Source organism: Actinoplanes sichuanensis (assembly GCF_033097365.1).
Lineage (GTDB): Bacteria > Actinomycetota > Actinomycetes > Mycobacteriales > Micromonosporaceae > Actinoplanes > Actinoplanes sichuanensis.
This window is the reverse complement of record NZ_AP028461.1, coordinates 4,842,959-5,068,490: the sequence shown is the minus strand read 5'-3', so window position 1 is coordinate 5,068,490 and position 225,532 is coordinate 4,842,959. Positions and strand designations below refer to the sequence as shown.

Genomic DNA, 225,532 nt, shown 5'->3' with positions numbered 1-225,532 from the left:
ACCGCGAGCGCTCACCCGACCTCCCCGACGATGACCGCGACCTCCTCGATGTCACGCTGCGCGAGCTGCGTCGGAGAGTCACCGAGCGCGGCCGCCCCGAGCAGGTCCTGCACGGCGAACCCCACCCCGGCAACGTGCTCCAGACCACCGATGGTCCCCTCTTCATCGACCTGGAGACGTGCTGCCGGGGCCCGGTCGAGTTCGATCTCGCACACGCGCCCGACGAGGTCGGCGACCACTATCCGGGCGTCGATCACGACCTGCTGCGCGACTGTCGGCTCCTCACGCTGGCGATGATCACCGCCTGGCGCTGGGACCGCGACGATCGGCTCCCGGACGGCCGCCGCCTCGCCGCCGAGTGGCTCGGCCGGATCCGAGCGGCTCCGGATCAGAAATGACCGGCCGGGAGGAACCGGGTGGGGTCGAGGGCGCGTGAGGTGATCCGGGTGTCGCCGATCCAACCGTAGAAACCCTGGCCGTACTTCAGGTCCCAGGAGGTCGCCCCGATGGTGAACGGGCGACCGAGAGTGGCGATGCCCCGGGCCTCGCGGGCCGGATTGCGGGCGATCCGGGAGCCGTCCACCCAGACGACCGAACGGCGTCCGTCGTTGACGATCGCCACGTGCATCCAGCGGCCGATCGGGAGGGTGTGACTCCACGACGTCGGGTTGATGTCGCCGATCTCGCTGTACACGACGTACTGCAGGAACCGTTCCGGACTCAGGTTGAGACTGCACGTCGGTTCCAGCGGCGAGTACCCGCTCTGCTTGCCCGCGTCGCCGCTGCGGCCCTCCCAGCTCAGGATGCCCATCCACGCGTGGTCACCGACGAACGGCTCGGGCAGCTTGAGGAACGTCTCGATGGTGTAGCCGCCGAGGAACTTGTCGCTGTTGATCGCCGCGTTCGGACCGGTCTGCAGAATCGCGCCGCGGTCCGGGCTCCTGCCGCCGTCGAAGTACAGGCTGGCGTGCGCCGGTGCGCCCACGTGATGCTCGGCGGACGGTCTCAGCGTGTCGGCGGTGCCGCCGGCCAACCGCCGTACGGTCAGGTCGTTGCCGTGACCGGTCAGATCCCGCACGACCGAGCAGTCGGTGACCACCTGCCCGACCGCGTCGAACCGCCAGTAGGCGGTGGTGTGCCGGTCGACGACCTGGGCCGCGGGTCGGGGCGCGGGCCGCACCGGCGGCGCGAAACCGGCGAACCGGGCCTCGAAGTCGATGTCCACACTGAACCTGTCGACGTCCCCGGTCAGCTCGATCGTCTCGGCCTCCAGCACGCTGCGCCTATCCGGGTCTCGGGCCAGGAACCAGGGCGCGAAGGTCTCCACGTCGATCACGTTGCGGGCGAGGTCGAAGTGGTACAGCCGGATCATCCCGGCGCCGCCGTAGTAACGGTCCTGGTAGTTGGCGATGTGCACCTGCACGTCATGCCCGGCCCGGTTACGCAGGGTGGCCCGCCCGGGCGGCCAGTAGTGCCCGTTCAGGGTGAGGAAGATCTGGTCGTTGTCGTTGATCAGCCGGTCCCACAGCCGGGTGCCGTGGCTGGACAGATATGCCTGACCGGCGTCGTCGGCGTAGGCCAGGTCGTGGGTGGTGACGATGACCGGAACCTGCGGGTGCCGGTCGATGACCTGCTGCGCCCAGGCCAGCCCGGCGTCCGAGATGCGCCAGTCCAGGGCCAGGATCAGCCACTGCCGGCCGGCGGCCCGCAGCAGGTGGGCACTGTTGTATCCGTCCGCGGTCGCCTCGACGAACGTCGGCATGCGAGAAAACCGATCAGGACCGAATTCATCGAGGTACGGCGTACGCCCGCGCTGGTCGGTGCCGCCGGGGATGTCGTGGTTGCCGGCCAGCACGCTGTAGGGCACCCGGCCGTCGATCGCCCGGAACGTCGTCCCGGCCAGCGACAGCTCCTGCGCGGTGCCGTGTTCGGTGATGTCGCCGAGATGCGTCATGAACACGATGTTCGTGTCCGCACGCTGCTGCAACAGGTAGCGGAACGTCGCCCGCAGCGGCTCCGGGTCGGCGCTGTCCGCGTCGAACAGGTACTGGGTGTCGGGTAGCACCGCGATCGCGAACCGGGGACTCTCGCTGTCGGCGCCCCGGGCGGTGGCCTCGGCCCCGGTGGCGGTGACCAGGGGCACGGTCAGTCCCGCCGCGGGTGCGGCCACAGCGGCACGGATGAGGTTTCGTCTGTCCATGGCTGCGAATATCGCGGCCGTCCCGCAACGCCCGGCAACGATCAGACTAATAGAACGATACCAATGCGGGTGATCACCAGCGGAACAACTCGTCCGCGGCCTCTCGCTCGGCTTTGCGGGCCCGCCTCCGGTCCCGGCGGGTCGGCTTGCGGCGCAGGCTGGACGGGTGCGGACGCTCCGGGCGCCGGGACTCGCCCCGCCAGTCGAAGCCGAACGCGAAGTCGTTGCGCGACCACAGGATCAGCAGCGCGACAGCGATGACACCGCCGCCCCACGCCAGGCCGGTCAGGCTGTCGCCGAGACCACCCAGGGTGTCACAGGGACGGATGTTCTCCGGCCGGGTCCCGTCGATCTCGATGCAGACCTTCGTGCCGACGTCCGGATTCCCGGGGAGCCCGCGCAGGGCCGTCCGGTAGCCACGATCGTGGTAGGCGTACGAAATGATGTGTTTGTCGTCCTGGGTCTTGCCTCGTTTTTGCAGCTCGACGAAGGTGCCGTCGAGGCGTACGGGATGCGCGTCGATGCCCCGCTGGACCGGGATCTGCTGCACGACGCCGACCACCTCGGCGATCACCGGGATGGTGACGACGGCCACGGCGATCCAGAGGTACGGGATGACCCGATCAAGGAACGACACGGCTCGATGGTGGCAACCCCCGGCAAGGGTCAGGCGGTGAGGGCCTGCCGGGTCGCGTCGACGAACGTCCAGAAGGCCGGCAGCGTCGAGCTCTTACGGCCGGCGCGGGTGTTGACGCCGAACATCTGCGTGCGCAACGGGGTGGTCATCTCCAGCTGGGCGCCGGCACCGGTCAGCGTGCGGTTGACGATGTTGGCCGGGTCGTCACCGTTGAGGTCCGGAACCGAGACCGCGTCGATCGCCTGGACACCGGCGGCCGAGTAGGCCTGCAGGAGCGCGGTCTTGAGGGTGGTGTCGCGTCCGCCGACCAGGACGGCGGCGGTGTCGGCGGGCAGCCCCGCCTCCTCCGGCCTGCACCCGTGCAGCGACACCGCCCGGCGGCTGCCCGCGACCGTCGCCAGCGCGGCCGGATCGTCGCAGTGTGAGGAGGTGACGTGCAGCTTGCCGTTGCCGGTCGAGAGCAGGCCCTCGAACATCCAGTAGTCGTAGACCGGCCCGCCGGTGGCGCCGCCGGCCGGGTGGTACCCGGCGACGGCCAGACACAGCTCGGACGTGCCGACCTCGATGCCGCCGCCGTGCAGTGCGACGACCACGGTGTCCGGGTAGCCGGCGCCGGGCGCCTCGGTGTCGTCGAGCGCCGCGTGCCGCCGGAAGCGCCGGGAGTAGTGGACGCCTTCGGTGAGCTCGGGGTCGGCGTAGAGCGCCGTGTTCGACGGGTAGAAGTCGGCGGCGTGGGCGGGACGGGCGCCGACGGCGACGACCGTCGGGATCGCGGCGACGCCGACCGCGGTCAGGACACTACGACGGGTGAGCACGTATCGGATGATTCCACACCGGACCGGTTACCGACTGCCCCGTTTCGACCGGGCGTCGTAGACGTGCCGGGCCTGCTCGACCTTCGCCAGGTTGGCCGACCAGCCGGCGACCGACGCGAACAGCGGGGCCAGACTGCGGCCGAGCTCGCTGATCTCGTACTCCGCCCGGGGCGGAACCTCGGCGTGATAGGTGCGGACGACGAGCCCGTCGCGTTCGAGCTGCCGCAGCCGCTGCGTGAGCACCTTGGGGGAGATGGTGGTGATCCGCCGCTCCAGTTCGACGAACCGCTGCCGGCCGTACTCGTTCAGCGCCCAGAGGATCGGCGTCGTCCAGCGGCTGAAGACGATGTCGATCACCGGGGCGATCGGGCATGCCTGCTCCGGCGGCGTGGTGTCGGTCACGATTTCCATTCCCTCCCCTTACTTTCCTCTAGGTACCTAATAGCACCGCGCTGGTTGGCTGGCGAAATGATGGTGGTGACGGGTGCTACGGGCAATGTCGGACGGCCTCTGGTGGAGGCTTTGATCGAAGCGGGGGAGAAGGTGACCGCGGTGTCGCGCCGGAGCGTGCCCCGCGTCGACCTGACCGAGCCGGAGACTCTGGCCCCTGTGCTGGACGGCGCGGACGCGCTGTTTCTGCTCACCTCCGGCGACTTCATCGCCGCAGGCGGCGACGTCGGGAAGGTCCTCGACGTGGTACGGGCGGCCGGGGTCCGCCGGGTGGTGATGCTGTCCTCCCAGGGCGTGGCGACCGGAAGTCACCCGTCGACGCTGGAGGACCCGCTGACCGGCTCGGACCTGAACTGGACGCTGCTGCGGCCGGGTGGCTTCCACTCCAACACGTTCGCGTGGGCCGAGTCGGTGCGTACCCGGCGGGAGGTCGCCGCTCCGTTCGGCGACGTCGCCCTGCCGACCATCGACCCACTGGACATCGCCGAGGTCGCCGCCGTGACGTTGCGCGGGGACGGTCACACGGGTCGGGCGTATGTGCTGACCGGCCCGGCCCCGATCACCCCGCGTCAGCAGGTCGCGGCGATCGCCGCGGCGCTGGGGGAGCCGGTGCGGTTCGTCGAGCAGAGCCGGGAGGAGGCCGCGGCGCGGATGCGGGAGTTCATGCCCGCGCCGGTGGTGGCGAGCACGCTCGACATCCTGGGCACCCCGAAACCCGCCGAGCAGCAGGCCGGCCCGGCCGTCGAGCAGCTGCTCGGGCGGGCGCCGCACAGCTTCGCGGCGTGGGCCGCCCGCAACGTCGCGGCGTTCGCCTGAGCTGTCTAAACCCGGGGCATCGGTGGTCGATCACCCGTGGCGAGTCGTACGGCCCGGGGCCTGGATTCCCGCAACCGGGAGGCACCGGTACGGGTACTCGACGGGCAACCGCCGCCCTGGAATCTCTTTCACATGCCCGGCCGACACGAGGCCGGACAACAGGGGGAGAGATTTTTGCGACGCGCCAAGCTGCCGATGTTCCTGACAGCTCTGACCGCCGTAATCGCGGGTGTCACCACCGTCCTGGCGCCGACCGCGGCGTCCGCGGCCGGTACCGGTGAGAACTGCACCACCGACGCCAAGCTCGTGCCGTCCTGCGGCGTGATGTGGGGCGGTGCGGCCGGTGGGTTCACCAGCAAGCCTCGTGACCTGGAGCACCGGAACTGGGAGAAGCTGAGCGGTCGGACCGCGACGATCTTCCACACGTACCACAAGGGCGACGAGCCGTTCCCGACCAAGGCCGAGATCGCCATGACCAACGACCCGGCCAAGCCGCGGGTGCTGCTGCTCAACTGGAAGATCGCGTACGGCTCGAACTGGGCCAAGGTCGCCCGGGGTGAGCAGAACAAGCGGATCGACGCGTTCGCGCAGCGCATCAAGGCGTACGACAAGAAGGTCTTCCTGGTTCTCAACCACGAGCCGGAGAACGATGTCGTGGCCCGCAAGGGTTCCGGCTGGGAGGCGAAGGACTTCGCCGCCATGTACCGGCACACCATCCAGCGTCTGCGGGCGCAGGGTGCCGACAACGTGGTGAACGTGATGGCCTACATGGGCAACGAGAAGTGGATGGCGCAGTCCTGGTGGAAGGACCTCTACCCGGGCGACGACGTGGTGGACTGGATCGGCCTGGACTCGTACGTCTCGGTGGAGAAGGGTTACTACCACTACGGCACCTTCGGTGACCTGCTGGACCGTAAGCCCAAGGGTGGTGGCCTCGGCTTCTACGAGTGGGCGACGACCAAGCACACCGGCAAGCCGATCATGGTCGCCGAGTGGGGTGGCTACCACCGCATCGGCCGCACCACCGACAAGACCGCCGTGTACGACAGCGTGCTCCCGCAGCTGGCCAAGCGTCCGGCGATCAAGGCCATCGTGCACTTCGACACCAAGCACGACGACCAGGGCAACCGTGACATCAGCATCGACAGCACCCCGGCTTCGCTGGCCGCGTTCCGCAAGCTGGCCGCCGCCCCGATCTTCAACGTGAAGCTGGGCTGACCCGTCCGAGCCGCCACCCCGTCCCCGGGGTGGCGGCTCGAACCGTTTTCCGAACCACCCGCGCCGGGTGGGCGCGGACATCTTTCAAGATCAAGGACTCTAGGGTGTACGGGATGACCGCACCCGAGGATGCAACGGCCGAATTGACCACCGAGCGGCTGCGTCTGCGGCAGTGGCTGCCCGGCGATCTGGACGCCTGGGCTGCGATGAACGCCGATCCGCGGGTCCGCGAGTTCTGGCCGGACCTGCTGAGCCGGGAACAGGCCGCCGCGAGCATGGAGAGCTTCCGCGGCGACCTGGCCGCGCGGGGCTGGGGCTGGTGGGCGGTCGAGGTGGTCGCGACGGGCGAGTTCATCGGTATGGCCGGGCTCGACCCGGTCGACGAGGAGGCTCCGGTCGGTGGCGTCGAGGCCGGGTGGCGGCTGGCCCGCTCGGCGTGGGGCCGCGGTTATGCGACCGAGGCCGCCCAGGCCGTGCTCGCGTACGGGTTCGAGGTGCTGGAGCTGCCGGAGATCCTGGCCATCGCGGTGGCCGGCAACGAACGGTCCCGGGCGCTGATGCGCCGCCTCGGCATGGTCCACGACCCGGCCGAGGACTTCCAGGACCTCAGCGTGCCGCCCGGCCCGCTGAGGCACAGCGTGGTCTACCGGCTGTCCGCCGACACCTTCCGCCGCGGCCGCGACTGACGTCGGCGCGGTGCGTCGGCCGGGTCGTCGCCGGTGGCCTCTCGGGGGTGGGCGTGGTCGATCAGGTCGCTCGTCTGCCGAGGAGCAGGGTCAGCGCGGCGAGCGAGCAGATGACCATGGTGGTGCCCATGGCGGTCGCGGTCACGTGGCCGGACAGGCTCATCGCGGCGGCGGCCAGGCTGCCGACCAGGAACTGCAGCAGGCCCTGCAGTGAGGAGGCGGCGCCGGCGGCGGAGCCGTGCCCGGCCAGGGCCAGCGACGTGGCGTCGGCCAGAACGATGCCGAGCATCGACACCACCACGAACAGGGAGATCAACAGCACCGGCAGCGGCAGCGCGAGAACCGCGGCGGCCAGGACTCCGGCCGAACCCAGGGTGGCGACGGCGAGGGCGACGCGCAGCAGGGTGTGCTCGTCGGCGACCCGGCCCACCAGCAGGCCGTTGACCTGCCCGAACAGCACGATGCCGAGGCCGTTGACGCCGAAGACGACGCTGAACTGCTGGGCTGACAGCCCGTAACCGTCCTGCAGGACGAACGACGACCCCGAGATGTACGCGAAGACGGCCGCGAACATCAGGGCGGCGGCCAGCACGTACCGCAGGTAGTGCAGGTCGGTGCCGAGAGTGCGGAAGGTGCGCAGCGTGGCCCGCGGGTCGGCGGGTGCCCGGCGGTCGGCGGGCAACGACTCGGGCAGTGTGACGGTGACCGCGACCAGCAGGACCGCTCCGATGGCGGCCAGCACCACGAAGACCGCCCGCCAGGTGGTGACGGTCAGCAGTTGGCCGCCGATCACCGGCGCCACGATCGGCGCGACCCCGTTGACCACCATCAGGGTGGAGAAGAATCGGGTCATCGCGGTGCCCTCGTACAGGTCCCGGACGACGGCCCGGGCCAGCACGGTGCCGGCCGCCGCGCCCAGCGACTGCAACGCCCGCCCGGCCAGCAGCCAGCCGACCGATGGGGCCACCGCGCACCAGAGGGATCCGGCCACATACAGCGCCATCCCGATCAGCAGCGGGCGGCGCCGGCCCCAGGTGTCCGACAGCGGGCCGACGATCACCTGGCCCAGGGCGAGGCCGACGACGAAGACGGTCAGGGTGAGCTGCACCTGCAGGGCGCTGGTGTGCAGTTCACCGGCCATCCCGGGCATCGCCGGCAGGTACATGTCGATGGTGAGCGCGCCGAAGGCACTCAGCGAGCCGAGCACGAGGACGAGCCGTGGCCGACTCTTTGTTATGAGCACATAATTATCTTGCCATAATCCACTACGGTGGGGCCATGCCCTCAGACGACGCCGTGCTGGCCGACCTGGCCGACCTGATCCTCAACGTCGGCCGGCTGGTGCGCGCCCGGACCCCCGACGACGCGCCCCACGTGGTTCCGATGACCGAAACCGAACGGCAGGTCATGCGCGTCGTCGACCTCTACCCCGGTGCGGCGCCCAGCGAGATCGCCCGGCGTACCAGGTTGCAGCGCACCAACGTCAGCACCGCGCTGCGCAGCCTGGAGGGCAAAGGCATGATCCTGCGTACGGCCACCGACGGCCGCGGCGTCGCGGTACACCCGACCGAACTCGCCGAAACCAACCTCCAGGTCCTGCGCGAGGGCTGGACCAGGGAACTCTCCGGTGCGCTGGGCGACGACCTGGACGCGGTACGGCAGTGCGCCGACCTGCTCAGCCGGCTCGAACGGCACCTCACCTCGTAGGAGTCAGGCCCGCCTGATCGCCGACGCCGGGGCCATCACGATCCGCGGCCTGGCCGCCGGGTCCAGCCAGCGCAGCAGCCGGACCATGTCGGCCCTGCTCACCGACACGCAACCGGCGGTCGAGCCGCTGCCACCGACGTGCAGGAAGATCGCCGAGCCGAGACGGGTGTCCGCCCGCTTCGAGGCGACATACTGCTTTCGGGCGGCGTCCCACCGTACCCCCGAAGGTCTGTTGAAATCGATCACGACGGCGTGGGCGTATTGCCGGGGATAGGCGGCGAGGCGCTCGGACCGCGAGATGCGCCAGGTGCGCGTCGGCGAGGCCGACGGCTGGAAGAGGTTGTACGTCTTGGCGTCCCGATCGTCGCCGGTCCAGTAGTCGTTGCCGTCGACCTTGCGGTACGGCAACCGGGTTCCCGGGTCGCCGCGCACGCCGAACGCCTGGGTCAGTGTGAACGTGCCGGCCGGCGTCTGACCGGTGTCCTGCCGACGGTTCGCGGCCCACTTCCAGCCGCCGTATCCGATGCGGGCGTTCATCGAGGCGGACCTCTGCCGCCAGCGGCCGTCCGTCCCCCGCTGGTAGGCGCGCACCGTGGCATACGTCGACGTCCAGCTCCGCCCGGACACCACGATCACCTGCCGGGCGTCGCCGACGTGGGCCAGCTCGTCCGGCAGTGCGGCGGCCGCCGGCGTGCCCGTCAACGGCACCACCGCCAGGACGACCGCGAGCAACACCGCGACGCGCCTCACGGCCGGGGCTCCGCGCAGAGCCGGACACGACGCCGCGGCACGTCGATCTCCTCGACGGCGACCATGATCTCGTCACCCACCCGGGTCGACGGGTCGGCGGTCGGGACCAGGCCCTCGATGTCGTCCTGGACCCGGACGAAGAACCCGAACGGAACCAGCTTGGTCACCGTCCCGGACAGCACCCGACCCACCCGGACGTCGCGGGCGAAATCCAGGAACGGGTCGGGCTCAAGCGCGCGCAGCGACATCCGCGCCTCGCCGTTGTAGGTGTCGAACTGGAGGAACTCGCCGGTGACGCGCTGCCCGACGGAGACGATCTCCGAGGCGTCGTCGAACCTGCGCCACGACAACTCGGGCCAGGTGATGAAACCGACGCCGGGCAGGGTGGGATGCTTCGGGCCCTCGTCCAGGTCCACGAAGACGCCGAACCTCTCGACGGCCACCACCGTGCCGGACAGGCGCCGGCCCGGCCGCAGCGCCCCGAGAAAGGCCCAGAGCAGCGGGTCCTCGTCCATCACGGGGTGCTCCGGTCGAGGCTGCGGGGGTCGCTGACACGGTGCGCCGTGTAGATGTCGCCGGCTCGGGCGGTGGCTCGCCACGGGCGGGCCTTGTGCAGAGCGAGGTCCAGATCGGGGTCGGTACGGTCGAGGTCCACGCAGATCACGTCCGGACGGTCCGGGTCGGCGCGGCGCAGCAGGTAGCCGTGCGGGCCGATCAGCGCCGACGAACCGGCGGGGGCGCACTGGGCGGGCACGGCGATGCTGACCCAGTAGCCGTGGGAGGCGGCGTGACCACGGGCGATGATCTCGAAGATCGGGTCCTCGGAGTAGGTGGAGAACAGCACGCAGTCCACGCCGAGGTCGCGCTGTTGCTGCCACAGTTCGGGGAAGTTGACCTCGATGCAGAGCAGGCAGCCGAACCGGAAACCGTCCACCTCGAAGGTGCAGGGGTGGTCGCCCGGGGTGTAGAAGTCGGTGATCTCCGCGTGGGAGATCAGGCGTTTGTCGTAGCGGTCGATCATCTCGCCGCCGTCGTCGATCACCCACAACGAGTTGTGCGGCCGATGGTCGCCGGTGAGTCGGTGATTGCCGCCGATGACCGCCCAGACGCCCAGTTCACCGGCCAGGGCCATGGTGGCGGCCAGCTCGTCGGCGACCGGGGTCCAGTCGATCCGCCAGCCGCGGTAGTGGGGTTTGGCCGCACCGGCGTACCCGGTCAGGGCGCCCTCGGCGAAGTGCACCAGACGGGCGCCGTCGTCGGCCGCCCGTCGCAGCGCCGCGCGGATCGCGGCGCCGTTGGCGATCGGGTCGACGGTGACCGGTGTCTGCGCGATGGCGATACGGATCGGACTCTCCGTTCACTGGCGGGTACGGGACCGTGCCCACCCTGCCGAGTTCCGGAGCGGATGGGAAGGGGTGGTTTCGGGCCGTCAGCCGGCCGAAGGCGAATCCATCGTGGCCCGGGCCTCGGCCACCCGGGCCGCGGCCTCGGTGTCGCCGGTGGAGTTGAAGATCATTTCCTGCCACTGCATGACGGCCAGGACGTTGCGGCGCACATCGGCGTCGAACAGGGTGAACGGGGCCAGCCGGCCGACGATGCCGGTCAGCCACGCCGACGCGTCGAGAGCGGCCGGCCACAGCGCCTCCTCGGCGTGACGCTGACCGTAGTTGACGACCGCGCTCAGCCACTCCAGGCCGAACGTCTGGAACTGGTGGCGCATGTTGACGTCGCCCTGCTGGGACGCCCACGCGAAGAGGGCGTGCGCCTCCAGGCCGACCAGGCGTTCCTGTGGGCCGCTCGTCGCCGGTTGCAGCCGGCCCAGCACCGCCCCGTAGGCGGCGGCGACCCCCGTGCCGACCCGCATGGCCGGCACCAGCAGGCGTACCTCGGTCGGTGGTGCGGTCAGAATGCCCAGGTAGCGGTCGTTGCCGGTCTCGGTGAGCACCGCCGCGAGCGTCGGCAGGCCGTCGCGCACCTGTGCCACGTCGGCGGGCGTCGGCGCGACCGGGCCGCCGGACACCATCCCGGCCAGCCACTGTGCGGCCTCGGCCAGGTGCGGGCGCCCGGCGGCGGTGTGCACGATGGCGGCGACCCGGCCGGCCAGCCCGAGCGTGCCCGCGTCGACCGGGGACAGCTCCAGGCCGTCACCCGGGGCGAGTCCGCCGATGATCTCGCGGAGTGCGAAGTCGGCCGCGCCGGCGATCAGGTCGGGGTCGCCACCGATCATCAGTTGGACGTGGGCGGCGTGCGCCAGGACCCGGGCGACGGCGAGCCGGGCCGGGGAGCGAAGTGCGCCGGTGGCGAGTTCGAGGCAGCCGAGGACGGCCTGCTGGGTGTCGGCGATCGCCGACAGGGGGCGGCCCGCCTCCGCGTGCACCCGGGCCCGGCGGATCACCACGTCGGCGACGAGCTGGGTCACCTCGCCGCCGTCCCCGAGCGATCGGTAGGCCGTCTCGGCCTCGTCGAGGGTGGCGGTGGCCGCGGTGAAATCTCCCGCACCGCGCTCGTGCTCACCGAGCGCGTACAGGATCGAGCCGAGCTCCCGGGCCGCCGTCGGTGACGCGGCGGCCGGTCCGCGCAGGTGCCCGGCCGCGGCGCGCAGGTCTTCGATGTCGGTCATCGGCCCTCCTCCGGGCCGCCACCGGCGTACGGCCATCGACTCATTCTGGTCGATGCGAGCCAGTCACCAGTCGCGCCACGCGTCGGTCAGCTCGGCGCGATCCCGGCCGGCGCGGGCGGTCAGCGCCGGCACATCCACACCGGCGCGGGTCAGGACCACGTCGAGGTACTCGGCGAGCTGCTCACGCTCGTCGGTCTCGATCGCCCCGAACGACTCGTCGGCGATGTTGAGCCCCACCACGGCCCGCTCGACCGCGGCCCAGACGGCGTCGTCGGACGCCGTGTCGATGTCGGCGACCTCCTGCTCGTAGGCGGCCAGCACGGTGTCGACGGCGGCGATGAACGCCACCGGCCACAGCTGCACGGCATACGCCTTCTCCGGCGCGAGGGTGCCCGCGGCGACCTCGGCCTCCTCGGTGGTGATCCGGTCACGCCAGCGCACAGTAGGTCGTTCGATCATGCCCGGGAGAATAGAGGCCGGGTACGACATTAGTCGGCGGATCTGCGGGTCGGGGGACGCGCGGAGGCGCCGTTGCCGGACGCCTCCGCGCGGATCGCCTCAGAAGCCGGGGAAGACGGCTCGCAGCTGGTCCAGAGTGATGTTGCCGGTCACGTCGGCGCCGGCCGGAGTGTGTGCGGGGGACAGGCGGCCGTACACCAGGCGCAGCGCCGCCTCCAGCGAGCCGGTGAACGTGGCCGTCGCCGGCAGGGCCTCGGTGGTGAAGCGGACCGAGTCGTCGATGACGATGCGGTACGGGGTGCCGCTGATCTCCACGACGGCCGGTTCGGGGGCCTCCTTCGGCTTACCGATGAAACCGAGCAGGAAGCCCAGACTGCCGCTCAGGTGCTCGGCGAGGACCTCGGCCGAGCCGGCGGCGACGGTGGCCGACGGGTCGAGGCCGGCCCGGACGTCCCAGGTGTGCTGGGCGACCTCGCTCAGCCGCAGGGCGGTGAACGCGGCGAACGGCACCGGGTCGGGCAGGAACGTGCGGACGCGGAGGGTTTCGTGGTCGGCCTCGGGTACCGATTCGAGGCCGGTGACCAGGGCCTCGTTCGCGGCGAGGGAACCGGTGGCCTGGTCCTGGGGGCTCAGGGCGTTCCAGTGGTCCCACACGCCCTGGTTGAAGTCGGGGCCGGGCGCGTCGGCCTCGCCGATCGCCGCGCGGAAACCGGCCCGGGTGATCTCGGCGCCGCTGCCGAGGTGGGACAGCACGTCGGCGATGGTCCACTCGGAGGCGCCGGACGGGCCGGTCAGCTGCTCGGCGGAGAGTGTGGGGACGAGGCCGGCGAGGTCGTCGTGTTCGCCGCGCAGGGCCGCGATGGTGCGGCCGGCAAGGGTCGTCATGTCATCACCCTAGATCGCCATCCGGCTGAGGGCTGCGCTGACCGGGCGGGTCTGCACGAGGCGCACGATGCCGGTCATCAGGCGGATGCCGGTCCGAGCAGCACGACCCGGCCGCGGCGCCAGCCGTCGACGACGACGATCTGGTCGTAGGTGTCGAGGGCGAAGTCGGGTGCGGTGCGGGCGGCGGCGAGGAATTCCGGGGTACGCCGGCCGGCGCCCGCGAACGTGCGGTCCAGCAGCGCGAACCGGGCCTCGCGGTCGCCCCGGGCGGGTAGCTCGGTGGCCGGGAACGACAGGCCGATCTCCTGCTCGCCGGGGTGGCCGGGACGGGCCGCGACCAGCAGGCCGCCGGGCTTGTTGCAGAGCAGGAACCAGCCGTCGAGCCGGGGCGTGCCGGGCTTCTCGGTGAGCGTGAACCAGGCGTGCGCGAAGCCGAGCGGGCGGCGGTACTCCGGCTCCGGCCCGAAGGCGAGTGACCGGACCTTCGAGTGCGCGCCATCGGCTCCGACGACCAGGTCGTAGGTGGTCGCCGGGTGGTGGCGGAAGGTCACCCGTACCCCGTCCGGGGTCTGACCAGATGGGCCAGGCACTCGTCGAGCAGGCCGAGCCGGTCGAGGACGTCGCGGGAGTCGCCGCGCAGATCGACGGTCTGCCCGCCGGTGCGCAGCCGCGGGGCGATCTCGACCACGGTGACCTGCCGCCCGGCCCGGCCGAGCAGCACCGCCAGGGTGTCACCGGCGATGCCGGCGCCGACGATCAGGACGTTCATCGTTCCTCCTAATGCGAAGATCTTCGCTTCAACGGTAGGTGTTAACGCAAGAGAATTCGCGTTAGAGTCGGCGCCATGACACAGGCCAGCGGCACCACCCGGCCCGGCGGGCGGACCGCGCGCACCCGTGACGCCGTCCACGCCGCGGTGCGTGAGCTGCTGGACGAGTCCGAGTCGGGAGTGATCACGCTGCCCGAGGTGGCGGCCCGTTCGGGGGTTCATCAGGCGACGATCTACCGCCGGTGGCGTACGGTCGAGGCCCTTCTGCTGGACGTGGCGATGACCGAGGCCAGTCGGTGGTCGCCGGTTCCCGTCACCGGGGATCTCAAGGCCGACCTGCTGGATTACGGCCGCCGGTTGGTCGAGGCGGTGCACCGGCCGGGTGGGCTCGGGGTGGCCCGGGCGCTGATCGCGGCGGCCGCCGATCCGGCGGTCGGCCTGGCCGGGGTGCGCGAGTTCGGGCAGCCGCGCACCGACCGGTTCCAGCTGCTGCTGGACCGGGCCGGGGCCACCGAGCTGACTCCGCTGGACATCGTCGAGCTGATCCACTTCCCGGTGTATGTGGCGGCGATGATGAGCAACGGCCGGCGGCCACCGGAGTCACCGGAGGCACCCGGCCACATCGAGCGACTCGTCGACAACGTCCTCGCCGTGCTCGCGCAACGCCGTCGGCGGCCGACGCTCGTGATCGTCTGCGGGCTGCCGGGCAGCGGCAAGACCACCACGGCCACCGAGATCGCCGGCTGGCGGCAGGGCGTGCGGCTCGGCCCGGACGACTGGATGACCGCGCTCGACGTCAACCTGTGGGACTCGGCCGTACGGGAGCGGGTCGAGGCACTTCAGTGGTCGGTCGCCCAGGACGTCCTGCGGGCGGGCGGCACCGTGGTGATCGAGTGGGGGACCTGGGCGCGCTCGGAACGCGACACCCTCCGGACCCGGGCGCGTGAGCTCGGTGCCTCGGTGCGGTTGGTGTACCTCGACGTGCCGGACGACGAACTGTGGCGGCGCATCCAGGCACGCCGCCGGGAGGACCCGCCGATCCAGCGCTCCGACATCGACACCTGGCGGGGTCAGTTCGAGGCGCCCGACGAACAGGAACTCAGCCTGTACGACTGACCGGACCGGGCAGGGCGGCGTGCACGGCGAAGGTGTCGTCGTCGCGCAGCCCGCTGGTCAGGGTGCCGCCCGCGGCTTCGGCGCGCTCCCGCATGCCGATCAGGCCGTGGCCGGTGCCGTCGCCGCGGTGACCGGGACGGGCCGGGTTGACGACGCTGATCCGCAGCCCGGTGTCACCGTGCTCGAACGTCACGTCGGCCTGCCGGGTGGTGCCGTGTTTGCCGGCGTTGGTGAGCGCCTCCTGCACGATCCGGTAGGCGGCCAGGTCGGCCGGGCCGGTCAGCGGCCGGGGCGTGCCGGTCCGGGTCACCCGGATCTGGTAGCCGGCCTGCCGGAAGCCGTCGATCAGCGCGTCCACCTCGGTCAGCGACGGGGCCGGTCGCAGGCTGTCCGGCGGGTCGTCGTCGGTGCGCAGCAGCCCGACCGTGGCCCGCAGCTCGTCGAGGGCGGCCCGACTGGTGTCGCGAATCCCGGCCAACGCCTGCCGGGCCTGCTCCGGATGCGCGCCCATCAGGTGGTGCGCCACTCCGGCCTGGGCGTTGACCAGCGTGATGTGGTGGGCGACCACGTCGTGCAGGTCCCGCGCGATGCGGATCCGCTCGTCCCGGACCCGCCGGCGGGCGTCCTGCTCACCCTGCTCCCGGGTGCGGGCGAGCAACGCCTGCCGATCACTGGCGGCCACCCCGAGCGCGACCGCGATCAGCACGTAGTTGGCCGGGACGAGGTTGGCGAGATCGAGAAGACCGCCGGGCTGCCACGGGACGGCCGCCGCGGTCAGCGCCACGGCGCCGACGATTCCACAGACCCATGCGGTACGGCGATCGCGCCGCGTGGCCAGCGTGTAGAACGCCACCACCGCCGCCACGTCGACCAGCACCAGATGACCGGCCGCCGACGGCAGGGCGACCCCGGCCAGCACGGTCACGATGGTGACCGGCAGCGGGTGCCACAGCCGGAACAGCAGCGCGAGCGCGCCGGTCAGGATCAGGATCAGCTGGGCGTCGCTCGGCTTACGGATGACCTGGCCGTGCTGGTAGGACACCGTCGCCATCATGATCATGATGACGAGCAGCGGCGGCCCCCAGACCCGCCAGGCGTACCGTCCGGTGTCGATCACCTGGTGCCCGCCCGGACCAGGCCGTTCTCGTAGGCGAAGATCACCAGCTGGGCCCGGTCGCGGGCGCCGGTCTTCATCATCGCCCGGTTCACGTGGGTCTTCGCGGTGGCGACACTGATCGTCAGCCGGTCGGCGATCTCGGCGTTGGACAGCCCGGCGCCGACCATGGCGGTGATCTCCCGCTCCCGGACGGTCAGCTCCCCGAGCGCCGCCGCGACGGTCACCTGCGCCGGATCCGGCTGGGCCAGGAAGCGCCCGATCAGAGCCGTGGTGGCGCTCGGTGACAGCAACGACTCGCCGGCGGCCACCGTCCGTACCGCCTGCAGGAGATCTTCGGGGTCGACGCCCTTGCCGAGGAAACCGCTCGCGCCCGCCCGGATCGCCGCCACCACGAACTCGTCGGTCTCGAAGGTGGTCAGGATCAGCACCCGGACCCCGGCCAGGTCGTCGTCGGCGGTGATCCGCCGGGTCGCCTCGATGCCGTCCATGTCCGGCATCCGGATGTCCATCAGGACGATGTCGGCGCGGGTCTCGCGGGCCAGGGCCAGGGCCTGCGCACCGGTGCCGGCCTCACCGACGACGTCGATGTCGGCCTCGGCGTCCAGCAGGAGGCGGAACGTCGCCCGCAGCAGGGCCTGGTCGTCGGCGAGAAGCACTCGGATGGTCACGTGATCATCTTTCCAGTGAGCGGGAAATCGGCTTGGAGTTCGTTCGCGGATCTGGGCAGAGTCGGGGCGTGGACGACACCATCGCAGTACGGCATCGATCGCTGGCGGAGATCCAGGACGGACTCCACCTCGTGCGGCAGTCCCCGCGGGACACCGGAACCCTGAAGCTCGCCGTTCGGCGGCCCACCACCGGAGCCCGGGAAGTGCTGGACCAGGCCGAACTCGACCTGGTCACCGGCCTGGTCGGGGACAACTGGAGCAGCCGGCCCAACTCCCGCACCCCGGACAACTCGCCGCATCCGGACATGCAGCTCAACGTGATCAACGCCCGGTTCGTCGAACTCATCGCCGGCCCCGACCGGGACGCCTGGGCGCTCGCCGGCGACCAGCTCTACGTCGACTTCGACCTGAGCTTCGAGGCGCTGCCGGCCGGCTCCCGCCTGGCGATCGGCGACGAGGCGGTCATCGAGGTGACCGACCAGCCGCACACCGGCTGCGCCAAGTTCGCCGCCCGGTTCGGCCGTGAGGCCCACAAGTTCGTCTGGACCGACGAGGCGAAGAACCTGCGCCTGCGAGGCCTCAACGCCCGGGTCGTCGTCCCCGGCACGATCAAACCCGGCGACACGGTACGGCTCCTTCAGCGGTGACCTGCGCAGGGACGTGCCGCCCACGGCGAGATGGGCGGCCTCGTCCTGGCGGTCATCGGCCGGCGGTGGCCATGTCGGGTTCGGCCGGGACGTCCATCGGGCCCTCGATCGCCACCCGCGGAGTGATCCGGTCCGCCCACCGGGGGTAGGACCAGTTGGCCCGCCCGATCAGGCGCATCAGCGCCGGGATCAGCGTCAGCCGGACCACGAACGCGTCGACCAGCACGGCGATGCCGAGGCCGATGCCGATTCCGGAGACGATGCGTTCGCCGCTGAAGCCGAAGGAGGCGAAGACGCAGAGCATGATGGTGGCCGCGGCGGCGATCACCTGGCCGGTCTCGGTCAGGCCGACCCGGATCGCGCGGCGGTTGTCGCGGGTGTGCGTCCACTCCTCGTGCATGCGGCTGACCAGGAACACCTGGTAGTCCATCGACAGGCCGAAGACCACGCCGACGATCAGGACCGGGATCAGGTACATGATCGGGGCGCCGGAGCCGACGCCGAGCAGCTGCGAGCCCCAGCCGAACTGGAAGATCGCGGTGAGCGCGCCGAGACCGACCAGGATGGTGGCCAGGTTGCTGAGCGCGCCGACCAGCGGGACCAGGACACTGCGGAACGCGACGGCCAACAGCAGGAAACCGAGCACGGCGATCAGACCGAGGTAGAGCGGCAGTTTCCCGAGCAGCGCGTCGGACATGTCGATGCTGGTCGCGGTGGTGCCGCCGACGTACACCCGCAGGCCGGTGCCGGCCTCGGCGGCCGGGATCACCCGATCGCGCAGGCGGTGGACCAGGTCGGCGGTCTCCTGCTGCTGAGAGCTCGTCGTCGGTACGACGGTGAGTACGTTCCGGCCCGCCGCGGCGACGGCGGCGACTCCCGGCACCGACCTGAGTTCACCGGCCAGCGCGGTGAACGCGGTGCTCGCCGCCGCATCGGGCGTCTCGGCCACCAGCAGCAACGTGGCGTCGAAGCCGTCGCCGAAAGCGGGTGCCATCAGATCGTGGTAGGCGCGGGCCGGGGTACCGGCCGGGTCGCTGCTCGCGTCGGCGTCGCCCACTCGCATCATCGTGACCGGGGCCGCCAGGACCCCGATGACCAGGAGCGCCGCCGTCGCGGCCCGCCACGGTGCCCGGTCGATCAGCGCGGCCCAGCGGTAGCCGAGGGTGGGCCGGTGCGACGCGATCGGGTAGGCGCCCGCGGTCAGGGCGGCGCGCTGCCGCTTCGACAGCACCCGGTGGCCGATCATGGTCAGCAGCGCCGGGAGCAGGGTGACCGCGGCCAGGATCGTGAACAGCACGGTCACCGCGGCGGCCCGGGCCATGCCGGTGAGGATGCCGAGGTCGACGACGAACATGCCGAGCAGGGCGACGATCACGGTGGCGCCGGCGAAGACCACCGCCCGGCCCGAGGTGTCCAGGGCGTCGGCGACGCTGTCGCGGACCGAGCGGCCGGTGAGCAGGCCCTTGCGGTGCCGGTTGACGATGAACAGCGCGTAGTCGATGCCCACCCCCAGACCGATCAGGGCGCCCATGGTCAGGCTGGTGGCGGCCAGGTCGACCACGTGCGAGGCGATCATGACGAGCAGCAGGGAGGCGGCGACACCGACGACACCGGTGAGGATCGGCAGGGCGGCCGCCCAGCCGGACCGGAACATCAGCACCAGGATGACCAGCGCGGCGATGATGCCGACCGCCTCGGTGCCGTGCGAGGCGCCGGGCTGTTCGGTGAACGCCTGACCGCCCGCCTCGACGTCGAAGCCGGCCGTGTCGTAGGCGAACGCGGTGTCGGTGACCGGTGTGGTGTCGGCGTCGTCGGCCAGGACGATCCGGGCGTAGGCGGTGTTCGTCGTCGTGTCGAGCTGTGCCGATCCGGCCCGGTCGTAGGGGCTCGTGATCGCCCGTACCCCCGGCAGGTCTTCGATCTTGGAAAGCATCTCGGCGGCCGTGGCCTTGACCTGGGCCGAGTCGACGGCGGCGCCTTCGGTGTGCCAGACGATCTGGCCGGTCTGTCCGGTGGAGTCGCCGAGCAGGGCGTAGGCGGTCGCGGATTCGCTGTCGGGGAGTTCGGCGGCGTCGGTGAAGGCGGTTCCGCCGCCGACCGCGAGGGCGGCGAGGGCCACGAGGGCGACGATCCAGGCTCCGAGCACGGCGAACCGGCGGCGGGAGCACCAGTGTGCGAGGGTCGACAAGGCGGTGGCCTTTCAGGCGGTCGAACAGGGCCTGATCAGCGTCGCGTCACGGGTGCGCCGGATCGTCAACCCGCGGCGGTGATGTGGTGTACCGCGGTCGCGGTACTCCCCGTCGGCCGCCGGCGATCCTCGCGAATGCCGATGTGGGCCGCCGATGAGTTCGGCGGGCGTGGCCGGTCCTACCCGCAGAGCCGCTACCGAGAGGAACCCTCCCATGAACGAGCTGACCGCCGAACTGGCCCGTCGTGCGATCGTCGAATACACCCGGCGGATGGCCGACGCCGCCACCGCGGCCGGGCCGGACACCGTCGTGCCGACCACCCCCGGGTGGACCGTCACCGAGGTCGTCGAACACCTCGGCCAGACCCAGCACTGGGTCGCCGAGATCATCGAGCGTCGCATCACCGACCCGACGAAACTGCCCACCGAAATGGCCGTGCTGCCCGGCGACCCCGCCGAGTGGCCGGCGTGGCTGGCCGGATCCGCCGAGCGGGTCGTGAACGCGTGTAGCGACGACGCACTCGACGCCGAGGTGTTCAACGCCGCCGGTGACGAGCGGACCGGGGCCCGATTCTGGATGTCCAGCGTCCTCAACGAGACGATCGTGCACGGGTTCGACGTGTCCGGGGACCCGGAGGTCGACGCCGGGGTCGCGGCCGCGCTGGTCGGCAACCACCTGGCGATGCTCACCTCGCCCACCTGGACCATGCTGCGGTCCGAGTCGGCGAACGCCCTCCGCGGCACCGGCCAGACCTTGCAGTGGCGGGCCACCGACATCGACGGTGGCTGGTTCGTAGAGCGGCGCCCGGACGGCGCTGCCTGGCAGCCGGCGACCCGGCCGGCCGACGTGACGGTGGCCGGCCCGGCGTCGGCACTGCTGCTGATCCTGACCCGGCGGCTCCCGCTGACCGCCGCCGACATCACCGGCGACACGGGCCTGGCCCGGCACTGGCTCGACAACACCGCGCACGTGGCCGGCTGACGATCCTTCTCAGGATCACCAGGACCCGGCCGATTCTCAATACCGCCTGACTCCCCGGTGAGTGTGGGCGTGGAGGAGAACAAGTGACGGTCATGACGACGCCCGGGCCGGTGGACGCCCGACGAGCGGCCGCCGCCCGATATCGGGCCGCGATGGCGGAGGTTCCGCAGATCCTGGAGCTCGCAGCCCAGGCCTGTCAGGCGAGCACGGCCCTGATCGTGGTCACCACCGGCGCCGACCGGGCCGTCACCTACGGCATCGACGACACGGCGGAGTTCCCGGCGTTGTTGTGGGATCACGTGCAGGCCACCGGCCGGGCCGTCGTCATCGACGGCGGCCGGTTCATGGCGGCGGCCCCGCTGCACCACGAAGGGCACCTGGTGGGTGCCCTCGGGGTGTTCGGCGACGCACCTCGCCCGGACGGCGAACAGACCGGACGGCTGCTGTCCGCGCTAGCCCGCCGGGTCGACGAGGAGACCAGGCTGCGGCACCGGTCGGCGAACCAGCCGTTCCCGGCGGCGGCCGACCACCACGACGTCGTGTCGGCCATCTCCCACGAGATCCGTACGCCGCTGGCCAACATCGTCGGGTTCGCCGAGATGCTCGTCGACACGCCGCCCGCGGACCTGCCGGGCGCCGAGCGCCGGGTCGCCGCGATCCGGCGGAACACCGATCGGCTGTGCCGCACCGTCGACAACCTGCTGCACGCGGCCGGCCTGCAGATGGGGCAGCTCGTGGGGGAACGGCGGGTCGTCGATCTCGCCGCGGTGGTGTCGCGGGCGGTGACCGCGGCCGACGATCCCGACGGCCGACTCGACCTGCGCCTTCCCGAGGACCCGGTGCCGGTGATGGCCGACGCCCGGCTCGTCCATGTCGCGGTCGGGCATCTGCTGAGCAACGCGCTGCGGTTCAGCGGCACCAACTGCCCGGTGGCCGTCTCGATCACCGCCGGACCGTCGCCCGTCGTCACCGTCCGCGACAGCGGGCCAGGGCTCGGTGAGGCCGAACTCGGCGCGCTGGCCATCCCGTTCGTCCGGGGTGCCCAGGCCCGCGACGATCAGGTTCCCGGCCTGGGCCTGGGGTTGTCGATCTGCCGGGGCATCGTGCACGCCCACGGCGGGACCCTGTCCCTGACCAGCCCACCCGGTGAAGGGCTCACCGCCCGTATCACGCTGCCCGAATTCGACATGCACGACGACGTGCTGGAGGGGGTTCAGTGAGCCGGGACATGGTGCTCGTCGTGGAGGACGACGCGGACATGCGTGAGCTGCTGACGCATCTGGTGACCAACGCCGGGTACGAGTGCGTCGGTGCACCGGACGGCCGTACCGCAGCCCGGATGCTGGTCACCGCCGAACCGGCCGCCATCATCCTCGACGTGGAGATGCCGGACATGGACGGCCTGGACCTGTGCCGCCTGGTCCGGCAGGGCCCGGCGGGCCGCGACACCACGATCGTGATGTTCTCGGCCAACGTGCACCCGGACGCCATCGCGGCCGGTCTGGCCGCGGGCGCCGACCGTTACCTGCTCAAGCCGCTGTCGCCGCGGCACGTCATCGCCGAGCTGCGAGACGCGATGTCCGAACGGGTGCCGTCAGTCCTGTAGCGGCCACACCTCGACGACCCCGTTCGCGACCGCGCACGGGGACTGCGACACCATCGCGACGGCGTCGGCCAGTGTCGGGGCCTCGATCAGGGCGAACCCGGCCAAGGGCAGCTCGGACCTGAGGAACGCCCCGGTCCGGGTGGTCGTCTCGGCGGCCTGGTGGTTACGAACCTGCACGGGCTCACCGGCGATCCCCATGACCGCCCCGCTCTCGCGCAGCCGTGCGTCGTGCGCGTGCGCCGCGTCGAGCACGGCCGTGTCGGTGCTGTCGTAACCGGCCTGATCCCCGTATCCGATCGTCACGAACCTCATGGTCTCGGGCTCCTCTCGCGAACTGATTGCGCTTTGCAATCAGTTTCATCCTAGTGCACCGATTGCGAACCGCAACCGGTGTCGGTGGATCGCGGGGCCCAGGTGCGTGCCGGGCGGCCGGGCCGGCTGGTGGCTCAGGCCGGGCGCTGAACGCGCCGATCGTACTGAGGTGACCGTTGTCGGGGCGTTTCTGCTGCACCGGCGGCGGTGGGTGGCCGCGCTTCTGGCCGCGTCGGCGTCGTTGGTCGTGCCGCCGGTGTCGTCGGCGGATCTGGTCGACTTCGCCGCGCTCGGTGGGCGGGTGCTGGCCGGGCGGTTCGATGAGGTCTACGCGGGGACGTTCACGCAGGCCGGGCCGTTGCAGCTGGTGCTCAGCCGGGTTCTGATGGCCGGTGCGGCGGACGGGATGCCGCATCCGCTGGTCATGGTCGTGGTGGACGTGGCGCTGATGCTGGGCGCGATGGCCGCCTGCCGAGGGCGGCCGGTGCGTGAGGTCGTCGTCGCCCTGCTCGCGCTGCTGTGGCTGATCGGGCCGATGCCGTGGACCGGGCATCCGGCCGAGTCGATCATGGCGGTGCTCTGGGCGTACGCCATCGTGGTTGATCGTCGGGGTCGGTGGCCCGCCGCCGCGCTGCTGCTCGGAGTGTCGGTCTGGATCGCGCCGGTCGCGGTGTTGGGTCTTCCGTGCCTGCTGGCGGCGGGCCGGATCGGGCGGGCGACGCGGACCGGGCTGGTCGCGGCCGGGATCGCGGTGGTGGGGTATCTGCCGTTCGTGTTGAGCGGCCGGTTCGAGATGTTCGGACACGTGTGGCCGGTGGATCCGGGGACGCTGCCGTATCTGCTCGGGCTGCGTGAGGTGACGTGGGCGACCCGGCTGGGGCAGGCGGTGCTCGTGGCGGGCGGCTGCGCGGTCGTCGCGGGGCTGCTGCGTGGGCGACTGATCGCGGTCGCGGCGGCACCGGCCGCGGTGGGGCTGCTGCGGGTGGTCACCGATCCGCTGGCGTTCGGCTACTACTGGCTGCCGGTCGCGGTGGGGTCGGTGCTGCTGGTGGCGCTGCTACCGGACGATCTCGCGCCCCGGCGCAAAGGGCTCGTGGTGGCGGCCGGTTACGTGACCGTGCTGGGCGTGACGATCGGGCACGCGATGGTCGGTGCCCTCCTCGCGACGGCCGGCTATCTCGTGGCGGCGATAATGCACGCGTGACGGCCATGTTTCTCGGACCTCTGCCGGAGCGGTGCGACCTCGACGTCGAGTGCCTCGAACGGGTCGACTGTGGTCGTTACGTGCGGGAGAAGGTCAGGTACTCGGTCGGGCCGGGGGAGCGCGTCTCGGCGTACGTCTGCGTTCCTCATGATCTTCAAGGGCCGGCCCCGGCCGTGTTCTGCCACCACCAGCACGCGTCCCGTTTCGACCTCGGCAAGAGTGAGGTCGTCGGGCTGGCCGGCGACCCGGACCAGGCGTATGCCCATGAGCTGGCCGAGCGAGGGTTCGTCACGATCGCGCCGGACGCGGTCGGGTTCGAGGAACGCAACTGGAGCCCGGACGGCGCCGGCAACGTCACCTGGTTCGAGCTGTCCACCCGGCTGGTCCGCGGACGGACCCTGCTCGCGTCCTGCCTGCACGACGTCTCGGTGGCGCTCGACCACCTGATCTCGCGGCCCGAAGTCGACGCTCGTCGGATCGGGTTCATCGGGCACTCCTACGGTGGGCGGATGGCCTTCTGGGCGCCCGCCCACGACCCGCGCATCGTCGCCTCGGTGTCGAACTGCGGCTGCATCCCGTACCGGCACTCGTACACCCACGACACCGGGATTCAGGCCGAGTTCGTGCTGCCCGGGTTCGCCGAGCAGCACGACCTCGAGGACGTCGTCGCCCTCTTCGACCGGACGGCACTGCTCATCTCGGCCGGCACCACCGACAAATGGAGCCGCGGCGCCGAGGAACTGTTCGTCGGCGTCCAGCGTCTCCTCGGCGACCGGGCCGAACTGGCGATGTACGACGCCGGGCACGTCTTCACCCCGGTGATGCGGGAACGCGCCTACCGGTTCCTCGGCGAACGCCTCAGCGGGCGCGGACCCGCATGAAGTCCTCGGCCACCCGTTCCGCCGCGGCGAGGTCACCGTCGCCACCGGCGTCGGCGGTCGGAGCGGCCTGACGACGGAGCCGGGCGAGAGTATCCGCGACGACCGGGGCGTCCTTCTCGGTCGGGGCGGCGACGGTCACCGCCAGCTCGACCGCCCGGGCCGCCGAACGCCCGCCGAGTGCCAGGTCGAGGAACCGCGCGGACTCGTCCGGGTCGGCCGCCCTCGTGGTGTCGGCCCGGAAGTCGGTGAACGAGCGGGCCAGCGAGTTCGCCATCACGAGCGCCGACGCGGCCCCGGTGTCGGTGTCCGGATGCGATTCGGCCAGGTCGGTGAGGATCGCGCGGGCCGTCTCGTCGCGGGTGAAGTCGCCGAGCGCGAGGGCCCGGCCGACGCCCGGGGACAGGGTCTTGGCCGAGATGGCGACCTCGGTGTCGGACGCCGGTGTCCGGATGTCGATCGGCACCGGCTCGGACGACACCGTGGTGATCGGGTCGACCACCAGGCGGGCCACCACCGTGTGCCGGCCGGGCAGTTCGAAGGTCACCCCCTGGTTGGTGAAGTACACCTGCACCCGGCCGGTGACCGACTCGCCGGGGCCGAGACGCACCATCGGTCGTGGCCCGCACCCGACGGTGACGTCGAGCAGGTGATCCAGCCGCCCCTGCGGTGAGGTGCGCAAGAACACCAGGTCACCCTCGGCCAGCGTGAGCAGCCCGGTCACCTCGCGGGCATGACCGCCGGTGTTGGTCAGCACCACCTCGGCGGTGATGAACTCCCCGACGTACGCCTGCGCCGGCAGCCCGAGCGTGAGCTCCAGCCCGTCGGCGTCGTCCTCGACGGCGAGCCCGGCGACGTCCACCGCCGTCGGCAGGCCTGCGGACAGGGTGCCGTGACCCCAGCCGAAGTTCTTCCAGCCCGGCCGCACCTGCGGGTCCGGTGCGTGCACCAGCGACAGTCGGTCGTGTTCGCTGAAGAGGAACGAGGCATTCCCGGGGTACGGGTTACCGGCGCTCGCGAAACCCAGCACGTCACCGGTCTGGTTCATGATCTCGGTGCCGATGCCCGGCGCGTGCACGTCGTGTTTGGGGTGGAACAGGTTCAGCGCGTGCCCGGCCTCGTGGACCAGCGTCCGCAGGAACGCCGCGGGCACGTTGTTCAACGGCTGGTCGCGCGCCGAGGCGGCGATCTCCGGACGGTTGCCCAGGCGGGCGTCGGCGAACCCGACCGCGCCCTGTCGAGGTGCCGTGTCGTCGTCGAACATGATCCCGAGCACGTCGCCCTGAGCCGAGCCGATGAGCAGCCAGAGCCGCCACAGCTCGTCGTCCGAGGACTGCTGATGCCCGGTGAGCAGCGCCTGGAGCTCGGGGTTGGTGAGGTTCGAGTCCTCCGGCAGGTTGATCTCGTCGGTGGTGACCCGCAGATCCCAGCCGGCGGTGGCGTAGACGGACTGGAACGTGGCGACCGCACCCGAACCGATCGTCGCCGACACCGGGAACCGGCGGTTGACCATCGCGTCCACCTCGACGTGGCAGCCACGGTACAACGTGGACGTCTTGGTGACCTGGACGGTGGAGACCGAACCCCCGACCCGGAGGGTGCCCGGCATCTGCTGCGGGCCCGCGATCAGGCCGCGACGGCAGCGCAGGGTGAGAGTGCCGGTGTCGGTGGCGGCGAACTCCTGGGTGGACCGGTTCCAGAGGTGACGCACGATCGTCACGGTCAGGACACCGTCGGCGTAGGTGGCGCCGGCCGAGCGGAGATACCAGGAGTACTGGGACTTCGGGAAACTCGGATACCACGGCGCGACGGTGCCGGCCTCGTCCGGTTCCGGGGTGACCGCCGACGAGGCGCCGGCCGGCGGCACCAAGCCGGCCCGGCGGGTGTAGATGTCACCCGAGACCCGCAGGGCCGCCGGGGCGACCTCGATCCGCAGGTGTCCGCGGACCACGGGCGTGAGAACGGTCGGATTCCGCGGCTGGACCTCGATCAGCCACGAGCCGTTGAGTAGTTCGATCGCACACGGCCCGGCTTCGTCCACTGTCGTGATGAGTTCCCCGTCCGTACCGAACGTCAGTTCCGAGGCGGACGAACACGTTTCCTTCTGACACATGGCCTCACCTGTACGCCGTCGCGCCGGTGATCACGAGCCACCTGTCTCAGATTCGACCCCGCGGAACCTCGGTTCCACCGAAAGGGGCTCCCTATACGATTATTTATAATCCATATGCATCTATGTGTGGCTCGGGGTGGAGAGTGGTGGAATCGCGTTCCTCTAGCGTGCGGAGCATGGTTGATGACGCACTCGCGCAAGAACTGATCGACATCACCGACGAGGACCGGCGACTGCAGGCCGGCGCCCTCGGCGACGACTTCGCGGCCCGACTGGCCCACCGGCGGGTCACCGTCCGCAACGGCGATCGCCTTTCCGAGATCATCGACGAGTACGGGTGGCCCGGCCCGGAACTCGTCGGCCCGGAGGCCGCCCGCCGGGCCTGGCTGATCGCCCAGCACGCCGACCGGCAACTCCACCTGCAACGACGGGTCCTCGACCTGATGACCGAGACCGGGCAGGACCGAACCCAGGTGGCCATGCTGCGCGACCGGCTCCTGGTCAACGAGGGCCACCCGCAGATCTACGGCACCCAGATCGCGGGCGTCGTCGACGGCGTACCCGTTCCGTGGCCGTGCGTGGATCCGGAACAGATGGATCAGCGGCGTGCCGAAGTGGGCTTGGACCCGTACGCCGTCCATGTCGCGAAACACGCGCCTGCCCGGCGGTGATCGCCGGGCAGGCCTCCGGATGAGCCGGATCAGTGTTTGAGCGTGAAGGTGAAATCGCCGGTGAGCCTGCCGGTCAACCGGACCGCCGAGACGATTCGGCCGTCGGCTATCAGCCGGTCCACCTCGGCCCGGCGCAGACCGCAACCCTCGGCGATCAGCCGGACCGGCCGGACCGGGATCCTCGCCTCGAAGCGGACCGAGACGTCGAGCACATCGTCGTCCGGGAGACCCGACGCGCCGGTGTCGAGACGCCAGGCGCCGTCCCAGTCGAGGGCGATCCGATTGCGATGTCGCACGACCGGATCCTGAAGCAGTTCGGCGGTCAGGGCCAGGTCGTTGTCGTGCAGGCGGTCGAGCAACTCGGGCGCGATGGAACGGACGGTCATCCGTTCCAGAACCGTGAGCTTCGCGGTGTCCCCGCAACCGGTGCAGAGGATCAGCAGCCAGACGTCGAGCAGTTTGTGATTGGCGTTGACACGGAACTTGCCGCTCGGCCGGAAAAGCCGCGACGCACACGAATGACAGCGGCGGAGGACGAGAGGCATGTCGGTGGGCACGACGGCCCAGGTCAGAGACATGGAGATACACCGATTCCAGTGAGAATTTCCGCAGCAAAAAGGCGCGCGGCGCATGGCGCGGCGCGCTACAGATCAGCGCTTGGGATGTCTCACAGGAGGTACAACGGCGCGTCCCCACCTCGTCCATTGAGTCGGGCAGCACGGTAGCCGTACGCCCGGCTCTGATCCATCGAATTTCGCCCTGGAGCGCGAGCGGTACCGTTCGTGATCCGTTCATGTCGACGGCTATGCGGAGGTTGAGCGTGAGTGCGGGGACTGAGCCGCGTCTGGTGAGCCGCGAGGCATTCGACGCTCTGTACGCCGAGGGACGGTCCGCGGTGTCGGCAGGTGAGTATCGGATGCAGCGACCACCCGTCGAAGGAGGGCTCCGCTGGGGACTGTCCGCGCTGCTGAGGCCGGACCCGTCTTCCGCCACGGATCTGGACCGGTTGTCCCGCGAGGCGGCCGGCGTGGCAGGCGGTGAGCACTGGGTGACCGGCGCGGTGACCAGCTCGCACCTGACGTTGCGCTCGCTCGAGGCATGGCGGGACACGATCGCCGAGGACGACCCTCTGGTCCAGCGCTACGCCGCCGCGCTCGCGGTCGCGGTGACCGGTATCGGGCCGCTGACCTTCACAGTTGTCGGCCTGACATTGACGCCCGGTTCGGTGATGGCGTGCGCGGTGCCCTCGAGCGACGGCGCCGACCGGCTGGCCGCCGCCTACGGCCGGGCACTCGGCGCCGACGGAACGCACGAGAACGAGTTCACCAGGGAGTTCTGGTACTCCAACCTCGTTCACTTCGCCGACCGGATCCGGAATCCCGATCGGCTCATCGACTGGGTGGCGGCTCGTCGTGACCGTGAGCTGGCCACCGTCGACGTCGACGAGGTCCAGCTCACCCAGTGGCGGTTCGCGGGGACGGGGATGGTGCCGCGATCCGTGGCGGCGGCCCGCCTGGGCTGAGGCCGCACGCCCGGATCGTGGCTCGCGGTCAGGTGGCGAGGGCGTCCCAGAAGACGTAGGTCGCCTTGTACGGAACGGTCGCGGTCTGGCCGGCCGTGCAGCTCGTGGTCCGGCGCCGGCCCGGATCGGCCCGCAAGCCGATCCCGGCCGAACAGCCGTCGGGGGTACGCGATCGACGTACCACGCAGGAATGAGCGTCTCAGGCGGAGGCGCGTAAGGCGGCCGCGAGCCACTCGAACGGGAAACGCTCGTCCTCCTTCTCGTTGATCACCGTGACCAGCGCCATGTATGTGTCGAACGGACCGGGTGACTCCGGGGGAGTGCGGTCCCATTCGGCGCCGGCCAGCATGTGATCGGCAGCCTGGAGTCGGAACTCCGGTGTATCGGGCATCCCGGGGCTGTCCGGTGTCGCGAAGATGCCGGTCAACCAGCCGATCCATCGGTCGGCGATCTCGCGCGCCTCCGGCGACCCCGGTGGCATCCCGGTCCGCGCCGCGTCCATCGCCGCCTGCCCGATCGGCGTGGCCGCCTCCAGGTTGTCCAGCATCTGCGGTGAGGTCATCAGCGGCCCGGCTCCGGTCGTGCAGGTCTGTCGAAGCTCCTCGCGTACGGCCACCCGCACCTCGCTGTCGCGGACCAGTTCGGCCAGATCGATCCACGCCTCCAGTTGGGCCGCGGTGGGATGTTCGGGCAGTTCCGGACGGGCCGAGCGCCACCACTCGACCATCCGCTCCGGTGGCTCCCAGCCGGAGGTGACCTCGGTCCAGAAGTCGTCGATCAACCGGTCGCGTTCCTCGTCCGACATGCCGGCGAGCCGGTGCATCAGGGTGGCCTGTTCGGCCGTGGTGTCCTGGCGCAGGATGGCCGACAGCACCGCGCGGCGACTGCGCAGCCGGGCCTCCTGCCGGGTCAGCAGTTCCAGGTGGGCGGCGGCGAGTTCACGCAGTGTCGTCTTGCCGGCCAGCACTCGCCGGACGTCGTCCAGGCCGGCGTCGAGTTCCCGCAGCGTACGGACCAGTTCCAGGCGGGCGATCGCGGCGACGTCGTACAGCCGGTGGCCGGCCGGGGTGATCGCCGCCGGGGTGACGACACCGGCGTCGGCGTAGAAGCGGACGGCGCTGACACTCAGGCCGGTCCGCCGGGCGACGTCGCCGATGCCGTACATCTCGTTCGTGGTCACGCCGACCACTATGCGATCTCAAGTGGCTTGAGGTGCAAGACTTGCGCCGACCGTCCGGGCCCAACGGCGGGCGCGATCGACCTCGCCGACGGCGAGTGGGCCGGTCATGCCGGTGACGTGGAAGTTCTCCGCCGGGGCGATCGTGCGGCAGCCGAGCGCCCGCAGCCGGCGTAGGGCCTTGCGGGCCGCCGACCCGGTCATCGGCTTGTCGACCTTGGTGTCGAACGCCGCCGCGGCCAGCCCGGTGAGCGGCGGTGACTGAGCCAGGAACTCGCGGATGCCGACCTTCTCGGTGTCCGGGCGTACCTCGCCCTTGTCGGCCGCGTCGGCGCGGGTGCGGGGCCGGCTCATGCCGAAGGCGTGCGTCGGTGCGCCCAGTACGAGCAGGTCGAAGCCGGCCACCGGCGGCATGTCGCGGACGTCGGTGAGGGTCACGTCGTAGGTCTCGGAGAGGCCGTCCGCGATCACCGCGGCGATCACGGCGGTGTTGCCGAACATGGATTCGTAGACGACGATTGCCTTCATCGCGATCTCCTCGATTCGGCCACCGGGCGGTGGGTCTCCTCCAGCACAGACCTCGACGTCCGAACGTGGCAGGGCCGAAAGTCATCGCCTCGTCCCGACTGTGGTTTTCGGCACGATCGGTGCCGTATCGCCAGGGCATGGACGACACTGGCACGACACCAGGTCTTCTCGCCGGTCTTGAGACGCGGCGGGCAACAGTAAGGCGGTCGGCGCCCGATGCGGGCGCCGACCGCGCTGTCTTACGGCCCGGTCGCCGGGCTAGCCGATCTCGAAGGCGTACGCGTAGACGTGCCGCCCGCTCGGATCGACGACCACGTCCACATCGACCTCGGGTTTCGGCTGGCCGCTGTACGTGGCGTAGAGCCCGGCCTCCGTGAACGGCCACCCCCACTGTCGTACCCGGTCGTCCTGGCCGAGGGCCAGTCTGTCGCCCGGCAGTGGTTCACCGGGGGTCAGGCCGTTGGCCGCGAGGAACTCGGTGACGCATGACGGTTCGGCGGTGAACCTCAGGTAGAGGGTGTCCTCGATGTTGTCGCCGGACCAGTACCGCAGCTCCTCGACCGGGCAGCCGGGCAGGTGCAGACCGAACTGGGTGAGCAACTCGTCGAGGCTGCTGCCGAGCCGGCTGCCCGGGTAGGCCCGCTGATCGAACAGCGAGGCCCCCCGGGTGGCCAGCAGCGTCCCGCCCGTCACCACCACGACCACGGCGACCACGGCCGTGACAAGACGCCATTTCACAGGGACCGACCCTAGATGGTCTGCACGCTGCTGCGACCGCGCACAGTGAACTCCCGCGCTATCCCGTAGCTGTGCATGTCGGCGTAGTCGTCGAACGAGATGCCCCAGATCTCCTCGCCGTGGTCGAAGTTCCAGTCCTTGTAGACGTCGACGCCGTACTGGCCGCTGACCGTGGCCTGACCGTTGGTGACCGTGACGGTGATCGGGCCGCGGATGCGTAGCTGGACGCCACGTACCCCGAGCCGGTAGTCGATGTTCTCGGTCATGCTGACCCCGAACCAGCGGCTGTCCATCCAGTATTCGCAGGTGGCGCGGCCGCTGCTGATGCATTTGCTGCGGGCCTGGGCGAGCATCTGCTCCCGGGACTCGTCGACGGCCGCCTTGAACTGCCGGTCCTTGAGGTAGTTGTCGACGCTGGCGATGAAGTCGGCGCCGCTGCGGTTGTAGTAGTGCCGCCACAGGGCGCAGGCCTGGCCGTTGTAGCCGCTCACCGCGCACACCCCCTGGATGGTCACCCAGAGTTGGGCCCGCATCTCCATGGCCGCCGTCGGTTCGTCCCACGGGATGTCCTTGCCGCCGAACGGGCCGTTGTCGCCGGGCGTGGTGGGATCGCCGTCGCCGTCGTCGTAGGTCACCACGTCCCGGCCCGCCCCGTTGTTCAGATTGGCGAGGTCCTCGGCGCGCTGCTTCTGGACCCAGATCTGGTAGGTGTCCAGGAAGGCCTGTGCGGCGGCGGCCGCGTCCTGCCCGGCCCGCAACGCGTCGTCGCGGGCCTGCGCGGCGGCGGTGGCGGCGCTGTCGGCCGAGGCTTTCGCCTGGGCCGCGGACGCGGTGGCGCGGGTTGCCGCGTTGGTGGCGGTCTGCGCCGCGCGGGCGGCGTCGGCGGCGGCCTGACGTGCGGCGGTGGCCGAGGCGGCCGCCTGGTCCGCGGACTGCTGGGCGGCCACGGCGGCCTGGCGTGCCTGCTCGGCGAAGTCGGCCGCCTGTGCCGCCGACTGGCGGGCCTGTTCGGCCCAGCGTGCCGCCTCCTCCTGGGCCTGGCGCGCGATCGCGGCGAGGTACGCCGCTTCGGCCGCGTCCTTGCGGGCGGTGACCGCGGACTCGGAGGCCTCCGCGACGTACCGGCGGACGGTGGCCACGTGCACGGCGGCATCGTGGTCACGTTGGCGGGCCCGCGGTAGTTCCACGGTCAGGAACCGGCGCAGGTACTCGCGCGGCCCGGCGAGCGCGACCTGCGCGGCCGCGTCCACCTCCTGACCGCCGGCCTCGATCGCGGCGGCCACCGCGATCCGGTCGTCGAGGTCGGCCGCCGGGTACTGCCCGGTGCGCAGGAAGGCGTGCACGTCGGCCACGGTGCCGCGGAGTGCGGCCTGCCCGGCCGACTTGGTGGCCTGCCCGCCCCGGCTCATGATCTGGGCGACCGCGATCCGGTCGTCCAGTACCTTGCCCTCGTACATCGGCAGCCGGAGGAACTCCAGCACCCGTGCGTGGTCGCCGCCGAGCGCGGTGGCGGCGGCCGCTTTGAACGCCGCCTTGTCGCTGTTCTCGGCCAGCTGCGCGACCCGGCTGCGGTCGTCCTGCTCGGCGGCCAGTTCCCGGCCCTCGGTGAGCCAGTTGCGCAGGTCCTGCTCGGTGCCGCCGAGCGCGGATTCGGCGGCGGAACGGCTCCACGGCCCGCCCGCGGTCATCAGCCGCAGCGCCGCCTGACGTCCGCTGCGTACCGCGACCTGCGGGTCGGTGCCGGTCGCGACGGCCTCGGCGAGCAGGGCCGCGGTCCGTTCGTCGACGCGTACGGACTCCGGGTCGTCCCACAGGATGGTGGCCGGACGCCGGGCCGCGATCGCCTTGGCCTCCTCGGCCGCGGCCACCGCTTCGGCGGTCTGGACGCGCAGCCGCTCGGTGTCGGCGGCGCGGGCGGTCTGTTCGGCCCGCTGTGCGGCGTCGGCTGCTCCGGCCGCCACGGTGGCGGCTCGGTCGGCGGCTTCGGCGGCGGCCGCGGTGCGCCGGGCTGCTTCGGCGGCCTCTCCGGCGTGTGCGGCGGCCTCGTCGGCGGCCGCGGCCGCCGCGCGGGCGTGTGCGGCCGCGTCGCGGGCCCAGGTCATGGACTCCCGTGCGGCCGCCGCGGCCTGCGCCGCCAGCGACTGGGCGGCGTTCGCGGCCCGGTCGGCGCGGGCGGCCAGGGCCCGTGCCCGGGCGGCGGCCTCGCGGGCCCGGGCGGCCTCGGCGCTCGCCACGTTCGACTGTCCGCCGGCCTGTTCGGCCGCGGCGGCCGCCGCGAGGGCGTTGTCGACCGCGCCCCGGGCGGCTCCGGCGGCGTTGCCGGCCGCTGCCGCGGCCACTTCGATCTGTGCTGCGGCGGCCGCCGCGCTGTCGGCGGCAGCGGCAGCCGCGCGGGCCTGTTCGGCCGCCTGCCGGGCCGCTGTGGCCTTGGTCGCGTCGCCGGCCGCCGCGGCGGCGGCCTGGTGAGCCTGTGTCGCTGCCTGTCCGGCCAGCACCGCGGCGGTCGCGGCGCGGCTCGCCGCGCCCGACGCCACCCGGGCGGCCTCGTTGGCGGCGCGGGCCGCGCCGATCGCGTCCTGGGCGGCGTCGGCCGCTCGGCGGGTCGCGTCGGCGGCGCGGGCCGCGGCCGCGGTCGCGCGCTGGGCCGAGGCGCCGGCTGCGGCGGTCTCGGCCGCGGCCTTCTGCGCCGCCTCCTTGGCCAGCTTCGCCGCCTGTACGGCCCGTTCGGACTCGGTGCGGGCGATCTCGGTCTGTGCCGCGGCCTCGGTCTGTGCCTGTCGTGCCAGTTCGGCGAGGTGCGCGACGGTGGCGATCTCCTCGTCCCGGGCCCGTGCGACGTGCTGGCCCTGGGCGAGGAAGTCGGTGACGTCCTGTGGTGTGCCGCCCAGGGCGAGTCGGCCCATCCGTTGCATCTCGGGTCCGCCGACGGCGATCAGCTGGGCCACCGCGATCCGGTCGTCGGTCCGCGCGGCGGTGTACTGGCCTTCGAGCAGGAACTGGGAGATCGCCTCGTCGCCGCCGGACAGCGCAGCTTGACCGGCTGTGCGGGTGGTGGTGCCGCCGGCGGCGATGATCCGGGCGATCCGGATCCGGAAGTCGGTGTGCATCGGCTCGTTCTGGCCGCCGTCCAGGAACGCCGCCACGTCCGCGTCCGAACCGGACAATACGGTCTGTCCGGCCGAGGTCATGGCCGGACCGGACAGGGCCATCAGTTCGGTCACCTTGACCCGGTTGTCGAGTGCGGTGAGGGCGGCCAGTTCGGTCTCCAGGAACCGCCGCACGGCGGCGTCCGACTCCAGCAGGGCGGCCTGAGCCGCGCGGGCCACCGCCGGTCCGCCGGTACACATCAGGTTGATCGCCGTCGTCCGGTCGGCCACCACCGGATCCACCGGCGCGGCCGCGGCCGGCTGCGCGGTCCCGCTCACGGCGAGCCCGACGCTCAGCAGGGCCACCAGCGAGAAGCGGGCAGCGGAAGGTCGATATCTACGACTGTCCATTCTTTCCCCCCGTTTGGTCACTCGTCGCGACCATAGGTTCGAGGGGCGTGACGTGTCGACCCCGATCGATGCGTCGCGCACATGCCGCACGAGAAATGCACGTCACCCCGAAACGGTCACAACTACTAGTGGTCACGAGATAAGGCGCCGAACAGCTGATTTACCCGTAAAGATCGCAGCATAGAGTGACTTTCCGTAGCAGCTTCCCTCCGAGATTACGGAACGTACATGCGCTTGGTTTCCCGTGTGCTCGCCCGTGACGTCGCGGTCGCGACCGCCTGCCTGACCGCCGTGGTGGCTCCGGCCACCGCCGCGTCGGCCGCCGCCCCGACCACCGAGCCACCGGCCTACTCGCTGGTCTCGACCGGCGGCCCCGCCGCGCTCACCGCCGCCGACTGCGCCTCGGACGGCACCTGCGTCCTGGCTCCGGCCCCGCGCGGCGGATCCCTCGACGACTACGCCGCGCTCACCCAGGCGATCACCACCGCGGCCGGCCGCACCACCCCGGCCGTCGTCGCCGCCGACGGCACCGTCACCACACCCGCGACCAGCGCGACCGTGCTGTTGACGGCCGGCACCTACCGGATCACCCGCGGACTGAAGCTGCCGCCCAACGTCAACCTGCGCGGCGCCGGGATCGCGACCACCACGATCCTGATGGACCCGACCGTCAACTGGCGCAACTTCGCCTACAGCTACCTGATCCTGCCGAACGGCGTGACCGAGGCGGGCAGTGCCAACCTGGTCTCCGACCTGACCGTGAACGGCAACTGCCGTACCGACGCCGGGGCCTTCGACGACGCCACCGCGCCCGGACGTCCCGGGCAGGCGTGCGACTTCCGGGGCACGCTCGGCGCACACACCAACACCGGCGGCGGGATCTCAGCCGGCGACCGCTGGACGATCCGGCAGGTCCGATTCACCAACTTCGAATACTTCAAGCTGTGGGTCAACGGCACCACCGGGGTACGGGTACTCGACAACCGGTTCGACAACCGGGGCGGCGCCGAATCCGACGGTGAGGACAACATCGGTGGCGGTGGCCGCAACTCGGGCACCGTGATCGAGGGCAACCAGTTCGACGCCACCATCAACGGCAACGCGTTCGACTTCACCAACGCGCAGGACACGACCGTACGCGCGAACGTCGTCCGGACCACCCCGGCGGTCGCCGCGGCCCGTGGCGTGGCCGAGTACGGCAACCTGTACTTCGAGGCGGTCTACGGCGGCACGATCACCGGCAACCTCCTGCAGGGGTCGCACATCGTGCTCAAGTCGAACTCCGACTACGCCCACTCCGGCGTCAACCGGGACGTCACCGAGCCGCGTGACCTGCTGGTCGCCGAGAACGTCATCCGCGACTCGGCCACCGTCGGCGTCGCGGTCGCCTACGACGACTACCTCGACGCCGACGGCACCGCCGGAACCCCCGGCGCCTGGTCCGAGAACAGCACGAGCACGACAGACCATGTGGTACGGCCGGGCGGCGCCAACATCATCCGGGACAACGTGATCGAGCGCCCACGTCAGTCGGGCATCCTGGTGTACGGCAGCACCGCCGCCAAGAGCAGCCCGGACACCATCACCGGCAACGTGGTCCGCAACGCCGGATTCGGTGGGTCGACGACCTACAACACCGGGGCGGGCTTCTTCGACACCAGTGGCATCGGGCTGTCGGTCGGCAGCCGCGACGTCATCGAGGGCAACACCGTCATCGACGACCAGGCCGAACCGACCACCTGGTACGGCGTACACATCGGCGCTCGCAAGAACTCGACGCGTCCCACCTACCTCTCCCTCGGAACCAACACCACCACCGGTGTCGTCGCCGGGGCGGTGCGGACCGTCGCCCTGGCCCCTGAGGCACCGGCCACATCGGCCGCCGCCGGTACCACGCTGACCTGGCCCGAGTCGTACGCCACGGGCAACACGGTGGCCGGCTACCGGGTGTACCGCAACGGGGTGCAGGTCGCGGACCTGCCGGTCGGTAGCGCCGCCGTCCCCGCGAACCTGCTCGACGCCGACGCCGCCGGGCTGGAGTCGGCCACCGCCGGAACCGCCGGCTGGACCGCCGGCGGATCGGGCACCAAGGTCTCCCGGTCCACCGCGGCCGCGGCCGTCGGCGGTGCCGCACTGCAGGTCACGGCGCTCAAGGACGGACAGCTCAGCGCGTCCGGCAGCCCGGTCGCGGCGGTCGTCGGTACCACGTACACCTCGGTCGCCAGTTTTTCGGCCGTCTCCACCGGACGCCAGGTGCGCGCCGGACTGGCCTTCACCGACGCCGCCGGGAAGGTGACCCGCCTCGGCAGCGCCAACGTCGCGACCGTCGACAGCACGTCGGGATGGGTGACCAGCTCCTACTCGGCGGTCGCACCGGCCGGAACGGTCAGCGTCCAGGCGTACCTCATGGTCGAGAAGGCCGTCACCGGTGAGTCGCACCTCATCGACCGGATCGGCCTGGTCACCGGGTCGATGACCGAGCAGTGGACCGCCGGCGGCGCGCTCTCCGGCGCCTACCAGGTCGTCGCCTACCGGGCCGGAACCCCGGAACTGTCGGCGGTCACCGAGATCCGCCTGCCCTGATCGTCGCTCTCCTCTCCCCGGCCGGATTCATCCTGCCGGGGAGAGTTCAATTCCGGCTCAACTCCGGCTCTGGATCAGGTGGTCCCCGGCGCGGGCGCAGCGCGATGAGCCGGTGGCGTCTGCGGTTGACCTCCGAATTCATCGAGGTCAGACCATTCCTGGCGGTCGCGTTCGGGGTCGGGCGTCCGGCCAGAACCGCAGGACCGCCGACATGGGAGGGTGTGCTGATGGCAGAGCGCGCCCAGTGCGTCATCACCGACGGCCGGCAGACCGAGATCCTCTACACCGTGTGGGGTGCCGGTGCCCTCGACATCGACCTGATCGCCGGACCGGACGCCGCCTGCCGGCAGATCCGCCGGCTCTACGACCCGACCGAGGAACTCCGCGAACCGGTCTGGATCGAGGCCGGCGCGCTGATCGACACCTCCCGCCGCCTGCTGGCGGTCTTCAGTTGGCATCTTTCCGGGTACGCCCATCGCGCCGCCTGGAAAGCGGTTCTCGGCCAGACCTGGCCGGGCTGGGATCTGCGTTGGGCCTACGCGGGTGTCGACGACATCGCCACCGCAGCCGGTGTGCCCGCCGCCGCGAGTGACCATCCCCGACCCGAAGCGGCCCTGGCCGTCCTGGATCCGGCCGATCTCGACGACGCGGATTCGCTGGTGACCGTCACACAGCCGGACGGGTCCATCCGGGCGTACGGCATCTGGTCGGACACCACCGACGTGTTCTGGGCCGGTCCCGAACTGCTCGACAGGTTGTCCGCGGCCACCCCGGTCACCGTGCTCCCGGATTTCCCGAAGACCGGTCTGCACCTCGACCCGGCCTCTCGTTCGGCCGTCGGCTGGACGACGTTGGAAGCGTCCGGGCTGGCCGGCGGCTGGTCGCGGTGCTGGCCCGGATGGCGGCTGGACTTCCAGGAGGACCGCTACGACGCTCAGCCGGTGGCGATCCCCGCTCCGCCACCCACCCTCGACTCCGGTCTCGCCGTGGTGGCACGGCGCCTGACCGGCTTCCGGAATTCCGCCGAAGCCGCCTACCACTCCCGGTCCCCGGCCGACCCGCAGTCGATCGAGGCCGCGATCCGACGGGCCCACCTGGCCGGCGGCGAACCACCCCGATGGCCGGGTCTGCGGTGAATCAGTTCGATCAGGTCCTCGAACGGGTGCCTTGACGGTGGCGGTGGTCGACCTCGGTCGGAAGCGGACGCGTTCGCCGGATCGGGTGTCCGGCTGAGTGGTCTTCTTGAGCGGGGGACCAGTCGCTTGTAAAGTTGGCGCATGACAATTAGTGGGCAGCGGGAAGCCGTCAAAATCGACCTGGTGGGTGCGCATGAGATCCGGGTGATGTTCGGTTCGATCAGTCGGCAGCGGGTTTACCAGATCACCAAGCGCGCGGATTTTCCGGAGCCGGTCGCGGATCTCGCGCAGGGCAAGGTGTGGCTGGCCAGCGAGGCCACCGCCTGGCGGGATCGCCGTCGAGGCGCAGATCAGTAGGGTCGACTCGCCGACGAGGGCGTAACGCGGGCCGTCCTCGTCGTTCAGCCGGTGAACCGACGGTCGGAGTCCACGGCACGCCGAGCGCCACATCGGACGGCCCGAGCCATTCGGTGCCCGTCGGTCGACGTCGCCTAAATGGTGTCGACGCGGCGCATAAACGAGGGTTGCGCCGCTCCGTAGCCGCTCTTGGACAGGCGGTGACCCGGCGGGAAACAATCCCGAAGTCAGCGGTGAGAATCATTCTCGGATTGCCGGATCTTCTTTTAAAAATGGCACGAACGGCGGACCTGGACGCCTGCTATCGTGCAACGCCATGGCGCCTCGTGCGAATCGAATGGCGGCGATCTTGGGGATTCTTTTCGGTGGATTCCTGGAATTGCAGCTGTTTGCGAATCAATTTCTCATAACCCTGGCCGGGACGGTGGCGATCCTGGCCGGTGGAGTGGCGCTGCAGATCGAATTGATCGGTCCATGGGTGGCCGGGCGCCGGACCGTCGCACCACTGTCCGCCGGCCGTCCCCGCCCACGACACGTCATGCCCCCGCCGCCACGGCGACCCGGTCCACCCCCGGCACCCATCGGCGCGGCAGTCGCGGTCGCTCCGGTCGCTCCGGTCGTCACCCTGCTCCGGGAGGCCGCCTATCCCACTCCGCCGCTCTTCGGCCGGCGACCCTCCCGGGCCCACGCGCTGCCGTGGCTGCTGCCCAAACCCGTCGCCCAATCCGGTGTCGCCGCCGACGAGGCCCGCCTCGGTGACCTCACCGTCCGTGCCGCGTCCCTGCTCGGCCCGGGACATCGCTGCGAGGAACCGGCCGTCGCCCGGCAGGACGCGTACTCCCTGGGTCGTGACACCAGCGGCCGTTACCTGATCGCGGCAGTCGCCGACGGCCTGTCCAGCAGCCCGCGATCCGATCTCGGCGCCGCCGTCGCCGCCGAGACCACGGTCGACCTGATCGGACGGGCCCTGGCCCGCAAAGCCGACCCGGCCGTGCTCGACAGCGAACGCATCCTGCACGGCGTGGCCGCCCGGATGACCGAGGAGGCCACCCGGCGCGGACTCACCGCTCACGACATGTGTGCCGTGCTGATCGCCGGAGTGTTCGACACCCACTCCGGTGCCGACGGGCGGGACTGCTGGTTCATGTGGATCGGCGACGTATCGGGCTGGCAGTTGCAGGGTCAGCGGTGGGAGGCGTTCGCCGGAGACGTCAAGAGCGACGACGGCGACATCTCGTCGAACGCGGTCAACGCCTGCCTGCCGCTGCACCCGGGCCGGGCCGAGCACCGCCGCCACCGGTTCCCGGTCGGGGCGGTGATATCGCTGGTCAGTGATGGGATCGGGGACGCCTGGACGATGATGTCCGAGGCCAACGCCTACTTCGGTCGGCAGTGGGCGGAGCCGCCGGCGCTCGGCGCCTACCTCAACGACGTCGGCTACGACGCGCGTGGCTTCCAGGACGATCGCACCGCCGTCACGGTCTGGGCCGGGCGGTGACCGCCACCGCCGGGTGGCCGCTGGCCGCCGCCGTCGACCTCGCCGACCTCGGCCCGCTGCCGGCCTCGATCAGTCTCGGCGCCGGGCAGAGCACCGGGATCCATCCGCTGCCCGGACACGACGGCTGGCTCGCCAAGCTCTATCACCGACCCGCCGACACCGACGCGGCCGCCTGCCTGGACTGGCTGATCCGGCTGCCGCCGTCGATGCCGGCGACTGATCGGGCCCGGGTCGTCGCGTCGACGTCCTGGCCGGTCGCCGCACTGGTCGACGGGGGTAAGACGATCGGGTGCGTGCTGCCGCGGGCGCCGGCCAAGTTCCGGGCGGCCATGCCCCCGGACGGCGCCGAGCGCTACCTGGAGATCGACTGGCTGGCCCGGCCGGAGGCGTCGTTCGTACGGCGTGGGCTCACCCCGCCCACGTGGGAGCAGCGACTGCGGGTCAGTCATGACCTCGTGTCGGTCGCGGTGCTGCTCGGGCGTTACGGGCTCGTCTACTCCGACTGGTCGTACTCCAACGCCTTCTACAGTCCGACCGACTTCAGTGCCTATGTGATCGACCTGGACGGCTGCGGGCGGCACCGGATGAGCAACATCTTCCAGCCCAACTGGGAGGACCCGCACACCCCGCGTGGCATTCCGGCCGACGCCACCACCGACCGCTACCGGGTCGCGCTGCTCGTCGCGCGGGTGCTCACCGGGGAACGTGCCACCGTGCACGCCCTGCACGCCCTCGCCGATCTGCCCCAGCCTGCGCTCACCGAGATCCTGCGGGACGGTCTGCTGGCCACCACGGCGGCCCAGCGGCCGGCCGCGGCCACGCTGCTCGCGGTGCTCGACGGGCGGCCGTACCTGCGGATGCCGGTGCAGCGGCTGCCGCTGCCGGCCCGTCCGGCCGTCGCGCCGACCCGGGTGCCGGCCGCCGCACCCGATGTCGCCGACCCGGCTCCGGCCCCGGTCGTCGTGGACCGGCCCGTCCATGTCGGGCGGTGGTTCGCGGCCGTGGTCTTCGCCCTGCTGATCGTGGGCCTGGCCGTCTATCTGACCTCGCTCTGAGTCACCGAACCTCGATTGGACCTTCGCCGATGACTGACGGCATGCACCACATGCGGCAGAAATGCCTGCCCACCTATCTGGTCATCGATGTGTCGACGTCGATGTCGCCGCACGAGCAGACCCTCAACCAGACGCTCAAGAAGCTGCACAGCACCCTGGCCAACAGCCCCCGGGTGTCCGAGTTCGCGCACATGTCGATCATCGCGTTCTCCACCCAGCCGTGGGTCGTCATCGAGATGACCGACATGGAGTACGTGCCGGGCATGCCCGAGGTCGCCTGCGACGGGATGACCGGTTACGGGGCGGCGTTCGACCTCGTCCGGGAGCGCATCGACATCGACCTGCCGGCGCTCACCGCCCAGGGCAAGGCGGTGTTGCGGCCGATCATGTTCTTCCTCACCGACGGGGCACCCACCGACAGCGAGTGGGAGAGCGCCTTCCGCGCACTCGTCGACAAGGGGCGACGTCGGCGGCCGCACGTCGTCACCTACGGATTCGGCGCGGCACCGGAAGAGGTGCTCAGCCGGATCGCCACCAAGGCGGCGTTCGTGGCCGACGGCAGCTCCGGGCAGGACGAGGCGCTCTCCACCGCTCTGCACAGCATGCTCAACTCGCTGGTCGCCTCGGCACAGGCCGACGAGCTGCTCATTCCGGCGCAGGCGACCGGGTACAAGTCGGTGCCGCTGGAATACCTCGACTGATGGCCGTCGAACGCCCACTCCGGATCGACACCACCGGGATCGCGGTCGCCGCCGGGCTCGCCGCGCTGTTGTTCGGCGGCGTGGTCCAGGGACTTCACCTGATCGGGAACGCCTCACCGACACCGCGACCGCCCGTCACCCGGCCGGCCGAGACACCTGACAGAACGCCACCGCACTACAACGTCCGACCTGATTGAGGAGCGCCTCGTCATGCGCTGCACCCACTGCGGCGGCGACAATGCCGACGCTTTCCTGCTCTGCGCCCATTGCCGGCAACCTCGGCTGATCACACCACCGAACGGCGGCAACGCCACCCGGTCGATCCCCTTTCAACAGCCGAGCGGCTTTTCGCCGCCGACTGCACAGATAATTCATCGGAGTACGCCGAACTTCGCCCGCGACGCCACCCGGTACATGTGTGCGGCCGTACAACTCGACAGTGCTCTCAATCGGCGAATCCTCGCCGGCACCGTCGATCAGCCGTTACGCGCGATCGCCTCCTCGCCCGGTGTCGACCTGGCGACCGTACTGAAATACGGCGTCCATGCCCGCCGCCGGCAGCGGATCACCGACATCCTGCTGCTGTTGTTGCTTCCGTTCTGGCTGTTCTTCGGGCTCGGCCTGCTGTTCGGTTGGCTGGTCGTCGCGATCGAACGGTTCCGCACCTCCTACCGGGTGCTCGCCCCGAGACTGCGGCACGCCGTCTTCGACCCGGCGCAGGCGCCCGAGCCCGCCTCCGACCGGATACGCCACCGCATCGCCGACATCGCCGCCCGCGACCGTGGCAACGTGACCATCTACTCCGACTACGACCCGTTCCTCGGCTTCGGAGCGAAACAGAACGAGTGGTCGTTCGTCGCCGACATCAGCAAACCGGCCCACGGCGAGACCATCCGCCGATTCACCGTCGCCGAGGTGCACGACCACGTCGCGGCGGCGGTCAGCGCACTCGACCTGCCCGGCGTGACAGTCGACGACAGGCTTTTCGCAGCCGGTGACGACCTGCTCGACGACTCGATGCCGGCGGTCGCGGCCCAACTGCTGCCCGACCCGCTCCAGCCGCCCCGCCAGCAGGTCGACCGCTCGACCATCAGACGGCAGTGGGACGACCCGCACGAGCAGGCCCGGCCCTACCTGGCGCTGCGGGTCACCGGCTGGGGCGGCGAGCTGGTGATGACCATGTTCGTGCGGTTCGTGAAGTACCGCGACGAGCAGCTCTACACCGAGGCCGACTACCGGCTGCTCGGGCCGATGCGCAAGGACTACCACTCGGTCGACGACCTGCGGGACCGACCTTCGTTGCGGCAGGTCGGCCGGATCGTCACGGCCGCGCTGCCGATCGCGTTCGTCAGGCAGATCCGTGCCCCGTTCGTCATCCTCGCCGAGATCCTCGGCCCGTTGACGATGAACTCGGAGCAGCGCCGGATCCGGCGCGAGATCACCGAGGAACGCACGTTCAATTACGGCGCCCCGATGGCTGCCCGCGAGATGGCGATGGACGACAGCTATCACCGCCATTTCCAGCGGGCCGACAAGGACCAATACCTGCGGATCATCGAACGGAAGGTCCTCGATTCACTGGAACAGTTCCTGGTCGCGCACGGCGTCGACTCGTCGGACGTCCGGGAACGACAGAGCATGATCATCAACAATGGCCTGCTGGCCACCGGAAACAGTCAGATCAAGGCCGAGAACATGGCCGTCGGAATCAACGCCAAGGCGACCGCCATGATGAGCAAGGTCGTCGGCGTGGGAAAGAGCTGAGCGGATGTCCAACATCAACTACGGGATCCAGGCGGGCGGCAGCGCCCGGATCCAGGCCACCAACCTGGCCGTCGGAACCGAAGCCCAGGTACACGCCGGCGGAGCCGCCGACGACGTGGCGACCAAGCTCGACGAGGTGCTGCGCCTGATCGAGCAGCACCGCGCCGCCCTGCCGGAACCCGACCTGGCCCGAGCCGAGGTGGAGATGGCCCGCACCGAGCTGACCGCCCGCCGCCCCGAACCCGACCGCATCCTGGCCGCCCTGCGACGGGCCGGCGAACACGTCACCGCGGTGGGCGCGATCACCGCCGCGGTCCAGGCCGCCGTGGCGTCCGTGGGCGGCCTGCTCTGACAGTGATCGGTTAAGGTTCGCCGCTGATGGGATCGACATACGAGACATTGCTGGTCGCCGCCGGATTCGACGCCACCGTGGCCGCGCTGCGTGCCGCCGGGATCCCGTCGGTCGTGGTGCCCCTGGCCGACGACCGGGTGGCGGTGATTCCCGACGAGGGTGACCGTGACAGCGCTCCGGTCCACCCGGCAGCCTTCCCGGGCGCCGTCGTCTTGTGGTGATCCCGGCGCCCGCCGATCAGTAGTGCGCGAGGATCTGGGCGACCGGGTGTCCCAGGAGTCTCGCCACCTCGGCGAGCTCGGCGGAGTCGAGCTCGTACTCGGCCCGGACCGGGTTCATCACGCAGATCTCGAAACGCGCGAACCCGACCGGCCAGTCGTAGCGGAGCGAGTCCAGTGCGACGACGGATCCACAGCACGGCACCTCGACATCCAGGGTGCCGAACGTTTCGCCCGTCTCCTCGACCAGATCGAGGAACCAGTCGATCTCGATGTCGCCGTCGCAGTCCGGGCAGGAGATCCGGGTGGTGTTCTCGCCGGCGTCGACCAGGGTCACCACGTCGTAGAACTCGGTCTCCACCTCCTCGACGTCATCCTGCGGCCCGGAGAAGAGCCGGGTCACGTAGCTCGCTGCCGCCGCCGCTGCTCCGGGATCCGGCTGCCACCGGTTGTCCGTGGGGATCAATCGGAGGTAACTGTCGCTCACGCGTACCAGCATGGCCTCCCGCTCCGTCTTGATCAACTAGGCGATCGCCGATCTGGCATGATCGGCGCCTGGTCTTCGGGAGCGCCTGCGCTATCTGATCCGGGTCGGCCTTCGCGGTCGTGGCCGGGTGATGACGGTCCCAGACGGGCATGTCGGCGCTCACGTCGCGGACCTGACGCTCGGGCGTGGTCCGTTCCCGTCCGAGCCGACTTTCACGCTCACCGCCTGGGCGGAGCCGGTTCTGCCGTAGCCGTCCGTCGCACCATGCGGTCCTGTCCAATTCTGTCCAGGATGCGGCTCGGGGTCGGTCGGGTGGTGCTTGATTGGTCGGCATGACTCAAACCAGAGAATGGCTGCGACGTGCCGCGGCGGTGACCGTGGCGGCCGGTGTCGCACTGACCGGAGCGCCGGTCGGTGCCGCGTCGGCTGCCGCCCCGCTCACCGCCGGCGTCGTCTGCTACGCCGAGGGTGCCGGTTCGTTCATCTGCTGGGTGGGCATCGCCGGAGGTACCGCGCCGTACTCCACGGTCTGGAGTGGCGCCTCGTTCAGCGAGGTCTACACCACCGGGGCGTCCGGGAAGTGCACGCCGGGCCGGGCCTACACCGTGTCGGCGACGGTCACCGACACGGCCGCGGGCCGGGTGGTCGACCCGGCGTACTTCGTCTGCCGGGGCGGCCCGCCGATCTGATCGGACGCCGTGGCCGTACACCTGACGGTCTGTCCGGCCCGGCCTCGGGCACCCTGACCGCCGGTGTCCAAGGCTTCTTCACAGGTCGCGGCCCTCGGTCGATCCCGCTGGTTGCCTCTCGGCGCGATGATCGAGGCATGACTGAGTCCACGCCGGCCGTCCGTCACGAGGTGGCGTTTCTGCTGCGGCGGTTCGCGGCGACCACCGTCTTCGAGCGGCGCACGGCGGTCCGGGGGATCGCGACGGCCGCCCGCCGGTCGCCTTCGGGCAGCGCGGAGCAGGAGGCGATCGCTCACGCGCTCGTCTGCGCCGCACAGGACGCCGACGTGCGGGTACGCCTGGGAGCCGTTCGCGGTCTGGCCAGGCTCACTCCGCAGCCCGCCGCGGCGACCGTCGCGCCGCTGATCCTGGACGACGACTACACCGTCCGGGAAGCGGCGGTCCGTACGCTGGTCGAGCTCGATTCGAGCCACGCCGTCCCGATGCTTGTCGCAGCATCACGCGATGCGCGGGTGCCGGTGCGGTGCGCCGCGTTGATCGGATTGCGGAAGATCCGCGAGGTCGACACATCCGTGCTGGAGGCGTTGGTGGCCGGGTTGTCGGACCCCGACCCCTCGGTCCAGGGTGCCGCGATGGCGAGCCTGCGGACACTGGCCCGCCGATCCGCCCACCTGGCGGCCACCATCACCGAACTGGGCCGGCAGGGACTGACCGCCGACAGTTCGTATCGTCGTGAGATCTCACTCGAACTGCTTCGCCGGCTCGCAGTGCCGGGCCACCGCGAGAGGTGCCGATCAGCCCTTCGCGACCCCGCCCCGAATGTGCGGCGCCGCGCCGAACGCAGCCGGTGAGGCATGGGGACACCCGTCGTGCAGGGTGAGAAACACCGACCCGACCAGCCTGGCGCGGTTGGAGCTCGGGAAGGCGAGAAGGTCGCTCCCCGTGCGGAGTCCCCACTGATCGGATCGAACGTCGAAATGCGTTGCAGCCATAACCGGGGAGCAAGATTCGGCTTCCAGCCTCATTCAGCGGATCCGGCCGGACTTCTCGTCCGAGGTGGGGTCGGCGCGTAGCCGGCTGCGGGTGCGCATCAGGATCCGGCCGAGCATGTTCTTGCCGGTGCCGGTGCGGCCGCGTCCCCAGTAGTGGTCGGTGCCGGTGTCCTCGACGATCTCGGTGTCGCCGGTGTCGAGCAGGATGGCGCGGATGTCGTCGTGGGCGGTGAACTTGGCCGCGACGGCCCGACGCATCACGTCGTCCTTGACCCGTTCCCAGTCGCGGCGTAGCGGCCGGGACCGGTCACGGCCCAGTTCGGCGGCGCGTAACGGGCCGGCCGCCAGGCGGATCGCGTCGGCTTGGCGCGTGCCTGCGAACTTCTGGGCCTGGAAGTAGTGCTCGGCGGTCGGCCACCAGTGCCCGTCGAGGTCGAAGCCGTGCGAGGAGAAGTTGGAGAAGCAGCCGTACGGAACATCGTCGGCGCCGTAGAAGTAGATGGTCACGGTGTCCTCGCGGTAGGGGCGGCGAGCAACACGGTGCCACACATCGACAGGGCGGCAACCGATTTCGCCGATCACGCATCGCTGTGCGTGGCTGTTCTGCGGGCGGCGTCCGGTAGCGTGGCCCGTCGTGGGACTCGTGTGGCGTGATTCGGCGCAAGTGCTTGCCGGCCTGCTTCGTGGACATGGCGTCGAACCCGACCGAGTGCACGACGTCGCGGCGGCATGGCGGGCGTTCACCGAGTTCCTGGCGCTGCCGGTCGACGGTTTGGAGCCGGTGGAGCACCACGCCGACGGTTTCATGGTGCAGTGGGGCCGGTACAGCTGGAATGACGGACTGCCCAGTGTGACCTTCACTCGGGAGTTCGCGGTCGATGTCCGGGACACGTGGACCGCCGACGAAGCCTGGTACCAGCCGGAGATCTGGCAGGTCAACCTGGACATGGTCTTCCCGGACACGCCCGAACTGGCCGGGCTCGGCGGGCCTGGACAGGGGGCCACCGGCCTGGATTTCAGCGCGCCCGGCCCGGACCGGGACCGTGCCGTCCGCGCCGTCGAGCAACGGCTGGCGCAACACCCGGCTCTGCGAACGGCGTGGGCGAGCAACCCGACACGCAGTAGCGTCGCGCTCGACGACGCCGGCTGACGCGCTGATGTCCCCGACCATCCGACACCTACGAAGGCGACAGGGCTGACATGGCCGGCTACTCGGGCACGCCGTTGCACCGCAAGCTCGGCATCAAGCCGGGCCACCGGTTGGCGCTGCTCGAAGCGCCGACCGGCTTCGCGGCCACCCTCGACGGCCTGCCGGACGGTGTCGTCATCCGGCCCGGGTTGACCGGCGATGCACCGGCCGACGTGATCGTGCTGTTCGTGACCGAGCGACACGAGCTGCAGGCCCGCCTCGACGAGGTGAGGCGCGGCATGGCCCAGGACGGCGGTTTCTGGGTCGCCTGGCCGAAGCGAGCGTCGAAGGTGCCGACCGACGTCACCGAGGATGTGATCCGCGAAGTCGCACTGCCGACCGGGCTGGTCGACAACAAGGTGTGCGCGATCGACGACGTCTGGTCGGGTCTGCGCCTGGTGATCCGCCGCGAGAACCGAACGCCAGCGGAGAGGGCAAGGCGGTAGCGGATGCGGCCGGGTCTGCGGCATCACGGCACGAAGAGCTCGGTCGCAATCGGTTCGGCCATGACTCCCGGCGCTAGGTGAAGCCGTCGGCCTGCGGATCATCCAGCGCGAATGGTTCCCGAGCACCGCGACCATCGAGACTGGAATCCCCGGCCGGGATGAATTCGGACGTCGATCCCAGCGCCACGAACCGGTCGTCCTCGGTGTAGACACTCATGGAGTGACCGTTGTCCCAGAGCGGAAGAGGGGTGCGGTCGACTGTTCGGTTCACCTGCCTGACGAGGTTCCTGATGGAGGTACGAGCGGCTTGCGGTGCCTCCGCGGCCGTCGAGACGATGTCGCGCACCTGCGCCCAGCGCCCCCCATGATCAGAGGTGCTCTCGGCCCAGAGCAGCCAATCCGAGGCCGGATCGGAGAGGAAACCGGGGTAGTCCATGTGCGGCAGGCCGGAATGGGCCAGGTGCGCGGCCGCCACTGCGACGGGAGCCAGGTCCGGGAAGCCAGCATTCCGGTCAACCCAATCCAATAGCCTTTCCACGAACTGCCTCGACCACTGGCCGGCGTGCCGGACAAGGGCGATGGACATCATGTCGAGGATCTTGGCGATGTCTTCCTGCGGAGTGTCCGACGGCGGGTCGATGAGCAGGAAACCCGGCTGCTCCACCACGGGGAGCGCGATCGCGGGCAGCAGCCAGCTCATCATCGTGTCGGCCCACCGCTCACCGTCCACGTGATACAGCATCTTGCGGTGAAAGGCCGAGCCGATGCGCAGTTGGAGTTCGGCATCCCGGTCGCCGAGGAGGCGCATGTACTGAATCTCGTTGAACTGAGGTGGGAGCGGGGTCGTTCCTAGCCGGATCCGCGTGTGGTCCTGATCGAGGACCACTGTGTCCAGCATCGCCTGCCAGCCGTCGGGGTCCAGCCCGGCCCGCCACAGCGTGACGGTCGTCCGCCATCTGGTGATCGGCACCTCGTGGTCCAGGCACAGCGTGTCGAGTGGCACGCTGCCGTCGAGTAGGACGCGCAGCAGGATCAGGTTTGCGGAGTAGGCCGCCAGCGGCCTGAGATTGCTCTCGGGCAGAGGCCGGTATCCGGAATGGCGGCGGCTCATCAGTCGGCGGTCGTAGCCCTGGGCCAGGACTTCGAGGGTTTGCGAGATCTGTGATCGCTCCCGCTCCGGCATGGCGTCGAGTAGTTCGCCGGCGAAGTCGAGAATCGGCTGGCGTGAGGCGATGCTCTGATGGGACAACAGCGCGAAGAGCAGGTCGTCGACGGGCTCCCGCCGGCCTCGGGATCCGCCGAAGGCCGCGTCGGCGACATCGGCGAGCGTCTCGGTGACGAGGGAGGCGATCAGGTACTCCCCGAACGTGGCATGCAGGAACTCGTAGCAGCGCCGGACCTCGCGTCCTTCGACACGGACGCGTGCCTCGGCGGCGTGAATGAAGAAGAACTCGCCGAGCACACGCTGCCCGAGCGACTCCGTGCCGGCGGCCGCGTCGCCGTCCCGCAGCCCGACCAGGTCGGTGCCGAGTTCGGATTCGGTGATGTCCTGCCGGCCACGGTTGAACATACCGATGGCGGCGATCGACAGCCGATACAGCTGTTCGGCGACCGCCTCGTCCAGGGCGGTGCCTCGAAGCCGTGCGTCGGGCTTCTTGTGCACCTCCCGTACCGCGAAGCTGGTCATCAGTCGCCGATAGAGCGCGGTGAGTGACAGGTCGCCGTCCTCGACGGGTTCGTTGAGGTCGGCCCAATAGATCGCCAGCATCAGCAGGAGCAGGGGTTGCCGCGCCAGTCCGGGATGGGCGAGCGCGGCCTCGGACGTGAGCGGCCGTAGCCGACCGGCCGCCACGGCGGCGGAGTTCCTCCGGTTCCACGAGGTCAGCCACTGGTCGACCTGTGCGTCGTCGAATTCCTCCAGCTTGGCGATCGGCAGATTGAGCGGAAGGTCGACGCGGTCGACGACGACGGTCCGCGACGTCACCACGACCATGACCGGTCGGCCCTGCGCCGCCTCCACCCGCTGGAATTCGATCACCTCGTGCAGGTAGCCGGAGCGGTCGTGAGTGGTCGCCTGGAGAAGTTCGTCGAGGCCGTCGAGGAGCACAACCCGGGCGATGCCCTCGTCGTCGTCGGCCAGTTCGAACCAGCTTCCCGCCCGACCATGCGCGGCGATGTCGAGGGCCTCACGGATCTGGTCGTGGATCGGTGCGTTCGCCGTCACTTGCCGCAGCGGCACCCGGGCGACGGTGTAACCGTCGCAGGACAGCCGCGCGGCGAGGATCTTGGTCAGCATCGACTTGCCGCCGCCGGGATGCCCGAGCACCAACAACGGCCACCGAACGGCATCGAATGTAGTGAACTGGGTGGTCAGCATCAGGTCGAGATCGGTGCGTAGGGGCTGTCCGCTCCACCACGACTCGTCCCCGGGGGCGGTCCCGGGAAAGGCTTTCGTCGAGCGGTAGGACGGGCTCACATAGCTTTCCTCGACGGTGGGGAAGGTGAGCGCATCGGGGTGGTCCGTTCCGGCTGACCACCGCACCACCGGCAGGTTCAGGACGTCACGGTTGGCCCGCAGCAGCGCCTGACGTCGGTCGCTCGTCCTTCCGGCGCCCCGTACAACCGTGCTGATCAGGGTCTCGATCCGGGCCAGAGCCGCCCTGGAACCATCGAGGGCCGCTCGCACCTCGGAACGAACCTCGTCAGCGGCGACCCGGATCTCGGCGCGAGCGTCGTCGACTCCGACCCGGGTGGCCCGGTGTTCCTCCAACTGCGCCCAGATCCAGAAGTCCGGGACGGTTCGAGCGAGCTGGAGATAGTAGGTGCGGTACCGCTCGGTGGCTCGGTCCGCCAAACGGGAGCTCCGCCCGTCCGGGAGATGGCGGCGGATGAGGTCACCGCCGCCGGCCAAGCCTTCGACGAAGACCATGACCTTCGCGGCGAGCATGCGGAGCCAGCTGCCCACGAGCTCGATATTCTCGAGGAAACCGCTGGTGGCACCGGGCATCGGCACTTCGGCCTCCCACAGGAAGCCCAGCGGCGACTCATCGGCCTTGCGCCACCGGCCGGCGGCCAGCATCTCCTGTTCCGCCGCGCTGATCTCCAGCGCGTCGAAATCGTCGGCTCCGAACACCTCGCGCATCGTGTCGAAGAACGCGGAGAACACGATCATGGTGTGGGCGGCGGCGACCAATTCGACTCGCTCGTAACCCTGTACACCGGACAGCCGGTCCTGGGCCCGGTCCAGGCAGGCCCGCAACAGACCGGTCGCCTCGTTCTTCTGATCAACCCAGCCCCAGAGCGGCGCCAGTGGGGCCAGGGCCGGGACCGTCGCCAGCGCTCCGGCGGTGAGGATCACGCCGCCCAGCAGACGGTTCAGTCGGTCGACCAGCGGCCGGTCGTAGTGACCCAGCAGTTGAAGGGCGCCGCGAAAGGTGATCGGTGGCTCTCTACGCATCCGCGCCTCCCCGAAGCCGAACCTTGCCGTACGCGTCGAGCAGTGCCGTTCCGATGACGACGTTGCCATAGCATCCCGGGGTGCGACAGATCCTGGAGGCCGCCGGCCTCGCATCACACCCGGCCGAGCCGTACCGCGTTCATGACGAGACGGTGATCGTGGTCGACATCGTCGGGGACGCTCACCAGATGTGGCGTACGGCGCGGGCCGGGCTGAGCGACCACTATCCGGTGCTGGTGTCGCCGGGGTTCCTGGTCACCGACTCCGATTTCCATCACCCGCTCCCGCCTTCCGAGGTGATCCGCCTGGCGCAGGGCTTCGACGTCGAGGACCATCTGACGCGGCGGCCGGGGTCGCAGATGCCCGGCGCCCGCGGGCGGGATCCGGAGCTCCTCGGAACCGGGGAGGAGGGCTACGACCTCGATGCGTACGACGTGGAGTCGTTCGGCGTGCCTGAAGCGCTGGTCATCGTCCCCCGGCCCGAACCGTGGGCGGCTTTCGCGTACGTCGACGGGTATGTCGGTCTGTTGGGGCAGCGATCGGAAGTGATGACGAGCGCCGCAAGGTCATGGTTCGAGAGGTATCGGGCGGAGCCCACCGTGATCGGCCTGGCCTGCGGTTTCACGGTGCCGCGCCCGCCTGCCGATCCGGCCGACGCGGAGCGGCTCGCGGCCGAGCACGTCGGCGTCGCCGGGTTGACGGCGGGCACCTCAATCCGTGCCTACGCCCGGGCGCTGATGGAGCTGGACCACTGGAGCCTGTACGACCGGCCGTGACCGGAACGGCGCCAGCGTGGCCCGGATCGTCGCGGCGGCACCCCAGTCGTCGTCGAACTGGGCCACCACCGCCAGGTGCTGCCGCAACTGGATGATCGGCATGCGGGCCCGCCAGTCGTCGTCGAGGCCGGTCAGTTCGGCGTACACGTCGAAGAACCGCCACGACTCCGGCGGCGGCGCCGTGGTCCAGAGGTGGGCCAGGTCCACCTCGGCCCACATGTAGGACACCGCCGGATCGATCAGCGCGGCCCGCCCGTCCGTGGTGGCCAGCACGTTCTGTGCCCACAGGTCGCCGTGTGTCAGGCAGGCGGGTCGTTCCGGCAGCAGTTCCGGAAGGCGGGTGCAGAGCCGTTCCAGCGCGGCCCGGTCGGCGGGTTCGAGCGCCGCCTCGACACGCGGCTCGGTGAGCCAGCGCAGCAGCCGGCGTTCGGCGAAGAACCCGAACCCGTCGTCGGCCCAGGTGTTGACCTGCCGGCGGCGACCCAGCCAGTTGTCGCGATGCCACCCGAAACGGGGGTGGACGGTGCTCGTGTGCAGGTGGGCGAGCGCATGGGCGAACCGTTCCCAGAAGTCCTCGTCGGCCGGTCGCGGCTCCAGCAGCGACAACACGAGCAGCTCCTGGTCGGCCAGGATCACCTCGGGTGTCGGCACCCCGCCGAGCTCCCGGAGGGCCGCGAGGCCTTCGGCCTCCGCCGCGAACGGGTCGCCGCCCGGCGTGTCGGCGAACCCTTTGACGAAGACCGAGGGCGCATCGACACGACGGGCGATCCCGGCGATCGCGGCGAGCCCACCGCTGACCGGCACGACGGTGACGACATCGTGGATCCCCGCCCGTGCCAGGCGCTCGGCCAGCGGCCCTGCCGTACCCATGCCGCGATCTTAGGAGGTCAGGCGAACAGGGCGCTTCCCCAGAAGTCGTCGGGACCGGTCAGGCCCGGTGGGCAGGCGAAGATGCCGGTGGAGACGTGGCGGACGTACTCGTTCATCTCGTCGTTGGCGGCCAGGCTGCGTTGGACCGGGATGAACGCCTTGCGCGGGTCGCGCTGGTAGGCGATGAAGAACAGTCCCGCGTTGAGTCGGCCGAGCCCGTCGGAGCCGTCGACGAAGTTGTAGCCGCGTCGCAGCATCCGGGCGTTGTTGTTGGTGTGCGGATGCGCCAGGCGTACGTGTGAGGTGGTCGCCAGCAGCGGCTGCCCGTCGGCGCCGACCGAGTCGAAGTCGACCTCGTCGAACTCGCCGGTCATGCCCATCGGGGCGCCGGTGCCCTTGGTCCGGCCGATGATCATCTCCTGCTCGGCCAGCGGCGACCGGTCCCACGTCTCGATCAGCATCCGGATCTTGCGGGTGACCAGGTAGGAACCGCCGGCCAGCCAGTCCGGGCCGTCGCCGGGCTGCACCCACAGGTGCTCGCGCAGCAGGTCGGTCTCCTCGGCCTTCAGGTTGCGGGTGCCGTCCTTGAACCCGAACAGGTTGCGTGGTGTGGCCTGCCCGGTGGACGTCGACGACGTACGCCCGAACCCGAGCTGTGACCAGCGGACACTGACCGCGCCCATCCCGATCCGGGCCAGGTTACGGATGGCGTGCACCGCCACCTGCGGGTCGTTGGCGCAGGCCTGGATGGCGATGTCGCCACCGGAGATGGCGTCGTCGATGGTGTCGCCGGTGAACTTGGGCAGCGGTTCGAGCGCCGGCGGCAGGTGCGCGGCCAGAGCGAACCGGTCCTTGCCGGACGCGTCCCGGAACAGGGTGGGTCCGAACCCGATGGTGATCGTCAGCCCGGACGGCGGCAAGCCGATCGCCTCGCCGGTGTCGTCCGGCGGCGCCTCCGGGATGCCGTCGACCGCGCCGATCACCCCGGCGTCCTTACCGGCGGTCATTCGGGCGGCGGCCGCGGTCCAGTCTTTGAGCAGCTTGATCAGCCGGTCGCGGTCCTTGGTGACGACGTCGAACGCGACGAAGTGCAGCCGGTCCTGGGCCGGGGTGACGATGCCGGCCTGGTTGGGGCCGGTGAACGCCACCGCGTCGGTGGCCGAGGCGGCCGTCGTGAGTTCCGGTTCGTTCTTGAGCTGGGTGAGTGCGGCGGCGCCGGCCAGGCCGGCGGCCCCCACCCCGGCGAGGGTGAGGGCGCGCCGCCGCGAGACCCGGCTCATGCCTTCTTGGCGACCACGGCCGCCACCTGGCTGATCGGTTCGGCGAGCGCGTTGATCGCGTCGGAGAGTTCCTTGAGGTCGGCCTGGGTCAGGTCGGTGTGCAGCTTCCAGCCGTCGCCGGCACGGTGCTTGGCCAGGGCCGTGTCGACGTTGGCGAACTCGGTGTCCAGCGTCTTGACCAGTGCCGGGTCGCGTTCTTCGAGGACCGGGCGCAGCGACGCGATGGCCGCCTTGGAGCCGTCGACGTTGGCGTTGAAGTCCCACAGGTCGGTGTGCGAGTAGCGGTCCTCCTCGCCGGTGATCTTCCCGGCGGCGACCTCGTCGAGCAGCGCCTTCGCGCCGTTGGCGAGCTGCAGTGGGGACAGCTTCTCGGCGTCGGCCTTGGTGACGATCTCCTTGACGTCGGTCAGGAGCTGGTCGGCGATCGGGCCGGACTGGGAGATGTCGTTCTTCTGCCACAGGTCCTGCTCGATCTTGTGGAAGCCGCCGAACTTCAGGCCCTCCTCGGTGACCTCTTCGCGGCCGTCGATGCGCGGGTCCAGGTCGCCGAAGATCTCGGCGACCGGCTCGATGCGCTCCCAGTAGGTGCGGGCGATCGGGAACATCGCCTTCGCGCCGGCCACGTCGCCCTTCTTGACCAGGTCGACGAATTCGGTGGTCTTCTCCAGCAGCGCCGCGGTCTGGCTCTTGACGTAGCGGGAGTAGCTGTCGGTGGCGGCCAGCAGCGCGGCGTCGTCGGTGAGCGGGGCGGCCGAACCGGAGACGGTCAACTGGCCGCGGATGCCCTTGCCGATCATGCCGGGTTTGCAGGCGGTCTCGTAGGTGCCGGCCGGCAGTTCGACGTGCAGGTTGCGGGACAGGCCGGGGGCGATGTTCTCCACTTCGGCCATCACGCGGTCGCCGGGGGCGTACACATAGAACTCGGTGACCTTCTGGCCGCCGTTGGTGATGGCGAAGACGCTGGTCCCGGCGTCGACCTGGGTGGTGGCGACCTCGCAGGCGGTGTCGGTGGCCTTGACCGCGATCGGACCACCGGCACCGGCGGCGGCGGTGTCCGTGGTGGTGTCGCTGCAGGCGGTGAGGGTCAGGCCGAGCGGCACGGCGGTCAGGGCGGCGAGGATATGCGAAGGGCGCACGATTATCTCCTAAAACCTTACTGTGGTGCGGGGACGGCGGCCTGCTTACGGCCGGTGGGACGCAGGAAGAGCAGCAGCACGGGTACGGCGTACGCGAACCAGACGAGGGTCTCGACGACGGTGGCCGTGGGCGTGATGTTGAACATGCCGGTGAGCAGGGCCGTGTACCAGGCGGACGGGTCGAGGGTGCCGCTGACGTCGTAGGCGAGGGTGTTGAGTCCCGGCAGGACGCCGGATTCCTGCAGGTCGTGGACGCCGTACTTGCCGATGCCGGCGGCGACCAGGATGAGCAGCACGCCGGTGACGGTGAAGAAGACCGTGAGGTTGATCCGGACGGCTGTCGCGTACATCAGAACGCCGATCACGATCGCGGTGGCGATGCCGCCGAGCAGGGCGAACAGCGGCCCGCCGTTGACGTCGGCGCCCTGCACCGCGGAGTAGAAGATCAGTGACGTCTCGAGTCCTTCGCGGACCACGGACAGGAAGGCCATCACGGCGACCGCGACCGAGCCGACGGCGAGCGCGTCGGCGAGTCTGCCGCGCAGTTCACCGGCGATGCTGCGGGCGGCCCGGCGCATCCAGAAGATCATCCAGGTGACGAAGACGACGGCCAGGATCGAGGTGACGGCCTCGAACAGTTCCCGCTGGTCGTAGTCGCGCAGCAGGGTGGTGGAGGTGTAGCTGAGGAGCGCTCCGAACCCGACGGACAGGGCGACGGCGAGCGCGACCCCGGCCCAGACCTGGGGGAGTCGGTCCTTGCGGTCGGCTTTGACGAGGAAGGCGATCAGGATACTGACCACCAGGGTGGCCTCGAGCCCTTCGCGTAGGCCGATGAGGTAGGTGGCGAGCATGGATCCCTCTCAGATGAGGCTTGCCTAACCTTGCTCCTACAGACTGTAGATTAGGGTTGGCTAGCCTCACTGTCCAGGGTCGTCCGCCCCACCTCGGGTGGAGTGAACAGCGCTGGAAGATCGAGAAGTCAGTCCTCGTCGAGCAGGCGGCGCAACAGTTCCTCGTCGCCCGGTTGCAGCGCGGCCACGAATCGGCGCAGCACGCTCGCCCGGTCCTTGCCCGCGCCGAGGGCCGCGTTCATCCGCTGGGCCGCCACCGACGCCTCGTCGGTCAGCGGCGCATACCGGAACGAACGCCCGTCGCGATAGCGGGCCGCCATGCCCTTGTCGTGCATGCGGGTCAAAATCGTCACCACCGTGCTGTACGACAGCGGCAGCCGCAGCCGGTCGAGCACATCCCGAGGGGTGAGCGGCTCACTCGCACTCACCAGGACGCGCAGGATGTCGGCTTCGAGCGCGCCGGCCGGCCGGCGCACCGGGTTCCCCTCGTCGTCGTGCGGCACAACGGGGAGCATAACGGCGCATCGACGTCCGCCCCCCCCTGGCCCCGGGCCGAACGTGGGCGACGGATCTTGCGGAAACCCGACAGACCGGCTTTGAACGGACGGCATCCCTTCTTCTTCCGATGGCGACGTCGGAATCGGCCCTTGTAGCGTCCTGCCCGGTCCAGCGCCGACTGTCGACTCAGCCGCGGTCGTCGGCCCGGGAATGCCGTCGACATTGAGGATGCCGTGAGTCGTACACGAGTCGCGCTTGGCGCCGCCGCGATCCTGGCCGTAGCCGTCACGTTCACCTTCGGATATCTGGCCCTGTCCCGGGACCGGGCCCTGGCCGGGTCGATCATCCAGGCGGTGGCCGCGACGATCACCCTGGCCGGCGTCTGCGGTGCGGCGCTGTGGCGGTTCACCCGAGGCCGCGCCCGGCCGGCGAGCGACACCGGCGAACACCTCGACCGGCTCGCCGAGGCGGTGACCAGGCAATGGGACGGCGCGGTGATGGAACGCGGCCTGCGCTACCCGGCGCCCATCCCGATGCGCTGGCGCTGGTCCACCCGATGTATCTCCGCCTCGATCGAGGACGCCGCCGGACTTCCCGCGGCGGCACGGATCATCGCACTGCCGGGCACCCGCCGGATCACCCGCGACGACCTCGGCGGCGGCGATCTCGAAGACCTGTTCCGGGTCTACGCCGGCCTGGACTCCGGCCGCATCCTGCTGACCGGCAAGGCGGGCGCCGGAAAGTCCAGCGCCGGCCTCCTGCTCCTGCTCCGGGCGCTGCGCCACCGCGCCGAGCAGGAGAACCCCGACCGGAACCGTGTCCCGGTGCCGGTTCTGCTGACCTTCTACGGCTGGGACCCGCGCCGGCAGGACTTCGCGTCGTGGCTGACCGAACGCCTGCTCGGCGACTACCCGGACCTGGCGGCCGCCGGACGCTCCACGGTGGCCGCGCTGGTCCGCGACGGCCGCATCGCGGTCTTCCTCGACGGACTCGACGAGATCCCGGAGGACCTTCGCCCGGTGGTGGTCCGAGCTCTGGATCACCAGGTCACACACCGGATCGTGCTGCTGACGCGGGTCGAGGAGATGGTGCGGACCGCGCGGGGCGCCCATCTCTCCGGTGCCGCCGCCCTGGAACTGCTGCCGGTGTCCGCCGAAGAAGCCGCGGACTATCTGGTACGGGTGAGCGTCACCCCGCTACGACCCGGCTGCCGGGCGCTCACCAGCCGGCTGAGGCGGGCCCCGGACGGCCCCCTCGCGCGGGCCGTGGCCCAGCCGCTGATGCTGGCGCTGCTGCGGGACCGTCTCGCCGCGGACGACGATGTCCACGAACTACTGGAGCTGGACCACACCGAGGACATCGAGGACGGCCTGCTCGATCGAGTGATTCCACTGTCCTACCGGTCGGCGCCGGTCTCGCCGCGGGTCGACGAGTTGCTGCACTTCCTGGCAGCCAACCTGACCAGGCAGGGCGTCCGCGAGTTCGCCTGGTGGGACCTGCCGAAGTGGCTGCCCCGAGGGCCACGGACGCTGGTTACCGCCCTTTTCGCCGGGCTCCTCTGGGGACTCGGCAACGGCGCGATGCTGTTTTCCGACCGATGGATCCTGGGCGCGGGTTACGGATCGATCCGGGATACGCTGCTCACCGCTTTGCTCACCGGCCCGATGGCGGCGATGTTCGCTGCTCTGGCTGTCGCTCAACCCGGGCACCAGGCGACGGCGAGGCGTCGGGCCGGATTCTCCCGAACGGTGATCTTTACCGGCTGCGTCTGCGGAGCGATCAGCGCCGTCGCGGTTCTCGCGGCGGTCGACCTCGAGTCCGCGTTGTTCGGGCTGGCCGGGAGCGCAGTGCTCACCCTTCTCCTGGCCAAGACGCCGATGTTGCGCCGTGGGGCCGGCGGACGATTGCGGATGGTATTCGTCGATCCGGCAGCTTTGTCACTGCCCGCCGGTGTAGCCGGCGTCTTCCTCGGCGCATTCATCAGCTTTCTGCCCGACGGGGTGATGCTCGCGTTCGGCTCCGCCGTGGGAAGCACCCTGACAAACGGGCTGCTGATCGTTTTTCTTCAGCCGCCCCGCGCCATCGCGCCGGTACCGTTCGGGCGGCTGCGTCGACGCGGCACCCTGCTGATCGGTATTTTCGCGGCGACCGGCTTCGGGCTCCTGACGATGTTCATGCTGGTCGACTCCCGGACCGGTGACGTGTCGTCTCGTGCGGTGATCACCGTCGTCGCCGGGCTGATGTTCTTCCTCGTCGTCCTGCCTGTGATCGGCCTGCTCCCGCGCCGCGACCCGTCGGACGGCGGTGTCCCGGCCAGCCCACTGCGGCTGATGCGAACCGAACTGCGCTCCCGGCTGGCCGGAGGATGCGCGCTCGGCCTGGCCCTCAGCCTTCCGGCGATTCCGTCGGCGATGTTGTCGCCGACGCCGGCCGGCGAGAGCGTGAGTCCATGGATGGTCGACGTGCTGTTCGCCGCTGAGACCGTGCTTCTGCTGGGTGTGCTCGGCGGACCCCTGTTCGCGGTCATCTCCAGCTACTCCTGGCAGACGTTCCTGGTGGGGCTGCAGATGCGGGCCGCCGGGTACGGGCCGTGGAACCTGCCGCGCCACCTCGACGACGCCCACCGCCGAGGTGTCCTACGCGCTGTCGGCCCGGTCTACCAGTTCCGGCACGCCCGGTTGCAGGAGCGGCTGAGCCGGCCCGTGGTGCCGGCGACGACGGTGCCGGAGTACGGCGTACCGAAGAAGGTCGTGATCTTGAACGCTGGTTGAAAGAGTCAGTGGTGGGTGGGGTGTTCGTGTCCGGCGTGACCGGTCGGCTCCAACTGGAATGTGGAGTGCTCGACGTCGAAGTGGCCGGCCAGGCAGGTCTGCAACCGGTCGAGCAGTTGCGGGGCGTGCCCGTCGTGGAAGCAGGAGTCGTCGACGACGACGTGGGCGGTCAGCACCGGCAGGCCTGAGGTGACCGTGTAGACGTGCAGGTCGTGGACGCCGGTGACGTGGTCGAGCTCGGTGATGTGCTCGCGGATCTCGTCCAGGTCGACGTCGGCCGGTGCGGCTTCGAGTAGTACGTTGACCGCCTCACGCAGCAGTTTCACCGCGCGCGGGGCGATGATCAGGCCGATCAGGATGGACACGATCGCGTCGGCCCGGGTGAAGCCGGTCAGCGCGATCACCGCGGCCGCCGCCAGTACGCCGACCGAGGTGACGGCGTCGGTGGCGACCTCCAGGAACGCGCCGCGCATGTTCAGGCTCGCCTCACGGGCCCGGTACAGCAGGGCGACGCCGATCAGGTTGCCGATCAGGCCGATGAGTCCGAAGATCGCCATCCCGCCGGCCGCGACCGGGGCGGGCTCGATCAGGCGGCGGATGCCCTCGACGAAGACGTAGACCCCCATGCCGGCGAGGACGAGCCCGTTGACCGCCGCCGCGAGGATCTCGGCGCGCGCCCAGCCGAATGTGCGGCGCCCGCTCGCGGGCCGGGCGGCGAGCAGGGTCGCGCCCAGGGCGAGGGCGACCCCACCGGCGTCGGCGAGCACGTGCCCGGCGTCGGCGAGCAGCGCGAGGCTGCCGGTGATCACGGCGCCGACGATCTGGACCAGGAAGACCACCACGGAGACGCCGAGGGCGGCGGTCAGCACACCGCGATGCTGTCCGGTGGCGGTGACCGTGCCGTGGTCGTGGCTGTGTCCGTGCCCCATGACCTGCCCTTTCGTTAAATCATGCTTATATGCGTACACTACTATATGTCATCCGCGGTGCGCGCACTCGCAGGCGTCGCCGCGCCACGCCACAGCTGTACTGTTGCCAGGCGAGGCCGACGCCTTTCGACGGTGAGTGGTTGAATGCGGTCCGTGGGAGTCGATACGCGTGCGGTCGAACTGTTCGAGGGTGCCCGGCCACGGCTGGAAGCCATCGCGTATCGCCTGCTGGGCTCGGCATCCGACGCTGAAGACGTCGTCCAGGACACCTATCTGCGCTGGCAGACGGCCGATCGGGAGCTGATCGAGACGCCCGAGGCGTGGTTGACGAAGGTGCTCACCAACCTCTGCCTCAACCGGCTCACCTCGGCCCGCGCCCGTCGCGAGACCTACGTCGGTCAGTGGCTGCCCGAACCGGTCCTGGCCGGTGACCGGATGCTCGGCCCGTCCGAGACCGTCGAACAGCGGGAATCGGTCTCGATCGCGATGCTCACCCTGCTGGAGCGGCTCGCCGCCCGGGAACGTGTGGTGTACGTGCTGCGGGAGGCGTTCGGCCATACCCATGCGGAGATCGCCGAACTGCTCGACCTCACCGAGGCCAACTGCCAGCAGATCCTCCGGCGGGCCCGGCAGCACCTGGCCGCCGACCGGCGCCGGGTCGAGGTCGATCCGGCCGCGGCCCGCAAAGTGGTCGAGGAGTTCCTGGCCGCGGCGCTCAGCGGACGGACCGACACGCTGGTACGGCTGCTCAGCGACGACGTGATCAGCGTCGGCGACGGTGGTGGCGTCGTCTTCTCCCTGCCCGAGCCGATCACCGGCGTGGTCCGGGTGGCACGCTTCCTGGCCGGGCTGTTCGCGCCGAGCGAAGCCAGGTGGGCGATGATCGGCGGCCGGCCGGTGCTGTTCGCCGCGGTCGTCAACGGCATGCCCGCGCTCGTGCTGGAGGTCGACGACCGGGTGGTCGGCGTGGTCACCCTGGACCTGACCGTGGACGGCATCGCGGCCGTCCACGCCCAGGTCAACCCGGCGAAGCTGGACCGCGTACGCCGCCGGTGGGCGGCAACCGAGCACGGGAAGCCGCTGCACACCGACTGGTGACCTGGATCACTCTGCAGGAGTGTCAGGGTTCGCGTCGCTCTCCGGTTCAAGAGACACCACGAACCGGAGAGAAAGCGAGCAAGCCATGCAGCGTCACATCGTCGTCCTCGGAGCCGGGTACGCCGGAGCCAACGCCGCCGCCCGTCTGGCGAAGCGCCTGCACCCCGCCGACACGCGGATCACCCTGGTCAACGCCGACGCCGAGTTCGTCGAGCGGGTCCGCCTGCACCAGCTGGCCACCGGGCAGGACCTTCCGCCCCGCACCCTCACCGACGTGTTCGCCGGCACCGGTGTGCGGGTGCGGATCGCCCGGGTCACCGGTATCGACGCCGACAGCCGTACCGTCCAGGTCGTCGACGCCGACGGACCGGACGAGATCACCTACGACACGCTGGTCTACGCCCTCGGCAGCAGCGCCTCCGGTGTCACCGAGCACGCGTACGACATCGCCGGGAAGGGCTCCGCGCTCCGGCTGCGGAACCGGCTGGCCGAACTGACCGCGGGCGATGCGGTGCTGGTCGTCGGCGGCGGCCTGACCGGCATCGAGGCGGTCACCGAGATCGCCGAGGCCCGGCCCGACCTCGCGGTTTCGCTCGTCGCTCGCGGCGGGCTCGGCGACTGGCTGGGGGAGAAGGCCCGACAGCATCTGCGTACGGCGTTCGACCGGCTCGGCATCACCGTGCTGGCACACACCGACGTCGAGACGGTCGAACCCGGCCGGGTGGTCACCGCCGGCGGCCGCTCGATCCCGGCGCGGGTGACGGTCTGGACCGCGGGATTCGCCGTACACCCGCTGGCCGCGGCGACCACCCTGGAGGTCTCCGGGACCGGGCAGATCGTCGTCGACGACACCATGCGGTCGGTCTCGCACCCCGACGTGTACGCCGTCGGCGACGCCGCGCTGGCCCACGGCGTGCACGGCATCCCCCTGCGGATGTCGTGCGCCTCGGGCGTCCCGTCGGCCCACCACGCGGCCGACGCCATCGCCGCCCGCCTGACCGGCCGCCCGATCCCGCCGAACCGGATCGGCTACAACGCCCAATGCATGAGCCTGGGTCGCCGCGACGGCATCCTGCAGTGGGTGACCCCGGACGACAGGCCCAAGCCGTCCGCGATCACCGGCCGTTCGGCGGCACGAGCGAAGGAGCTGATCTGCCGGGCCGCGGCCTGGAGCATGTCCCACCCGACCTCGATGCTCCCGGCCCGGCGCCGCCGCATCAGCCCGGCGTCGACGCCGACTCAGGTTCCCGTCTGACCGGAGCGGGCCGCGCGGATCGTCGCACGAGCAGCGCCGCGCCGGCGCTTCCGGTGGCGAGCAGGGCCGCCGCGCCGATCGAGGGCAGGAAGCCGGGGCTGCCCGGGCTCAGGGCGGAGTCGCCGAGCGCGGCACGGTGACGACCGGCCCGGGAGCGGGCGGCCGTCGGAAATCGGCTGTCGTCGAGGGCTCGGCAGCCCGTACCTTCGGCATGTGTTCAACTCTCGGCGCGGCCGTTTCCGCTGGCGGACCAGGATCCGCCGGCATCTTCCGTGGGCACTGATCAACCGGGGCGTCGCCGACAAGGGTGCGACCGATTGCGGGAACCACGAGTGGTACCGCGCGACTGAGCAGGTGGAGCACTGCTACCACTGCTCGGTCGGCCACCGGCCGGCCATGGCTTCCGGGCAGTAGATGATCTACCGTCGTCCTGTCTCGGGTTAAGGAGCGGCCACCGTGGGAGACCTCGTCGAGTTCCTGATGATCCATCCCTCCTTGGTGGAGCGGCCGGACCTGGTCTTCCTGGTCGCCGGGGCGTTCGCGGCGGTGGGGATCCTGGCGCTCGTCAGCCGGCGGCGCCACAGGCCGATCCTGTCGCGGTCGTGGCCCTGCTTCGTGGTGGCCGCGCTCTGGGTGCTGTATGCCCTGTGGGAGGCCGAGCTGACGGGCAAGGGCTACGACATGCGGGTCGACCTCATCCTGATCCACCCCTTCATCACGCTGGTGTCCGTCGCAGCCCTGGTCAGCGTGCTGTGGCGGCCGCGCCGATCGGCCGTCGACGACCCGAACGAGGCCGTGGCCTGAGCCGGCCCCGGAAGGGGCGGAGGGGCCGGTGGATCGGCTGACCGAGGCCCGAGATCAGGAGAGTGACGAACGTGAGCGACGACGATCTCTGGTATGCGATGCCGACGCTCACCGGGCGGCTCGTGAAGCTCGAACCGCTGACCCTCGACCATGCCGCCGGGTATCTCGCCGCGACCGGGACCGCGGAGCAGTCGGCGGAGATCTTCCGGTGGCAGAGCCCGCCCGGCGGGGCGCTGCAATGCCCGGTCACCGCCCGCGACGCCGAACGGCACATCAGCGCGGCGCTCGCCGGACGGGCCCGGGGCAGCCGTCTGCCGTACGCCCAGATCGAGATCGCCGGCGGCCGGTTCGCCGGCACCACCTCGTTCGCCGAACCCGATCCGCGGCTGCGCACCGTGATGATCGGCTATTCGTGGCTCGGTCGGCAGTGGTGGGGGACAGGGGTCAACGCCGAGGCGAAGCTGCTGTTGCTGACCTTCGCTTTCGAGACCCTTGCGGCGGTACGGGTACCGCTGGTCACCGACATCCGCAACGTGCGAGCCCAGTCAGCGATCGAACGCCTCGGCGCGCAGAAGGAGGGTGTGCTGCGCAAGCACCGCCGCCGCGCGGACGGGTCCTGGCGGGACACGGTCCTCTACGCGATCGTGGACGACGACTGGCCGGAGCTCAAGAAGCGGCTGGAGGAGCGGATCGCGAGAGCGGAGAAGCGTTCCGGGGCGTCGTAGCCGAGGGCATCGTGGTGCCGTGCGGGTCTCTATCGTTGATCGATGACGACGGACAGGTGGGCGCAGTGGTTGTTGTCCCGGCGCGACGGCGGAAGCGAGGTGCTGCGGGCCCGCTTCGCTCCCGAACTGGAGTCTCTACGTGATGGTGTTCTCGCCGGAGCAGACCTGCGGCCGGATGATGTGGTCCTCGATGTGGGCTGTGGAACCGGACTGGTGGGGTTCGGAGCACTTCAGCGTCTGGGACCGGACGGCCGCGTCATCTTCAGCGACGTTTCACCGGAACTGCTCGACGAGTGCCGCCGTACCGCCGACGGCGACGAGCGGTGCAGCTTCGTGCGGGCCGCGGCCGAAGACCTGACCGGTGTCGCCGACGCTTCCGTCGACGTCGTCTCCACACGTTCGGTCCTGATGTACTCCGATCGCAAGGCGGCCGCGTTCGCGGAGTTCTTCCGGGTGCTGCGACCGGGCGGCCGGGTGTCGCTCTTCGAGCCCATCAATCGCTTCGCGGCGCGCAAGGGCCCCGGCGATCTGTTCGGCTTGGGCCGCACTCCGGTGGATGACCTGCTCACCAGGGTTCACGATGCCTTCCGGCGAACCACTCAGGAGGCGGAGCGGCTGATTGTCGACTTCGACGAGCGTGACCTGCTCGACTGGGCGGTGGCGGCGGGCTTCGAGGCGGTCAGGTTGGAGTACCGCGCGCAGGTCGATGTGCCGGCCGAGCCGATCGCCGACTGGGCGGCGCTCAAGCAGACGGCACCAAACCCCCTGGCCCCCACGTATGGCGAGGCGATCGCCGCGGCACTGACCGTTGACGAACGCGACCGCCTCGACACCTACATGACGGCCCGCGCGGCGTCCGGCGCGCCGACCCGCAGCACGATGGCCGTCGCCTTCCTAACCGCGTCGCGATCCATGAACTGAGACCGGGGAACGCCTTCGGGCGGTGGCGAGCATGACGACCGCCTGTGACGCCGGCACCCCGGCGACCGCCGCCGCGAAGGCGCCACCGACGCCGAGGGGGACCAGCAGCACCGAGGCCAGGAAGCAGAACACCGCGAACCCGGCCAGCCCCTGCAGCACCCCGGTCATCGTCCGGGCCACCGCCGCGGGACCCTGCTGGGCGTGCACGAACGCCGCCACCACGCTCGTGGCGATCGGGAACGGTGCCAGGATCCCGGTCACCACCGGCCCGGCCGTGGCCGCGATCCCGGTCACGAACAGCACCAGCGCCGCGGTGGCGATCGCCCGGCCCGGCAGGTCCCACCACGGCGGCCGCACTCGGCCGCCGTCGGCAGTGCCGTCGTGCACGGCGGCGAGCAGCCACCGCCCGGCCACGATGGCCGCCGCGACCAGCAGCAGCGCCCAGCCCGCCGCAAGGTTCCGGCCGGCCAGCGCCACGTCGGCGATCCCGGTCGCCGCCCACGAGACGGCCAGCGCCGCGGGCCACCGCCACCGCCGGGCCGCGTAGGTGAAGACGACCGAGAAGACGGCGAGCGAGACCAGCCCGAGCAGCGACGCCGCGGCCGCCCGGGCGCCGAACTCCACACCCTGCTCCAGGCAGGTGATCAGCAGGATCGGTCCGGCCACGATCGGGAACGCCACCAGCACGCCGGTCACTCGGTCGCCCCATCGGCGTCCGGCCAGCGACGATGCCACCACGAGCAGCGGTGCGAGCAGGAGTTTCAGAAGCAGCGTCACCGCAACACCCTAGTCGGCGGCGAAATGCCCCTTTCGTATTGATGGAAATTGTGGGAACGTTTGCACGCCACTGCCGTTCCTCCCGAAGGGGCCCGCTTGAGCCTGCCGACGAAAATCCTCCAGATCGGTGCCGGCAACTTCCTGCGCGGGTTCGCCGACTGGATGATCCAGAAAGGCAACGACGCCGGCGTTCTGAACCACGGCGTGGCGGTGATGCGGGTGACGCCCCGGCACGACCCGCAGGCGGTCCGGATCACCGAGGGCTTCGACGTGGTCCTCGACGGCACTCGGGACGGTGTGCCGTTCACCGAGACCACCCGGGTCGACGTGGTGCGGCAGTACGCCGGCGCCCACGACGATTGGGACGCCTGCCTCGCCATCATCCGCCAGCCGGACCTGCGCCTGGTCATCTCCAACACCACCGACGCCGGCATCGTCTACCTCGACGAGGACCTCACGGCCCGACCGCCCGCCTCGTTCCCGGCGAAGATGGCCGCCCTGCTGCACGAACGCTGGCGGCACTTCGCGGGCGACCCGGACCGGGCGCTGTCGTTCCTGCCGTGCGAACTCATCGAGGACAACGGTCAGGTCCTGCGGGCCGCGATCCTGCGGCACGCCCGGTTCGAACCCGCCTTCGAACGCTGGGTCGCCGACCACTGCCGGTTCTACGACACCATGGTGGACCGCATCGTCCCCGGCACTGTCGTCCCCGGCGGCCTCGACGTCCGCGCCGAGCACTATGCGAGCTGGGCGATCGCCGGCGACGACGCGATCCGTCACGAGTTCCCACTGGACCGCGCCGGCCTTCCGGTCGAATTCCTCAGCGACGTCCGCCCGTACCGCCAGAAGAAGGTCTCCATCCTCAACGGTGCGCACACCGCGCTGGCCGCCGTCGCACCCGCTCTGGGCTGCCGAAGCGTCAGCGAGGCGATGGCCCATCCGGTCGTCGGCGGCTATGTGCGCCGCCTGGTCACCGACGAGGTTCTGCCGGCTCTGCCGGGAAGACCCGAGGACCTTCAGCGGTACGCCGTAGCCATCCTCGAACGCATCGCGAACCCCGCGCTGGACCACCGGCTGGCCGACATCGCCCTGAACGCCACCGCCAAGTGGCAGACCCGTAACCTGCCGATCTGGCGCGCCACCGGAACCGCACCGCTGACCACCTACGCCTTGGCCGCGCTGCTCACCGGATACGCCGGGGTGCTCGGCGACGTGCCGGTGCGCGACGATCCGGACGTGGTGGCGCGAATCCGGGCGACCTTCGACCCGGCCGATCCGCAGCGGTGGCTGGCCGCGACGCTGCGGACGCTGGCCTGGGACCTGTCCGATCCGGAACGCGACCGGCTCGCCACACAGACCGCCGAGCAGGTCCGCCTGCTGCTCGATCTCGGCCCGGAGAAGGCGATCGCCGCTTGACCCCATCCGGCTCCGCCCGCCCCGGGAGTCTCGTTAAAGAAACTTTAAGGAAAGCTTCCTCAACATCATGAACGGCTGCACATCGGTTGCCCGTATTCCTCGGCACAGGCAGTACCGGGACGAAGGGGAGCCGTGCATGTATCGACGCGGAGTCAGCAGCTATCGACGCGGAGTCAGCAGCCGGACGCGCAAGCTGGTGATCGGAGGTGCCGCCGCAGCGCTGCTCGGCTCGGCGCTCGCGGTAGGCACGGGGCTGGGCCAAGCCGCCGAACAGGGCAACACCGGCTCCGGGAGCATCAACGCTCTGGTGCCGGCGCTGGGTTTCAGTCCGGGCGATCCGAACGCGACGGCCGACCGGGTGGGCCCCACCGGGGTGAATGTCCCCGGTCGCTGTCCGCCCACTCAGGCGCAGGTGAACGCGCAGGTGGCGGTCAAGAATGCGAGCCTTCCGAGTGGTACGGACCTGGAAAGCCGCATCCAGCGTTTTGAGAAGACCTTGTCGGCGATTCAGGACTTGAAGTGCCCGGCGTCTTCCACGACTCTGCTGGGCCGGTTGAAGTCCTTGACCGAGCTGCGTGGAAACGCGAACCGCGATGACGTCCTGCGTGGTTTGGGCTTGAACGAAACGCCGGCGGATAGAGCCGCCGCAGGATCCGGTGACGCGGCCGCGGGTGGAGCGACGGGGAACGCCGGAGCGGGCTCCGGTAGTAGCATCGACGCTTTGGTGCCGGCGCTGGGTTTCAGTCCGGGCGATCCGAACGCGACGGCCGACCGGGTGGGCCCCACCGGGGTGAATGTCCCCGGTCGCTGTCCGCCCACTCAGGCGCAGGTGAACGCGCAGGTGGCGCTCAAGAATGCGAACCTCCCGAGTGGTACGGACCTGGAAAGCCGCATCCAGCGTTTTGAGAAGACCTTGTCGGCGATTCAGGACTTGAAGTGCCCGGCGTCTTCCACGACTCTGCTGGGTCGCTTGAAGTCCTTGACCGAGCTGCGCGGAAACGCGAACCGCGATGACGTCCTGCGTGGTTTGGATTTGAACGAAACGCCGGCGGGATGAAGCCGCGGACAACGGCAACCTGATCCTTCGCGGATCCTGATCCACGGCACGGAACCGCCTCGCCGGAGGCCCTTGCACCACGGGGGTCTCCGGCGCGTCCGTGTGTGGGCCATGCGCGCGAGGCGTCAGGCACCCACGTGGATGCCGGGGCGCCGGTCCGGGTCGGGTTCGTGTTCGCGGATGATCTCGCGGGTCACCGGGGCCGTGTCGCCGCGGCCCAGCAGGAAGTAGCGGATCATGTGGACCAGGGGGCTGCCCTCGGCCCAGGCGAAGTGGCAGTGTGGGCGTACCCCCGTGGTGTCGCGCAACGCGAGCAGGATCGCGGCGATGGCGTTCGGGGCGGCCGGGGCCGCGGCGCGCAGCACCCGATGGCCGTCGACTTCGACGCCGTGGACGGTGAGGGTCTCGCTGAACGCGGACGGGTCGACCACGTCGATCTCCAGGAAGATCACGTCGGCGGTGCCCGGCACCGGGTTGTCGCCGCGTTGTTCGTGTTCCTTGGCCGAGTATTCGGCCGCGTCGCCGGCCTGCCGGCGGTTGGCGATGAGAGTGATCCGGCCGTCGTACGCGATGGTGTCGGTGATGAACAGGCGTGCGTCGTCGTCGAACTCGATGTGGTCGGCGCGGAGTTCGGTGGTGCGCGAGACCCGGGAGATCAATGAGACGACGATGATGCCGGCGATGAACATCGCGGAGATGGCCAGCCCGTCCGGCTTGTCGATCACGTTCTCCACCAGCGCGTAGCTGAGGATCGCGGTGAGCAGCCCGAATCCGGTCCCGGCGAGCGGTTGCCGGGCGCGGAACGCGGTCACCGTGACGGCGAACGCGCCGGAGACCATCATGGCCAGGATGCCCGTGGCGTACGCGCCGGCCTGGGCCTCGACGTCGGCCTCGAACGCGATCGTGAGGGCGACGCTGATGATCGTGTAGACGAGCACGACCGGGCGTACCGCCCGGCCCCACTCCGGGGCCATGCCGTAACCGGGCAGGTAGCGCGGCACGATGTTGACCAGTCCGGCCATCGCGGAGGCTCCGGCGAACCACAGGATCAGTACGGTGCTGATGTCGTAGACGGTGCCGAAGACCTCACCGAGTTGCTCGTGGGCCAGCCAGGCCAGGGCTCGACCGTTGGCGGCGCCGCCTTCGGCGAACTCGGCGGGCGGGATCAGCAGGGTGGTGACGAGGCTGCTGGCCAGCAGGTACACGCTCATGATCAGGGCGGCGCCGGTGAGCAGTCGGCGGGTGTTGTGGATGCGCGAGCGCAGCCGCTGCGCGTCGTCGTCGCCGGTGGACGCGACGAGAGGCATCATGCTGACGCCGGTCTCGAAGCCGGACAGGCCCAGCACCAGCATCGGGAACGCGAGCACGGCGGGCACGATCAGGTCACCGGCTCCGCCACCGGCGGTGAGCGCCGTGGTCCACGCCGACCACGTGCCCGGAGTCGTGACGATCTCGCCGATCCCGACCACGATGATCACGGCGTTGAGCCCGAGGAACACCGCCACCAGCGGGATGGCGACATTGACCGCCTCGCTGAAGCCGAGCAGGAACACCCCGCCGAGGAGCAGGAGCAGAAAAACGGTCAGCGGTACGGCGTACCCGTGCAGGGCCTGTGGGGTGTGGGGGTTCTCCAGCAGATGCAGGCTGGCGTCGGCGGCCGACAGGGTGATCGTGATGATCCACGAGGTGGCCACGAACCCGAGCAGGACCAGTACGAACACCTTGCCCCGCCAGAACGGCAGGAGCCGTTCGAGCATCGCCACCGATCCGGCGCCGTGCGGGCTCTCCTCGGCCACCCGCCGGTACATCGGCAGCATCCCGAGCAGGGTCAGCGCCACGATCAGCAGGGTGGCCAGCGGGGAGACGACACCGGCGGCCGCGGCGGCGATCGCCGGCACGTAGGCGAGGCTGGAGAAGTAGTCGACGCCGGTCAGGCACATCACCTTCCACCAGGCGTGCTGCTCGGCGTGCGCCTCACCGGCGGCCGGGCCGACCGGCTGGACCCGGTGCCGGAGCAGCCACCGGGTCAGGGGGCCACCGCGCTGCGGGTGCTGAGCCGGGGTGTCCACGACCGCGGGTATCGCGTATGTGGACGGGGTGCTGCTGCCCGGCTCCGTCGGCGCGGCTTCGTCGGTGATCCTCATGGCTAACTCTCTCCGACGCCGCGGGTGGTGTGCCCGCCGGCGGGCGTCAAAAAGGCGTTAACAAAACAGCGGACCGGCGCCGTGTTCCGGCTCGCCGGGCTGCCGCCGCTCGTCGTGCCGCGGCGGGGCCGGCCGGACGGCGACGCTCTCGTGACTTCGTGTCGCCATGGAACAATGCGGTCCATGATCGGATCCAGAAGTGCGGCCGTCCAGTGCGCCTTGGGTGCCACGGGCATGACGGCGGCCGGTGCCGTCCTGCTCTTTCTGGGTGTCCTGGCGGGCGGCGGGCTGGAGGTGGCCTATGTCGGCGGCGCGGCCCTCGGTATCGGATCCCTGATCCTTTACGGCACCGCTCTGTGGCTACGCCTGACCGGCGCACCACCGCGGGATGCGGTCCTGCTCGTCGAGGGCGACCGCACGGACCGCCCGGCGCGTCAGGCCTCGTGACTCACCCCGGCTGATTCGAAGAGGTCGTTGACGGTGTCGTAGTACCTGGTCGTGCGCCCGAGAGCGGTCATGCCGAGCCGCCGGCAGACCGCTTGGGAGGCGTGGTTCTCCGGGTCGGTCACGGCGAGGACTCTGGTCAGCCCGCGCCCGGCCGCGTCGCGCAGGACGGCGGCCGCCGCCTCGGTGGCGTAACCGTGGCCCCAGGCGTCCGGATGCAGGTGCCAGCCGATCTCCACGTCGGTGGGCCCGTCGGACGACTCCCCGGCCGACAGCGGTATCGGCTTGAGCAGCAGGTTGCCGACCAATGATCCGTCCGTGGCGGTGATCGCCCAGATGCCGTGCACCGGATGGTCGACGGCCCGCCGGCGCCGGATCGACGCGAGCGCGTCCGCCCTGGTCCGCATGGTCGCCGGATGGGCGCCGAGGAACCGCACCACCTCCCACCGGCACTCCAGGTCGAGCAGGAAGTCGGCGTCGTCCTCCTGCCAGGGGCGCAGCAGCAGGCGTTCGCTCGTGATCATGCGCACCCCACGAATTCAATCAGGGGCGACCGCCGCGAGACGACTGGTAGCGCTCGGCGTAGGTGGGGGAGTCCTTGATCAGGCCGTCGGCGAAGGCGGCGACGTCGGTGCCGATCAGCTGGGTGACGCTCTGCCCCGAGGCGGCGCCCTCCGCGAAGAAGTCGACGATGCCAGCGAGCAGGTTGCTCTCGGCGAGGTCGACCGGGCCGACCTTGAACAGGTATTTCTGGATCTCCTGGTAGACGATCCGGTAGTCGGGTGGCAGCGCCTTGACCCGGGCCACGTGGGCGCGCCACTGCCGCTTGCCCTCGATGATGTCGTGGATGCTCATGATCAGCCTCCCAGCCGGGCCAGTTTGCGTGCCACGTTGTTGTTGAGTTGCTCGCGCCACCGGTCGCGGTAGGTGCGGGCGCCGTGCCCACCGGCCAGCGCGGTGCAGAAGCCGGGGATGTCGTCGCCGAGCACCTCGTGGCTGCTCTGGCCGTCGGCCGCGGCCTGTTCGAGCAGTCCGAGGGCGGCGTCGGCGATCGGCGGCAGGTTGCGGCCGGTGAAGTCGCCGTGCGGGAGCAGGCTGCTGCTGATCTGTGCCCAGGCCGCCTGATGGTCGGCCGGCAGGGCGTCGGCGCGGGCGGCGAACGCCGTCCACTCGCGCGTGAGGTCGCTGCCGGTGATGGTCTCCCAGAAGCTCATCGTCTGCCCTCCTTGAGGCTGTCGATGCGGGTCGAGACGTACTGCCATTTCGCCCAGAACGTGGCCAGCTCGCGGCGGCCGGCGTCGTTGAGCGCGTAGAACTTGCGGGGCGGGCCGACGTCGGACGGTCGTTTGGTGACCTGGACGAGCCCGTTGCGCTCCAGGCGCAGCAGGATCGTGTAGACGGTCCCGTCGATGACGTCGGTGAAGCCGAGGTCGTTGAGTCGGCGGGTGATCGCATACCCGTAGGTCTCCTCGCCGGAGATGATCTCCAGCACGCACCCCTCGAGGGTGCCCTTGAGCATCTCGGTCAGGTCTTCCACGGCGGCTCCCCTCCGGTACCTCGTACCACCGAGTACCGCTATACGGTATCACCGAATACCGGGGCGTCAACAACGCGTCAACGTTTCGGGTTCCGGCGTACGCAACGCGTGAACAACCGTTTTCACGCGGCCCCGGGCGAGCTTCGCTAGCGGAGCAACATCCGAACCACCCTGGGAGTCCCTCGTGGCTGATCTTCTGTTCGTCCTGCTCACGGTGGCGCTGTTCGCAGTGCTGACCGTGCTGATCAAGGCGGTCGAACGCTGGTGAACGCCGTCAACACCATCGGCCTGATCCTGGCCGTACTCCTGGCCGCCCTCCTGGTGGCCGCCCTGCTCTTCCCGGAGCGATTCTGATGGCCGGCTGGCTCTTCGTGCTGACGCTGATCGCCGCGCTCGTCACGGTGTACCGCCCGCTCGGCGACCACATGTACCGGGTCGTCACCGGCCGCGTCCACAACCGCGTCGAACGCGGCGTCTACCGCCTGGTCGGCGTGGATGCGAACGCCGAACAGACCTGGGGCGTCTACGCCCGCGGCGTGCTCGCGTTCTCGGCCGTCTCGATCCTGTTCCTCTACGCCTTCCTCCGGCTTCAGGACAAGCTTTGGTTGTCCCTCGGGCTACCGGCGGTGACCGATCACATCGCCTGGAACACCGCGGTCAGCTTCGTCACCAACACCAACTGGCAGGCCTACTCGGGTGAGTCCACGATGGGCCACCTCGTGCAGATGGCCGGCCTCGCGGTGCAGAACTTCGTCTCCGCGAGCGTCGGCATCGCCGTGGCCGTCGCGCTGATGCGCGGCTTCGCCGCCCGCAGATCCGAGACGCTCGGCAACTTCTGGGTCGACCTGACCCGCATCACGCTGCGGATCCTGCTGCCGCTGTCGGTGTTCTTCGCGATCGTGCTGATGGTCGGCGGCGTCGTGCAGAACCTGTCGGCCGGCACCGACGTGACCACCCTGACCGGCGCGGCCCAGCACCTCACCGGCGGCCCGGTCGCCTCCCAGGAGGCGATCAAGGAGTTGGGTACGAACGGAGGCGGCTTCTACAACGCCAACTCGGCCCACCCGTTCGAGAATCCGACGGCCTGGACGAACTGGATCCAGGTGTTCCTGATCCTGCTCATCCCGTTCAGCCTGCCCCGAGTCTTCGGCCGGATGGTCGGCCAGAACCGGCAGGGCTACGCCATCGTCGCGGTGATGGCGATCCTGGCGCTCGGCGGCATCGCGCTGACCGTCGGTTTCGAGACCCACGGCGCCGGCACCGTGCCGCAGGCGGTCGGCGCGGCCATGGAGGGTAAGGAGACCCGCTTCGGCGTCCCGAACTCGGCCACCTTCGCCGCCGCGACCACCCTCACCTCGACCGGCGCGGTCAACTCGTTCCACGACTCGTACACCGCGCTCGGCGGGATGATGCCGATGGTCGACATGATGCTCGGTGAGGTCGCGCCCGGCGGTGTCGGGTCGGGCCTCTACGGCATGCTGGTCCTGGCGACCATCACCGTCTTCGTGGCCGGGTTGATGGTCGGCCGTACCCCGGAATATCTCGGCAAGAAGATCCGCGTCCGCGAGATCCAGCTCGCCTCGCTGTACTTCCTGGTCACCCCGTTGATCGTGCTCGCCGGAACGGCGGCGGCCTTCGCCACCGGCAACAACTCCACGGCACTCAACACGGGCCCGCACGGTCTCTCCGAGGTGTTGTACGCGTTCACCAGCGCCGGCAACAACAACGGCAGCGCGTTCGCCGGCATCACCGTCAACACGCCCTGGTGGGACGTCGCGCTGGGGCTGGCCATGCTGTTCGGCCGGTTCCTGCCGCTGGTCCTGGTGCTCGCGCTGGCCGGATCACTGGCCCGCCAGCAGCCGGCCCCGGAGTCCGACGGCACCCTGCCCACCCACCGGCCGCTGTTCGTCGCCATGGTCGCCGGCGTGACGATCGTCCTGGTCGCCCTCACCTTCCTGCCCGCACTCGCGCTCGGCCCCCTCGCTGAAGGACTCTCGTGACCACCACCCTGAACGACCTCATCGCAGTCGACCCGGCACCCCGGCCACCCTCCAGGCGGGTCGGCGGGAGCCTGCCCGACGCGCTGCGCAAACTCGACCCGCGGGTGATGTGGCGCAACCCGGTGATGTTCATCGTCGAGGTCGGCGCGGTCTTCACCACGGTCCTGTCGATCGTGCAGCCGACCCTGTTCGCCTGGGCGATCACGATCTGGCTGTGGCTCACCGTCGTCTTCGCGAACCTGGCCGAAGCCGTCGCCGAGGGCCGCGGCAAAGCCCAGGCCGCCGCACTGCGATCGGCCAAGCAGGACACCGTCGCCCACCTCACCGACGGCCGGGACATCCCGGCACCCGAACTCCAGCGGGGCGACCTGGTCGTCGTCGAGGCCGGGCAGATCATCCCCGGTGACGGCGACGTCGTCGAGGGCATCGCCAGCGTCGACGAGTCGGCCATCACCGGCGAATCGGCTCCGGTCATCCGCGAGTCGGGCGGCGACCGGTCGGCGGTCACCGGCGGCACGAAGGTGCTGTCCGACCGGATCGTCGTGCGGATCACCCAGAAACCCGGCGAGAGCTTCGTCGACCGGATGATCGCCCTGGTCGAAGGCGCGAACCGGCAGAAGACACCGAACGAGATCGCACTGAGCATCCTGCTCGCCGCGCTGACGGTCATCTTCCTGCTGGCCGTCGTCACGTTGCAGCCGCTGGCGATCTACTCCAAGGCCTACCAGACGGCGGCGCCGGACACCGCGGCGATCGACGGTAACGGGGTCACCGGGATCGTGCTGGTGTCGCTGCTGGTCTGTCTCATCCCGACGACCATCGGTGCGCTGCTGTCGGCGATCGGCATCGCCGGTATGGACCGGCTCGTGCAGCGCAACGTCCTCGCCATGAGCGGCCGCGCGGTCGAGGCCGCCGGAGATGTGAACACGCTGCTGCTCGACAAGACGGGGACGATCACGTTCGGCAATCGGCAGGCGGCGGAGTTCGTACCCCTGACGGGTGTGGATCTCGCGGTCCTCGCCGAGGCCGCGCGGTTGAGCAGCCTCGCCGACGAGACGCCCGAGGGGCGGTCGATCGTGGCGCTGGCCGGCGCCGAAGACGTACCGATCGGTGACGCGACATTCGTGCCGTTCACCGCGCAGACCCGGATGAGCGGCGTCGACATCGGCGACCGGCGGATCCGCAAGGGCGCCGCGACGGCGGTGCTCAACTGGGCCGGCGTCCGTGACATCGAGGTGGACGCGATCGTCGACCGGATCAGCTCCACCGGTGGCACTCCGCTCGTCGTGGCCGAAAACGATCGGGTGCTCGGAGTGATCCACCTCAAGGACGTGGTCAAGCCGGGGATGCGCGAACGGTTCGACGAGATGCGCCGGATGGGCATCCGGACCGTGATGATCACCGGCGACAACCCGCGCACCGCGGCGGCGATCGCCGCCGAGGCCGGCGTCGACGACTTCCTCGCCGAGGCCACCCCCGAGGACAAACTCGCCTATATCCGCAAGGAACAGGCGGGCGGCCGGTTGGTCGCGATGACCGGCGACGGTACGAACGACGCGCCCGCCCTCGCGCAGGCCGACGTCGGCGTCGCCATGAACACCGGCACGTCGGCCGCCAAAGAGGCCGGCAACATGGTCGACCTGGACTCCGACCCGACGAAACTGATCGAGATCGTCGAGATCGGCAAGCAGCTTCTGATCACCCGTGGCGCGTTGACGACGTTCTCCATCGCCAACGACATCGCCAAGTACTTCGCGATCATCCCGGCCATGTTCGCGGGCGTCTACCCGGGCCTGGACACGCTCAACATCATGCGGCTGCACTCGCCCGGCTCGGCGATCCTGTCCGCGGTCGTCTTCAACGCGATCGTGATCGTCTTCCTGATCCCGCTCGCGCTGCGCGGCGTCCGCTCCCGGCCGTCGTCGGCGAGCCGCCTACTCAGCCGCAACCTGCTGATCTACGGACTCGGCGGCGTGATCACCCCGTTCCTCGGCATCAAACTCATCGACCTGCTCATCCAGTTCATCCCCGGGATCTGATCAGAATGCGACTTCCTGCCTGGCTCGCCCAGCACCTCGCCGCCCTGCGCGCCCTGCTCGTCCTCACCGCCGTCCTCGGCCTGGCCTACCCGCTGCTGTTGGTCGGCGTCGGCAAGATCCCCGGCCTGTCCGACAAGGCGACCGGGTCGATGACACCGGTCGGCAGCACCCTGATCGGCCAGTCGTTCACCGACGCCGACGGCGATCCGGTGCCCCGCTACTTCCAGTCCCGCCCCTCCGCCGCGGGCGACGGCTACGACCCGACGGCCACCGCGGCGAGCAACCTCGGCCCGGAAAGCGTCGTCGACACCCTCTCCGACGACCCGGAGACCGCGTCGCAGAGCCTGCTCACCCAGGTCTGCGCCCGCAGCCTCGCCGTCGGCGAGCTCGAAGGCGTCGACGGCCGCCGCCCCTACTGCACCGTCGACGGTGTCGGCGCGGTCCTGGCGGTCTTCCACCGCGACGGCTTCACCGGGCCGATCACCCGGGTCGTCTCGGTCAACCAGACCGGCGCCCCGTTCCTGGCCACCTACGACGGCGTGGCCGTCGAACCGGCGAAGAACGGCGAGGACTACCGGGCGCTGGGCGGCGTCATCACCCCCATCCGCGGCGACGCCCCGGCCGATCCGGTGGTCCCCGCCGACGCCGTCACCGCCAGTGGCAGCGGCCTCGACCCGCACATCAGCCCCGCCTACGCCGAACTACAGGTTCCCCGGATAGCCCGCGAACGTGGAATCGACGAGGGACGCGTCCGTGAGCTGATCGCCGAACACACCACCGGACGGGCCCTCGGCTTCCTCGGCGAGCCCGTCGTCGACGTCCTCGAACTCAACCTGGCCCTCGACGGCCGATAGCGGGGGACATCTCATGGCACGCGGAGAACTGCGGATCTACCTCGGCGCGGCACCGGGCGTCGGCAAGACGTACACCATGCTCGAAGAGGCCCACCGCCGCGCCGGACGTGGCACCGACGTCGTGATCGCCCTGGTCGAGACCCACGGCCGCAGACACACCGCCGCCATGCTCGACGACCTCGAGGTGATGCCGCGCCGCGAGATGAACTATCGCGGCGCGGCCTTCACCGAGATGGACCTCGACGCCGTCCTGCGACGGCGCCCGGATGTCGCCGTGGTCGACGAACTCGCTCACACCAACGTTCCCGGCTCCCGCAACACCAAACGTTGGCAGGACGTCCAGGACCTGCTGGACGCCGGCATCAGCGTGCTCACCACGGTCAACGTCCAGCACCTGGAGTCGCTCAACGACGTCGTGGCCCGGATCACCGGCGTCGAACAGCGCGAGACCGTCCCCGACGGCGTCGTCCGCGCCGCCGAACAGGTCGAACTCGTCGACATGACCCCCGAGGCGCTGCGGCGCCGGATGGCGCACGGCAACATCTACCGGCCCGAGAAGATCGACGCGGCGCTCGGCAACTACTTCCGCACCGGCAACCTCACCGCGCTGCGTGAACTCGCCCTGCTCTGGCTGGCCGACCAGGTCGAGGACCAGCTCGACCGATACCGCACCGACAACGCCATCGACTCCACCTGGGAGACCCGCGAACGGGTCGTCGTCGCACTCACCGGCGGCCCCGAAGGCGACACCCTCATCCGCCGCGCGTCCCGGATCGCCGCCCGGACCAAAGGCGCCGACCTGCTGGCCGTGCACGTCGCCCGCAACGACGGCCTGGCCGGCGCCGACCCGGCCGCCCTGGCCCGGCAGCGGGTCCTGGTGGAGAGCCTCGGCGGCAGCTACCACCAAGTCGTCGGCACCGACATCCCGCAGGCGCTGCTCGACTTCGCGCGCGGCGCCAACGCCACCCAGGTCGTCCTCGGCGCGTCCAGCCGCGGCCGGTTCGCGCAACTGTTCGCGGCCGGGGTCGGCGTCACCACCATCGCCCGGTCCGGATCCATCGACGTGCACCTGGTCACCCACGAACGCGCCGGGCGGGGCCGCCGCCGCGGCCCGATGCCGGAAGCGCTGTCCCGAGGCCGCCGGGTCGCCGGGTTCGTCACCACCGTGCTCGGGCTGCCGCTGCTGACCGTCGTGCTCAAGACCGCCCCCGCCCTGCCGCTGGTCGACGACATCCTGCTCTTCCTGGTCGCGGTCATCGGCGTCGCCATCATCGGCGGCCTGTGGCCCGCCCTACTCGCCGCGGTCACCGGATCGCTGCTGCTCAACTGGTTCTTCACCCCGCCGGTCGGCCGGTTCACCATCGCCGAAGGCCAGAACCTGCTCGCGCTGGCCATCTTCGTCGTCGTCGCCATCGCGGTCAGCTGGGTCGTCGACACCGCCGCCCGCAAGACCCGGCAGGCCGCCGAGGCCACCGCCGACGCGCAGACCCTCGCCACCGTCGCCGGCAGTGTCCTGCGCGGTGCCCGGCCGCTGACCGCACTGCTCGAACGGCTCCGGGAGACCTTCGGCCTGGACTCGGTCACCCTCGTGGAGAACGGCACGGTCGTCACCGCGGTCGGTCAGCCCGCCTGCGCGCGGCCGTTGGACGCCGATGTCGAAGTCAACGCCGGTGAGGGCCTGTTGGTGCTGCTCAAAGGCCGGATCCTGCCGGCCTCCGACAGGCGCATCGTGGAGGCCTTCGCCGCCCAGGCCGCCGTCGCCCTCCGCCAGGAACGCCTCACCACCGAGGCGGCGACGGCGAAACCCCTCGCCGAGGCGAACCGGTTGCGGACCGCGTTACTCGCGGCAGTCAGCCATGATCTGCGTACGCCACTCGCGTCCGCGAAAGCCGCGGTGGCCAGTCTGCGCAGCCCCGACGTGCGATTCGACGACCACGACCGCGCGGAACTGCTCGCCACCGCCGACGAATCCCTCGACCGTCTGGACCGCCTGGTCGCCAACCTGCTCGACATGAGCCGCCTGCAGGCCGGCGCCCTCGGCGTCGCCGCCATCGACGTCGGCGCCGAGGAGGTCGTCCCCCGGGCCCTCGACGACATCGGCCCCGACGGTCGCCGGGTGATCGTGCACGTCCCCGACGACCTGCCGCTACTGCACGCCGACCCCGGTCTCCTCGAACGCATCCTGGTCAACATCGTCACCAACGCGCTGCGCTACAGCCCACCCGACCGGCCACCGATCATCACCGGCAGCAGCCACGGCGACACCGTCGAACTCCGCGTCATCGACCACGGCCCCGGCATCCCCGACGACCGCCGCGACGACGTGTTCCTGCCGTTCCAGCGCCTGGGCGACCGCGACAACCACAGCGGAGTCGGCCTCGGCCTGGCCCTGTCCCGGGGCTTGACCGAGGCGATGGGCGGCACCCTCACCCCGGAGGCGACCCCCGGCGGGGGACTCACGATGATCATCGCCCTGCCCGCCACGGGTGCGGCCTGAGTGCGCTGTCCAGCGGATCCCTCACCCCGCGGCGCGGCTTACGCACCTGACGGGCGGCGTCCGGGACGGCCGGGCCCTTTCCCGGCTTCGGCATGATGGTGGCCATGGACGTCGACCCCTATCCCGACCTCGAACCGCCGCTGTCGACGGTGCGGGCAGCCGACCAGGCGGCCGAGCGTGGTGATTATGCGGCGGCGATCGAGATGTATGTGTCGGTCCTCGCCGAGTTCCCCACCGCGGCCCACCGGGCCGCACTCGACGAAGCCCAGAACCATGCCGTCTACGAGGCGAAACTCGGGCGCCTGGACGCCCTGGCCCGGTCCGGGCGACTCGACGAACTCACCGCCCTCGCCGAGACCGACCACCAGGCCCGTCGGCGCCTGGACCGGCAGCTGCACCAGGAGGGGCGGGCCGACGAACTGCGAGCACGAGCGGTCGACGGCGACCGAACCGCCCTCTACCTGCTTATTCGTATCCTCCGGGACCGAGACGAGGATGACGCGGCCCGTCGTGTGGTGCAGGAGCTCGCCCCCGACAACGTCTCCGCCAGAGAACTGGCCTACGGCCCGAAACCGGGCCCATGGCCGCCATCGATGGCCGAGAACTGACTGTCGGAGCGGGGCCGGACGGGCCCGGCCGCTCGCCGCGCTACAGCTGCTGCAGCGCGAGCCGCCAGGGGTAGGTGCTCAGCACGGTGTCGCCGGTGCCCGGCTCGTGGGGTTCGAACTCGCCGGGCCCGTACAGGACGCGGATCCCCTCCTCGTCCCGCAGCCGGCGGATGCTTCGGCGGAACGGGGCGCGGGCGGCCAGCGCGGTGTTGACGAAGGGCAGGATGACGACGGGGATGCCCAGGCCGGGGGCTTCGGCGAGCAGACCGAGGGCGTACGTGTCGGTGATGCCGTTGGCGAACTTGTTGATCGTGTTGTAGGTGGCCGGGGCGACGATGACGGCGTCCGCGCGGGGGCTGCGGGGCTCGCTGGGTTTGCGGTACCGACTGCGGACGGGACGGCCGGTCTGCTGTTCCAGGGCGGCGGTGTCGATGAAGTCGAGCGCCGACGGTGTGGCGATGATCTGGACGGTCCAGCCGTCGTTCTGGGCGAGTTTGACGAGGGTACCGACTTCGCCCGCCGGGCCGGCCGCACAGGCGATGATGTAGAGGACTCCGTGCTCGGTCGTCATCCGGTGAATCTTGCCCGGAGGTCTGCGGCCGCCGGTCGGCCGGTTGCGGTTCTGGGCCGGGTCAGATCAGTGGGGAGTCGACGATCGTCAGGGCCAGGTCGATCAGGGCGTGGGCGCGGCCGCTCAACAGGGTGAGCAGAGCCTGGGCCTGCGGGGCATCGGCGGCGGCCTCCTGCAGGGCCTGCAGGCCGGCGGTGAGGCTGTCGAGCTTCGCGGCCAGGTCGGTGTCGCCGGCGCCGTTCAGCGCGTTCGCGATGGTCTGCAGGCTCAGGCCGTGTTCTTCCAGCTGCTTGATGGTGGCGATGGTGTCGACCGCCGACGGGTCGTAGAGGCGGAAGCCGCCGCCGGTGCGTTCGGCGGTCTGCAGCAGGCCGAGCTGGGTGTAGTAGTCGACGGTGCGGTTGCTGACTCCGGCCTGCGCGGCGAGCTCGCCGATCCGTAGCAGGTCGCTCACCTGGGTCTACCTCCCGGCGTCTCGGCTTCCAGCAACCGTACAGTTGCACGTGCTAGTTTGCGGCGGTGTCCAACAGTACGCCTGACGGTTGTAGTACCCGGCCGGGAGTGACCCGGCCCCACTTCACACACAGCGGTGATCCCACGTGTTGATCACCATAGGTGTTCTCGCGATCGTAGTGCTGACCGCCGCCACCGGATATTTCGTGGCCCAGGAGTTCGCCTACGTCGCCGTCGACCGGGAGCAGCTGCGCGCGATGGCCGACGACGGTGATCCCGCCGCACAGCGCGCCCTCGAGGTGACCCGCCGACTGTCGTTCGTGCTCTCCGGGGCGCAGGTCGGCATCACCGTCACCGCCCTGCTCGCTGGTTATGTCGCCGAGCCGTTCCTGGGCCGCGGCACCGCCGAGCTGCTCGGGCTGACCGGCCTTTCGCAGGCCGCCGGCACGACCATCGCCATGGTGTTCGCACTGCTGTTCGCCACGGTGGTGCAGATGGTCCTCGGCGAGTTGGCTCCGAAGAACCTGGCCATCGCCAAACCGGAGGCGCTGGCCCGGGCGCTGTCCCGGTCCACACTGATCTACCTGGCCGTGGTCGGGCCGTTGATCCGGGTCTTCGACGCCGCCGCCAACCGGCTGCTCCGCGCGGTCGGTATCGAGCCGATCGAGGAGTTGCCGCAGGGCGCCACCTCGGAGGACCTGGACCGGATCATCGCCGCCGCCGGCAGCGAGGGCACCCTCGACGCCCGCGCCGCCCGGTTGCTGGACCACGGTCTGGCCTTCCGGACCAGGACCGCGGTCGAGTCGATGCGCCCCCGGGTCGACGTCGTCACGATCGGCGCCCACGAGCCGGCGTCGCGAGTGGTCGACCTGCTCGACACCGGCCACTCCCGGTTCCCGGTGATCGGCGACGGTGTCGACGACGTCATCGGTGTGGTTTCGATCGCCGACGTGGTCACCCTGGAGGCGGCCGCCCGATCCACCACCACGGTCGGCGCCTTGGCCACCGCGCCTGTCGCGCTGCCCGGCACCGTACGCCTGCCGGAGGTTTTGGAGATCTTGAAGAGCGCCCATCGGCAGATGGCGATCGTCGTCGACGAATACGGCGGCTTCGCCGGCATCATCACGCTCGAAGACGTCGCCGAGGAGCTGGTGGGGGAGATCCGTGACGAGGACGACCTGCCCGAACCGGCCATCGAGGCCGACGGTGCCGGCGCCTGGGTGATCCCGGGCCGCGCCCGGATCGACGAGATCACCGACGCCACCGCGGTCCGGCTGCCCGACGACGACATGTACGACACCGTGTCCGGCCTGATCCTGGCCCGGCTCGGGCACCTGCCGGCCGCCCGTGAGCAACTCGACGTGCCGCTGCCGCCGATGGTCGACGCCGACGGGCGGCCGGTGCCGCAGGGGGTGGCCCGACTGACGGTTCTGGCGGTTCGTCGGCACGTGCCGGACCGGGTCGCGCTGACCGTCGTGCACGAGTTCGCCGAGGGGCGGGTGACCGCGTGAGCACCACCTGGTCCCTGATCGTCTCGGTGCTGCTGCTGGCCGCCAACGGATTCTTCGTCGCCGCCGAGTTCGCGCTGGTCGCGGCGAAACGGCACCGACTGGAGACGGCGGCCGCGGACGGTTCCCGCGGTGCCCGGGCGGCGATGGCCGGGACCCGGCAGCTGTCGATGATGCTGGCCGGTGCCCAGCTCGGCATCACCCTGTGCACCCTGGGCCTCGGCGCGCTGGCGAAACCGACCGTGGCGCATCTGCTCGAACCGGTGTTCACCACCCTCGGCCTGCCGGGGAGCGCCGCCTATGTGGTCGCGTTCATCCTGGCCGTGGCGGTGGTCGGGTTCCTGCACGTGGTCGTGGGCGAGATGGCGCCCAAGTCGTGGGCGATCAGTCACCCGGAGAGCTCGGCGCAGATCCTGGCCATCCCGTTCGTCGGGTTCACCACCGTGTTCCGGCCGGTGCTGGTGGCGCTCAACGGGCTCGCCAACGCCTGCCTGCGGCTGATCAAGGTGCCCCCGCAGGACGAACTGGCGCAGGTGCACAACGCCGACCAGCTGCGAATGCTGCTGGAGACGTCCAAGGAGCACGGCACCATCGCCGACGCCGAGCACGAGCTGCTGTCGGCCATGTTGCAGGTGCAGTCGATGGCCGTACGACAGGTGATGGTCGAGACCGCCGACATCCTGGACGTGCCCGCCGACGCCGACGCCCGTGCCGTGGAGGTGCGCAGCACCGAGACCGGTCGCTCCCGGCTGCCGGTGACCGATCGGACCGGGACGATCGTCGGCGTGGTGCACGTGCGCGACGCCGCCAAGGCCACCGGCGGGCTGCGGACGCTGACCGCACGCGACCTGATGACGGCCGCGCTGCCGATCCCGGCCGACACCAGTGTGCTGGACGCGATCGCCACGATGCGGGCCCGGCGCAGCCATCTCGCGCTGGTCACCGACGACGACACGGTGGTCGGCCTGGTCACCCTCGAAGACCTGCTGGAGCAGGTGATCGGCCAGTTCGACGACGAGACCGATCCGGTGGTCGACGCCGCCCGCCGGGCCGGGCGGCGTACCGGAATCGCTCGCTGATCGTTCTCCGAACGAATGGAAGACCCGGCGCCGGTACGGCTACCCGTACCGCCGCCGGTGGTTTGCGGTGCGGGCATCGGTACCCCGGTTGCTCTGGCTCGATCCGTGGCGCTGTGTGAGGAGAGTTGATCACCATGGTCGACGGTCACCACACCGGCGTGGGCGCGGACTCGCCGTCGAGCGGCGGTGACCACCTCGAGGTCGAGGTCGCGGGCGGTCAGGGCGTGCAGATCGGCTCGCACAATGTGCAGAACATCATCGTCGTGTACCCGGACGGGCCGGCCGCGCCGCAGACTCCGGGTGTCGGCAGGACGGTGCACAACCTGCCGCGAGCATCGGCGGTCTTCCTGGGTCGGGACCTGCAGGTGCTGGCCGATCAGTTGAGTGATGACGCGGGGGTGGCTGTCGGGCGCGTGATCGCGGTCCACGGGCTGGGTGGAATCGGCAAGAGTGAGCTGGCCAACCACTACGCACGGGCGTATCTCACGCGATATTCGCTGGTGTGGTGGGTCACCGCGGACAGCGTCGAGAATCTGGAGCTGGGGCTGACGGCGCTGACCCGCCGGTTGCATCCGGTGGCGACGTTGACGGACGCCCAAGGGTGGGCGATGGGGTGGTTGCAGGCCAACTCCGGATGGTTGCTGGTCCTCGACAACGTCGAGGACGTCACTCACATCGCCGACCTGTTGGGTGTCGTCGCTGCTCAGGGGCAGGTGCTGGTCACTACCCGGCGGGACCTGGGCACAGCCCGGTGGACGGTGCTCGGCTTCACGCCGTTCCGGTTGAGTGCGTTGACCCGGGCGGCGTCGGTGCGGTTGCTGACCCGCTTGACCGGCCGGTCCGACGACGCGGGCGCTGATCGGCTGGCGGCCGATCTGGGGGATCTGCCGCTGGCGTTGGAACAGGCCGCCGCGTACGTCAGTCAGCACGAGTCGATGAGTTTCGACGACTACCGCGACCTGTTGGCGGGGCGTTTCGTGAGGGTCGCGGGCAGTAGCGGGTTCGGTGGAAGGGACAGTGGAGCCGTCGCAACGGTGTGGACGTTGACGATGGCCGCCATCGCCGACGCGAGTCCGCTGACGTCGTCGGTGATGGACGTGCTGGCTTGGCTGGCTCCGGACGACCTGCCCGATGACGTCCTCGGCGGGTTGTCCGACGATCCTTTCGACATCGATGACGCATTGGCACTCCTGGCCTCCTACTGCATGATCAGCCGTAACGGGGGGACGGTGAGCGTGCACCGGCTGGTTCAGGCCGTTACGCGTAACAGCCAGGAGATCGCCGAGACCGACGAGATCGTTCAGCGGCAGGCTGTCAGGCTCCTCATCGAGGCGATCCCGAACGATCCGATCAACGACATCCGAGACTGGCCGCGCTGGGCTGCCCTGCTGCCGCACGGTGATGCGCTCTTCGCTCACGTGTCAGACGATCACCGGAATCCTGATGTTCCCCGCCTCGGGGCTCGTTTCGCCACCTACCGGCAGCATCAGGGGCAGACCGGCAAAGCAATCGCCCAGTTCGAGAGTGTGCTGGCAGACCGATGTCGGCTGCTCGGTGGCGACCACCCGGACACGCTGGCCTCGCGGCACAGCCTTGCTTTCGCCTACCTGGCGGCGGGGCGGCTCGACGCGGCGATCACCGCGCTGGAAGGCGTGGTCGCCGACCGGCGTCGGCTGCTCGGTGACGACCACCCGGACACGCTGACCTCACGGCACCACCTCGCTTTCGCCTATCGGGAGGCGGGGCGGTCGGACGAGGCGATCACGGCTTTCGAGAGCGTGCTCGCTGATGCGCGACACGTGCTCGGCGAGCACCATCCGGACACGCTGGCCGTACGACACGATTGCGCCGGTGCCTATCAGTCAGCGGGGCGTTTCACAGAGGCGGCGGCCATGCTGGAGGGTGTGCTGGCCGACCGGTGTCGGTTGCTCGGTGGTGTGCATCCGGACACGCTGGCCACACGCAACAATCTCTTCCTCGTGTATCGGGAGGTGGCGCGCCTGGATGAGGCGGTCACCGGTTTCGTCGGCCTGCTCGCCGATGCACGGCTGGTGCTCGGCGAATCACACCCGAACACCCTGGCCGTTAGGAGCAACCTTGCCGGCGCCTACCAGGCGGTAGGGCGGTTGGATGAGGCGATCGCGGTTTCCGAGCGCGTGCTCGTCGATGCGCGGCAGGTGTTCGGCGACCATCACCCGAACACCTACAAGGCGCGGCATGGTCTCGCCGCCACCTACCAAGCCGCGGGGCGCTTCGATGAGGCGATCGCCGCGTTCAAAGCGGTGTTGGACGACCGGCGTCGATTGCTCGGTACGAGCCACCCGCACACCCTGAGGTCGCGGCGTAGCCTCGCTGCTGCTTATCGGGAGGCCGAAGGGCTTCCTCCGGTGGAGGGGGTCCTTGAGTGACCCGATCGCTTAGACGTTTCTTAGACCGGGCTGCTTGAAACTTCAACTACCTGCGCCCTAGGTTCACTTCAACAGTTGAGTGATCCGAAGGAGCTCCGCCATGACCGCGACCGCTGCACCCACCCGCCGCGCCACCTGGAAGGCCACGTTCGCCGCCGCCGCCATCGGGGCGGTCGGTGGTCTGGTCGTCAACACCCTGATCGCCGTCGCCGCTCGCGCCCTCGGCGCCCCGGACGAGTTCCAGCAGCTCACCCTGCCGGTCTACGGGCCGCTGACGGTGATCGGTGCGCTGATCGCCGCGATCGCCTGGCGGAGCATCGTCAACCGCAGCCGTAACGCCGCCGGGGTGCTGCGGATCCTGGTCCCGGTCGTGCTGGTGCTGTCGCTCATCCCGGACGTGCTGCTGCTGAGCTCGAAATCCCAGCCCGGCACCACGACCGGCGGCGTGATCGCGCTGATCCTCATGCACTTCGGCGTCGCCGTCGCCGCGGTTCCCGCCTTCCAGCGACTGATGCCGCCGCGTTCTCACGACGACGCGCGCTGATCGGCTCCTTCCGGGGCGGGCTCCCAGACCAGCACGCTCTCGTCCTTGCCGCCGCTGACGATCAGCGCGGGCCGGCCGGGTCGGGGCACCACCGCCAGTGTGAGCACCGGCCCGGTATGACCGAGCAGCGCCGGGCCGACCTGCTCGCCGGTCGCCGGGTCCCACACCCGCACCGTCGCGTCCTCGCCGCCGGTCACCAGCCGGCCGGCGAGCGCGGCGATCACGTACACCGGGCCGTCATGACCGGTCAGAGCCGGGCCGACCGGCTCGCCGGTGTCGGCATCCCAGAGTTGCACCGCCCCGTTGACGCCGCCGCTGACGATCAGCGCGGAACCATCAGGGCGGGGCAGGGCCGCCAGAGCGCTCATCCCGTGGTTGTACGTCCTCGGCGCCGGTCTCCGGATCCCACAGCTGCAGCATGTCGTACGCCGTGGCGATCAGCGGACGGCCGTCGACGCCGGACAGTGCGGCGAGGAACCGGGCGTTCGCGCGCATCGCCGGTCCCACCGGCTCGCCGGTCTCCGGGTCCCACACCCACACGTCGCCACCGCCGCCGCTGGCGATCAGGGGGCGGCCGTCCCGGCTGGTCGTCACCGTCACCGACCACACGTAGCCGGTGTGGCCGGGGTGCTCCGGGCCGACCTCGGTGCCGGTCTCCGGATCCCAGAACCCCAGGGTGCCGTGGTTGCCGCCGGCGACGATCAGTGAGCGCCCGTCGGCCCGGGGCAGGACCGCCACCGACCGCACCGCCCGTCCGTGGTCGGTCAGCGCGGGGCCGATCTGCGCGCCGGTCTCCAGATCCCACAGCCGTACCGACCCGTCCTCGCCGCCGCTGACGATCCGGGTGGGCAACACGGCGACCGACCGCACACTGCCGACGTGGCCGGTCAGTTCGGCGCCGATCTGCGCGCCGGTCTCCGGATCCCACACCCGTACGGTCCGGTCGTCGCCGCCGCTGACGATCAGGGCGGAACCGTCCGTACGGGGCAGCGCCACCAACGCATAGATCATGAACTTGTGGCCGGTCATGACCGGACCGACCTGGCCGCCGGTGTCCGGGTCCCACACCCGGACGACTCTGTCGCCCGCGCCGGCGACCAGCGGCCGGCCGCCAGGACCGGGCAGCACCGTCAGCGCGTTGATCGGTGTGGCCAGACCGTCCATCCGGCGGTGGGCGCCGGTGGACCAGAACCCGGCCCGGACCCGCCACGGTCGGTCCGTCGCCGATCCGGCCAGGGCCTCGGCCAGCGCGGTGGCGCCGGTCCGGCGTGCCCACACGTGCAGCCACCAGCGGCGGTCGTCGGCCTCCCGCTGCGCGGCGCCGTCCAGCGCCGCCGCGGCCGCTACGCCTTCGGCCGTGACCAGGGTGTGCCGGTGCCGCAGGATCTGCTCGGGTGGCCAGGCCAGCAGGAACTCCGGGTCCCTCATCAGCGCGTCCAGATCGCCGCTCGCCGCGGCCTCGGCCGGCGACGTCAACACGGCCGACCCCGGGGGATACGCATGAGGCAGTAAACCGCCCACCGTGACACCGGTCAATCAGTGACGTCCATCGTTGTTTCGACGCTACCGGTCCGTGATCTATGTCTCACTGTTAGGGGTCCTTACTGATTGATGAATGCCGCTACCTTTTTCGGAACCGCTCCACATCGGAGCGGGAGATCGCCGCTCTACACGGGGGCGGAAGAAGGAGAGGCCACATCATGCGCAGAAGGATCCTCGGCGTCGCGGCAGCAGCCATCGCCGGTTTCGCCGGCGTCGCGGTCAGCCCGGTCGCCGCCCAGGCCGCCGTCAGCTGCGGCGCGCCGAACTACACCGCCAACTGGGTCGGCGTGACCTGCTCGGGTTCCGGCAGCTTCCGGGTCGGCGCCACCTGCCTGATCCTCGGCTCCGGCGGCCAGTCGTACCTGCAGTGGGGTGGCTGGAAGGCCGCGCCGACCACGAACTACGCCAACTGCCGCAGCGGCACCGCGCCGCTGGCCGGTTCGGCCCGGCTCCAGACCCGCTGACCCGACGGCACTTCGACCGCCCCGCCATGCGACAGGTTCGCCGGTGGGGCGGTCCGCCGTGACGGCCTGCTCGGAGCCGGCTCTCCTCCGCCCGACGACCCGGCCGCGGTTCGGGTCAGTCCTTCGGCGCCACCCGGATACGGTTACCGTCGGGATCGGCCGCAAGGAAGGTCAGCCCGAAACCCGCATCGTGCGGCTCGTGCAGGATCGTGACGCCCTTGGACCGCCACTGCTCGAAGATCGCGTGGATCTCGTCGGGGCGTCCACCCTCGATGGCCAGGCAGATCTCACTGGTCCGCGGAACCTCCGGCGACAGATTCGCGAACCGGCCCGACCACACCGCGAGCTCAGCTCCCGGCCCCAGGTCGAAGGTGATGTATCCGGAAGTCTCCAGCGAAGGGCTCAGGCCGAGAAGCTCGCCGTAGAAGCGAGCCGCGGCGGGCGCGTCGCTCACATAGACGATGGACACGACGGATGTGGTCATGGTGGTCTCCTGCTTCGCAGATCGTAGGTGCGACCCACAGCCTGGCCGGAAAATGCGCCACATCCTGGCGTGATTTCTTGGAAAGCTCGGTGGGTGACCCCGGACCGCTTCTTCGCCCTGATGCTGCTCCTCGAATCGAGAGACGGCGCGACCACACAGGAGCTCGCCTCGGCGCTCGGGGTCTCCCTGCGAACCGTCACCCGCGACCTGAACTGGCTCCGCGACGCCGGCCTGCCGGTGACCGCCCACCGGGGCCGCCTCGGCGGCGTGACCATGCTGCCCCGAACCGGACTCGACCTCACCCGACTCACGCCCGACGAGCGCGAACATCTCTCGCTCATCGGGCTGGACGACAGACAACGCGCGGAAATCGACACATCGGACGAGAGCCGACGCGCGCTCGCCAAGATCGCCGCCACGTCCTCCCGGCGAGGTCGGGAGCTGCTGCCGCTCACCGATGTCGTGCACGTGGACAGCCGTCCCTGGCTCCACTCCCGAGCCTCCGGCACGAATCCGGCCGCGCTGATCGGCACAGTGCGGCGAGGCCGTCGGCTACGGATCGGGTACGACAGTCCCCGCGAGTCGTACCCACGCGACCTGGTCGTGGATCCCTACGGGCTGGTCGCCAAGGCCGGCCGGTGGTATCTGGTCGCCGACTGTGCCCGAGTGCCACGGATGTATCGACTCGAACGGATCACGACGTGGGAAGAAGTCGACCAGCCACGACGGACCCGCGAGAACCAGACCCTGGCCACCGTCGCCGCGGCGCTCGTTGATCAGTGGGCCCACGACCACGCGATAGAGGTCAGCGCCACCGTCTCCGGACCGCAGATCGAGCGCGCCCGACGGATTTTCGGCCCTCGGCTCGCCCTCGTCCGGGATGACACGGACGAATCCGGCACCGGCTACAGGGTGACGATTCGCTTCCTGCATCTGGAGGACTTGCGAGCGTTACTGCCCTTCGGGGATGCCGTCACCGTGCACGGCCCCGCCGAAGCCCGCACCCACCTCCGCGCCCTCGTCATCGAGCTCGCCCGCCACTACGCGCCGTCACCAGCATCCTGACCGGCCACGGCTGGTCCTCTTCCGCCCGCCGTCGACCGAGCCAGGACGGCGAGGTCGCCCCGCCGCACAGCGGAGACGGCTATGCCGACTGGTCTCGCGAAGCACACCGAGGCCGCTGGTCACGGGTGGCAATCCTCGGAGCAGAGGAAACTGATGAACCCCGTCAGGTCGGGGTGGTTCCGGAACCACTCGCGTTGGCCAGGCACGAGCAGGTGGTCGAAACGCTCGTGGAGCTCGGCCTCCAGTCGCTTGCGGGCATACCGGCCGTCTTCGGCGATGACATGGAGCAACTCCAAACCGTGGGGGTTGCCGGTGTGGAAGGGGCGCATCCGCTTGTACGGATCGGTGGCTTCGCCGATCTTGATGAAGGAACCGCTGGCAATGAAGTACACACCGGCGTAGTGGTGCGACAGCCTGGGATTTCCGAGGTCGCCGAAGACGGTCAGCTCAGCTTCGATCATGGCCTCCTTCGGGTCGCCATGAGTGCCGTAGCCGCGGATCTCGCGCCGATATCGGGCGTTGAGTCGGCCCTGTTCCCGGTATTCGTCGTAGGTCGTCACAGTTTTGTGAGTCTTCCCGGCAGCGCGCGCAGCAGCCAGGGCACCGCGGCGGGCACGACGCGACGCCGGCCTCGTCTCTCCCGGTTGAGCAGGCGTAACCTCACCTCGTCCACGACCGAGATTCCGCCTTTCGACGGACACTCGGGCGAGCGGCATCAGCTACAGGACGTCCAACAAGGTCTCGATCCTGGTGGCCGGCACGATGTCCATGGGACCCTCCACCCGGACGCTGACGACCGCGCCGCCCGATGACTGCGCCAAGTGCATCGTCAGTTCGGGTTCGCCGGACAGCGGGTACTCGAACCATCTGTCGGGTGACTCGTCGTCGGTCTCGTCGAGTGCGCCGGTCAGCGCCGCCTCGTCGTGGTCGTCGTAGGAATAGCCGATGTACGTGCTGACCTGTCGCATCAGCCGCACGACGTTGTCCTCGAACACCCACCCGGCGACCGCCGACGTGTCGCCCGATCCGGATCGGCCGCGCAGCAGCTCATCGGCCTGCGGGTCGTAACAGTCCAGTCCATGGGCGTCGGCGATCACCGGAAGGGCCGCCGTGTCCTTCCAGCGGTACGGCAACGTCAGCACCACGAAACGATCGGCGAGATCCTTTCGACCCCACGGCCGGCGCCACTCCAGGTCGTCGTGCCAGGGTGCGATCGTGTCCGCCAGGTCGGGCCAGCGGCGCAGAAGCTCCGACCGGAATGCCGAGACCCGCTCATCCGCGGCGAGTCCGGTGGCGTCCTCCTCGGCCAACCGGTCCGCGAGTGGACCGGGCTCGTCGGTGCTGCCGGCGGGCCAGAAGTAGAGGTCGTAGGTCACGGGCAAAGAGCCTAGTCTCGTGCTGGTGGAGGAACCCAGGGCGCTGCTGATCACCGGGACCGTCGGCTCGGGGAAGACCTCGGTGGCCGAGACTCTCGGTGACCTGCTGGCGCAGGATCGGATCCCGAACGCGGTCATCGACGTCGACTGGCTTCGCCGGTCGTGGCCCAGTCCGCCCGGTGACCGGTTCAACCGGGGCATCACCCTGCGCAATCTGCGTGCCGTCGCCCGTAACCACGTCGAGGCCGGTGCGCTGCGGCTCGTTCTGGCCGGCGTCATCGAAAGCCACGCCGAGCGGGACGCGTACCAGATCGCCTTGGGTGTGCCGTTGGCGGTTTGCCGCTTGACCGTGGGCCTTGCGACGGTCCGGCGGCGTCTGGTCCGGCGGCATGAGGAGGATCCGGACGGGCTGCGGTGGCACCTCGACCGATCGGGTGAGCTGGACGAGATCCTCCAGCGGGCCCGGGTCGAGGACGTCACCGTCGACGCGACCACGAAGTCGGTCCGTGAAGTCGCCGCGGCGGTCCGGGACGCGGTCGGTTGGTCGGGCGTGGTCGAGCTGTGAGCGACGTCTTCACCGCCGAAGCGGACGCCTTCGCCGCGACGTTGCGGGAGCTCCCGCCGGATGCCTGGGCGGCACCGACCCGATGCGTCCCGTGGCTGGTCCGCGACCTGGTCGGGCATGTCATCACCGCGGTGGCCCGGACGCCCGTCATGATCGCCGCCCCGGCACCGGAGCGGGCCGACACCACCGCCACCGGCTACTACCGTGCCGACGAACGGTTCAGTGACGCGTCGAATGCCGAGCGGGTGTACACGGCCCGGCAGCGTGCCGCCGACGCGGAGGGGTTCGCCGAGGTCTGCCGTTCGGCGGCCGCGTTGAGTGCGGCTCAGCCGGCCGGGCGGCTGGTCCGGACCAGGCACGGCGACGCGATGCTGCTCACCGACTTCCTCATCACTCGCGTGGTGGAACTGGCCCTGCACGGCCTGGACGTCGCCGATGCCACCGGCCGCGAACCGTGGCTGACCACCGAGGCGTCGGACCTGGTGCTCGGCCTGCTCTTCGGCCCGACGTGGCGGAAAGCGGTCACCGATTCCGGCTGGCCGCCGGAACTGCTGCTGCGCCGGGCGACCGGCCGCGCCCCGGTGACCGACACCGAGATGCGGACCCTGGATCGCCTCGGCCTGCGGAGACTCGCCTTGGGTTAGTGGCTCAGCACGGCCTGCCGGACCCGGTGGCGGCGCAGGCTGAACGCCAGGTCGGCGAGGGAGATCAGGATGATCACGGCGACGATCTCCTTGGCGGTGCGGTCGGCCGCCGCCGAGACGAACACCGGGTTGGCCAGCACCCAGGTCAGCACCGCGCACAGGGTCAGGCTCAGGGCCATCTCGGTCTGGTCGCTCCAGGACTGTCGGCGGCCCTGTCCGATCAGCACCGCTTGGAGTAGCAGACTCAGAACCAGAAGACCGAGAACGATCGGCCCGCGTACGGCCAGGAAGTCTCTGTCGTACGCCATGGCGGTGTAGGCGGCGGGTGCCGCGTGCCCGCCGGAGACGACGCGCAGCATGGTCGCGGGGTCGGCGAGCGACAGCGTGCCGAGGATGTAGAAGAGCAGCGCGGCCGTCCGCCCGGCCCGGCTGATCCGGTCGGTCGGGACCGGCCGGGGTTTCCATGCCGTGTCCGGATGCCGCCGACGCCACCAGGCCGCGACCGCGAACCAGGCGACGAGCAGGCCCAGCCATGCGAACAGGAACGGTGTGGCCCGGTCGATCGCCGCTGCCAGGTCACGGTGTGGCGGCACGTGATCGATGAGCTCGCCGAGCACCGCCCCGGCCAGGATGAGCGTGGTCCCGCCGATGACGAGGGTGAGTAGGCGCCGGGAGTCCGACGGGTCGATGACGATGAGCGGCGCCCGGTATCGGGCGGCCACGTCGGCGGGCCGGCCGAACCCGGCGAGCACCGCGGTCACCGCCGCGTCGCGGTCGGGTCGGGTCTCGGCGGCGTCGGCCACCTCCTGGGTGATCACGTCGCGGAGTTCGCGAGCCACGTCTGCCCGCTGCCGGTGGGGTGTCAGCAGCACGACCTCGGCCACATACCCGTCGATCATCTCGTCAGCTGTCATCGCCCCGCCTCTCGTCCAGGATGTCGTCCATCGCCTTGGTCATGCCGTGCCAGGTGGCGGTGAGTCGCGTGAGCAGGTCGCGGCCCGCGTCGCTGAGCACGTAGTAGCGCCGTGACGGCCCGTGGGTGGCGCGCCACTCGCTGGTCAGCACGCCCTGGCTCTCCAGTCGTCGCAGCAGGGGATAGAGGGTGCCCTCCTCGATCGGCATCCCGGCGGCGATCAGTGCTTGGCGTAGTTCGTAGCCGTACTGCAGGGTGCGCAGGCGGGACAGGACGGCGAGCACCACGACCCCGCGGCGAAGCTCGAGCTCCAGCTTGTCGTGCACATCCCCTACCATGCGCCACATCGTACTGTATGGCACACAGTAGCGCGAGGGGTTTACATGTCAGTTAAGTTAACTAATAATTAGACCTCCGTCGATCGATACGGAGGTTCCCCTTTGTCCCGCCCCCGTTCCCTCATCCTGTCCATGGCCGCGGCCCTGACCACCGCCGCCCTCGCCCTGGTCGCGGTCGGTCCGGCCGAAGCGGCCGCCACCACCGCCACCTTCGCCAAGACGTCCGACTGGACCTCGGGCTGGCAGGGCGAATACACCATCACCAACGGCGGCAGCTCCGCCATCACCTCCTGGACGGTCGAGTTCGACCTCCCGGCCGGCACCGGAGTCGGCTCCTACTGGGACGCCCTGCTCACCACCTCCGGCGGGCACTTCACCTTCACCAACCGATCCTGGAACGGCACCATCGCCCCGGGCGCCTCGGTCAAATTCGGATTCCTCGGTACGGGGCCCGCGGCTCCCGCCGGATGCAAGCTGAACGGAGTGTCCTGCACCGGAACCACCGGCCCGTCCCCGTCGCCGTCGATCACCACCCCGATCCCCGGCGCCACACCGCTGGCCCGCAACGGTCAGCTCCGGGTCTGCGGCCGGCAGCTGTGCAACCAGATCGGCAAACCGATCCAGCTGCGCGGCATGAGCACCCACGGCCTGCAGTGGTACGCGAACTGCGTCAACGACAACTCCCTGAACGTGCTCGCCCGGGAGTGGGGCGCCGACGTCCTGCGGATCTCGATGTACATCCAGGAGGGTGGCTACGAGACCGACCCGGCCGGGTTCACCGCCAAGGTCAACGACTACATCCAGAAGGCCTACGACCGCGGCATGTACGCCATCGTCGACTGGCACATGCTCAGCCCCGGCGACCCCAACTTCAACCTGGCCCGCGCCAAGACGTTCTTCCAGCAGGTCGCCGCGAAGAACAAGGACAAGACCAACATCCTGTACGAGATCGCCAACGAACCGAGTGACGTCCACTGGTCGTCGATCAAGTCGTACGCCGACCAGATCATCCCGGTGATCCGCGCCCAGGACTCCGACGGCGTCGTGCTGGTCGGCACCGAGGACTGGTCCTCGCTCGGCGCCTCCGGCGACGGTCAGGGCGTGGCCCGCATCCTGGCGAACCCGGTGAACGCCACCAACATCATGTACACGTTCCACTTCTACGCCGCCTCGCACGACGACTACTACCTCACCACGTTCCGCGACGCGATCGCGAAGCTGCCGATGTTCGTCACCGAGTTCGGCACGCAGGAGGCCACCGGCGACGGCGGCAACGACTTCGCCCGCGCCCAGCGGTATCTCGACCTGATGGCCCAGAACAAGGTCAGCTGGGTGAACTGGAACTACTCCGACGACATGCGCTCCGGCGCGGTCTTCACCGAGGGCACCTGCGCGGCCGGGGCGTACTCCGGCACGGCCCGCCTCAAGCCGGCCGGCGCCTGGATCCGCGACCGCATCCGTACCCCGGACGACTTCTGACCGACGCACCACCCCGACGAGCGGTGGCCCGGGACGACGTCCCGGGCCACCGGCCGTACCGCTGGATCAACCGCAGTTGATGTTGATCAGGTCGGTCCGGTTCTTGGCGTTGCCGAAGTCCGAGACGGCCTGACCCGGCACCATGTCGACGTAGCCGATGTAGGCGTCGATGTCCCACAGCTGCGACGACGCGGTGTGGTTGTTGTGGCCGGAGTTGGCCCGGTTGCGCCAACCCCAGGTGGCCAGGTCCTGCTGACCGCAGTCCTGGAGCTTGCCGCGCGGGTAGCCGTAGTTGGTCAGGTCGTAGAAGCAGACCCAGTACTGCGGGCAGTTCGGCGCGGCCAGCACCGCCGCCGTGGTGGCGCCGGCCGGGGGCGCGAAGTCGACCACGAAGGCGCCGTTGCCGTACGTGATCTGGGCCGGTCCGGTCACCTTGCCGCCGGGCGCCCGGTCGAGCTGGTCGCGCATCTGCTGGCGGACGGCCGCGTTCGGCGCCTTCGCCAGCGCCGCCTCCTGACTCGACACCGCCTGGGCAGCCCCGCCGATCGGAACCGACATTCCGACGAAGACCGCGACCGCAGTCAATGTCTTCCACACTTTCCGGTTCACTTGATACCCCCGTTGTGTTCACCAAGCGCCGATTTGTTTCGACCGCTGCCGACCACCGTAAAAGCGCTGCCGTCCGCCTCCCAGGGCCAATTCGACGGGTTCTTGACGGTGCCACTTATGATCTACGAACGTGAATGTGGCGATCCGGTTGGACCGGACCGGAGGGCTGTCCGGGCAGATCTACCGACAGGTGCGCGACGCCGTCCTGGACGGCCGGCTGCGTCGAGACGAGGCCCTGCCGTCCAGCCGTGAGCTGGCCGAACAGCTCAAGGTCTCGCGCAACACGGTGACCACCGCCTACGACCGGCTGGTGGCCGAGGGCTACCTGACCAGCCGGCCCGGCGCCGGAACATTCGTCAACACCCTGTCACTGACCGAGCCGGCCGTCCCGCAGCTGCCGGCCGGCCCGCTGACTCCCCGAGCCCTGATCCAGTCGATGCCCGTACCGCCCGATTTCGGAACCGCCCCGGAGTTCGATTTCCGCGTCGGCGCACCGGATTCCCGCCTGTTCCCGTTCGCGGCCTGGCGCCGGCTGCTCTCCGACCAGTTCCGCCTGTCGGCCGTGGGCACCGGAATGCCCGTCGAACCGGCCGGGCACCTCGGACTCCGTACCCTCACCGCCCGTCATCTTCGAATGTCCCGACTCATCGAGACCGACCCGCGAGACGTGCTGATCACCAGCGGTGTGCAGCAGGCCCTCGATCTGATCGGGCGGGTGCTGCTGGAACCCGGCGCGACGGCGGCGGTCGAGGAGCCCGGTTACGCCCCACCGGGCCTGATCTGGGCGGCCCAGGGCGCCCGGGTGGTCGGTGTCCCGGTTGACGAGCACGGCCTGATCGTGGACGCGCTGCCCGACGACGCGCGCCTGGTCTACGTGACGCCGTCGCACCAGTACCCGACCGGCGTCGCCCTGTCGCTGCGACGGCGCATGGAACTGCTGGCATGGGCGCGGCGACACGATGCGGCGATCGTCGAGGACGACTACGACAGCGAGTTCCGCTACACCGAGCAGCAGCTGGAGCCGCTGCACAGTCTCGACCGCGGCGGGCGGGTCCTGTACGTCGGCTCGTTCTCCAAGGTTCTGCTGCCCACCCTACGGCTCGGTGTCCTGCTGCATCCGCCGTCGCTGCGGCACGCCCTGCACGCCGCCAAATTCCTCACCGACTGGCACACCAGCCTGCCGGTTCAGGCCGCCATGGCGGACTTCCTGGAGCAGGGACTGTTCGTCCGACATCTGCGGCGGGTCCGCCGGATCTACCGGCAGCGCCACGACCGCATCGCGGCCGCGCTCGCCGGCCCACTGTCGGCGCATCTCACGGCGGTCCCGTCGGCCGCCGGACTACACCTGAGCGCGATGGTACGCACGACCACCGCCGCCGAAGCGCTGATCAGGGCACAGGCCGCGGGGGTGGGTGTGGCGAGCTTCCCGGAGATCGCCGCCGCACCGGCCGACCCGCCGGGTGTCGTCTTCGGCTACGGCATGATCGACGAGAGCCGGATCGACGAGGGCCTGGTCCGCCTGCAGCGCTGCCTGGACGCCGATCAGCCGGGTGCACCCGGAGCGCAACCGGGAAGAGTGTCACGTCCGCCACACTGAGGCCGATGGTGACGCGACGGGTGGCTGCGGGAAGGCGAAGATATGTCCGCGCGAGTGACATCGTGGTGGCTGGTCGGGCTGCTCGCTGTCGTGCTGGCCGGTCTGGCCGGGTTCGCGGTGTTCGGGTCGTGGCGGCAGTCCGCCATCGTGGAGGAGCTCGCCCACGACAGCGCCAACACCGACGCCTACCAGGAGGCGGCCTACGCGCTCAGCTGGGAGATGTCACTGATCCAGGCGTCGCTGCGGGAACCGCACGGCGAGGAACGCTGGCAGCTCACCGCCGTACACACCCAGGCGCAGGGCGCCCTGGAGAAGATGGCGGCCGTCGACACCGATCACCCGAAGATCACCGCCGGACTCGTCCAGGCCCACCGCACCCTGAACTCCGAGGTGGCGACCTATCTACGGTCGATCGATCTCGGGGACTCGGACACCGCCGAGACGACCCTCGAGTACACGATCGAACCGGCCGCCAGGACGATCATGGCGGCGGTGGTGTCCGAGCGGCAGCGTCACCTCGACGACCACACCCTGCTCCAGTCGGCCGCCCAGGACGAGTCACGCGTCCTGCGGTGGGGGAGCGGCCTGGCCTTCGCGGCGAGCCTGCTCGTGCTCGTGCTGTTCGCCTACTCGGCGCGCGTCCACCGACGGCAGGTGGAGACGACCGCCGCGACCGATCCGCTCACCGCCCTGCCCAACCGCGTCGCGTTCGCCGCCCGGACCGGGCGCGCGATCACCGAGGAGGCGAGCCACCGCCGGCGGCGCCACCGGACCCGGCGCGGGCGGGTCACCGTGCTGGTGGTCAACCTCGACGGGTTCCGCGACGTCAACGAACAACTCGGTCACGTCGTCGGCGACCGGCTGCTCACCGACGTCAGCCGGCGGCTGCAGGACGCCGTCCGCGAGCAGGACGTCGTCGCCCGACTCGGCAACGACGAGTTCGCCGTCCTGCTCCGCGACGCCGACCCGACCATCGGCGAGGCCATCGCCGCCCGCCTGACCGGCGCCTTCGACGAGCCGTTCCGGATCGACGAGCTGACCATCGACCTGGAGGTCAGCATCGGCGCCGCCACCGCCGGGCCCGGCGACGGCGTGCCCGCGCTGCTGATCCACGCCGACACCGCGATGAACCTGGCCAAACAACAGCGCCTCGGGTTCCGCCGCTACGCCGCCGGCCGGGCCGGCGACGACAGCGACGCCCGCCTCATCCTGCTCGGCGACCTGCGCCGCGCCCTCGACAACACCGACGAACTGACGGTCAACTACCAACCCAAATTCAGCATCGGTACGGGCGCCCTGGTCGGCGTGGAGGCGCTGGCCCGTTGGCAGCACCCCACCCGGGGACCGGTCCCGCCGGCCGAGTTCATCCCGGTCCTGGAGACGACCACGCTGATCGACAGGTTCACCGAGAAGGTGCTGACCCAGGCGTTGACGCAGGCCCGCGCCTGGCTGCAGGACGGCCACCGGGTCCCGGTCGCGGTCAACCTCGCCACCCGCTCACTGCTGGACACCGGCTTCCCCGACCGGCTCGCCGCGCTGCTGGCCGAGACCGGTGTGCCGGGCGATCAGCTGTGCATCGAGGTCACCGAACACAGCGTCATGAGCGACCCGACCACCGCCATCGCAACGCTCAGCCGCATCCGCGCACTCGGCGTCAAGACGGCGATCGACGACTACGGCACCGGCTACTCCTCGATGTCCTACCTGCGGCGGCTGCCCCTGGACGAGCTCAAGATCGACCGCTCGTTCGTCAAGGACCTGACCACCGACCACGGCAGCCGGGCGCTGGTCGCCTCGACCACCGACCTCGGCCACACCCTGGGCCTGACGGTCGTGGCCGAGGGCATCGAGGACGCCGCGACCTTCGACGCCCTGCGAGAGCTCGGCTGCGACCTGGCCCAGGGCTACCACCTGGCCCGCCCGATGCCCGCCCACGCGCTCACCCGCCACCTGCGGGAGAACACTCTGCTCGCCGCCTGAGATCAGGTGCTCTTTCCGTGTGCCGTCATCGGATGTGGCAGTCCACCTCGACACCGCTGAGGCCGCCGGCCGGTACGACGACCTCGTCCCGAGCCTGGCAGATCGGGCTCTCGGCCGAGATCGGGGTACCGGTCACCGTATAGCGCCCGGCGGGGAGCGCCACGCTGAACCTGCCCTCGGTGCTCACCTCGGCGGAGGTGACGGAACCGTCGGCCGACCCGAAGTGAACCTTGCCCGCGACCCCGGACGGTCCGCTGCCCAGGGGCCCGCCGACCATCCGCATCATCCCGGTGACCGTGACGTCCATGACCCCTCCGGCCGGCAGCGGCTTCCGGATGTCTGCGGGCTGCCGATCTCGTGGCCCGGGTCCCTGGGTCAACTGTGCCGAGCCGACCACCAGGACCACGGCCACCGCGGACGCGGCGACCGCGGCGTACCGCCGCCGGCGCTTCGTCCTCTCCGCCAGCAACTCGGCGAACTCCGGCTCGTACGCCGGACGCAGTTTCTCCGCCTCGGCGGCCAACAGCGACTTGATGTCAGACATGGAAGCTCTCCTCCCGCAGCAGCGGACCGAGGACTGCACGGGCCCGACTCAACCGCGATTTCACTGTTCCGGACGCGACTCCCAGGGCCTGCGCGATGTGATCGACGTCGAACCCGAGCAGGTAGTACATGACGACGACCTGCCGCTGCCCGCCGGGCAAGCCCCGTAACGCCTGGACGACATCCAGGCGGTTCGTGTCGGGCGGCGGGTCTTCGTGCGGAGGCCCGAGACGAAGCAGCGCCTTCACCATGTTCCGCGCCTTGCGCCGACGGTTGGACGACAGCCGCAGCGCCACCGTCCGGACCCAGGCCTCCGGCGACTCCAACCCCGAGACGCGATCCCACCTGTCGAAGGCCTTGAGAAACGCCTCCTGGACACACTCCTCGGCATCCGTCCTGCTGCCCGAGGCCAGCGCGACGACGCCGACCAGCCGCGCATAGCAGGAACGGAACAGGTCGGAGACCGCCTCTGACGCGGCGGACGAGTCGCTCATACCTGTCATCACCCCCGAGCACCCCGACCGGTTCCACCATCTACCGAATCTGATCACCGCGGTGACGCCGCCCGTGTCGGCGCAACCGGGTGGGCGTTGCGGGGCGGGTCATGACGACACCGGCCGAGCCGACGTCGTTTCGATGACGTAGAAGAGCAGGTCGCCACGGTCGTCGCTCGCCGTCCGGTCCAGGTGCATGCCGAGGCGGGTGAGGATGCGGCGCGAGGCGCTGTTGTGCGGTCGCACGGTGGCCCACACGCGTCGAATCCCCGCCGCGCGACACTGCTGCAGCACCGCCTCGGCCGCCTCGACGGCATAGCCGTGACCTCGGTGGGAGGCCCGGATCTGGTAGCCGATCTCGGGCTCCTGGAAACCGGTGCGGCCCTTGAGCATCCCGCAGTTGCCGATCAGCAGCCCGGTCTCGGCACACCGCAGCGCATACCAGCACAGGCCGTGATCGTGCTGGGCGGCCCTGCGATCGGCGATCCAGCGTTGCGTCTGTTCGAGGGCGACGAAGGGCCCCGACCCGATGGTGTGGGTGGCCGGATCGGTGAAGAGCTCGTGCAACTCGGCGGTGTCGTCGGTGGTGAACGCGTCCAGTCTCAGGCGCGCGGTGCGCAACGACGGCGACATCGTCACGGTCGGGCCACCAGACGGAGCAGGGCGGCCGTCAGGGCTTCGACGAACCGGTCGCGGGTGGCCGGGTCGACCCGGTCCAGTGACAGGTACGGGTTGAGGTCCTCCAGCTCCACCAGCAGCAGTGCGCCGTCACGGGCACGGCAGGCGTCCACCCGCTGGATGCCGTGCTCGACGCTGTTCCAGTCGATGAACCGCTGGGCGAAGGCGAGGTCGTCGGTGTCCGGCTGGTAGGTCTCGAGTTCCCACCGCTGCTGCGGCCGGGGCGCGTACAGGGCGTACTGGAACTCGTGGTCGATGAAGTAGAAGGAGACCTCGTACTCGAAGTCGATGCGGGGCTGCACCAGCAGGTCGGTGAAGTCGAGCCCGGGCAGGTCGCCCCGGGCGACGACGACCAGACCGGCCGAGTCCGCGCCGAACTTCGGTTTCGCCACGTAGACGTCGGTGTCCGGTAGCCGGCCGACGTCCTCGAGCCGGTCGACGGTGGGAATCACCGGGTGGCCCTGGGCGTACAGGTCGAGCAGGTACTGCTTACCGGCCATGTCACCGTTACCGGTCAGCTCGGTGAAGACCCGCACGCCGGTCTCGGTGGCGGCTGAACGGAATGCGTCGTACTCGTCCCGGTAGTGCAGCACCGGCCCGCTGTTACGGACGACCACCGCGTCGAATCCGTGCATCAACGCGCGAGCGTCCAGCGGATGACAGATCGCCAGGTCGAACCGGCCGCGCAGCCGGGCGGTCAGGTAGATGTCCTCGTCGCAGTACCGGCGTCCGCGGGCCTGGTAGGCCAGGTCGCTGACGTAGAGGACACGGGGCCGACCGGATTCCATCGGCTGATCTTGACACATCACGGCCACGGTCATCGCGCGCGAAAAGGGGCAGGTCAGCCCGTAGTCCGGGGTGTGGGGGAGTCGCGGCCGGTGCCGGCGCGGAAGCGGAACGTCTTGTGGGTGCCGTCGCAGAACGGTTTGGCTGCGGATTTGCCGCAGCGGCAGAGGGCGATCGTGCGGCGGCCCGGGTCGATGGGCTCACCGTCGGGCGTGCGCAGTTCGAAGTCGCCGCGGATGATCAGCGGACCGTCCTCGTACGGTGTGATGGTCGACGTCATGGTGATCGGATTTCCGTTTCCGGGTTCGCCAAACGGGAATCCGGTCCGGCATGAAGCTGCCGGTACCGCGAGGTTCCCTGTCCAGCGCCCTGATCGATGCTCTCGGTGGTGACGTGTCGCCGATCGCCGGGATCGCGCCGGACGATGACGAGGATCTGCATCTGTCGCTGTTCGTCTGTTACGAACTGGCCTACCGGGGCTGGGACGGCGTCGACGACGCCTGGGAGCATCACCCTGACCTGCTGCGGCTGCGCACCGGGCTGGAGCTCCGTCTCGGAGCGTGGCTGAACGACCTGGTCGGCGCGGTGCCGCAGGTGGATCCGGCGGCGGTGCCGCAGCTGCTCGGCGGGCTGGTCGCGGCCGACGACGGGCCGTCGCTGTCGGGCTATCTGCGGGGCCGGGCGACCCTGGAGCAGTTCCGTGAGTTCGTGACGCACCGGTCGGTGTATCACCTGCGGGAGGCCGATCCGCACACCTATGCGATCCCGCGGCTGGGTGGGCGCGCCAAGGCCGCGTTGATCGAGATCCAGCTCGACGAGTACGGGGCCGGCGTCACCGAACGCATGCATCAGGAACTGTTCAAGCAGACGATGACCTGGTTCGGTCTGGACCTGACCTACGGCGCCTATGTCGACACGGTTCCGGCGACCACGCTGGCGGTCAACAACCTGATGTCGTTCTTCGCGTTGCACCGGGCTCGGCGCGGGGCGATCCTGGGTCATCTCGCCGCGTACGAGATGACGTCGTCGCTGCCGAACCGGGCGTACGGCAACGGTTTGCGTCGTCTCGGCGGGGACGCGAGCGCGACCGCCTTCTATGACGAGCACGTGGAGGCGGACGCGGTGCACGAGCAGATCGCCGCGCACGACCTGTGCGGGTCGTTCGCGGTGAGCGAGCCGGAACTCGCCGGGCAGGTGCTGTGGGGTGCCCGCTGCGCGCTGGCGGTCGACAACCTGTGGGCGCGGTCGGTGCTGGACGCGTGGGCGGCGGGCGGTTCCTCACTGCGCGGTTGAGGTGCGGGCCAGCATGTCCGGGATCGACAGGCCCCGGGCGAGCAGGCGGCGCTGCCGTTCGGCGCCGGTGCCGTCGACGTGGATCCGGTGCAGGCCCGCGGTGACCGTCTCCAGGTCGCCGTGGTGTCGCAGGGCGGGCGTGATCCGGTCGACGAGCGCACCGACCAGGTCCCATGCCGGGACGGCCCGGCCGGTGCGCGGGTCGAGCAGGGTGCCGGCCATGCCGTGCCGGGCGGCGCTGCCGTGGGCCGCGTGGAGCAGCACGTCGGGGACCGGCGGGGCGGTGCTGTGGGCGGCGGTGTCGACCATGGCCCGGACCAGGGCGGCGAGCAGGGCGGTGTCGGCCGGGTCGAGGCAGACGTCGGCGGCCCGGACCTCGACGGTCGGGAACGCCCGGGACGGCCGGGCCCACCACAGCACCATGCTGTCGTCCATCATGTCGCCGGACGCGACCAGCGCCGCCACGGTCTGCTCGAACTCGGCGACCGACCGCAGGTGCGGCCACGGCGCGACGGTCGGCCACCGCCGCAGTTGTACGCAGCGCCAGCTCGCGTAGCCGGTGTCGGTGCCGAGCCACAGTGGTGAGTTCGCGGTCAGTGCCTGTAGCAGGGGCAGGTCGGCGCGTAGGCGGGTGCAGATGTCGACGGCCAGGTGCGGGTCGGCGACACCGACGTGGACGTGGCAGCCGCACAGCGCGGGGTCGCGGGCGATCGGCCCATAGTGGTCGGTGATCGCCCGGAACCGTGGGTCGTCGCTGGACCGCGGGTCGGTTTCGGCGACCGGGGTGGCGCCGATCGCGGTCAGTGTCGCGCCCGCCGAGTGTGCCGCCGCCGTGGCCGCCGCCCGGGCGTCGCGCAGCTGCCGGGAGAGGTCGTCGGTGCTGGTGCACACGTCGGTGACCATCTCGATCATGCTGGGCCGGAACTCCCGGCGGCTGCGTTCCCGGAACGGTTCCGGCAGGGCGGCGACGACCTTGTCGGCCAGCGGTACGTTCTGCGCGGTTCGTGGGTCGAGCAGGAGGAACTCCTCCTCGACCCCGAAGGTCCGCACGACGTGATCGCCGCCGAAGGTGGGCACGACGTGATCGCTGCTGAAGGTCCGACCGTCGGGCTCGCCGCCGAGGGTCCTCACCGCGGGCGGGTGGCGGTCAGCAGGACCACGGCGATGCGGTCGGCGTGTGCGTACGCCGGACCGTCCAGCTCCTCGCCGTACACGTCCGGATCGACCTCGCGATAGGTCCAGGTCAGACCGGTCCCGTGGAGGCGTTCGGCGGCCGCGGCACGCAACGGATCCCGGCCGTCGACGATGCCGGTGCCGGCGAACAACACCAGCGCTCCGCCGGGTGTCAGGCGTTTCGCGGCGGTGTCGATCAGCGAGAGCGGCAGGTCGTTGCCGTCCGGACCGCCGCCGTCGCGGTAGGTCCGGCCGGCCGGGTCGATCATGAACGGCGGGTTGGCGATGATCAGGTCGAAGTCGCCGTCCACCGCGTCGAGCAGGTCGCTGTACTGCGGCGACACGTTCGCCGTCCCGGCCAGGCGGGCGTTGACCTCGGTGAACCGTAGCGCGGCCGGGTTGATGTCGACGGCGACGACCTGCGCGTGCGGGGCCGATCTCGCCACCGCGACGGCCCCGGCGCCGCTGCCGCAGCCGACGTCGGCGACCCGGGCCGGCGGTTCGGATCGGCTGCCGACGTGCGCCACGGCGGCGTCGGCCATCCGGTAGGTGTCCGGGCCGAAGAACACCGCATCGGCCGCGTCGGTCGGGAAGGCCGAGTGGACGAAGAGCTCTCCGCCGTACGATGAGAACCGGATCTTGCTGCGCCACAGCGAACCGTGACTCTCGACGGCGTCCGCGGCCCGCAGCATGTCGAGGATCTCGCCCGGCACCGTCTCCGGCCGGAACGGCCGGCTCCATCCGAACACCCCGCGCAGGTCGCGGGCCTCGGTGTTGTCCGGCCGCCGGTTGACCCGGGCGTGCGTCGCCGGGGTGACCGTGGTGAATTCGTAGCCGCTTTCGCGCAGTGCACGGCCCAGCCGGTGGAGTTCGTCGCTCGTTGTCGTCACCGACGGTGGATCCCCCCGGATGCCTGGTCCAATCACGGCGACGTCGGGGTTTCGGGCGACGCGGTGGTGGTATGCGCCGGGCACGTGACAGGTCCGTTTGCCGGTCCGGCAGCCGGGTATGCGAACGGCGACCGCATCGTACGTATTGAGGAGTTTGTCCTGATGGAAGCGCGTACCCCCGCCGAGGTGATCAAGGACGCGGTCACGGCCGTGACCGGCGACGGCAAGCCCGAGATCCCGGGTAAGCCCGGCAGTGGCACCCCGACCGTCGCCGAGCCGACCGAACCGGCGGCCCCACTACCCCCGAGCCACGAACAGGGGCAACCGGACACCGTCACCCCCACCGGCGTGCCGACCGGTGCCGCGCCGGAAGCGTTCGCCCAGCAGGGCGCCTACCTGACCACCGCGCAGGGCACCCGACTGCGCGACACCGACCACTCACTCAAAGCCGGCCCGCGCGGCCCGATCCTGCTGCAGGACCACCACTTCCGCGAGAAGATCACCCACTTCGACCACGAGCGGATCCCGGAGCGGGTCGTGCACGCCCGCGGCGCCGGCGCCCACGGCGTGTTCACCAGCTACGGCACCGCCGCCGGCCTCACCCGGGCCGGTTTCCTCGCGGCCAAGGGTAAGGAGACCGACGTCTTCGTACGGTTCTCGACCGTCCTCGGCTCGCGCGGCTCGGCCGACACGGTCCGCGACACCCGCGGCTTCGCCACCAAGTTCTACACCGACGAGGGCACCTTCGACCTGGTCGGCAACAACATGCCGGTGTTCTTCATCCAGGACGCGATCAAGTTCCCGGACATCATCCACGCCGGCAAGTGGCACCCGGACCGGGAGATCCCGCAGGCGCAGAGCGCCCACGACACGTTCTGGGACTTCGTCTCGCTGCACACCGAAGCCCAGCACCACACCATGTGGAACATGTCCGACCGGGGCATCCCCCGCTCGTACCGGACCATGGAGGGTTTCGGCGTCCACACGTTCCGGCTGGTCAACGACTCCGATGAGACCGTGCTGGTGAAATTCCACTGGAAGCCGAAGCTGGGCGTGCACTCCCTGGTCTGGGAGGAGGCGCAGCTCGCCTCCGGTGTCGACCCCGACTTCCACCGCCGCGACCTCTACGACGCCATCGAAGCCGGCGCCTACCCCGAGTGGGAGCTGGGCCTGCAGGTCTTCCCAGACACCCCGGAGGAGACGTTCGCCGGCATCGACCTGCTCGACCCGACCAAGATCGTGCCCGAGGAACTCGCTCCGGTGCAGCCGGTCGGCAAGCTGGTGCTGAACCGGACGCCCACCAACTTCCACGCCGAGGTCGAGCAGGTCGCGTTCCACCTCGGCCACCTGCCGCCCGGCATCGACGTCACCAACGACCCGCTGCTGCAGGGCCGGCTGTTCTCCTACCTCGACACCCAACTGACCCGGCTGGCCGGGCCGAACTTCCACCAGATCCCGATCAACCGGCCGCACGCGCCGGTCAACGACATGCTCCGCGACGGCTTCCACCAGCACGCCGTGCACGGTGGTGTCGCACCGTACCGGCCGAACTCGCTGGACGGCGGCAACCCGTTCCCGGCCGAGGACGGCTTCGTCGACGTCCCGGTGACCGTCACCGAGGCGCCGAAGGTCCGCGACCTGCCGGTCTCGTTCAAGGACCACTACACCCAGGTTCGGCTGTTCTGGAAGAGCATGAGCGCCGTCGAGCAGGAACACATCATCCGCGCCTACACCTTCGAGCTCGGCAAATGCTACGAACAGGCGATCAAGGAACGGCAGCTGCAGTGCCTGGCCAACATCGACCCGGTGCTGTGCGCGTCGGTCGCCCTGGGCCTGGGCCTGCCCGCGCCGAAACCGACGATCGAACTGCCGGAGGTGACCCCGAGCCCGGTGCTGTCGCAGGTCGGTCGGCAGTGGCCCGCCGACGGACGGATCATCGGCATCGTCGTCGACGAGACCGACATCAAAGACGCCGATGAGGTACGGGAGGCGATCCTCGCCGCGGGCATGGTGCCGCTGATCATCGCCCCGCACGGTGGCAAGATCGACTCTCTGATCGTGCAGCGCACCTTCGCCACCGCCCGTTCGATCGAGTTCGACGCCCTCCTGCTGGCCGCGGCCCCGGTCCCGGCGCCGGACGCGTTCGTGGCCCGGGACGAGAAGTCCGGCGCACCCGGCACGGCCGGTGTCGACCCGCGGGTCAACCTGCTGATCGACGAGTGCTGGCGGCACGCGAAGGCGATCGGCGGCTGGGGCGCCGGCGCACAGCTGCTGCGCGACACCGGCCTGGACGCCAGTCCCGGAGTCGTCGTGCACGACACCGCCACAGGTGTCCTCGCGGCCGTACAGAAGCTGATGGCCTCGCACCGGGTGTGGGAACGCTTCCCCGCCACCGTCGGCTGACCCTCTCCACACTGTCGGACCGGATGCCCGAACGGGCATCCGGTCCGCCCATGGACTACAGGTTGTTGATCCGGGCCAGCAGTTCGGCCTCGGTCAGGTTCTCCAGGACCGCGTCCTGCTTGCGGCCCAGGACCGCGATCAGCTTCTCCTTCTCCAGCTTCTTGGCCGCCGCCGCCTTCGCCGCCTGCTCCTCGGCGATCCGGAAGGCGATGACGTGCTTGACGACCTCCAGCTTGGTCTCCCAGGTCGCCTTGGCCGGGTTGGTCTCGGTGGCCACGAACGACTCGGTGTCGACGGCCTTGAGCTCGGCGTGCACGGCCTTGGCCACGTCGTCGAGGCTGAAGCCGGACTTGGCGGTCAGCGGCAGCTCCCACAGCTGTTCCGTGGTCAGCAGGCCCTTGGTCGACGGGTAGCGGAACTTCTCCCGCGTGGCCGCTTCAAAAATGGTCACGATGGCCTCTCTCGGATGTCCGGATAGGAGTTCAGAACTGGATGCTGATCAGGCGGCGCCGGCCGCCGGTCATGGTCACCTTGGCGACCACCGCATTGCGGACCGTGGAGCTGAAGCCGAGGCCGGACAGCTGATCCGTGGACGGCTCGCACTTGGTGCGGTCGCCGAGCACCTCGAACACCTTGCGGTGCTGGTGCAGGTCACCGCGGAGGAACTCGTTGTAGATGCCGCGGGTCGGCTGGTCGTTCACACACCCCTTCAGCATGAAGAAGTAGTGGCGGTTGCCGACCTCGTTGTCGTCGAAGTAGTTCGGTGAGTACATGACGGTGGACACCGGCACGAACTGTTCGGTGGTGATACCCCACAGATCCTTACCGGCGCTGCCCGACTGCAGGCCCGCACCCGGCCGGAAAGCGGTGATCACCTCACCGACGACCGTCATCCGGCCCACCTCGACCGTCTCCTTCTGACCCACCGCCCGCTCGTAGCTGTAGTGCTCGATCTTCCCGTCGCTCTCGGTCTCGATCACGAAGCCGCCCCGGCTGCTGTCCCGCTTGCGGAACTGGTTCACCTCGATCCGGTACTCGCCGTCGGCGATCCGGCCGGCCCAGGTGACGTTCTCCACCGGCTCGTTCGAGAGCGGACTGCTCGCGTTCATGTCGACATCCAGCTTGTGGCGCTTGTCCTGGTACCAGATGTGGGTGCCGTCGGGTTCGTACACGTGCAGGTCGAGGTCGTCGTGGTTGAACCAGGACAGGCTGACCCGCAGCTTGCCGGTGACGTTGCCGCCGGCCCGCTTGACCTTCTCCTTGATCGAGTCGGTGACGTTCCCGCCGTACGACCAACCGAAGTCATTATCCCAGCTGAACAACCGCGGCGCGTCCGGGTGCCGGCCGGTGGTGAGACTGACGAAGTGCGGCTCGTGACTGTTGGCGACCCACAGGTCGATGCTCGCGGCACCGGGCAGGATGTCCTTCATGAAGGTGAGCACGGGAACCTCCTCCGGCTTCGCGTCACGAAGACGCGCGGCCGAGGCCCCGGTGGTGGCCGCCTGCATGAGCAGCCCCTCGATGCCGTCCTTCATCCGCGACTGGGTGTCGTTGTCGACCCACAGCACGTTGTTGACCGACACGTCGGACAGTCGGGCGAACCGTCGCTGCAGCGACTCCTCGATGCCCAGCTCGTCGATGGTCTTCATGGCGGCCTTCACCATGGCCGGCGTGATCAACGCGGTGGGGCGCTGGTAGTTCTGCGGCGCCACCTTCGTCTCGAACGACCGGACCGCATGCTCCAGGTCGACGCCCTCGGACAGATCCTGCACGAGGGTGCCGATCACCGTGTTACGGAACCGGGCCGCCGGGTTCATCGCGTTGGCGAACACGAAGGCCCGTGCGTCGGTCGCCTGGGTCCACCGGTTGCGCAGCGACCGGAACTCGGTCACCGCCCGGCGGTGCTCGGCGCCCCGGTAGAGGGCGTTGTCGTCGATGAGGTCGACGACGGTGTCCAGAGCCTGCCCGGTCAGCTCGTCGAGACCGCGCTGAAACACCTGCACCGTGGTGTCGAAGGCGCCCCGGGCCGGGCCGACGTCGGTGGTCCGGTGCTGCTTAGCCACCTGGCCGTGCAGGTGGTGCCACACCTCGACCTGACCGTCGCGCAGCGACCGGGTCGTCTTCGTCCCGTACTGCGTCTCGCTGGACCGGAAGATGCCGGACAACGGCAGCGAGCCGACGAACTCGTCCAGGGCGGCGGCGACGACTGAGAAGACCGGATCGGAAGCCGAGACCCCGGACCAGACGGTACGGACCCGACCGTCGCGGATCTCGACGACGGTGCCGAAGTTCTTGACGAATACGCGGCACGTCGAGCAGTCGTATTCGGACCGCTCCCGGAATCGGAGATTGGTGCCGGCGGGAAACGACTCGAGGAAGGTGAGCCAGAGCGAATCCCGGTCGAGCCGGTCGCCGACCACGTACAACTCACCCTTGGACATCGCCGTCAAACGCGAAGTCACATCCGCCACGAACTGCTGGAAGTCGCCCACCGTGTCATCCCCCTTGATCACCGAGGATCCTAGGGAGCGAATGCAATCGGAGAAACGTATTTCCGCCCGCGCGGGGGCTCCCGAACGGCACGGCAGCGCGTGCCGGGACCTTCGGGGCAGAAGGTCCCGGCACGCCGATTCACCAGGACGTCACCTGCAGGACCTGGCTCCGGACGCGTACGCCAGGCCGAAGCCGGCCGCCGACGAGTCCATGAAGATCACCTCGCGTCCCGATGCCGCGGTCGCGAACATCTGCGCGCCGGGGCTGCACGATGCCGGGCCGATGTACCTGCCCTGGAACGTGTACTGCTTGAGTTTCGGATTCAGCGAGTTGTCCGGGTAGCCGCCGTTCTCCAGCCAGGCGCTCACCGGCGCCTCCTCGGTGACGGTGAGGGTGGTGTCGGACAGCGCGACGGTGTCGGCGCGGATCGCCTGCGGTGAGTTCTCCTCGAAGAGCAGCCGGCTGGTGCTTGTGGCGAGGTCGAAGAGCCGCACCGAGTTGTGGAACGCGCCCTTGCTCCACTCGCCGTCGACGATGGTTCCGTAGTCGCGGTCGGTCATCCAGGCGACGCCGGTGCGGGACAGGTCCGGGTAGCTCATCCGCTCGGCGCCGGCATCACCGCCGGCGTAGGTGGTCCGCCCGGTCGCCAGGTCGTGCACCTCGACGCCCAGCGACCACCAGTGGCCGTTCGCGTCGGGCTGCGGGAAGATCTCGTACCGGACGTAGGAGATCTTCCCGCCCTCGACGTTCGGCGCCGTCGCGTTGCCGAACCAGTCGGGATGCGTGAGGGTGTGCACGGTCGGCGAGCCGATCCGCAGGTAGCGCACCACGTCGAGGTATTGCTGTGCCGGATCGTATTGGCTCCACGTGACGACGTCGCGGTCGAAGCCGAGGCCGTCGATCCGGTACGGGGAGCGGTAGAGCTCCCGGACCGGGCCGCCACCGATCGGGGCCGACAGGATGCGGTTGGTCTCCCAGGTCGGCGAGTCGGGGTCCAGCAGGATCGACAGCCACACCACCCGCCTGCCGTCGGTGTGCGGGAAGCCGTTGGTGCTGCCGTCGTCCGGGGAGATCCGGTACGGGGTGCCCTTGCCGTCGATGCGGCCGACCCAGATCGAGGTCGGTTCGGTGCGGTTCGCGTCCGACCGCGGCACGGTGAACCAGCCGCCCGCCGCGCTCGCCTTCATGTCGGCGTACATGCCGGTGTTGAGCCGGTCGATCAGCATCTTGGTGCCCTTGCCGTACAGGTTCGCCTTCCATTTCGCGGTGATCCCGCGGGAGTCGAACGCGGTCTGTACCACCTTGAGGTCCTTCTTGCTCAGGTGGAACGACTTGGCCGAGGCGAGCACGGCGTCGCGTGCGTCGACGAAGTCGGACATCGGCGTCAGGTAGTCGGTGAGGGCGCGGTAGACGATCCGGTCGGCGAGCGTCTTGTCGAGTGCCTGGCGGAGGTCCCACAGCGCACCGGACACGATCGTCGAGTTGAGGTGCACGCCGCCGTAATCCATCGACGCGATGTCGATCAGGTGCTGGAAGTCCGCGGTGGTGGCGCCGTCGTCGAGGTCGCGCAGGGCGCAGTCGGCGGGCGCCAGGGTCCGGCACAGGTCGCCGCCGAGCAGGCCGGCCTGCGGATCCGACATCGGCGTGCCCGACACGTCGACGTCGATGGCGTTGCCGAAGTAGTCGGCGATCGCCTCGTTGAGCGCGCCCGGCTGCCCGGCGTAGACCAGGTCGGCGGTGTGTTCCACCACGCCATGGGTCATCTCGTGGCCCACCACGTCCGGGTCCGCGGCCAGGGACAGGTATTCGTCGTCGCCGCTGCCGTACACCATGCGGAGGCCGTCCCAGTAGGCGTTGACGAACGGGTTGCCGCCGTAGGTGATCCCGACGACCGAGTCGATCGGCATGCCGGCGTCGTCGAGGCTGTCGCGTCCGAGTTTCGCCTGGTACCACTCGAAGACCTGCGCGGCGTCCCAGGCGGCGTCGACGGCACCGGCGTCGGTGAGGTCGGCGCCGAGCGTGGTGGACGGCGACGCGAACGGCGTCATCCCCTCGGGCAACCGGCTGTCGAGCAGGTCGTAGTAGTCCCAGCCACGGCCGTCCCAGGTGGTGATCGGTACCGTCGCCCCACTCGGCCGGCGGTGGGTGACGTCCATCATGAGGTAGGACCCGGCGTCGAGCAGGGAGATCGGCACGGTGGTGCCGTGCAGCGTGGTGCCCTGGCCGATGACCGACCCGGTTCCCGTACTCGCCTGATGCTGCGGGGCTGTGGCGGGCGAGGTGGCGGCGACGGGCTGCTGCTCGGCGGCGAAGGACTTGAGCCGGCTCACGCTGAGCAGCGGCACCCCGGTCGTCGCGCCGACGTACACATCGCGCAGCACGGGCCGGCCGGACACCGTGTCGGTGCCCTTGACGAGCACGCGGCGCGCGAGCACACCGGTGCCGGTCGGCATGACCAGCAGCCCCTGGTCGGTGCCGACGAGATCGGTCGCGGTCGTGCCGGGACGCGGGGCGGAGGCCACCACCGCGGCGCCGGGGTGCAGACTTCTGCGCACCTCCTCGACCGCCCGGGAGACGGCGACCGCGGTGGGGATCGGGGTGGCCGTCGTGTCGACGTCCAGGTCGGTGAAGTAGGTGCCCGACGTTCCGGTCACCGTGCGTTCGCCGGCGGTCTTCTCGGTACGCACCACGTACTGGGCTCCGAACACGGGCAGGCCTTTGTACCGCTGGTTCAGCCGTACCGTCTCGCGCTCGCCGTCGGTCTCGACGCTCGCGGTGGTGAGCGTGCCGGCCGGATCACCGATCCGGTAGCGATCCCGGTGGCCGGCGAGGTGGGCTTTGGCGGCCCTGTCGGGTGCGATGGTGGCGTCGACCGGGTCGGCCACATCGTCCACGAGTGCCGGGGTGTCCGTTTCCGGTGCCACGGTGACGGGGACGGACTCGTCCGGGGCCGGCGGCGGGGTCGCCGCGTTCGCCGGCCGGGCGGTGGTTGCGAGGAGTGCGGCCACCGTCAGGGCGGCGATTGCGGGTAGTGCCGTGGGTCTGCGCAACTGGTGCTCCTGCGAGGTTGTGAACAGGATCCGGTTCGCCCACCTCACCGCGGGCTCGACCGCCGTCACAAGGACGACCCTGTGCACTTGCGCAAGTGCGCAGACCGTCCATGCCCGACGGACGGGTTCTTACGTAGCCGTAATCCCCGATTCACCCGAGCCGCCCTCGATCCGAGCATGCTCGGGATCGAGGGGTGTAACTGCGCATGACGACAACGGACATACCCTGGTCGGTGACGGGTCTCGATCCGTCCGCCGGCCGGGTGCTAGAGCACCTGATGGCGGTGCGATCGGCGGACCGTGACGAGGTGGCGTCGGCGGCCGGGCTGTCACCGGCGGCGGCGGAGCGGGCGTTGCGGCTGCTCACCGACTCGGCACTGGCGTCCCGCCTCGGTGGCGTGACACCTCGATGGGCGGCCGCGCCGCCGCGACCGTCGCTCGGTGCGCTGCTGGCCCGGCAGCGGGCCGAACTGGCCCGGGTCGAGGACCTCGTCGAGCGCCTCTTCGAGACGCACGAGGCGGTGGCCGCGCCACGCGCCACCGGCATGGTCGAGGTGCTGGAGGATGAGGGCGAGGTGCCCGCGCGCTATCGCCGGCTGCTGGCCGAAAGCTCGGTCGAGGTGCTGCATCTGGCGAAGCCGCCGTACGTGACGAGCACGTCGGCCGATCCGGTGGGCGTGACGCCCGGTGTCCGGATGCGGTCGGTGTACGAGACCGACGGGTTGACCGACGCGGTGTCACTGTCGACCGCTCTGCGCGGAACGGGACAGGGCGGCCGGCTGCGGCTGACCTCGCAGATCCCGGTGAAACTGGTGATCTTCGACCGGGCGTCGGCCCTGCTGCCGATCTGGGCGGACCGCCCGTCGTCGGGGTCGTTGGTGGTGCACTCACCCGCACTGGTGACGGCGCTCGTGGCCCTGTTCGAGAGCGTGTGGGACCGCGCCGAGCCGGTGTCGCCGGCGAGGCGGCACGACCTGCCGGACACCGACGACGGCCCGCCGGCCTCGGGGCGCGACCTGCGGACCCGGGAGATCCTGCGCATGATGGCGGCCGGAATGAAGGACCAGACGATCGCCCGGATCCTCGACATCAGCCGTCGTACCGTTCAGCAGCACATCAGCGATGCCGCAACCGTGCTCGGCGCCCGGACCCGTTTCCAGCTCGCCGTGCTGGCGGGCAGACGGGGGTGGCTGAGCGATCAGCGCGACAGCCCGGCGAATGGCATCATCGCCGAATGATCGACGCGGAGACACTGCGGGCGACACTGCCGGGCGAGTGGCGGGTGCTGGCGACCACCTTCCCGATGTGGTTGTCGGGGCGCAAGATCAACCCCGTCTTCTCGTACGGGTTGCTGCCCGCCCCGGATCTGCGGTTCAGTGACGAGGTCACCTATCGCACCCGGGCGGGCCGGCAGCGGCGGATCTCGGGTGTCGACCGGTTCGACCCGGCGACCGGGTGGTTCACCTGGCGGGGCCGGGGCGTCCTGGGGCTGCTGACCAGCCGATGGCGGGTCGAACACCTCAGCGACGACGGTGAACTGATCGTGCTCACCTTCGACCGGTCGCTGGTGACCCCGGCCGGCATGGACGTGATCGGCCGCGGCCCGGATCCGCGGCCCGCGGCGCGTGACCGGCTGCCACCACTGTCCGCCGACGGCCTTCGGTGGCTGCCGTGATCCACAATGCACGGTTGACATCTCCCCGCCCTGAAGGGACGGGGATTCCACTGGGTCGCCCCAGAGTGTTTCCTGTTTCATCGCCGACTGCCCGCCCGGGAGGTGGTTCCCCGTTGAGGTCTTCTATCAGCTCCACAGGCCGTCACCGCCAGCCCGGCGGCCAGAATGTTCCGGGCCGCATTCACGTCCCGATCATGCTGCGTCCCACAACCGGCACAGCGCCATGCCCGCACCGACAAGGACATCTTCTCCGCCCGGACCCCGCACACCGAACACAGCCGGGTCGACGGATACCAGCGCGGCACCGCGATCAACGTCCGCCCGTACCCTTCGGCCTTGTATTCGAGCAGGGTGCGGAACATGCCCCACGACGCATCGCTGATCGCCCGCGCCAGCCGACCGTTCTTGAGCATGTTGGCCACGGCGAGGTCCTCGATCACGAGCACTTGATTTTCGCGCACGAGCCGAGTCGTCACCTGATGCCACACATCCCGACGCCGATCGGCGATGCGGGCATGCACCCGCGCCACCCTCAACCGCGCCTTCTCCCGATTACGGGAACCCTTCTCCTTCCGCGCCAACTCCCGCTGCGCCCGCGCCAACGCGGCACGCTCCCGCCGCTCGTGCCGCGGGTTGTCCACCGGATCGGCGTCGGACATGGTCAGCAGCCGGTTGATACCGGCGTCGATCCCGACCATCTTCGTGGCGGGTGGGGCGGTGGCGACGGGTGCTTCAACCCGCAGCGACACGAACCAGCGGCCGGCACGGTCCTGCGACACCGTCACCGTCTTCGGCACCGCACCGGCGGGCAACGGCCGCGACCACACCACAGCCAACGGTGTGTCCATCAGCTTCGCCAGCCGCAACTCACCATCACGGTAGCTGAACCCGCTGCTCGTGAATTCCGCCGACCGCCGCGACCGCTTCTTCGACTTGAACCGCGGAAACCGCGCCTCACCGTTGAAGAACCTCTGGTAGGCGGTGTCGAGGTGCCGCAGCGTCTGCTGCAACGGCACACACGACACCTCATTCAAAAACGCGAACTCCGGCGTCTGCTTCCAGCCGGTCAGCAGCGACGACGTCGCCGCATAGCCGAGCGTCGCCCGCCGGGACTGCCAGGCGTCCCGCCGGGCCTGCAACCCCAGGTTGTAGACCGGCCGCACGCACCCCAACGTCCTCGTCAACAACTGCGCCTGAGCAGGTGTGGGGTAGAAGCGGTACCGGAATCCGCGCTCCACTCCCTTGACCATCCACACAGGATGGAACACCCGTATGAACACAAACGCGGCGGGCCGGCCATCCTGACACCGATCCGCCCGGACGGCGAATCGGCCATCCCTGCCCTGCTCCCCAGGACATTCCGCTTCCTCCCCGGCCTGAAAGCCGGAGTATCACCGGGAGTAATCTGATGACGCCGCCGCCCCCGCGAGTGCCCGGACTGCCCCTGCTCGGCAACGCCCTGCCGATGATGGGCGACGTTCAGCGGTTCTTCGTCGACACCTACCACCGGCTCGGTCCGGTCTATCGGGTGAAGGCCCTCAACCAGGCGTTCGTCATCATGGCGGGGCAGCGTGCCAACCGGTTTCTGCTCGAACACGGCGAGGACGTGTTCTCCAGTGAGGTCAGTTTCGGTGGGCTGAACCGGGAGTTCGGCATGCGGGTGCACGTGTTGCGCGGGCGTCCGCACCGGCATCTGCGCAAGGTTCTCGCCACCGGGCTGTCCCGGGACCTGCTGGCCGCGCGCTGGGACGACGTCGTGCGGGAGACCGAGCAGACCTTCGACGGTTGGCGGGGGCGGCGGGCACTGCCGGTGGTCGACGCCTGTCAGCGGCTGGCCGCCGCGCAGCTGTCCGTCGCGTTCACCGGCGCCAGTTCGGCGGCCCGGTTCGCGACGCTGCGATCGGCGTTCGAGCTGGTTCTCGATGTCACCATCGCCGGGAAATGGCCGGCGGCGGCGCTGCGGCTGCCCACGTACCGGCGGGCGCGCGCCGAGATCCTCGCTTTCGCGCGGGACGCACTCGCCGACCGGGCCGCGCATCCGACCGGTGGGCCGCGTGACCTGCTGGATCAGGCCCTCGACGCGGTGGACGAGAACGGTGTGGAGTATCCGCTCGACGTTCGGGCGGGCATGGCCCTGCAGGGGTACTTCGCGGGCGTCAACACGGTCGCCTACCTGTACAGCTTCATGCTGCGGGCGCTTCTGGACAATCCAGCCGTTCTCGAACGGGTCACCAACGAGGTCGGTGCCGAGCCGATCACGTGGGAGCGGCTGCGTGAACTTCCGGCTCTGCGTGGGCTGGTTCTGGAGACCCTGCGCGTCTATCCGCCGGCGCCCGGCTCCGCCCGTACCGTGACCAGGGCCTTTGACTTTGAAGGTCGGCACATCGCCGAGGGGCGGCGGGTGCTGGTGGCGACCTGTGTCCCGCACCACCTCGAGGAGTTCTTCCCGGAGCCGGATCGGTTCGACATCGATCGGGATTTCACGGCCGGGCGCCGGGCCTCGGTGTACGCGCCGTTCTCGGTCGGTGGCCACACCTGTCTCGGTGCGGGGATGACCGAGGTGCTCGCGGTCGCGACGGCGGCGTTGCTGGTGCGGCACCTTACCGTCACACCGACGCATCCGGGCCGGCCGCTGCGCATCACGGCCACCCCCGGACCGAACCCGGGCCGCCGGTTCCTAGTTGATCTTGCCTGATCGGCGGCTCTACCATGCGGCGTGAAGTTCTACACCACGGTGTTCCTCGCGCCGGTCGGGCCTGAGCTGGTCGTTCCGGCGTTGACGGCGGCACTCGCCCCGTTCGACTACAACGACTATGCCCACGAGCCGTTCGACGTGGACGCGGCATGGGACTGGTGGCAGCTGCCTCAGCAGAGCCTGCTGCCGCTGCGACCCGAATACGCGGACGACCCGAGCGCGCTACGTGTCGGGGACGGGGTCGTGGTCGCCGCCCCCAAGCGGATCATCGACTTCGCCGCGATGCGCCGATCGGCCCGCGATCATGCGGCAGGCACCTGGGATGCGTGGGCCGATGTCGTCCGCGCCCATCCCGGTGCATTGCCGCGCGCGCGTTTCGACGAGATCCACGACGATCCCGAGTCGGCTCAGCGAGCCTGGCTCCAACAGCCGGCCGTGCAGGAGTTCGCGCAGGCCGCGGCCTCGCAGGACCATCCGTACTTCACCTTTTCGCTGTTGACCGCCGATCCCGTGGTGGTCTTCGCCGGAGACCGCGGTCACTTCCTGGCCCGCGCGGCCGCCCAGGCCATCGCGACGCACGCTTACCTGACCTCGGACGGGCGATGGTTCACCGAATACACCGACGACCGCGGCTGGGACACGCACATCCTGGAAATGGACGGCCACCTCGACTCGGTGCCGGACGATGCGGTGATCGCCCGGGTCCGGTGTCACATCTGACACCGGACGGGGCTTCTTTCCGATCGGGTACGGGTGGCGGCTGCGGCAGCCACCACCCGTACTCCGTCGGCATCGGCTCGGCTATTTCGTGAGAGTCCCCCGTAGAAGGCTCTTCCCGGAATGTGTGGCGTCTCCGTCATGCGGTTCGTCGCTGACGTCGACCAGCCGGTACCGGTTCAGATCGGTCCCGGGCGGCACCGACAGCACGGCATCCCCCGACGCGGGCAGGTTCCCGACCGCCACCATCTTCCCGGGAGTGTCCGGATCGAGCAGCCACACCTCCTGAAAACCCGAGGTCAACGGCAGATTGTGTACGCCGATCCGCAGCTGCCCGTCGGAGAGCACCTGCACGGCACCGCCCGCATCGGGTGACACCGTCTGCAACGGGGCGAGTGTCGCCCGAGCCGTCACCTGCTCGGCCGGGGCCCGGTCGAAGACCCGGCCGAACCCGACCGTCCCGGCCACTGCGAGCACCGCTGCGGCCGTCGCGGCGAGCGCGGGTGTCAGCCACCGCGGCCGTGACCGTCGCACCCGATGCCGGGTGAGGTCGACGACCGGTGCCGGTGGCGCGGTGATCTCGTGCTCGATGGCCCGCCACAGATGCTCCGGCGGCGGGGGCAGATCACGTAGTTCAGCGGTCTGCGAACCGAGGTCGGCGACGTCCCGCAGCCCCTGCATCTCGTGCCGGCAGTCGGCGCACTGTCGCAGGTGGTCGGCCTCGGTGTCGTCCTCGAGTTCTTCAGAGAGCGCGAGAAGGACCAGCCGATCGGGATCCAGATGTTGCACCGTCCACCTCCCAACGGCGTCGCAGGTTGGCCATTCCACGTCGGAGATGGCTTTTGACCGTACCGAGCGGCAGCCCGGTGACCGCCGCGATCTGTGGATGGGTCAGATCGTCGAAGAACGCCAGTTCGAGCGTGCGCCGCTGATCGGCGGGCAGCCGGCCGAGCTCGTCGGCGACGACCAGGCGGTCGACGACCCGTTCGGGTGATTCGTCGGCTCCCGGGCCGGGTGGCTGCTGCGCCTGCACCGCTTCGGTGGTGCGTTGCTCACGGGTGGCCGCCCGGATCCGGTCGACCGCCTTGCGTCGGGCGATGCCCAGCAGCCAGGCCAGGATCGTGCCGCGCTGCGGATCGAAGCCGTCCCGGCCGGTCCAGGCCGCCACGAACGTCACCTGGGTGACGTCCTCGGCGTCGGCACGGTTGCCCAGCAGACGCTGGGCCAGAAACAGCACGGCCGCGCCGTGCCTGTCATACGTCTCGCGCAGTGCTGTCTGGTCGCCGTCGCGTAACCGCTGGGCGAGCTCGTCGTCGGAACTCATCGACCTCCTTCCTTCCCACCAAGGGCTCTCCGAGTACTTCGTTCGCCGGCCCCTCGGCGGTTGCAGTCGATGGTCGTTTTGTTTCGAGTGGGCACATCAAGGACCATCGAACTGCCTATGCTCGAAGCACTCTGTACTCCAGGGCGGAGGAAAGCATGGCTGGTGGCCGCGACGACATGCCGTGGTGGGTGCAACTTCTCATGATCATCGGTGTGCTGTTGGCGGTGCTGATCGTGGTGGCGTTGTTAACCGGACAGGGCCTCGACGCGTGAGTCCGACCGCAGTCGTGCGGCGAGATCCGCGGACGCGGCGTGCCACTGCGGGAACTCGAAGGTGAATCCGGCGTCGGTGAGTCTGGTCGGGACGACTCGGCGGCTCTTGAGCAGCAGCTCGGTGTCGGTCTGCAGGGCGAACGCGCCGAGCTCGGCCATCTGCCGGGTGGCGGGCAGCCCGAACGGCATCCGCCAGGCCGACCGCAGCTCGCGCATGAACTGCCGGTGCGCCAGCGGGCCGGGGGAGGCCAGGTTGACCGGCCCGGTGAGGTCGTCGCGCTCGATCAGGAACCGGACCGCCCGGACGAAGTCGAGGTCGTGGATCCAGGAGACGAACTGCCGGCCGCCCGCCACCGGCCCGCCCAGGCCGAGTCGGGCCAGCCGGCTCAGAACGTCGAACACGCCGCCGCGGTCCGGGCTCATCACCATGGCCGCCCGCAGCGCCACCTTGCGGGTGTGCGGAGTCGGCACCCGAAACTGGGCGGCCTCCCAGTTCTTGGCGATCCGCACGCTGAAGCCCCAGTAGTCGGGCACGTCCGGCTCGCTGCCGCCGATCACGCCGTCGTGCTCGTCGTTCGGTGCGTCGAACCGGTGTGCGTAGATCGTCGCGGTGCTCATCTGCAACCACACCCCGGGCGGCCGGTTCGCGGCGGCGATCGCCTTGCCGACCACCTGTGCCGAGTCGACCCGGGAGTTCATCATCGCGTCGAGGTTCTCCCTGGTGTACCGGCAGCTCACGCTGCGTCCGGCCAGGTTGATCACGACGTCGCTGCCGTCGATCTGCGTCGCCCAGTCGCCGAGTGTCGTGCCGTCCCAGTAGACCTGCCGGTCGCCCTTCGGCGCGCGGGTCAGCACCACGACGTGGTGGCCCTCCGCGGTCAAGGCCCGGTCGAGGATCGTGCCGACCTGCCCGGTTCCGCCGGGAATGACGACCTTCATTGTTGTCCCTCGTCTCGATCCGAGCTGTTGAGCACTTGCTCAAATCGAGGCTACGACAGTTTGAGCAGTTGCTCAACCCGACTCCGGAACGCGGCCGGACCGACGTCCGGCGGCTCAGCCGACCATCGAGTGCAGGCGCCAGCCGTGCGATCCGGTGCGTTTCGCCTCGTACATCGCGGCGTCGGCCCGGCGCAGCAGCTCGGCCGCACCGTGCTCGCCGGGCCGGCACACCGTGATACCCACGCTCGCCCGGACCCGCAGCATGTGCCCGGCCAGCGGCTCCGGCTCGGCCAGCCGGTCGATGATCCGCTCGGCCACCGTGATCGCGTCGTGCGGGTCGTTGATCTCGGTGAGCAGCACCGCGAACTCGTCGCCGCCGAGCCGCGCCACCAGGTCACTGCCGAGCACGCAGGCGCGCAGCGTACGGGCGGTGAACTCCAGCAGTTCGTCACCGGCGGCGTGGCCCAGCTCGTCGTTGACCTGCTTGAAGCCGTCCAGGTCGAGGTAGAGCACCGCACCCAGCGCCGAGTAGCTCTCGCCGGAGCACCACGAGGTCAGACCGGTACGCAGCGCGGCCAGGTTGGCCAGCCCGGTCAGCGCGTCGTGGGTCGCCTCGTACGCGAGCTTCTCCTGGTAGGTCTTGCGGGCCGTGATGTCCCGGTGGTTGAAGACCAGACCGCGTACCGCCGGATTGTCGAGCAGGTTGCGGGCGGAGATCTCGTGCCAACGCCAGGAACCGTCGGCGTGCCGCAGCCGCGCCTCGGCGACATGTTCGCTGCCGCCGGCGAGCAACTGCTGGAACATCTGCTCGGTGACGGCGGCGTCGTCGGGGTGGATCAAGTCGGCCCGACGGGCGATGTGCTGCTCGACGGTCACGCCCAACACCCGTTCGACGGCCGAGCTCACGAAGACCGGGGTGCCCTCCGCGTCGGTGATGACGGTGACGTCGTGCGAGCCCTGCAGCACCGCCCGGAAGCGTTCCTCGTTGATGCCGCGGTCCCGTTCGGCCTCGGCCCGCGCCTGCGCCTCCCGACCGATCAGGACCATCGCCGTCAGCACCGCCGTGCCGCCGACCAGACCGGCCAACTGCGCTGCCCGGTTGTCCAGGTACGACGGGGCCAGACCGGCCCACACCGCGGCCTGCCCGGCCGTGATCGCCACCATCACCAGGGCCACCACCGACCGCCAGCGCCGGGCGAAGTCGTCGCAGACCAGCCAGCCGACGATGACGAAGTCGAACGTCATCACCGGCCCCCAGCCGGTCAGATACAGCACCACCGCGGTGAGGGCGAGCTGCAGCGCGGTGGTCGGCAGACCGGGGCGCGCGTTGGCCAGGGCGGTCACCACGACCGTACCGATCAGCAGGAAGGCGTTGAAGAACCAGATGTCGCCCGGCACGGCGAGCCCCAACGCGTGCAGCGCGGTCAACGATGCGACGCCGAGCAAAGCCTCAGGGAGGCGCAACCGGCGGAGCGACAGGGGCATACGGCCCTTTTCGGCGCCGCCCCGGCGCCCCTGAGCCCCCACCGGTTGCGGTACGGGAGCCACTCCACGGCCGCCGTCCAGAGTCGAACCCCGACCGCCTGCCTGGGGGGTTGCATGGTCAGCCATCGCATTCGGCCAGGGTCAACGCGTAGATCGCGTCGTCGTCTCGGCCGTCGTCATGTTTCGAGGACAGCGAGAGGTCGGTAGCCCGAACCTGCCGGGTGTAACCGGGACCTGAGCCGCTGTCGATCCAGACGCTCACCAGCCCATCCGCCGGCAGGTCACGTGGTCCCACCACCAGAATCGATCGTCGTGCCATCTCTGCCTCCAGCCGCCCCGTGCGTCACCTCCTCCCATCCGACCAAGTGTGAAGTGAACACTCCATGTGTGTTCACGCTGAACACGAGTAACATGAACACACATGGGTGAACCTGCGTACCGAGATGTCGCCAATGCGATCCGCAGCGACATCGAGGCGCGTCGCCTGGTGGAGGGCGACCGCCTGCCGACCGTTCGCGAACTCGCGCAGCGGTTCGGAGTGCCTACCGGCACCGTGGCCAAGGCCGTTGACGTTCTCCGTGCTGATGGCGTGATCGTGGCCCGGCATGGTCGAGGTCTCTATGTCCGGAGCTTCGGACGTATCGTTCGTTCGTCCCCCGATCGCCTTTCGAGGTCCTGGTGGGGTGAGGGTAAGTCGATTCAGGATCGCGATACCAACGGGCGACTCCGCGCTGTGAACGTGGTTGTCGAGGAGGTTCCCGCGACCGCGGATGTCGCGGAGGCACTTGCCGTCCCGGCGGGTGCGGCGGTGCTGACGCGTGCACGTCGGTTCGCCGTTGAGGATCGCATCGTTCAGCTGGCGACGAGTCACATCCCGTTGGACGTGGTAGCCGCGGCACCGGCGGTGGGCTATACCAATCCCGGGGCCGGCGGTATGTACGCCCGGATGGCGGATGCCGGCCTCGGCCCCGAGACGTTTCGGGAGACGCTGGTGTGTCGGATGCCGACGTCAGCCGAGGCCGAACTCATGGCCCTGCCCAGGGGTACACCGGTCATCGCGATCACCCGCTTCGCGTACACCACCATGAGGCGTTGCGTGGAGGTCAACGAGATGGTGCTCGACTCCAGCGCATATGAGCTGGAGTACGTGCTCGGTTCCTGAACGGGCCACATCCAGGTGAACTGATGAGTAACTTAAGCCGTACTCCTGCCTGATCGCGTTTACGGAACCCGACCGTCGCGGAGGTGGCATGTCCACGTTGCTCACCGGCCTTGGGCTGGGCCGACTGCTCCATCGCGCCGCGCATGCCCCGGCCACCCGCCGACGGTGGATCATCCGGATCGGGGCCGGTGCCACCGTCCTGATCGCCCTCGGCGGCGCCGCCTACGCCCTGCCCGTCCCGTTTCTCGACCGGCTGGTCGCCGACCAGGTCGTCGACCGGGTCAGCGCCCAGGTCTCCTGTGCGCAGGTCACCGTCGGCGGTGACCGTCTGCTGGCCCAGGCGCTGTCCGGCACCCTGTCCGAGGTGCGGCTCACCGTGCCGGACGCGACGCTCTCCGGGGTGCGGCACGCGTCGTTCACGGCCACCCTGCACGACGTGAGCCAACCGGCCGACGACCAGACCCACGTCGGCGCGATGAACGCGGCCATCACGATCGGCTTCGCGAACATGCCCACCGTCGAGGGGACCACCGCCCCCACCTACCGGCGGGCCGACGACGGCGGCCTGATGGTCGACACCGTGGTGCCGGCCGAGGCGTCCGAGAACGTCAAGGCGAAACTGTTCCTCAAGATGCGCATCGCCGGTGACAGCGCCGAAGCGGTGCCGCAGCAGCTGGAGATCTTCGGTCGTAAGGTGGCCGCGGCCAAGGCCTCGTCGCTGACCGGCGGCGTACGCAAGCAGGACCTGCCCGAACTGCCGGCCGGCGTGACCTACCGGTCGATCACCCCGCGCGCCGACGGCCTGCACGTGGCGCTGGCCGGGGTCGCCACCCAGGCCCTGAACACCCTGCCCACCCAGGTCGGCGACCAGACGGTCACCTATTCGGCGGCCGACGGGCTGCTCGGCATCTCCACCGCGATCAAGGTCGAACCGATCATCGACGTGCCGCTCACCATCCGCGCCGAGCCCCGGCTGGACGGCGACTCGCTCACCCTGTTCCCGCGCCTGGTGCACATCCTCGGCAAGGACCGCGAGACCGACGACTTCCTTTCCAAGATCGTGCTCTCCCAGATCGACGAGAAGGACCTGACCCGCAAACTCCCGGCCCTGCCGTCCGGAGTGCGATACCAGGCGGTCGAGGTGGACCCGCAGGGCGTGCACGTCACGGTCGGCGGCACCACGATCCAGTCGTTCTCCGTCCTGAAACAACCGGAGGGCGGACAGCCGACCACGTTCGGCGCCGAGGGCGGCTTCCTGACCGCGTCGACCAAGGGTTCGACCCAGGACACCAAGATCCAGCTGTACGCCCAACCGAAGATCACCGGGAACACTCTGGACATCTCCCCGCAGGAGATCGAGATGTTCGGCACCCGTTTCCCGGCGGCCCGCGTGCTGTCCCAGGTGAAGTCGGCTCCGACCACGTACCCGCTGCAGGAACTGCCCACCAACCTGACCTATCAGAGCGTGGAGGTGACCCCGACCGGCCTGCTGATCAAGCTGGAGGGCCGGGACGTGACCCTGGCCAAGGGCGCCCTCGGCGGCGGCGCCTGCTGACGGTTCGAATACTGTTCCAGTGTCGATTCGCCGGACATGGGAGAAGCGTTGAGCTCAGCCGTCAATCACATCACCGTCGACTGCGTCGGTGACCCGTACGATCTGGCGCGGTTCTGGAGCGCGGTCACCGGCGACCCGCTGGCCGACGACGACTTTCCGGGCGACCCGGAGGCCTCGGTGATCCCACCGGCCGGCACCGGCCCGCGGATGCTCTTCGTCCGGGTGCCCGACACCAAGACCGTGAAGAACCGGGTGCACGTCGACCTCAAACCCACCGACCGCACCCGCGACGAGGAGGTCACCCGCCTGCTCGAACTCGGGGCCGCCCTGGTCGGCGACCACCGCCGGCCCGACGGCACCGGCTGGGTCACGCTCGCCGACCCGGAGGGCAACGAGTTCTGCGTCGAACGCTCCGACGCCGAACGCGCCGGTCATCGCCCCGACGACGCGGGAGCCTGAGCGCTGTCGGCGCCCCAGACCCGGGGCCGGGTCGGCGGGGGAGCGGGTAGCCGTACCGCTGAAAGGTCTTGATCGGCTTCTGCCGTTCACCGTGACTGTGTCGTGTGTTCCCTCTTGATCGCTACGGTGAGCCGCGCCGGGGCCGATGGAGGGAACTGTTGACCGTGCGCAAGTGGCAGTGGCTGGGTGTCGCCGGTAGCGCGTTGGTCGCCGTGGGTGGGCTCCGGGTGGGTGTCGGGCCGTCGAATGACGCGGTGCAGTTGCCGCCGGACGCGGTCGCGGCGATCCTGTGGCCGATGGCGGTCGCCTACCTGGGGATGACCCTGCTGGTCCTGGCCTGGTGGATGATCGGGCGGCTCCGGCCCGAGCCCGCGGTCCTGATCCGCACCGGGGTGATGTGGGCGGTTCCGTTCGCGCTGAGCGGGCCGATCTTCAGCCGGGACGTCTACAGCTACCTGGCGCAGGGTGCGATGACGACGGCCGGGATCGATCCGTACCGGTGGGGGCCGCAGGTTCTCAGTGGTGAGCTGTCCGCCAACGTGCCGCCGATCTGGCAGGACACCCCGGCGCCGTACGGGCCGGTGTTCCTGCGCCTGGCCGGTGCCGTCACCACGCTCACCGGGAATGAACTGTGGCCGGGCCTGATCGGGATGCGGCTGCTCGCGGTGGCCGGGGTCGCGGTGCTCGCGGTGACCGTCCCGCGGCTCGCCCGGGAGTGTGGTGTCGATCCGTCTGCGGCGCTCTGGCTGGGCGTGCTCAACCCGCTGGTGCTGTTGCATCTGGTGGTGGACGCGCACAACGACGCGGTGATGGTCGCTCTGATGTGTGCCGGGCTGCTGCTGGCGTTGCGTCATCGACCGGTCGTCGGCGTCGTGCTGATCACCCTGGCCGGGCTGGTCAAGGGGCCGGCGCTGCTCGGACTGGCGTTCGTGGGCGTGCTCTGGGCGGGGCGGCTGCCGGGACGGTTCCGGCTGCTTCGCGCCGGGGGCGCTGTGCTTCTCCTCTGCGGGGGTACGGCCGTCGCGGTCACCACCGTCGCGGGGACCGGTTTCGGGTGGGTGCCCGCTCTGCGTGCGCCGACGCGGGCCCGTACCTGGATGTCGCTGACCACGCATCTCGGTGGACTGTTCGGCGCGCAGGAGGCGGTGTGGCTGGCCGGGCTGCTGCTGGCCGGGGTGCTCACGCTGGTCCTGCTGCATCGGGTCGGCACCGGTTCGGACATGGTCGCCGCATGCGGGGTGGCCCTGGTGGCGTTCGTGGTGCTCAGTCCGGTCGTGCACGTCTGGTATCTGCTGTGGGGCCTGGTCCCGCTGGCGGCGGCCGGCTCCGACCGGATTCGGCGCGTGGCCGCGTACACCTCGCCGGTTTTGGTCGTCCTCGCCCCGCCGAACGATGCGCCGACCGGTGCGCCGATGGTCCTCGGCGGGATTCTCGGCGTCGCCGCCGGCCTGCTGGTCTACACCGTGGTCCGGACCGCGCGCCGGCGGACCGCCCTGGTCCTCGACGCGGTGTGACGCGGCGTCGGTTCAGGCTCGGGGAGGTGCTGTCGAGCTGCGGAGGACGATGCGGTGCCGATGGGTCCGGGGTGGGGTCGGCTCGTGGTCGGGATCGGCGAGGAAGGCGGTCAGGTAGCTCAGGCCGATCTCGGCCAACTCGGCGTTGTCGGAGCCGACGGTGGTCAGTGGTGGTGTCACGTGCGCGGCCACCGGGATGTCGTCGAACCCGGCGACGCTCACGTCGTCCGGTACCCGGCGGCCCGCCTCGTGCAGTGCGTGGACGGCGCCGATGGCCATGTCGTCGTTGGCCGCGAAGATCGCGGTGACGCCGGGGTCGCGGGCGAGCTCCCGGCCGATCTCGTAGCCGCTGCGGGGCGTCCAGTCGCCGATGCGGGCCTCCGGAACGCTCGACGCGGCGGCGGCGAGGGTGTCGTGCCAGCTCTGCCGGCGTTCCCGGGCGGCCCACCACTGCTGTGGTCCGGCGATGTGGTGCACGGTGCGGTGGCCGAGCCCGAGCAGGTGCCGGGTCATCTCGGCGACGGCCGGTCCGCCCTCCGCGGCGGGGACCGAGAGCACCGTGGGGGCCTGCACGTTCGGGGCGCCGCCCAGGTACGGCTACAGGCGGCCAAGAACACCGCCGTCTACCTCACCGGAGCCGGTACCGGCGCGCCGCTGACGCTGCAGAACTCCGCCACCGACGGTTCCCAGGACTGGCAGCTGGTCGCCGAACCGCCGACGCCCACCCCCACGGCGACCACGACCCGCCCCGCGCAGAGCCCGACACCGAGCGCCACCGCGACGTCGGCACCGGCACCGGCCGTCCCGCCGTCGTCGGCGTCGGTCTCGCCGTCGGCGACGGTCGCTCCGGGCACCGGCGGGGGGACCGGTGGCGGGCTGCCGCTCACCGGCTCCCCGGTCGCCGCGATCGCCGGCCTCGGTGCCACCGCGGTGGTGCTCGGTGCCGCCGCGATGTTCGCCGTCCGACGCCGCCGGATCAGGTTCGGTGACGTGGACTGACCCGGACGTCGGGTCCCCGTGCCCCCGGCCGTGGGCGATCCCCCCAGGTCTCCACGGCCGGGCCGGTGTCCGTACCGCTGCATCGTGGTCCTTACCCGCCCTGCTCGCCGGTGCCGGTGAAGAGATCGGCGAGCCGGTGCGGTGCTCCGGCGCCGAAGACGAGGTCGATGGTGTCGTGTGCGGCGACGGCCTCCGCCTCGCTGCGGGGGAACAGGACACGCTCGTACGCCGCGAGGGCGGCCTCCGGGTCGTCGCGGTGTGTGGCGATCGCCTGGCCGAGTTCGGCTCCGTCGAGCATCGCGAGGTTCGCGCCCTCGCCGCCGGGGACGGTGACGTGTGCCGCGTCGCCGAGGAGTGTCACGCCGGGGACGCGGTCCCAGCGGTGGCGGTCGGGCAGCCGGTGGATGGCGCGCAGGATCGGCGGGGTGTCGCCGTCGGCGATCAGGGAGACGAGTTCGGGCGCCCACCCGAGGAACTCGGCGGCGATCTGTTCGCGGGCGGCGCCGGGGTCGGTGAAGTCGATGGCGGCGAACCACTCGACCGGCCGGTCGAGCACGACGTAGGTGTGGATGACGTCGCCGGGCTCCCGGTGGGCGAGGAAGCCACAGCCCGGTTCGAGCGCGTACATGGCGCCGTCGCCGACCGCCTTCGCCGCCGCGGGGTGGCGTACGTCGACGTCGTGCAGGTACGTGTCGATGTAACTCATGCCGGCGTACGTCGGGGCCTCGGCGGAGACCAGGGGGCGGACCTTGGACCAGGCCCCGTCGGCGCCCACGAGTAGTTCGGAGACGACTGTCGAACCGTCGGTGAACGTGAGCTCGTGACGTCCCGGGCCGAGGGAGGCGGCGGACCGGAGTTTCCTGCCCCACCGCACGGTTCCGGCCGGCAGTGACTCCAGCAGGATGCGTCGGATGTCGCCGCGCAGTGCCTCCGGGCGTGCCATGGAGCCGTCGTCGGGTAGGTCGGCGAGCGTCGTGCCGTGCCGGTCGAGGACCCGCTGGGCGCCGCCGCCCCGGTGGATGATCGCCCGGTATTCGCTGGTGAGCCCGGCGATCTCGAGGGCCCGTTGGCCGTTGTGCTCGTGCAGGTCGAGTTGCCCGCCCTGGCTGCGGGCGTCGGCGGTCGGGTCGGCGTCGTAGACGGTGACGGGCACGCCGTTGAGGTGCAGCACCCGCGCGAGGGTGAGGCCGCCGAGGCCCGCGCCGATGACGGTGACTGGAGTGGTCATGGTCTGCCTTTCATTCCAAGATTGGACCAGCGGTCCACTGCCACCACTATTGGACCAGCGGTCCAAACATGTCAAGATGAGAATCATGACCACCCGGCGCAGTGACGCACTCTCCCGGGAGCGCATCGTGGAAGCGACCATCCAGATCCTCGACACCGCGGGCGAGGACGGCCTGACCGTGCGCGCGGTCACCGCCCACCTCGCGACCGGCCGCGGTGCGATCTACCACCACGTCGCCGGCAAGGACGACCTGCTCGCCGCGGCGGCGGACGGGGTCATCGGCCGGGTCATGGCCGCGGCCGCCGACGACGAGGACCCGAAACAAGCGATCCGCACGCTGGCCCTGGGCATCTTCGACGCGATCGACGCGCACCCCTGGGTGGGGGCCCAACTGTCGCGCGAACCGCTGCAACCCGCGGTTCTGCGGATCTGGACGGGCGTCGGCGTACGGTTGGTCCGCCTCGGCGTCCGCGGCGCCGCCCTGCCCGACGCCGGATCCGCCCTGGTCAACTACATCCTCGGAGCCGCCGCCCAGCACGCCGCAGGTGCCCGCCGAGCCCCGGACGCGACCTCTCGCCAGGCCTACCTCGACCGTCTCGCCGCGCAATGGGCCGAACTCGACACCGATCCGCTCGTACGGGAGGCTGCCTCGCTGATATCCGAACACGACGACCGCGAACAGTTCCTCGCCGGAGTGGACATCTTCCTCGCCGGTTCCGTCGCTCCACATGACCGACAAGTCAGCGACAAAACCGGTTCCCAAACGGGTGTGATCGGGTAATACTGCCGCGCAACAGTCGAACCGATCACGGGAGCCGGTATGTCAGTTCACGCAGTGGTGTTTCGTGTCGAGGAGCCACCCGTCCAGGACGCGCAGCCCAGGCCGGAAACCGACCGCAGCACCCAGGCGATGCAGCGCCTGCGTAACCCCTTCCACCTCGACTTGCGCGGCCCGGACGGCAACCGCGCCTGATCCCGGGCATGCGGTCGGGCCGGACGTACGTCCCGCGCGGTCCTCATCGAGTTGCCCGAGGAGATTCCTCCCGCGCGTGGGAGGCGCGGCGCGCCGGCCGATCTGAGCCCCTGCCCCTATGGGATTCCTCCCTGCGCGGGAGGCGCGGTCTCTGGCCATCGGCCCCCGCGGAACCGACCGACTCGCTCCGGAAGACCCGGCCTGCCCGCCCGCCGTGGCCCGACGAGTAGCCGGGACGCTGCGTAGTCGTGGTTGCACGCTCCGGCGAAGCTGGAGTGGTGACCGTCGATGCTCGGTAAGTCCCACGCCCTGTCCGGTGGGGTCGGTTGGCTGGCCGGATCAGCTCTGCTCGCCGCCGCCGGACACGCCCCCACCGCCGTCGCCGTCGTCGCCGGGGCGGCCGTGTCCACCGGCATGGCTCTCGCCCCGGACCTCGATCATCCCGAATCCACTGTCGCCCGAACCCTCGGGCCGATCACCCGCTGGACCGCTCGGGGGGTCGCCGCCACCGCCGCGAGACTGCGGGGTGTGTCGTGCCGGCACTGTCTCACCGGCCGAGCCCGGGGCGGGCACCGCGGCATCACCCACACCGCCCTCGGTGCGATGGTCCTCGGCCTGGCCGTCGGTATCCTCTGTGCCCTGACCGGACCGGTCGTCGGCCTGTGGATCGTCGGGCTCTCGGTATGGTTGGCCGCGCACGCCGCCCTGTCGTCGAGGACCCGCGCCCGGATCGGGGACATGCTGCTCCCCGGCCGTTTCCGTCGCCTCGGCAAGGGCGCCCACCGGTTCGCCGCCGCGGTCGGTGCGATCCTGGTCGCCGCCGTGTTCGTCGCGGCGATCCACGGCAGTGCCGGCTCCTGGTGGTGGCTCGGCCTGGCCGTGTTCTGGGGCTGCCTGGCCCACTCGCTCGGCGACGCGCTCACCTTCTCCGCCGTGCCCCTGTGCTGGCCGATCCGGATCCGCGGCTGCCGCTGGTCACCGGTCGGCACCCCGCGGTGGATGCGGTTTCGTACCGGCTCGTCGACCGAGACCGTGGTGGTGTGGCTGATGGCGACGGTCGGTGCCGGAGCGATTGTGCTGCTCGGGGCGGTGTGGTGACGCCGTCCGGCGTCCTGACCTGCACCTGAAGGGCCGTTCGCGACGGTACCGTCTCTGTGGAGAGGACCCGACCGGACCGATTCGTACGCCCAGAAAGATCCGACATCAATGGTCAAGACCACCGAGGAACCGCAGCCGTGGACCGCCCCGACCGCCAGCGCGTCGCTGGGCGGTGGCCCGGCCCGGGCCTGCCGGGTCTCGCGGGAGAGCGACGGCACGCTTCGGCTCAGTCTCACCGGGTTCGCCATGATCGGTGTCGACGTGGCCCTGCTCTGGACGCAGAACGGCACCGGCTTCAGCATCGTGGGCACGGTGGTGCCTCCGCCCGCCGGTGCCGTGCCGGGCGTGTACATGCGGGTCGACACGACCGTGGGCGCCGTCGACCGGCGACGCTCCCGCCGCGTCTCGGTGCAGGTGCCGGTCGTGCTGATCCTGCCCTCGGGCCAGATGTTCCCCGGCCTGGCGATCGACCTGTCGCTGGGCGGAGCCCGCGTCATCGTCGATCTCGACGTCGACGACCTGGGCGAGGAGGCGTTGATCGACCTGGTCGACGGCCTGGCCCCCGGCGAGTCGGTCACCCTGTCCGTGTTGCTGCCGGACGGCCCCGCGGACCTCGACTGTCATGTGCGCGGCAGCGACGAGCTCGGTGACGTCCGCCTGCTGTTCGTGGACATGAGCGCCGAGGTTCGCGACCGGCTCGACGCCTTCCAGAAGACCCAGTGACCCCGCGGCGACGGTCGGCAGCGCCGCGGGGCCGGTGGCAACCCAACTGCAACCGCGTTGGGTCGCTCCGCCACCCGTTCTGAGGGACGATCGCGGTGTCCAGACGTTCGGGCGAACGGAGGTGGCGATGTCGGCCGGCACCGCGGTCCGTGATCTCGTCACGCTCCTCACCGAGCTGGAGGGCACGCCTGACATCGAGGAGTTCGCCGCCATCCGGCAGCAGGCCGCCGAGCTGCGCGCGCTCGCCGTCGAGGCCGGGGACGACGAGTCGGTGCACCGCTGTGACATGGTCATCGCGGACGTCCTGATGCGGGAGGGGCATCTGGGGCCGGGTGGGCACAGCGCCCGGCAGACGCTGGAGTGGGCCGAGCAGCATGACCGGCCCTACCTTCGGGCACGCGCGCACCGGATGCTGTCGAACTTCTACCGGATGCTCGGTGACTTCTCCGAGGCGCTCGCGCACGGCGTTCAGGGTGTGTCGTTTCTGCCGGCTGACGCGTCGCCGGCGGTCCGGGCCCGGCACCTGCTCCAGCTGGGCTGCGCCCTGGACGACAACGGTTCGTTCGACGAGAGCGATGTGCGCTACGCCGAGGTGCTGCGAATCTCGGCCGAGGTGGGCGACGATGGTCTGGCTCTGCGGGCGCTCAACAACATGGCCTACAACGCGTACGAGCGGGGGGACGAGCCGGCGGCGAGCGCTCTGGCCGTACGCATGAGGGAAGTCGCCGTTAGCGGTCGCGGTCTTGCCGCGAAGGAGATCGACACCATCGCGCGGGTCGAGATGATGGGTGGGCGGTTCGTCGCCCTCGAGGCGACACTCGCCGGTGCGTTGACCGGCACGATTGTCGACGTCGACGGCGATGGTACGGCGGAATGCCTGCTCACCCTGGCCGAGGCGCGCCGCCTGAGCGGCCGTCCGGAGGCGGCCCAGGACGCGCTGGACCGGGCGGTCGAACTCTGTGAGCTCCGGGATCTGGCCCGGGCCCGGGTGCAGGTGCGCCGTGAACAGGCGGCCCTGTTCGCGGCCACCGACCGTTACCGGGAGGCCTATGAGGAGCTGCTGCGTTACCAGGACAGCCTGGCCGCTCTGCAGAGCACGCAGCGGGAGGCCCGGGCCCGGGCGATGCAGGCGCTCTTCGAGGCCGACGAGGCCCGGCGCGCCACCGAACAGTTCCGGGAGCTGGCCCACCGCGACGCCCTGACCGGCCTGTACAACCGCCGGCACGTCGACCAGCAGCTGGCGGAGCTGCTCGGGCGTGGGGGATCGCTGTCGGTGGCGATCGTCGACCTGGACCATTTCAAACAGGTCAACGACACCCTGTCGCACGCCACCGGTGACGCCGTCCTGCAGCAGGTGGGCTACCTGCTGCAGGACGTCATGACCGGCATCGGCGTGGCGGCCCGGCTCGGCGGTGAGGAGTTCCTGCTGATCCTGCCCGGCTTCGACATCGTCGAGGCCGCCCGTTTCTGCGAGGACGTCCGCCGCCTGATCGGTGACTTCGAGTGGGCCGCGGTCACCGGCTCGCTGCCGGTGACCGCCAGTATCGGCGTCGCCGCCGCGCCACCGGGGTTGACGGTGGCGGCCCCGCTGCTCGCGGCCGCCGACCGTCAGCTCTACGTCGCCAAGCACACCGGCCGTGACCGGGTGGCGGCGTAGCCTCCGTCAGCGGAACGCGAAGACCGGCGGCAGGACCAGCACGACGATCCACATCCATCCGGCGTACACCGGCAGGTAGGTGGTCTGCCAGCGTTCGATCACCGCGAAGGGCTGCCGGCGGCGTACGAAACGCAGCAGTAGCCAGGCCGTCCAGATGAGGTTGACCAGCAGCACGATGTTCGCGCCGAGCGCCGTGGAGTTGTTGGGGGTGCTGCCATACTGGGCGACCCGGCCGGTCATGGTGAACAGCACGAGTGCGTCCATCACCAGGGCGCTTGCCACCAGCACCAGTTGCATGACGTCGAACTTGCCGGCCGGGGCCATCGGGTCCCGGGCGGACATCGAGTACAGCAACAGGCCGAGCACCAGGACCAGCAGCAGGTCGAACAGCACCAGGTTGCCCCGGTCGACGTCGATGCGGCGACCGTTCCAGCCGATGGTGACCAGGAAGGCCAGCAACCCGACGGTGAACAACGGCGTGAACAGCCTGGTCAGAACGGGTGCGATGTTCTCGATGACGCCCTGTTTTGCTTCGACGAGCCAGCCGGCCACCACCACGGCGGAGACCAGGCCACAGGGCAGCAGCCACAGGTTGGTGAATTCCCAGAGATCGATGCCGATGGCGTTGAACGCGCCCATCGCGAACGCCGTCAGCACCCCGCCACCCAGGCCGATCAGGGTGAGGTAGACGAACCACTCACCGCTGAACCGGATGAAGTCCATCCGTCGGCGGGCCGAGCGGAGACCGTCGGAGATGTAGGCGAGGCCGACGACGAACCACAGCGCGATCGGTAGGTGGGTGGCGACGACGTCGATCGACTGGGACTCGGTGTCGAGTGGATAGAGGTTCGCCGCGGCGGCTCCGACCACGAACAGCGCGGCCACGACGCCGCACACGAGTCTTCCGGCCCGTCGTCGCCACAGCAGGAAGGCGGCCAGCCAGGGAAGCGCGAACAGGGAGTAGTTGAGACTGTAGAAACCGTCCAGGTCGTAGCCGATGCTGTGCTGGAACAGCTCGGGGACCTTGACCGAGACGGCGGCGCCCAGAGCGCAGATCAACATCACGATCAGGTCGGTACGGGAACGGCTCCGCGGTCCGGTGTCACCGGTGAGGACCAGCTGTTTCCACAGTCGTTCGGAGTGTTCCCGGGCGAATTCGCGGGACAGTTCGTCGAGCCCGCCCATCCGTTTCACGGCGACCAGGAACGCCTCGTCGTCGTGCAGGCCCAGGGCGGTGAGCTGGCCGACCGAGCCGCGCAGGTGATCTTCGAGTTCGTCGGCGTCACTCTCGCTCAGTTCGGGCCGTCGGCGCACGTAGCGGCGCCACTGCGCGAACTGTGCCTCCAACTCGTCCGGATCGTTGGTCACGGTCATGCGGTGCCTTCCCTGGGGATGATCAGCGGGTTGAAGTCGCCGACGCTGGGCCAGACCTGCTTGAGCGCCTCGACGACGGTCGCCCACTGGCGGCGTTGCTCGGCCAGTTCGGCGAGGCCCTGCTCGGTGAGTCGGTAGTACTTGCGCCGGCGTTCGCCGGTCGCGGTCCGCCAGTCCGATTCGACGTGGCCGAGCCGTTCGAGGCGGTGCAGCAGGGGGTAGAGGAAACCCTCGGTCCAGTCGAGCTCGCCACCGGACAGTTCGTTGATGCGCTGCAGGATGGCGTAGCCGTAACTGTCTCCATCAGCCAGAATGCCGAGCACGATCGGTGTGGCTGACGCGGCGACCAGGTCTTTGGCGACCCGCATGGCCGTGCTCCCCTCCGTCGATACCTAGAAGTGCTATGCCTTGAAGTGCAATGCATAGTAGATCTAGGTATAGACGGAGGCAACCGCCGCCGTCGTCCGGTCGACGACGGCGGCGGCTGCCGGTGTGCAGGGTCAGGCGAGCGGTTCGATCCGGATGTTGCGGTAGCGGACGTTGGCGCCCGCGTCACCGTGGTCCTGCAGGCGGATCGAGCCCGGTGTGGCGCTCTCGGCGGCGCCGCCGCCGGTGGGGCCGTCGATCGCGACGTTGTTGTGGACGGTGACGCCGTTCCAGACGACTGTCACCCGGGCGTTCTCGGTCTTCGTGCCGGAGCTGTTGAAACGGGCCGCCCGGAACGTGATGTCGTAGGTCTGCCAGGTCTCCGGCGCCCGCGCGGCGTTGCTGTCCGGCGCCTTCTTCAGGTAGATGCTTCCGGCTTCGTCGTTGGCGAGGGTGGTGTCGCCGTACGAGTCGAGGACCTGGAGTTCGTAGCGGTCCTGCAGGTAGATGCCGCTGTTGCCGCGCTGCTGGCCGGTCACGTCCGACGGTAGGGTGGGTTCCCACCATTCGACGTGCAGTTTGAAGTCGGTGAAGGTCTGCTTGGTGCGGATGTCACCGCCGAGCACCTCCACCGACCCGCCGGACACCGGCCAGGTCGCCGCGGTGCCGTCGGTCTTCTGCCAGGCGTTCAGGTTGCCGCCGTCGAACAGCACGACCGACCCGGACCCGCCGCTCAGGGTCCAGTGCTGGCTGGCGGCGCCCGCGTACTCCCAGATGTGGGCCTGGGTGCCGTCGGCGGAGCTGCCGGAGAGGACGTCCAGGACCTTGCCGGACTGCGGGTTCAGGATGGAGCCGTTGGCTTGCGGCTGCCAGGCCTGTGCCGCCGAGTTGTTGCAGGTCCACAGTTGCACCTTGGTGCCGTTGGCGGTGCCGCTGTTGTCGACGTCCAGGCACTTGCCGAGGGCGCGGAAGCTGGTGCCGACCCGGCTCCAGCTCTGAGCCGTGCTGCTGTTGCAGGTCCACAGCTGGATCTTGGTGCCGTCGGCGGTGCCGGCGTTGTTGACGTCCAGGCACTTGCCGGCGAGCCCGACGATCGGGCCGGTGCCGCCGCTGACCGTGATCGCGTCCAGGTTGACGTGGCCGTCGTCGCCGGTGTCGTAGCGGTAGGCGATGGTGTTCGCGCCGGCCTTGAGCGGGATGCTCTCGGACTTGGTGGCCCAGTTCGCCCAGGCGCCGGTGTCGGCCAGGCTCGTCTGCCCGACCTTGACGCCGTTGGCGTACACGCTGATCTTCTTCGTGCCGGTGAACGGGTTGGGGCCGTTGGCGTAGCGCAGCGCCACGTCGTAGCTGCCGGCCGAGGTGACGTTGACGGTGAACGTCGTGGTCGCGCCCACCGTGCCGTAGCCGGCCACGAATCCGGAGCCGGTGTATCCGGCGTGTTCGGTGGCCACGCCGGTGCCACCGGACAGGCCCGCGTCCTCCGCCTGGTAGGTGCTGGTCGCCGGCGGTGCGCCGGTGGTCAGCGAGTTGAGGGTGTACCAGGCTTCCGTGCTCCAGAGCGATTCACCGGTGTCCGCGGAGAAGGGGCGCGGCGATCGTACGTACACCACATGCCCGGCTTTGAGGCCGTTGATCGTGAGCGTGACCTTCTTGCGGTCGGTGGAGAGGGTGGCCGAGGTGACGGTCAGGGTCTGCTCGTCGATCTTGGGACCGCCGTAGGAGGCGGTGGGCTGGTAGCGCCACTGTTTCACGGTGTATCGGGCGGCCAGCGCGTTGGCGGTCTCGGTGGACAGCGGCTTGGTGTATTCGAGTTCGAAGCCGCCGTTCTTCGCGCGCATGGCCAGGATGTCGAAGGTGCTCTTGCCGTTGGGGCTGAGCTTCTGCAGGCCGTAACTCAGTTTGCCGGTCTGTCCCCAGTTGCCGCCGGCGCCGAGCCCGCCCGCGTAGATCGCGCCGTCGGGTCCGATGCTGAGTTCCGACACGCCCGCCTCCAGGCCCTGGGTGAGTCGGAACAGGGCGCCCTGGTACTCGCCGTTGACCTTCTCCAGGTAGGCGCGCTGGATGCCGCCGTAGGTGACGTCGCCGATCAGCATTTGCCCGGCGAAGACGCCCTCCTTGACCAGCACCGGTGTGCTGGGGGAGTTGGCGATCTCGTTCTGCGGCATCCACAGCACCGGCGCGGTGACCGGTTTGGCGTCGAACGGGCCGGGCGGGGTCATGTAGTGGTTGAAGAACCGGTCCTGCTTGATGTGCAACAGTTTCGACGACGGCAGCCAGCCGCCCTGGTTGTCGGTGACGAACAGGCCGTTCTCCGGTCCCCAGCCGATGCCGTGCGGGGTGCGCAGACCCCCGGCGACGTAGGAGACCGCGCCGGTGTCCTTGTTGACCTTGATGGTCGTACCCCGATTGGCCGCGGGTTGGGGATTGGTGGTGTTGCCGCCGTAGTTGATCGACACCGACAGGTTCAGGTAGAAGTTCGGCGCCTCGTAGAGCAGGCCGAAGGCGAATTCGTGGAAGTTCCCGCCGTACGGCCAGGTCGCGACCGTCTGGTACTGGTCGGTCACCCCGTCGCCGGTGGTGTCGACGAGCCGGGTGAGCTTGGTCTTCTCCGACACGTAGAGCACACCGTCGACGATCTTGAGGCCCATCGGTTCCTTGAGCCCGCCGGCGACCTTCTTGGTGGTCACGGTGCCGGGACCGGTGTTTCCCGTCGCGTTGCCGAGGATGTAGACCTCGCCCGCCGACGAGGTGCCCGAGTCGTCCGAGCCGCCCCAGGTCAGCACCGCGAGCCGCCCGTCGGGGAACCAGTCCATGCCGGTGACCTTGGGCTGGAAGGCGCCGGGCCGCAGGTTGGTCAGGTCGTAACCGGGGTGCACGCCGGTCAGCGGCAGGCCGTCACCGGGGGAGTCGCCGGCGCTCTCGCACTCCTTGCGGCCGGGCGCGGTCACCCGGACGACGCCGGAGTCGGTGCTCAGCGCGGAGTTCGGCACCAGCGTGAAGGCGGAGGCGCCGGGGGCACGCCACTCCAGGGTGAGCTGTTGCCCGCCGCCGCGTTCGAAGTAGTCGATGCGCAGCGGGTGGATGCCGGCGGCCAGGGTGATCGCGCCCTCCTTGGCCGTCGCGCCGTGCAGGCCGTCGTGGTTGATCACCAGGGTGTCGGCGACGCTCAGCCGGGAGCCGTCGTCGCTGGTCAGGCGGAACGTGTAGGCGCCGGCGGTCGGGACGGTGACGTTGCCGAGCACCTGCGCGACGAAGTTGTCCTCGATGCCGAAGTCGCCGCCGGTCCAGTTGACGGTCGGCATCAGTTTGTCGATGTTCGGCGTCTGCGCGGGTTTGAGGGTGCAGAGCTTGTCCAGCGCGGTCTGCACGTCGAAGATCCGCAGGGTCACGCCCGGTTCCTGCGGGGGCGGCGCGGCCTGGGCGGTCGAGGCGGTGAGCGCGCCCGCCGTGCCGGTGAGGCCCAGGGTCAAGATCAAGGACATGATTCTTCGGTACGGCCTGAGCATCCGTTCTCCTCCGGTGGATGGTGGATCGGCGAACGCGAGTGTGTGAAGGGCGTCACAGTAAAGCGTCTTTCGCGTTTCGGTCCAGATCTTCGAGGAGAGTGAACGGAACTTTCATCGAGGCGTGCGAAAGTAGGGAGTGTTGAAACGAATTCATGATTTTCGTACTTGACAACGCGTCGATTTGTATCGACTGTGGACTGCTCAAGATTCGGGGGACCCGTGTACCAACTGGCTGCTGTCATCGCCGAGGCCGGCCTGCTGCGAGACCGCGTGGACCACGGCACGGTCGCCGTACTCCGCCACGGCCTGGCGATGGCGCCGGTGAGTGAGGCGTTGTTCGCGGAACTGGCCGGGACCTCGGCCGGCGGGCCGTTCGCCGAGCAGCTGAACCCGCGGTTCGGCCAGGCCCTCGCCGAGTGGTCGGTCGCGGGACCGGTCGCCTTCGTGCGGGCCGACTTCTTCGGCGGCGACGGACACCAGAGCGCCATCGTGTGGCGCGACGGGGCGCCGGCCTGGGGTCCGGTCTTCGACGACGAGTTCGACGGCCCGCGCGAACAGTGGCCGATCAACGCCGCTCTGGCGCAACTCGGCGTTCAGCCGAGCGGCCGCACGTATTCGTGGGACCCGGACCGGACGGTGGACCTGTTCGACGAGGTCGGGCTCGGCCTCGAACGCGACGTCGACGACTGGCTCGCCTACGCCCGAGCCGGCCGGACCCCGGCCTACTACGAGACGTAGGCGCGCGACCGGGGCCTTGGCCGACGCGGGCGGCGGCTCGACGGTCGCCCGCGAAGGTCGGCGTCGGGCTCCGCCGGCCTCAGAACGGCGGCGGGTCGTCCGGTGAACCGGTCCACATCGGTGCCGGTGGCCGCGGTCGGGGCCGTTGCAGCAGCGTCACCGCGTCGCCGACCCGTCCCAGTTCGATGAGATGCTGCGCCATGAGGTCGCCGAGGTCGTGCGGTTCCAGGATGTCGACGGCCTCCTGGTGGCGTCCCTCGTCGGCCAGTAGTTCGGCGATGGACCTGGCCGCGTACCAGGAATCACCCTCCGGATGCGCCTTCGTGAGCTCGATGGCCTCCGCACGACGGCCGCACGCGACCATCAGCGGCAGCCGCATCCAGAAGAACTCCCACTCCTCGGCTCCCCGGCGTTCCTTCCGGGCGTCGAGGTAGGCCAGACCGTCCTCGGGACGCCCCAGGGCCGCGTAGTGCTCACAGAGCGTGTGCACGATCCAGTCGTCCGAGCTGTGCGCGTCGGCCAGCGTCCGGAGTACCTCCAACGCCTCCTCACCTCGACCATGACGGGTCAGAAGCTCCGCGAGACGCACCTGCCCGCTGCCCTGCCGGCTCGTCGACCCTCGGTACACGGCGATCGCGCCGTTCACGTCACCGCGCTCCTCCAGCAGTTCCGCGAGACGCTGGGCGGCGTGCCCGTGATGTTCGGCCGCCGCGTACTCCTGCAGGTCCTCGATCCGGTCGTGCCGGGCCAGCAGGTCGGCGAGCCGGTCACGGTTGTCGACCGAGGTGGTGACACGCGCTCGCAGGAGGGCGATCGCCTCGTCGACCCGGCCCCAGCCCTCCAACAGGTGCGCCGTCTCCTCGGCTGCCGCCCACCAGCCCGTCGCGACGTACGGGGCGAGCACCTCCAGCGCCTCCGCCTGCCGCCCCTGCCCGGCGAGCCGTCGTGCCCACTCCCGGGCGCAGAACCACTCCCCGCGCCCGGCCAGCGACCGCACCTCGTCGACGTGCCCGAGCTCGACGAGCCGGGACACCATGGCCGGCGGAATGCATCCGGTCTGCGTCAGGGCGCGGCGGTCGAGATCGTCGGCATCCACGGCGGGCACCCTATCCGGAGGTTCAGCAGCGGAAACGAGAGACCGCGGTGCGGACTACCCTCGGGGCCATGATCGCAGCCGAGGCCGTCGCGCACCTCAACACCCTCGTCGGCTTCTGCGCCCGGCGTGACGTCGAGGTGCTGACCCGCGCCGCCGTCGGCGAGCTGGATGTCGCCATCCTCTTCGGCGGCAGCATCCTCGCCGGTGGGGACCTGTTCGCCCGGGCGGTCAGCGACCGGATCGCCGCCCACTTCATGATCGTCGGCGGTCAGGGCCACTCCACCGACGTGCTGCGCACCGCGATGCGGCGCCGGATGGGCTGGGACGACGTGGCCGGCCTGACCGAGGCCGCCCTTTTCGACCGATATCTCGACGAGAGGTACGGCGTACGCGCCGACGTGCTGGAACACGAATCGACCAACTGTGGCAACAACGTCCGTAACGCGCTGGCCCTGCTCGCCGCCGAGGGCGTACCGCACCAGCGAATCCTGCTGATTCAGGACGCCTCGATGCAGCGGCGCATGGATGCCGGGTTCCGGCTGCACGCGCCGGACGCGCGGATCGTGAACTTCGCCGCCCACCGGACACCGATCGACCTGATCGGCGGCGACCTCGGGTTCTCGACGCCGCCGGAGGGCATGTGGCCGGTCGACCGGTACGTCTCCCTGCTGATGGGCGAGATCCCGCGGCTCACCGACGACGCCGACGGTTACGGCCCGGCCGGGCGTGGGTTCATCGCCCACGTGACCGTGCCCGTCGAGGTCAGAGGGGCGTACGAGGCCCTGCGCGGGATGGGGGCCGGGGCACCGCGGTCGGCCGATCCGAGGTGGGCGGACGGATCACCATCGTTGCGCGCGGTCTGACGGTCGCTGGAGGTCGTCTTGAGGTGCCGGGCCGATCGTTACGGGCATGAACGCGAGCCAGATCGACGTCCAGCCGCTGCTGACCGCCGCCCACGCCCACCCGCCGCTGAGCCGGGCGATCCTGGACGGCGTGCTCATGCTGGGGCGGACCGCCCTGTTCACGGTGGTCGGCGTCGGCTCTCTGATCGGCGTCGCGATGGTCATCGCGCTCATGCTGACAGCGGCCGTGGACATCCCGGGCTACGACGCCGCAGCCGACTACTGACGGCCACGGGTGGCGGTCGACCAGGCGGTCACGGCTTTCGAGCGACGCCGGCCCAGCAGTGGCGGCCTCCGAGGCGTCGACCGGTTCGTCGGAGCGCCACGCCGATGCGGTGCGGATGCCGGGGTCGAGAAGTTCCCAGTCGCCGAAGAACCGCTCCACGGCGTCGCGGGTGCGGGGAAACCAGGGCATGCCCGCGCTGGTGGCGATGGTTGCCGCGGCGTTGACCTCATCGGCGTCGAGGTCGGCCGTGAGGTGCGTGAGGGCGAGGCAGCTGCCGGACGGTAGGGCGTCGCGTAGCCGGCCGAGGCATGCCCAGGGGTCGTCGGCGTCGGGCAGCAGGCTGAGGATCGCGATCAGGGTGAGCCCGACGGGGCGGGTGAGGTCCAGGGTGTCGTGCAGTGCGGTCGCGGTCAGGATGGTGGCGGGTCGGCGCAGGTCGGCTTCGAGGTGGGTGACACGGCCGTCGGGGTGGCTCGTCATCAGCGCGCGGGCGTGAGCGAGGACGAGCGGGTCGTTGTCCACGTAGACGATCCGAGTGGTGGGATCGATGCTCTGGACGGTCTCGTGCAGGTTCGGCGGGGCGGGAAGCCCGGCACCGATGTCGAGGAACTGGCGGAGGCTCTCCTTGGCGGCAAGGTCACGGGCGATCCGGTTGACGAACTTGCGGCTCTCTGCGGCCATGTGGCGTACGCCGGGCATCATCTGGGTGATGGCGTCGCCGAGGGCGCGGTCGGCGGCGAAGTTGTCCTTGCCGCCGAGCCAGTGGTCGTAGACGCGGGCGGAATGCGGCCCGGTGGTATCGAGCCGACCCGGTACATGTGGAATCCCGATCTCGGGCCTGCCGGTCCGGGTACGGCGGGGTGCGGAGGACGGTTTCGACCAGCCGAGGAAGCGCTCGTACAGGTCGGCCGGTGGACCGCTTGTCGCGGCCGCCCAGTCGTCGATCGCCTCGACCAGGAAGGAACCGAGCAGGACGGCCAGTCCGTGCGGGAAATCCCGGTACTGCTCGACCAGTTCGACCTTGGCGACGGCGCAGGGCCACGGCTCGCCACACGTCGTGCAGTCCCACAGGGGGCGCTCAGCCTGGTGGTCCGTTCGTGGCACCAACATCACTGGTCTCCGATGGTCGAGTGTCGGAAGGCCGAACCACACTGGCCTATGCCACTTTTGTGGAGTGTGGCATAGGCCAGTCTCGGCACGCAAACGCGCGCCGAGTGATTCGTTTTCAGGAGCGGGAGCCGGTGATCACGCCACCGGGTAGGTCGCCTCGAACGCCCAGCGTTCCGGCGGATACACCGCCTCGGTGAACTCCAACGGGTGATCGGCGACGTCGTACACCACGTGACGCACGACCAGGACCGCCGATGGCTCCGGCAGACGCAGAGCATCGCGCTCGCCATTGGTCGCCAGCCGGCTACTCATCTCATCCCGTGCATACCGCGCCTGGCGGCCGGTCACCTGCTCGACATAGGCCATCGTGCCGGCGCGGATCCGCTCCCGGATCAGCAGGTTCGGTGCCGTCTCTCCGATGCCACCGGCATACCAGGCGGTGGACAGTTCGACCGGCTTGTCATCGGCATGGATCAACCGCTGTCGGCGTACGACCCGGGCGCCGGCATCGAGGCCGAGTGCCTCCGCCACATGATCCGGAGCGGTGTCGTAGTCCGCCGCAAGGATCACCGCGCGTTCGTTCTCGGGATAGATCCTCCCGGTGTCCCTCGACCGGGAGTAGCGCTCCCGAGCCAGCCGATTGGGGCGCATGCGGTCGCGCACGTACGTGCCCGAACCCTGCCGGCTCTCCACGAAACCCTGGTGGCGCAAAGCCTCCAAGGCTCGCGCGGCGGTCGGTCGGGCGACAGTCCACTCGACAGCGATCTGCCGTTCCGACGGCACCTCGTCGCCAGGTTGGAGGTCACCACGCAGAATCTGATCGCGCACGAAGTTGGCGATCTGCATGTACTTGGGCAGGACCTGCTGAATCTCCGGCAACTCGCTACCTTCTGTGACTGGCATAGCCCACTGGCCAATGCGGTCAGTATGTCATCGATAGGCTGACAAGATGGGAACGCTACTGGTCGCCGCAGGCGGCGGCGGCGATGTGATCGCGGCGGCGGCCCTATCCGCTCTCACCTCGGACGAGGCCGTGGGGATCGCGACGATGGCCTGGGACCGGCTGATCATCGACCCGCTCCCGGGCCCACGAGGTGCAGCCGACTTCACCGGGCTGGAGACCCGTCGAGGCTGGCGGCAGGTCACCACCCACACCCGGCCCATCCCGCCTGCCGGATCCACCCTGCCGCGCCTCGCCGGCGAGATTCCGTTCCCCTTGATCCTGCTCGATCCGACCCGCGGCGCTCACGGCATGCGACAACAGATCCAGGACGCGGCCACGGAACTGGGTGCCGATCACCTCCGCTTGGTCGACGTCGGTGGTGACCTGCTCGGACGGCCCGGCGACGTCGGTCTGCGAAGCCCATTCGCCGACGCGCTGACGGCTGCCGGTTGCCTGGCACTTCCCAGCAGTGCATGGATCGCCGGCCCCGGGCTCGACGGGGAGCTGATCGAGGACGTCGTCTGTGAGCGGGCACGCGACCACGTCACCGTGCACACCCTCGTACCCGAGCTGTGGAAGCCCTACCTGCCCATCCTCGATTGGCACCCCACCGAGGCCACGGCACTGCTCGCCTGCGCAACGCTCGGCCTCCGCGGGACGGTCGAGATTCGTGATGCCGGGCTACCCGTACACCTGACCGACCGAAGCCCGACCGTCCTCGAACTCGACCTGGCCACGGTCGCCGACATCAATCCACTGGTTCGCCTCCTCGCCACCAGCGAGTCCATGTTCGACGCGGAGCGACTCGCGGTAGAGGTTATGGGCTCCACCGAGTTGCAGGCCGAGCGAGCCAAAGCGGCGAAGCGTCGACGACACCGGTCCGCCTCCGCCGACACGCTCGCCGTCCTGCCCGAATGGGAGAGAGAGGCTCGTCGGCGGAACATCGACTTCGTGACCTACCGACGGCTGGCCGAAGCGCTCGGCTTCACTGAAGTAGCGGCTTTGAGAGCACTCCTGGCAGCACACATTCCCGCCCGCGAAGCCGGACTCCTCTGGAAGGTCAGGCCCGAACCGACCATCGACTAGCTTCGACCAGTGCCTCAGGCCGGTGATCGTGGTGACTGGTCATACCCGGAAGGGCCCGATGCCGTCTTCGACCCTCGGCGCTCGCGGGAGTCGTCCGCGGTCACCCGGCCGCCTGGTTCAGTACCGTCGGCGTAACACCAGCATGCTGCGGGACTCGGCGCGTACCGTCGTCTGGGCCTTCACGATCTCCTCGTCGGCCTCGGGCCGTCCGGTGTCCACGACGACCTCCCACATCTGCCCGAACGCCGGTCCCGGGAGCGCGAACTCGGCGTCTTGCGGCGACGCGTTGAAGATCAGCAGGAAGGAGTCGTCCCGGATCGGTTCGCCGAGGGCGTCCGGTTCCGGGATGCCGTCGCCGTTGAGGAACACCGCGAGGGTGTGGTCGGCACCGGCGTCCCAGTCGTGTTCGGTCATCGGTTCGCCGTCGCGGCGCAGCCAGGCGATCCCGGGGAGCCCGGCCTCGCCGATCGGCTCGCCGGTGAAGAACCGTCGGCGGCGGAAGATCGGATGCTCGGCGCGCAGCCGGGTCAGGTGCCGGGTGAACCGGGTCAGGTCCGTCTGGTGTCGCGCGTCGGCCCAGTCGGTCCAGGAGATCTCGTTGTCCTGGGCGTAGACGTTGTTGTTGCCGTGCTGGGTGCGTCCGTGTTCGTCGCCGTGGGCGATCATCGGCACGCCCTGGCTGAGCAGCAGGGTGGCCAGGAAGTTCCGTTTCTGGCGTTCCCGGAGTCCGCGGATCTCGGGGTCGTCGGTCTCGCCCTCGACGCCGCAGTTCCACGACCGGTTGTGGCTCTCCCCGTCGTTGTTGTCCTCGCCGTTGGCGTCGTTGTGTTTCTCGTTGTAGGAGACCAGGTCGTGCAGGGTGAAACCGTCGTGCGCGGTGACGAAGTTGATCGACGCGATGGGGCGGCGGCCGTCATCCTGGTAAAGGTCGGAACTGCCGGTGAAACGGGAGGCGAACTCACCGAGACTGGACGGCTCACCACGCCAGAAATCGCGGACCGAGTCGCGGTATCTACCGTTCCACTCGGTCCAGTTGGGTGGGAATCCGCCGACCTGATAACCGCCGTCGCCGACGTCCCAGGGTTCGGCGATCAGTTTGACCTGCGAGACCACCGGGTCCTGGTTGACCAGGTCGAAGAACGCGGCCAGCCGGTCCACCTCGTGGAACTCCCGGGCCAGGGCGGCGGCCAGGTCGAACCGGAACCCGTCGACGTGCATCTCGGTCACCCAGTAGCGCAGGCTGTCCATGATCAGCCGCAGCGACTCGTGATGGCGGACGTTGAGGCTGTTGCCCGTTCCGGTGGTGTCGTAGTAGAAACGCCGGTCCTCGTCGACCAGCCGGTAGTACGCCGGATTGTCGATGCCGCGGAACGACAGTGTCGGGCCCAGGTGGTTGCCCTCGGCGGTGTGGTTGTAGACGACGTCCAGGATCACCTCGATGCCGGCCTGGTGCAGGGTCTTGACCATGGCCTTGAACTCCTGGACCTGCCCGCCGTCGCCGCCGAAACTGGAGTAGCCGTTGTGCGGGGCGAAGAAACCGATGGTGTTGTAGCCCCAGTAGTTGCTCAGTCCGCGGTCGGCCAGGGTGCTGTCGTGGACGAACTGGTGCACCGGCATCAGTTCGACGGCGGTCACCCCGAGTCGCTTCAGGTGCCGGATCATCACCGGATGGGCCAGGCCGGAATAGGTGCCCCGTACATCTGCGGGGATCTCGGGGTGTCGGATCGTCATGCCCTTGACGTGTGCCTCGTAGATCACGGTCTGGTGGAAGGGCACCTTCAGCGGCCGGTCGTTGTCCCAGTCGAAATACGGGTTGATCACCACGGAGCGTGGTGAGAAGGGCGCCGAATCGGCCTCGTTGTACGAGTCTTCATCACCGAAGTCGTAGGAGAAGTGCGCCTGATCCCAGCGGTAGTCGCCGTCGACGGCCTTCGCGTAGGGGTCGAGTAGCAGTTTCGACGGGTTGCAGCGCAGTCCGCGTGACGGGTCGTAGGGGCCGTGCACCCGGTAGCCGTACCGCTGCCCCGGCACGATCCGCGGCAGGTAGCCGTGCCAGACCAGCGCCTCCCGCTCCGGCAGGTCGATCCGGGTCTCCTTGCCGTCCTCGTCGAACAGGCACAGTTCCACCCGTGTGGCCGTTTCGGAGAACAGTGCGAAGTTCGTACCCCCACCGTCGTAGGACGCCCCCAGCGGGTACGGATTGCCCGGCCAGATGTGCATTGCTCGGCTACCTCGTCATCCGTCTCATGATCACCGTGAACCCGGAACCGCCTACCCGCCCGCGTCGCCGGTAAACGGGCGGTGCTGTCCAGCGTTGTCCATTCCGAACCGGAATGCTCCCGTCGCCGACCAGGATCCAGGGCAGCCGGATGGCCCCGAAGGGTCACCGGAGTCGACATCGGGAGGAACACGTGAAAAAACTGCCGAAGGTATGGGCCCGGCGTGCGGCGGCCGCTGCTCTGCTGATCGCGGCCGGCACCGGGGGAGGCGTCGCCGGGCCGTCCGCCGCGTACGCCGCCACCCTCTGCAACGGCTTGACCGCGACGATCGTCGGCGGCATCGGTAACGACAACCTGATCGGCACCGACGGCGCCGACGTGATCGCCGCGCTGGCCGGCAACGACGTGGTACTGGGCCTGGGCGGCAACGACACGATCTGTCTCGGTGACGGGAACGACGTCGCCCAGGGCGGCGACGGCCAGGACGTCATCTTCGGGGAGGGCGGCCTCGACGTCATCAACGGCGACGCCGGCAACGACGGCCTGAACGGCGACGCGGGCAACGACGCCCTGTTCGGCGGCGACGGCAACGACACCCTCAACGGCGGCGCCGAGAACGACAACGTCTACCCGGGCAACGGTGACGACTGGGTCAACGGCGGTGCCGGCAACGACGCGCTGCTGGACAGCCCCGGCAACGACAACCTGCTGGGCGGCGACGGCGACGACCAGATCAACGGCGGCGCCGGCGCCGACCTGGTCAGCGGTGACGGCGGCGGCGACGTGATCGCCGGCGGCGAGGGCAACGACGACCTGCGCGGCGGCAACGGCGACGACTTCCTGCTCGACCCGGTCGGCGCCGACATCGGTGACGGCGGTGCCGGAACCATCGACCGCTGCGACAACAACATCGACGTCAAATCCAACTGCGAACTGTCCTTCTGACCCGCCCGGGCAGCCGTGGGAGCCACCCACGGCTGCCCGCCGTCACGCCAGGTCGTCCAAGCGGGCCCGGACCTTGGCGGCGTCGGCGTGGTCGAGGGCTTCCAACAACACGAGAGCGGATTCCCATTGGGTACGGGCGGAAGCCGCGTCCCCACGAAGCGCGTCGTGGTCGCCCACCCGGATGCGCAGATCGGCCTCCAGATGCCGGTTGCCCAGCTCCCGATACATCGCCAGTGCCTCGGTGAAACAGGCGGTGGCCCGCTCGTCCTGACCCAGGTAATGGTGGGCCATCCCGACGCTGTCGAGCGTGCACGCCTCGGCCAGCCGGTCATCGAGTTCCCGCGCGACCGCCAGCGCCGCGACCCCGGTGGCCAGCGCCTTCCCGTGATCGCCGAGCAGACCGTGATACCAGCTGATGCCGTTCAGGGCGTACTGCACCCCGATCCGATGGCCACGGGACTCGAACAGTCGCAGCGCCTGCTCGGTGTGGTGCAGCGCGTCCGCGTGCCGGGACTGCTGGTCGAGTACCCAGCCGATGTTGAGGTGGGTGCGGGCCGCGCTGGTGTCGGCGCCGAGCTCGGAGTGCATCTTCAGCGCGGTCTCCAGCCAGGTCATCGCCTCGGTGTGCCGGCCCAGATGGGCGTTCGCCCGGCCGATGTAGCGGTGGGCCCGCGCCTGCCCGGCCGGGTCGTCCAGCCGGCGGGCCGCCTGCAGCGCCACCTGCTGCGTGGCGATCTCCCCGGCCCAGTCGTTACGGCCGTGCAGGAAGTCGGTGAGCGTCCACGCCAACTGATACGCGTGCCGGTCCATGCCGGTGTCGGCGGCGCAGTCGACGGCGGCACGGAGGTTCGCGTGCTCTCGGGTGAGCCAGCCGTGAGCGGTGTCCCGGTCGGTGATCTGCTCCGGGAGCACCCCGTCGGCGGCCGGGTGCGGGGTGATCGGGTCGCGGTGCGGATTGAGCAGCATGGCCGCCCGGTGCGCGGTGTGCAGGTAGTGGTCGAGGATCCGCCCGGTCGCGTCGGCCCGCTGCGGTGCCGTCTCGGCGCCGGCCAGTTCCGTGGCATAGGCGCGTAGCAGGTCGTGCCACGTGTAGCGGCCGGGCCGGTGCTCCTCGATCAGTCCGGCTCCGGCCAGTTCGGTGAGCGGTGGGCGTACCCCCGTGATGGTCTCGGCCGCGAGAGCGGCTGCCGCGGCGACGGTCAGGTCGGCGCCGGGATGCAGACCCAGCAGCCGGAACAGCCGGGCCGCCGACGGGCTGAGATGCCGATAGGACCAGGAGAAGACGGTACGGACGTCGGCCGCCGGATCGCCGCCGTCCAGAGCGTCGAGCCGGTCGCCGGCGGTGGCGGCCAGTTCGTCGGCGAGCACGGCGAGCGGTGCCTGCGGGGCCAGGGCCGCGCGGGCCGCCGCGACCACCAGCGCGAGCGGCAGGCGGGCGCAGGCGGTGACGATCCGGTCGACCGCCTCCGGTTCGGCCGTCACCCGGCCGGCGCCGAGACGGGCCGCCAGCAGGGCCACCGACTCGGGGTGGCTGAGCAGGCCGAGGATCAGCGGTTTGGCATCCACCACGGCGACCAGGTGGCGCAGCTCGTCGCGGCTGGTGATCAGGGCGCCGCAGCCGGGGGTGGCCGGGAGCAGCGGGCGGACCTGATCGGCGGAGGCGGCGTTGTCGAGCACGACCAGGACCCGCTTACGGGCCAGGAGGCTCCGGTAGAGGTTGACCTGCGCCTCCCTCGTGGTCGGTGTCTGAGTGGCGGGTACGCCCAGGGCTTCGAGGAAACCGCGCAGCGCCGTCTCCGGTGCGAGATGCCGTCCGCCGGGGTCGAAGCCGCGCAGGTTGACGTAGAGCTGACCGTCCGGGAACGAGCGCATCGAGCGGTTCGCCCAGTGCAGGGCGAGGGCGGTCTTGCCGATTCCGGCCGCGCCGGAGACCGCGGAGATGACCACGGTCGGGTGGCCGGAAGCCGGTTGGAACAGGCGGTCGAGGGTGGCCAGGGCCTCCGTGCGGCCGGTGAACGCGGGGACGTCGCCGGGCAGTTGGCGCACCACCGGGCGTGGGCCGGTGTCCGGGCGTACGCCGCCGCGGTTCTCCTCGGCCCGGTCCCGGGCCGCGCGTAGCGGGCCGATCTCCTGCTCGGTGGCTCCGAGCAGCCGCACCAGCATGTCGAAGCGGCCGGCCGGTGGGAGGGTCTTTCCACTCAGATAGGCGCCGATGATGCCGGTGGACCATCCGGCACGTGCGGCGATGTCGCGATAGCTCGGGCCGGCCGCCCGTGCCCGGAGCGTACGCAGCAGCTTTGCCAGGTCGTCGATCGTGGCCACCTGGGCCGCCGCCGTTTCCGGGCCGTCAGTCATTGTTCGCTCCTCGTGCTGCCGGCTTCCGGTCGGTCGAAGGGAGTAGGGCCGTCCAGCCGTGGGTGGTGATCTCGTCGGCGAGGGTGCTCAGCGGGAAACTCGGGCGGGTGGCGGCGAAGGCGGCCGCCGCGGCCAGGGCCAGCGGCAGCCCTCGGCAGGCGTCGACGACACGATCGACGGCCGTGGGATCGGTCCGCAGCCGGTCGTCGCCGAGCCGCCGGGCCAGCACGAGCCGACTCTCCGACGCGGACAGCGGGCCGAGCGGCACCGGGCGGGCGTTCTCGATCGCGACCAGGCCGGTCAACGCGGTCCGGCTGGTCACCAGGACCATGTTGCCCGGCGTGCCGGGCAGCATCAGGCGGACCTGTTCGGCGGTGGCGACGTCGTCCAGCACGATGAGCAGCCGCCGTCCGGACAACAGGCTGCGCAACAGCGCCGAACGCTGATCGAGGGGGCCGGGTATCCCGTCGGCCGGGACACCGAGAGACTCCAGCAGTCCCCGAACCGTCTCGGCGGCGTCGGTGGAACCGTCGCCGACAGCGGTGTGCAGCTGGCCGTCGGGGAACCGGTCGGCGACCCGCCGGGCCCAGTGGGCGGCCAGGGCGGACTTGCCGATTCCCGGCCCACCCCAGATCAGGGCGATGACGACGGCGCGCTGCCGGGCTTGATCGGCCAGCGCGGCGTCCAGTGCGGCCAGGGCGTCGGCGCGCCCGGCGAACGACGCGATGTCCGGCGGAAGCTGCCGGGGCACCGGATGCTGCGGCCCCGGCAGACCGGCCTGCGCGAACACTCGGCGGGTGTCGTCGACCCGGTCCCGGACGGTCGCCAGCCGGCCGCGCTCGGCCGGCCCGGCACCGAGCAGCTCGACCAGCACATCGAACCGATCCGGCGGCGGAAGGATCTTGCCGGACAGATATTCGCCGATGATGCCGTGCGACCAGCCGGCCAGATCGGCGAGCTCCCGATACGTCAGCGCGGGCCGGGCCTGCCGGTGTGCCTGCCGTCGCCGCAACTGGCGTAGTACCCCGGCCAGATCCTCGACGGAACGCACGTCGGCGAGGTCTGATCCGTCCCGGGAGTCCTCACCGGATTGCGCGCCCAACTGCGGGCCCCTCTCGCCAGCAAACGGCGATAGCCTTCAGCCGGCCGTCCCGCGATGCTCCACTATAGAGGGATAAACGACGGTCCGAGCGAATGGCGCCCCGTATACCACGACGCCACCATGTGATCATGCGGAAAGCCGACGATCCCTCAGTGGCACGCCTGGGGCAGGATCAATGGCATGCAGCGGACACCATGGCGGAAGGCGGTCGACCGGCGCCTGCCGATGGCCCTGCCGGTCATCACGGTCGGCACCCTCGCCCTGGTCGTGGCCAACGTGCGGCTGCTGGTGCCGGTCGGGGTGGGGGTGCTGCTCGCGTTCCTGTTCTGGCGTATCTCCTACGCCTTCAAGTTCGTCGCCTTCACCCTGGTGATCGCCCTGCTGTGGCTGGCCGGCTGTGCCCCGGCCGAATTCGGCTGGAGCATCCACTACCGAGTGGCGGCCACGCTCATCCCCGATGGCACCCGGTGGGACATCGTCGACGAGATCACGGTGCCGGCCGACCGGGTCGTCGAAGCCGTGGCGGCCGACGGCGCCTGGTTCGACGACCAGATCGACCCGTCGGCGCCGGAGGAGTTCCGCCGCACGTTGGCGGAGGACCTCCGGACTCTGGAGGGCATCCTCGCGAAGCAGGGCTGGGTCTTCACCCGCATCCTGGACGGGGATGAAGCCGTTTTCACCCGCCGCCGCAGCGTCGAGTCCGCCCAGGGCGGGATGTTCCCGCTGGTGTCCCGCCAGTCGCTGGCGATCCCCGACATCGAGTTGTTCGCGGCGACGCCGCTCAGTGCCTCCACCGGCCCCGGCTCGCCCGCACCGTGGGCCCGGCGGGTCGTCTTCACCCCGGCGGACGACTCCGAGATCCTGATCGAGGCCGGGCGTAACGTGATCGCGGCCACCAACCCACCGAGCGAGGCCGAGCCGGTCCCGGCCGGCGAGCAGCGGCGGATCGTCAGCGGAGACTCATCGGTGGAGTTGAGTCTGCTGAGTCCGGTGTCCCGGCACGAGCCGGTCCGGAGCATCACCCAGGTGTCGCTGGCCGAGTGGACCGGCTGGGTGCTGGCCTTCGTGTGGGCGCTCGTCCTCGCCCTGGCCCAGGACGGCGTCAAACAGGGCTTGGCGCGCCTGTTCGGCCGCAAAACGCTCCCGAACGGCCGACCGGCCTCGCCGGACCGTCCATCGCGGGCCGACGACGAGTCCACGTCCTAATCGCTCGACGGCAGAGCCGCCTCAAGCGCCGCGACCAGCTCAGGGTCATCCGGGGTGACCCGCGGGCCGAACCGGGCCAGGACCGTGCCGTCCGGCCCGACCAGGAACTTCTCGAAGTTCCAGCGGATGTCACCGCTGTGCCCCTCGGCGTCGGACGCCGTGGTCAGCTCCTGGTAGAGGGGGTGCCGCCCGTCGCCGTTGACCTCGATCTTCTCGGTCATCGGGAACGTCACCCCGTACGTCGTGCTGCAGAACTCCTCGATCTCCTCAGCGGTGCCCGGCTCCTGGCCGCCGAACTGGTTGCACGGCACACCGAGCACGCTGAACCCGCGGTCCGCATACCGCTCGTGAAGCTGCTCCAGCCCGGAGTACTGCGGCGTCAGCCCGCACCGGGAGGCCACGTTGACGACCAGCGTCGCCGAGCCCCGGAACTCGGCGAGGTCCAGCGGCTTTCCGTGCAGATCAGCGATCTGGACGTCATGGACGGTCACGTTTCCTCCAGCGATCCGTGGATCTTCCCGGGCCAGCGTAGGCCGGGATCGCGGGCACGACCACACGTGCGCGGCCGTGCCCGCCGGCGGCACCGCCCGGACGGTCGGGGTGACGGCGAGAGATCCGCCTGCGTCGCGCAGCGCGACCGGCCTCACTTGCCATCCGCCGGGGGCTGGAGCACACAGAACTCGTTGCCGTCGGGGTCGGCCAGGACGTGCCAGACCCAGCCGTGTTCCTCGATCGGTTCGCTCGTGAGGCGGCGTGCGCCCAGTGCCTGCACCCGCGCCAGCTCGGCGGCCAGGTCGGGCACGCGCAGGTCCAGGTGCATGCGGTTCTTGCCGGCGTGCGGCTCGGTGACCTTCTGCAACAGCAGCTCGATGCCGTTGCCGTCGGCGGGCAGCACCTGCCGGTAGATCCCGGGGGAGTCGGGTCCGGGGTCATAGCCGAGCACACCGGCCCAGAACGTCGCCGCCCGGTCCAGGTCGGCGACGTCCAGGACCACCACGAGCGTCACATCCTCACGCCCGCCGAACCGGGCCGGTCCACCTGTCATTCCGGCACGCTATCGCGACCTCGGTATGCGCCTGGTGTTTCCCGGGCCTGGGAAGCGCGGCGTCAACTGATCTCGAAGTCCAGTTCGGCCACCGGGTTGGTGAACTCGGTGACCCGCAGGGACACCTGCAGTCGCCAGGTGCCGGGGGCCGGGATCACCACCTGCGCGGTGTAGAAACCCGGTGATACCTGGGTCAGCGGGATGGCGCCGAGGGAGGCACGGTCGGTGTTCAGCCGTACGACAGGTGGTGCGACGCCCTCGGCCGGCTCGCCGGTCGCGGAGGTCATCCGCAGGGTGATGGTGTTGGTGCCGCGGGTCAGGGGTGCGAGGTCGGCCTGTACCTGGATGTCGCCCAAGGTGGTGGTGCGCGGGCCGGGATCGGCGACGGCGGAGGCGGGCGTGGCGGTGCTGTCGGGGCTGGTGTCGACGAGGAATCCGGTGACGAGCAGGGCGGCCAGCAGCAGCGTCCCCTCGATCGTGACGGCGCGGACGATCGGCCGGGTGCGTTCCGGTCGTCGCGACGCCTGTCGAAGCCGGGGGAGTAACGACCATCTGTTCCATGCCGCGACGACGACGACGGCGACGGCGATGGCGATCTTGGTGAGGAGCAGCCGTCCGTAGTCGGTGGTGACCAGGGCGCTCCACGATCCGAGGATCCGCCAGCCGAGCAGTGTTCCGGTGGCGACCAGGGCGGCGAGCACGATGGCGGCCGCGGTGGAGAACCTGGCGAGTGTCTCGGCCGCGGCGGCCCGGCCGGCGAGACCGGGCAGGGTCAGCGCCAGCCCGAGCAGCCCGCCGAGCCAGATGCTGCCGGCGAGTAGGTGCAGCACGTCGGCGGCGATGACGAGGGATTGCGGGTTCGCTGCCCGGGTGTGCCCGGTCAGTGCGGGTGCTGTGGCGGCGATGGTCGCGGCCACCACTGCGGCGATGCGTCGTCGTGGTCCGGGCGCGGTGACGGTGACCGGCCGGTCGGCCTCCGCGGTGGGGGCGGGTCGTCGCCGTCGAAGGAGGGCGACCGCTGCCGCCAGGCCACCGGCCACGGTTGCGGCGACGACCCACTCCGCCGGTGGCAGCGAGGACCAGGTGTCGGCCCGGGTCAGCAGGCCCGGACCGCCGCCGAGCAGGTAGATCGCGGTGATCGGGACCGCGATGATCCAGGCTCCGGCGGCGACGGCGGCGGTGGTCCGCAGCGCGAGGGACAGGCGGCCGGAGCCGGGCCGCTGGTCGGCGGGTAGCAGGACGGCGATGAACACGACGAGTCCGGCGGCGAGCAGTAGGCCGGCGTAGCCCAGCCACCGGGCCAGGGTGAGTTGCCGGGGAGCGTTCGGGACGGTGCTCGGCTCACCGGCCGGCATCGTCACGGCCGGGGTGGTCGGGGCGCCGATCGCGAAGGTGAGCGCGCCGCTGATGGGGTGACCGTCGTCCGAGACGACCCGCCAGGTCAGTACGGTCGTGCCGGTGCCGAGCGGTCCGGTCGGAGTGACGGCGAGTTCGGTGCCGGTGACGGTCGTGCGGGCCTCGACGAGTTCGCCTCGGGCGTCGAAGATCTGCACGCCGTCGGGTACGCCGCGGACGGCCTCGTCGAAGGTCAGCAGGATCCGGGTCGGTGCGGTGGCCACGACCGTGCCCTGAGCCGGATCGGTCCGGACCAGGTCGGCGTGTGCCTCGGCGGGCTGGGCGGTGCCGAGCAGCACGGCCGCGAACAGCATTGCGGTGGCGCCGAGTCGCCTGATCATGCCCGGCGGTGCTGCTGGAAGAGCGACACGGCGGCGAGCGCCGACCCGACGAGCCCGGCCAGTAGTGCGGCGAGAGTGACGCCGTTGCCCGGTGCGGGTGCGGGTGCGGGCGGGGTTTCGGCGGCGTGGTGGATGCCCGCGGAGACGACGAATCCCGGGGCGGGTCGGTCCAGTCGGTGGAGGGTCTGCCCGTTCTGGGGGACCTCGATCCACGCCGATTCGCCGGTCGCGCAGGTCTGGACGGTGGGGAACAACAGGTCGGTTCCGGGGGTCTCGGGTAGTTGGACCGCGAGTTCGAGGACGTCGCGGTAGCCGTCCGGCAGTGGGGTGTCGGTGCGGTAGGTGACGGCGGTGACCCGTTCGACGATCTGGTTGCCGTGGGCGTCGGTCACCGGTGGGTCGACCTTCTCCGTTCGCTTCGAGACCTGCCACCACGCGTTGCGGGTGGGGGTGACGGAGGTGATCTGGGCGGGGATCTGAATGGTGATCCCGGTGGTCGGTGAGTCTGCGCAGCCGTGCGCGACGCTGAACTGCAGGACGGCGTGGGCGCCGGCCGCGGTCGTGGAGGGTGTGACGGTGACGTGGGCGCTCGCCGGGGAGGCGAGCCCGACGACGGTGACGGCCAGGGCGACCGCGCCGACCCGGGCGATACGTCGTGACCAGAGACTTCCGCCGGATCCGTTGTCCTCGCGCCGCATGCCGCACATTGGAGCAACCCGTCGAACTCATGTCAAGGATGTGAACTGGTGACGGATGCATTGCGGCTTCCGGGACGGAAAGGTAGCCTCGGTTCACATTAGTGAACTGAGATCCCTGATGTGAGCGATAGGAGTTGGCCTACATGCCGAACATCACCGTCGAACTACTCGCCGGCCGCACCCTCGAGCAGCGCAAGGCGTTCGCCCGAGCGGTGGCCGACCAGGCCGTCGAGATCCTCGGCGCCCGCCGGCAGGACGTCCGCATGGTGTTCACCGAGATCACCGCGGACGACGTGGCCAACGGCGGCGTGCTGGCCAGCGAGGACGAGAGCCGGGCGGGCGTGGTGGCGGCGCTCAAGAAGGGTTAGTGGCGAGGCGACCGATGGGGTCGGGCGGCCGGTGGGCTGCCCGACCCCATCGGCGTCAGTCGGGGCGAACGGGGTGTCAGCGGACCAGGCGGTTGTCGCGCATCGCGGACAGTCGGGCCTTCACGCTCAGCAGCGTCTCGATGATCAGATCCTCGCGGCCCTGGCTGAGGCGGCTGATCGGGACCGCGACGCTGATCGCGTCGATCGACCGGTGGGAGAACGGCAGCGCGACACCGAAGCACCGCACGCCCAGGCAGGACTCCTCGCTCTCCTCCGCATACCCGAACTGGGCGGCCTTGTCGATTATCGCCAGCAGCGCGTCCCGGTCGGTGATCGTCTGCGAGGTGAAGGCCTTGATCTCGTGCGGGACCAGTCCGCCGCGGTCGCCCTCGGGCAGCTCGGCGAGCATCGCCCGGCCCAGCGCGGTGCTGTAGGCGGGCAGGCGCCGACCGACCGCTGAATACATCCGCAGCGGGTGCTTGGACTCGCGCTTGGCGGTGTAGATGATCTCGGCGCCCTCGAGCCGGCCGAGGTGCACGGTCTCCTCGGTGGCGGCGGCGATCTCGTCCATCACGGCCCTGGCCCGGGACAGCACCGGGTCACCGTCGAGATAGGCGGAGCTGACCGTCAGGGTGTGCACGCCGAGGCGGTAGATGCTGCCGGTCTGGTCGGTGTCCAGCCATCCGCGGGCGCACATGGTGCGCAGCAGCGCGTGCAGGCTGCTCTTCGGGATGCCGAGGCGTTTGGCCAGCTGGAGCTGGGTGCCGGGGCCGTTGGCGGCTATGTCGTCGAGGACGTCGAGGACCCTGGCGGCAGACTTGACCTGCGACGTGGCGGAACTGCCGCTGCTTGCCTTCTCCGGGTCCACCGAGACCTCCTGATCGGTTGTGGCACGTTTCATTCGAGTCGCACAACCTTACACCACGGTTCACATAGGTGGACAAAATTCAGCCCCTTGACCTGTGATCGGCGCCATAGGTATGGTCGATCTCAGTTCACATAGCTGAACGCGGTTCACGAACGAGGAGCGAGTTTTGATCGAGGTCAGGTATTCGGCATCGCCTCACGGCGTGGAGACGGCGACGAACGCGGATCTCCGGAAGGACTTCCTCGCGCCGGACCTGTTCCACATCGGCGAGGTCCGCGGCGTGTACACCCACGACGACCGGCTGGTCGTCGGCGGCGCGGTCCCCGGCACCGGCCGGCTCGAACTGCCCGCCTGGGACGTGCTCGGCACCGGCACCCACCTGGCCCGCCGCGAACTCGGCATCGTCAACGTGGGCGAGCCCGGCCACGTGCTCGTCGACGACGAGAAGTTCGAACTGGGCCACCTCGACGGCCTGTTCGTCGGCCGCGGCAGCGAGGTCGTGTTCGCCGGGGCGGACGCCGCCTTCTACTTCGTGTCGGCTCCGGCGCATGCCACGTACCCGACCGTCCTGCTCAGCCACGCGGCGGTAGAGCCGGTCAAGCTGGGCTCGCCGGCGGGCGCCAACGAACGCAGCCTCTACCGGTACGCCTGGGGCCAGGAGCTGCAGACCGCGGTCCTGCAGTTCGGCGTCACCGTGATCGCCGACGGCTCGGTGTGGAACACCTGCCCGCCGCACCTGCACGACCGGCGTACCGAGGTCTACCTCTACGTCGACCTCGACGAGAAGGACCGGGTCTTCCACTTCATGGGCCGCCCCGGCGCCGCCCGCCACCTGGTGATGGGCAACCGCGAGGCGGTCATCTCACCGCCGTGGTCGATCCACTCCGGCGTCGGCACCGGCTCCTACGCCTTCATCTGGGCGATGGGCGGCGAGAACAACGAGTACACCGACCTGACCCCGGTTCCCCTGGAGGACCTGTGACCAGGTCGCCGTTCGACCTGACCGGCCGCCGCGCGGTGGTCACCGGCGCAGGCCGCGGCCTCGGCCGGGCCATCGCCGTCGGACTCGCCGAAGCCGGCGCCGACCTGATCCTGCTCGGCCGGGCCGCGAGCCAGAAGTCGACCCGCGACCAGGTCGCCGCCCTCGGCCGCGACGTCGAGATCGTCGACCTCGACGTGGCCGACCACGACGCCATCGCGCGGGCCGCCGACCGGGTCAACCGCGACCACCAGGTGGACGTCCTGGTCAACAACGCCGGCATCATCGACCGCCAGGACTCCACCGACGTGACCCGCCGGTCCTGGGACCGCGTCGTCGACGTCAACCTCAACGGCCTGTTCTTCCTGTGCCAGGAGTTCGGCCGCCCGATGACCCGTCGCGGGCACGGCAAGATCGTCAGCGTCGCGAGCCTGCTCTCCTTCCAGGGCGGCATCCGCGTCGCGTCGTACGCCGCCAGCAAACACGGCGTCGCCGGAGTCACCAAGGCCCTGGCCAACGAGTGGGGTCCGCTCGGGGTGCAGGTCAACGCGATCGCCCCCGGATACATCGCCACCGACAACACCACCGCGCTGCGCGAGGACCCGGACCGCTCCCGCGCGATCCTCGAACGCATCCCGGCCGGCCGCTGGGGAGACCCCGCCGACATCGCCGGTGCCGCCGTCTTCCTGAGCTCCGCCGCAGCCGACTACGTCAACGGCCACGTCCTGGTCGTCGACGGCGGCTGGATGGCCCGCTGACCTTCCGCTCCGTTCCTTCCGTTCCCTCCGTTCCCGAAATGAGAAACCATGAGAATCACCCCTCGTCCTGCCGCGATAGTCAGTCTCAGCCTGCTCGCCGCCGTCCTCACCGGCTGCAGCGAGGAGTCCGGCGGGGGCACCGCCGCCGCGGGCTCCGAGTCCTGCGCCTCGTCCGATGTCCGGCTGGTCGGCCAGGTCCGCAACGAGTCGAACCCGTACGAGGCGTCCTGGCTGGCCGGCGGCGACGCGTTCGCCCAGTCGGTCGGTCTCAAGCAGGAACGCCTCACCTACGACGGCGACTCCACCAAGCAGCAGGAGCAGATCAGCCAGATCCTCGCCGGCAACACCAAGTGCCTGGTGATGAACGTGCTCCCGAACGGCGACTCGGACACCGCGCCGATCGTCAAGGGCGCCGACCAGGCCGGTGCCTACCTGGTCACCCAGTGGAACAAGCCGGCCGACCTGAAACCGGCCGACCACAAGACGTGGCTGAGCCACATCACCTACAACGGCGTCGAGTCCGGCCAGCAGATCGGTGACGCACTGTCCACCGCGATCGGCGGCTCCGGCGGCATCATCGCCCTGCAGGGTGTCCTGGACACCGCGGCCGCCAAGGACCGGTTCGCCGGCCTCGAAGCCTCACTGGCCAAGAACACCGGCGTCAAACTGCTCGACCAGCAGGCCGCCAACTTCTCCCGGGCCGAGGCGCTCACCGTCACCAAGACGCTGCTGACCAAGCACGGCGACAACGTCAAGGGCATCTGGGCCGCCAACGACGACATGGCCCTCGGCGCTCTCGAGGCACTCCAGCAGGCGGGTAAGGCCGGCAAGGTCGCGGTCGTCGGCATCGACGCCGTCCCGGACGCGGTCAGCGCCGTCCAGAAGGGCGACATGACCGCCACCGTCTCCAGCGACGGCACCTGGCAGGGCGGCATCGGCCTGGCCATCGGCTACTGCGTGGCCACCGGCAAACTGAAGGTCGCCGACATCGCCCCGGCCAACCGGGCGTTCTTCGCCGAGCAGTTCCTGATCACCAAGGACAACGCCGCCGAGTACGCGACGCCCAAGGCGAACCCGGCCGACTTCGAGTGCGCCAACGTCTTCAACCGCGTGGCCGGCCCCCTGACATGACCGTCACCACCGAGGTCGCCGTAGCGCCTCGCCGTACTCCTCGGCGAGGCGCGTCGCTCCGGGACGCCGGCCCACCGCTCGCGTTGATCGTCATCTTCCTGATCTTCGCGGCGCTGAGCCCGCAGTTCCGCAGTGTCGACAACGTCCGGAACATCGTGGACGCGGCAGCGGTGCTCGCCGTCGTCACCTGCGGCATCACGTTCGTGCTGATGATGGGGTCGATCGACCTGTCCGCGGCCGGGGTGATGGGCGCCTCGGCCCTGACCGTGTCACTGCTGGTCGCCAACAACCGCAACGACAACGACTTCGGGCTGCTGGGCATCCTGATCGCGATCCTGCTGGGCTGCGCGTTCGGCTGCCTGAGCGGGCTGGCCCTGGTCCTGTTGAAAGTGCCGTCGTTCATGGCCACGCTCGGGGTGTCGGCGGTCGGGCTCGGCGTCGCGACGTTGATGTTCGCCGGCGTCCAGCCCAACATCACCGACGCCATGCTGGAGAGCTGGGCGATCGAACGGTTCCTGGGCTTCTCCTACCTGACCTGGATCGCGGCCGCGTGCATCCTGGTCGGCTGGCTGATCCAGCGGTACACCCGCCTCGGCCGGTACGCCTACGCGATCGGCGGCGCCGAAGAGGTCCTCACCCTCTCCGGGGTGCGCGTCAAGCCGTACAAGATCGGGGTCTTCGCTCTGGCCGGTGCCTTTTACGGTCTGGGCGGGGTGATGGTGACCAGCCAGCTGGGCGCCGGTCTCGTGCAGGCCGGTGACGGTTATGACTTCTCGGCGATCACCGCCGCGGTGGTCGGCGGAACGCTGCTCACCGGCGGCCGCGGTGGTGTCCTGCACTCCGCCGTCGGTGTCCTGCTGGTCATGGTGCTCACCAACGGTCTGGTGCAGGTCGGTGTCAGCCCCTACTGGCAGGGCGGCGTCGAGGGCCTGATCGTCGTGGCCGCGGTCGCCGCCGCGGTCATCCCGCAGCGACGAAGGAACCAGGTGGTCAAATGAGTGTCCCGGCACTGGAGGTCCGCGGCCTCGTCAAGCACTATCCGGGGGTCAAGGCGCTCGACGGCGTCGACCTGGTGGTCCGTCAGCACGAGGTGCTCGGTCTGGCCGGGGAGAACGGCGCGGGCAAGTCGACGCTGCTCAAGGCGCTCGTCGGGCTGGTCACCCCGGATGCGGGGGAGATCTATGTCCGCGGTGAGGCGGTCCGGTTGCGTAGTGTCGTCGACGCCGCCGATCACGGCATCGGGATGGTCTTCCAGGAGCAGTCGCTGGTGCCCAACCTGACCGCGGCGGAGAACATCGTGCTGGGCAGCGAGGGCCCGGCGGTCCGGCGCGGCATCTACCGCTGGGACGCGATGCGCCGGCTGGCCCAGGAGCAACTCGACAAGATCGGCTCGCACATCGACCCGCTGGCCCGTACCGATTCGTTGTCCTTCGCCGACCGGCAGATGGTCGAGATCGCGAAGGTGCTGCGCATCGAGGAACGCAGCCAGCACCCGCCGGTGATCATCCTGGACGAGCCGACGTCGGTCCTGGAGTCCAAGGAGATCGAGACGCTGTTCGCGCAGATCCGGCGGCTGCGCGAGTTCGCGTCGGTCGTCTTCGTCTCGCACCGCCTCGACGAGGTGCTCGACGTGTGCGACCGGGTTGCCGTGCTGCGCGGCGGTCGGTCGGTCGGCGAGGTCGCCACGGCCGGGGCGGTACCGGGTGAGCTGCACCGGATGATGATCGGCTCGACCGGCTCCGACGACCACTACCACGAGAACGCCGCCGTCCCGGTCGTCGCCGAGCAGCCCCGGCTGTCGATCCGCGGTCTGTCCGGCAGCACGTTCCGCGACATCGACCTGGATGTCGCGGCCGGTGAGATCGTGGCGATCGTCGGCGTGCACGGCTCCGGCCGGGAGGACGTCTGTCGTGCGCTGTTCGGCGCCGAGCCGACCACCGGCGGCGAGATCCGGATGGACGGTAAGAAGGTCGACCTGTCCAGCACTCGCGCCGCCTGCGCGGCCGGTATCGGTTACGTCCCGGCCGAACGCAAGATCGAGGGCATGGTCGGTCCGATGTCGGTGGCCGACAACATGACCCTGAGCAAGCAGGGGGCCCGCTGCACCGGACCGTTCGTGGCGCCTCGGAAACAGGCCGGCCTGGTCGACGGATGGATCAAGAGACTCTCCATTCGTACGCCCACCCGCGACACCGCCATCGGCCGGCTGTCCGGCGGCAACCAGCAGAAGGTGGTGCTGGCCCGCTGGCTGGTCGGCGGCGACATCCGTCTGCTGCTGCTCGACCATCCCACCCGTGGCCTGGACATCGGCGCCCGCTCGGAGGTGTACCGGCTGATGCGTGAACTGGCCGGAACCGGAGTGGCCACCGTGCTGCTGGCCGACAGCCTGGAGGAGGCGATCGGGATGGCCGACCGGATCCTGGTGATGACCGACGGCCGGGTCGCCACCGAGGTCGCCTGCCCCAACGGCGGCAAACCGAGCCCCCTGGACCTAGTGAAGGTGATGGTGTGAGCACCCCCGTGGCCACCCGGCCGTCCAGCGTCGCTCTGCGAGCCGGGCGGTTCACCGGCTTCATGCCACTGATCGCCCTGGTCGCGTTGACGGCGGCACTGACCGCGGTCGACCCGGACTTCCTCACCCAGCGGAGCCTGACCGCGGCCCTGCGGACCGCGGCGCCGCTGATCGTGCTCGCGGCGGGGGCGACCCTGGTCGTACTCTGCGGCGGTATCGATCTGTCGATCGCGGCGCTGGCCTCGCTGTCGACGGTCCTGCTGGCCCTGTGGCTGCCGGACCTCGGCGGGCTCGCCACGCCGGCGGTCATCCTGATCGCGGCGGCGATCGGCGCGGTGCAGGGTACGGCGCACGTCCTACTGCGGATACCGTCGTTCATCGTCACCCTGGGCGGGATGAGCATCCTGTCGGCGGTCGCCCTGGTGGTGTCCGGTGCCGGCACCGTCCGGGTCGTCGACGACTCCACGGTCGGTTGGCTCGACCTGTACATCGGTGGCTTCCTGCCGACGTCGGCCGCGATGGCGATCCTGCTGGTCGCCCTGATCGCGGTGGTGCTCAAGGTGACCCCGTTGCAGAGTTGGGTGTCGGCCACCGGGTATTCGGAGTCGGCGGCCCGGCTCGCCGGCACCCCGGTCGACCTGGTCAAGATCGGCGCGTTCTGCCTGTCCGGCGCCTGCGCCGGTTTCGCCGCGGTCATGCTGGTCTCACGCCAGTTCAGTGGCGGTCCGACGATGGCCGACAACCTGCTGCTGCCGGCGGTCGCGGCGATCGTCGTCGGCGGCACCGCGATCACCGGCGGTCACGGCAGCGTGTGGCGCAGCCTGGCCGGGGCGCTCGTGGTGACGCTGCTGCGGGTCGGTCTGCCGATCGTCGGGGTGCCGTCCGCCTACGAACAGATCCTCTACGGCGCGATCATCGTCGTCGCCGTCGCACTGACCCTCGACGGGTCGAAGGTTTCGACAATCAAGTAGTTGCTCCGACCACGGAAGGCCATCATGCCCCACGAGAACTCCGCTCTCCTGCCCGCCGTCCGTTCGTTCCTGTCCTCGCCCAAGGGGCTGCTCATCGACGGTGACTGGGTGGACGCGAAGGACGGCCGGACCTTCGCCACCGTCAATCCGTCGACCGAGGAGACGCTCGTCCAGGTGGCGCACGCGTCCTCGATCGACGTGGACCGCGCCGTCGTGGCGGCCCGCACCGCGTTCGAGTACGGGTCGCCCTGGTCGCGGATGACCCCGCGGGACCGTTCCCACCTGCTGTGGCGCATCGGCGACCTGATCGACGCCCACGCCGACGAGTTCGCCCAGTTGGAGGCCCTGGACAACGGCAAGCGGGTGTCGGCCGCCCGGGAGGGTGACGTCGCGATCTCGGCCGAGCTGTTCCGCTACTTCGCGGGCTGGGCGACCAAGATGGAGGGCACGTCCATCCCGATGTCGGTGCCGGGCCGCGAGTTCCACGCGTACACCCGCCGTGAGCCGGTCGGCGTGGTCGCCGGCATCGTGCCGTGGAACTTCCCGCTGCTGATGGCCTGCTTCAAGATCGTCCCGGCGATCACCGCGGGCAACACGGTCATCCTCAAGCCGGCCGAGCAGACCCCGCTGACCGCGCTGCGCCTCGGTGAGCTGCTGCTCGAAGCCGGGCTGCCGGCCGGTGTGGTCAACATCCTGCCCGGTTTCGGTGACACCGGTGCCGCCCTGGTCGACCACCACGGTGTCGACAAGGTCGCCTTCACCGGCAGCACCGAGGTCGGTAAGAAGATCGCCGCCGCGGCGTCCGGCAACCTGAAGAAGGTCTCCCTGGAGCTCGGCGGCAAGGCCCCGAACATCATCTTCAACGACGCCGACCTGGACGCCGCGATCGCCGGCGCGGTGCTGGGCGGCTACTTCAACGAGGGCCAGTGCTGTGTCAACGGCTCCCGGCTCTACGTCCAGCGTGGTGTCTTCGACCAGGTCGTCGAGGGGGTGGCGGCGGCCGCCCGGGCGATCACCGTGGGCGACGGGTTCGACCCGGCCTCGCAGATGGGTCCGCTGGTCTCCCAGGAGCAGCACGAGAAGGTGCTCGGCTACATCCGTGGCGCGGTGCGTGACGGCGCCGTACTGAACGCGGGCAGCGCCGACGCCGTCGGTGACCGTGGCTTCTTCGTGTCGCCGACGCTGATCACCGGCGTGACCGAGCAGATGGCGGTGCAGACCGACGAGATCTTCGGCCCGGTCGTCACCGCGGTGCCGTTCGACACCGAGGACGAGGTGGTCGCGGCGGCCAACAATACGGTGTACGGCCTGGCCGCGGGCGTCTGGTCGCAGAACATCGGCACCGCGCACCGGGTCGGCGCCCGGCTGCGGGCCGGCACGGTGTGGCTGAACACCTGGCACGCCGACGACGTCACCCTGCCCCGGGGCGGTTTCAAGCAGTCCGGTTGGGGTCGGGAGCTCGGTTCGTTCGGCCTGGACGACTACACCGAGCTCAAGACCGTCATCGCCGAGCTGCGATGAGCGCCGTCGACGTCCTCGGCGGGCACCGGTTGGTGCCGGTCGTGGTCCTGAACGATCCGGGTGCGGCCGACGGTCTCGGCGACGCGCTGGTGGCCGGCGGCCTGCCGATCGCCGAGGTCACCTTCCGCACGCGAGAGGCGGCGACCGTCCTGCGTCGTCTGGCCGCGCGCGGTGACCTGGTGGTGGGCGCGGGCACGGTGCTGACCGCCACGCAGGTCGACCTGGCGTACGAATCGGGTGCGAAGTTCGTGGTCTCACCCGGGCTGAGCGCCGCCGTCGTGCGCCGCTGCCAGGCGCTCGGTCTGGCGGTCATCCCCGGCGCGAGTACGGCGACCGAGATCATGGCGGCGCTGGACCTCGGCCTGGACACGGTCAAGTTCTTCCCGGCCGAGGCCAGCGGCGGGCTGCCCGTGGTGAAGGCGCTGTCCGCGGCGTTCCCGCAGGTCAGGTTTGTGCCGACCGGGGGAGTGACGGCGGAGATCGCCGGCACCTATCTGGCTCATCCGGCCGTGACCGCGGTCGGCGGGAGCTGGATGGTGGCACCCGACCTGTTGGCCGCCGGTAAATGGGACGAGGTCACCGCGAGGTGTGCGGTGCAGGGAGTGACATCGTGATCGACCTCCGTCCGGCGTCCGAGTGCGAGTTCGACATCGTCGCGTTGGGTGAGGTGATGCTGCGGCTCGATCCCGGTGAGGGCCGGGTCCGTACCGCCCGCCGGTTCGAGGTGTGGGAGGGCGGCGGCGAGTACAACGTGGCCCGTGGCATGCGCAAGGTGTTCGGGTTACGGGCCGGTGTGGTGACCGCGTTCGCCGACAACGAGATCGGCCGGCTGGCCGAGAACCTGATCATGCAGGGTGGTGTCGACACCTCGCTGATCCGCTGGGAGAAGTACGACGGCATCGGCCGGACCGTCCGCAACGGCCTCAATTTCACCGAGCGTGGGTTCGGGGTGCGCGGCGCGCTCGGGGTCTCCGACCGGGCCCACACGGCGATCGCCGGTCTGCGGCCGGGCACGATCGACTGGGACGACCTGTTCGCCCGGCGCGGGGTCCGCTGGCTGCACACCGGCGGGATCTTCGCGGCGCTGTCGGAGAACTCGGCCGCGGTGGCCGAGGAGGCGATGGCCGCCGCACGCAGGCACGGCACGGTGGTCTCCTTCGACCTCAACTACCGGCCCAGCCTGTGGTCCGGGATCGGCGGCACCGAGGTGGCGCGGGCGGTCAACACCGGGCTGGCCCGGCACGTCGACGTGATGATCGGTAACGAGGAGGACTTCACGGCGGCTCTCGGGTTCGACGTCGCGCACGTCGACGAGCGGCTGTCGGCGCTGCCGATCGACAGTTTCGCCGAGATGGTCGGCACGGTGGCGGGCAAGATGCCGTGGCTCAAGGTGGTGGCGACGACCCTGCGGACGGTGCACACCGCCGGCGACAACGACTGGCAGGCGATCGCCTGGTCACCGGAGACGGGCGTGCTGTCGTCGGTGGCCCGCGACCATCTGGGCGTCTTCGACCGGGTCGGTGGCGGCGACGGGTTCGCGTCCGGGCTGATCTACGGCCTGCTCGAGGGTGAGTCGCTGCAGTCCTGTCTGGAGCTCGGGGCGGCGCACGGCGCGTTGGCGATGACCACGCCCGGGGACACCTCGATGGCGACCCGGGAGGAGGTGTGGGCGCTCGCCGGTGGCGGCAGCGCCCGCGTACGCCGGTAGTCATCAGGCAGGCCTGGTGGAGGATTTCTCTCCGCCAGGCTTGCCTGTTTATGTACTGAGTTCACATATGCGTACCAGATAAAAAATGCATCTAAGTATGTAGACGCAGTTCTTGACGTTGTAATGCGGACGTCATAGTTTCAGGCCCTCCAGTGCCAGTGACCGTCCTCACTGTCACGTCAGCCGAACTCCGAGGGACCCCGCATGAAAGTGCCCCGAAGATCCTTCCGCTCCCTTTTCGCCACCCTCACCGCACTGCTCCTGGTCGCCGGATCGGTGTCGCCGGTCCAGGCCGCCGCGGCGGTCGACGACGGCCGGCTCAACGTCCTGCTCTTCTACAAGCCCAACTTCCACGCCTCGAACGTGCAGGCCCGCCAGGCCGTCCGGGACCTGGCCACCCAGCTCGGCACCCAGTACAACCAGCCGGTCGAGATCCAGGAGACCGACGACCCGGCGGTCTTCAACGCCGCCAACCTCGCGGCCCGCGACGCCGTCGTCTTCGCACAGACCGGTGGGGTGCTGTTCAACGCCGCTCAACGGTCGGCGCTGGAGGCGTACATCCGCGGGGGTGGCGGTTTCATGGGTCTGCACTACACCGGCTGGTCGGTCGGTGAGAGCGAGCACGACGTCAACCCGTTCTACGCCCGGCTCGTCGGCGCCGTCTCCGAAGGCCACCCGGAGGACCCGGGGGTCCGGCCGGGCACCGTGAACGTCCGGGACAACGGCCACCCGCTCACCCAGGGCGTGCCGACCACGATCTCGCGCAGCGACGAATGGTACGACTGGGTCGTCAACCCGGCGCCCAACGTGCGGACCCTGATCGCCGCCGACGAGGCGTCCTACGGCGGCGGCCGGCAGGGCACCCTGCACCCGGTCACCTGGTGCCAGAAGATCGACTCCGGCCGCTCCTGGTACACCTCGATGGGCCACGAGGGCACCGCCTACGCCGAGTCCTACATGCGGGCCCAGATGAAGAACGGCCTGGCGTACGCGGCCGGGCTGCTCGCCGCCGACTGCTCCCCGCCGGTCAAGGACCAGGCCGGCGCCTGGAGCGGCGTCACACCGTGGCCGCTCGTGCCGATCAACATGTCACTGACCTCCGACGGCAAGGTGCAGTCGTTCGGCAGCGTCGGCGGCTGGGGCACCGACACCACCCCCTACGACTGGACCGGCAACTCCTCGGTCACCCAGGGCGGCCAGATGGAGGTCGACATCTGGGACCCGGCCACACCCCGCAACCTCACGAACCTGCGCGCCGGCATCCTGCCCAACACCACCTACACCGACCTGTTCTGCGCCATGCAGGTGCAGAACCCGCACGACCACTCCACCATGACCATCGGCGGCGACGACGGACTCGGCGGCAACAGCCCCAACGACGCGGCCATCGGCGTCACCGGCTACACCACGAACAACGGGCTGCAGAACAAGGCCCCGATGAACTACCCCCGCTGGTACCCGACCGGCACCACCATGCCCAACGGCGACATCGTCGTGCAGGGCGGCAGCCTCCGCGGCGGACCCGGCGGACCCGGCGTGCTCACCCCGGAGATCTACACCCCGCAGTCCGGCTCCGGCTGGAAGACCCTCGACGGGGCACGCAGCCCGGCCGCGTACGGCGACGGCGGCGCCGACCACGCCGGCGCCGACGAGAACCGCTGGTGGTACCCGCGGGCGTTCGTCGCCCCGGGCAGCGGAACCCTGTTCAACATCACCGGCACCCAGATGTACGAGCTCAACCCGGCCGGCAACAACGGCACCGGACAGATCACGCTGCGCGGAACCCTGCCCGGCGGCATCGCCAACCAGGGCGCCAACGGCAACCCGGTCGGTGCCACCTCCACCGCCACCATGTACCGCCCCGGCAAGATCCTGCAGGTCGGCGGCGGCTGGTGGGCCAACGGCGGCGGCCCCGACGGCGCCCGCGCCGGCTTCACCGTCGACATCACCGGCGGTACGGCCACACCGGTCGTCACCGCCACCAAACCGATGAAGTACCAGCGCCACTGGGCCACCTCGACCGTCCTGCCCGACGGCGACGTGCTGGTCACCGGCGGCGGCCGGGAGAACAACGGCAACGGCGGATACGTCACCAACGCCGAGATCTGGGACCCGGACACCGGCAACTGGAGCGAGGTCGCCGTCCCGTACGAGCACGCCCGGCTCTACCACTCGGCGGCCCTGCTGCTGCCCGACGGCCGCGTGATGATGGGCGGCGGCGGCACCCCCGGCCCGCGCAGCTACACCGACGTCGAGTACTACTCGCCGTCCTACCTGTTCAACGGCGACCAGCTCGCCCCGCGCCCGGTCATCAACACCGCACCCGCGAAGATCGGCTACAACGGCGGCTTCGCGATCACCGCGACCGGTACCGTCTCCCGGGTCACCCTGGTACGCAACGGCTCGGTGACGCACGGCTTCAACAACGACCAGAACTTCCAGGACCTGACGTTCACCCAGTCCGGCGGCACGGTCACCGTCAACGCGCCGGCCGACGGCACGTACGCGCCGCCCGGCTCGTACATGCTGTTCGTCTGGGACGCGTCCGGCACCCCGTCGGTCGCGAAGATCGTCAAGATCGACCCGGCGGTCAAGATGACCCAGCTCAACCCGCGGGTCGTCGACCAGTTCGAATATCCGCGGGTCCCCGCCGAGTGGCGCACCGCCAACCCGCCGGCCACCGTCGACGTCGCGGCGGGCAACGCCCGGATGTCGCCGTGGACGGTCGGCAGCCAGGTCCAGCTCGTCCGCGGCACCGTGGCCGGTCAGGGCGGTCTCGGGCTCACCGGTTACCAGCTCAGCCTGGGTGCCGCCGGCAACATCCAACGCACCCTCGGCTCCCTCACCCCCGGCACCACCTACCGGGTCTCGCTGCGCTACGCACGAGACAGCCGGGCCGGCGGGACCGCCGCCGCGACCGGCACCCTGTCGGTCGCGAACTTGACCGCGACCCTCACCGCCGGCAGCACGTCACCGTCGACGGCGAACTACAGCACGTACTCCGGCACCTTCACGGCCGCGTCGAGCACCGCGACGCTCAGCCTGCGGGGCACCGCCGTCGGCCTGATGATCGACGACCTGGTCGTGGTGGGCGACGACGCACCTCCGCCGCCGCCCACCTCGCTGACCCGGTACGAGTTCGAGGAGGGCACCGGCACCTCGGCCGCCGACACCGGCACCGCCGGTGGGCCGGGCGCCGCGACCCTGACCGGCACCACCGGCTGGTCCACCGGCGGGGTCGTCGGCAAGGCGATCAACCTGCCCGGCGGCAGCACCGCCAACGCCGTCGACCTGCCGGACAACCTGCTCCAGAACGCGACGAACTTCTCCACCGGGCTCTGGGTACGGCCCGACACCAAGGCCAACTGGACCGGTCTGATCAACATCGGGGACGGGCTCGGCTCCGCCGGCAGCTACTTCCAGATCCAGATGCAGACCCAGGCGAGCGGCAGCACCGGGCTCGCCGCCACCTTCAAGGCCAAGACCGGCCCGGAGGAGCGGGTCTACGCCACACCGGCCCGGGACGTGGCCGCCGGCCAGTGGAACCACGTGGCCTTCACCCGCCAGGGTTCGGTCGGGACGCTCTACCTCAACGGCGAGGCGATCGCGACCCGCAACGACCTGACGATCGGGATGGCCCAGATCGGTACGACGGCCGACAACTGGCTGGGCCGCAACGGCTATCCGGACGCGGCGTTCGACGGCCTGATGGACGACGTACGCCTGTACACCTTCGCCCTGAGCGGGGCCGACGTGGCCGCGCTGTACAACGAGGGTGTCGCGGTGCGCTACCTGTTCGACGAGAACAGCGGCACCTCGGCCGCGAACTCGGGGGCGAAGGCGTCCATCGGCGCGGCCACCCTGCAGGGCACCACGTCGTGGGCCGCGGGCCGCTCCGGCAGCGCGGTGTCGCTGCCCGGCGGGGCCGCCGACTCGGGCAACCAGGTCCGGCTGCCCGACAATCTGGAGGCCGGTCTGGACGAGCAGTTCACGGTGTCGTTCTGGGCCCGCCCGGACGCCCTGCCGAACTGGGTCCCGCTGCTGCAGATCGGCAGCAGCACGGACACGTTCTTCCTGCTCCAGTCGGCCACCAACGGCGGGACCACAGGTTTCGGCGCCACCTTCAAAGCACCCGGAGTGGCGGCGCAGGAACGCCTGCTGCTCGGTGCGGGCCGGGACCTGCCCCTGAACGCGTGGACCCACGTGGTGTTCACGATGAACGGCTCCACCGGAAAGATCTACTTCAACGGCGTCCAACAGGCCGTCCGCACCGACTTCCCGATCAACATCGGCGACGTCGGTGTCGGCGGCAACACCACCGCCAACCTCCTCGGCGGTACGAGCTGGGGCGACCCCCGGTTCGACGGCCTGATCGACGACTTCCGGCTGTACGGCACCGAGCTCAGCGCCGAGCAGGTGTCACAACTGCACGCGGGTCGCCGGTAACGGACGGGTTGAAGTCGCGGGCCCCGGGACCTGTGTCCCGGGGCCCGTGCCGGTCCAGGCTCGGCGTCCTCAGAGTTTGCGGGCGACCGCCCCGTACGCATCGAGCCATTCGGTCCTGCCCTGCGGGCGCCAGGCGGGGATCTGCACCAGGCCCGGGTCGAGCAGTTCCAGCCCGTCGAAGAGGCCACCGATCTCCTCAGGCGACCGCAGGATGTACGGCACACCGCCGTTCTGGGCCAGGCGTTCGGCTCCCTCGACGACGGCAGGTGTGGTGTTCGTGCCGTCCCACAGCACGAGGTGGCTGCCCGGCGGCGCCGCCGCCATGACGTGGTCCACGATGGACGCGACCACCCCGAGGTCCGGCTCGTAGCCCAGGACGCCCATGAACATCACAGCGACCGGCTTGTCGAAGTCGAGCACCTCACCGGCCGCCACCAGGATCTTCTCCGGGTCGTGGTAATCGGCGTGCACGTGGACGGTGCGCCCGTCCTGGGTCGAGTCGGCCATCAGCGCACGAGCATGCACGAGCACGAGAGGGTCGTTGTCGACGTACACGACACGGGACTCCGGGGCCGCGGCCTGGGCGACCTGATGAGTGTTCTGCATGGTCGGCAGCCCGGTGCCGATGTCGAGGAACTGGCGGATCCCGGCCTCGGCGGCCAGATGGTGGACGGCCCGGATGAGGAACCGGCGTGACTGCTTCGCCATCAGCACGATCTCCGGGTAGACCTGCTCGACCGCGTCACCGGCGGCCCGGTCGGCGGCGAAGTTGTCCTTCCCTCCCATCCAGTAGTTCCAGATACGTGCCGCGTGCGGCACATCGGTCTGCAGATCGGGTTCATCCGTGAACGCCATGCGGCATGTTGTACGGCAGACCCATTCCGAACGCAAGCATCGATGACGCCCGTTTCACCGGGGTCCGCCGAACCCGACGTGGGTGAAGGCGGCCCAGCCGTGTGCCGGGTCGGGCAGGTGCAGGCCCGCCACTGAGGCGTCGCGCATCGCCGCGGCGTGTCGTGGGTCGGCGCCGGGCAGGCTCGCGTAGGCGTCGGTCAGGTCGGCCGGGGCCATCGCGCGGACCTCCCGCTGAGCCTCGGCGAGGGCGTGCGACACATCGCCCTGCGGTACGAGGTGGGCGTAGAACCTCTCCATCACGACGGCCGCGATCTGGTCCTGGACCGGCCACAGTGTCGCTACCACGTGGGCGAATCCGGCGATCAGGGTGGCCCGCACCAGACCGGACATGTCGCCGGCCCGGGTGGACGTACCCTGTGCGGTCTGGCAGGCGGACAGCACCAGCAGTTCACCGGTGGCCGCGCCGCCGAGCAGGTCCGCGACGGTGAGCCGGTCGTCGCCGGCGAGGACCACGTTCGACAGGTTCGGCTGTCCCGGCCGCACGATGGCGTGCGAGGCCAGGTGCACGACGCCGCGGCCGGTCGCGAGGGTCCGCAGACCGGCCAGCGTCGCCTGCGGCCCGAGCAGCAGGTCGGCGTCCGGCAGGTGCCGCTGTATGCCGAGGATCTCGCATCTGGTGCCGGGCAGCGGCGGCAGACCGGATCGGCTGTCCGGGTCGCCGAGCAGCACGACACCGCGGTTGAGGTCGACCGGACGTCCGGTGCCCGGCCGGTCGAGCAGTGCCACCGCCGGCAGGGTGGAGACGTCGTGCCGGTCGCCGAGGACACCGTCGGCCCAGGGCAGGGCGTGGAACGGCACCAGCGAGAGGTCACGATCCGGTACGACGACGATTCGCTGATGGTTCTCCAGCACCGTCCGGAACGGGCTCAGCAGCAGGTCGGACAGCCTCTGTGCGGCGTGTGGGTCGGTGTGGCCGCGGCGCAGCGCGCGATGCCATCCGGCGATCACACCGGTCAGGTTCTCGGTGGTGATCGGGCCGCAGGTGCGTACCGTACCGTCGCCGGTCACCGCCCATCCGACCAGTTCGCCGCGGAAGTGATGGTAGGCGAGCAGGGCCGTGCCGGTGGGCAGCCTGCGGACGGTGCCGCTCAGGTCGCCGGGCTGGGCGACGCGTTTCTCCAGCAGTTCGGGGGCGGTGCGGCGGACCTGTTCCTCGGCGGCGTCCAGGGTCGCCTCGGCGGCGTCCAGGACGGTCCGTCGGCGGTCTTGCGGTTCCTCGAACGCCGCCGCCCAGCGGGAGTTGGCCGCCAACCAGTCGCCGGCGTCGCGTCGGGACGCGGCGGGCAGGGTGGCGAGGTCGGTGAGCAGGGCGGCGGGAAGTCCCCGGGCGCGGTCCGCGGCGGCCAGCGCCTCGATCACCCGTCCGCCGGCCAGCAGACCGGTCACCAGGTCCCGGTACGCCTCGGCGACCGTCCAGTCGTCGGTCGCCGCGCTGCGTAACAGGTCGCGGGCCAGGTCGTTCTGTCGCTGCTCGAACAGGTCGACCGCTTCGGCGGCGTGGCGGGCCTGTTCGGCGTGGCGCTGTTGCAGTCGGCACAGCCCGGCGAGCAGGGCCGGCCGGGTCCAGGGCGGTGGTACCGGTTCGACCCGGCCGATGAGGCGTTCGGCGGCGTCCGGCTCCTCCAGGCGCACGTAGAGGCGGGTCGCCGGCAGCGGCGGCAGGTGCGGTTCGAGCAGGCGGGCCAGTTCGAGGGCGCCGGCGCGTAGCGGGACCGACGTCATCACGGCGCATTGCAGCAGTGGATCGTGGCCGGATCGGTCCAGGGCCGTGCCGAAGGCGGCCAGGGCCTGGTCCTCGTCGCCGGCGTCGCGCAGCTGTTGAGCGTAGAACCAGGCGATGGTGGCCGGCGCGGAACGCAGCTGGCCGGTGAGGTCGTGGTGCGCGGCGACGACCATGTCGGCCTCGTCGTCGTCGAACTGCACGGGTGCGGCGATCACCTCCTGGATCCGCCCGGCCGCGGTGGCCACCAGCTCCGGGTCGGCCTGGACGTTCGCCTCGGTGTTCAGTTCGGTGGCGCGCACCGCGAGCCGTACCCATTCCACCGCCGTCCGGATCCGGCCTGTGGACAGGGCCTCGGCGAGCTCGATGTCGGCGAAGGCGAACCGGGCCCGGCGGTAGCCCGTGCCGCCGTAGAGGGCGGCCAGGTCGATCGAGACGGAGGCGCCGTCGTGGCGGTACCCGTCCGGTCCGGCGAGCCGGTCGGCGAGGGCCAGTGTCGCCCGCGCCCGGGTGAAGTCGCCGTCGTCGCGCCAGCGGCGTGCCCGGACGGCCAGCAGATGTACCAGACCCCGGTGGTAGGAGCGGCTGCCGTCGGTTTCCGACCAGCGGCGGACCGGGTCGATCCGGTCCTGGTCGGCGTGGCGGTCGGTGGCGATCACGTCGGTCAGGCGGTGGACCTCGATGAGCGCGGTCAGACCGCCGTCACCGGCTTCGGTGGCGAGCCGGTGGGCGCGGGCGAGTTCCTCGTCGCGGGTGGTGGTGTCGCCGAGCGTCCGGGCCAGGTGTGCTCGGCGCATCGCGACGGTGGCGGTGCCGGAACGGCTACCGATCGCCGACCAGAGCAGGTCGGCCTCGGCGTAGTACTCGGCGGCCTGTGCGGCGGCGTTCGCGGTGAGCGGTGCCCGGTCGAGTGCCGCTGATGCGCCGAACGCCAGACCGAGGGTGTCCGGGTGTCCGAACGGGTCGGCGAACCAGTCGCCGCGGGTCAGTGCCATGTGTGCCTGGGCGGCGGCGTCACCGCCGGAGTAGGAGCGGGCCTCGCCGAGCAGCCTGGTGGCGGTCGTGACGTCGCCGTCGCGGAAGGCGAGGTCGGCCTGGGCCAGCGTCGCGTAGGACTGTGCGGCCGGGCCGAGTGCCGGCCATTCGCGTTCGATCGAGGCGAGCCGGTCGCGGGTGCGCCCGGCGAGCGCGGCGAGGCCGGAGCGGCGCTCGTCGGCGGACATCGCCTGCGCGACCAGCAGTTCGGGGAGGACCGTCGTGGCGAGGGCGCCGAGCGGTGTGTCCCGGGCGGTGTCCGTCAGGCGGCGGCCGGCGGCGGCGAGGGCGCCCGCGGTGTCGTCGGCCAGCGCCGATCCGGCGCCGCGGGGTGTCCACTGGTGGTCCAGGACGGTCGCGGCGTATCCGAGCACCGCGGTGTCGCCGTCGTCGGGCAGGTCGCCGAGGCGTCGTTCGGCCCGCTGGGGTTCACCGGCGGCGAGCGCGGCGGCGACCTCGGTCGCCGGGAGCTTCGCGACGCCGGCGGCGACCGGGTCGATGCGGTGCTGCCCGGTCATCAGCAGGGCGGTGACCATCTCGGCGTGTGACATGTTGGTCATGATCGGTTCGCCTCCGGCACCGAGGTGCGGACCTCGACGATCTTCGCGGTCCAGTCGGTGATCGCGTCCAGGTTCATGCTGCCGTCGCGGCGGGCGGCGAGCAGGCCGAGGCGGCCGAGCACACCGCGCAGGCCGGTCCCGGCGGATCGGACCGATCGGGGTGCCTCCCCGAGCCGGGGCAGGTAGAAGCTCTCCGAGCTGAACTCCTCCTCGGAGGCGAGTAGGAGGAACCAGTCGGTGACGTGACTGCCGGGCACGATCGGGCGGTCGGGTGGCAGTGACATGGTGATCGGGCCGCCGCGGCCGGCGACGGCGGCCCATTCGGAGCGTACGAAGGCGCCGTCGAAGAGGTCGGGGTCCATCCGGAACTGGTCGGTGAGGTCCAGCAGTACGCAGTACAGCCGGTTCGGGCCGGTGTTGTGGATCCGGACGAACACCGACGGTGGTGTCCAGCCGGAGCCGGTGTTCAGGTAGTGGAGTTCGACGCGGCCGGAAGGCAGCGCCTCCCGGTCGGCGGGCAGGGTCCGTTCGCCGGGCCGGGCCGGCACGATCTCGAGGCTGATCCGGTCGTCCAGGGCGGAGCGGGGGTTGTTCAGGGTGCGGATCTGCAGCCAGCGGGCGATGTGTTCGAGGTGGTCGACGGTCCGGGTCACGCCGGCGGTGTCGGTGGTGAGCGGCCCGGTCAGGGGGACCCGGTCGGCGCTGGTGATCAGCAGGTCGCCGGGCTCCGGACGGTGTACTCGCAGGAGTTTGCCGGTGTGGCCGGTGTCCTGGTCGTCGGCGATGCGGATGTGCGGTGACGGACGGCCGCCGGGGCCCGCGGTGTGTACCGCGGTGCTGATCCGTTCCCCGAGGTCCGGGTCGACGTCCAGGGCGACGGTGACGGGTGGGAAGGGCACCTCGGTCAGGATCATCCGGTACTGGGTCTCGACCTCCGGTTCCCAGCCGATCGGTTCGACCAGGCTGCGCAGGTCGCCGGGGCGGACGACCCGGACCTGGCGGATCGGGCGTACGCCGTACACGGCCAGGGTCGTCTCCTCGCCCGGTACGCAGACCAGGCCGTGCAGGGTTCCGACGTTGACCTCCCACGCGCCGCGGTGGTGGCGCATCGTCACGTCGGCGGCCGGCCGGCGCAGGGTCCCGCCGAGGAACTCGCGGTCGGCCAGGTCCTCGGTGGACACCTCCAGCGACGGTGACTGGCCGCGGAAGCGTGCCCCGACGAGCGCGTGGGCGTGGCTCCACACGTCGCGGTAGGTGGCCGTCGGCCCGACCCGGCTCAGCGCCTGGCCGATCGCGTGGCTGAAGGCGCCGTGCACCCCGGTGCCGGGCGGGTGTGTCTCGTTGGCGACCTCGTGTTCCTGGCAGGCGGCGAGCGTGATGTGCCGCCCGGGGCGGTGGCCGGGTGTCGAGGCGGCGCGGAGGAGTCCGGGCAGGAGATCGTCGGGTGCCGGTGGGTCCTTGAGCGCCGGGGCGAGGCGTGGCGGCAGGTCGTCCTCGCCGCGCATGCCGCTGCGGGAGTGGCAGCTGTCCAGGATCGACAGCATCAGGGCGCCGCCGGCCACGACCTCGTCGGCGAGCAGCGCCAGTTCCTTGTCGTAGAGGTCCGGTACGGTCCCGGTGCGGCTGTCGTGGAGCACCGTGGTCTGGCATTCGCCCGACTCCTCGGTGGACCAGATCTCCGCGGGCAGCGGGGCGGTCGAGCCGTGTCCGCTGAACCAGAAGAGCGCGGTGTCCTGCGGCCCGGCCTGCCCGAGGTGGCTGCGGAAGGCGTCGATCACCGCCGTGCGGGTCGCCTGTTCGTTGCAGAGCTGCTTCAGGTCCAGTTCGGCGGCGTCGATCCGTTCCCGGAGCAGGTTCGCGGCGAGTTCCACGTCGTTGGCGCAGCCGCTCAGGTCGGGTTTGACGGTCTGATAGCGGTCGACGCCGACGAGAAGGGCATAGAGTCGGGCCACGGGTGATCAGTCCTCTCGGTGTGCGGGCCGGAAGGCGGAGGCCAGAACCGGGTCGGGGACGCCCACCATCAGCAGGTCGTCGCCCGCCTGCTGCAGTTCGATCGTCCGGGCGCGTCCGGTGAAGTCGTAGTCGGTGCCGGTGAGCCGGTCGGTGAGGTGGTGCACGCGCTGGTTGGTGCTGCCCCGGAGGCCGCGGCCGTCGTTGCGGTCGTCGCGGTAGAGCCCGTCGATCAGCACGTCGACGGCGGCGAGCAGTCCCGGTACGCCGGGGTTCGGCGGCCGGTCCCGGAGTCGTTCGAGGCGGTAGCCGGTGAAGCAGATCAGGTCGAGGTCGCGGTCGCGGCGCATCGAGGTGATCACCTCGGTGAGACCGGCGGCCTGCTCCATCGGCTCACCGCCGGAGAAGGTCACCCCTTGCAGATCCGGCTGTACGGCGAGGGCACGTGCCGCCTGCGCCGGTGTCATCGTGGTGGCGGGCCGGTCCGGGATCCAGTTCTCGGCGATGCATCCCGGGCAGCGGAACGGGCAGCCCTGCACCCACAGCACCGAGCGCAGGCCGGGGCCGAGCGCTCGGGTGCCGGGGGTGAGGGCGGCGACGTTGAGCACCGGGGCGTCGATCATCGGGGGTCCGGGACGCGCGGTACGGAGACCGGCGGCAGGGACTGTCCGGCCGCCTCGGTGACGGCGGGCCGGGCGAGGCCGAGGGCGATCGAGTCGAGGTAGGCCGCCTTGGCCGCTTCGAACTCGGCGCTGATGGCGGTGGCTCGTTCGGACGACCGGATGCTGAGTTCCTGTCGTCGTTCGTCCTCGCCGACGACGGTGCTGTGTTCGGTGCCGGCCTGCTCGCGTACCGCCTCGAGGTAGGCGTCCTCGGCTGCCTCCCGGGTCTCGCCGGCCGCCCGGTAGGCGGCGACGCCGGGGTGGTCCTCGGCCAGGCCCAGCATGACCGCGATCAGACCGGACAGCAGCAGGATGAAGGTGAACAGTGCGGTGACCGTCCACGGGTTGATGCCCAGCGCCTGCGCGCCGCCGACGTTCTCGTTGGTCTCCGGGTCGATCTGCGGTGTCAGCAGCGCCTTCTGTCGCAGATATCCGAGCAGGACCGCGGAGGCCGTCCAGATCACCAGCACGGCCGGCACGAGGAACAGCAGGATCCGCTCGTACGGCAGGGTGTGCCGTTTGCGCCACCACACACCGCTCAGGTGCGGTGCGACGATCATCCCGAACGCCACCGGCAGGGTGAACGACCAGAGCAGCAGTTCCGAACGAGCGTGGAAGTACCTGAAGATCTCCAGGTAGATCGGGATCTCGACGGCGCACAGGGCGACCATGATGAACAGTTTCAGCCAGCGCGGCATCGGTGGCGCCAGGTGTCCGCCGGCCGGGCCCATCCAGCCCACGGTGCGGGGCCGTTCCTCGACCGGTTCATCGGTGGCCGTCGCGTCGTCCGGGGTGGACTCCCATTCGAGGTCGTCGTCCCAGTCGCGGCGGACGAGCGGGCCGCGGACACCGGCCAGCACGTCGAGGCCGGCCAGTGTCTTGTCCTCCTGCAGCCGTGCCTTGTCACGCCGGCGCCGTAGTACGTCGACCAGTTCGGCGGTGTAGCGGCGGGCGATGTTCTCGGTGCGGCGCTGGGACTGGTTCTCCGGCACGATCGCGGAGGCCGCGGCGGCGGTGCGGTCGTTCTCCTGCGCCACCGCCTGCCGCCGCCGGTGGTCGAGTTCCTGCAGGTAGGGGAGTCGGGCGGCGTCGGCGAAGGACCATTCGTCGTACTGGCCCTCGTGGGCGGCGCGCCAGCCGGCCCGGGTGGCCTCGCCCCGTACGCCGGGCGGCATGTCACCGGGGTACGGCGGCATCGGTTCGCGTCGTGGTTCTCGGTCAGCGCTCAAAACTCACCTCCGGGTTGCCCGCCTGCGTACTGCCGAACAGCTGGGTCCAGAAGCTGCGGACCTGCTGGGCCTGCTCGCTCGAACCGAGGGTCACACCGCAGTCGGTGATCGAGACCCGGGCGCCGGCGAGGTTCGGCGCGTTCGCGGCCCGCTCCTGGACCGCCTTGGCGATCGCGGCGGGTGTCTTCAGGTCGGTCTTGTAGAGACTCCACTGCGGGGTGTTCTGCAACATGTCGCTGACCACCAGGAGCTGGTAGGTCCCGGTGCCGGTCGGTTTCTGCTGCACCGCGCGCTGGAGTCCGCCCATTACGTCGGAGTACGGATTCTTCTTGGCGCAGGCGAGCATCTCCTGCGCGTTCTTCAGGGCCAGTTTGCGTCGTCCGCCGCGGACGGTCTCGGGGTCGCTGTTGCCGCCGAGGTCCGGGTCGATGTCGACGGTCTTGATGAAGCAGGTGGACGCCAGTGGGGCACTGTCGATCGGGACGAACCCCACCGACCCGCAGCCGTTGTCGAGCAGGAACGAGTTGAAGGTGTCGTCGAGGCGCTTCGCGGCGTCGAACTTGTCGCCCGAGCCGGAACCGTCGATGAGTACGGCGCACGGTGCGGTGAGCCGGTCCTCGGAGCACCCGGTGAGTGCGGTGCCGATCAGGGTCAGGGCCGCGGTGCCGGCGAGCAGGCGGCGGGTGAGGTCGGTCATCAGTGGGCTCCCGTCGGGGACAGCACGGTCTTGATGATGTCGAGGGCACGCGGCAGGGTGCCGTAGTCGTAGAGGTCGGTGATGAAACCGGCCCGCAGCGACTCGCGCAGGGTCTCGACCGGGGTGATGTGGCGCAGGTCGGAGGCGACCTTGAGCGGCTGCCAGGAGTTCAGGTCGAGGACGCGGACCTGGTCGTCGCCCGGGACGCTGATCCGGACGCCGCCCGGGGTGACCTGGCCGTTGCGGGAGGCCTCCCGCTGTGCCGCGGCGAAACCGCGCACCACGTGGTGCGTGCGCAGCACGGCGGACCAGTAGATCTCGATCACCCGGTTGCGGTGCTCGGCGTAGGCCTCGACGTGTAGCCGCTCGGCGTTGACCAGGGCGGCCCAGACGCTCAGTGCCTCCTTGAACCGGGGCAGGTGGGTGGTCTCCCGGTCGCCCTGGTCGTAGGCGCGCACCAGCAGGCAGGACCGCAGCGAGATCTCGTTGAGGAGTCCCTGGTTGCGGGCCATCAGCTCGTGCAGGCGTTGCTTGGCGTACGCCTCCGCGCCATGGCACTCGTCACGGATGAAGGGTGAGGTCGCCGGTGCGCTGCGGCCGTGCTCGTCCACTACGGACGGGTACGGGATGCCGTCCCGGCCGTCTTTCGACCCGGCACTACGGGCGCGCCGGCCGTCCGCGCGGCTGACACGCCTCATCTGCACCGCCGCATCGGCCGGTACACGATTGCCAAAACGAATCTTCTTCGACACGGTCACTCCTTGCCTGCGTCCGCGAGGCGCGGCTTGAGGAAAGAGTTTTACACGCTTTTCAGGGTTCGCCAAATTCAATTCTAATATCGCTCTGAGCTGCGGTTATGTGTCATTCCGGCGACTCCGGGTAATTCGCGGAATGGATCCGTTCCGGCAAATCCGGGAGTTTCCCGGAACGGGCGCATTCCTCGAATCGGCGACGACTTCCGGAATTGCCGGAACGGTGATCCGTGCGATAGAGATTGCTCGGATGCAACGACCGGTGAAAGGAGGAGAACGCTGATGCAGCCCGACCGCACGGTGCTCGATCCCGGAGCTCGGCTTCAGGTCCCGGTGACGATTCGTGACCCCGGCGTGCCGGGTCCGATCCCGAGCCGGCCGGAGGACCACGGCTGGCGGCTGCCCCGACAGTTCGAGGACCGCTTCGCGATCGAGGGCGAGCCGCTGGCCCAGCACGGTGCCGAGGCGGTCGCGGTCTACCGCTTGGCGAAGCGGCGCGTCCTGAAGATCTACGAGACCGGCGCCGGCCCCGCCCGGGAGGTGTGGCAGGCCTGGCGCAACGTCGACTCCACGCACGTCGTGCGGCTGGTCGAGTTCGGACATCTGGCCGGGCACGCCTGGGAGGTGACCCGGTACGCGGGCCACCGGACCCTGGCGGACCTGATCGCCGAACATCCGGACGGGCTCGACCCGGTCCTGGCCCGCGCGCTGATCGCCCAGCTCGCCGAGGCTCTGGGCGCCCTCGGTGAGGTGCGGGTGGTGCATCGTGACCTGAAGCCGGGCAACGTGCTGGTCGAGGACGACAGATCAGGTGTGCCGCAACTGCGGCTGATCGACTTCGGGGTCAGCGCGTTTCTCACCGAACCGCTGATCCAGACGACGAACAACGGCCTCACCGTGCGCTACGCCGCGCCCGAGATGCTGGTGCGCTCGGCGACCGCCAAGTCCGACTACTGGGCGCTCGGCATGATCGCCGCGGAACTGGCCACCGGCCGGCACCCGTTCGCCGATCTGGGCGACACGGCCGTACGCATCCAGATCGTCCAGAACACCGTCCCGGTCGCCGAGACGATGGATCCCCGCATCCGGCGGCTCTGCCTGGGACTGCTGGTCGGCAACCACCACGAGCGGTGGGGTGCCGACGAGGTCAGCCGGTGGATCAACGGCTCGGACATACCCGATGTGCCGCAGCAGCGCGCCCCGGTCGACGACCGCCGGCCGTTGCATTTCGCGGGGGAGGACTACCGGTCGCCCGCGGCGCTGGCGATCGCGATGGTGGATCAGTGGAGCCTGGCGGCCCGGCACTTCCGCCCCGGCGGCGCGGGTTGGGACGAACTCGTCGACTGGGCCGCCCAGTTCGACCGGCCGGGTCATCGGTCCTTCGCCGACCGTGCCGGGCCGCACGTCACCGACCCGGCGCTGCCGGCCGAGGTGGCGCTCGCCCGCATGGTGGCGCGTCTGGACCCGGCGCTGCCACCGCAGTATCGCGGTGTCTCCCTGGCCCAGGAGGACCTGGTGGAGTTGGCCGAGGCGGCGGCCCGGGGCGGTCCGGGCGAGCACCAGGCCATCCTGACCGACCTGTGGGACTACCGGCTGCTGCCGGAGTTCGACGGTGCGCCCGGCGGCCGCGGTCTGGCCGGGCTGGACGCCCGATGGCGGGCCGGTGCCCGGCGTTGGGCCGAGGCCCGCCGGGCGATCATCGGCCGCAACACCGACCTCGAGCCGGTCCTCGCCCGGTGGGACGGACCGCAGCTGCGGGCCTGGCTGCTCTGGGCGGCCGCCGACCCGGCCGGTTCGTTGGCCGCGCTCGACCGGGAACTGGCGGCGACACAGCGGACCGTGCGGGCCCGGCTCGGCGGTGGGCGGCTGGACTGGTTCGACGAGATCGTGGCGGCGGCCATCGACCCGACCGACCGGCTGGCCGCCTACGCGGTCACCCCGGCGGCGCTGGGCGAAGCTCAGCGGACGGCCGACGACGAGACCGAGCGGCGGCACGGCATCCAGGCGCGGCACCAGGCGTGGCGGCGTCGGGAGGCGTGGCGGCGGCTGGATCGCCCGGTCGCTCTGGGCTGGGCCGCGGTCTCCGTCGCCGGCATCATGCTCGCGCTGATCGGCATGGTCATGCTGGCCGACACGCTGCCGTTCGCCGGGGAGGGCGCGATCCTCGTCGCCTGGATCGTGGTGCTGGTGACCAGCGTGTGGCACGCCGTGATCGAGTTCTGGGTCGCGGCGGAGATCGGTTCGCCGTACCACCCGGGTTATTCGCTGCTGCTGGACCTCGGCCGTCGTGGCCGGGTGGTCGGCCTGCGTTTCCGCCGGCGCGGCATCGCCGGCCTGATCGGTCTCGCGAGTGTCTGCGCCGTGCTGGTGGCGGTGCTGATCTGGATGCCGTGGATCGTGCCCGCGGTGAGTGTTCCGGTGCACCTCGCGTCGGCCCGGCGACGGTTCCGCACCTGGCAGATCGATTACCGGCGACGGTACGCCCGGGTGACCGGCGGCACCGACCGGGTGCCCGACGACGACGTTGTCGTCCCCATGGGAGGAAGCAGACGATGAGCGGTGAGAAGGTGGTGGCGACGCAGGTCGCCGCCACGGTGATCCCGGCGGCGGCGCCGTCGATAGGCGTCGGCGCGGCCCTCGCACCGGTGCTCACCGTGGCCGGTGTGGTGGTCGGCGCGGTGGTGGTCGCGGCGGGTGCCGTGGTGCTGACCCGGGCGGCGATGAGCGGGCTGGTGTGGCTCGGCGACAGTCTCGAGGACAGCTACCAGACCTGGGCGGCGCAGCAGGAGAAGCTCGACGAGTGGGAGGCTGTCTACGCCAAGGTGGTGGCCTGCAACGCCCGTTTGAAACGGGTCCGCGGGCGGCTCGCCGACTCCGGTGGCGGTGATCTGCCCGGTCCGATCAGCCCGGCCGGGCTGCCCCGGTTCAAGGTCGACCAGATGTGCGCCGACGTCGAGCGGCACATCCGCCGGGCTGAGGCGACGATGCTGCAACGGGCCACCGACGAGGCGATCAGGCGGATCCCGGCCGGGCAGCGCAACCCGGCGACCGGCCGGCTCGCCGAGCGGTTGCGCACCCGGATGGCCGACCACGCGCGCCGCGGCGCCGTAGCGTCGCCGGTGCCGAGTCCGCCGGTGCCGAGCCGGCCGGTCCGGGGCACCGGCGGCGGCGACTTCGTGCCGATGGTCGAGGCGATCCTCGGCGGCCTCGACCCGGAGGCGACCGCGGCCGAGTGCACCGAGGCCCTGACCATCGCCGGTCGGGTCACCGGCACCGACGACATGACCGCGGCGAAGGTGCAGATGGACGCGCTGTATCTGCGGGTCGGTGAGATCAACCGGGCGGCCGTCACCCGTCGGGCCGACGCCGACCGGGCCGCCCGCTATCTGGAGGGCCTGCGTCCCGACCTCGGCAGCCACGGACTGATCAGCCCGGCTCGGCTCGCCCATCAGGCGGAGCTGCGGCAGTCCCTGGAGGACGTGGTGGCCGGGCGCCGTCGGATGGACGGCACGCTGGCCGGGCGGGCCGAGGACGCGCGGGCCGAGGCCCAGGTGATGGCGGACCAGCTGCTGATCCGGGAGACCTGGCGCGCGGCGCTGGCGGACCTCGGCTACGTCACCACGGTCGAGGAGCCGAAGGCCGGGTCCGGGTTCGCCGCGATGACGGTCCGCCACGCGTCGTGGGACGGCGCCGGCGCACGCGTGGTGGTCGCGAAGGACGAGACCCGCGCGGTGTTCCTGGAGCCGGGCAACGACCAGCAGCTTCTGCAGTGGGCCAGGGACGTGATGGAGATCAACCGCAAGGCGTTCGCCGAGCGCGGGGTCGTCCTGGGCGAGATCCGGCACACCCCGATCGAGGAGACGACCACCGGCAAGAGCACCGAAGAGCGCCGGTTGCAACCGCCGAAGGAGAGGAAACGCAGCCGATGAGCATCGACCACATCCCGGTTCGGAACGGCACCCCGCAGGCCGCGCACGCCGCGTGGCCGGCGTGGCTGCGCGAGATCGAGAACACCCTGAGCGTGCATTCGCAGTACATCCTGCACGGCAACATCCGCGACCAGTACGTGGTCCGCAGCGAGGAGTACCTGTCCTCGATGCCGTCGCTGCTGTGGCAGGCGCTGCGCGGGCAGGGCTACGCCTGCCTGATCGCCTACGACCCGGTGGACGGACTGCAGGTGCTGCCGGCCCGGGGGCCCGGCGCCGACGCGGCCCGCTCCACCGCGCAGCGCCTACTGCCGGGACTGTCGGCCAAGGACCTGTCGCTCGACCAGCTCCGCAAGACGATCACCGCGGTGGCGACCGCGCCGAACGACCGGGTGGGACTGGTCATCGACTACGCCGCCCGGCTCACCCGCAGCCCGATCGACCCGACCGACGACGAACGGAAGTTCTTCCTCGCCTGCGCGAAGCTCGCCGCCACCGCGACCCCGCCGCCCGGTGTCGCGCTCGCCGGGCGGCTCTACAACCCGGTCATCTGGCTGGTCGACTCCGAACGCGACCTCCCGCCCTGGCTCACCGCGGGCAACGTGCAGATCCGTACGGTCGGCATCCCCCACCCCAGCCTCGGCGACCGGATGCACGCCGCCGATCTGCTCACCCGCGACCTGCAGCGCACCGCCACCGACGGCCGTCCGCCGCAGGAGGTGGTCGAGACGTTCGCGGTGGAGTCCGGTGGCATGAGCCTGAAGGCGATGGCGGGCGTCACCCGGCTCGCCAAGGAGCGTGGCATCGCGTTCGAACGGCTGCCCGAGGCGGTGCAGACCTATCGGCTGGGTGTGGTGGAGAACCCGTGGCGGCAGGACACCCTGCGTCGTCGCATCGCCGAGCACCAGGGCCTGCTCGAAGGGCGGGTGAAGGGCCAGCCGGCGGCGGTCGACAAGACGCTGGACATCCTGAAACGCGCCGCGATGGGGCTGTCCGGGGCGCAGACCGGCCGGTCCACCAGCCGACCGCGGGGCGTGCTGTTCTTCGCCGGGCCGACCGGGGTCGGCAAGACCGAGCTGGCCAAGTCGGTGGCCCAGTTGCTCTTCGGTGACGAGTCGGCGTGCCTGCGCTTCGACATGAGCGAGTACGCCGCCGAACACGCCGCCGACCGGCTGATCGGCGCACCGCCCGGTTACGTCGGCTACGAGGCGGGCGGCCAACTCACCAACGCCCTGCGACAGCAGCCGTTCCGGGTGATCCTGTTCGACGAGATCGAGAAGGCGCACCCGTCGGTATTGGACAAGTTCCTGCAGATCCTCGAGGACGGCCGGCTCACCGACGGGCAGGGCACCACGACCTACTTCTCCGAGTCGGTCCTGATCTTCACCTCCAACCTGGGCATCCTGCGTAAGGACAAGCGGACCGGTGAGGTCGTCCAACTGATCGATCCTGGCACGGATTACCACCGTGTCGTCGAGACCGTCAACGCCGCGATCAAACACCACTTCACCTACGAGCTGGTACGGCCCGAACTGCTCAACCGGCTGGGCGACAACATCGTGGTCTTCGACTTCATCAGCCGTACCACCGCCGAACGGATCTTCCGGCTGCAGCTGAGCCACGTGCTGCGCCGGCTGCGCGAGGAGCACCACGTGGACATCGAGCTGTCCCCGGAGATGGACCGACACCTGCTCGCCAGGTGCACGACCAACCTGAACGACGGCGGCCGCGGCATCGGCAACAAGGTCGAGTCGCAGATCGTCAACCCGCTGGGCCGGTTGCTGTTCGACCAGCCGCAGCCGCCGGGCAGCCGGCTCCTGCTCACCGGCGTCAACGCCGGCGACTTCCGACTGGAGCGGCGGCGATGACCGACCCGTCGACCACGACGTACCGCATCTGCAACGACTGCGGTCACCCGGCGGCCGAGACCGACACGGTGTGCCGCATCGACGGGGGTCTGCTCATCCCGATGAGCGCGCCGGCCACCACGGCGGTCGAGCCGACCACCACCCAGGGCGTGCCGATGGACGAGCCGCGCCCGCCGGAGAACGTGGACCCGCAGCCTACGGTCGTCTGCCGCGAATGCCGGACGGCGGTCGACCCGTCGGCCGACCGCTGCCCGAACTGCCTGGCCACGCTCGCCCGCGCCACCATCGCGATACGGATCATGTTCCAGCCGGACCAGTACGTGATCACCCTGCGCCGTGGCGAGCGGATCGTGCTGGGCCGTGACCCGGAGCTGTCCCCGCACGCCGCCTACCTGAGCCGATTCCCGAACGTGTCACGCCGGCACGCCAGCCTCTCGCTCGACAACGACGGCCGGGCCTCGATCCGCGACGAGTACTCGACGAACTGGACGCTGCACCGGTCCGAACGCCTCACCCCGGGGCACGAGAGAGAACTCGGCGACGGCGACCGGATCCGGCTCGGCGCCAGCCTCTCCGGGGAGGTCCGCCTCCTCGCCCACGAGCCGCCGCCCGGCCCGGAACCCACCAGGAGCGACCGTTGAGACCCCTCGGCCCGATCGACCCCGTCGGCCTGGACAAGGCCATCGCGCAGGCGTCCACCGCGTACGCCGACGCCGGCCCGGACACCGTCGCGTCGGCCGCCCACCGGCTGGGACGGCTGTTGCTGATCCGGCATCTGCGGCCGGGCGGCGACCGTGCCGTCGAAGACCGCGATGAGGCGATCCGGCTGTTCGAGGAGTCGTTGAACGCCGACGGGCTCCCCGCCGCCGACGCGGAGATCTCCCACCTGGGCAGTGGCTTGCTGCTGATGCTGCGGGTGATGCCCCTTCCCGCGCTGACCTCTCAGCCGCCGTCCCTCGACCAGCTGGGCATGTTCCTCGGTCTGCAGCCGGGCACCGGGCCGCGGGAACGGGCCGACCTGTCCGCGGCCGTCGCCCACCTGCGGGCGGTGACCGACGGCCCGGCTCCGCATCCCGAACTCGCCGCCATGGCCCGCCCGATGCTCGGCGGGCTGCTCGCGATGCAGATGTCCATGGGTGACGGCGACGTCTCACTCGTCGAACTGATGGCGCTGCTCGGCGAGATCACCACGGCCATGTCCACCGACGATCCGCTGCGCGACCCCGCCTCGATGCTGCTCGGTGTGCTGGCCGACGACCTGACCCCGGCGAACGTCACCGAACTCGAACGGATCGCGCCGCTGCTGCCGGCCGGGGAGATCCGGGCGTTCGTGCACCAGCAGTTGGGGCTGTCGGACCTGCGGCACGGCCCGCCCGACGACCACGGCGAAGCGGTACGCCGGTTCGAGCTGGCCCTGCAGGACCTGGAGCCCACCGACGACCTCTATCCGGAGGCGCTGCGGCGGCTGGCCGGCTCGGTGCTGACCCAGGCCGCGCTGCGCGGCGACGCGGACGCCGTCGACCGGGTCATCGACCTGGCCGACCAGGTGCTCGCGCTGCCCTGCGACGACCCGGTCGTGCGCGGTAGGGATCTGTTCCTACGGGCGATGGCCCGCAGCCTGCGCGCCCACCGCGACGGCGACGCCGACGGCCTGCTGCCGGCGATCGGCGACCTGCGGCGGGCGCTGGACGAGGTCCCGGCGTCCGACCCGCTCGCCCCGAGCATCGTCGGCATGCTCGGGGCCCTGCTCAACGACCGGGGTCTCGCCGGTGGTGTGCTCGAGGACCAGGCCGCCGCACGCGACTGGCTGCGCAAGGCCGCGCACGTCGCCGAACTGCACCGCAAGGCCGGCACCCTGTCCGGTGACGTCGCACCGATCACCGCGCTGAACGCGCTGGGCCGCACCGCCTCAGCCGTCCGGCACGGTACCCCCGAGGAACTCGCCGCGGCCACCGGCGAGCTGCGGGACGCCCTGCGGGACCTACCGGTCGACTTCCCGTGGCGCTCGCGCATCGAAGCGGCCCTCGGACTGGCCGGGCTGGCGCAGGCACTCACCGACGGCGACCGTGACGCGCTGCGGGCCGCGGCCGAGCAGATGACGGCGGCAGCGGCGGGCACCGCGGTGGAGCCGTCCGGCGAGCCGACCCTCCGGGCGCTCGGTGCGGTGGCACTGCTGATCCGCGGCCTGCTCGACGACGACGAGCAGGCTCTGACCGCCGCGGGGGAGCGGTTCGCCGAGGCGGCCGGCACCGAGGTGTTCGGGGCCACCCAGCGGATCGGGGTGTACGGCGCCGGGGCACTGGCCCGGCTGGCGCTGTACGAGCGTTTCGGGCGGAGGGTGGACCTGGACGCCGGCATCGCCGAGTTGGAGCACGCCCGGGAGTTGATCGGCGACCGGCCCGGCTCCGCGGTGGCGGGTACTCTGCTGCACCGGCTCGCCGACGCCTACGACAGGCGCGCCGGCGTCGGCGATCTGGACCGGGCGGTGTGGACCGGGCTGGCCGGACTGCGGGCCCGGGTCGGGGACGTGCTGCTGCAGATCGACGACACCGACGCGCTGACCGTGGCACGAGGAGCGGCGGCGGAGTCGTACCGGGTGGCGTTGCGGTGTTCGGATCCTCGCCATCCGCAGCCGGAGCTCGCCGCGCAGGCGCTGGAACTGGGACGAGGTCTGGCGCTGCACGCGGTGACGTCGGCCGGGCGGGTGCCGGAGCTGCTGACCGCGGCCGGGCACACCGAACTCGCCCGGGAATGGTCGGAGCATCCGCACGAGCGGGTCGCCGGGTTCGGCGGGTTGACCCTGACCGAGCTGACCGAGGTCGGTGAGCCGGTTCTCGGTGGGTACGCGCCGACCGATCTGCGCCGCCGGGTGCTGACCGTCCTGGCCGACACCGACGACGCGCTGCTGCAGGCGCCGGACCCGGCTGCCGTCGGTGCCGCGGTGCGTGAGGTCGGCGCGGACGCGCTGGTCTACCTCGCCGCCGGGCTGATCGTGGTGATCCGGGCGGACGGGTCGGTGACCGCCGAGCGGCTCGACGGGCTGGGCGAGCCGCCCGGCGCGGCCGACGGCGGTGACGAGGCGACGCGGGAGGCCACCGCGACCGTGCCCCGGCGTGGGCACGGCGACGTCGGCCGGCTCTGCGACTGGGCGTGGACCGCCGCCGTCGAACCGCTGTTCACGCTGGTCGCCGACTGGCGTCTGGAGCGCCCGGCCCGGCTGGTCCTGGTGCCGGTGGGTGCGCTCGGCGAGGTGCCCTGGCACGCCGCCCGCCGGGACACCGCAGACGGACTGCGCTACGCCTGCGAGGACGCGGTGTTCTCCTACGCGGCGTCGGCGCGGCAGTTGGTGGACGTGGCGGGGCGGCTGCCGATGCCGGTCGCCGCCGCGCCGGCCGTCCTGGTGAACCCGACGGGTGACCTGCCCTGGTCGGCGCAGGAGGTGGCGCACCTGATGGCCGAGGTCTACCCGAACGCGGCCGAGGTGACCGGCTCGGCCCGCGACGTTCTCGCCCAGCTGCCGGGCATCGACCGTCTGGGCGCGTCGATGCTGCACCTGAGCTGTCACGGCCGGATCGGCGTCCGGCCCCACGCGACCTGTCTGGAGCTGGCCGGCGAGTCGCTGCCGGTTTCGCTCATTCTCGATCAGGCGTACGGGCGCCGGCCGGACGTACCCGGCGGTCTGGTGGTCCTCGCCAGTTGTAAGAGCGACCTGACCCCGGACCTGGCGGACGAGACGCTCACCCTGTCGACGGCCTTCGTGGCGGCCGGTGCGGTCAGTGTGGTCGGATCCCAGTGGGCGGTCGGTGACCGGGCCACCATGTATTTGATGATTATGTTTCACGTATTCATGGCGGCGGATGGAATGTCGCCGGCGGACGCGCTTCGGGCCGCGCAATTGTGGATGCTGGATCCACAAAGGCGTGCACCCGATCTCGTACCAGATCTCCTCGATGGACTCAATGACCCGAACGAGTTGTCCGACGTTGCAGCGTGGGCGGCGTTCCGCCACCATGGGCGGTGAGCCGGAATGGGTACGTCGTTCCTCCAGTACCCCCTCGAAAGTTCGTACACATTCCCTATTCGTAGGGGGTCACTCAGGTGGCCGTGTGCCAATGTGTCGATGTCGTTCAGTCCGGACGACCCCGAAACCGGCACCTGTTCACACCAACCGAGGTGATCTTGTCGTCCGTTCTGGAGGAGTTGCGCGAGACGGTCGCGGTGGTCTGGCGTCGTAACCTGTTCGGCTCCGAGCCGTACCCGTCACGACACTGGACCACCCGGGACAGCTACTACCAGGCCGTCGACGGTCTGCTCGCCGACGCGCCGGGCAGCGCCCTGTCCTGGCAGGAGATCGTCGACGCCGCCGGTGGCTCCCGCACCACCTTCTTCGACCTCGCGAACCCCCGCACCCGTCGTGCCCTGCGCGAGGCGTACGCCGACGCCGTCGGCCCGGCCCGCGACCTGGTCGACCAGCTCAACCGCGACACCAAGACCGAGCTGCTGGTGGACGAGACGAAGGTGTGGAGCTTCTTCCCGCACCGGTCCGGCTGGATGCACCAGCTGGACAACATGAACGACCTGAACCGGACCATGATCGCCGAAAGCCTGGTCCGGGTGCTGCTCGACTGGGCCGGCCGGCAGCCGCACCTGGCCGCCGCGCACGACTACGCCCCGCCCATCTGCGCCATCGAGGATCTGCTGATCGTCCGGCGGGGCGAGCTGCTGACCGTGGACGCGGTGGCCCTGCTGCGCGACGGGATCCGGCAGCGGATCACCCCGCCCGGCTGCAGCATCGAGGGCGTCCTGCACACGTTGCGTTCCCTCTACCGACCGAAACTGCGCACGGTCCCGCCGCAGCAGGAACTCGCCACCGCCATCGACCGGGTCATCAGATACGTCACGGACCCCGCCGAACGGCAGGAGGCGGTCGCTCTGCTGAGCGAGGCGATCCGGGTCCTCGAATCGAAACGGTGACCATGTATCCGCGTACGGGCAACGACGGCGACCACGCCGGACGTATCAGTGGACGACTGCACACCCTGATCGGGGTCGGCGGCCATCCGGACGACTTCCACGCGCTGCTCATCGAGGCGCGCAACAAACTGGGCGCCGACCACACGATCAGTCTCGACATCGAATACCGGTGGGAGGAATTGCGCGACGAGGACCGGTCGGCGCTCGATTCGACATTCGCCTGGAACGAACTGCGAGACCGCGCCGACCGCACCGAACCACCCGAATCCCGCGTCGCCCAGCGCATTCGCGAAAGGTGCCTGCGCCAGACCCGCCGCTGCGGCCGCCCGGACGACCTCGATCGCACCGTGGACCTCTGCCGGGAAGAGGCCAAACGGTGGCCCGACGGTCCGGCGGCGGCCGACCTCGCCTGGGCGCTGCGCGACAGGGCCTGGTTCGGCGGGTACGCCGACCTGACCGACCACGACCCGCAGGCCGACCTCGACGAGGCCCTCGACCTGATCGACGCCGAGGTGGAACTGCGCCGCTCCCGCTTCGACCAGGTGTCGACGATGACCGCTGAGCTGATCCGGGTCGAGGTCCTGCTCGCGCGGGCCACCACCGACCTCGCCGCGGCGCAGGAGGCCCTGAAGTCGATCGTGCCGCTGGCCGACGCCGACGTGCTGCCCTTCGACAACCTGCCCCCGGCGCGGGTGCTGCACGCCGAGGCCCTCGCCGCCACCGGCAGCCACGAGGACGCCGCGGGTCTGGCCCGCCGGGTCTACGCCATGTACGGCAACGTGCACGTCTTCGACCCGGCCCGGCCGATGCTGACCGTCGCCCAGTGCGTCAGCCGCTGGAGCCCGGAGGAGGCGGTGCGGGCCGCGCAGGCGGCATACGGCCAGCGCTGCCAGACCTTCCGGCCGGACAGTCACTACGCGCTGGAGGCCCAGAGCCTGCTGACCACCCTCCGCGCCAAACCGGTGCCCGCTCCGCGTACCGGATAGGCGGTCTGTGCCCGGTCAGACGAAACAGGGTGCTCCGTGCGCCGATCGTGCCCGGGTCATGCATCCGGAATGCCGGGCCGCCGATGTGGACGACCGGATGCCGGTGCCGAATGGTGAGGAGCGCAGGTGGGCATCGCGAACAGAGCGGACGGACGGCCGGCCGCGGCCGGGTCCCGTGAGCCGCACGGGCGTACCCCGAACGGGCCACCGGGCGCCGCGACCGCGATCCCCCGGCAGCGGACCCGGCCCGACCGGGTCCAACGGCTGCGGGAACTCGCCGACAGCGGGAGGCTGGCCGCCACGGCTGCGACAGCCGATCCGGCCCAGCGCGCCGAGTTGACCGGTGCGGCGTACGACGTCGCCTGGCCCATCGTCTACGCCCGGGTCACCCGCCGCTTCGAGTTGCTGCGCGGGCACCCGGTCTGCGCCACCGGTGTGGCGAACCTGGCCGACGAGTGCCTCGACCGGTTCCACGACGACGTCGAAGCCGTCGTGGCCGACCTGCTGCAGCACGCCCGCCGGCCGGTGCGCGGGCTCGAGGCGTGGATCAGCCGGCGTCTGGTCGCGGCGACCGTCGACGGGCACCGGCGTCGCCGTGGCGCGCGCGGCGCCCTGCAACGGCCGCGGGTACCCGGTTGGATCGCCGACGGTCTCGGCCGCGACCCGTGGCTCACCGCGTTGGCGCTGGAGATCCTCACCTGGGTGGGGGTCAGCGTCACCGCGGGCGCCGAGGTGTGGCCGGTGGAGGCCTGGGCGCAGCGTCGGGCGGCGGTCACCGGCGATTGGGCGGGCAGCACCCCGGCCGTGGCGGCGCGGGACGTCGAGACGGTCCTGGCGGTGATCCGCCGCCGCCCGCGGTGGTACGAGTCGTACGTGGAGCGGCCGCTCGGCGCCAAGCAGCCGCCGGTGGCGCTCTTTGCCGGGGAGGTCGTCACCCCGCTGGCGCTCAACGACCCGGACGATCGGATCGAGACCGAGTTGCTGCAGCTGGCGGCCGACGCCGTGCAGGCCGTCGAGGCCCGCCTCAGTGGTGGCGAGCCGGCGGAGAAGGCCGTCGCCGAGGTGATTCGTACGGTGTTCGGCGGTGTGGGCGCGGCCGGGCTGGATCAGGCTCCGCACACGGCCGCCGATCCACTCGGCGACGTCAGCCGGGCGTTGACCGACACGGCCACCATGCAGCGTGTCGTCAGCACGACGTTGTCGATCCTGGGCCGTCATCACTGAGCCGCCCGCCGGGGTCGTGGGTCGGATCGTCGGTGACGTGCCGCTGATCGGCGGCCAGGGCGTCTCGTCGGGCGGCCAACGTCGCGGCGAGCGAGGCGCGGTCCTCGCCGGACAGTGCGGCGCGTAGCTCGTCGGCGATCAGACGGTGCAGTCGCTGTCGTTGCTGCTCGGTGAGCGTCATCGAGACGGCCGGACACCGCAGCGAACGATCATCAGGTCAGTGTGCCTCACCACGACCGTAAACCTCCATCACCGTCACCGCCGACGTCAGCTGAGCCGCGGCACCCGCGTACGGATCTCGTACCGCTGCACCGTCCAGTCGGTCTCCGGCGGTTCGGCGGGTTCCGCGTCCCGCGTCGAGGCGACGAACCCGTCCACCGGCGACAACAGGTACGGGCCGGCCTCGAACGGTTCCTCCGCGGCCACCACCAGCAGCCAGTCGCTCGCCTCACGTCCCGGCACGGGCGGTTCGTCCTTCGGGAGCCGGATCCGGATCCGCCGGCCGAGGCGTGCCGCCGTCCGTCGGCCCGGCCCGATCGGTGCGGGCGGGAACAGGTGGGCGCCGGCCCCGTACCGCGGGGTCAGGTCCAGCACGGTGACGTACAGCAGCCGGTCCGAGGTGTTGTGCAGGTGGATGTGCACCTCCGGGGCCACCCAACCGGACGTCGTCCACGTGTACCGGGCATGGACGACGCCGTCGTCGCCGACCTCGACGACATCGTCCGGACCGGCCGGCACCACCTCGAGCCGGATCGGTTCGCCGAGCCCCGACGCCGGGTTGCGCAGTTCGTCGCGCAGCCACCACCAGCGGGCCATGTGTTCGAGCGCCGCCAGGATCTGCTCCGGCGTGGCGGCCACCTCGGCGCACCGGCCGGTCCGGTCGGTGATCCGCGCACTGACGGGCCCGGTCGCCACCGACAGGGACACCGGCTCGTCCGGGCGGGCGGTCCGCACGTACGGCGAGGGCGGCACGTCGAAACCGGCGACGGTGGCCGGTGGTCGGGGCAGGGTCGTGACCATCATCGGGTACTGCCGGTCCCGGTCCGGATGCCAGCCCTTCGGCGTCACCAGGCTCAGTTCCGGTCGTACCGCGTCGACCTCGACCCGGTCACCGCCGCCGCGGGTGCTGAAGGACAGGCCGGCGGGATCGGCCGGCAGGCCGTGTGCCCGTCCCATGTCGATCTGCCAGCCGTGGATTCCGTAGGACATCACGACGCCGGTGCCGGTCGTGCCCGCCGCACCCCGCAGGAACATCAGGTCGGTCAGCGCGGAGGCGGCCGGATACAGCTGCGGGGACTGTGCGAACGCCTGCCGCTGGGCCAGTTCGCTGCGGGTCGCGGCGAGGAGCGCGGCATAGGTGGCCGCCGGACCGAGCCGTCTCAACGCGCGCAGCAGCGACCAGGTGAACAGGCCGTGTGCGACGCCGTCCAGGACCCGTTCCTCGGCCCGCTGGTCCCGGCGGCAGGCCGACAGCGCCAGATGTTCGGGGCCGTCGGTGACCGGGCCGGTCGTCGGTGGCGTCTCCGGCAGCAGCGTGCCGACGTCACGGGCCGGGCCGGGCGGCACCACCCGCCACCGGGAGCCGACCTGGCGGGTGCCGCCCTCGGAGTGGCAGGAATCCAGCACGACCGCGACGTGCCCGGCGCGGGCGGAGATCACGTCGAGCAGTCCGGACAGCTCCTTGTCCCACAGATCCGGGACGCCACCGGTACGGCTGTCGTGGCACAGCAGCGTCTGGAGCATGCCGGTGCCCTCCACCGCCCACGCGCTCACCGGCGCCGGGGCCTGCGAGCCGTGCCCGCTGAACCAGAACAGGGCGGTGTCGTCCGGTCCGGCCTGGCCCAGATGGGTACGCAACCCGGCCACCACCGCGTCCCGGGTGGCCCGCTCGTCGTGCAGCGTGAGCGGGGCCAGGGTCACGCCGTCGCGGAGCGTGGTGGTCAGCATGGCGAGCACGTCGACCACGTCGTTGACGCACCCGTGCAGGCCCGGGACCAGCAGATCCGGGGCGGCGTACCGGTCCACGCCGACCAGCAGGGCGTAGATCGTGCTCATTGGGTCGTTTCCGGCGCCACGTAGAGCCAGCACCGTTCGTGGAAGCCCTTGTCGGGTAGTTCCACCGTCATCGCCGTCAGCTCGGCGGGTGCCGGTGGCCCGTCCCCGTGCGCCAGCACGTCGCGGTAGAGCATGTCGGGTACACCCAGTACGTACCCGGCGTCGGTGTGCTCGGCGAGCGCGTGTCGTAGCGGCGGGCTGTCCAGGATCCGGTGGACCGCGATCGGGGCGGTCCCGATCCAGCCGTTGCGGCCCTCCTTGATCAGACCGCGGTGCAGAGCGACCCGCAGCCGGATCCGGTCGGCCGGGTCGGCGGCGGCGTTGATCTCGTGCAGGGCGGCCGACAGCGCGGTCAGCAACCGGGGGATCACCACGGACTCGTCCACACCGGCCGGCAGCACGGTGAACTGCCCGTCGCCCTGCGGCTGCGGCCGGACCTGCTCCTCGCCGATCCCGGCGGCCCGGCGGGCCTGGGCCAGCGACTCGACCAGTTGTTCCTGGATCCGTTCGGTCTCGTCGTTGCGGCGCCTGCTGTATCCGGCGACGTCGGCGGCCATGCACAGCCGTACCGACGCGCCGGCCGGTTCCGGCGGTTCGCCGGGTACGAGCGGCTCGGTGAACTCCACCGCCTGCCGGACCTCGGCCGACTGGCGGGCCCGGCCGGTGGTCACCTCGGCCTGAACCGTGATCAAGCCGGTCACCGCGGTGCCTCCGGCCGGGACCTCCACCGTCGCGTGCATGCCGAAGTTGCGCGGGATCAGCAGCTCACCGGTCGGATCGTCGTAGATCCAGCCGAACGACGGGGACTGCACGCCGGTGGCCCATGCCCGGGGTGCGCCGGTCCGACCGGTCAGTCGCCGCAGCCAGCCGGGCCGGGCCCGTGCCGCCCGTACGGTCCCGGCGGCGACCGCCGACGCGGGATCCCCCTCGAAGGTGACGCCCAGTGAGTCGCCGTCGTCCAGGCGTACCGCCCGTGCTCCCGGGGTGGTCAGGGTGACCTCGAACCGTGCCGCCGTGTAGCGCCCACCGGCCGGTGGCAGATCCAGGTCGAACGCCAGCAGCATCCCCAGGTATCGGCAGCCGGTGGCCGCGGCCCGGGCCGCCCACGGGCCGGGCAGGTCTCCGGCCGCGATCGGGTACACCAGCGGGTGACCGCAGCGCACCCCCGCCACCGGTACGGCCGGACCGCTGTCCGGATCGCGGCTTTCCGTCGCGATCAACGGTCGGTGGCCGAGCACCTCATCGGCGTGCAGATCCTCGATCATCGGTTCCCCTCCCAGACCCGTCTCTCTCTGACGGACGTCTTTCTCTGACGGACGGCTCTCTGTCGGATGGCTCGCTCTGACGGACGGCGACCGGTCCGTCAGAACAGGAGTGCACGGATCGATCGGACGGAGGACCGGGTGAGCGATCAGGACGCGGTGGTCGCGCGGTACGCCGCCATCGCCGCCGCAGTTGCCGGGCACGGCGACCTCGACGCCGCGGTGCGCGACTTCGAACAGCTGCCGGACGGGGCGCCCGGCCGCGCCCGGCTGGCCGCCGGCCTCATCGAGGCGATCTTCAAGACCGGGACGGTGCCCGGCCCCGTGCCGACCCGGGCGATGCCCGGGCTGCTCGCGGCGGCCGACAGCGATCCACCGGCCACCCCGGGCTGGCCGCGGACCCGGGTCGCCGCCGAGGTTCTGCTGCTCGCCCAGCCCGACGAGGATCCCGCCGGCAACCTGGAGCGCCTGGAGCGGCTGGCCGCCGAGCACCCCGACGACGCGGTCCTGCAGCCACTGTTCACCTCGGCACGGACGGCACTGCGGTTCGCCGTCGGCGTCCGTCGCGCAGATGCCGGGGCGATGGTTCACCTGCCCGAGGAGATCGCGGAGTTCCTGGCGGGGCTGCCTCCACACCTCGCGAATCAGCCCGAGGCCGCGGTGCTGACCCGCATGGCAGGCATGCTCGCCGACCGGCGGTACGACCCGGCGGTCATCCAGCACACCATCGACGCGCTCCCGGACGGACCGGTCCGGGCCGCGTTCGACGAGGCGTCGCCCGGTCTCGCCACCTTCGCCGGCCTGATCGACGACGACTCGCCCCGACCCTCCGACGAGGAGATGGCCGCGTTCGTCGCGCACAGTGAGCGGCCCGGCCTGGCCCCCGCCGACCGGGCCCTGCTGCACAGCCAGGCCGGTCTGACCGCCCTGCGAGCGGGCCGCGAGACCGACCCCGCGCGCCTCGAACTCGGCCTCGACCAGCTACGCAAGGCTCTCGCCCTGATCGGCCCGGACGACCCGATGCGTGTCGTGCACCTCGGCACCCTGGCCACCGCGTTGATGCACCGCCACGAGCTGTCCGGCGACGGCCGGGCGCTGCGCGAGGCGGCCGGGATCGTCGACGAGGCCCGGGCACTCGCCGGTGGGCCGCACCATCCCCAGTGGCAGATCATCAGCGAGATGGCCGGGCAGATCGGCCGCCACCTCGGTGACCGTCCCGCAGCGCACCTGGTCGCTCTCGACGGGCTGCGCGGCCGGGTCTGGCAGGTGCTGGTCCAGCCCGACCTGGTCGCTGCGACCGCCGCGGTACGCGATGCCGGTGACGAGGCGATCGAGGTGGCCCGGCAGTGTCTGGCCGCCACCGACCCGGCGGCGGCGATCACCGCGCTCGACGCCGGGCGTGGTCTGGCCCTGTTCGCCGCCACCGTGACCGGATCGCTCGCCGACCGTCTCGCCGAGGCGGGCGAGATCGCGCTCGCCGACCGATGGCGGGTCGCCGCGTCGACCGGGGACCCGGCCGCCCTGCCCACCGAGCTTCGCCGCGATGTGATGACCGCGTTGAGCCGCACCAGCGCCACCGGCGGGCTGCTCGACCCGCCCGGGTACGCCGAGATCCAGCAGGCGCTGACCGACCTCGAAGCGGATGCGCTGGTCTACCTGGTGCCGGGGGAGAGGGTGCGGCCCGGGCATGCCGTCATCGCGCCGGTGGTGGGACCGCCGAGCTTCCTCACCCTCCTGGGCCTGACCGCCGAGATGGCACCTCGCATCGACGAGTACCTGACGGTACTGAGCCGGCACGTGGTCGATCGTGAGCTCGACGACGCCGAGGAGCAGGACGACGACGAACTCACCGAACGACTCGCCGACATCGGCCGCTGGGCGTGGGACGCGGTGATGCGGCCGCTGATCGAGACGTACCTGCCGAGGCTGCCCGCCACCGCGGGCCGGCCGTACCGGATCGTGCTGATCCCGATGGGTGACCTGTCGCGCGTCCCGTGGCAGGCGGCCCGGCGAGGCGACGGCCGTTACGCGGTCGAGCTGATCGCCGTCTCGCAGGCGGCCTCGGCGCGGATGCTGGTGCGCTCGGCCTCTCTCGCGCCCGTTCCGCGGTCCGGTACCGGGTTGATCGTCGGCGACCCGGAGGCCGGCGCCCGGGTGCGGGCACTGCCGGCGGCACGGCTCGAGGCGTACGCGATCCGCCAGTTCTTCTACCCCGGCGCCCGCTACCTGGGCCGCCGTCCGGACGGCACGCCCAGCCGCAGCGGCGGTGGCACGTCCGCTGAGGTACGGTCCTGGCTGACCACTCCCGGGCCGGTCTCCGGGGGCATGCTGCACCTGGCATGTCACGGGTTCGTCCGTACCGGCGGACCACGCGCCACCGCCTATCTGCAGCTCGCGACGGACGAGCGGGACACCGGCCAGCTGACCGCCGAAGAACTCATCGCACTGCTCACCGCCGTACCGGAACGTGCCCTGGGTCTTGTCGTGCTCGCCGCCTGCCAGACCGGGTTGTCCCTCAGCGGTTTCGACGAGGCGTACAGCCTCGGCACCGCGTTCCTGGCCGGCGGCGCCCGCACCGTGCTGTCCAGCCAGTGGAACGTCCCGGACAGTGCCACCTCGGCGCTGATGTTCATGGTGCATCGCAATCTGCGGGTGGCCGGTCGCCCGCCGTGGGCGGCGCTGCGGGACGCCCAGCTGTGGATGCTCGACCCGAAGCGGCAGATCCCGGACGACATGCCCGCGGTGCTACGCGACCGGCTGGCCGGGGCCGACCTGGCCGCGGTCGCCTCGTGGGCCGCGTTCGTCCACGGCGGCCGGTGACGACCGAGAGGAGCCAGGGATGTCCGACTACGAGAGTCTGCGTGGGCAGGTCGAGAAGGGTGCCGAGCTGACCAACCGGTACCTGCGGGCCGGGCCGGGGTCGGCGGGCGCACGCCAGTACCTGGACGAGGCGATCGGTGTGCTGGAGAAGGCCTACCAGCGGGTCGATCCGGGTGAGGAGCTGCGCGGGCAGGTCGCCGCGCAGCTGGGATGGCTGTACGGCATGCGGCACCTGCTGCACGGTGGCGACCCCCGGGACCGCACCACGGGCATCCACCTGCTGGACGAGTCACTGGGTTTCCCCGGGCAGTCACCGGTGCTCAGCGGCGGGTCCCGACTGGTCCTCGGTCAGCTGCTGATGGCCGGGGCGACCGCGATGATGACCTCGCCGGGGGCGTTGCTGCCGGGCCGCCCGGCGGGTGACGCCCGCGACATCGACCGGGCGATCGCCCTGTTCCGGGAGGTCGCCGACGGGCCGCCGGTCAGCGCGGAGCTGACCTCGTCGGCGCGGACCCTGGTCGAGGTCGCCGAGCTGCTGCGCGGGCTGGTCGGCGGTTCCGGCGGCATGGATTTCGGACGGCTCGCCCAGATGGTCACGGCGATGCAGAGGCTGCAGGAGCAGATGCGTGGCCGCGGTATGACGCCGCCGCCGATGCCGGACATCCCGGCCTTCGTCCCCGCTCCCCGTAAACCGCCGGAGACGCCCGCCACCCCCGCGCCGCCGGGGACGCCCGCCGCCTCTGGGCCGCCGGGGACGCCCGCCGACCCGGATCAGGCCGGGGAGCCGACGGCGCAACCGGCGAGACCGGGGCGGCCGTTCGACGAACGCGACCGACCCGACATCCCCTTCGACCCGGGCCGTGTCGCCGTAGTCGACGGCCCGATCCCGGCGGGCGGCCCGGTGCCTCGCCCTCAGCCGGACCCGATCCCCGCGACACCCGCCGCCGAACTCCGCACCCTGATGCGGACCGGCTCGCCGACAGTCGACGAACAGGTCGCCCTGGCCGCCGCGACCGTCGAAGCTCCCGGCAGCCGACCCGCCGACCGGTTGACCCTGGCCGTCGCCCTGATCGCCCGCCATCACCACGACGGCGCCGAACCACCGGACGGCCTCGGTGACCTGGACGCCGCCGCCCGCTGCCTCGAACGGATCGCCGCCGACCTGCCCGGCATGCCCGCGGAACAGGTCGAGCGTGCCCTCGGTATCGCCGCCGACCTGCCCGGCGCCGCACCTCTGGAAGCGGCCTTCGCCGAGGTCGCCGCCGCGATGCGGGACGCCGGCCTCAAAGCGCTGGTCTATCCGTCGAGGGCACTGACCGCCGCCGGAACCTGGGAACCGGTCGTGCCCGGCGCCGACTGGACCGGCCGGGTCGCCGCCACCACGCCGATCACCGGTGACGCGACGGTGTCGCAGGTCCGGACCGCCGCCCAGCTGCTCACGCTGATCCGCCGCGGCCGCCGCCCGATCGCCGAGGCGGCGGTCTTCGTCGCCAACCCGCGTGCCGACCGGGAAAGCGCCACCGTCGACGTGCTTCGGCTTCGGCGGGCCTTCTACCCTCGCTCGACCGGCCTGGGCCACACGATCGAGCAGAACCACGGCGAGGCGACCCCCGCGCAGGTCATGGCGCACCTGAACGCGTCGGTGCTGCACCTCGGTTGCGGTGTCACCGTCGAGGGTGCCCTCGAACTGGCCGACGGCACGATTCTGACTCCGGCCACGATCGCGGTGTCCGCGTCGCCGGGTCCGGGTGGCGTGGCGATCCTGCCCCCGACACCGGCCGCCCTCGGGGCGCTGGCCGAGGCCTTGCTGACCGGCGGGTTCACCTCGGTGATCGGCTTCACCGCGGCCGTCGACGATCGAGTGGCATCACTCGTCTACTGGATGTTGCACACCGCGCTGGTCGACGACGGGCTGGAACCGGCCGAGGCGGTCGCGGCGGTCCGGTCCTGGCTGCGCGACCCCCGGCGTAAGCCGCCGGAGCTGCTGGCCGCCGAATACCGGGGCATCGACGCCGCCGTCGACCTCAGCGACCCGGCCTGCGCCGGAGTGCTGGTCTGCCACGGCTGTTGATCCGAACGCGGGCCGGCTCGGTCCGGTCATCGGTCGGCGCTGTGACCCGCCCGGCATAATCGCCCGGGAGGTATGGGTGACGGTCGATTTTCGGGTGCTCGGTGACGTGGTCGCGACCGTGGACGGCACGGCCGTCGGAGTCGGGCACGCACGCCAACGCGCGGTTCTCGCGGCTCTCCTGGTGGATGTCAATCAGCCGGTGCACGCCGACACGCTGATCGACCGGGTGTGGGCCGACCGGCTGCCGCGCCACGGGCGTACCGCTCTCGCCGGGTATCTGTCCCGGCTGCGGCAGGTGCTGTCCGGTGTCGCGATCCAGCGCGGGCCGGCCGGATACACGCTGCTGGCCGACCCGGACAGCGTGGACCTGCACCGGTTCCGGCGGCTGGTGGCCGAAGCCCGGGCGGCCGCCGACGACGCCACCGCGGCGCGGCTGTTCGCGGCGGCGGCGCGGTTGTGGCGGGGGGAGGCGTTCGCGACGCTGGACACGCCCTGGTTCAACGACGTGCGCCGGGCTCTCGAAGTCGACCGGCTCGCCGCCGAACTCGACCACCACGACGTCGCCCTGCGCCGGGGCGAGCACACGCTGCTGCTCGGTGATCTCGCCCGGTGTTCGGCCCGGTATCCGCTCGACGAGCGGGTGGCCGCGCAGGAGATGACCGCGTTGCACCGCAGTGGCCGGTCGGCCGAGGCGATGCGACGCTACCGCCGGCTACGGGCCAGGCTGGCCGACGAACTGGGTATCGATCCGAGCGCCGGGCTGCGCGATCTGTATCAGGAGATGGTGGCCGGGGAGTCCCCGGCACCGTCGACACCACTGGTTCCACGGCAGCTTCCGGCCGCGCCGCAGGCGTTCACCGGGCGGACCGCGGACCTGGCCCGGCTGGACGCCGCGCTGGACCGGGAACAGGCCACCGCCGTGGTGATCTCCTCGGTGACCGGCACCGCGGGCGTCGGTAAGACCGCCCTGGCGGTGCACTGGTCGCATCAGGTCGCCGGTCGTTTCCCGGACGGGCAGTTGTACGTGAATCTGCGTGGCTACGACCCGGAGTCGCCCCCGTTGAGCCCCGCGGAGGCGCTGCTGGACCTGCTGGGAGCGCTGGCCGTCGAGCCGGGGCGGATACCGAACGGCCTGCAGGCGCGTGGCGCTCTTTATCGGAGTCTGCTGGCCGGCCGCCGGATGCTGGTCGTGCTGGACAACGCCCGCGAGGCGGGTCAGGTTCGGCCGTTGCTGCCGGGTGCGTCGGGCTGCGTCGTCGTGGTGACCAGCCGTCATCAGATGCCGGGGCTGATCGCGCTGAACAACGCCCAGCCGGTCGAGCTCGATCTGCTCACCGCCGAGGAGGCCGTGAGTCTGCTCGGTCGTCGGATCGGCGAAGCGCGGGTCGCGGCCGAGCCGGAGGCGGTACGACGGCTCGTCGAGCGGTGCGCCCGGCTTCCGCTGGCGCTGGCGATCGTGGCCGGGCGCGCGGTGCTCAGCCCGGCCCTGCCGCTGGCCGAGCTCGTCGCCGAACTGGACACCACCCTGTACGGCTTCGCCGGTGACGACGCCGCGATCGACATCCGGGCCGTGTTCGACTGTTCGGTGCGTGCTCTGGACGCCGGGCCGGCGGCGCTGTTCCGGCTGCTCGGCCTGCATTGGGGCCGGGACGTAACGGCTCCGGTGGCGGCTGGTCTGGCCGGTGTCCCGGTCGCCGAAGCGCGGGCGGCGCTGGCCGTGCTCACCGAGGCCGGCCTGATCCAGGAGCATCTGCCGGGCCGCTGGCTGATGCATGATCTACTCCGGGCGTACGCCAGAGAACTCGCAACGGGTGACCCCGGGGCCGACCGTGCGTGTGCCCGGCTGCTGGACCACTATGTGCAGTCGGCGCATCGCGCCGACCTGCTCGTTTATCCCTCCCGGGAACCGATCGAACCGCCGCCCGCCGTGGCCGGGGTGGTCGCCGAGCGGTTCACCGACCGTAATGCCGCCCTCGCCTGGTTCACCGCCGAGCACGACGCCCTGATCGGCGCCTTCACCGTCGCGGGCCTGGCCGATCAGGCGGTCTGGCAGCTGGCGTGGACCCTGTCCAACGTGCTCAACCTGCAGGGACGCTGGAACGACCAGGAGCTCGTCCAGCGCAGCGCGGTCGCCGCCGCACGCCGGATCGGTGATCCGCGGCGGGAGGCGCATGCCCTGCGCGCGCTGGGTCGGGTGCGGGACGTGCTGGCCCGCGACGCCGAGGCGAGCGCCGACCTGACCGCGGCGCTGGCGCTCTTCGACACCGTCGGTGACCTGGCCGGTGCGGCGCAAACCCACGTCAACCTCGCCCGGATGTACGCGCGGCTGGGTGACCTCGACAGCATGCTGTCCCACGACGAGGAGTCGCTGCGGCTCTATCAGGAGTCGGGCAGCCGGGCCGGGCAGGCCCGCGCGTTGAACAACATCGGGTGGGGGCTGGGGCAGGTCGGCCGGTACACCGAGGCGCTGACGGCGTGTCGGGCGTCGTTGCGGCTGTCCCGGGAGATCGGCGACGTCCACGGCCAGGCCAACACGGCGCTCAACATGGCGCACCTCAACGAGCAGCGCGGCGAACGGGTGTCGGCGACCGACGGCTACGCCGAGGCGGTACGGCTGTTCCGGGAGGCACACGATCGGCCGCAGGAGGCTAAGTGCCTGGCCCTGCTCGGTGACTCGTGCAGTGCCACCGGTGACCTGGGGCGGGCGCGCGAGGCCTGGCAGCAGGCGGTGATCCTGCTGGACGAACTGGGCCTTCCGGCCGGTGAGGTGCGCGCGAAACTGGCCCGGCATCAGGGTGCCGGGCCAGTTCACTCGGTCAGGGCGCGCAGATCGCGTTGACCTCGGTGATGCCGTGCGAGGGGGTGCCGGTCATGGCGCTGCCCATGCTGCTGCCGTTGCTCGACGGGAAGAGTTTCATCAGGAAGACCGGGCCGGCGTCGAAGAACGGGCCGCCGCCACCGACCGAGTGGACCAGGCCGCTCGTGCAGGAGGAGTTGGCCACGCTGCCCGAGGTCTGCTGCGTTTTCAGGCCTGCTCCGGAGACCGGATTGGCGCAGACGCCGTACGCGGTGAGCGTCCAGTTGCCGGCATATCCGTCGGCGTCCTCCCGTGCGGTGGCCAGCGACCGGGTCAGGCCGTTGTCGGAGCCGGTACGTTGCAGGCCGACCTCACGGTTGCCGCCGAGGATGGTGGCGCCGGTCCCGAGCAGTCTCTTACCGGTCGGGCAGTCGACGATCCGGGAGACGAAGGTGCCGGAGGCCGGGGTGCTCGTGGCCTGCACGATCTGGTGGCCGGCCGGTGTCGTCGCGCAGATCGCGTAGGCCTCCAGCCACCAGTTCCCGGTGAACCCGATCTCGGCCTCTGCCTGCACGAAGTAGCTGCTCTGCGACGAGCTGCTGAGTGGCTCCAGCCGGATCAGGCGGACCTTGTTCGCGTCGTTGTCGAACGCCCAGCCGCCGCCGCCGACGACGCGGGTCGGTGCGGGACAGACGGCGTTGACCGACTTGAGGGTGGAGTTGTTGTTCGCCGAGGTGGCCGCGATACGGACGCGGCCCGGGACGGCCTGGGCGGGAGCGGTGACGACCTGCGCACCCGCCAGGGCCAGGACGGCGGCGACGAGGGCGGCGAATCGGTTTGTTCTCATGCGGGGCAAGTTAGGGATCGAGGTTTCGGGAATTCTTCGGCGCCTTTGACTTGTCGCAAGTCTTGTCGCAAGATGGTGAGACAAGGTTTGAGACAAGGGAGGGGTGCCATGTCGAAGAAGGTGCGTCCCACGGCGCTCGAGATCGCCCGCCAATGGCTGGCCGGGCACGGCCTGACCGGCGTCGAGCCGACACCGATGCTGGCCGCCCGCCTGGCCGTCCGCCGACGTGCCCGGCTGGGCGCGGCCATCCTGCCGGCCGTGTTCCTCGTCGCGACCGCTCTCGTCTACGTCTCGGCCCTGCCGCTCCAGCCGGCCGGTGACGGGTTCGGCCCGCAGTTGGTGGTGCTGACGACCCTGGTGGCCGGGCTGGTGCTGGGCCTGTCACTGCTGAACCGGTGGGTGCGCCGCGTCGACCGGCAGGCCGGCTCAGACCTACCGCGACGAGCCACCCATTCGGTACGGCCCGGCTGGCGAACCGTGCTCGGCGTCCCACGGGCCGCGTTCCTGGCGGCGACATACGCCGGCGGTGCGGTGCTGACGGTCGCGTCCCTGATCGGGCGTGTGGGCGCCGCACGGTATGCGGCGGTCATCCTGCTCATCGGGCTGTGCGGGGTCGCCGTCGGTACGGCCGTCCAACTGCGTCACGTGCTCACCCACCCGGTGGTCGCCGACGACGAGGGTTCGCTGAAGGCCGACCTGCTCATGCGGGTCGAGGACGCGCGCGAGGTGGCCGTACCAACCGTGGTCTGGTCTTTGCCCGTGGTCTCGGTCTTCGACGCCGGGCTCGATGCCTGGAACACCGCGTGGCTCGTCTTCATCGTCCTCAGCGTCGTCGCGCTCATGCTGATCACGGTGGGGGAGGGGCGCCGCGCTCTGGCCGCCCAGCGTGGCTCCACCGCCCGGTGAACCGCATGATCGTCATCGACTCGGCGTCGCCCGTCCCACCGTTCGAGCAACTCCGCGCCCAGCTCGCCGCCCAGATCCAGGAGCGCACGCTGGCCGTCGGCACCCGGCTGCCGACCATCCGCCGCCTGGCCGCCGACCTGGGGCTGGCGGTCAACACGGTCGGCCGCGCCTATCGGGAGTTGGAGGAGGCCGGCCTGATCGAGACCCGCGGCGCGGCCGGCTCGTTCGTGTCCGCGGCCGGCGAGCAGGGCCGCGAACGGGCCCGCCGCGCCGCCGCCGAATACGCCGCGGTCATCGCCAGCCTCGGCATCGACGCCGCCGAGGCGGTCCACATCGTTCAGGCGGCGCTGGCCCGGCCCGACTCCTATTGAAAGTCACAGCCGGGATTGGGTGCGTCGTTCGCGAACGGCGCCCCGGTCGGCTGAACATAAAGAACTTCAAGGATCAGGGGTACGGTGCCCCGGTTGACACCGATGTGGACGTATCCCGGGCCGCTCTCCTCCTGGATCACGCCGCCGGTCTGGTAGACGCCGTCGGACTTGCAGTCGGCGCCGAAGTGGCTCAGCGTGCCCTGCTTGACCAGGCCGGACACCTTGCCGCTGTGCCAGTGCCACCCGGTGGCCTGGCCGGGCGGAATGGTGATCTCCCGCAGGATCCAGTCGGTGCCGCCGGCCGTGACCTTCCTGATCACGGTGGCGGTCATGCCCGGCCCGGGCGGCGTCGCCAGGGCCGGCGAGCCGACGGCCATCATCGCGGTGACGAGGATTCCGCCGGTGAGCGTCCGAGATTTCAAGGTCAATCCCTTCCATAAGGTACGAGTCGACGATAGGCGCCGTGACCGGTCTCATCCGGGAAGGTGCCGCTATCGTGGCGTGGTGATCGACTCCCGGACGGCCTGATCCCGGAGCCCGCTCGTGCAGAGGTCCGCCGCCTCGCCACCCTGGTGCGGGACGGCCGCCACCTTTACCTGTGGTTCCTCGGCGACTGACCGTGATCCCCGCCTCGGGGTCCAGGCTCGGCCTGCGCCGGCTCGATCCGCCGCACCAGATCGACGACGAGGCGTCGTGTCGAGTCGTGAAAGTCCGGCGAACCGTTCAGCTCTTGCGTTCGTTTCACGGGCGAGGCGCCTTCTTACCGTGAACGGCGACGTATTCGTCGGCGAGCCATCGCCCCAGGTCGTCGATGAGCATCTCCGCCACGGAGAGATCAGCCGACGGTTGGCGGGCGACGACGGCAGCGATCGCCATCTGCGCGGCTCGATGGGGATAGTAGGTGCCGAAGAGTTCCGCTGCCTGCCTGATGTCGCTGGTCCAGCCACCCCAACGCGGCATGATCAGAGTGAAGCCGGTGCGGACGGGCCGGCGCCCGATGCCCCGGGTCAGTGCCTCGACATCGGTGCTGGTGGTGGCTTCGGCGGCCTGTCGCGACCAGCGTACGAGGGCTAGATCCAGGTCTCCGTTGGTCTCGCGCGCCAGCAGGGAGGTAGGCCGGTAGGCCGGCAGCCGTGCGGCGAGGTCGTCACCGATCCACGACGTGCAGAGGCAGGCGACGAAGAATCCGAGGTCGTAACGCTCAAGGTCGCTGAGCAATTTGTCGGTGCTGCACAGCAGAATGCCGACGCCGTTGACCTGCTCGAAACGCTGATCGAGTGCGTCCTCCATGGCGCGTACGCGGGCGTGATCAGCGTCGCCCGGCTCGTCCCGGAACGCGAGCAGGACGTCGAGATCGGAAACGCGGGGGATCGCCGTCCCGCGAGGGATGCTGCCGTAGAGGTAGGCACTGTGCAGTCGATCAGCCCCGAAGCCCGAGGTGACCTCGATCCGTGCCGCGTCGACCACTGAACGAAAGGCGGCCGGCACTCGATCGAGCCCGCCCTCTCGCGCGATCGTCCCGTCGGGGTGCAGACCATTCACCGTCATCCGCATAGCGTGTCCCACGGCGGGTCCCGTCTGCCATGAGAGAGTGTGCCTCGATCTTCAGCACATGGGGGGACATGTCCGGCCGGCTTGACGAAGGCATTCTCGAACGGCTCCAGCGAGAGCCGCTCGCCTGGTTGTGCACGCTCAGGCGGGATGGAAGTCCACACTTGACCCCGGTGTGGTTTGTCTTCCATGACCAGAACTTGTGGATCTGTAGCGCCGAAAAGAATCAGAAGGTGCGCAACGTACGCCTCGACCCGCGGGTGTCCGTCGCGCTGGAGGGCGGAAACGCGCCCGTCGTGGCGGAAGGCCGGGTGACGCTTCACCCGTATGACTTCTCGCCGCACATCACCGAGCTCTTCAAGACGAAGTACGACTGGGACATCACCATTCCGGTCGAACGCGAGTGGCCGCGGGTTCTCCTGGAGATTCCTGTAGCACGCTGGCTGCTCACCGGTGTGGCACAGTGACTGCCACGAACCGTTCGCCTCGGTGCCCAGTAAGCTCACGCGGTGCAGAACTACCAGGAAATGGACCTGGGGTGGGGCCGGCTCGCGTACCGGAAATTCGACCCCGCCCCGGACCTGACCGTCGAGGCCGTCCCGATGATTCTTCTGCACGGCGGCGGCGGGGACGGCACCACATGGGATGACCTGGTGGCGACCTTCGCCGAACGGCGCACCGTGTACGTTCCGGATCTGCCGGGCATGGGCCGCAGCGACCGGACCGGGCCGTACTCGATGACGGTCATGCGGGACGCGGTGCTGCTGCTGCTCGACCGGCTCGCATTGGATCGGGTGATCCTGGTGGGTCATTCGCTGGGCGGTTTCGCGGCGATGCTGGCCGCCCAGGTGGCGCCGCACCGGGTGACCGCACTGGTCCTCGAGGAGTGTCCACCGCCGGTCCCGCTCGGCATCACGGTTCCGGCAGACGTGGACGCCTCCGCACCGTATTACGACCGTGAGATCCGCCCGTCGATCCTGCGCGACCTCAACACGCCCGATCCCGCCTGGTGGGCGAGCCTCGACACGATCACCGCACCGACGCTGGTCCTCGCGGGCGGGTCGGCCAGCTTCCTGCCACAGGACACGATCGCGGCCGTGGCGGCCCGCATTCCGGCAGGCCGACTCGTCACCATCGAAGCCGGCCACCGGATTCACCGGGACGCGCCGGACGATTTCGTCGCCGCCGTCAATTCGTTCCTCGACGCCGCCGCTGAGCTTGAGGTGGCGCATTCTATGCGGGAACGAACGGGTGGCGCAGGATCTGCGGGCAAATCACCGGCGGCCGCGTCGGGTGTCACCGGCCCCGAATAGAGTGTGATCATGACCGACGCATCCGTGCACCTCGCCGCTCAGCCTCGTATCGACACGCTCGTGACGGAGTTCCGCTCCGACACCCAGCGGCTGCGCACCGACTTCGCAGGGACGGCCTGGATCGGTGACATCCCCGATCCCGATTCCGGGATGATGGGACCGAACTACCAGCGGCGTGTTGTCGACTCGCAGTTGTTTCTGCCGGACACCCACTGGTACACGGTCAGCGAGTTGGACGACGCCGAGATCCAGATCTCCGCCGGTCTGCTCCAGGTGCCGGGCACCGCACAGGGCTCACAAGGGCTGGTCGGCGCAATCGCGGACCCGAGTGCGGACTTCTTCGAACACCCGGAGCACGACGACCGGGTCGGCATCTGCCTCACGCTTCGGGGTCGAATCTGGTCCAACATCGGCCTGTCCTATCGAATCACCGTGCTGTGCCGGCCGGAGGCCTTCATCGGTAGCGCACCCGAGTGATGCGAGGGCCGCTCTGATCTCGGCACCAGTGCGCGTGACGGCTTGCCGGCATGAGGGTCAGCCGACGGCCGGGTTCGCGGTAGCCTTCCATCATTCACCAGTGGGCAGACGAGCGGGATCGACTCCGTCCACGCCGGTCCAGAACCGCACGGGGTACGCCCATTCCTTCTTGTAGAACTGGCTGGGCATTCGCGTGTTCGCGTCGTCGTACGATACGAACTCTGTCGCATAGCTCGGGTATCCGCCCGCGGGCAGGGCGCCGGCGTAGCCGAGAGCTTCGAGCAGAACAGTCCGCTCTCGCTTGTTCGACTTGAGTCTGCCGATCAGGGCTGCGTTCAGCTCCGTCAACTGTGCGGACTCGGGCAGTGACCGGATCGCATCAACGATATCTTCCAGCACTGCTCGGCCCCGGTGGACATCGTGGTCATCGTCTACTCCGTCGAAATGCTCCACCGCAGCGCCGGCCCACTGAGTATTCATCGGGCGGAGCCAGAAGGCATCGCCGGCGAGGCACTCGGAGGTGACGGCATCTTCGCTCTCGCGCATACCGCACACCCCACAACTCGTGGGGTGGAAATGCTGCGACGGCACGAAGCCATGCCGGGGCAGGTGCCGCAGGAACGTCAGCCGTGGCCAGACACTCCGCCGACGCTGGTCCCTCGTGACCAGGCTCGCAAGCCACGCCTGCTCGATCGCGCGCCGGTCGGCGGCAGCGGCCACCGCGACCACTGTCCGGACGAGGTCATCATGATCCACGCTCGCCAATCTAGGCTACCGGCGCACTTTCCTGGCACGAGTGGACGGCTGGCCGGCGGGCGTCCGCCGTGACTCTTGGTTGCGAGCTGATCGCGGCAGATCCGGATGTCGGTGGCTTGTGGGTTACTCGGTTGCTGTCGGCGGCGGTATACGGTGCTGATCATGCGAGCCGTGCAATGCACCCGTTTCGGTGGCCCTGACGTTCTGGACCTGGTCCAGGTGCCGGATCCGGAAGCGGGCGAGGGGCAACTGCTCGTGGAGGTGAGCGCGGCGGGGGTCAACTTCGCCGACACCAGTCGCGTTGCCGGATCGTATCGACCGGTGCCTGAGTTGCCATTCATTCCGGGCACCGAGGTGGTCGGTCGAGCGACTGACGGCCGTCGCGTGCTCGCACCGATCTTCGGTGGTGGCGGTTTCGCCGAGCGGGCGGTGGTGAACTACGCCGACGCCGTGACGTTGCCCGAAGGGGTGGGTGACGCCGAAGCACTCGCGCTGCTCGTCCAGGGACTGACCGCCTGGCACGTGCTGAGAAGCTGCGCACGGATACGCGACGGCGAGACGGTTGTCGTCAACGCGGCGGCCGGGGGCGTCGGATCCCTCGCTGTGCAACTCGCCAAGTACTTCGGTGCCGGGCGGGTCATCGCGACAGCCTCCACCGATGCCCGACGTGACCTGGCACTGTCTCTCGGTGCCGACGCCGCGGTATCCGGCGACGCGGATGGGTACGCCGAGCGCGTACTCGATGCCAACGGCGGGGCGCCGGTGGACATCGTTCTCGAGTCGGTCGGCGGTCGCGTCTTCGGCGCCGGCCTCGAGATTCTGGGTAACTTCGGACGTCTGGTCACGTTCGGCAACGCATCCCGTGAGGGACGCCCACCGGTCGACCCGGGTGCCCTCTCGGACAGCAACACGGCCGTGATCGGTTTCTGGCTACGTCCGGCTCTTGCCGTTCCCGGCGCCTATGCCGAGCCCTTGACGGAGATGTTCAAGCTCACCGCCGACGGCACGCTGAAACCGATGGTCCATGCGGCATATCCCCTTGAGGACGCTCGCCGCGCTTTCGAGGACCTCCTCGCCCGCAGAACGACCGGCAAGGTGACCCTGCTTCCCTGAGCCTCAAGGGCACCACCCGGCCGACTCCAGCCGTCGCCACAGCCTGCCACGGCGGCTTCCCGCCGACACGCACGCTCGGCGGCCGAAGAGGACGTCGCACCGCATCACCAACGGCTGGAACGCCTTGGCCCCGGGAATCTGCGGCGGAACCACCGAGGAAGCCTCCGCCGTGGTGCGAACATACCGACGTCGTCGGCGGCGGCCCCTGCGTGGCCGCGAATTCCGAAGCCATCCACCTGAGTTCGGTCACTCAAGGCACGACGCAGCAGCGCTACCAGCTCGTGATCGATCGACGCATGCAGCCGGGAGTAGTGGCCCACACATTGCAGAGCGTTGGCCCGGTTCTGGGGGCGCGGCGAACCCAGTGCCCGCTTGATCCGGGGAAGCACGACTTCTGCCTCAGGATGGTTGAGCACGAGAGCAAGCAACGCAACGCCGGCGTATTCGTCGTTCCGCTCGAAGGCTTCGTCAACGGTCTCCGGACGATCGACCACTTCCAACCAACTGCCGATGTACCAGGGCTCCGCGATCGTCACGTCCGAGATCCTGGCACGTAATCGACTCCACCAGCCAGGGTCATTGCGTTCTCGGGTAACTGCTGGTCACAGCGGTGATCAAGTCCCGTGATCGGCGGTTGGCCTGGCGGGTTGCGCGAGCGATGTTGGTCGCGCCGGTAGTGCGGTGCCAGCCGATCGCGGTGTTACGCAGGGTCGCGATGACGGCGGGTCCGGTGCCAGTTCGGGCTTGGTGCAAGTCTTCACGGAACGTCACGTCGCGGACGTTGTGGATCTTGTTCTCGATGTGCCAGTGCCGGCGAATCCAGGTCTGCAGGTCGCGGGGCAGGGCTTGGCTGGCGGGCAGGGACACGGTCAGGTAGGCCGTCTCCCGGCTGGTCCTACCTGCGATGACGCGGGTGCGGGTGATCCGGACGGCCTGCTGCGCGTGGGGGAATCCGATACCGCCGGGTGTGGCGACGGTGACGGCTTTGACGGTGCGGGTCTCGCGGCGGCCGTGACCGCGGTCGCGGGTCCGGTCCCCGGCGGGGATCTGCGCCCAGGGCAGCCGTTTGAGCTGCTTGAACAGGGTCGGCTGGTTGCCCTTGACCTGGACCATGAGGTGCGCTCGGCGGGCGGTGACCTCGACGGCGTGGCTGGTCTGGGTGTGCAGGGCGTCGGCGATGAGCAGCGCCCCGGTCAGGGTCCCGAGGACGGTCTCGATGGCGTCGAGCAAGGGAGCGAATGCCGGGATCTCGTTCGACTTGGCGTCCACGGTGACCTGGGCGAGGACGATGCCGGTGCTGGTGTCCAGCGCGGACAGCAGATGTACCTGACGGCCGCCGTCCAGGCGGGCGCCCCGCAAGGTTTTGCCGTCGACGGCGATCACTGTGCGATATCGGTTCGGCCTGGTGGGGACGTGCGAGGTGCGGGTTCGCAACCAGGTGGCGAGGATGATGGACAGCCTGCTGTCATCGAGGCGGATCAGCAGTCGCCAGACGGTGGTGCCGACGGGGACACCGCGGGTGAAACCGAGCCGGGCCTGAGCGTCCTCGTCGAGGTCATGCAGCCAATCGGTGATCGCGGCGAACGATGATGCCCCGGCGATGACCGCGCAGACCGCGACCGCGAGCAGCGCGCTCAGCGGGTACCGCACACCCCGCGGGTCGCGGGGATCGGGAACCGCAGCGAGGGCGTGCAGCAGGCCGGCGCGCTCACCATCGGTGACCGGTGCGGCCGGAGAGTTGGAGGTGGGTGCCGTTACGGCCAGTGCGGTGATGAGAGATGATGCCATCGGCGGGTGGGGTCTTCCTCGGAGTCGTGAAGCGTCGCAACTCCATGATCACCGATGCGGCCTCACCCGCTTCCAGCGCCTCCACATAGGCTATTAACGCCTCATACTCCCTGGTCAACGGCCCGCCGCCGAACTACGCAATGGCCCTGCTCCACCAGCCGTGCCAGTCCCGAGCTGTATGGCCGCCTTGCCCCGGATGAGATGAGTGCTCCCTCAGATGAGGACGCCGGCTCGACATCGTGGATCATGAGGAGATGAGCATTCAGGTCGAGCTGCGTGTGGCCGGCGAGCGGGTGCGACGGCTACCGGATCCGGCCGGCGGATCCTTCGATGCGGCCGGCGACTTCGACCGGTTGGTGTTCAACGGAAATCCAGCACTCGGGTTGTTGGGCCAGATCGATCCCCATGGAGAGACACGGTTCGGCACCAGCCAGATGCAGCAGCTGGTCGCCGGCGTCGAGTTGCTGCTCACCCTCGCGAAGACGGGCGCTGAGCACCGTGGGCTGATCCGGCTTCGATCGATGGCGGAGCGCTGCGTGGAGCAGCGCGGTGAACTGGTGTTCATCGGCGATTGAGTAGGCCGAACGCGCGACTCGCGGCAAATCCGGACGCCCCGACCGGGTGGCCACGCAGTGGCAGTAGCGGTTGGTCACCTCCAGAGACAAATCTAGTGACGAACCGCAGCGCCGGCCCGTCTCATCGCCACGCTCACCGTCGAGGGAAACCCGGTCGTCGTCCAAGATCAGATCTTTCAGCCGGCCGACCGTCAACATCTCACCCACATCATCATGGTCGCCGATCGACGCGCAGGCCGCATGAACCCTGCTCATAGCCGGTGCGACCGATCAGCGGCTACGAGAGCGCGTCGCCTGCAGAAGTCACGATGACATAGCACAATCAGCCGAAGTGAATGGATTGTCGACGTCGTCGGGAGCGGTAACGTGCCGGAGGAGCGTCCTTGGTGGCACAACGGAACGGTGCTGTGGTCGGTGGCCTTGTCCTCGACGGCCATCTTTGTATCGCGCCTGCTCGACGATCCTTACGATAACTTCGGCGGCCCCGTGCTCCACTTCGTGGTGCTCGGCGGCTCCGGCGCCCTCCTCGCAACAGCGATTGCGCTGCTAGTGGTGCGGCGCAAGGCCGGTGCCGGCAAGCGGTAGTTCGGCAATTCTCCAACGCACCCGGATCGCGGCAGATCAATACTCAGGCGGCTCGGTGTCTGGCTGACATGGCGCGGGCATCAACGCTTTCGGGTGCCGGGCGGTGGGTCCATTTCGTGTGGTTCTTCCCGAGCGATGCACTCCGCCCGGCGCCCGATCTGCCACCGATCACGTTCAGTCGGTTGTCACGACGACCGAGGGTTCTGTCGGCCGGGGCGTGCGGCAGAATGCGAACGTGCCGACGTACCCTGACGCCGCTGTTCTATATCCGGAGGTCGCTGCGATGGGCAGCCTCGCCGGGGCCCTGCAGGTTGTGGCCGACCGGCAAGACTTATCACTGCCGGTCGAGGTCGTGGAGCATTCGCCACTGTTTGGTGCGGTCGTCCCGACGATTGTGCCGCATCGTCTGGCCCTCGAGGTGTCCGCCAGTCGGGTGGAGCGTCGGTGGTCCGTCACGGGTTGCGAGCCAGATCAGAACATGGCGCTGATCGAAGGGGCCACGACCGACCTCGACCAGATCGTCAAGGCTGCGCGGGCTTGGCGTGACGGGGAGTCCCTGGCCCGGATCGTCCAGCTGGCGCCTTTCGTGGAACTGACCGGGCGGTTCGAGGTGCTCGGGCGGGATCCCGCCGGCATGGTCGAATCCGAATGGCAGCACCTTCTGGTGGAAGCGGCCGGCACGGACTGGCCTGAGTATCGCGCTCTCATTGACGCTGCGTACGACGAACCACGACTGCGTCGTCTCTATCCCTTCACCAGTCATTGGTCCTTGCGGTTCTCCACCCGAACTCGCCCTCACCTTTCCCGCGAGATACTTGTCTGCATACATCCCGGGAGGAGCAAGGACTACGTCGTCACGATGGGCTATACAGGAGATGAAATAGGCCAGACCTCGACGGCCGAGGCTGCCGTTTCTCTGGCGGTACAACACCTTCCGCCCAACCTCGGCGCAGCGACGTACGGCGCCGTTTGAAACGGCGTTTTCGCAGCCTGTAGGCCGATCGAATAGTCGTGAGCCACGCACTCAACTCGGCAGATCCGCTTATTCGTCTCGCCGGTGTGGGCCGCTGGATCTCACGAAAGTCAGCAGGGTCATTGCATGTTCCGGTAGCTGCTGGTCACGGCCGTGATGAGGTCGTTTGAACGGCGGTCGGCGCGGCGGTTGGCGCGGGCGATGTTGGTTTCGCCGTTGATGCGGTGCCAGCCGATCGCGGTGTTACGCAGTGTCGCCATGACGGCGGGTCCGGTGCCGGTCCGGGCTTGATGAAGATCTTCACGGAACGTGACATCTCGGACGTTGTGGACCTGGTTCTCGATCAACCACTCCGATCTGGCCCACTTCTGCAGGTCAGCGGGCTGAGCGTCGGCAGCGGGAAGGGACGTGACCAGATAGGCGGTCTCCCGGCTGGTCTTGCCGCCGGTGGTGCGGGTCCGGGTGATCCGGACGGCTTGCCGGGCGTGCGGGAACGCGATCCCGCCCGGGGTCTGCAGGGTGACGGCCTTGACCGTGCGGGTCTCCTTGCGGCCGTGACCACGCTCGCGGGTGCGGTCACCGACCGGGATCTGCGCCCAGGGAACGGCTTTGAGCTGGGCATGGAGGCCGGGCTGGTTGCCTTTGGCCTGCAGTAGCAGGTGTGCGCCGCGGCGGGTGATCTGCTCGGCGTGGCCGGTCTGGGTGTGCAGGGCGTCGGCGACTATCAGCACCCCGGTAAGGCTGCCCAGCAGGTTCTCCACGGCGTCGAGCAGTGGTGTGAACGACGGGATCTCGTTGCTCTTCGTATCGACCGTGACCTGGGCGAGGACGATGCCGGTGCTGGTGTCCAGCGCGGACAGCAGATGCGTTTGACGCCCGTCGGGCAGACGGGCGCCGCGCAATGTCTTGCCGTCGACGGCGATCACGGTCCGGTAGCGGCGCGGCCGGGGAACGGCGAGCGGTGGTGTGCGGGTGCGGAGCCAGCCCGCCAGGACGCTGCCGACCAGGGCATCGTCGAGTCGGGTCAATAGTCGCCATACCGTGGTGCCGGCAGGCAAGCCCCGGTCGAACCCGAGCCGTCGCTGGTCCGGCTCGTCCAGGTCGTACAGCCAGTCGGCGATCGCCGTGAACGAGGTGGCGCCGGCCAGGACGGCGCAGACCGCGACGGCGAGCAGCGCTGCCAGCGGATATCGCACCCCGCGAGGATTCCGCGGGTCCGGGACCAGGCTCGCGGCGGCCAGGAGCCCGCCGTGTTCACCGTCGGTGACCGGCGGCGGTGGCGTGTCGATGCCAGGGGTTGTCACGGTCAGTACGCAGATCAGAGATGATGCCATCGGCGGGTGGAGTCCTCGGTGGTCGTGCAGCGTCAAGAACTCCATGATCACCTTGGGGGCTTCACCCGCTCCATCCGCCTCCATATAGGCCGATCACTCGACATCATCCCAGCTCAGAGCGCCTGCCCGCGAGAACGCAACGGCCCTGCGAAAGTCAGGCCCCCGATGACGGCCTCGTGGAGACTCCCGGCAGATCCGCACATTGCCACAACGCGCCCGGTGGCGGTCGGAGTTCTTGCGGCCGCGGTCGTGGCGGATCGTCGTGCGTGGTGGGCGGCGATCTGGACGTCGCGGAGGCTGATGCCCGCCTCGAGCGTGGTGGTCACGGAGGTACGGCGCAGAATGTGCCGGGATACGCAGTTCGGCGGTCACGGCTGGGTGCTTGGATATGGCGCCGCACTTGCTCAGAGCGACCGCCGGAGCCCTCGTACGGTGGGCATGATCAGGGCTGTGGGGGAACAGCGGACTCGGCGGATCGTACTGGCCACCTGGGGCGCGGCGGTGGCCGCTCTGCCGCTGCTGTGGGTGTACCACGCAGCCAGGGGGAGCCAGGAGTTCGTCAACGACGACGGTGAGATTCGGGACACGCTGGCGTCCGCGTGCGTGGTGTTGCTGCTGTGGGCGCCGGCCGTGGGGGCGGTCGTCCAGCCGCTATGGCGGTCACTTTTGGTGGCGGGTACCGGTGGGGCGCTGGCGTTGGCGGCCCTGGGCGGGGCGCTGCGGTGGGGTCACCGGCGGATCGATCGGACGCATAGCGTGCTGGAGCCCGCCTTCTGGGAGCGGATGACCTGGCTCGCCCTGCGGGGGTTGGTGCTGATGATGCTGGGCGTCACGCTTGGATACGCGATTCGCGGCATCGCCGAGCGGCTCGGCCGGCGCCCCCGGACAGGCCTGGTGGCGCTCGCTGTCCTGGTGGGGTGGGCGGTGACCGAAGCGCTCGGGTCACGGCTGCCGCAGGGACGGTTCCAGCTCAGCACCTACATCGCGGGGTGGCTACACGGGCAACGGCTGGTCTATCGGCCGACGGCGGACTGCCCGGCGGGGTCCTGCTCGGTCTATCACGCAACCTGGCAACGATCGCTGCCCGTGCTGACGGCGGTGGTGGCGGTGGCGTTACTGGTCGGGCGGCTGTGCCGGACGGCCCGCCCGTCCACGAACGGGCTGTCGGCAGACGACGATTAGGGACCGGTTTTCGGGCCACGTCAGCGCCGGACAGAGGCGATCAGCTGTCCGCCGAGTGGGCGTCGGCAAGGGCCTCGCCGAAGAGCCGTCCGGCGAGTTCCACGCAGCGCATCCGGGCAGGCGAGAAGTCGTACGGCATCTTGGTTATCGCCGTGGCGGCACTCATCTCCTTGCCCTCCTCCGCTGTCAGGGCGGCGTCGTAGGTCTCGAAGATCTTCTCCTCGTCCGCGTGGAGGCCGGCTGCCTCGATGGCCCGAATCAGGGCCATCAGGTGAGCGCATCGCTGTACGGCGAGCTCTTCGACGCGCGGGTCGTCGGGTTCGACGCCGTCGTCGAGGGCGGCCTCGGCCGCCTCAAGACGGTCCTCCTCGGCCCGCAGGTCGGGGTGGGTGGCCAGCATGATGAACGTGCCGGCCTGGATCGCGGCGCCCAGCGGCCCGAAGATCCGTTCGGTGACCAGCAGGGTGTCCAGATCGGAGGGGCGCAACGCGCCCGGGGGCAGGTGGCTGAGCCGGTCCGTGACCAGTTCGGAGAGCAGCCCCAGCGGGCTGCCCACCGCCTGCAGGCGCTGGACAGCGGCGCGCCGACGTTTGATGGTGGCCTCCTGGGCCGCCAAGGTTTCCGCGAGCCTGCCCAGGACCGACTCGATATCCAGGGCTTCGTCCCGCGTTTCGCCGAAGGCGGTCCGCATGTCGTCCAGGCTGATACCGGCATCGGCCATCTTGCGGATCCACAGCAGGCGGGTCATGTCGTCATAGCCGTAGCGGCGGCGGCCATCCCCGCCGCGCTCGGGTTCCGGCAGCAGGCCGATCTCGTGGTAGTGACGGATGGCGCGTGGGGTGATCCCGGCGAACGCAGCGGCATCACCGATCTTGACCTGCCGGGGAGGCGTGAGGGAGGGGTACATCGCAGACGGAGCCTTTCGTGCTGTGGTGCCCCCGACCCCACCACATGCCGCTACGGCATGTGCAACAACCCCGTCCCGGGTGCCACCGGAGCCAGGCCCCGGTTGCCGCCGGGACCGATCAAGAACGACGAACCATCCGGGAACGCAGAGTGATCACCGGCGGTCGGACACCTCCCCGCCAAGTGGCCGCCGCTGGGCAATTCCCCTTGACCGCCGACACTCGCGCGGACGGACCGTATCCGGTATCGAAAGGGACATGATCGAGTCAGTCGCTCGAAGTCGTGAAGACGCACGGATGGCGTGAGATTGGGAGACTCTGTGCCATGGCGCCAGTGAAGATCACGTACGACTCGACCGCCAACGCGGCCTACCTGTACCTCCAGGCTCCCGGTACTCCGGTGGCGAAGATGTACGCGTGCGACCCGGTCGATGCAGAAGGAATGATCAACATCGACTTCGATGCAAGTGGCCGCCTGGTCGGCATCGAAGTCCTCGATGCACGCGGAAAACTCGCACCCGAGGTTCTGGCCGGTGCCGAGGACATCACCCGGCGAGGACCGGAAGGCACGTAGTCGCCAGCGCGCTTCGCGGCAGAAGAGCATTCTTGATCGTTGGGCTAGTCCCAGTAGTTGAATAGCCCCTCGCCCAACGTCTCGGGCTGCCAGTAGCGCATGTCGTATCGACTGATCCGTGGCCACTGTGCCGCGTCGATCGGCCCGCCCAGTTCGGTGGCGGTCAGCAGGCGGAATCCCGGTGACGCTCTCAACGCGGCGACCAGGTCGGGGTCGTCGACGAAAGTCAACGGACCCGCTTCACGTGCCGGCGAGAACTCGATGATGCGGGGAACGGCGAGCGCCAAGAGTGGGGCGTCCCGGAGACAGACCACCGCGACGTTTCGGCTCGAGTAGGTAATGATCGCCTGGTGGAAGTTCGGCGTCGGCTCGTCACTGATCCGGAACTCGGTCAGCTCGCCGCCGACTCGTCGCGCGGCCTCGTAGCAGGCGCGACGAAACGCCCTCAAGTCGGTCACGGCGGCCAATCCTACGTGCCCGACTTACCAAGGCGAAACCACATGGTGCCGGCAAGACGTATGCCGCTCCACGGCGGCGAGCCGACGCCAGTCGACGTCCGGTCGTACGCAACGTGACGGCGTGGCGGTCGCTGCCTACGCTCGGCGGCCAGAAGAGGACGTCGAGCGGACGTCTGCGGGAGCTTGCTGAGCTGGTCGCGTAGTCACGTCCTGACCGGGGGTGCGGGATCCAACGGCCGCCACCCGGCGCGACCCGGAACGATCTCCTTGAGGCGGGTACGAGACGATTGTTTCGTGGAGATGCGAAACGACGACCCAGTGACGCTGGACATGCCAGCGCGGATTTGGGCTGGCATCGACGCGGGAATCGACAATGTCATCTCGTCGGAGGCCGAGAATGGTGACGAGGCAGCGGTCGAGGTGGGTCTGCGGATCCGCCGGGCCGGCTGGGACCAAGTACCTTGGGTCAACGGTGCATGGCCTCCGATGGACCAGGTGATCTCGATCCGACTGACCGTGGCCGAATGGACGTTCGCTGCCGATGAGGCCCGCCACGGTATCCCGATTTACGAGGAACTCGGGGACGACGAGTCGGCCCAGTTGGGGAGAGATGCCCTCGCTGTGATCGAGAGCATCGGCCGGTAGCCCCGTACAACCTTTGCGGAAGCTCTGTGCGTCACCCGAGTGACGGGCCGGCAACTCATCGAGGTGCGGTCAGCGGCTACAGTACGTTCGAACTTGGTTGGCAAGAGCAAACGATCGGGCGATTTAGGTGTCAGCGCGCTCCGATACGACGGCAGCCGCCTCGCGGACCGCGCTGTCGTACTGATTCCTGCGGAACGTGAAGGGACCGAAGCTGCCGTAATCACGTTGCGGACGGAAGGGCTGTGTGAAACCGCGCCAAATGACGAGGTCTTTCTCGACGAGAACCCGAGACTCGAAAGGCCGGCAACCAACTTCGCCGCAGTCACAGCCAAGCAGAGCGATCGTCCCTCGCTGCGTCCAATAGGCGGCCTCTGGCTCCCCCATGAGGTATGCAGTCAGATCACCGAAGTTGAAGTGATCGAGCACTAGCCCGGCGTACGCGCCGGGAACGTCAAACCCGGAGGAGCGCTCGTAGCCGGCGACCAATTCGACCAAACTGACGTTGTCGACAAATGGATGTAGCTCACGCGCGGGGTCAGCGTCGTCGCCCCATGGTCGAACGTCGAACCGGACCCGTCGGATGGTCAGCGGCGAAGGCACGCGGCAAGGCTACGCTGCGACCGCGTGCCTTCCTACTCGATTTACATGCGTCGAGCTGCCCGATCCGCGCCGGACCGGGCCCTGCCCGTGCGCATGACCGGAACGCGCGACCGGGCCGGGTAGCGACGGCGCATTGCTGCGCCGCCGCCCCCTCAGAACCGGACGTGCACGATTTCCATGCATCCGGCTCAAGCAAGCCCTATGGCGTGCTGGCGTGCAGTTTGCTGGTCTGCCTCTTGCTGGTTGCCCGGCGATGGCAGTAGGTGTGGAGCAGACGGAGTTGCGGATCGTGACGGCTGCCGTCCTGTCGTAGGCTGATGGCGTTGTGGTCCATCGCTTTCCGCAGGCCGCCGTACCACTGTTCCCATTCTCCGGGGGTTTGTGGCGGGCGTTCGGCGTGCAAGAGGAAGTCCCCGCAGTGGGTGCACCGGCCCTGCTGGCCGTCGAGCAGCTGCTGGGTGGTGCGGTCGACCGGGGGTTGCGTCCTCGGGCGTCGCCGTCGGGCGTGCCAGTAGTCGGTCAGTGCCGTCGTCGGGCGATGCGGTGCCGGGGACCAGCTGGTGCCGCACGATCCTGGTCCAGGTGAATTTCTGCAGGTAGGCGCCACTGTCGCGGTCACCGAATACCCACCGGTCCCGCCTGGACTTGTTGAACATGCCGAAGTAGTGGGCGACGACCCAGCTCGTCGGCTTGTTCGGGTGGGAGTGTCTGGCCCATTTGTAGACCAGTCTCCAAAGGTAGTGATCCAGCGCGTTGAAGATCTCGCTGGACACCACCGTCCGGTAGTAGGCCGCCCAGCCCCGGATGATCGGATTGAGCCGGGCGATCACCGCGGCGGCGTTGCTGCCGCGCAGTGCCCGCACCTCGGTGCGTAGCCGTTTCCGGATCCGTCTGACCGCCGTCTTGCTCGGTTTGATCAGCAACAGGCCGTGATAGCGGCGAACATTGAACCCGAGGAAGTCGAAGCCCTCATCGAGGTCGACCACGCGGGTCTTGTCCTCGTTGAAGGTCAGTCCCCGGGGTGTCAGCCACGCGGCCAGCCGTGCTTTGACCTGGATCGCCTCGTCTCTGGTGCGACACAAGGCGACGAAGTCATCGGCGTATCTGATCAGGACCGGGCTGCCCGGGGCCGTGGCCGCGCCGTCGTTTCCGGCGGTGCGGTAGCGGACCCCGGCGGCGTGTTCCATCCCGTGCAGTGCGACGTTCAACAACAGCGGGCTGACCACCCCACCCTGCGGAGTTCCCTCCTCGGTCGGGGTGAACCGGCCCTGCTCGACCACCCCCGCTGTCAGCCAGTCTGCGACCTGTTCCCTGGCCGGGAACCCGCCGAGCTGGCCGAGTAGATGGTGATGGTCGATGCGGTCGAACGCCGCTTTCAGGTCCGCGTCCAGGATCCACCGCCGGACCGGATTACGGCCCTTGACGGTGGCGAAGATGGCCTGGATCGCGTCCTGGCAGCCGCGGCCGGGCCGAAACCCATAGGATCTCGGCTCGAACCGGGCTTCCCATTCCGGCTCCATCGCCGCCGTCACCCGGGCCTGCATGACCCGGTCGACGATCACGGGAATGCCCAGCGGCCGGCGTCGGCCGTCCGCTTTCGGGAGATACACCCGTTTGACCGGCCGGGCTTGCCAGGGCTGCTGCCGACGCTGAACATCGTCCGCCAGCGCAGCCTTGTCCTGGCCGTCGAGGACGATCCTGCCGTCCATGCCCGCCGTCAAACGCCCAGCGTTGATCTCCGTGACCCGCCGCACCGCCAACAGCGTGTTCGACCGGGACCGGAGCATCAACTTCTGCAGATTCCGGACCCGCTTGTGGTCCTGCGCCTGCGACGCCGTGAAGATCCTCTGACGCAGACGCCGTACGTGATCCTCACAGACACGCCAATCGATCGCATACCAGTCAGGGACGCCCTCCGGTCCGTTCACCGCCACAGCCTCGGCCGCCACGGTGTCCAACTTGTCCTTCGGTTCCAGCCTCGTCGTCATCATCACTTTCACGGGCTCACCTGACCCGCGTCAGCCCGCTTTCGCGGCCGGGCACCCAGGCCCGGTATCCGGCCAGTTATCCGAGAACC

At 70.2% G+C, this 225,532-nt stretch carries 213 protein-coding genes and 1 pseudogene (1 of these 214 only partly in view); 112 read left to right on the top strand and 102 right to left on the bottom strand.

The genetic code is table 11. The annotated features are described in order from the left end of the window. A protein-coding gene (locus Q0Z83_RS23330; RefSeq protein WP_317796099.1) for a phosphotransferase family protein crosses the window boundary here: on the top strand, positions 1-398 show its 3' end. It extends 436 nt beyond the left edge of the window; 398 of the gene's 834 nt are visible here — the last part of the coding sequence; its start codon lies off the left edge, out of view; it ends in the stop codon at positions 396-398. Here the strand turns inward: Q0Z83_RS23330 and Q0Z83_RS23325 are convergent. The 4 genes from Q0Z83_RS23325 to Q0Z83_RS23310 form a co-directional block, all read right to left on the bottom strand. Then, the gene (locus tag Q0Z83_RS23325) at positions 389-2,200 is read right to left on the bottom strand and encodes a LamG-like jellyroll fold domain-containing protein (protein WP_317796098.1); all 1,812 of its coding nucleotides are present in this window, start codon (positions 2,198-2,200) and stop codon (positions 389-391) included. The genes Q0Z83_RS23330 and Q0Z83_RS23325 overlap by 10 nt on opposite strands. Positions 2,201-2,273: 73 nt before the next feature. Further along, positions 2,274-2,837 carry a hypothetical protein gene (locus Q0Z83_RS23320; protein ID WP_317796097.1) on the bottom strand — a complete coding sequence of 188 codons (564 nt, stop codon included), beginning with the start codon at positions 2,835-2,837 and terminating at the stop codon, positions 2,274-2,276. Between the two features lie 29 nt (positions 2,838-2,866). Continuing rightward, positions 2,867-3,652 (bottom strand): poly-gamma-glutamate hydrolase family protein, encoded by a 786-nt coding sequence (locus tag Q0Z83_RS23315; protein WP_317796096.1) that lies wholly within the window; start codon positions 3,650-3,652, stop codon positions 2,867-2,869. A gap of 27 nt (positions 3,653-3,679) precedes the next feature. Continuing rightward, on the bottom strand, positions 3,680-4,063 hold the full coding sequence (locus tag Q0Z83_RS23310) for a winged helix-turn-helix transcriptional regulator (protein WP_317796095.1): 384 nt from the start codon (positions 4,061-4,063) through the stop codon (positions 3,680-3,682). A gap of 57 nt (positions 4,064-4,120) precedes the next feature. On the opposite strand from Q0Z83_RS23310, the gene Q0Z83_RS23305 reads away from it, so the two are divergent. The 3 genes from Q0Z83_RS23305 (at position 4,121) to Q0Z83_RS23295 (ending at position 6,822) form a co-directional block, all read left to right on the top strand. Beyond that, positions 4,121-4,918 (top strand): NAD(P)H-binding protein, encoded by a 798-nt coding sequence (locus tag Q0Z83_RS23305; RefSeq protein ID WP_317796094.1) that lies wholly within the window; start codon positions 4,121-4,123, stop codon positions 4,916-4,918. A gap of 174 nt (positions 4,919-5,092) precedes the next feature. Continuing rightward, positions 5,093-6,136 (top strand): glycoside hydrolase family 26 protein, encoded by a 1,044-nt coding sequence (locus Q0Z83_RS23300; protein ID WP_317796093.1) that lies wholly within the window; start codon positions 5,093-5,095, stop codon positions 6,134-6,136. A gap of 113 nt (positions 6,137-6,249) precedes the next feature. Beyond that, positions 6,250-6,822: a GNAT family N-acetyltransferase gene (locus Q0Z83_RS23295; protein WP_317796092.1), complete on the top strand. Its 573-nt coding sequence runs from the start codon at positions 6,250-6,252 to the stop codon at positions 6,820-6,822. Positions 6,823-6,883: 61 nt separating this feature from the next. On the opposite strand, the gene Q0Z83_RS23290 is transcribed toward Q0Z83_RS23295, so the two are convergent. Next, positions 6,884-8,065, bottom strand: coding sequence for a multidrug effflux MFS transporter (locus Q0Z83_RS23290; protein WP_317796091.1), 1,182 nt, complete (start codon positions 8,063-8,065; stop codon positions 6,884-6,886). Between the two features lie 35 nt (positions 8,066-8,100). Between Q0Z83_RS23290 and Q0Z83_RS23285 the strand changes: the two genes are divergently transcribed. Then, a complete protein-coding gene (locus tag Q0Z83_RS23285) occupies positions 8,101-8,529 on the top strand; it encodes a MarR family winged helix-turn-helix transcriptional regulator (protein WP_317796090.1) in 429 nt (142 codons plus the stop codon). A 3-nt stretch (positions 8,530-8,532) separates the two neighbouring features. Here the strand turns inward: Q0Z83_RS23285 and Q0Z83_RS23280 are convergent, their stop codons facing one another. The 8 genes from Q0Z83_RS23280 to Q0Z83_RS23245 form a co-directional block, all read right to left on the bottom strand. Continuing rightward, positions 8,533-9,279: a L,D-transpeptidase family protein gene (locus Q0Z83_RS23280; protein WP_317796089.1), complete on the bottom strand. Its 747-nt coding sequence runs from the start codon at positions 9,277-9,279 to the stop codon at positions 8,533-8,535. Further along, positions 9,276-9,794, bottom strand: a complete 519-nt coding sequence (locus tag Q0Z83_RS23275) for a S1 RNA-binding domain-containing protein (RefSeq protein WP_317797119.1) — start codon at positions 9,792-9,794, stop codon at positions 9,276-9,278. The genes Q0Z83_RS23280 and Q0Z83_RS23275 overlap by 4 nt, the downstream gene beginning before the upstream one ends. Next, positions 9,794-10,612 carry a carbon-nitrogen hydrolase family protein gene (locus tag Q0Z83_RS23270; protein ID WP_317797118.1) on the bottom strand — a complete coding sequence of 273 codons (819 nt, stop codon included), beginning with the start codon at positions 10,610-10,612 and terminating at the stop codon, positions 9,794-9,796. Before Q0Z83_RS23270 ends, Q0Z83_RS23275 begins: the two co-directional genes overlap by 1 nt. Before the next feature lie 96 nt (positions 10,613-10,708). Next, a complete protein-coding gene (locus tag Q0Z83_RS23265; protein ID WP_317796088.1) occupies positions 10,709-11,899 on the bottom strand; it encodes a hypothetical protein in 1,191 nt (396 codons plus the stop codon). Between the two features lie 63 nt (positions 11,900-11,962). Beyond that, positions 11,963-12,358, bottom strand: coding sequence for a hypothetical protein (locus Q0Z83_RS23260; RefSeq protein WP_317796087.1), 396 nt, complete (start codon positions 12,356-12,358; stop codon positions 11,963-11,965). 99 nt (positions 12,359-12,457) lie between these two features. Next, positions 12,458-13,243: a maleylpyruvate isomerase family mycothiol-dependent enzyme gene (locus Q0Z83_RS23255; protein ID WP_317796086.1), complete on the bottom strand. Its 786-nt coding sequence runs from the start codon at positions 13,241-13,243 to the stop codon at positions 12,458-12,460. A 77-nt stretch (positions 13,244-13,320) separates the two neighbouring features. Then, positions 13,321-13,794 carry a Rossmann-fold NAD(P)-binding domain-containing protein gene (locus Q0Z83_RS23250; protein ID WP_317796085.1) on the bottom strand — a complete coding sequence of 158 codons (474 nt, stop codon included), beginning with the start codon at positions 13,792-13,794 and terminating at the stop codon, positions 13,321-13,323. Beyond that, positions 13,791-14,012 (bottom strand): FAD-dependent monooxygenase, encoded by a 222-nt coding sequence (locus Q0Z83_RS23245; RefSeq protein WP_317796084.1) that lies wholly within the window; start codon positions 14,010-14,012, stop codon positions 13,791-13,793. The genes Q0Z83_RS23250 and Q0Z83_RS23245 overlap by 4 nt, the downstream gene beginning before the upstream one ends. A gap of 75 nt (positions 14,013-14,087) precedes the next feature. On the opposite strand from Q0Z83_RS23245, the gene Q0Z83_RS23240 reads away from it, so the two are divergent. Next, entirely contained in the window at positions 14,088-15,128 is a 1,041-nt protein-coding gene (locus Q0Z83_RS23240) for an AAA family ATPase (protein WP_317796083.1), read from the top strand. On the opposite strand, the gene Q0Z83_RS23235 is transcribed toward Q0Z83_RS23240, so the two are convergent. Both Q0Z83_RS23235 and Q0Z83_RS23230 read right to left on the bottom strand, forming a co-directional pair. Next, positions 15,112-16,245: a sensor histidine kinase gene (locus Q0Z83_RS23235; RefSeq protein WP_317796082.1), complete on the bottom strand. Its 1,134-nt coding sequence runs from the start codon at positions 16,243-16,245 to the stop codon at positions 15,112-15,114. The two genes, Q0Z83_RS23240 and Q0Z83_RS23235, sit on opposite strands and share 17 nt — an antisense overlap. Beyond that, positions 16,242-16,913, bottom strand: a complete 672-nt coding sequence (locus Q0Z83_RS23230) for a response regulator (RefSeq protein ID WP_317796081.1) — start codon at positions 16,911-16,913, stop codon at positions 16,242-16,244. Before Q0Z83_RS23230 ends, Q0Z83_RS23235 begins: the two co-directional genes overlap by 4 nt. 68 nt (positions 16,914-16,981) lie before the next feature. On the opposite strand from Q0Z83_RS23230, the gene Q0Z83_RS23225 reads away from it, so the two are divergent. Next, entirely contained in the window at positions 16,982-17,560 is a 579-nt protein-coding gene (locus tag Q0Z83_RS23225) for an MOSC domain-containing protein (protein ID WP_317796080.1), read from the top strand. A gap of 52 nt (positions 17,561-17,612) precedes the next feature. On the opposite strand, the gene Q0Z83_RS23220 is transcribed toward Q0Z83_RS23225, so the two are convergent. Continuing rightward, positions 17,613-19,748: an MMPL family transporter gene (locus Q0Z83_RS23220; protein WP_317796079.1), complete on the bottom strand. Its 2,136-nt coding sequence runs from the start codon at positions 19,746-19,748 to the stop codon at positions 17,613-17,615. A 214-nt stretch (positions 19,749-19,962) separates the two neighbouring features. Here Q0Z83_RS23220 and Q0Z83_RS23215 point away from each other — a divergent pair, with 214 nt between their 5' ends. The 3 genes from Q0Z83_RS23215 to Q0Z83_RS23205 all read left to right on the top strand — a co-directional run bounded on the left by Q0Z83_RS23215 (position 19,963) and on the right by Q0Z83_RS23205 (position 22,336). Next, a complete protein-coding gene (locus Q0Z83_RS23215; RefSeq protein ID WP_317796078.1) occupies positions 19,963-20,730 on the top strand; it encodes a maleylpyruvate isomerase family mycothiol-dependent enzyme in 768 nt (255 codons plus the stop codon). Positions 20,731-20,822: 92 nt separating this feature from the next. Beyond that, positions 20,823-21,950 carry a sensor histidine kinase gene (locus Q0Z83_RS23210; protein ID WP_317797117.1) on the top strand — a complete coding sequence of 376 codons (1,128 nt, stop codon included), beginning with the start codon at positions 20,823-20,825 and terminating at the stop codon, positions 21,948-21,950. 8 nt (positions 21,951-21,958) lie between these two features. Then, positions 21,959-22,336 (top strand): response regulator, encoded by a 378-nt coding sequence (locus Q0Z83_RS23205; protein ID WP_317796077.1) that lies wholly within the window; start codon positions 21,959-21,961, stop codon positions 22,334-22,336. Here the strand turns inward: Q0Z83_RS23205 and Q0Z83_RS23200 are convergent. Then, positions 22,325-22,639, bottom strand: a complete 315-nt coding sequence (locus Q0Z83_RS23200) for a YciI family protein (protein ID WP_317796076.1) — start codon at positions 22,637-22,639, stop codon at positions 22,325-22,327. The two genes, Q0Z83_RS23205 and Q0Z83_RS23200, sit on opposite strands and share 12 nt — an antisense overlap. A 178-nt stretch (positions 22,640-22,817) precedes the next feature. Here Q0Z83_RS23200 and Q0Z83_RS23195 point away from each other — a divergent pair, with 178 nt between their 5' ends. Further along, positions 22,818-23,852 (top strand): hypothetical protein, encoded by a 1,035-nt coding sequence (locus Q0Z83_RS23195; protein WP_317796075.1) that lies wholly within the window; start codon positions 22,818-22,820, stop codon positions 23,850-23,852. A 5-nt stretch (positions 23,853-23,857) separates the two neighbouring features. Next, positions 23,858-24,733 (top strand): prolyl oligopeptidase family serine peptidase, encoded by an 876-nt coding sequence (locus Q0Z83_RS23190; protein ID WP_317797116.1) that lies wholly within the window; start codon positions 23,858-23,860, stop codon positions 24,731-24,733. Here Q0Z83_RS23190 and Q0Z83_RS23185 read toward each other — a convergent pair. Next, positions 24,711-26,843, bottom strand: coding sequence for a hypothetical protein (locus tag Q0Z83_RS23185; protein WP_317796074.1), 2,133 nt, complete (start codon positions 26,841-26,843; stop codon positions 24,711-24,713). The genes Q0Z83_RS23190 and Q0Z83_RS23185 overlap by 23 nt on opposite strands. Positions 26,844-27,019: 176 nt before the next feature. Here Q0Z83_RS23185 and Q0Z83_RS23180 point away from each other — a divergent pair, with 176 nt between their 5' ends. Beyond that, positions 27,020-27,514 (top strand): DUF6624 domain-containing protein, encoded by a 495-nt coding sequence (locus Q0Z83_RS23180; RefSeq protein ID WP_317796073.1) that lies wholly within the window; start codon positions 27,020-27,022, stop codon positions 27,512-27,514. Between the two features lie 29 nt (positions 27,515-27,543). Here Q0Z83_RS23180 and Q0Z83_RS23175 read toward each other — a convergent pair whose 3' ends face one another. Further along, positions 27,544-28,092 (bottom strand): DUF1062 domain-containing protein, encoded by a 549-nt coding sequence (locus tag Q0Z83_RS23175; protein ID WP_317796072.1) that lies wholly within the window; start codon positions 28,090-28,092, stop codon positions 27,544-27,546. A 242-nt stretch (positions 28,093-28,334) separates the two neighbouring features. Between Q0Z83_RS23175 and Q0Z83_RS23170 the strand changes: the two genes are divergently transcribed. Further along, complete coding sequence (locus Q0Z83_RS23170) at positions 28,335-29,036, top strand: hypothetical protein (RefSeq protein WP_317796071.1); 702 nt, start codon at positions 28,335-28,337, stop codon at positions 29,034-29,036. A 28-nt stretch (positions 29,037-29,064) separates the two neighbouring features. Here Q0Z83_RS23170 and Q0Z83_RS23165 read toward each other — a convergent pair whose 3' ends face one another. From Q0Z83_RS23165 to Q0Z83_RS23145, 5 genes are all read right to left on the bottom strand, one after another. Next, a complete protein-coding gene (locus tag Q0Z83_RS23165; protein WP_317796070.1) occupies positions 29,065-29,220 on the bottom strand; it encodes a hypothetical protein in 156 nt (51 codons plus the stop codon). A 15-nt stretch (positions 29,221-29,235) separates the two neighbouring features. Beyond that, the gene (locus Q0Z83_RS23160) at positions 29,236-30,216 is read right to left on the bottom strand and encodes a MerR family transcriptional regulator (protein ID WP_317796069.1); all 981 of its coding nucleotides are present in this window, start codon (positions 30,214-30,216) and stop codon (positions 29,236-29,238) included. A gap of 18 nt (positions 30,217-30,234) precedes the next feature. Continuing rightward, entirely contained in the window at positions 30,235-30,741 is a 507-nt protein-coding gene (locus Q0Z83_RS23155) for a flavodoxin family protein (protein ID WP_317796068.1), read from the bottom strand. 258 nt (positions 30,742-30,999) lie between these two features. Continuing rightward, complete coding sequence (locus Q0Z83_RS23150; protein WP_317796067.1) at positions 31,000-31,479, bottom strand: hypothetical protein; 480 nt, start codon at positions 31,477-31,479, stop codon at positions 31,000-31,002. An 11-nt stretch (positions 31,480-31,490) separates the two neighbouring features. Beyond that, positions 31,491-34,976, bottom strand: coding sequence for an ALF repeat-containing protein (locus Q0Z83_RS23145; protein WP_317796066.1), 3,486 nt, complete (start codon positions 34,974-34,976; stop codon positions 31,491-31,493). A gap of 228 nt (positions 34,977-35,204) precedes the next feature. On the opposite strand from Q0Z83_RS23145, the gene Q0Z83_RS23140 reads away from it, so the two are divergent. The 10 genes from Q0Z83_RS23140 (at position 35,205) to Q0Z83_RS23095 (ending at position 44,643) form a co-directional block, all read left to right on the top strand. After that, positions 35,205-37,559: a right-handed parallel beta-helix repeat-containing protein gene (locus tag Q0Z83_RS23140; protein WP_317796065.1), complete on the top strand. Its 2,355-nt coding sequence runs from the start codon at positions 35,205-35,207 to the stop codon at positions 37,557-37,559. Positions 37,560-37,786: 227 nt separating this feature from the next. Further along, a complete protein-coding gene (locus Q0Z83_RS23135) occupies positions 37,787-38,695 on the top strand; it encodes a hypothetical protein (protein ID WP_317796064.1) in 909 nt (302 codons plus the stop codon). Positions 38,696-38,836: 141 nt separating this feature from the next. After that, positions 38,837-39,052, top strand: a complete 216-nt coding sequence (locus Q0Z83_RS23130) for a DNA-binding protein (RefSeq protein ID WP_317796063.1) — start codon at positions 38,837-38,839, stop codon at positions 39,050-39,052. 379 nt (positions 39,053-39,431) lie between these two features. Continuing rightward, positions 39,432-40,550, top strand: coding sequence for a protein phosphatase 2C domain-containing protein (locus Q0Z83_RS23125; protein ID WP_317796062.1), 1,119 nt, complete (start codon positions 39,432-39,434; stop codon positions 40,548-40,550). Further along, positions 40,547-41,605: a hypothetical protein gene (locus tag Q0Z83_RS23120; protein ID WP_317796061.1), complete on the top strand. Its 1,059-nt coding sequence runs from the start codon at positions 40,547-40,549 to the stop codon at positions 41,603-41,605. The genes Q0Z83_RS23125 and Q0Z83_RS23120 overlap by 4 nt, the downstream gene beginning before the upstream one ends. A 29-nt stretch (positions 41,606-41,634) precedes the next feature. Then, positions 41,635-42,306, top strand: coding sequence for a vWA domain-containing protein (locus Q0Z83_RS23115; protein WP_317796060.1), 672 nt, complete (start codon positions 41,635-41,637; stop codon positions 42,304-42,306). Next, positions 42,306-42,503 (top strand): hypothetical protein, encoded by a 198-nt coding sequence (locus tag Q0Z83_RS23110; protein ID WP_317796059.1) that lies wholly within the window; start codon positions 42,306-42,308, stop codon positions 42,501-42,503. The genes Q0Z83_RS23115 and Q0Z83_RS23110 overlap by 1 nt, the downstream gene beginning before the upstream one ends. A gap of 13 nt (positions 42,504-42,516) precedes the next feature. Then, on the top strand, positions 42,517-44,070 hold the full coding sequence (locus tag Q0Z83_RS23105) for a hypothetical protein (protein ID WP_317796058.1): 1,554 nt from the start codon (positions 42,517-42,519) through the stop codon (positions 44,068-44,070). Between the two features lie 4 nt (positions 44,071-44,074). After that, positions 44,075-44,422, top strand: a complete 348-nt coding sequence (locus tag Q0Z83_RS23100) for a hypothetical protein (RefSeq protein WP_317796057.1) — start codon at positions 44,075-44,077, stop codon at positions 44,420-44,422. 26 nt (positions 44,423-44,448) lie between these two features. Further along, on the top strand, positions 44,449-44,643 hold the full coding sequence (locus Q0Z83_RS23095; protein ID WP_317796056.1) for a hypothetical protein: 195 nt from the start codon (positions 44,449-44,451) through the stop codon (positions 44,641-44,643). Between the two features lie 16 nt (positions 44,644-44,659). Here Q0Z83_RS23095 and Q0Z83_RS23090 read toward each other — a convergent pair whose 3' ends face one another. Then, a complete protein-coding gene (locus Q0Z83_RS23090; protein ID WP_317796055.1) occupies positions 44,660-45,127 on the bottom strand; it encodes a hypothetical protein in 468 nt (155 codons plus the stop codon). Between the two features lie 332 nt (positions 45,128-45,459). Here Q0Z83_RS23090 and Q0Z83_RS23085 point away from each other — a divergent pair, with 332 nt between their 5' ends. Beyond that, positions 45,460-45,816 carry a hypothetical protein gene (locus Q0Z83_RS23085; protein ID WP_317796054.1) on the top strand — a complete coding sequence of 119 codons (357 nt, stop codon included), beginning with the start codon at positions 45,460-45,462 and terminating at the stop codon, positions 45,814-45,816. A gap of 137 nt (positions 45,817-45,953) precedes the next feature. Continuing rightward, positions 45,954-46,667, top strand: coding sequence for a HEAT repeat domain-containing protein (locus Q0Z83_RS23080; RefSeq protein WP_317796053.1), 714 nt, complete (start codon positions 45,954-45,956; stop codon positions 46,665-46,667). Positions 46,668-46,841: 174 nt separating this feature from the next. On the opposite strand, the gene Q0Z83_RS23075 is transcribed toward Q0Z83_RS23080, so the two are convergent. After that, positions 46,842-47,315, bottom strand: coding sequence for an NADAR family protein (locus Q0Z83_RS23075; protein WP_317796052.1), 474 nt, complete (start codon positions 47,313-47,315; stop codon positions 46,842-46,844). A 202-nt stretch (positions 47,316-47,517) separates the two neighbouring features. On the opposite strand from Q0Z83_RS23075, the gene Q0Z83_RS23070 reads away from it, so the two are divergent. Both Q0Z83_RS23070 and Q0Z83_RS23065 read left to right on the top strand, forming a co-directional pair. Next, a complete protein-coding gene (locus tag Q0Z83_RS23070) occupies positions 47,518-47,958 on the top strand; it encodes a hypothetical protein (protein WP_317796051.1) in 441 nt (146 codons plus the stop codon). A gap of 50 nt (positions 47,959-48,008) precedes the next feature. Beyond that, positions 48,009-48,443, top strand: coding sequence for a DUF3052 family protein (locus Q0Z83_RS23065; protein WP_317796050.1), 435 nt, complete (start codon positions 48,009-48,011; stop codon positions 48,441-48,443). Between the two features lie 73 nt (positions 48,444-48,516). On the opposite strand, the gene Q0Z83_RS23060 is transcribed toward Q0Z83_RS23065, so the two are convergent. Next, positions 48,517-52,014: an NACHT domain-containing protein gene (locus tag Q0Z83_RS23060; RefSeq protein WP_317796049.1), complete on the bottom strand. Its 3,498-nt coding sequence runs from the start codon at positions 52,012-52,014 to the stop codon at positions 48,517-48,519. Here Q0Z83_RS23060 and Q0Z83_RS23055 point away from each other — a divergent pair. After that, positions 51,981-52,676 carry a DUF4253 domain-containing protein gene (locus Q0Z83_RS23055; RefSeq protein ID WP_317796048.1) on the top strand — a complete coding sequence of 232 codons (696 nt, stop codon included), beginning with the start codon at positions 51,981-51,983 and terminating at the stop codon, positions 52,674-52,676. The two genes, Q0Z83_RS23060 and Q0Z83_RS23055, sit on opposite strands and share 34 nt — an antisense overlap. Here Q0Z83_RS23055 and Q0Z83_RS23050 read toward each other — a convergent pair. From Q0Z83_RS23050 to Q0Z83_RS23030, 5 genes are all read right to left on the bottom strand, one after another. Further along, complete coding sequence (locus Q0Z83_RS23050) at positions 52,611-53,546, bottom strand: fructosamine kinase family protein (RefSeq protein WP_317796047.1); 936 nt, start codon at positions 53,544-53,546, stop codon at positions 52,611-52,613. The genes Q0Z83_RS23055 and Q0Z83_RS23050 overlap by 66 nt on opposite strands. A 17-nt stretch (positions 53,547-53,563) precedes the next feature. Next, positions 53,564-54,826 carry an iron uptake transporter deferrochelatase/peroxidase subunit gene (efeB, locus tag Q0Z83_RS23045; RefSeq protein ID WP_317796046.1) on the bottom strand — a complete coding sequence of 421 codons (1,263 nt, stop codon included), beginning with the start codon at positions 54,824-54,826 and terminating at the stop codon, positions 53,564-53,566. Beyond that, entirely contained in the window at positions 54,823-55,962 is a 1,140-nt protein-coding gene (gene efeO / locus Q0Z83_RS23040; protein ID WP_378078717.1) for an iron uptake system protein EfeO, read from the bottom strand. The genes efeB and efeO overlap by 4 nt, the downstream gene beginning before the upstream one ends. Before the next feature lie 17 nt (positions 55,963-55,979). Next, positions 55,980-56,813: an iron uptake transporter permease EfeU gene (gene efeU, locus Q0Z83_RS23035; protein WP_317796045.1), complete on the bottom strand. Its 834-nt coding sequence runs from the start codon at positions 56,811-56,813 to the stop codon at positions 55,980-55,982. A gap of 128 nt (positions 56,814-56,941) precedes the next feature. Then, positions 56,942-57,316, bottom strand: a complete 375-nt coding sequence (locus Q0Z83_RS23030) for a BlaI/MecI/CopY family transcriptional regulator (RefSeq protein WP_317796044.1) — start codon at positions 57,314-57,316, stop codon at positions 56,942-56,944. Positions 57,317-57,544: 228 nt separating this feature from the next. Between Q0Z83_RS23030 and Q0Z83_RS23025 the strand changes: the two genes are divergently transcribed. Beyond that, positions 57,545-60,082: an NACHT domain-containing protein gene (locus tag Q0Z83_RS23025; protein WP_317796043.1), complete on the top strand. Its 2,538-nt coding sequence runs from the start codon at positions 57,545-57,547 to the stop codon at positions 60,080-60,082. A 5-nt stretch (positions 60,083-60,087) separates the two neighbouring features. Here the strand turns inward: Q0Z83_RS23025 and Q0Z83_RS23020 are convergent, their stop codons facing one another. After that, positions 60,088-61,011, bottom strand: coding sequence for a cation diffusion facilitator family transporter (locus Q0Z83_RS23020; RefSeq protein WP_317796042.1), 924 nt, complete (start codon positions 61,009-61,011; stop codon positions 60,088-60,090). A 153-nt stretch (positions 61,012-61,164) separates the two neighbouring features. Here Q0Z83_RS23020 and Q0Z83_RS23015 point away from each other — a divergent pair, with 153 nt between their 5' ends. The 6 genes from Q0Z83_RS23015 to Q0Z83_RS22990 all read left to right on the top strand — a co-directional run bounded on the left by Q0Z83_RS23015 (position 61,165) and on the right by Q0Z83_RS22990 (position 65,814). Continuing rightward, complete coding sequence (locus Q0Z83_RS23015; protein ID WP_317796041.1) at positions 61,165-62,109, top strand: RNA polymerase sigma-70 factor; 945 nt, start codon at positions 61,165-61,167, stop codon at positions 62,107-62,109. 85 nt (positions 62,110-62,194) lie between these two features. Continuing rightward, the gene (locus Q0Z83_RS23010) at positions 62,195-63,364 is read left to right on the top strand and encodes an NAD(P)/FAD-dependent oxidoreductase (protein ID WP_317796040.1); all 1,170 of its coding nucleotides are present in this window, start codon (positions 62,195-62,197) and stop codon (positions 63,362-63,364) included. A 213-nt stretch (positions 63,365-63,577) separates the two neighbouring features. After that, on the top strand, positions 63,578-63,778 hold the full coding sequence (locus tag Q0Z83_RS23005) for a hypothetical protein (protein ID WP_317796039.1): 201 nt from the start codon (positions 63,578-63,580) through the stop codon (positions 63,776-63,778). Positions 63,779-63,820: 42 nt separating this feature from the next. Then, positions 63,821-64,168: a hypothetical protein gene (locus Q0Z83_RS23000; RefSeq protein WP_317796038.1), complete on the top strand. Its 348-nt coding sequence runs from the start codon at positions 63,821-63,823 to the stop codon at positions 64,166-64,168. A 71-nt stretch (positions 64,169-64,239) separates the two neighbouring features. Continuing rightward, positions 64,240-64,893, top strand: a complete 654-nt coding sequence (locus Q0Z83_RS22995; RefSeq protein ID WP_317796037.1) for a GNAT family N-acetyltransferase — start codon at positions 64,240-64,242, stop codon at positions 64,891-64,893. A 99-nt stretch (positions 64,894-64,992) separates the two neighbouring features. Further along, on the top strand, positions 64,993-65,814 hold the full coding sequence (locus Q0Z83_RS22990; RefSeq protein ID WP_317796036.1) for a class I SAM-dependent methyltransferase: 822 nt from the start codon (positions 64,993-64,995) through the stop codon (positions 65,812-65,814). Here Q0Z83_RS22990 and Q0Z83_RS22985 read toward each other — a convergent pair. Further along, entirely contained in the window at positions 65,788-66,591 is an 804-nt protein-coding gene (locus Q0Z83_RS22985) for a hypothetical protein (RefSeq protein WP_317796035.1), read from the bottom strand. The two genes, Q0Z83_RS22990 and Q0Z83_RS22985, sit on opposite strands and share 27 nt — an antisense overlap. A gap of 96 nt (positions 66,592-66,687) precedes the next feature. Between Q0Z83_RS22985 and Q0Z83_RS22980 the strand changes: the two genes are divergently transcribed. Both Q0Z83_RS22980 and Q0Z83_RS22975 read left to right on the top strand, forming a co-directional pair. Further along, positions 66,688-68,007 (top strand): tagaturonate reductase, encoded by a 1,320-nt coding sequence (locus Q0Z83_RS22980; RefSeq protein ID WP_317796034.1) that lies wholly within the window; start codon positions 66,688-66,690, stop codon positions 68,005-68,007. Between the two features lie 136 nt (positions 68,008-68,143). After that, the gene (locus Q0Z83_RS22975) at positions 68,144-69,064 is read left to right on the top strand and encodes a hypothetical protein (RefSeq protein ID WP_317796033.1); all 921 of its coding nucleotides are present in this window, start codon (positions 68,144-68,146) and stop codon (positions 69,062-69,064) included. Positions 69,065-69,189: 125 nt separating this feature from the next. Here Q0Z83_RS22975 and Q0Z83_RS22970 read toward each other — a convergent pair whose 3' ends face one another. Beyond that, positions 69,190-71,208 (bottom strand): APC family permease, encoded by a 2,019-nt coding sequence (locus Q0Z83_RS22970; protein ID WP_317796032.1) that lies wholly within the window; start codon positions 71,206-71,208, stop codon positions 69,190-69,192. A 183-nt stretch (positions 71,209-71,391) separates the two neighbouring features. Here Q0Z83_RS22970 and Q0Z83_RS22965 point away from each other — a divergent pair, with 183 nt between their 5' ends. Then, positions 71,392-71,655: a hypothetical protein gene (locus tag Q0Z83_RS22965; RefSeq protein ID WP_317796031.1), complete on the top strand. Its 264-nt coding sequence runs from the start codon at positions 71,392-71,394 to the stop codon at positions 71,653-71,655. Here Q0Z83_RS22965 and Q0Z83_RS22960 read toward each other — a convergent pair. The 4 genes from Q0Z83_RS22960 to Q0Z83_RS22945 are packed head-to-tail and all read right to left on the bottom strand — an operon-like array spanning position 71,643 to position 73,189. Next, positions 71,643-72,182, bottom strand: coding sequence for a GNAT family N-acetyltransferase (locus Q0Z83_RS22960; protein ID WP_317796030.1), 540 nt, complete (start codon positions 72,180-72,182; stop codon positions 71,643-71,645). The genes Q0Z83_RS22965 and Q0Z83_RS22960 overlap by 13 nt on opposite strands. Before the next feature lie 13 nt (positions 72,183-72,195). Beyond that, positions 72,196-72,507: a DUF1048 domain-containing protein gene (locus Q0Z83_RS22955; RefSeq protein WP_317796029.1), complete on the bottom strand. Its 312-nt coding sequence runs from the start codon at positions 72,505-72,507 to the stop codon at positions 72,196-72,198. Between the two features lie 2 nt (positions 72,508-72,509). Then, the gene (locus Q0Z83_RS22950) at positions 72,510-72,866 is read right to left on the bottom strand and encodes a DUF1048 domain-containing protein (protein ID WP_317796028.1); all 357 of its coding nucleotides are present in this window, start codon (positions 72,864-72,866) and stop codon (positions 72,510-72,512) included. Beyond that, complete coding sequence (locus Q0Z83_RS22945; RefSeq protein ID WP_317796027.1) at positions 72,863-73,189, bottom strand: PadR family transcriptional regulator; 327 nt, start codon at positions 73,187-73,189, stop codon at positions 72,863-72,865. The genes Q0Z83_RS22950 and Q0Z83_RS22945 overlap by 4 nt, the downstream gene beginning before the upstream one ends. 264 nt (positions 73,190-73,453) lie before the next feature. Between Q0Z83_RS22945 and kdpF the strand changes: the two genes are divergently transcribed. The 6 genes from kdpF (at position 73,454) to Q0Z83_RS22915 (ending at position 81,187) form a co-directional block, all read left to right on the top strand. After that, on the top strand, positions 73,454-73,543 hold the full coding sequence (kdpF, locus tag Q0Z83_RS22940; RefSeq protein WP_317796026.1) for a K(+)-transporting ATPase subunit F: 90 nt from the start codon (positions 73,454-73,456) through the stop codon (positions 73,541-73,543). Beyond that, positions 73,543-75,189, top strand: coding sequence for a potassium-transporting ATPase subunit KdpA (gene kdpA, locus Q0Z83_RS22935; protein WP_317796025.1), 1,647 nt, complete (start codon positions 73,543-73,545; stop codon positions 75,187-75,189). The genes kdpF and kdpA overlap by 1 nt, the downstream gene beginning before the upstream one ends. Beyond that, entirely contained in the window at positions 75,186-77,228 is a 2,043-nt protein-coding gene (gene kdpB / locus Q0Z83_RS22930) for a potassium-transporting ATPase subunit KdpB (RefSeq protein ID WP_449701860.1), read from the top strand. The genes kdpA and kdpB overlap by 4 nt, the downstream gene beginning before the upstream one ends. A 5-nt stretch (positions 77,229-77,233) precedes the next feature. Further along, on the top strand, positions 77,234-78,082 hold the full coding sequence (locus tag Q0Z83_RS22925) for a potassium-transporting ATPase subunit C (RefSeq protein WP_317796024.1): 849 nt from the start codon (positions 77,234-77,236) through the stop codon (positions 78,080-78,082). A gap of 13 nt (positions 78,083-78,095) precedes the next feature. After that, positions 78,096-80,579, top strand: a complete 2,484-nt coding sequence (locus Q0Z83_RS22920) for a sensor histidine kinase (protein WP_317796023.1) — start codon at positions 78,096-78,098, stop codon at positions 80,577-80,579. 104 nt (positions 80,580-80,683) lie between these two features. Beyond that, entirely contained in the window at positions 80,684-81,187 is a 504-nt protein-coding gene (locus Q0Z83_RS22915) for a hypothetical protein (protein WP_317796022.1), read from the top strand. Between the two features lie 40 nt (positions 81,188-81,227). Here the strand turns inward: Q0Z83_RS22915 and Q0Z83_RS22910 are convergent, their stop codons facing one another. Continuing rightward, entirely contained in the window at positions 81,228-81,758 is a 531-nt protein-coding gene (locus Q0Z83_RS22910) for a flavoprotein (RefSeq protein ID WP_317796021.1), read from the bottom strand. Positions 81,759-81,819: 61 nt separating this feature from the next. Beyond that, a complete protein-coding gene (locus Q0Z83_RS22905) occupies positions 81,820-82,212 on the bottom strand; it encodes a helix-turn-helix domain-containing protein (protein ID WP_317796020.1) in 393 nt (130 codons plus the stop codon). A 145-nt stretch (positions 82,213-82,357) separates the two neighbouring features. Here Q0Z83_RS22905 and Q0Z83_RS22900 point away from each other — a divergent pair, with 145 nt between their 5' ends. The 4 genes from Q0Z83_RS22900 (at position 82,358) to Q0Z83_RS22885 (ending at position 87,750) form a co-directional block, all read left to right on the top strand. After that, on the top strand, positions 82,358-83,722 hold the full coding sequence (locus tag Q0Z83_RS22900) for a hemolysin family protein (protein ID WP_317796019.1): 1,365 nt from the start codon (positions 82,358-82,360) through the stop codon (positions 83,720-83,722). Then, on the top strand, positions 83,719-84,798 hold the full coding sequence (locus Q0Z83_RS22895; RefSeq protein WP_317796018.1) for a hemolysin family protein: 1,080 nt from the start codon (positions 83,719-83,721) through the stop codon (positions 84,796-84,798). Before Q0Z83_RS22900 ends, Q0Z83_RS22895 begins: the two co-directional genes overlap by 4 nt. Before the next feature lie 224 nt (positions 84,799-85,022). Further along, entirely contained in the window at positions 85,023-87,206 is a 2,184-nt protein-coding gene (locus tag Q0Z83_RS22890) for a tetratricopeptide repeat protein (RefSeq protein WP_317796017.1), read from the top strand. Positions 87,207-87,306: 100 nt separating this feature from the next. Beyond that, a complete protein-coding gene (locus tag Q0Z83_RS22885; protein ID WP_317796016.1) occupies positions 87,307-87,750 on the top strand; it encodes a DUF6069 family protein in 444 nt (147 codons plus the stop codon). On the opposite strand, the gene Q0Z83_RS22880 is transcribed toward Q0Z83_RS22885, so the two are convergent. Both Q0Z83_RS22880 and Q0Z83_RS22875 read right to left on the bottom strand, forming a co-directional pair. Beyond that, the gene (locus Q0Z83_RS22880; RefSeq protein WP_317796015.1) at positions 87,732-88,118 is read right to left on the bottom strand and encodes a WD40 repeat domain-containing protein; all 387 of its coding nucleotides are present in this window, start codon (positions 88,116-88,118) and stop codon (positions 87,732-87,734) included. The genes Q0Z83_RS22885 and Q0Z83_RS22880 overlap by 19 nt on opposite strands. After that, positions 88,087-89,229: a WD40 repeat domain-containing protein gene (locus Q0Z83_RS22875; protein ID WP_317796014.1), complete on the bottom strand. Its 1,143-nt coding sequence runs from the start codon at positions 89,227-89,229 to the stop codon at positions 88,087-88,089. The genes Q0Z83_RS22880 and Q0Z83_RS22875 overlap by 32 nt, the downstream gene beginning before the upstream one ends. 221 nt (positions 89,230-89,450) lie before the next feature. Here Q0Z83_RS22875 and Q0Z83_RS22870 point away from each other — a divergent pair, with 221 nt between their 5' ends. Beyond that, positions 89,451-89,756, top strand: coding sequence for a hypothetical protein (locus Q0Z83_RS22870; protein ID WP_317796013.1), 306 nt, complete (start codon positions 89,451-89,453; stop codon positions 89,754-89,756). Positions 89,757-89,871: 115 nt separating this feature from the next. On the opposite strand, the gene Q0Z83_RS22865 is transcribed toward Q0Z83_RS22870, so the two are convergent. Beyond that, positions 89,872-90,240 carry a VOC family protein gene (locus Q0Z83_RS22865; RefSeq protein WP_317796012.1) on the bottom strand — a complete coding sequence of 123 codons (369 nt, stop codon included), beginning with the start codon at positions 90,238-90,240 and terminating at the stop codon, positions 89,872-89,874. A gap of 93 nt (positions 90,241-90,333) precedes the next feature. On the opposite strand from Q0Z83_RS22865, the gene Q0Z83_RS22860 reads away from it, so the two are divergent. After that, positions 90,334-91,305, top strand: a complete 972-nt coding sequence (locus Q0Z83_RS22860; RefSeq protein WP_317796011.1) for a helix-turn-helix transcriptional regulator — start codon at positions 90,334-90,336, stop codon at positions 91,303-91,305. Positions 91,306-91,424: 119 nt separating this feature from the next. Here Q0Z83_RS22860 and Q0Z83_RS22855 read toward each other — a convergent pair whose 3' ends face one another. Both Q0Z83_RS22855 and Q0Z83_RS22850 read right to left on the bottom strand, forming a co-directional pair. Continuing rightward, entirely contained in the window at positions 91,425-91,865 is a 441-nt protein-coding gene (locus Q0Z83_RS22855; protein ID WP_317796010.1) for a GIY-YIG nuclease family protein, read from the bottom strand. A gap of 159 nt (positions 91,866-92,024) precedes the next feature. Beyond that, on the bottom strand, positions 92,025-92,681 hold the full coding sequence (locus Q0Z83_RS22850) for a hypothetical protein (RefSeq protein ID WP_317796009.1): 657 nt from the start codon (positions 92,679-92,681) through the stop codon (positions 92,025-92,027). A 25-nt stretch (positions 92,682-92,706) separates the two neighbouring features. Between Q0Z83_RS22850 and Q0Z83_RS22845 the strand changes: the two genes are divergently transcribed. Both Q0Z83_RS22845 and Q0Z83_RS22840 read left to right on the top strand, forming a co-directional pair. Continuing rightward, positions 92,707-93,246: an AAA family ATPase gene (locus tag Q0Z83_RS22845; RefSeq protein WP_317796008.1), complete on the top strand. Its 540-nt coding sequence runs from the start codon at positions 92,707-92,709 to the stop codon at positions 93,244-93,246. Then, the gene (locus Q0Z83_RS22840) at positions 93,243-93,890 is read left to right on the top strand and encodes a maleylpyruvate isomerase N-terminal domain-containing protein (protein ID WP_317796007.1); all 648 of its coding nucleotides are present in this window, start codon (positions 93,243-93,245) and stop codon (positions 93,888-93,890) included. Before Q0Z83_RS22845 ends, Q0Z83_RS22840 begins: the two co-directional genes overlap by 4 nt. On the opposite strand, the gene Q0Z83_RS22835 is transcribed toward Q0Z83_RS22840, so the two are convergent. Both Q0Z83_RS22835 and Q0Z83_RS22830 read right to left on the bottom strand, forming a co-directional pair. After that, positions 93,887-94,804, bottom strand: coding sequence for a hypothetical protein (locus Q0Z83_RS22835; RefSeq protein WP_317796006.1), 918 nt, complete (start codon positions 94,802-94,804; stop codon positions 93,887-93,889). The genes Q0Z83_RS22840 and Q0Z83_RS22835 overlap by 4 nt on opposite strands. Then, positions 94,794-95,141 (bottom strand): PadR family transcriptional regulator, encoded by a 348-nt coding sequence (locus Q0Z83_RS22830; protein ID WP_317796005.1) that lies wholly within the window; start codon positions 95,139-95,141, stop codon positions 94,794-94,796. The genes Q0Z83_RS22835 and Q0Z83_RS22830 overlap by 11 nt, the downstream gene beginning before the upstream one ends. Positions 95,142-95,273: 132 nt before the next feature. Between Q0Z83_RS22830 and Q0Z83_RS22825 the strand changes: the two genes are divergently transcribed. After that, positions 95,274-96,620 carry a cellulase family glycosylhydrolase gene (locus tag Q0Z83_RS22825; RefSeq protein WP_317796004.1) on the top strand — a complete coding sequence of 449 codons (1,347 nt, stop codon included), beginning with the start codon at positions 95,274-95,276 and terminating at the stop codon, positions 96,618-96,620. Positions 96,621-96,686: 66 nt separating this feature from the next. Here the strand turns inward: Q0Z83_RS22825 and Q0Z83_RS22820 are convergent, their stop codons facing one another. Continuing rightward, the gene (locus Q0Z83_RS22820) at positions 96,687-97,229 is read right to left on the bottom strand and encodes a peptidase inhibitor family I36 protein (protein WP_317796003.1); all 543 of its coding nucleotides are present in this window, start codon (positions 97,227-97,229) and stop codon (positions 96,687-96,689) included. Between the two features lie 130 nt (positions 97,230-97,359). Between Q0Z83_RS22820 and pdxR the strand changes: the two genes are divergently transcribed. Both pdxR and Q0Z83_RS22810 read left to right on the top strand, forming a co-directional pair. After that, complete coding sequence (gene pdxR, locus Q0Z83_RS22815) at positions 97,360-98,826, top strand: MocR-like pyridoxine biosynthesis transcription factor PdxR (RefSeq protein ID WP_317796002.1); 1,467 nt, start codon at positions 97,360-97,362, stop codon at positions 98,824-98,826. A gap of 42 nt (positions 98,827-98,868) precedes the next feature. Then, positions 98,869-100,806 carry a putative bifunctional diguanylate cyclase/phosphodiesterase gene (locus Q0Z83_RS22810; RefSeq protein ID WP_317796001.1) on the top strand — a complete coding sequence of 646 codons (1,938 nt, stop codon included), beginning with the start codon at positions 98,869-98,871 and terminating at the stop codon, positions 100,804-100,806. A 25-nt stretch (positions 100,807-100,831) separates the two neighbouring features. Here Q0Z83_RS22810 and Q0Z83_RS22805 read toward each other — a convergent pair whose 3' ends face one another. The 5 genes from Q0Z83_RS22805 to Q0Z83_RS22785 all read right to left on the bottom strand — a co-directional run bounded on the left by Q0Z83_RS22805 (position 100,832) and on the right by Q0Z83_RS22785 (position 103,587). Beyond that, positions 100,832-101,350 (bottom strand): hypothetical protein, encoded by a 519-nt coding sequence (locus Q0Z83_RS22805; protein ID WP_317796000.1) that lies wholly within the window; start codon positions 101,348-101,350, stop codon positions 100,832-100,834. Continuing rightward, positions 101,343-101,843 (bottom strand): RNA polymerase sigma factor, encoded by a 501-nt coding sequence (locus tag Q0Z83_RS22800; protein WP_317795999.1) that lies wholly within the window; start codon positions 101,841-101,843, stop codon positions 101,343-101,345. The genes Q0Z83_RS22805 and Q0Z83_RS22800 overlap by 8 nt, the downstream gene beginning before the upstream one ends. 108 nt (positions 101,844-101,951) lie before the next feature. Then, complete coding sequence (locus Q0Z83_RS22795; protein ID WP_317797113.1) at positions 101,952-102,476, bottom strand: GNAT family N-acetyltransferase; 525 nt, start codon at positions 102,474-102,476, stop codon at positions 101,952-101,954. 2 nt (positions 102,477-102,478) lie between these two features. Further along, positions 102,479-103,309, bottom strand: a complete 831-nt coding sequence (locus Q0Z83_RS22790) for an ATP-grasp domain-containing protein (RefSeq protein WP_317795998.1) — start codon at positions 103,307-103,309, stop codon at positions 102,479-102,481. A 53-nt stretch (positions 103,310-103,362) separates the two neighbouring features. Continuing rightward, on the bottom strand, positions 103,363-103,587 hold the full coding sequence (locus Q0Z83_RS22785; RefSeq protein ID WP_317795997.1) for a CDGSH iron-sulfur domain-containing protein: 225 nt from the start codon (positions 103,585-103,587) through the stop codon (positions 103,363-103,365). Between the two features lie 50 nt (positions 103,588-103,637). Between Q0Z83_RS22785 and Q0Z83_RS22780 the strand changes: the two genes are divergently transcribed. Continuing rightward, positions 103,638-104,600 carry an iron-containing redox enzyme family protein gene (locus Q0Z83_RS22780; protein WP_317795996.1) on the top strand — a complete coding sequence of 321 codons (963 nt, stop codon included), beginning with the start codon at positions 103,638-103,640 and terminating at the stop codon, positions 104,598-104,600. Here Q0Z83_RS22780 and Q0Z83_RS22775 read toward each other — a convergent pair. Both Q0Z83_RS22775 and Q0Z83_RS22770 read right to left on the bottom strand, forming a co-directional pair. Beyond that, a complete protein-coding gene (locus tag Q0Z83_RS22775; protein WP_317795995.1) occupies positions 104,586-105,731 on the bottom strand; it encodes a carboxylate-amine ligase in 1,146 nt (381 codons plus the stop codon). The genes Q0Z83_RS22780 and Q0Z83_RS22775 overlap by 15 nt on opposite strands. Next, complete coding sequence (locus Q0Z83_RS22770; RefSeq protein WP_317795994.1) at positions 105,728-106,663, bottom strand: class I SAM-dependent methyltransferase; 936 nt, start codon at positions 106,661-106,663, stop codon at positions 105,728-105,730. The genes Q0Z83_RS22775 and Q0Z83_RS22770 overlap by 4 nt, the downstream gene beginning before the upstream one ends. 162 nt (positions 106,664-106,825) lie before the next feature. On the opposite strand from Q0Z83_RS22770, the gene Q0Z83_RS22765 reads away from it, so the two are divergent. Next, entirely contained in the window at positions 106,826-109,066 is a 2,241-nt protein-coding gene (locus Q0Z83_RS22765) for a catalase (RefSeq protein WP_317795993.1), read from the top strand. Between the two features lie 55 nt (positions 109,067-109,121). Here the strand turns inward: Q0Z83_RS22765 and Q0Z83_RS22760 are convergent, their stop codons facing one another. The 3 genes from Q0Z83_RS22760 to Q0Z83_RS22750 all read right to left on the bottom strand — a co-directional run bounded on the left by Q0Z83_RS22760 (position 109,122) and on the right by Q0Z83_RS22750 (position 114,609). Beyond that, positions 109,122-109,517 carry a hypothetical protein gene (locus Q0Z83_RS22760; protein ID WP_317795992.1) on the bottom strand — a complete coding sequence of 132 codons (396 nt, stop codon included), beginning with the start codon at positions 109,515-109,517 and terminating at the stop codon, positions 109,122-109,124. Between the two features lie 31 nt (positions 109,518-109,548). After that, positions 109,549-111,558 carry a hypothetical protein gene (locus Q0Z83_RS22755; protein ID WP_317797112.1) on the bottom strand — a complete coding sequence of 670 codons (2,010 nt, stop codon included), beginning with the start codon at positions 111,556-111,558 and terminating at the stop codon, positions 109,549-109,551. 150 nt (positions 111,559-111,708) lie between these two features. After that, on the bottom strand, positions 111,709-114,609 hold the full coding sequence (locus Q0Z83_RS22750; protein WP_317795991.1) for a M4 family metallopeptidase: 2,901 nt from the start codon (positions 114,607-114,609) through the stop codon (positions 111,709-111,711). A gap of 206 nt (positions 114,610-114,815) precedes the next feature. Here Q0Z83_RS22750 and Q0Z83_RS22745 point away from each other — a divergent pair, with 206 nt between their 5' ends. Both Q0Z83_RS22745 and Q0Z83_RS22740 read left to right on the top strand, forming a co-directional pair. Continuing rightward, positions 114,816-115,847 carry a helix-turn-helix transcriptional regulator gene (locus Q0Z83_RS22745; protein ID WP_317795990.1) on the top strand — a complete coding sequence of 344 codons (1,032 nt, stop codon included), beginning with the start codon at positions 114,816-114,818 and terminating at the stop codon, positions 115,845-115,847. After that, complete coding sequence (locus Q0Z83_RS22740) at positions 115,844-116,284, top strand: hypothetical protein (RefSeq protein ID WP_317795989.1); 441 nt, start codon at positions 115,844-115,846, stop codon at positions 116,282-116,284. The genes Q0Z83_RS22745 and Q0Z83_RS22740 overlap by 4 nt, the downstream gene beginning before the upstream one ends. A 77-nt stretch (positions 116,285-116,361) precedes the next feature. On the opposite strand, the gene Q0Z83_RS22735 is transcribed toward Q0Z83_RS22740, so the two are convergent. Further along, a complete protein-coding gene (locus tag Q0Z83_RS22735; protein WP_317795988.1) occupies positions 116,362-117,534 on the bottom strand; it encodes an RNA-guided endonuclease InsQ/TnpB family protein in 1,173 nt (390 codons plus the stop codon). 158 nt (positions 117,535-117,692) lie between these two features. On the opposite strand from Q0Z83_RS22735, the gene Q0Z83_RS22730 reads away from it, so the two are divergent. Then, positions 117,693-118,979 (top strand): cytochrome P450, encoded by a 1,287-nt coding sequence (locus tag Q0Z83_RS22730; protein WP_317795987.1) that lies wholly within the window; start codon positions 117,693-117,695, stop codon positions 118,977-118,979. 21 nt (positions 118,980-119,000) lie between these two features. Continuing rightward, the gene (locus tag Q0Z83_RS22725) at positions 119,001-119,699 is read left to right on the top strand and encodes a hypothetical protein (protein WP_317795986.1); all 699 of its coding nucleotides are present in this window, start codon (positions 119,001-119,003) and stop codon (positions 119,697-119,699) included. Between the two features lie 81 nt (positions 119,700-119,780). On the opposite strand, the gene Q0Z83_RS22720 is transcribed toward Q0Z83_RS22725, so the two are convergent. The 5 genes from Q0Z83_RS22720 to Q0Z83_RS22700 form a co-directional block, all read right to left on the bottom strand. Next, positions 119,781-120,485 (bottom strand): anti-sigma factor, encoded by a 705-nt coding sequence (locus Q0Z83_RS22720; RefSeq protein WP_317795985.1) that lies wholly within the window; start codon positions 120,483-120,485, stop codon positions 119,781-119,783. After that, positions 120,439-121,020 (bottom strand): RNA polymerase sigma factor, encoded by a 582-nt coding sequence (locus Q0Z83_RS22715; RefSeq protein ID WP_317795984.1) that lies wholly within the window; start codon positions 121,018-121,020, stop codon positions 120,439-120,441. Before Q0Z83_RS22715 ends, Q0Z83_RS22720 begins: the two co-directional genes overlap by 47 nt. A gap of 245 nt (positions 121,021-121,265) precedes the next feature. Further along, positions 121,266-122,231: a TIGR01777 family oxidoreductase gene (locus tag Q0Z83_RS22710; protein ID WP_317795983.1), complete on the bottom strand. Its 966-nt coding sequence runs from the start codon at positions 122,229-122,231 to the stop codon at positions 121,266-121,268. 114 nt (positions 122,232-122,345) lie between these two features. Beyond that, entirely contained in the window at positions 122,346-123,677 is a 1,332-nt protein-coding gene (locus Q0Z83_RS22705) for a diguanylate cyclase domain-containing protein (protein WP_317795982.1), read from the bottom strand. A 157-nt stretch (positions 123,678-123,834) separates the two neighbouring features. Beyond that, positions 123,835-124,035 carry a hypothetical protein gene (locus tag Q0Z83_RS22700; protein WP_317795981.1) on the bottom strand — a complete coding sequence of 67 codons (201 nt, stop codon included), beginning with the start codon at positions 124,033-124,035 and terminating at the stop codon, positions 123,835-123,837. 102 nt (positions 124,036-124,137) lie between these two features. On the opposite strand from Q0Z83_RS22700, the gene Q0Z83_RS22695 reads away from it, so the two are divergent. From Q0Z83_RS22695 to mptB, 4 genes are all read left to right on the top strand, one after another. Next, entirely contained in the window at positions 124,138-124,878 is a 741-nt protein-coding gene (locus Q0Z83_RS22695; RefSeq protein WP_317795980.1) for a GntR family transcriptional regulator, read from the top strand. Positions 124,879-124,966: 88 nt separating this feature from the next. Then, positions 124,967-126,433 (top strand): LmeA family phospholipid-binding protein, encoded by a 1,467-nt coding sequence (locus Q0Z83_RS22690; protein WP_317795979.1) that lies wholly within the window; start codon positions 124,967-124,969, stop codon positions 126,431-126,433. 48 nt (positions 126,434-126,481) lie between these two features. Then, a complete protein-coding gene (locus Q0Z83_RS22685; RefSeq protein WP_317795978.1) occupies positions 126,482-126,892 on the top strand; it encodes a VOC family protein in 411 nt (136 codons plus the stop codon). A gap of 158 nt (positions 126,893-127,050) precedes the next feature. After that, on the top strand, positions 127,051-128,406 hold the full coding sequence (gene mptB, locus Q0Z83_RS22680) for a polyprenol phosphomannose-dependent alpha 1,6 mannosyltransferase MptB (RefSeq protein ID WP_317795977.1): 1,356 nt from the start codon (positions 127,051-127,053) through the stop codon (positions 128,404-128,406). 12 nt (positions 128,407-128,418) lie between these two features. Here mptB and Q0Z83_RS22675 read toward each other — a convergent pair whose 3' ends face one another. Then, the gene (locus Q0Z83_RS22675; protein ID WP_317795976.1) at positions 128,419-128,919 is read right to left on the bottom strand and encodes a substrate-binding domain-containing protein; all 501 of its coding nucleotides are present in this window, start codon (positions 128,917-128,919) and stop codon (positions 128,419-128,421) included. On the opposite strand from Q0Z83_RS22675, the gene Q0Z83_RS22670 reads away from it, so the two are divergent. Beyond that, positions 128,890-129,405, top strand: coding sequence for an LPXTG cell wall anchor domain-containing protein (locus Q0Z83_RS22670; protein ID WP_317795975.1), 516 nt, complete (start codon positions 128,890-128,892; stop codon positions 129,403-129,405). The two genes, Q0Z83_RS22675 and Q0Z83_RS22670, sit on opposite strands and share 30 nt — an antisense overlap. Positions 129,406-129,496: 91 nt before the next feature. Here the strand turns inward: Q0Z83_RS22670 and Q0Z83_RS22665 are convergent, their stop codons facing one another. Continuing rightward, positions 129,497-130,633 carry an FAD-dependent oxidoreductase gene (locus Q0Z83_RS22665; RefSeq protein WP_317795974.1) on the bottom strand — a complete coding sequence of 379 codons (1,137 nt, stop codon included), beginning with the start codon at positions 130,631-130,633 and terminating at the stop codon, positions 129,497-129,499. A gap of 76 nt (positions 130,634-130,709) precedes the next feature. Between Q0Z83_RS22665 and Q0Z83_RS22660 the strand changes: the two genes are divergently transcribed. From Q0Z83_RS22660 to Q0Z83_RS22640, 5 genes are all read left to right on the top strand, one after another. Next, positions 130,710-131,414, top strand: coding sequence for a TetR/AcrR family transcriptional regulator (locus tag Q0Z83_RS22660; protein WP_317795973.1), 705 nt, complete (start codon positions 130,710-130,712; stop codon positions 131,412-131,414). A 39-nt stretch (positions 131,415-131,453) separates the two neighbouring features. Further along, positions 131,454-131,606 (top strand): hypothetical protein, encoded by a 153-nt coding sequence (locus tag Q0Z83_RS22655; RefSeq protein ID WP_317795972.1) that lies wholly within the window; start codon positions 131,454-131,456, stop codon positions 131,604-131,606. Positions 131,607-131,894: 288 nt separating this feature from the next. Further along, positions 131,895-132,704: a metal-dependent hydrolase gene (locus tag Q0Z83_RS22650; protein WP_317795971.1), complete on the top strand. Its 810-nt coding sequence runs from the start codon at positions 131,895-131,897 to the stop codon at positions 132,702-132,704. A gap of 108 nt (positions 132,705-132,812) precedes the next feature. Then, complete coding sequence (locus tag Q0Z83_RS22645) at positions 132,813-133,427, top strand: PilZ domain-containing protein (RefSeq protein ID WP_317795970.1); 615 nt, start codon at positions 132,813-132,815, stop codon at positions 133,425-133,427. Positions 133,428-133,554: 127 nt separating this feature from the next. Further along, the gene (locus tag Q0Z83_RS22640; protein ID WP_317795969.1) at positions 133,555-135,084 is read left to right on the top strand and encodes a GGDEF domain-containing protein; all 1,530 of its coding nucleotides are present in this window, start codon (positions 133,555-133,557) and stop codon (positions 135,082-135,084) included. 6 nt (positions 135,085-135,090) lie between these two features. Here Q0Z83_RS22640 and Q0Z83_RS22635 read toward each other — a convergent pair whose 3' ends face one another. From Q0Z83_RS22635 to Q0Z83_RS22625, 3 genes are all read right to left on the bottom strand, one after another. After that, complete coding sequence (locus Q0Z83_RS22635; RefSeq protein ID WP_317795968.1) at positions 135,091-136,458, bottom strand: permease prefix domain 1-containing protein; 1,368 nt, start codon at positions 136,456-136,458, stop codon at positions 135,091-135,093. After that, a complete protein-coding gene (locus tag Q0Z83_RS22630) occupies positions 136,455-136,826 on the bottom strand; it encodes a PadR family transcriptional regulator (protein WP_317795967.1) in 372 nt (123 codons plus the stop codon). The genes Q0Z83_RS22635 and Q0Z83_RS22630 overlap by 4 nt, the downstream gene beginning before the upstream one ends. A 132-nt stretch (positions 136,827-136,958) precedes the next feature. After that, entirely contained in the window at positions 136,959-140,306 is a 3,348-nt protein-coding gene (locus tag Q0Z83_RS22625) for a family 16 glycoside hydrolase (RefSeq protein ID WP_317795966.1), read from the bottom strand. Between the two features lie 243 nt (positions 140,307-140,549). Between Q0Z83_RS22625 and Q0Z83_RS22620 the strand changes: the two genes are divergently transcribed. Then, positions 140,550-141,068 carry a hypothetical protein gene (locus tag Q0Z83_RS22620; RefSeq protein WP_317795965.1) on the top strand — a complete coding sequence of 173 codons (519 nt, stop codon included), beginning with the start codon at positions 140,550-140,552 and terminating at the stop codon, positions 141,066-141,068. Positions 141,069-141,147: 79 nt separating this feature from the next. Here Q0Z83_RS22620 and Q0Z83_RS22615 read toward each other — a convergent pair whose 3' ends face one another. Then, positions 141,148-142,164 carry a tetratricopeptide repeat protein gene (locus tag Q0Z83_RS22615; protein WP_317795964.1) on the bottom strand — a complete coding sequence of 339 codons (1,017 nt, stop codon included), beginning with the start codon at positions 142,162-142,164 and terminating at the stop codon, positions 141,148-141,150. A gap of 68 nt (positions 142,165-142,232) precedes the next feature. Here Q0Z83_RS22615 and Q0Z83_RS22610 point away from each other — a divergent pair, with 68 nt between their 5' ends. Continuing rightward, positions 142,233-143,027, top strand: a complete 795-nt coding sequence (locus tag Q0Z83_RS22610; protein WP_317795963.1) for an ElyC/SanA/YdcF family protein — start codon at positions 142,233-142,235, stop codon at positions 143,025-143,027. A gap of 46 nt (positions 143,028-143,073) precedes the next feature. Then, on the top strand, positions 143,074-143,292 hold the full coding sequence (locus tag Q0Z83_RS55895; RefSeq protein WP_378078705.1) for a hypothetical protein: 219 nt from the start codon (positions 143,074-143,076) through the stop codon (positions 143,290-143,292). Between the two features lie 28 nt (positions 143,293-143,320). Here Q0Z83_RS55895 and Q0Z83_RS55890 read toward each other — a convergent pair. Together Q0Z83_RS55890 and Q0Z83_RS22600 are read right to left on the bottom strand one after the other, a co-directional pair. After that, positions 143,321-144,123, bottom strand: a pseudogene (locus Q0Z83_RS55890) (SAM-dependent methyltransferase). 414 nt (positions 144,124-144,537) lie between these two features. Beyond that, complete coding sequence (locus Q0Z83_RS22600; RefSeq protein ID WP_317795961.1) at positions 144,538-145,281, bottom strand: GntR family transcriptional regulator; 744 nt, start codon at positions 145,279-145,281, stop codon at positions 144,538-144,540. Between the two features lie 70 nt (positions 145,282-145,351). Between Q0Z83_RS22600 and Q0Z83_RS22595 the strand changes: the two genes are divergently transcribed. Then, positions 145,352-146,431 (top strand): DUF1152 domain-containing protein, encoded by a 1,080-nt coding sequence (locus Q0Z83_RS22595; protein WP_317795960.1) that lies wholly within the window; start codon positions 145,352-145,354, stop codon positions 146,429-146,431. A 117-nt stretch (positions 146,432-146,548) separates the two neighbouring features. Here the strand turns inward: Q0Z83_RS22595 and glgX are convergent, their stop codons facing one another. Beyond that, the gene (gene glgX / locus Q0Z83_RS22590) at positions 146,549-148,651 is read right to left on the bottom strand and encodes a glycogen debranching protein GlgX (protein WP_317795959.1); all 2,103 of its coding nucleotides are present in this window, start codon (positions 148,649-148,651) and stop codon (positions 146,549-146,551) included. A gap of 191 nt (positions 148,652-148,842) precedes the next feature. Between glgX and Q0Z83_RS22585 the strand changes: the two genes are divergently transcribed. Next, positions 148,843-149,595, top strand: a complete 753-nt coding sequence (locus Q0Z83_RS22585; RefSeq protein WP_317795958.1) for a calcium-binding protein — start codon at positions 148,843-148,845, stop codon at positions 149,593-149,595. A gap of 42 nt (positions 149,596-149,637) precedes the next feature. Here the strand turns inward: Q0Z83_RS22585 and Q0Z83_RS22580 are convergent, their stop codons facing one another. Then, positions 149,638-151,950, bottom strand: a complete 2,313-nt coding sequence (locus Q0Z83_RS22580; protein WP_317795957.1) for an ATP-binding protein — start codon at positions 151,948-151,950, stop codon at positions 149,638-149,640. Beyond that, positions 151,943-153,052: a helix-turn-helix domain-containing protein gene (locus Q0Z83_RS22575; RefSeq protein ID WP_317795956.1), complete on the bottom strand. Its 1,110-nt coding sequence runs from the start codon at positions 153,050-153,052 to the stop codon at positions 151,943-151,945. Before Q0Z83_RS22575 ends, Q0Z83_RS22580 begins: the two co-directional genes overlap by 8 nt. A gap of 180 nt (positions 153,053-153,232) precedes the next feature. Here Q0Z83_RS22575 and Q0Z83_RS22570 point away from each other — a divergent pair, with 180 nt between their 5' ends. Further along, positions 153,233-154,258, top strand: coding sequence for a hypothetical protein (locus Q0Z83_RS22570; protein WP_317795955.1), 1,026 nt, complete (start codon positions 153,233-153,235; stop codon positions 154,256-154,258). On the opposite strand, the gene Q0Z83_RS22565 is transcribed toward Q0Z83_RS22570, so the two are convergent. From Q0Z83_RS22565 to Q0Z83_RS22550, 4 genes are all read right to left on the bottom strand, one after another. Further along, a complete protein-coding gene (locus Q0Z83_RS22565) occupies positions 154,255-154,749 on the bottom strand; it encodes a glutathione peroxidase (RefSeq protein WP_317795954.1) in 495 nt (164 codons plus the stop codon). The genes Q0Z83_RS22570 and Q0Z83_RS22565 overlap by 4 nt on opposite strands. A 152-nt stretch (positions 154,750-154,901) precedes the next feature. Then, positions 154,902-155,303, bottom strand: a complete 402-nt coding sequence (locus Q0Z83_RS22560) for a VOC family protein (protein WP_317795953.1) — start codon at positions 155,301-155,303, stop codon at positions 154,902-154,904. 62 nt (positions 155,304-155,365) lie between these two features. Further along, positions 155,366-157,039 (bottom strand): copper resistance CopC/CopD family protein, encoded by a 1,674-nt coding sequence (locus Q0Z83_RS22555; RefSeq protein ID WP_317795952.1) that lies wholly within the window; start codon positions 157,037-157,039, stop codon positions 155,366-155,368. Further along, a complete protein-coding gene (locus Q0Z83_RS22550) occupies positions 157,036-157,737 on the bottom strand; it encodes a YcnI family copper-binding membrane protein (RefSeq protein ID WP_317795951.1) in 702 nt (233 codons plus the stop codon). Before Q0Z83_RS22550 ends, Q0Z83_RS22555 begins: the two co-directional genes overlap by 4 nt. 143 nt (positions 157,738-157,880) lie before the next feature. On the opposite strand from Q0Z83_RS22550, the gene Q0Z83_RS22545 reads away from it, so the two are divergent. Then, positions 157,881-158,105: a tautomerase family protein gene (locus tag Q0Z83_RS22545; RefSeq protein WP_317795950.1), complete on the top strand. Its 225-nt coding sequence runs from the start codon at positions 157,881-157,883 to the stop codon at positions 158,103-158,105. Between the two features lie 76 nt (positions 158,106-158,181). Here the strand turns inward: Q0Z83_RS22545 and Q0Z83_RS22540 are convergent, their stop codons facing one another. Beyond that, positions 158,182-159,006, bottom strand: a complete 825-nt coding sequence (locus tag Q0Z83_RS22540) for an IclR family transcriptional regulator (RefSeq protein WP_317795949.1) — start codon at positions 159,004-159,006, stop codon at positions 158,182-158,184. A 169-nt stretch (positions 159,007-159,175) separates the two neighbouring features. On the opposite strand from Q0Z83_RS22540, the gene kduI reads away from it, so the two are divergent. The 10 genes from kduI to Q0Z83_RS22490 all read left to right on the top strand — a co-directional run bounded on the left by kduI (position 159,176) and on the right by Q0Z83_RS22490 (position 172,999). Further along, positions 159,176-159,955 (top strand): 5-dehydro-4-deoxy-D-glucuronate isomerase, encoded by a 780-nt coding sequence (gene kduI, locus Q0Z83_RS22535; RefSeq protein ID WP_317795948.1) that lies wholly within the window; start codon positions 159,176-159,178, stop codon positions 159,953-159,955. Next, positions 159,952-160,710 carry a 2-dehydro-3-deoxy-D-gluconate 5-dehydrogenase KduD gene (gene kduD, locus Q0Z83_RS22530; protein ID WP_317795947.1) on the top strand — a complete coding sequence of 253 codons (759 nt, stop codon included), beginning with the start codon at positions 159,952-159,954 and terminating at the stop codon, positions 160,708-160,710. The genes kduI and kduD overlap by 4 nt, the downstream gene beginning before the upstream one ends. A gap of 48 nt (positions 160,711-160,758) precedes the next feature. Further along, positions 160,759-161,841 (top strand): sugar ABC transporter substrate-binding protein, encoded by a 1,083-nt coding sequence (locus Q0Z83_RS22525; RefSeq protein ID WP_317795946.1) that lies wholly within the window; start codon positions 160,759-160,761, stop codon positions 161,839-161,841. Then, positions 161,838-162,839: an ABC transporter permease gene (locus Q0Z83_RS22520; protein ID WP_317795945.1), complete on the top strand. Its 1,002-nt coding sequence runs from the start codon at positions 161,838-161,840 to the stop codon at positions 162,837-162,839. Before Q0Z83_RS22525 ends, Q0Z83_RS22520 begins: the two co-directional genes overlap by 4 nt. After that, positions 162,836-164,353, top strand: a complete 1,518-nt coding sequence (locus Q0Z83_RS22515; RefSeq protein ID WP_317795944.1) for a sugar ABC transporter ATP-binding protein — start codon at positions 162,836-162,838, stop codon at positions 164,351-164,353. The genes Q0Z83_RS22520 and Q0Z83_RS22515 overlap by 4 nt, the downstream gene beginning before the upstream one ends. Then, entirely contained in the window at positions 164,350-165,324 is a 975-nt protein-coding gene (locus Q0Z83_RS22510; protein WP_317795943.1) for an ABC transporter permease, read from the top strand. Before Q0Z83_RS22515 ends, Q0Z83_RS22510 begins: the two co-directional genes overlap by 4 nt. A 24-nt stretch (positions 165,325-165,348) precedes the next feature. Then, complete coding sequence (locus Q0Z83_RS22505; RefSeq protein ID WP_317795942.1) at positions 165,349-166,845, top strand: aldehyde dehydrogenase family protein; 1,497 nt, start codon at positions 165,349-165,351, stop codon at positions 166,843-166,845. Then, entirely contained in the window at positions 166,842-167,459 is a 618-nt protein-coding gene (gene eda / locus Q0Z83_RS22500; RefSeq protein WP_317795941.1) for a bifunctional 4-hydroxy-2-oxoglutarate aldolase/2-dehydro-3-deoxy-phosphogluconate aldolase, read from the top strand. Before Q0Z83_RS22505 ends, eda begins: the two co-directional genes overlap by 4 nt. Then, positions 167,456-168,553, top strand: a complete 1,098-nt coding sequence (locus Q0Z83_RS22495) for a sugar kinase (RefSeq protein WP_317795940.1) — start codon at positions 167,456-167,458, stop codon at positions 168,551-168,553. The genes eda and Q0Z83_RS22495 overlap by 4 nt, the downstream gene beginning before the upstream one ends. 204 nt (positions 168,554-168,757) lie before the next feature. Next, the gene (locus tag Q0Z83_RS22490) at positions 168,758-172,999 is read left to right on the top strand and encodes a LamG-like jellyroll fold domain-containing protein (protein WP_317795939.1); all 4,242 of its coding nucleotides are present in this window, start codon (positions 168,758-168,760) and stop codon (positions 172,997-172,999) included. Between the two features lie 69 nt (positions 173,000-173,068). On the opposite strand, the gene Q0Z83_RS22485 is transcribed toward Q0Z83_RS22490, so the two are convergent. From Q0Z83_RS22485 to Q0Z83_RS22455, 7 genes are read right to left on the bottom strand one after another with little or no spacing between them, the layout of a single operon-like run. After that, complete coding sequence (locus Q0Z83_RS22485; protein WP_317795938.1) at positions 173,069-173,854, bottom strand: SAM-dependent methyltransferase; 786 nt, start codon at positions 173,852-173,854, stop codon at positions 173,069-173,071. Positions 173,855-173,908: 54 nt separating this feature from the next. Beyond that, the gene (locus Q0Z83_RS22480; RefSeq protein ID WP_317795937.1) at positions 173,909-177,220 is read right to left on the bottom strand and encodes a CHAT domain-containing protein; all 3,312 of its coding nucleotides are present in this window, start codon (positions 177,218-177,220) and stop codon (positions 173,909-173,911) included. Between the two features lie 5 nt (positions 177,221-177,225). Then, positions 177,226-179,181, bottom strand: coding sequence for a caspase family protein (locus Q0Z83_RS22475; RefSeq protein WP_317795936.1), 1,956 nt, complete (start codon positions 179,179-179,181; stop codon positions 177,226-177,228). Between the two features lie 6 nt (positions 179,182-179,187). Beyond that, entirely contained in the window at positions 179,188-179,802 is a 615-nt protein-coding gene (locus Q0Z83_RS22470; protein ID WP_317795935.1) for a 4Fe-4S single cluster domain-containing protein, read from the bottom strand. Continuing rightward, positions 179,799-181,070 carry a hypothetical protein gene (locus tag Q0Z83_RS22465; RefSeq protein WP_317795934.1) on the bottom strand — a complete coding sequence of 424 codons (1,272 nt, stop codon included), beginning with the start codon at positions 181,068-181,070 and terminating at the stop codon, positions 179,799-179,801. Before Q0Z83_RS22465 ends, Q0Z83_RS22470 begins: the two co-directional genes overlap by 4 nt. Next, positions 181,060-181,767 carry a hypothetical protein gene (locus Q0Z83_RS22460; protein ID WP_317795933.1) on the bottom strand — a complete coding sequence of 236 codons (708 nt, stop codon included), beginning with the start codon at positions 181,765-181,767 and terminating at the stop codon, positions 181,060-181,062. Before Q0Z83_RS22460 ends, Q0Z83_RS22465 begins: the two co-directional genes overlap by 11 nt. Next, positions 181,767-182,465: a hypothetical protein gene (locus Q0Z83_RS22455; RefSeq protein ID WP_317795932.1), complete on the bottom strand. Its 699-nt coding sequence runs from the start codon at positions 182,463-182,465 to the stop codon at positions 181,767-181,769. Before Q0Z83_RS22455 ends, Q0Z83_RS22460 begins: the two co-directional genes overlap by 1 nt. A gap of 336 nt (positions 182,466-182,801) precedes the next feature. Here Q0Z83_RS22455 and Q0Z83_RS22450 point away from each other — a divergent pair, with 336 nt between their 5' ends. From Q0Z83_RS22450 to Q0Z83_RS22415, 8 genes are all read left to right on the top strand, one after another. Further along, positions 182,802-185,075, top strand: a complete 2,274-nt coding sequence (locus Q0Z83_RS22450; RefSeq protein WP_317795931.1) for a protein kinase domain-containing protein — start codon at positions 182,802-182,804, stop codon at positions 185,073-185,075. Further along, the gene (locus Q0Z83_RS22445; protein ID WP_317795930.1) at positions 185,072-186,448 is read left to right on the top strand and encodes a hypothetical protein; all 1,377 of its coding nucleotides are present in this window, start codon (positions 185,072-185,074) and stop codon (positions 186,446-186,448) included. Before Q0Z83_RS22450 ends, Q0Z83_RS22445 begins: the two co-directional genes overlap by 4 nt. Beyond that, a complete protein-coding gene (locus tag Q0Z83_RS22440) occupies positions 186,445-188,313 on the top strand; it encodes an AAA family ATPase (protein WP_317795929.1) in 1,869 nt (622 codons plus the stop codon). The genes Q0Z83_RS22445 and Q0Z83_RS22440 overlap by 4 nt, the downstream gene beginning before the upstream one ends. Next, the gene (locus tag Q0Z83_RS22435; RefSeq protein ID WP_317795928.1) at positions 188,310-188,954 is read left to right on the top strand and encodes an FHA domain-containing protein; all 645 of its coding nucleotides are present in this window, start codon (positions 188,310-188,312) and stop codon (positions 188,952-188,954) included. Before Q0Z83_RS22440 ends, Q0Z83_RS22435 begins: the two co-directional genes overlap by 4 nt. Then, the gene (locus Q0Z83_RS22430; RefSeq protein ID WP_317795927.1) at positions 188,951-192,334 is read left to right on the top strand and encodes a CHAT domain-containing protein; all 3,384 of its coding nucleotides are present in this window, start codon (positions 188,951-188,953) and stop codon (positions 192,332-192,334) included. The genes Q0Z83_RS22435 and Q0Z83_RS22430 overlap by 4 nt, the downstream gene beginning before the upstream one ends. Before the next feature lie 158 nt (positions 192,335-192,492). Beyond that, entirely contained in the window at positions 192,493-193,287 is a 795-nt protein-coding gene (locus Q0Z83_RS22425; protein ID WP_317795926.1) for a hypothetical protein, read from the top strand. After that, positions 193,284-194,273, top strand: a complete 990-nt coding sequence (locus tag Q0Z83_RS22420) for a hypothetical protein (protein ID WP_317795925.1) — start codon at positions 193,284-193,286, stop codon at positions 194,271-194,273. Before Q0Z83_RS22425 ends, Q0Z83_RS22420 begins: the two co-directional genes overlap by 4 nt. A 126-nt stretch (positions 194,274-194,399) precedes the next feature. After that, entirely contained in the window at positions 194,400-195,497 is a 1,098-nt protein-coding gene (locus tag Q0Z83_RS22415) for a hypothetical protein (protein ID WP_317795924.1), read from the top strand. Here Q0Z83_RS22415 and Q0Z83_RS22410 read toward each other — a convergent pair. The 3 genes from Q0Z83_RS22410 to Q0Z83_RS22400 form a co-directional block, all read right to left on the bottom strand. Continuing rightward, on the bottom strand, positions 195,460-195,678 hold the full coding sequence (locus tag Q0Z83_RS22410) for a hypothetical protein (RefSeq protein WP_317795923.1): 219 nt from the start codon (positions 195,676-195,678) through the stop codon (positions 195,460-195,462). The two genes, Q0Z83_RS22415 and Q0Z83_RS22410, sit on opposite strands and share 38 nt — an antisense overlap. Before the next feature lie 86 nt (positions 195,679-195,764). Further along, positions 195,765-197,552, bottom strand: a complete 1,788-nt coding sequence (locus Q0Z83_RS22405; protein ID WP_317795922.1) for a caspase family protein — start codon at positions 197,550-197,552, stop codon at positions 195,765-195,767. Next, on the bottom strand, positions 197,549-198,817 hold the full coding sequence (locus tag Q0Z83_RS22400) for a hypothetical protein (protein ID WP_317795921.1): 1,269 nt from the start codon (positions 198,815-198,817) through the stop codon (positions 197,549-197,551). The genes Q0Z83_RS22405 and Q0Z83_RS22400 overlap by 4 nt, the downstream gene beginning before the upstream one ends. Before the next feature lie 138 nt (positions 198,818-198,955). Between Q0Z83_RS22400 and Q0Z83_RS22395 the strand changes: the two genes are divergently transcribed. From Q0Z83_RS22395 to Q0Z83_RS22385, 3 genes are all read left to right on the top strand, one after another. After that, entirely contained in the window at positions 198,956-201,634 is a 2,679-nt protein-coding gene (locus Q0Z83_RS22395) for a CHAT domain-containing protein (protein ID WP_317795920.1), read from the top strand. Between the two features lie 19 nt (positions 201,635-201,653). Further along, complete coding sequence (locus Q0Z83_RS22390) at positions 201,654-203,705, top strand: hypothetical protein (RefSeq protein WP_317795919.1); 2,052 nt, start codon at positions 201,654-201,656, stop codon at positions 203,703-203,705. Between the two features lie 76 nt (positions 203,706-203,781). Further along, a complete protein-coding gene (locus Q0Z83_RS22385; RefSeq protein WP_317795918.1) occupies positions 203,782-206,544 on the top strand; it encodes an AfsR/SARP family transcriptional regulator in 2,763 nt (920 codons plus the stop codon). Here Q0Z83_RS22385 and Q0Z83_RS22380 read toward each other — a convergent pair. Next, entirely contained in the window at positions 206,522-207,349 is an 828-nt protein-coding gene (locus Q0Z83_RS22380; protein ID WP_317795917.1) for a hypothetical protein, read from the bottom strand. The two genes, Q0Z83_RS22385 and Q0Z83_RS22380, sit on opposite strands and share 23 nt — an antisense overlap. A gap of 108 nt (positions 207,350-207,457) precedes the next feature. On the opposite strand from Q0Z83_RS22380, the gene Q0Z83_RS22375 reads away from it, so the two are divergent. Both Q0Z83_RS22375 and Q0Z83_RS22370 read left to right on the top strand, forming a co-directional pair. Further along, complete coding sequence (locus Q0Z83_RS22375) at positions 207,458-208,255, top strand: hypothetical protein (protein ID WP_317795916.1); 798 nt, start codon at positions 207,458-207,460, stop codon at positions 208,253-208,255. A gap of 5 nt (positions 208,256-208,260) precedes the next feature. Continuing rightward, positions 208,261-208,626 (top strand): GntR family transcriptional regulator, encoded by a 366-nt coding sequence (locus Q0Z83_RS22370; protein ID WP_317795915.1) that lies wholly within the window; start codon positions 208,261-208,263, stop codon positions 208,624-208,626. Here Q0Z83_RS22370 and Q0Z83_RS22365 read toward each other — a convergent pair. Then, entirely contained in the window at positions 208,620-209,048 is a 429-nt protein-coding gene (locus tag Q0Z83_RS22365) for a cupin domain-containing protein (protein WP_317795914.1), read from the bottom strand. The genes Q0Z83_RS22370 and Q0Z83_RS22365 overlap by 7 nt on opposite strands. A gap of 319 nt (positions 209,049-209,367) precedes the next feature. Then, positions 209,368-210,180 (bottom strand): nucleotidyltransferase domain-containing protein, encoded by an 813-nt coding sequence (locus Q0Z83_RS22360; RefSeq protein ID WP_317795913.1) that lies wholly within the window; start codon positions 210,178-210,180, stop codon positions 209,368-209,370. A 29-nt stretch (positions 210,181-210,209) separates the two neighbouring features. Between Q0Z83_RS22360 and Q0Z83_RS22355 the strand changes: the two genes are divergently transcribed. The 3 genes from Q0Z83_RS22355 to Q0Z83_RS22345 are packed head-to-tail and all read left to right on the top strand — an operon-like array spanning position 210,210 to position 211,967. Further along, positions 210,210-210,644: a nitroreductase/quinone reductase family protein gene (locus Q0Z83_RS22355; RefSeq protein ID WP_317795912.1), complete on the top strand. Its 435-nt coding sequence runs from the start codon at positions 210,210-210,212 to the stop codon at positions 210,642-210,644. A 42-nt stretch (positions 210,645-210,686) separates the two neighbouring features. Beyond that, complete coding sequence (locus Q0Z83_RS22350) at positions 210,687-211,490, top strand: alpha/beta fold hydrolase (RefSeq protein WP_317795911.1); 804 nt, start codon at positions 210,687-210,689, stop codon at positions 211,488-211,490. Between the two features lie 9 nt (positions 211,491-211,499). After that, positions 211,500-211,967, top strand: coding sequence for a hypothetical protein (locus tag Q0Z83_RS22345; protein ID WP_317795910.1), 468 nt, complete (start codon positions 211,500-211,502; stop codon positions 211,965-211,967). 90 nt (positions 211,968-212,057) lie between these two features. Here the strand turns inward: Q0Z83_RS22345 and Q0Z83_RS22340 are convergent, their stop codons facing one another. After that, positions 212,058-212,723 (bottom strand): hypothetical protein, encoded by a 666-nt coding sequence (locus Q0Z83_RS22340; RefSeq protein ID WP_317795909.1) that lies wholly within the window; start codon positions 212,721-212,723, stop codon positions 212,058-212,060. A 162-nt stretch (positions 212,724-212,885) separates the two neighbouring features. Here Q0Z83_RS22340 and Q0Z83_RS22335 point away from each other — a divergent pair, with 162 nt between their 5' ends. Continuing rightward, the gene (locus Q0Z83_RS22335) at positions 212,886-213,836 is read left to right on the top strand and encodes a quinone oxidoreductase family protein (protein ID WP_317795908.1); all 951 of its coding nucleotides are present in this window, start codon (positions 212,886-212,888) and stop codon (positions 213,834-213,836) included. Between the two features lie 104 nt (positions 213,837-213,940). On the opposite strand, the gene Q0Z83_RS22330 is transcribed toward Q0Z83_RS22335, so the two are convergent. Then, the gene (locus tag Q0Z83_RS22330; RefSeq protein ID WP_317795907.1) at positions 213,941-214,372 is read right to left on the bottom strand and encodes a hypothetical protein; all 432 of its coding nucleotides are present in this window, start codon (positions 214,370-214,372) and stop codon (positions 213,941-213,943) included. 40 nt (positions 214,373-214,412) lie between these two features. Beyond that, positions 214,413-215,624 (bottom strand): ISAs1 family transposase, encoded by a 1,212-nt coding sequence (locus Q0Z83_RS22325; protein ID WP_317795906.1) that lies wholly within the window; start codon positions 215,622-215,624, stop codon positions 214,413-214,415. Between the two features lie 254 nt (positions 215,625-215,878). On the opposite strand from Q0Z83_RS22325, the gene Q0Z83_RS22320 reads away from it, so the two are divergent. From Q0Z83_RS22320 to Q0Z83_RS22310, 3 genes are all read left to right on the top strand, one after another. After that, positions 215,879-216,199, top strand: coding sequence for a hypothetical protein (locus Q0Z83_RS22320; RefSeq protein ID WP_317795905.1), 321 nt, complete (start codon positions 215,879-215,881; stop codon positions 216,197-216,199). A gap of 366 nt (positions 216,200-216,565) precedes the next feature. Next, entirely contained in the window at positions 216,566-216,784 is a 219-nt protein-coding gene (locus Q0Z83_RS22315; protein WP_317795904.1) for a hypothetical protein, read from the top strand. A 283-nt stretch (positions 216,785-217,067) separates the two neighbouring features. Next, on the top strand, positions 217,068-217,757 hold the full coding sequence (locus Q0Z83_RS22310) for a DUF6193 family natural product biosynthesis protein (RefSeq protein ID WP_317795903.1): 690 nt from the start codon (positions 217,068-217,070) through the stop codon (positions 217,755-217,757). A gap of 119 nt (positions 217,758-217,876) precedes the next feature. On the opposite strand, the gene Q0Z83_RS22305 is transcribed toward Q0Z83_RS22310, so the two are convergent. Beyond that, positions 217,877-219,091, bottom strand: coding sequence for an ISAs1 family transposase (locus Q0Z83_RS22305; RefSeq protein ID WP_317795902.1), 1,215 nt, complete (start codon positions 219,089-219,091; stop codon positions 217,877-217,879). Positions 219,092-219,541: 450 nt separating this feature from the next. On the opposite strand from Q0Z83_RS22305, the gene Q0Z83_RS22300 reads away from it, so the two are divergent. Beyond that, on the top strand, positions 219,542-220,273 hold the full coding sequence (locus Q0Z83_RS22300) for a hypothetical protein (protein ID WP_317795901.1): 732 nt from the start codon (positions 219,542-219,544) through the stop codon (positions 220,271-220,273). Positions 220,274-220,313: 40 nt separating this feature from the next. Here the strand turns inward: Q0Z83_RS22300 and Q0Z83_RS22295 are convergent, their stop codons facing one another. Continuing rightward, positions 220,314-221,180: a MerR family transcriptional regulator gene (locus tag Q0Z83_RS22295; protein ID WP_317795900.1), complete on the bottom strand. Its 867-nt coding sequence runs from the start codon at positions 221,178-221,180 to the stop codon at positions 220,314-220,316. A 332-nt stretch (positions 221,181-221,512) separates the two neighbouring features. On the opposite strand from Q0Z83_RS22295, the gene Q0Z83_RS22290 reads away from it, so the two are divergent. Beyond that, positions 221,513-221,752 (top strand): DUF2283 domain-containing protein, encoded by a 240-nt coding sequence (locus tag Q0Z83_RS22290; protein WP_317795899.1) that lies wholly within the window; start codon positions 221,513-221,515, stop codon positions 221,750-221,752. Positions 221,753-221,796: 44 nt separating this feature from the next. Here Q0Z83_RS22290 and Q0Z83_RS22285 read toward each other — a convergent pair whose 3' ends face one another. Further along, complete coding sequence (locus Q0Z83_RS22285; RefSeq protein ID WP_317795898.1) at positions 221,797-222,210, bottom strand: hypothetical protein; 414 nt, start codon at positions 222,208-222,210, stop codon at positions 221,797-221,799. A 294-nt stretch (positions 222,211-222,504) separates the two neighbouring features. Between Q0Z83_RS22285 and Q0Z83_RS22280 the strand changes: the two genes are divergently transcribed. Further along, on the top strand, positions 222,505-222,855 hold the full coding sequence (locus Q0Z83_RS22280) for a hypothetical protein (RefSeq protein WP_317795897.1): 351 nt from the start codon (positions 222,505-222,507) through the stop codon (positions 222,853-222,855). Positions 222,856-222,978: 123 nt separating this feature from the next. Here the strand turns inward: Q0Z83_RS22280 and Q0Z83_RS22275 are convergent, their stop codons facing one another. After that, positions 222,979-223,455, bottom strand: a complete 477-nt coding sequence (locus Q0Z83_RS22275; RefSeq protein WP_317795896.1) for a hypothetical protein — start codon at positions 223,453-223,455, stop codon at positions 222,979-222,981. A 188-nt stretch (positions 223,456-223,643) separates the two neighbouring features. Further along, positions 223,644-225,443 carry a group II intron reverse transcriptase/maturase gene (ltrA, locus tag Q0Z83_RS22270; protein WP_317797111.1) on the bottom strand — a complete coding sequence of 600 codons (1,800 nt, stop codon included), beginning with the start codon at positions 225,441-225,443 and terminating at the stop codon, positions 223,644-223,646. Positions 225,444-225,532: the final 89 nt, after the last annotated feature.

What these genes read in the sequence shown, in the direction of transcription:
- Q0Z83_RS22540 (WP_317795949.1), bottom strand. Translation starts at nt 159,006, where the DNA reads ATGAAACGTGCCACAACCGATCAGGAGGTCTCGGTGGACCCGGAGAAG.
- Q0Z83_RS23215 (WP_317796078.1), top strand. Translation starts at nt 19,963, where the DNA reads ATGAACGAGCTGACCGCCGAACTGGCCCGTCGTGCGATCGTCGAATAC.
- Q0Z83_RS22880 (WP_317796015.1), bottom strand. Translation starts at nt 88,118, where the DNA reads ATGAGCGCTCTGGCGGCCCTGCCCCGCCCTGATGGTTCCGCGCTGATC.
- Q0Z83_RS22865 (WP_317796012.1), bottom strand. Translation starts at nt 90,240, where the DNA reads ATGACCACATCCGTCGTGTCCATCGTCTATGTGAGCGACGCGCCCGCC.
- Q0Z83_RS23135 (WP_317796064.1), top strand. Translation starts at nt 37,787, where the DNA reads ATGGCAGAGCGCGCCCAGTGCGTCATCACCGACGGCCGGCAGACCGAG.
- Q0Z83_RS22455 (WP_317795932.1), bottom strand. Translation starts at nt 182,465, where the DNA reads ATGAGGCGTGTCAGCCGCGCGGACGGCCGGCGCGCCCGTAGTGCCGGG.
- Q0Z83_RS23130 (WP_317796063.1), top strand. Translation starts at nt 38,837, where the DNA reads ATGACAATTAGTGGGCAGCGGGAAGCCGTCAAAATCGACCTGGTGGGT.
- Q0Z83_RS22555 (WP_317795952.1), bottom strand. Translation starts at nt 157,039, where the DNA reads ATGATCAGGCGACTCGGCGCCACCGCAATGCTGTTCGCGGCCGTGCTG.
- Q0Z83_RS22460 (WP_317795933.1), bottom strand. Translation starts at nt 181,767, where the DNA reads ATGACCGACCTCACCCGCCGCCTGCTCGCCGGCACCGCGGCCCTGACC.
- Q0Z83_RS22655 (WP_317795972.1), top strand. Translation starts at nt 131,454, where the DNA reads ATGTCAGTTCACGCAGTGGTGTTTCGTGTCGAGGAGCCACCCGTCCAG.
- Q0Z83_RS22625 (WP_317795966.1), bottom strand. Translation starts at nt 140,306, where the DNA reads ATGTCCTTGATCTTGACCCTGGGCCTCACCGGCACGGCGGGCGCGCTC.
- Q0Z83_RS22445 (WP_317795930.1), top strand. Translation starts at nt 185,072, where the DNA reads ATGAGCGGTGAGAAGGTGGTGGCGACGCAGGTCGCCGCCACGGTGATC.
- Q0Z83_RS22830 (WP_317796005.1), bottom strand. Translation starts at nt 95,141, where the DNA reads ATGGTAGGGGATGTGCACGACAAGCTGGAGCTCGAGCTTCGCCGCGGG.
- Q0Z83_RS22470 (WP_317795935.1), bottom strand. Translation starts at nt 179,802, where the DNA reads ATGATCGACGCCCCGGTGCTCAACGTCGCCGCCCTCACCCCCGGCACC.
- Q0Z83_RS23275 (WP_317797119.1), bottom strand. Translation starts at nt 9,794, where the DNA reads ATGGACGAGGACCCGCTGCTCTGGGCCTTTCTCGGGGCGCTGCGGCCG.
- Q0Z83_RS22780 (WP_317795996.1), top strand. Translation starts at nt 103,638, where the DNA reads ATGAAGCTGCCGGTACCGCGAGGTTCCCTGTCCAGCGCCCTGATCGAT.
- Q0Z83_RS22345 (WP_317795910.1), top strand. Translation starts at nt 211,500, where the DNA reads ATGACCGACGCATCCGTGCACCTCGCCGCTCAGCCTCGTATCGACACG.
- Q0Z83_RS22440 (WP_317795929.1), top strand. Translation starts at nt 186,445, where the DNA reads ATGAGCATCGACCACATCCCGGTTCGGAACGGCACCCCGCAGGCCGCG.
- Q0Z83_RS22765 (WP_317795993.1), top strand. Translation starts at nt 106,826, where the DNA reads ATGGAAGCGCGTACCCCCGCCGAGGTGATCAAGGACGCGGTCACGGCC.
- Q0Z83_RS23105 (WP_317796058.1), top strand. Translation starts at nt 42,517, where the DNA reads ATGCGCTGCACCCACTGCGGCGGCGACAATGCCGACGCTTTCCTGCTC.
- Q0Z83_RS22560 (WP_317795953.1), bottom strand. Translation starts at nt 155,303, where the DNA reads ATGACAGGTGGACCGGCCCGGTTCGGCGGGCGTGAGGATGTGACGCTC.
- Q0Z83_RS22640 (WP_317795969.1), top strand. Translation starts at nt 133,555, where the DNA reads ATGTCGGCCGGCACCGCGGTCCGTGATCTCGTCACGCTCCTCACCGAG.
- Q0Z83_RS22335 (WP_317795908.1), top strand. Translation starts at nt 212,886, where the DNA reads ATGCGAGCCGTGCAATGCACCCGTTTCGGTGGCCCTGACGTTCTGGAC.
- Q0Z83_RS22390 (WP_317795919.1), top strand. Translation starts at nt 201,654, where the DNA reads ATGTCCGACTACGAGAGTCTGCGTGGGCAGGTCGAGAAGGGTGCCGAG.
- Q0Z83_RS22965 (WP_317796031.1), top strand. Translation starts at nt 71,392, where the DNA reads ATGATCGGATCCAGAAGTGCGGCCGTCCAGTGCGCCTTGGGTGCCACG.
- Q0Z83_RS22800 (WP_317795999.1), bottom strand. Translation starts at nt 101,843, where the DNA reads ATGAGCGACTCGTCCGCCGCGTCAGAGGCGGTCTCCGACCTGTTCCGT.
- Q0Z83_RS22955 (WP_317796029.1), bottom strand. Translation starts at nt 72,507, where the DNA reads ATGAGCATCCACGACATCATCGAGGGCAAGCGGCAGTGGCGCGCCCAC.
- Q0Z83_RS55895 (WP_378078705.1), top strand. Translation starts at nt 143,074, where the DNA reads ATGAACGCGAGCCAGATCGACGTCCAGCCGCTGCTGACCGCCGCCCAC.
- Q0Z83_RS22915 (WP_317796022.1), top strand. Translation starts at nt 80,684, where the DNA reads ATGGACGTCGACCCCTATCCCGACCTCGAACCGCCGCTGTCGACGGTG.
- Q0Z83_RS22665 (WP_317795974.1), bottom strand. Translation starts at nt 130,633, where the DNA reads ATGACCACTCCAGTCACCGTCATCGGCGCGGGCCTCGGCGGCCTCACC.
- Q0Z83_RS22925 (WP_317796024.1), top strand. Translation starts at nt 77,234, where the DNA reads ATGCGACTTCCTGCCTGGCTCGCCCAGCACCTCGCCGCCCTGCGCGCC.
- Q0Z83_RS22675 (WP_317795976.1), bottom strand. Translation starts at nt 128,919, where the DNA reads ATGACCCGGCACCTGCTCGGGCTCGGCCACCGCACCGTGCACCACATC.
- Q0Z83_RS22730 (WP_317795987.1), top strand. Translation starts at nt 117,693, where the DNA reads ATGACGCCGCCGCCCCCGCGAGTGCCCGGACTGCCCCTGCTCGGCAAC.
- Q0Z83_RS22410 (WP_317795923.1), bottom strand. Translation starts at nt 195,678, where the DNA reads ATGACGCTCACCGAGCAGCAACGACAGCGACTGCACCGTCTGATCGCC.
- eda (WP_317795941.1), top strand. Translation starts at nt 166,842, where the DNA reads ATGAGCGCCGTCGACGTCCTCGGCGGGCACCGGTTGGTGCCGGTCGTG.
- Q0Z83_RS22550 (WP_317795951.1), bottom strand. Translation starts at nt 157,737, where the DNA reads ATGCGGCGCGAGGACAACGGATCCGGCGGAAGTCTCTGGTCACGACGT.
- Q0Z83_RS23295 (WP_317796092.1), top strand. Translation starts at nt 6,250, where the DNA reads ATGACCGCACCCGAGGATGCAACGGCCGAATTGACCACCGAGCGGCTG.
- Q0Z83_RS22515 (WP_317795944.1), top strand. Translation starts at nt 162,836, where the DNA reads ATGAGTGTCCCGGCACTGGAGGTCCGCGGCCTCGTCAAGCACTATCCG.
- Q0Z83_RS22745 (WP_317795990.1), top strand. Translation starts at nt 114,816, where the DNA reads ATGACGACAACGGACATACCCTGGTCGGTGACGGGTCTCGATCCGTCC.
- Q0Z83_RS22595 (WP_317795960.1), top strand. Translation starts at nt 145,352, where the DNA reads ATGGGAACGCTACTGGTCGCCGCAGGCGGCGGCGGCGATGTGATCGCG.
- Q0Z83_RS22380 (WP_317795917.1), bottom strand. Translation starts at nt 207,349, where the DNA reads ATGAGAACAAACCGATTCGCCGCCCTCGTCGCCGCCGTCCTGGCCCTG.
- Q0Z83_RS23080 (WP_317796053.1), top strand. Translation starts at nt 45,954, where the DNA reads ATGACTGAGTCCACGCCGGCCGTCCGTCACGAGGTGGCGTTTCTGCTG.
- Q0Z83_RS22715 (WP_317795984.1), bottom strand. Translation starts at nt 121,020, where the DNA reads ATGAGTTCCGACGACGAGCTCGCCCAGCGGTTACGCGACGGCGACCAG.
- Q0Z83_RS22305 (WP_317795902.1), bottom strand. Translation starts at nt 219,091, where the DNA reads ATGGCATCATCTCTGATCTGCGTACTGACCGTGACAACCCCTGGCATC.
- Q0Z83_RS22485 (WP_317795938.1), bottom strand. Translation starts at nt 173,854, where the DNA reads ATGGCGTTCACGGATGAACCCGATCTGCAGACCGATGTGCCGCACGCG.
- Q0Z83_RS23260 (WP_317796087.1), bottom strand. Translation starts at nt 12,358, where the DNA reads ATGATCGAACGACCTACTGTGCGCTGGCGTGACCGGATCACCACCGAG.
- Q0Z83_RS22645 (WP_317795970.1), top strand. Translation starts at nt 132,813, where the DNA reads ATGGTCAAGACCACCGAGGAACCGCAGCCGTGGACCGCCCCGACCGCC.
- ltrA (WP_317797111.1), bottom strand. Translation starts at nt 225,443, where the DNA reads ATGACGACGAGGCTGGAACCGAAGGACAAGTTGGACACCGTGGCGGCC.
- Q0Z83_RS22885 (WP_317796016.1), top strand. Translation starts at nt 87,307, where the DNA reads ATGACCGCGACCGCTGCACCCACCCGCCGCGCCACCTGGAAGGCCACG.
- Q0Z83_RS23305 (WP_317796094.1), top strand. Translation starts at nt 4,121, where the DNA reads ATGATGGTGGTGACGGGTGCTACGGGCAATGTCGGACGGCCTCTGGTG.
- Q0Z83_RS23100 (WP_317796057.1), top strand. Translation starts at nt 44,075, where the DNA reads ATGTCCAACATCAACTACGGGATCCAGGCGGGCGGCAGCGCCCGGATC.
- Q0Z83_RS22695 (WP_317795980.1), top strand. Translation starts at nt 124,138, where the DNA reads ATGGGTGAACCTGCGTACCGAGATGTCGCCAATGCGATCCGCAGCGAC.
- Q0Z83_RS22710 (WP_317795983.1), bottom strand. Translation starts at nt 122,231, where the DNA reads ATGAAGGTCGTCATTCCCGGCGGAACCGGGCAGGTCGGCACGATCCTC.
- Q0Z83_RS22790 (WP_317795998.1), bottom strand. Translation starts at nt 103,309, where the DNA reads ATGGAATCCGGTCGGCCCCGTGTCCTCTACGTCAGCGACCTGGCCTAC.
- Q0Z83_RS22635 (WP_317795968.1), bottom strand. Translation starts at nt 136,458, where the DNA reads ATGACCGTGACCAACGATCCGGACGAGTTGGAGGCACAGTTCGCGCAG.
- Q0Z83_RS23060 (WP_317796049.1), bottom strand. Translation starts at nt 52,014, where the DNA reads ATGCGAGGCCGGCGGCCTCCAGGATCTGTCGCACCCCGGGATGCTATG.
- Q0Z83_RS23190 (WP_317797116.1), top strand. Translation starts at nt 23,858, where the DNA reads ATGTTTCTCGGACCTCTGCCGGAGCGGTGCGACCTCGACGTCGAGTGC.
- Q0Z83_RS22355 (WP_317795912.1), top strand. Translation starts at nt 210,210, where the DNA reads ATGAGAGAGTGTGCCTCGATCTTCAGCACATGGGGGGACATGTCCGGC.
- Q0Z83_RS23085 (WP_317796054.1), top strand. Translation starts at nt 45,460, where the DNA reads ATGACTCAAACCAGAGAATGGCTGCGACGTGCCGCGGCGGTGACCGTG.
- Q0Z83_RS22910 (WP_317796021.1), bottom strand. Translation starts at nt 81,758, where the DNA reads ATGACGACCGAGCACGGAGTCCTCTACATCATCGCCTGTGCGGCCGGC.
- Q0Z83_RS22920 (WP_317796023.1), top strand. Translation starts at nt 78,096, where the DNA reads ATGGCACGCGGAGAACTGCGGATCTACCTCGGCGCGGCACCGGGCGTC.
- Q0Z83_RS22610 (WP_317795963.1), top strand. Translation starts at nt 142,233, where the DNA reads ATGATCGCAGCCGAGGCCGTCGCGCACCTCAACACCCTCGTCGGCTTC.
- Q0Z83_RS22970 (WP_317796032.1), bottom strand. Translation starts at nt 71,208, where the DNA reads ATGAGGATCACCGACGAAGCCGCGCCGACGGAGCCGGGCAGCAGCACC.
- Q0Z83_RS22310 (WP_317795903.1), top strand. Translation starts at nt 217,068, where the DNA reads ATGGGCAGCCTCGCCGGGGCCCTGCAGGTTGTGGCCGACCGGCAAGAC.
- Q0Z83_RS22375 (WP_317795916.1), top strand. Translation starts at nt 207,458, where the DNA reads ATGTCGAAGAAGGTGCGTCCCACGGCGCTCGAGATCGCCCGCCAATGG.
- Q0Z83_RS22795 (WP_317797113.1), bottom strand. Translation starts at nt 102,476, where the DNA reads ATGTCGCCGTCGTTGCGCACCGCGCGCCTGAGACTGGACGCGTTCACC.
- Q0Z83_RS23140 (WP_317796065.1), top strand. Translation starts at nt 35,205, where the DNA reads ATGCGCTTGGTTTCCCGTGTGCTCGCCCGTGACGTCGCGGTCGCGACC.
- efeU (WP_317796045.1), bottom strand. Translation starts at nt 56,813, where the DNA reads ATGCTCGCCACCTACCTCATCGGCCTACGCGAAGGGCTCGAGGCCACC.
- Q0Z83_RS22570 (WP_317795955.1), top strand. Translation starts at nt 153,233, where the DNA reads ATGCAGCGGACACCATGGCGGAAGGCGGTCGACCGGCGCCTGCCGATG.
- Q0Z83_RS23185 (WP_317796074.1), bottom strand. Translation starts at nt 26,843, where the DNA reads ATGTGTCAGAAGGAAACGTGTTCGTCCGCCTCGGAACTGACGTTCGGT.
- Q0Z83_RS23210 (WP_317797117.1), top strand. Translation starts at nt 20,823, where the DNA reads ATGACGACGCCCGGGCCGGTGGACGCCCGACGAGCGGCCGCCGCCCGA.
- Q0Z83_RS22735 (WP_317795988.1), bottom strand. Translation starts at nt 117,534, where the DNA reads ATGGTCAAGGGAGTGGAGCGCGGATTCCGGTACCGCTTCTACCCCACA.
- Q0Z83_RS22835 (WP_317796006.1), bottom strand. Translation starts at nt 94,804, where the DNA reads ATGACAGCTGACGAGATGATCGACGGGTATGTGGCCGAGGTCGTGCTG.
- Q0Z83_RS22825 (WP_317796004.1), top strand. Translation starts at nt 95,274, where the DNA reads ATGGCCGCGGCCCTGACCACCGCCGCCCTCGCCCTGGTCGCGGTCGGT.
- Q0Z83_RS22505 (WP_317795942.1), top strand. Translation starts at nt 165,349, where the DNA reads ATGCCCCACGAGAACTCCGCTCTCCTGCCCGCCGTCCGTTCGTTCCTG.
- Q0Z83_RS22660 (WP_317795973.1), top strand. Translation starts at nt 130,710, where the DNA reads ATGAGAATCATGACCACCCGGCGCAGTGACGCACTCTCCCGGGAGCGC.
- Q0Z83_RS22525 (WP_317795946.1), top strand. Translation starts at nt 160,759, where the DNA reads ATGAGAATCACCCCTCGTCCTGCCGCGATAGTCAGTCTCAGCCTGCTC.
- Q0Z83_RS22785 (WP_317795997.1), bottom strand. Translation starts at nt 103,587, where the DNA reads ATGACGTCGACCATCACACCGTACGAGGACGGTCCGCTGATCATCCGC.
- Q0Z83_RS22975 (WP_317796033.1), top strand. Translation starts at nt 68,144, where the DNA reads ATGTATCGACGCGGAGTCAGCAGCTATCGACGCGGAGTCAGCAGCCGG.
- Q0Z83_RS23175 (WP_317796072.1), bottom strand. Translation starts at nt 28,092, where the DNA reads ATGTCTCTGACCTGGGCCGTCGTGCCCACCGACATGCCTCTCGTCCTC.
- Q0Z83_RS22325 (WP_317795906.1), bottom strand. Translation starts at nt 215,624, where the DNA reads ATGGCATCATCTCTCATCACCGCACTGGCCGTAACGGCACCCACCTCC.
- Q0Z83_RS23180 (WP_317796073.1), top strand. Translation starts at nt 27,020, where the DNA reads ATGGTTGATGACGCACTCGCGCAAGAACTGATCGACATCACCGACGAG.
- Q0Z83_RS22580 (WP_317795957.1), bottom strand. Translation starts at nt 151,950, where the DNA reads ATGACTGACGGCCCGGAAACGGCGGCGGCCCAGGTGGCCACGATCGAC.
- Q0Z83_RS23020 (WP_317796042.1), bottom strand. Translation starts at nt 61,011, where the DNA reads ATGGGGCACGGACACAGCCACGACCACGGCACGGTCACCGCCACCGGA.
- Q0Z83_RS23010 (WP_317796040.1), top strand. Translation starts at nt 62,195, where the DNA reads ATGCAGCGTCACATCGTCGTCCTCGGAGCCGGGTACGCCGGAGCCAAC.
- Q0Z83_RS23240 (WP_317796083.1), top strand. Translation starts at nt 14,088, where the DNA reads ATGACACAGGCCAGCGGCACCACCCGGCCCGGCGGGCGGACCGCGCGC.
- Q0Z83_RS23245 (WP_317796084.1), bottom strand. Translation starts at nt 14,012, where the DNA reads ATGAACGTCCTGATCGTCGGCGCCGGCATCGCCGGTGACACCCTGGCG.
- Q0Z83_RS23145 (WP_317796066.1), bottom strand. Translation starts at nt 34,976, where the DNA reads ATGGACAGTCGTAGATATCGACCTTCCGCTGCCCGCTTCTCGCTGGTG.
- Q0Z83_RS22950 (WP_317796028.1), bottom strand. Translation starts at nt 72,866, where the DNA reads ATGAGCTTCTGGGAGACCATCACCGGCAGCGACCTCACGCGCGAGTGG.
- Q0Z83_RS23155 (WP_317796068.1), bottom strand. Translation starts at nt 30,741, where the DNA reads ATGAAGGCAATCGTCGTCTACGAATCCATGTTCGGCAACACCGCCGTG.
- Q0Z83_RS23110 (WP_317796059.1), top strand. Translation starts at nt 42,306, where the DNA reads ATGGCCGTCGAACGCCCACTCCGGATCGACACCACCGGGATCGCGGTC.
- Q0Z83_RS23050 (WP_317796047.1), bottom strand. Translation starts at nt 53,546, where the DNA reads ATGGGTACGGCAGGGCCGCTGGCCGAGCGCCTGGCACGGGCGGGGATC.
- Q0Z83_RS23325 (WP_317796098.1), bottom strand. Translation starts at nt 2,200, where the DNA reads ATGGACAGACGAAACCTCATCCGTGCCGCTGTGGCCGCACCCGCGGCG.
- Q0Z83_RS22360 (WP_317795913.1), bottom strand. Translation starts at nt 210,180, where the DNA reads ATGCGGATGACGGTGAATGGTCTGCACCCCGACGGGACGATCGCGCGA.
- Q0Z83_RS22295 (WP_317795900.1), bottom strand. Translation starts at nt 221,180, where the DNA reads ATGTACCCCTCCCTCACGCCTCCCCGGCAGGTCAAGATCGGTGATGCC.
- Q0Z83_RS22650 (WP_317795971.1), top strand. Translation starts at nt 131,895, where the DNA reads ATGCTCGGTAAGTCCCACGCCCTGTCCGGTGGGGTCGGTTGGCTGGCC.
- Q0Z83_RS23095 (WP_317796056.1), top strand. Translation starts at nt 44,449, where the DNA reads ATGGGATCGACATACGAGACATTGCTGGTCGCCGCCGGATTCGACGCC.
- Q0Z83_RS23065 (WP_317796050.1), top strand. Translation starts at nt 48,009, where the DNA reads ATGGCCGGCTACTCGGGCACGCCGTTGCACCGCAAGCTCGGCATCAAG.
- glgX (WP_317795959.1), bottom strand. Translation starts at nt 148,651, where the DNA reads ATGCACATCTGGCCGGGCAATCCGTACCCGCTGGGGGCGTCCTACGAC.
- Q0Z83_RS22690 (WP_317795979.1), top strand. Translation starts at nt 124,967, where the DNA reads ATGTCCACGTTGCTCACCGGCCTTGGGCTGGGCCGACTGCTCCATCGC.
- Q0Z83_RS22810 (WP_317796001.1), top strand. Translation starts at nt 98,869, where the DNA reads ATGTCCGCGCGAGTGACATCGTGGTGGCTGGTCGGGCTGCTCGCTGTC.
- Q0Z83_RS22400 (WP_317795921.1), bottom strand. Translation starts at nt 198,817, where the DNA reads ATGATCGAGGATCTGCACGCCGATGAGGTGCTCGGCCACCGACCGTTG.
- Q0Z83_RS22490 (WP_317795939.1), top strand. Translation starts at nt 168,758, where the DNA reads ATGAAAGTGCCCCGAAGATCCTTCCGCTCCCTTTTCGCCACCCTCACC.
- Q0Z83_RS22320 (WP_317795905.1), top strand. Translation starts at nt 215,879, where the DNA reads ATGAGCATTCAGGTCGAGCTGCGTGTGGCCGGCGAGCGGGTGCGACGG.
- Q0Z83_RS22630 (WP_317795967.1), bottom strand. Translation starts at nt 136,826, where the DNA reads ATGCGGGTCGCCAAAGACCTGGTCGCCGCGTCAGCCACACCGATCGTG.
- Q0Z83_RS22700 (WP_317795981.1), bottom strand. Translation starts at nt 124,035, where the DNA reads ATGGCACGACGATCGATTCTGGTGGTGGGACCACGTGACCTGCCGGCG.
- Q0Z83_RS22740 (WP_317795989.1), top strand. Translation starts at nt 115,844, where the DNA reads ATGATCGACGCGGAGACACTGCGGGCGACACTGCCGGGCGAGTGGCGG.
- Q0Z83_RS22480 (WP_317795937.1), bottom strand. Translation starts at nt 177,220, where the DNA reads ATGTCACACGCCGAGATGGTCACCGCCCTGCTGATGACCGGGCAGCAC.
- Q0Z83_RS22405 (WP_317795922.1), bottom strand. Translation starts at nt 197,552, where the DNA reads ATGAGCACGATCTACGCCCTGCTGGTCGGCGTGGACCGGTACGCCGCC.
- Q0Z83_RS22545 (WP_317795950.1), top strand. Translation starts at nt 157,881, where the DNA reads ATGCCGAACATCACCGTCGAACTACTCGCCGGCCGCACCCTCGAGCAG.
- Q0Z83_RS23285 (WP_317796090.1), top strand. Translation starts at nt 8,101, where the DNA reads ATGCCCTCAGACGACGCCGTGCTGGCCGACCTGGCCGACCTGATCCTC.
- Q0Z83_RS22805 (WP_317796000.1), bottom strand. Translation starts at nt 101,350, where the DNA reads ATGTCTGACATCAAGTCGCTGTTGGCCGCCGAGGCGGAGAAACTGCGT.
- Q0Z83_RS22370 (WP_317795915.1), top strand. Translation starts at nt 208,261, where the DNA reads ATGATCGTCATCGACTCGGCGTCGCCCGTCCCACCGTTCGAGCAACTC.
- Q0Z83_RS23255 (WP_317796086.1), bottom strand. Translation starts at nt 13,243, where the DNA reads ATGACGACCCTTGCCGGCCGCACCATCGCGGCCCTGCGCGGCGAACAC.
- Q0Z83_RS22520 (WP_317795945.1), top strand. Translation starts at nt 161,838, where the DNA reads ATGACCGTCACCACCGAGGTCGCCGTAGCGCCTCGCCGTACTCCTCGG.
- Q0Z83_RS23310 (WP_317796095.1), bottom strand. Translation starts at nt 4,063, where the DNA reads ATGGAAATCGTGACCGACACCACGCCGCCGGAGCAGGCATGCCCGATC.
- Q0Z83_RS22870 (WP_317796013.1), top strand. Translation starts at nt 89,451, where the DNA reads ATGCGCAGAAGGATCCTCGGCGTCGCGGCAGCAGCCATCGCCGGTTTC.
- Q0Z83_RS23265 (WP_317796088.1), bottom strand. Translation starts at nt 11,899, where the DNA reads ATGACCGACATCGAAGACCTGCGCGCCGCGGCCGGGCACCTGCGCGGA.
- kdpA (WP_317796025.1), top strand. Translation starts at nt 73,543, where the DNA reads ATGGCCGGCTGGCTCTTCGTGCTGACGCTGATCGCCGCGCTCGTCACG.
- Q0Z83_RS22435 (WP_317795928.1), top strand. Translation starts at nt 188,310, where the DNA reads ATGACCGACCCGTCGACCACGACGTACCGCATCTGCAACGACTGCGGT.
- Q0Z83_RS22450 (WP_317795931.1), top strand. Translation starts at nt 182,802, where the DNA reads ATGCAGCCCGACCGCACGGTGCTCGATCCCGGAGCTCGGCTTCAGGTC.
- Q0Z83_RS23205 (WP_317796077.1), top strand. Translation starts at nt 21,959, where the DNA reads ATGGTGCTCGTCGTGGAGGACGACGCGGACATGCGTGAGCTGCTGACG.
- efeB (WP_317796046.1), bottom strand. Translation starts at nt 54,826, where the DNA reads ATGAGCCGGGTCTCGCGGCGGCGCGCCCTCACCCTCGCCGGGGTGGGG.
- Q0Z83_RS23115 (WP_317796060.1), top strand. Translation starts at nt 41,635, where the DNA reads ATGACTGACGGCATGCACCACATGCGGCAGAAATGCCTGCCCACCTAT.